Annotated in this window: 224 protein-coding genes, 2 tRNA genes, 2 pseudogenes and 1 riboswitch (2 of these 229 cut by a window edge); of the genes and pseudogenes, 102 read left to right on the plus strand and 126 right to left on the minus strand. The window is 59.7% G+C overall.

What is annotated here, in order from left to right:
- On the plus strand, positions 1-556 hold the 3' portion of the coding sequence (locus ACQZ5Y_RS01705; protein WP_174049259.1) for a quaternary amine ABC transporter ATP-binding protein. 551 nt of this gene lie to the left of the window's left edge; only the last 556 of its 1107 coding nucleotides appear in the window; its start codon lies beyond the left edge, outside the window; its stop codon occupies positions 554-556.
- A gap of 364 nt (positions 557-920) precedes the next feature.
- A complete protein-coding gene (locus ACQZ5Y_RS01710; protein ID WP_003511987.1) occupies positions 921-1202 on the plus strand; it encodes a hypothetical protein in 282 nt (93 codons plus the stop codon).
- Positions 1203-1212: 10 nt separating this feature from the next.
- Here the strand turns inward: ACQZ5Y_RS01710 and dmeF are convergent, their stop codons facing one another.
- Together dmeF and dmeR are read right to left on the minus strand one after the other, a co-directional pair.
- Positions 1213-2235 carry a CDF family Co(II)/Ni(II) efflux transporter DmeF gene (gene dmeF, locus ACQZ5Y_RS01715; RefSeq protein WP_174049258.1) on the minus strand — a complete coding sequence of 341 codons (1023 nt, stop codon included), beginning with the start codon at positions 2233-2235 and terminating at the stop codon, positions 1213-1215.
- Positions 2236-2316: 81 nt separating this feature from the next.
- The gene (gene dmeR, locus ACQZ5Y_RS01720; protein WP_174049257.1) at positions 2317-2589 is read right to left on the minus strand and encodes a Ni(II)/Co(II)-sensing transcriptional repressor DmeR; all 273 of its coding nucleotides are present in this window, start codon (positions 2587-2589) and stop codon (positions 2317-2319) included.
- Positions 2590-2716: 127 nt separating this feature from the next.
- On the opposite strand from dmeR, the gene ACQZ5Y_RS01725 reads away from it, so the two are divergent.
- The 4 genes and pseudogenes from ACQZ5Y_RS01725 (at position 2717) to ACQZ5Y_RS01740 (ending at position 4861) form a co-directional block, all read left to right on the plus strand.
- Positions 2717-3070 (plus strand): hypothetical protein, encoded by a 354-nt coding sequence (locus tag ACQZ5Y_RS01725; RefSeq protein WP_025592769.1) that lies wholly within the window; start codon positions 2717-2719, stop codon positions 3068-3070.
- 96 nt (positions 3071-3166) lie between these two features.
- Positions 3167-3580 (plus strand): MerR family transcriptional regulator, encoded by a 414-nt coding sequence (locus tag ACQZ5Y_RS01730; RefSeq protein ID WP_003511977.1) that lies wholly within the window; start codon positions 3167-3169, stop codon positions 3578-3580.
- A gap of 205 nt (positions 3581-3785) precedes the next feature.
- The gene (locus ACQZ5Y_RS01735) at positions 3786-4274 is read left to right on the plus strand and encodes a GNAT family N-acetyltransferase (protein WP_003511975.1); all 489 of its coding nucleotides are present in this window, start codon (positions 3786-3788) and stop codon (positions 4272-4274) included.
- A gap of 21 nt (positions 4275-4295) precedes the next feature.
- Positions 4296-4861, plus strand: a pseudogene (locus ACQZ5Y_RS01740) (type 1 glutamine amidotransferase family protein).
- A gap of 105 nt (positions 4862-4966) precedes the next feature.
- On the opposite strand, the gene ACQZ5Y_RS01745 reads toward ACQZ5Y_RS01740, so the two are convergent.
- The 6 genes from ACQZ5Y_RS01745 to ACQZ5Y_RS01770 all read right to left on the minus strand — a co-directional run bounded on the left by ACQZ5Y_RS01745 (position 4967) and on the right by ACQZ5Y_RS01770 (position 8864).
- Positions 4967-5281 carry a hypothetical protein gene (locus ACQZ5Y_RS01745; RefSeq protein ID WP_174049256.1) on the minus strand — a complete coding sequence of 105 codons (315 nt, stop codon included), beginning with the start codon at positions 5279-5281 and terminating at the stop codon, positions 4967-4969.
- 4 nt (positions 5282-5285) lie between these two features.
- Entirely contained in the window at positions 5286-6002 is a 717-nt protein-coding gene (locus ACQZ5Y_RS01750) for a CbtA family protein (protein ID WP_035197988.1), read from the minus strand.
- A 10-nt stretch (positions 6003-6012) separates the two neighbouring features.
- On the minus strand, positions 6013-6195 hold the full coding sequence (locus tag ACQZ5Y_RS01755; protein ID WP_003494386.1) for a CbtB domain-containing protein: 183 nt from the start codon (positions 6193-6195) through the stop codon (positions 6013-6015).
- A 166-nt stretch (positions 6196-6361) separates the two neighbouring features.
- Positions 6362-6586: riboswitch (cobalamin riboswitch) on the minus strand.
- Positions 6587-6677: 91 nt separating this feature from the next.
- Positions 6678-7598: a c-type cytochrome gene (locus ACQZ5Y_RS01760; RefSeq protein ID WP_003511962.1), complete on the minus strand. Its 921-nt coding sequence runs from the start codon at positions 7596-7598 to the stop codon at positions 6678-6680.
- A gap of 86 nt (positions 7599-7684) precedes the next feature.
- Positions 7685-8119 carry a c-type cytochrome gene (locus tag ACQZ5Y_RS01765; RefSeq protein WP_025592760.1) on the minus strand — a complete coding sequence of 145 codons (435 nt, stop codon included), beginning with the start codon at positions 8117-8119 and terminating at the stop codon, positions 7685-7687.
- A gap of 115 nt (positions 8120-8234) precedes the next feature.
- Positions 8235-8864, minus strand: coding sequence for a LysE family translocator (locus ACQZ5Y_RS01770; protein ID WP_003511960.1), 630 nt, complete (start codon positions 8862-8864; stop codon positions 8235-8237).
- Positions 8865-8997: 133 nt separating this feature from the next.
- Between ACQZ5Y_RS01770 and ACQZ5Y_RS01775 the strand changes: the two genes are divergently transcribed.
- Positions 8998-9723, plus strand: a complete 726-nt coding sequence (locus tag ACQZ5Y_RS01775; RefSeq protein WP_174049255.1) for a helix-turn-helix transcriptional regulator — start codon at positions 8998-9000, stop codon at positions 9721-9723.
- Positions 9724-9828: 105 nt separating this feature from the next.
- Here ACQZ5Y_RS01775 and ACQZ5Y_RS01780 read toward each other — a convergent pair whose 3' ends face one another.
- Together ACQZ5Y_RS01780 and ACQZ5Y_RS01785 are read right to left on the minus strand one after the other, a co-directional pair.
- Positions 9829-10698: a metallophosphoesterase gene (locus tag ACQZ5Y_RS01780; RefSeq protein ID WP_174049254.1), complete on the minus strand. Its 870-nt coding sequence runs from the start codon at positions 10696-10698 to the stop codon at positions 9829-9831.
- A 132-nt stretch (positions 10699-10830) separates the two neighbouring features.
- The gene (locus ACQZ5Y_RS01785) at positions 10831-11433 is read right to left on the minus strand and encodes a superoxide dismutase (RefSeq protein WP_003511955.1); all 603 of its coding nucleotides are present in this window, start codon (positions 11431-11433) and stop codon (positions 10831-10833) included.
- A 220-nt stretch (positions 11434-11653) separates the two neighbouring features.
- Here ACQZ5Y_RS01785 and ACQZ5Y_RS01790 point away from each other — a divergent pair, with 220 nt between their 5' ends.
- Positions 11654-11998, plus strand: a complete 345-nt coding sequence (locus ACQZ5Y_RS01790) for a hypothetical protein (RefSeq protein ID WP_205756756.1) — start codon at positions 11654-11656, stop codon at positions 11996-11998.
- A gap of 4 nt (positions 11999-12002) precedes the next feature.
- Here ACQZ5Y_RS01790 and ACQZ5Y_RS01795 read toward each other — a convergent pair whose 3' ends face one another.
- Positions 12003-12545 (minus strand): GNAT family N-acetyltransferase, encoded by a 543-nt coding sequence (locus ACQZ5Y_RS01795; protein WP_003511952.1) that lies wholly within the window; start codon positions 12543-12545, stop codon positions 12003-12005.
- Positions 12546-12640: 95 nt separating this feature from the next.
- Here ACQZ5Y_RS01795 and ACQZ5Y_RS01800 point away from each other — a divergent pair, with 95 nt between their 5' ends.
- Entirely contained in the window at positions 12641-13528 is an 888-nt protein-coding gene (locus tag ACQZ5Y_RS01800) for a LysR family transcriptional regulator (RefSeq protein WP_065661254.1), read from the plus strand.
- Positions 13529-13701: 173 nt separating this feature from the next.
- Here the strand turns inward: ACQZ5Y_RS01800 and ACQZ5Y_RS01805 are convergent, their stop codons facing one another.
- Positions 13702-16050, minus strand: a complete 2349-nt coding sequence (locus tag ACQZ5Y_RS01805; RefSeq protein ID WP_080799137.1) for a methyl-accepting chemotaxis protein — start codon at positions 16048-16050, stop codon at positions 13702-13704.
- 260 nt (positions 16051-16310) lie between these two features.
- Positions 16311-17192 carry a branched-chain amino acid aminotransferase gene (locus ACQZ5Y_RS01810; protein WP_174049253.1) on the minus strand — a complete coding sequence of 294 codons (882 nt, stop codon included), beginning with the start codon at positions 17190-17192 and terminating at the stop codon, positions 16311-16313.
- A gap of 393 nt (positions 17193-17585) precedes the next feature.
- Between ACQZ5Y_RS01810 and tam the strand changes: the two genes are divergently transcribed.
- Positions 17586-18356, plus strand: a complete 771-nt coding sequence (gene tam / locus ACQZ5Y_RS01815) for a trans-aconitate 2-methyltransferase (RefSeq protein WP_003511945.1) — start codon at positions 17586-17588, stop codon at positions 18354-18356.
- Positions 18357-18465: 109 nt separating this feature from the next.
- Here tam and ACQZ5Y_RS01820 read toward each other — a convergent pair whose 3' ends face one another.
- Positions 18466-18834, minus strand: coding sequence for a VOC family protein (locus ACQZ5Y_RS01820; RefSeq protein WP_025592744.1), 369 nt, complete (start codon positions 18832-18834; stop codon positions 18466-18468).
- Positions 18835-18883: 49 nt separating this feature from the next.
- Complete coding sequence (locus ACQZ5Y_RS01825) at positions 18884-19594, minus strand: helix-turn-helix transcriptional regulator (RefSeq protein ID WP_112155235.1); 711 nt, start codon at positions 19592-19594, stop codon at positions 18884-18886.
- A gap of 186 nt (positions 19595-19780) precedes the next feature.
- On the opposite strand from ACQZ5Y_RS01825, the gene ACQZ5Y_RS01830 reads away from it, so the two are divergent.
- A complete protein-coding gene (locus ACQZ5Y_RS01830) occupies positions 19781-20608 on the plus strand; it encodes an aldo/keto reductase (protein ID WP_111803556.1) in 828 nt (275 codons plus the stop codon).
- Positions 20609-20630: 22 nt separating this feature from the next.
- Here ACQZ5Y_RS01830 and ACQZ5Y_RS01835 read toward each other — a convergent pair whose 3' ends face one another.
- The 3 genes from ACQZ5Y_RS01835 to ACQZ5Y_RS01845 form a co-directional block, all read right to left on the minus strand.
- A complete protein-coding gene (locus ACQZ5Y_RS01835) occupies positions 20631-21242 on the minus strand; it encodes a LysE family translocator (protein WP_112289624.1) in 612 nt (203 codons plus the stop codon).
- A 125-nt stretch (positions 21243-21367) separates the two neighbouring features.
- A complete protein-coding gene (locus ACQZ5Y_RS01840) occupies positions 21368-22174 on the minus strand; it encodes an AraC family transcriptional regulator (RefSeq protein WP_174049252.1) in 807 nt (268 codons plus the stop codon).
- 70 nt (positions 22175-22244) lie between these two features.
- Complete coding sequence (locus ACQZ5Y_RS01845; protein ID WP_174049251.1) at positions 22245-23003, minus strand: SDR family oxidoreductase; 759 nt, start codon at positions 23001-23003, stop codon at positions 22245-22247.
- A 103-nt stretch (positions 23004-23106) separates the two neighbouring features.
- Here ACQZ5Y_RS01845 and ACQZ5Y_RS01850 point away from each other — a divergent pair, with 103 nt between their 5' ends.
- Positions 23107-23538, plus strand: a complete 432-nt coding sequence (locus ACQZ5Y_RS01850) for a winged helix-turn-helix transcriptional regulator (protein WP_013635666.1) — start codon at positions 23107-23109, stop codon at positions 23536-23538.
- Between the two features lie 9 nt (positions 23539-23547).
- Here the strand turns inward: ACQZ5Y_RS01850 and ACQZ5Y_RS01855 are convergent, their stop codons facing one another.
- A complete protein-coding gene (locus ACQZ5Y_RS01855; protein WP_003511926.1) occupies positions 23548-23940 on the minus strand; it encodes a hypothetical protein in 393 nt (130 codons plus the stop codon).
- Between the two features lie 311 nt (positions 23941-24251).
- Here ACQZ5Y_RS01855 and ACQZ5Y_RS01860 point away from each other — a divergent pair, with 311 nt between their 5' ends.
- The gene (locus tag ACQZ5Y_RS01860) at positions 24252-25814 is read left to right on the plus strand and encodes a helicase HerA-like C-terminal domain-containing protein (RefSeq protein WP_025592733.1); all 1563 of its coding nucleotides are present in this window, start codon (positions 24252-24254) and stop codon (positions 25812-25814) included.
- 59 nt (positions 25815-25873) lie between these two features.
- Here ACQZ5Y_RS01860 and ACQZ5Y_RS01865 read toward each other — a convergent pair whose 3' ends face one another.
- Positions 25874-26224: an Atu4866 domain-containing protein gene (locus ACQZ5Y_RS01865; RefSeq protein WP_162731169.1), complete on the minus strand. Its 351-nt coding sequence runs from the start codon at positions 26222-26224 to the stop codon at positions 25874-25876.
- A 14-nt stretch (positions 26225-26238) separates the two neighbouring features.
- Complete coding sequence (locus ACQZ5Y_RS01870; RefSeq protein ID WP_174049250.1) at positions 26239-26961, minus strand: SDR family oxidoreductase; 723 nt, start codon at positions 26959-26961, stop codon at positions 26239-26241.
- A 122-nt stretch (positions 26962-27083) separates the two neighbouring features.
- Here ACQZ5Y_RS01870 and ACQZ5Y_RS01875 point away from each other — a divergent pair, with 122 nt between their 5' ends.
- Positions 27084-27980, plus strand: a complete 897-nt coding sequence (locus tag ACQZ5Y_RS01875; RefSeq protein WP_174049249.1) for a LysR family transcriptional regulator — start codon at positions 27084-27086, stop codon at positions 27978-27980.
- A 46-nt stretch (positions 27981-28026) separates the two neighbouring features.
- On the opposite strand, the gene ACQZ5Y_RS01880 is transcribed toward ACQZ5Y_RS01875, so the two are convergent.
- The 3 genes from ACQZ5Y_RS01880 to ACQZ5Y_RS01890 form a co-directional block, all read right to left on the minus strand.
- Positions 28027-28809 carry a VOC family protein gene (locus tag ACQZ5Y_RS01880; RefSeq protein WP_025592729.1) on the minus strand — a complete coding sequence of 261 codons (783 nt, stop codon included), beginning with the start codon at positions 28807-28809 and terminating at the stop codon, positions 28027-28029.
- 100 nt (positions 28810-28909) lie between these two features.
- Entirely contained in the window at positions 28910-29398 is a 489-nt protein-coding gene (locus ACQZ5Y_RS01885) for a DUF1579 domain-containing protein (protein ID WP_113472849.1), read from the minus strand.
- 26 nt (positions 29399-29424) lie between these two features.
- Positions 29425-30153 (minus strand): DUF899 domain-containing protein, encoded by a 729-nt coding sequence (locus ACQZ5Y_RS01890; protein WP_174049248.1) that lies wholly within the window; start codon positions 30151-30153, stop codon positions 29425-29427.
- A 150-nt stretch (positions 30154-30303) separates the two neighbouring features.
- On the opposite strand from ACQZ5Y_RS01890, the gene ACQZ5Y_RS01895 reads away from it, so the two are divergent.
- The 4 genes from ACQZ5Y_RS01895 (at position 30304) to ACQZ5Y_RS01910 (ending at position 33161) form a co-directional block, all read left to right on the plus strand.
- Positions 30304-30750: a MarR family winged helix-turn-helix transcriptional regulator gene (locus tag ACQZ5Y_RS01895; RefSeq protein ID WP_013635660.1), complete on the plus strand. Its 447-nt coding sequence runs from the start codon at positions 30304-30306 to the stop codon at positions 30748-30750.
- A gap of 100 nt (positions 30751-30850) precedes the next feature.
- Complete coding sequence (locus ACQZ5Y_RS01900) at positions 30851-31273, plus strand: YciI family protein (protein WP_038490203.1); 423 nt, start codon at positions 30851-30853, stop codon at positions 31271-31273.
- Between the two features lie 25 nt (positions 31274-31298).
- Entirely contained in the window at positions 31299-31487 is a 189-nt protein-coding gene (locus ACQZ5Y_RS01905) for a hypothetical protein (protein ID WP_112155229.1), read from the plus strand.
- Between the two features lie 159 nt (positions 31488-31646).
- Positions 31647-33161, plus strand: a complete 1515-nt coding sequence (locus ACQZ5Y_RS01910; protein ID WP_174049247.1) for an ABC-F family ATP-binding cassette domain-containing protein — start codon at positions 31647-31649, stop codon at positions 33159-33161.
- A 42-nt stretch (positions 33162-33203) separates the two neighbouring features.
- Here ACQZ5Y_RS01910 and ACQZ5Y_RS01915 read toward each other — a convergent pair whose 3' ends face one another.
- From ACQZ5Y_RS01915 to ACQZ5Y_RS01925, 3 genes are all read right to left on the minus strand, one after another.
- Positions 33204-33965 carry an RES family NAD+ phosphorylase gene (locus ACQZ5Y_RS01915; protein WP_026330607.1) on the minus strand — a complete coding sequence of 254 codons (762 nt, stop codon included), beginning with the start codon at positions 33963-33965 and terminating at the stop codon, positions 33204-33206.
- Positions 33925-34308, minus strand: a complete 384-nt coding sequence (locus ACQZ5Y_RS01920) for an MbcA/ParS/Xre antitoxin family protein (protein ID WP_038490193.1) — start codon at positions 34306-34308, stop codon at positions 33925-33927. The genes ACQZ5Y_RS01915 and ACQZ5Y_RS01920 overlap by 41 nt, the downstream gene beginning before the upstream one ends.
- A 96-nt stretch (positions 34309-34404) precedes the next feature.
- Positions 34405-34827 carry an organic hydroperoxide resistance protein gene (locus tag ACQZ5Y_RS01925; RefSeq protein WP_003511906.1) on the minus strand — a complete coding sequence of 141 codons (423 nt, stop codon included), beginning with the start codon at positions 34825-34827 and terminating at the stop codon, positions 34405-34407.
- 193 nt (positions 34828-35020) lie between these two features.
- Between ACQZ5Y_RS01925 and ACQZ5Y_RS01930 the strand changes: the two genes are divergently transcribed.
- The gene (locus ACQZ5Y_RS01930) at positions 35021-35479 is read left to right on the plus strand and encodes a MarR family winged helix-turn-helix transcriptional regulator (protein ID WP_174049246.1); all 459 of its coding nucleotides are present in this window, start codon (positions 35021-35023) and stop codon (positions 35477-35479) included.
- Between the two features lie 85 nt (positions 35480-35564).
- Positions 35565-36425 carry a hypothetical protein gene (locus tag ACQZ5Y_RS01935; RefSeq protein ID WP_174049245.1) on the plus strand — a complete coding sequence of 287 codons (861 nt, stop codon included), beginning with the start codon at positions 35565-35567 and terminating at the stop codon, positions 36423-36425.
- A 46-nt stretch (positions 36426-36471) separates the two neighbouring features.
- Here the strand turns inward: ACQZ5Y_RS01935 and ACQZ5Y_RS01940 are convergent, their stop codons facing one another.
- The 3 genes from ACQZ5Y_RS01940 to ACQZ5Y_RS01950 all read right to left on the minus strand — a co-directional run bounded on the left by ACQZ5Y_RS01940 (position 36472) and on the right by ACQZ5Y_RS01950 (position 39560).
- Positions 36472-37500 carry a calcium-binding protein gene (locus tag ACQZ5Y_RS01940; RefSeq protein ID WP_174049244.1) on the minus strand — a complete coding sequence of 343 codons (1029 nt, stop codon included), beginning with the start codon at positions 37498-37500 and terminating at the stop codon, positions 36472-36474.
- Positions 37501-37766: 266 nt separating this feature from the next.
- The gene (locus tag ACQZ5Y_RS01945) at positions 37767-38492 is read right to left on the minus strand and encodes a L,D-transpeptidase (protein WP_174049243.1); all 726 of its coding nucleotides are present in this window, start codon (positions 38490-38492) and stop codon (positions 37767-37769) included.
- 159 nt (positions 38493-38651) lie between these two features.
- A complete protein-coding gene (locus ACQZ5Y_RS01950) occupies positions 38652-39560 on the minus strand; it encodes a L,D-transpeptidase (RefSeq protein ID WP_019564146.1) in 909 nt (302 codons plus the stop codon).
- A gap of 167 nt (positions 39561-39727) precedes the next feature.
- On the opposite strand from ACQZ5Y_RS01950, the gene ACQZ5Y_RS01955 reads away from it, so the two are divergent.
- Positions 39728-42448, plus strand: coding sequence for a heavy metal translocating P-type ATPase (locus tag ACQZ5Y_RS01955; protein WP_174049242.1), 2721 nt, complete (start codon positions 39728-39730; stop codon positions 42446-42448).
- Positions 42449-42493: 45 nt separating this feature from the next.
- On the opposite strand, the gene ACQZ5Y_RS01960 is transcribed toward ACQZ5Y_RS01955, so the two are convergent.
- From ACQZ5Y_RS01960 to ACQZ5Y_RS01975, 4 genes are all read right to left on the minus strand, one after another.
- Entirely contained in the window at positions 42494-43459 is a 966-nt protein-coding gene (locus ACQZ5Y_RS01960) for an alpha/beta hydrolase family protein (RefSeq protein WP_111783254.1), read from the minus strand.
- Positions 43460-43719: 260 nt separating this feature from the next.
- On the minus strand, positions 43720-45345 hold the full coding sequence (locus ACQZ5Y_RS01965) for a cisplatin damage response ATP-dependent DNA ligase (protein ID WP_003511896.1): 1626 nt from the start codon (positions 45343-45345) through the stop codon (positions 43720-43722).
- Between the two features lies 1 nt (position 45346).
- Positions 45347-46363, minus strand: coding sequence for a ligase-associated DNA damage response exonuclease (locus tag ACQZ5Y_RS01970; protein ID WP_035251638.1), 1017 nt, complete (start codon positions 46361-46363; stop codon positions 45347-45349).
- Between the two features lie 226 nt (positions 46364-46589).
- Positions 46590-48122 (minus strand): MDR family MFS transporter, encoded by a 1533-nt coding sequence (locus ACQZ5Y_RS01975; protein WP_174049241.1) that lies wholly within the window; start codon positions 48120-48122, stop codon positions 46590-46592.
- 141 nt (positions 48123-48263) lie between these two features.
- Here ACQZ5Y_RS01975 and ACQZ5Y_RS01980 point away from each other — a divergent pair, with 141 nt between their 5' ends.
- Positions 48264-48779, plus strand: a complete 516-nt coding sequence (locus tag ACQZ5Y_RS01980) for a MarR family winged helix-turn-helix transcriptional regulator (protein WP_003511890.1) — start codon at positions 48264-48266, stop codon at positions 48777-48779.
- 81 nt (positions 48780-48860) lie between these two features.
- Complete coding sequence (locus ACQZ5Y_RS01985; protein ID WP_003511889.1) at positions 48861-49520, plus strand: glutathione S-transferase family protein; 660 nt, start codon at positions 48861-48863, stop codon at positions 49518-49520.
- Positions 49521-49618: 98 nt separating this feature from the next.
- Here ACQZ5Y_RS01985 and ACQZ5Y_RS01990 read toward each other — a convergent pair whose 3' ends face one another.
- Positions 49619-50239: a glutathione S-transferase family protein gene (locus ACQZ5Y_RS01990; RefSeq protein ID WP_013635651.1), complete on the minus strand. Its 621-nt coding sequence runs from the start codon at positions 50237-50239 to the stop codon at positions 49619-49621.
- Between the two features lie 244 nt (positions 50240-50483).
- Positions 50484-51476 carry an asparaginase gene (locus tag ACQZ5Y_RS01995; RefSeq protein ID WP_174049240.1) on the minus strand — a complete coding sequence of 331 codons (993 nt, stop codon included), beginning with the start codon at positions 51474-51476 and terminating at the stop codon, positions 50484-50486.
- Between the two features lie 73 nt (positions 51477-51549).
- Between ACQZ5Y_RS01995 and ACQZ5Y_RS02000 the strand changes: the two genes are divergently transcribed.
- Positions 51550-52302: a DUF3750 domain-containing protein gene (locus ACQZ5Y_RS02000; protein ID WP_003511884.1), complete on the plus strand. Its 753-nt coding sequence runs from the start codon at positions 51550-51552 to the stop codon at positions 52300-52302.
- Between the two features lie 7 nt (positions 52303-52309).
- On the opposite strand, the gene ACQZ5Y_RS02005 is transcribed toward ACQZ5Y_RS02000, so the two are convergent.
- A complete protein-coding gene (locus tag ACQZ5Y_RS02005) occupies positions 52310-53653 on the minus strand; it encodes a chloride channel protein (RefSeq protein WP_174049239.1) in 1344 nt (447 codons plus the stop codon).
- A gap of 147 nt (positions 53654-53800) precedes the next feature.
- On the opposite strand from ACQZ5Y_RS02005, the pseudogene ACQZ5Y_RS02010 reads away from it, so the two are divergent.
- The 3 genes and pseudogenes from ACQZ5Y_RS02010 to ACQZ5Y_RS02020 all read left to right on the plus strand — a co-directional run.
- Positions 53801-54055 (plus strand): annotated as a pseudogene (locus ACQZ5Y_RS02010) (YlcI/YnfO family protein); the annotation flags it as partial.
- 13 nt (positions 54056-54068) lie between these two features.
- Positions 54069-54359, plus strand: coding sequence for a type II toxin-antitoxin system RelE/ParE family toxin (locus ACQZ5Y_RS02015; RefSeq protein ID WP_174049238.1), 291 nt, complete (start codon positions 54069-54071; stop codon positions 54357-54359).
- Positions 54360-54474: 115 nt separating this feature from the next.
- Entirely contained in the window at positions 54475-54990 is a 516-nt protein-coding gene (locus tag ACQZ5Y_RS02020) for a hypothetical protein (protein ID WP_174049237.1), read from the plus strand.
- Between the two features lie 70 nt (positions 54991-55060).
- On the opposite strand, the gene betA is transcribed toward ACQZ5Y_RS02020, so the two are convergent.
- The 3 genes from betA to betI form a co-directional block, all read right to left on the minus strand.
- Positions 55061-56710, minus strand: a complete 1650-nt coding sequence (gene betA, locus ACQZ5Y_RS02025) for a choline dehydrogenase (protein WP_174059793.1) — start codon at positions 56708-56710, stop codon at positions 55061-55063.
- A 69-nt stretch (positions 56711-56779) separates the two neighbouring features.
- The gene (gene betB, locus ACQZ5Y_RS02030) at positions 56780-58261 is read right to left on the minus strand and encodes a betaine-aldehyde dehydrogenase (protein ID WP_174049235.1); all 1482 of its coding nucleotides are present in this window, start codon (positions 58259-58261) and stop codon (positions 56780-56782) included.
- Positions 58262-58272: 11 nt separating this feature from the next.
- Entirely contained in the window at positions 58273-58893 is a 621-nt protein-coding gene (gene betI, locus ACQZ5Y_RS02035) for a transcriptional regulator BetI (RefSeq protein WP_174049234.1), read from the minus strand.
- Between the two features lie 346 nt (positions 58894-59239).
- Between betI and ACQZ5Y_RS02040 the strand changes: the two genes are divergently transcribed.
- The 3 genes from ACQZ5Y_RS02040 (at position 59240) to ACQZ5Y_RS02050 (ending at position 62566) form a co-directional block, all read left to right on the plus strand.
- Positions 59240-59479 (plus strand): ribbon-helix-helix domain-containing protein, encoded by a 240-nt coding sequence (locus ACQZ5Y_RS02040; RefSeq protein ID WP_025592709.1) that lies wholly within the window; start codon positions 59240-59242, stop codon positions 59477-59479.
- 182 nt (positions 59480-59661) lie between these two features.
- On the plus strand, positions 59662-61464 hold the full coding sequence (locus ACQZ5Y_RS02045; protein WP_174049233.1) for a GGDEF domain-containing protein: 1803 nt from the start codon (positions 59662-59664) through the stop codon (positions 61462-61464).
- An 88-nt stretch (positions 61465-61552) separates the two neighbouring features.
- The gene (locus ACQZ5Y_RS02050; protein ID WP_174049232.1) at positions 61553-62566 is read left to right on the plus strand and encodes an NAD(P)H-quinone oxidoreductase; all 1014 of its coding nucleotides are present in this window, start codon (positions 61553-61555) and stop codon (positions 62564-62566) included.
- Between the two features lie 547 nt (positions 62567-63113).
- Here ACQZ5Y_RS02050 and ACQZ5Y_RS02055 read toward each other — a convergent pair.
- From ACQZ5Y_RS02055 to ACQZ5Y_RS02075, 5 genes are all read right to left on the minus strand, one after another.
- On the minus strand, positions 63114-64154 hold the full coding sequence (locus ACQZ5Y_RS02055; RefSeq protein WP_003511873.1) for a sulfate/molybdate ABC transporter ATP-binding protein: 1041 nt from the start codon (positions 64152-64154) through the stop codon (positions 63114-63116).
- 11 nt (positions 64155-64165) lie between these two features.
- Positions 64166-65035: a sulfate ABC transporter permease subunit CysW gene (gene cysW, locus ACQZ5Y_RS02060; RefSeq protein ID WP_003511871.1), complete on the minus strand. Its 870-nt coding sequence runs from the start codon at positions 65033-65035 to the stop codon at positions 64166-64168.
- Complete coding sequence (gene cysT, locus ACQZ5Y_RS02065) at positions 65028-65885, minus strand: sulfate ABC transporter permease subunit CysT (RefSeq protein ID WP_038490139.1); 858 nt, start codon at positions 65883-65885, stop codon at positions 65028-65030. Before cysT ends, cysW begins: the two co-directional genes overlap by 8 nt.
- A gap of 201 nt (positions 65886-66086) precedes the next feature.
- Positions 66087-67112 carry a sulfate ABC transporter substrate-binding protein gene (locus ACQZ5Y_RS02070; protein WP_003511869.1) on the minus strand — a complete coding sequence of 342 codons (1026 nt, stop codon included), beginning with the start codon at positions 67110-67112 and terminating at the stop codon, positions 66087-66089.
- Between the two features lie 245 nt (positions 67113-67357).
- Positions 67358-67798, minus strand: a complete 441-nt coding sequence (locus ACQZ5Y_RS02075; RefSeq protein WP_025592702.1) for an RrF2 family transcriptional regulator — start codon at positions 67796-67798, stop codon at positions 67358-67360.
- A 204-nt stretch (positions 67799-68002) separates the two neighbouring features.
- Between ACQZ5Y_RS02075 and ACQZ5Y_RS02080 the strand changes: the two genes are divergently transcribed.
- The 3 genes from ACQZ5Y_RS02080 to cysN are packed head-to-tail and all read left to right on the plus strand — an operon-like array spanning position 68003 to position 71247.
- Positions 68003-68785, plus strand: a complete 783-nt coding sequence (locus ACQZ5Y_RS02080; protein WP_013635643.1) for a phosphoadenylyl-sulfate reductase — start codon at positions 68003-68005, stop codon at positions 68783-68785.
- Positions 68786-68812: 27 nt separating this feature from the next.
- Positions 68813-69766 carry a sulfate adenylyltransferase subunit CysD gene (cysD, locus tag ACQZ5Y_RS02085; protein WP_003511863.1) on the plus strand — a complete coding sequence of 318 codons (954 nt, stop codon included), beginning with the start codon at positions 68813-68815 and terminating at the stop codon, positions 69764-69766.
- Entirely contained in the window at positions 69766-71247 is a 1482-nt protein-coding gene (gene cysN / locus ACQZ5Y_RS02090; RefSeq protein ID WP_174049231.1) for a sulfate adenylyltransferase subunit CysN, read from the plus strand. Before cysD ends, cysN begins: the two co-directional genes overlap by 1 nt.
- A 79-nt stretch (positions 71248-71326) precedes the next feature.
- Here cysN and ACQZ5Y_RS02095 read toward each other — a convergent pair whose 3' ends face one another.
- The gene (locus tag ACQZ5Y_RS02095; protein ID WP_174049094.1) at positions 71327-71554 is read right to left on the minus strand and encodes a hypothetical protein; all 228 of its coding nucleotides are present in this window, start codon (positions 71552-71554) and stop codon (positions 71327-71329) included.
- Positions 71555-71657: 103 nt separating this feature from the next.
- Between ACQZ5Y_RS02095 and ACQZ5Y_RS02100 the strand changes: the two genes are divergently transcribed.
- Positions 71658-71897: a hypothetical protein gene (locus ACQZ5Y_RS02100; protein WP_112200501.1), complete on the plus strand. Its 240-nt coding sequence runs from the start codon at positions 71658-71660 to the stop codon at positions 71895-71897.
- Positions 71894-72214 carry a hypothetical protein gene (locus tag ACQZ5Y_RS02105; protein ID WP_174049230.1) on the plus strand — a complete coding sequence of 107 codons (321 nt, stop codon included), beginning with the start codon at positions 71894-71896 and terminating at the stop codon, positions 72212-72214. The genes ACQZ5Y_RS02100 and ACQZ5Y_RS02105 overlap by 4 nt, the downstream gene beginning before the upstream one ends.
- A 160-nt stretch (positions 72215-72374) precedes the next feature.
- Here the strand turns inward: ACQZ5Y_RS02105 and ACQZ5Y_RS02110 are convergent.
- Positions 72375-72451 (minus strand) — tRNA-Pro (locus ACQZ5Y_RS02110).
- 264 nt (positions 72452-72715) lie between these two features.
- Between ACQZ5Y_RS02110 and ACQZ5Y_RS02115 the strand changes: the two genes are divergently transcribed.
- The gene (locus ACQZ5Y_RS02115; protein ID WP_003511854.1) at positions 72716-73135 is read left to right on the plus strand and encodes a hypothetical protein; all 420 of its coding nucleotides are present in this window, start codon (positions 72716-72718) and stop codon (positions 73133-73135) included.
- A 389-nt stretch (positions 73136-73524) separates the two neighbouring features.
- Positions 73525-75258 (plus strand): malate dehydrogenase (quinone), encoded by a 1734-nt coding sequence (gene mqo / locus ACQZ5Y_RS02120; protein WP_025592695.1) that lies wholly within the window; start codon positions 73525-73527, stop codon positions 75256-75258.
- A gap of 263 nt (positions 75259-75521) precedes the next feature.
- On the opposite strand, the gene ACQZ5Y_RS02125 is transcribed toward mqo, so the two are convergent.
- Positions 75522-75596 (minus strand) — tRNA-Gln (locus tag ACQZ5Y_RS02125).
- A 202-nt stretch (positions 75597-75798) separates the two neighbouring features.
- On the opposite strand from ACQZ5Y_RS02125, the gene ACQZ5Y_RS02130 reads away from it, so the two are divergent.
- On the plus strand, positions 75799-76707 hold the full coding sequence (locus ACQZ5Y_RS02130; RefSeq protein ID WP_174049229.1) for an MBL fold metallo-hydrolase: 909 nt from the start codon (positions 75799-75801) through the stop codon (positions 76705-76707).
- A gap of 123 nt (positions 76708-76830) precedes the next feature.
- Here the strand turns inward: ACQZ5Y_RS02130 and ACQZ5Y_RS02135 are convergent, their stop codons facing one another.
- Entirely contained in the window at positions 76831-77751 is a 921-nt protein-coding gene (locus ACQZ5Y_RS02135) for a DUF1499 domain-containing protein (RefSeq protein WP_174049228.1), read from the minus strand.
- Between the two features lie 507 nt (positions 77752-78258).
- On the opposite strand from ACQZ5Y_RS02135, the gene ACQZ5Y_RS02140 reads away from it, so the two are divergent.
- The 3 genes from ACQZ5Y_RS02140 to ACQZ5Y_RS02150 all read left to right on the plus strand — a co-directional run bounded on the left by ACQZ5Y_RS02140 (position 78259) and on the right by ACQZ5Y_RS02150 (position 80602).
- Complete coding sequence (locus ACQZ5Y_RS02140) at positions 78259-79623, plus strand: dicarboxylate/amino acid:cation symporter (RefSeq protein WP_065661285.1); 1365 nt, start codon at positions 78259-78261, stop codon at positions 79621-79623.
- A 192-nt stretch (positions 79624-79815) separates the two neighbouring features.
- Complete coding sequence (locus tag ACQZ5Y_RS02145) at positions 79816-80148, plus strand: MliC family protein (RefSeq protein ID WP_174049227.1); 333 nt, start codon at positions 79816-79818, stop codon at positions 80146-80148.
- Between the two features lie 181 nt (positions 80149-80329).
- Positions 80330-80602 (plus strand): hypothetical protein, encoded by a 273-nt coding sequence (locus ACQZ5Y_RS02150; protein ID WP_003511845.1) that lies wholly within the window; start codon positions 80330-80332, stop codon positions 80600-80602.
- On the opposite strand, the gene ppdK is transcribed toward ACQZ5Y_RS02150, so the two are convergent.
- Positions 80580-83306: a pyruvate, phosphate dikinase gene (gene ppdK / locus ACQZ5Y_RS02155; RefSeq protein WP_003511838.1), complete on the minus strand. Its 2727-nt coding sequence runs from the start codon at positions 83304-83306 to the stop codon at positions 80580-80582. The two genes, ACQZ5Y_RS02150 and ppdK, sit on opposite strands and share 23 nt — an antisense overlap.
- 228 nt (positions 83307-83534) lie before the next feature.
- Between ppdK and ACQZ5Y_RS02160 the strand changes: the two genes are divergently transcribed.
- Positions 83535-84512 carry a VOC family protein gene (locus ACQZ5Y_RS02160; protein ID WP_111783267.1) on the plus strand — a complete coding sequence of 326 codons (978 nt, stop codon included), beginning with the start codon at positions 83535-83537 and terminating at the stop codon, positions 84510-84512.
- A gap of 272 nt (positions 84513-84784) precedes the next feature.
- Here ACQZ5Y_RS02160 and ACQZ5Y_RS02165 read toward each other — a convergent pair whose 3' ends face one another.
- From ACQZ5Y_RS02165 to ACQZ5Y_RS02175, 3 genes are all read right to left on the minus strand, one after another.
- Complete coding sequence (locus ACQZ5Y_RS02165; RefSeq protein WP_003511835.1) at positions 84785-88252, minus strand: chromosome segregation SMC family protein; 3468 nt, start codon at positions 88250-88252, stop codon at positions 84785-84787.
- A gap of 84 nt (positions 88253-88336) precedes the next feature.
- Positions 88337-89017 carry a DsbA family protein gene (locus ACQZ5Y_RS02170; RefSeq protein ID WP_003511833.1) on the minus strand — a complete coding sequence of 227 codons (681 nt, stop codon included), beginning with the start codon at positions 89015-89017 and terminating at the stop codon, positions 88337-88339.
- Between the two features lie 128 nt (positions 89018-89145).
- Positions 89146-89658, minus strand: a complete 513-nt coding sequence (locus ACQZ5Y_RS02175; protein ID WP_003511832.1) for a DUF721 domain-containing protein — start codon at positions 89656-89658, stop codon at positions 89146-89148.
- A gap of 97 nt (positions 89659-89755) precedes the next feature.
- On the opposite strand from ACQZ5Y_RS02175, the gene mutY reads away from it, so the two are divergent.
- Positions 89756-90859: an A/G-specific adenine glycosylase gene (mutY, locus tag ACQZ5Y_RS02180; protein ID WP_065658247.1), complete on the plus strand. Its 1104-nt coding sequence runs from the start codon at positions 89756-89758 to the stop codon at positions 90857-90859.
- On the plus strand, positions 90856-91467 hold the full coding sequence (locus tag ACQZ5Y_RS02185) for an HAD family hydrolase (protein ID WP_065702728.1): 612 nt from the start codon (positions 90856-90858) through the stop codon (positions 91465-91467). Before mutY ends, ACQZ5Y_RS02185 begins: the two co-directional genes overlap by 4 nt.
- A gap of 336 nt (positions 91468-91803) precedes the next feature.
- Here the strand turns inward: ACQZ5Y_RS02185 and ACQZ5Y_RS02190 are convergent, their stop codons facing one another.
- The gene (locus ACQZ5Y_RS02190; protein ID WP_003511827.1) at positions 91804-92946 is read right to left on the minus strand and encodes a site-specific DNA-methyltransferase; all 1143 of its coding nucleotides are present in this window, start codon (positions 92944-92946) and stop codon (positions 91804-91806) included.
- Positions 92947-93178: 232 nt separating this feature from the next.
- On the opposite strand from ACQZ5Y_RS02190, the gene ACQZ5Y_RS02195 reads away from it, so the two are divergent.
- Positions 93179-94279, plus strand: coding sequence for a hypothetical protein (locus tag ACQZ5Y_RS02195; protein ID WP_065702730.1), 1101 nt, complete (start codon positions 93179-93181; stop codon positions 94277-94279).
- On the opposite strand, the gene ACQZ5Y_RS02200 is transcribed toward ACQZ5Y_RS02195, so the two are convergent.
- On the minus strand, positions 94239-94700 hold the full coding sequence (locus tag ACQZ5Y_RS02200) for a DUF1284 domain-containing protein (RefSeq protein ID WP_174049362.1): 462 nt from the start codon (positions 94698-94700) through the stop codon (positions 94239-94241). The genes ACQZ5Y_RS02195 and ACQZ5Y_RS02200 overlap by 41 nt on opposite strands.
- A 215-nt stretch (positions 94701-94915) precedes the next feature.
- Positions 94916-95596: a GntR family transcriptional regulator gene (locus ACQZ5Y_RS02205; RefSeq protein WP_013635630.1), complete on the minus strand. Its 681-nt coding sequence runs from the start codon at positions 95594-95596 to the stop codon at positions 94916-94918.
- Between the two features lie 191 nt (positions 95597-95787).
- Here ACQZ5Y_RS02205 and ACQZ5Y_RS02210 point away from each other — a divergent pair, with 191 nt between their 5' ends.
- Positions 95788-96477, plus strand: coding sequence for an HAD family hydrolase (locus ACQZ5Y_RS02210; protein ID WP_174049225.1), 690 nt, complete (start codon positions 95788-95790; stop codon positions 96475-96477).
- Positions 96478-96673: 196 nt separating this feature from the next.
- Here ACQZ5Y_RS02210 and ACQZ5Y_RS02215 read toward each other — a convergent pair whose 3' ends face one another.
- Positions 96674-97213, minus strand: coding sequence for a hypothetical protein (locus ACQZ5Y_RS02215; protein ID WP_003511819.1), 540 nt, complete (start codon positions 97211-97213; stop codon positions 96674-96676).
- Between the two features lie 276 nt (positions 97214-97489).
- Here ACQZ5Y_RS02215 and thrC point away from each other — a divergent pair, with 276 nt between their 5' ends.
- From thrC to ACQZ5Y_RS02235, 4 genes are read left to right on the plus strand one after another with little or no spacing between them, the layout of a single operon-like run.
- Positions 97490-98887, plus strand: a complete 1398-nt coding sequence (gene thrC, locus ACQZ5Y_RS02220; protein ID WP_003511817.1) for a threonine synthase — start codon at positions 97490-97492, stop codon at positions 98885-98887.
- A gap of 19 nt (positions 98888-98906) precedes the next feature.
- Positions 98907-100205: a M16 family metallopeptidase gene (locus tag ACQZ5Y_RS02225; protein ID WP_003511816.1), complete on the plus strand. Its 1299-nt coding sequence runs from the start codon at positions 98907-98909 to the stop codon at positions 100203-100205.
- Positions 100206-100238: 33 nt separating this feature from the next.
- Positions 100239-100838: a GNAT family N-acetyltransferase gene (locus ACQZ5Y_RS02230; protein ID WP_003511814.1), complete on the plus strand. Its 600-nt coding sequence runs from the start codon at positions 100239-100241 to the stop codon at positions 100836-100838.
- Complete coding sequence (locus tag ACQZ5Y_RS02235) at positions 100835-103750, plus strand: EAL domain-containing protein (RefSeq protein ID WP_003511812.1); 2916 nt, start codon at positions 100835-100837, stop codon at positions 103748-103750. The genes ACQZ5Y_RS02230 and ACQZ5Y_RS02235 overlap by 4 nt, the downstream gene beginning before the upstream one ends.
- A 123-nt stretch (positions 103751-103873) precedes the next feature.
- Here ACQZ5Y_RS02235 and ACQZ5Y_RS02240 read toward each other — a convergent pair whose 3' ends face one another.
- The 3 genes from ACQZ5Y_RS02240 to ACQZ5Y_RS02250 all read right to left on the minus strand — a co-directional run bounded on the left by ACQZ5Y_RS02240 (position 103874) and on the right by ACQZ5Y_RS02250 (position 106052).
- The gene (locus ACQZ5Y_RS02240; protein ID WP_003511810.1) at positions 103874-104980 is read right to left on the minus strand and encodes a zinc-binding metallopeptidase family protein; all 1107 of its coding nucleotides are present in this window, start codon (positions 104978-104980) and stop codon (positions 103874-103876) included.
- A 167-nt stretch (positions 104981-105147) separates the two neighbouring features.
- Entirely contained in the window at positions 105148-105339 is a 192-nt protein-coding gene (locus tag ACQZ5Y_RS02245) for a CsbD family protein (protein ID WP_003511808.1), read from the minus strand.
- Positions 105340-105446: 107 nt separating this feature from the next.
- Entirely contained in the window at positions 105447-106052 is a 606-nt protein-coding gene (locus ACQZ5Y_RS02250) for a YqgE/AlgH family protein (RefSeq protein ID WP_003511807.1), read from the minus strand.
- A 162-nt stretch (positions 106053-106214) separates the two neighbouring features.
- Between ACQZ5Y_RS02250 and ACQZ5Y_RS02255 the strand changes: the two genes are divergently transcribed.
- The gene (locus tag ACQZ5Y_RS02255) at positions 106215-107063 is read left to right on the plus strand and encodes a protein-disulfide reductase DsbD domain-containing protein (RefSeq protein ID WP_174049224.1); all 849 of its coding nucleotides are present in this window, start codon (positions 106215-106217) and stop codon (positions 107061-107063) included.
- 122 nt (positions 107064-107185) lie between these two features.
- The gene (locus ACQZ5Y_RS02260; protein ID WP_003511803.1) at positions 107186-107671 is read left to right on the plus strand and encodes a peroxiredoxin; all 486 of its coding nucleotides are present in this window, start codon (positions 107186-107188) and stop codon (positions 107669-107671) included.
- A 64-nt stretch (positions 107672-107735) separates the two neighbouring features.
- On the opposite strand, the gene ACQZ5Y_RS02265 is transcribed toward ACQZ5Y_RS02260, so the two are convergent.
- The 12 genes from ACQZ5Y_RS02265 to coxB all read right to left on the minus strand — a co-directional run bounded on the left by ACQZ5Y_RS02265 (position 107736) and on the right by coxB (position 117680).
- Entirely contained in the window at positions 107736-108044 is a 309-nt protein-coding gene (locus ACQZ5Y_RS02265; RefSeq protein ID WP_013635620.1) for a Dabb family protein, read from the minus strand.
- Positions 108045-108172: 128 nt separating this feature from the next.
- On the minus strand, positions 108173-108613 hold the full coding sequence (rnhA, locus tag ACQZ5Y_RS02270; protein ID WP_003511799.1) for a ribonuclease HI: 441 nt from the start codon (positions 108611-108613) through the stop codon (positions 108173-108175).
- Positions 108610-109578 (minus strand): homoserine kinase, encoded by a 969-nt coding sequence (locus ACQZ5Y_RS02275; protein ID WP_003511797.1) that lies wholly within the window; start codon positions 109576-109578, stop codon positions 108610-108612. Before ACQZ5Y_RS02275 ends, rnhA begins: the two co-directional genes overlap by 4 nt.
- A gap of 92 nt (positions 109579-109670) precedes the next feature.
- On the minus strand, positions 109671-110717 hold the full coding sequence (gene ispH, locus ACQZ5Y_RS02280) for a 4-hydroxy-3-methylbut-2-enyl diphosphate reductase (RefSeq protein ID WP_019564182.1): 1047 nt from the start codon (positions 110715-110717) through the stop codon (positions 109671-109673).
- Positions 110718-110780: 63 nt separating this feature from the next.
- Complete coding sequence (locus ACQZ5Y_RS02285) at positions 110781-111515, minus strand: SURF1 family protein (protein ID WP_174049361.1); 735 nt, start codon at positions 111513-111515, stop codon at positions 110781-110783.
- Positions 111516-111525: 10 nt separating this feature from the next.
- Positions 111526-111912 (minus strand): DUF983 domain-containing protein, encoded by a 387-nt coding sequence (locus tag ACQZ5Y_RS02290; protein ID WP_019564184.1) that lies wholly within the window; start codon positions 111910-111912, stop codon positions 111526-111528.
- Positions 111913-112012: 100 nt separating this feature from the next.
- A complete protein-coding gene (locus tag ACQZ5Y_RS02295) occupies positions 112013-112888 on the minus strand; it encodes a cytochrome c oxidase subunit 3 (RefSeq protein WP_003511788.1) in 876 nt (291 codons plus the stop codon).
- 63 nt (positions 112889-112951) lie between these two features.
- Entirely contained in the window at positions 112952-113581 is a 630-nt protein-coding gene (locus tag ACQZ5Y_RS02300; protein ID WP_003511786.1) for a cytochrome c oxidase assembly protein, read from the minus strand.
- A 42-nt stretch (positions 113582-113623) separates the two neighbouring features.
- Positions 113624-113755 carry a hypothetical protein gene (locus ACQZ5Y_RS02305; RefSeq protein ID WP_013635615.1) on the minus strand — a complete coding sequence of 44 codons (132 nt, stop codon included), beginning with the start codon at positions 113753-113755 and terminating at the stop codon, positions 113624-113626.
- Positions 113755-114708 carry a heme o synthase gene (locus tag ACQZ5Y_RS02310; RefSeq protein WP_019564185.1) on the minus strand — a complete coding sequence of 318 codons (954 nt, stop codon included), beginning with the start codon at positions 114706-114708 and terminating at the stop codon, positions 113755-113757. The genes ACQZ5Y_RS02305 and ACQZ5Y_RS02310 overlap by 1 nt, the downstream gene beginning before the upstream one ends.
- A 381-nt stretch (positions 114709-115089) precedes the next feature.
- Positions 115090-116799 carry a cytochrome c oxidase subunit I gene (ctaD, locus tag ACQZ5Y_RS02315; protein WP_003511781.1) on the minus strand — a complete coding sequence of 570 codons (1710 nt, stop codon included), beginning with the start codon at positions 116797-116799 and terminating at the stop codon, positions 115090-115092.
- Positions 116800-116816: 17 nt separating this feature from the next.
- Positions 116817-117680: a cytochrome c oxidase subunit II gene (coxB, locus tag ACQZ5Y_RS02320; protein ID WP_019564187.1), complete on the minus strand. Its 864-nt coding sequence runs from the start codon at positions 117678-117680 to the stop codon at positions 116817-116819.
- A 441-nt stretch (positions 117681-118121) separates the two neighbouring features.
- Between coxB and ACQZ5Y_RS02325 the strand changes: the two genes are divergently transcribed.
- The 4 genes from ACQZ5Y_RS02325 to ACQZ5Y_RS02340 all read left to right on the plus strand — a co-directional run bounded on the left by ACQZ5Y_RS02325 (position 118122) and on the right by ACQZ5Y_RS02340 (position 121535).
- Positions 118122-118646, plus strand: coding sequence for an invasion associated locus B family protein (locus tag ACQZ5Y_RS02325; protein WP_003511775.1), 525 nt, complete (start codon positions 118122-118124; stop codon positions 118644-118646).
- Between the two features lie 79 nt (positions 118647-118725).
- Positions 118726-120141 (plus strand): metalloprotease TldD, encoded by a 1416-nt coding sequence (tldD, locus tag ACQZ5Y_RS02330; protein WP_003511774.1) that lies wholly within the window; start codon positions 118726-118728, stop codon positions 120139-120141.
- Between the two features lie 275 nt (positions 120142-120416).
- Positions 120417-120854, plus strand: coding sequence for a bleomycin resistance protein (locus ACQZ5Y_RS02335; RefSeq protein WP_003511773.1), 438 nt, complete (start codon positions 120417-120419; stop codon positions 120852-120854).
- A gap of 6 nt (positions 120855-120860) precedes the next feature.
- Complete coding sequence (locus ACQZ5Y_RS02340) at positions 120861-121535, plus strand: HAD family hydrolase (RefSeq protein ID WP_003511772.1); 675 nt, start codon at positions 120861-120863, stop codon at positions 121533-121535.
- 267 nt (positions 121536-121802) lie between these two features.
- Here ACQZ5Y_RS02340 and ACQZ5Y_RS02345 read toward each other — a convergent pair whose 3' ends face one another.
- Positions 121803-122108, minus strand: coding sequence for a pyrophosphohydrolase domain-containing protein (locus ACQZ5Y_RS02345; protein ID WP_174049222.1), 306 nt, complete (start codon positions 122106-122108; stop codon positions 121803-121805).
- A gap of 150 nt (positions 122109-122258) precedes the next feature.
- Between ACQZ5Y_RS02345 and ACQZ5Y_RS02350 the strand changes: the two genes are divergently transcribed.
- Entirely contained in the window at positions 122259-123038 is a 780-nt protein-coding gene (locus ACQZ5Y_RS02350; protein WP_162736256.1) for a TSUP family transporter, read from the plus strand.
- 31 nt (positions 123039-123069) lie between these two features.
- Here the strand turns inward: ACQZ5Y_RS02350 and pdxH are convergent, their stop codons facing one another.
- Positions 123070-123690 carry a pyridoxamine 5'-phosphate oxidase gene (gene pdxH / locus ACQZ5Y_RS02355; RefSeq protein WP_003511768.1) on the minus strand — a complete coding sequence of 207 codons (621 nt, stop codon included), beginning with the start codon at positions 123688-123690 and terminating at the stop codon, positions 123070-123072.
- Positions 123691-123746: 56 nt separating this feature from the next.
- Between pdxH and ACQZ5Y_RS02360 the strand changes: the two genes are divergently transcribed.
- The 4 genes from ACQZ5Y_RS02360 (at position 123747) to ACQZ5Y_RS02375 (ending at position 127093) form a co-directional block, all read left to right on the plus strand.
- Positions 123747-124196 (plus strand): RT0821/Lpp0805 family surface protein, encoded by a 450-nt coding sequence (locus tag ACQZ5Y_RS02360; protein WP_003511767.1) that lies wholly within the window; start codon positions 123747-123749, stop codon positions 124194-124196.
- A gap of 212 nt (positions 124197-124408) precedes the next feature.
- A complete protein-coding gene (locus tag ACQZ5Y_RS02365; protein ID WP_025592658.1) occupies positions 124409-125518 on the plus strand; it encodes a DnaJ C-terminal domain-containing protein in 1110 nt (369 codons plus the stop codon).
- Between the two features lie 131 nt (positions 125519-125649).
- Positions 125650-126468: an enoyl-ACP reductase FabI gene (gene fabI / locus ACQZ5Y_RS02370; RefSeq protein WP_003511762.1), complete on the plus strand. Its 819-nt coding sequence runs from the start codon at positions 125650-125652 to the stop codon at positions 126466-126468.
- Between the two features lie 31 nt (positions 126469-126499).
- Positions 126500-127093, plus strand: a complete 594-nt coding sequence (locus tag ACQZ5Y_RS02375; RefSeq protein WP_003511761.1) for a histidine phosphatase family protein — start codon at positions 126500-126502, stop codon at positions 127091-127093.
- A 197-nt stretch (positions 127094-127290) separates the two neighbouring features.
- Here the strand turns inward: ACQZ5Y_RS02375 and ACQZ5Y_RS02380 are convergent, their stop codons facing one another.
- Positions 127291-127551 carry a DUF1344 domain-containing protein gene (locus tag ACQZ5Y_RS02380; protein ID WP_003511760.1) on the minus strand — a complete coding sequence of 87 codons (261 nt, stop codon included), beginning with the start codon at positions 127549-127551 and terminating at the stop codon, positions 127291-127293.
- A 40-nt stretch (positions 127552-127591) separates the two neighbouring features.
- On the opposite strand from ACQZ5Y_RS02380, the gene ACQZ5Y_RS02385 reads away from it, so the two are divergent.
- From ACQZ5Y_RS02385 to ribB, 3 genes are all read left to right on the plus strand, one after another.
- The gene (locus tag ACQZ5Y_RS02385) at positions 127592-127867 is read left to right on the plus strand and encodes a hypothetical protein (protein WP_174049221.1); all 276 of its coding nucleotides are present in this window, start codon (positions 127592-127594) and stop codon (positions 127865-127867) included.
- A 137-nt stretch (positions 127868-128004) separates the two neighbouring features.
- Entirely contained in the window at positions 128005-129102 is a 1098-nt protein-coding gene (aroC, locus tag ACQZ5Y_RS02390; RefSeq protein WP_003511758.1) for a chorismate synthase, read from the plus strand.
- Between the two features lie 12 nt (positions 129103-129114).
- Positions 129115-130215 (plus strand): 3,4-dihydroxy-2-butanone-4-phosphate synthase, encoded by a 1101-nt coding sequence (ribB, locus tag ACQZ5Y_RS02395; RefSeq protein ID WP_003511757.1) that lies wholly within the window; start codon positions 129115-129117, stop codon positions 130213-130215.
- 168 nt (positions 130216-130383) lie between these two features.
- Here ribB and ACQZ5Y_RS02400 read toward each other — a convergent pair whose 3' ends face one another.
- Positions 130384-131577: a winged helix-turn-helix domain-containing protein gene (locus tag ACQZ5Y_RS02400; RefSeq protein WP_035197937.1), complete on the minus strand. Its 1194-nt coding sequence runs from the start codon at positions 131575-131577 to the stop codon at positions 130384-130386.
- Positions 131578-131692: 115 nt separating this feature from the next.
- Here ACQZ5Y_RS02400 and ACQZ5Y_RS02405 point away from each other — a divergent pair, with 115 nt between their 5' ends.
- The 7 genes from ACQZ5Y_RS02405 to dxs all read left to right on the plus strand — a co-directional run bounded on the left by ACQZ5Y_RS02405 (position 131693) and on the right by dxs (position 137833).
- A complete protein-coding gene (locus ACQZ5Y_RS02405) occupies positions 131693-132373 on the plus strand; it encodes an energy-coupling factor ABC transporter ATP-binding protein (RefSeq protein WP_013635602.1) in 681 nt (226 codons plus the stop codon).
- Positions 132370-132975, plus strand: a complete 606-nt coding sequence (locus tag ACQZ5Y_RS02410; protein ID WP_065688063.1) for a CbiQ family ECF transporter T component — start codon at positions 132370-132372, stop codon at positions 132973-132975. The genes ACQZ5Y_RS02405 and ACQZ5Y_RS02410 overlap by 4 nt, the downstream gene beginning before the upstream one ends.
- Before the next feature lie 31 nt (positions 132976-133006).
- Positions 133007-133570, plus strand: a complete 564-nt coding sequence (locus tag ACQZ5Y_RS02415) for a biotin transporter BioY (protein WP_141193579.1) — start codon at positions 133007-133009, stop codon at positions 133568-133570.
- A 26-nt stretch (positions 133571-133596) separates the two neighbouring features.
- Positions 133597-134532 (plus strand): histone deacetylase family protein, encoded by a 936-nt coding sequence (locus tag ACQZ5Y_RS02420; RefSeq protein ID WP_174049220.1) that lies wholly within the window; start codon positions 133597-133599, stop codon positions 134530-134532.
- A 2-nt stretch (positions 134533-134534) separates the two neighbouring features.
- Positions 134535-134789 (plus strand): exodeoxyribonuclease VII small subunit, encoded by a 255-nt coding sequence (locus ACQZ5Y_RS02425; RefSeq protein WP_003503059.1) that lies wholly within the window; start codon positions 134535-134537, stop codon positions 134787-134789.
- A 102-nt stretch (positions 134790-134891) separates the two neighbouring features.
- Positions 134892-135815, plus strand: coding sequence for a pirin family protein (locus ACQZ5Y_RS02430; RefSeq protein WP_003511747.1), 924 nt, complete (start codon positions 134892-134894; stop codon positions 135813-135815).
- 98 nt (positions 135816-135913) lie between these two features.
- Positions 135914-137833 (plus strand): 1-deoxy-D-xylulose-5-phosphate synthase, encoded by a 1920-nt coding sequence (dxs, locus tag ACQZ5Y_RS02435; protein WP_003511745.1) that lies wholly within the window; start codon positions 135914-135916, stop codon positions 137831-137833.
- Positions 137834-137874: 41 nt separating this feature from the next.
- Here the strand turns inward: dxs and ACQZ5Y_RS02440 are convergent, their stop codons facing one another.
- Positions 137875-138237 carry a nuclear transport factor 2 family protein gene (locus tag ACQZ5Y_RS02440; RefSeq protein ID WP_019564201.1) on the minus strand — a complete coding sequence of 121 codons (363 nt, stop codon included), beginning with the start codon at positions 138235-138237 and terminating at the stop codon, positions 137875-137877.
- Between the two features lie 107 nt (positions 138238-138344).
- On the opposite strand from ACQZ5Y_RS02440, the gene ACQZ5Y_RS02445 reads away from it, so the two are divergent.
- Entirely contained in the window at positions 138345-139139 is a 795-nt protein-coding gene (locus tag ACQZ5Y_RS02445) for a helix-turn-helix domain-containing protein (RefSeq protein WP_112496973.1), read from the plus strand.
- 6 nt (positions 139140-139145) lie between these two features.
- Positions 139146-139499, plus strand: a complete 354-nt coding sequence (locus tag ACQZ5Y_RS02450; RefSeq protein ID WP_174049219.1) for a putative quinol monooxygenase — start codon at positions 139146-139148, stop codon at positions 139497-139499.
- On the opposite strand, the gene ACQZ5Y_RS02455 is transcribed toward ACQZ5Y_RS02450, so the two are convergent.
- Positions 139480-140442 (minus strand): nucleoside recognition domain-containing protein, encoded by a 963-nt coding sequence (locus tag ACQZ5Y_RS02455; protein WP_174049218.1) that lies wholly within the window; start codon positions 140440-140442, stop codon positions 139480-139482. The genes ACQZ5Y_RS02450 and ACQZ5Y_RS02455 overlap by 20 nt on opposite strands.
- 119 nt (positions 140443-140561) lie before the next feature.
- Between ACQZ5Y_RS02455 and ACQZ5Y_RS02460 the strand changes: the two genes are divergently transcribed.
- The gene (locus ACQZ5Y_RS02460; protein WP_174049217.1) at positions 140562-141017 is read left to right on the plus strand and encodes an Lrp/AsnC family transcriptional regulator; all 456 of its coding nucleotides are present in this window, start codon (positions 140562-140564) and stop codon (positions 141015-141017) included.
- 62 nt (positions 141018-141079) lie between these two features.
- Here ACQZ5Y_RS02460 and ACQZ5Y_RS02465 read toward each other — a convergent pair whose 3' ends face one another.
- Together ACQZ5Y_RS02465 and ACQZ5Y_RS02470 are read right to left on the minus strand one after the other, a co-directional pair.
- Positions 141080-141463: an ACT domain-containing protein gene (locus ACQZ5Y_RS02465; protein ID WP_174049216.1), complete on the minus strand. Its 384-nt coding sequence runs from the start codon at positions 141461-141463 to the stop codon at positions 141080-141082.
- Between the two features lie 126 nt (positions 141464-141589).
- Positions 141590-143611 carry a methyl-accepting chemotaxis protein gene (locus ACQZ5Y_RS02470; protein WP_174049215.1) on the minus strand — a complete coding sequence of 674 codons (2022 nt, stop codon included), beginning with the start codon at positions 143609-143611 and terminating at the stop codon, positions 141590-141592.
- A gap of 277 nt (positions 143612-143888) precedes the next feature.
- On the opposite strand from ACQZ5Y_RS02470, the gene ACQZ5Y_RS02475 reads away from it, so the two are divergent.
- Both ACQZ5Y_RS02475 and ACQZ5Y_RS02480 read left to right on the plus strand, forming a co-directional pair.
- Complete coding sequence (locus tag ACQZ5Y_RS02475) at positions 143889-144641, plus strand: TlyA family RNA methyltransferase (RefSeq protein ID WP_019564205.1); 753 nt, start codon at positions 143889-143891, stop codon at positions 144639-144641.
- Positions 144638-145888 carry a class I SAM-dependent RNA methyltransferase gene (locus tag ACQZ5Y_RS02480; RefSeq protein ID WP_174049214.1) on the plus strand — a complete coding sequence of 417 codons (1251 nt, stop codon included), beginning with the start codon at positions 144638-144640 and terminating at the stop codon, positions 145886-145888. Before ACQZ5Y_RS02475 ends, ACQZ5Y_RS02480 begins: the two co-directional genes overlap by 4 nt.
- On the opposite strand, the gene ACQZ5Y_RS02485 is transcribed toward ACQZ5Y_RS02480, so the two are convergent.
- From ACQZ5Y_RS02485 to ACQZ5Y_RS02495, 3 genes are all read right to left on the minus strand, one after another.
- Entirely contained in the window at positions 145889-146203 is a 315-nt protein-coding gene (locus ACQZ5Y_RS02485) for a hypothetical protein (protein WP_003511727.1), read from the minus strand. It abuts the gene before it with no gap.
- 90 nt (positions 146204-146293) lie between these two features.
- Entirely contained in the window at positions 146294-147052 is a 759-nt protein-coding gene (locus tag ACQZ5Y_RS02490) for a crotonase/enoyl-CoA hydratase family protein (protein ID WP_003511725.1), read from the minus strand.
- A 10-nt stretch (positions 147053-147062) separates the two neighbouring features.
- Positions 147063-148847 carry an acyl-CoA dehydrogenase gene (locus ACQZ5Y_RS02495; RefSeq protein ID WP_111798836.1) on the minus strand — a complete coding sequence of 595 codons (1785 nt, stop codon included), beginning with the start codon at positions 148845-148847 and terminating at the stop codon, positions 147063-147065.
- 223 nt (positions 148848-149070) lie between these two features.
- Between ACQZ5Y_RS02495 and ACQZ5Y_RS02500 the strand changes: the two genes are divergently transcribed.
- On the plus strand, positions 149071-150066 hold the full coding sequence (locus ACQZ5Y_RS02500) for a transporter (RefSeq protein ID WP_003511722.1): 996 nt from the start codon (positions 149071-149073) through the stop codon (positions 150064-150066).
- Positions 150067-150169: 103 nt separating this feature from the next.
- On the opposite strand, the gene ACQZ5Y_RS02505 is transcribed toward ACQZ5Y_RS02500, so the two are convergent.
- The 4 genes from ACQZ5Y_RS02505 to ACQZ5Y_RS02520 all read right to left on the minus strand — a co-directional run bounded on the left by ACQZ5Y_RS02505 (position 150170) and on the right by ACQZ5Y_RS02520 (position 153899).
- Entirely contained in the window at positions 150170-150694 is a 525-nt protein-coding gene (locus ACQZ5Y_RS02505) for a BA14K family protein (protein WP_003511720.1), read from the minus strand.
- A gap of 224 nt (positions 150695-150918) precedes the next feature.
- Positions 150919-151383 carry a BA14K family protein gene (locus ACQZ5Y_RS02510; protein WP_003511718.1) on the minus strand — a complete coding sequence of 155 codons (465 nt, stop codon included), beginning with the start codon at positions 151381-151383 and terminating at the stop codon, positions 150919-150921.
- A gap of 181 nt (positions 151384-151564) precedes the next feature.
- Complete coding sequence (locus tag ACQZ5Y_RS02515; protein ID WP_013635587.1) at positions 151565-152647, minus strand: FAD-binding oxidoreductase; 1083 nt, start codon at positions 152645-152647, stop codon at positions 151565-151567.
- 7 nt (positions 152648-152654) lie between these two features.
- Positions 152655-153899: an aromatic ring-hydroxylating oxygenase subunit alpha gene (locus tag ACQZ5Y_RS02520; RefSeq protein ID WP_003511714.1), complete on the minus strand. Its 1245-nt coding sequence runs from the start codon at positions 153897-153899 to the stop codon at positions 152655-152657.
- A gap of 332 nt (positions 153900-154231) precedes the next feature.
- Here ACQZ5Y_RS02520 and ACQZ5Y_RS02525 point away from each other — a divergent pair, with 332 nt between their 5' ends.
- From ACQZ5Y_RS02525 to ACQZ5Y_RS02535, 3 genes are all read left to right on the plus strand, one after another.
- Entirely contained in the window at positions 154232-154840 is a 609-nt protein-coding gene (locus ACQZ5Y_RS02525; protein WP_013635584.1) for a DUF6656 family protein, read from the plus strand.
- A gap of 64 nt (positions 154841-154904) precedes the next feature.
- The gene (locus tag ACQZ5Y_RS02530; protein ID WP_111783291.1) at positions 154905-155882 is read left to right on the plus strand and encodes an L-threonylcarbamoyladenylate synthase; all 978 of its coding nucleotides are present in this window, start codon (positions 154905-154907) and stop codon (positions 155880-155882) included.
- A 48-nt stretch (positions 155883-155930) separates the two neighbouring features.
- On the plus strand, positions 155931-157364 hold the full coding sequence (locus tag ACQZ5Y_RS02535) for an FAD-binding oxidoreductase (RefSeq protein ID WP_174049213.1): 1434 nt from the start codon (positions 155931-155933) through the stop codon (positions 157362-157364).
- 27 nt (positions 157365-157391) lie between these two features.
- Here ACQZ5Y_RS02535 and ACQZ5Y_RS02540 read toward each other — a convergent pair whose 3' ends face one another.
- Complete coding sequence (locus tag ACQZ5Y_RS02540; RefSeq protein WP_003511706.1) at positions 157392-157910, minus strand: hypothetical protein; 519 nt, start codon at positions 157908-157910, stop codon at positions 157392-157394.
- 288 nt (positions 157911-158198) lie between these two features.
- Here ACQZ5Y_RS02540 and ACQZ5Y_RS02545 point away from each other — a divergent pair, with 288 nt between their 5' ends.
- The 3 genes from ACQZ5Y_RS02545 to ACQZ5Y_RS02555 all read left to right on the plus strand — a co-directional run bounded on the left by ACQZ5Y_RS02545 (position 158199) and on the right by ACQZ5Y_RS02555 (position 161175).
- Positions 158199-159356: a PA0069 family radical SAM protein gene (locus tag ACQZ5Y_RS02545; protein ID WP_003511704.1), complete on the plus strand. Its 1158-nt coding sequence runs from the start codon at positions 158199-158201 to the stop codon at positions 159354-159356.
- 338 nt (positions 159357-159694) lie between these two features.
- Positions 159695-160348 (plus strand): ribonuclease HII, encoded by a 654-nt coding sequence (locus tag ACQZ5Y_RS02550; protein WP_019564214.1) that lies wholly within the window; start codon positions 159695-159697, stop codon positions 160346-160348.
- A gap of 137 nt (positions 160349-160485) precedes the next feature.
- Positions 160486-161175, plus strand: a complete 690-nt coding sequence (locus tag ACQZ5Y_RS02555) for a permease (RefSeq protein ID WP_174049360.1) — start codon at positions 160486-160488, stop codon at positions 161173-161175.
- 218 nt (positions 161176-161393) lie between these two features.
- Here the strand turns inward: ACQZ5Y_RS02555 and ACQZ5Y_RS02560 are convergent, their stop codons facing one another.
- From ACQZ5Y_RS02560 to ACQZ5Y_RS02615, 12 genes are all read right to left on the minus strand, one after another.
- Positions 161394-161879 (minus strand): F0F1 ATP synthase subunit B, encoded by a 486-nt coding sequence (locus ACQZ5Y_RS02560; RefSeq protein ID WP_003511699.1) that lies wholly within the window; start codon positions 161877-161879, stop codon positions 161394-161396.
- A gap of 1 nt (position 161880) precedes the next feature.
- Positions 161881-162522, minus strand: coding sequence for a F0F1 ATP synthase subunit B (locus tag ACQZ5Y_RS02565; RefSeq protein ID WP_003511698.1), 642 nt, complete (start codon positions 162520-162522; stop codon positions 161881-161883).
- 81 nt (positions 162523-162603) lie between these two features.
- Entirely contained in the window at positions 162604-162831 is a 228-nt protein-coding gene (locus ACQZ5Y_RS02570) for a F0F1 ATP synthase subunit C (protein ID WP_003494147.1), read from the minus strand.
- A 73-nt stretch (positions 162832-162904) separates the two neighbouring features.
- On the minus strand, positions 162905-163654 hold the full coding sequence (locus ACQZ5Y_RS02575) for a F0F1 ATP synthase subunit A (protein WP_003511697.1): 750 nt from the start codon (positions 163652-163654) through the stop codon (positions 162905-162907).
- Positions 163655-163714: 60 nt separating this feature from the next.
- Entirely contained in the window at positions 163715-164080 is a 366-nt protein-coding gene (locus tag ACQZ5Y_RS02580) for an AtpZ/AtpI family protein (RefSeq protein WP_003511695.1), read from the minus strand.
- 270 nt (positions 164081-164350) lie between these two features.
- Positions 164351-165502, minus strand: coding sequence for a cell wall hydrolase (locus ACQZ5Y_RS02585; protein WP_019564219.1), 1152 nt, complete (start codon positions 165500-165502; stop codon positions 164351-164353).
- 146 nt (positions 165503-165648) lie between these two features.
- The gene (locus ACQZ5Y_RS02590; RefSeq protein ID WP_013635578.1) at positions 165649-167568 is read right to left on the minus strand and encodes a potassium transporter Kup; all 1920 of its coding nucleotides are present in this window, start codon (positions 167566-167568) and stop codon (positions 165649-165651) included.
- A gap of 15 nt (positions 167569-167583) precedes the next feature.
- On the minus strand, positions 167584-168561 hold the full coding sequence (corA, locus tag ACQZ5Y_RS02595) for a magnesium/cobalt transporter CorA (protein ID WP_013635577.1): 978 nt from the start codon (positions 168559-168561) through the stop codon (positions 167584-167586).
- A 337-nt stretch (positions 168562-168898) separates the two neighbouring features.
- Positions 168899-170050 carry an Mrp/NBP35 family ATP-binding protein gene (locus tag ACQZ5Y_RS02600; RefSeq protein WP_019564221.1) on the minus strand — a complete coding sequence of 384 codons (1152 nt, stop codon included), beginning with the start codon at positions 170048-170050 and terminating at the stop codon, positions 168899-168901.
- A 127-nt stretch (positions 170051-170177) separates the two neighbouring features.
- Entirely contained in the window at positions 170178-171401 is a 1224-nt protein-coding gene (locus ACQZ5Y_RS02605) for a CmpA/NrtA family ABC transporter substrate-binding protein (RefSeq protein ID WP_111842072.1), read from the minus strand.
- 78 nt (positions 171402-171479) lie between these two features.
- Complete coding sequence (locus ACQZ5Y_RS02610; protein WP_025592618.1) at positions 171480-172220, minus strand: helix-turn-helix transcriptional regulator; 741 nt, start codon at positions 172218-172220, stop codon at positions 171480-171482.
- 208 nt (positions 172221-172428) lie between these two features.
- Positions 172429-173298 carry an IclR family transcriptional regulator gene (locus tag ACQZ5Y_RS02615; protein WP_174049212.1) on the minus strand — a complete coding sequence of 290 codons (870 nt, stop codon included), beginning with the start codon at positions 173296-173298 and terminating at the stop codon, positions 172429-172431.
- A gap of 84 nt (positions 173299-173382) precedes the next feature.
- Between ACQZ5Y_RS02615 and ACQZ5Y_RS02620 the strand changes: the two genes are divergently transcribed.
- The 4 genes from ACQZ5Y_RS02620 to ACQZ5Y_RS02635 all read left to right on the plus strand — a co-directional run bounded on the left by ACQZ5Y_RS02620 (position 173383) and on the right by ACQZ5Y_RS02635 (position 176666).
- Positions 173383-174153, plus strand: coding sequence for an SDR family NAD(P)-dependent oxidoreductase (locus ACQZ5Y_RS02620; protein ID WP_041694310.1), 771 nt, complete (start codon positions 173383-173385; stop codon positions 174151-174153).
- Entirely contained in the window at positions 174153-175067 is a 915-nt protein-coding gene (locus ACQZ5Y_RS02625; RefSeq protein WP_013635571.1) for a 2-dehydro-3-deoxygalactonokinase, read from the plus strand. The genes ACQZ5Y_RS02620 and ACQZ5Y_RS02625 overlap by 1 nt, the downstream gene beginning before the upstream one ends.
- A 77-nt stretch (positions 175068-175144) precedes the next feature.
- Positions 175145-175774 carry a 2-dehydro-3-deoxy-6-phosphogalactonate aldolase gene (locus ACQZ5Y_RS02630; RefSeq protein WP_174049211.1) on the plus strand — a complete coding sequence of 210 codons (630 nt, stop codon included), beginning with the start codon at positions 175145-175147 and terminating at the stop codon, positions 175772-175774.
- A 4-nt stretch (positions 175775-175778) separates the two neighbouring features.
- Positions 175779-176666, plus strand: a complete 888-nt coding sequence (locus ACQZ5Y_RS02635; RefSeq protein ID WP_174049210.1) for an SMP-30/gluconolactonase/LRE family protein — start codon at positions 175779-175781, stop codon at positions 176664-176666.
- Positions 176667-176760: 94 nt separating this feature from the next.
- Here the strand turns inward: ACQZ5Y_RS02635 and ACQZ5Y_RS02640 are convergent, their stop codons facing one another.
- Positions 176761-178113 (minus strand): putative bifunctional diguanylate cyclase/phosphodiesterase, encoded by a 1353-nt coding sequence (locus tag ACQZ5Y_RS02640; protein WP_003519050.1) that lies wholly within the window; start codon positions 178111-178113, stop codon positions 176761-176763.
- Positions 178114-178255: 142 nt separating this feature from the next.
- Positions 178256-179875, minus strand: coding sequence for a response regulator (locus ACQZ5Y_RS02645; RefSeq protein WP_162693175.1), 1620 nt, complete (start codon positions 179873-179875; stop codon positions 178256-178258).
- A gap of 407 nt (positions 179876-180282) precedes the next feature.
- Between ACQZ5Y_RS02645 and mutL the strand changes: the two genes are divergently transcribed.
- Together mutL and ACQZ5Y_RS02655 are read left to right on the plus strand one after the other, a co-directional pair.
- Positions 180283-182103: a DNA mismatch repair endonuclease MutL gene (gene mutL, locus ACQZ5Y_RS02650; protein ID WP_003519052.1), complete on the plus strand. Its 1821-nt coding sequence runs from the start codon at positions 180283-180285 to the stop codon at positions 182101-182103.
- Between the two features lie 150 nt (positions 182104-182253).
- Entirely contained in the window at positions 182254-182475 is a 222-nt protein-coding gene (locus tag ACQZ5Y_RS02655) for a DUF2093 domain-containing protein (RefSeq protein WP_003519053.1), read from the plus strand.
- A 229-nt stretch (positions 182476-182704) separates the two neighbouring features.
- On the opposite strand, the gene lpxK is transcribed toward ACQZ5Y_RS02655, so the two are convergent.
- The 6 genes from lpxK to ACQZ5Y_RS02685 form a co-directional block, all read right to left on the minus strand.
- A complete protein-coding gene (gene lpxK / locus ACQZ5Y_RS02660; protein WP_111783301.1) occupies positions 182705-183751 on the minus strand; it encodes a tetraacyldisaccharide 4'-kinase in 1047 nt (348 codons plus the stop codon).
- 164 nt (positions 183752-183915) lie between these two features.
- Positions 183916-184653 (minus strand): HAD family hydrolase, encoded by a 738-nt coding sequence (locus ACQZ5Y_RS02665; RefSeq protein ID WP_013635566.1) that lies wholly within the window; start codon positions 184651-184653, stop codon positions 183916-183918.
- Positions 184647-185969 (minus strand): lipid IV(A) 3-deoxy-D-manno-octulosonic acid transferase, encoded by a 1323-nt coding sequence (gene waaA, locus ACQZ5Y_RS02670; protein ID WP_004432170.1) that lies wholly within the window; start codon positions 185967-185969, stop codon positions 184647-184649. The genes ACQZ5Y_RS02665 and waaA overlap by 7 nt, the downstream gene beginning before the upstream one ends.
- 215 nt (positions 185970-186184) lie before the next feature.
- Positions 186185-186424: a DUF4170 domain-containing protein gene (locus ACQZ5Y_RS02675; protein WP_019564234.1), complete on the minus strand. Its 240-nt coding sequence runs from the start codon at positions 186422-186424 to the stop codon at positions 186185-186187.
- Positions 186425-186482: 58 nt separating this feature from the next.
- Positions 186483-187289, minus strand: coding sequence for a 3'(2'),5'-bisphosphate nucleotidase CysQ (locus tag ACQZ5Y_RS02680; protein ID WP_004432172.1), 807 nt, complete (start codon positions 187287-187289; stop codon positions 186483-186485).
- A gap of 93 nt (positions 187290-187382) precedes the next feature.
- Positions 187383-188729: a TldD/PmbA family protein gene (locus tag ACQZ5Y_RS02685; RefSeq protein ID WP_174049209.1), complete on the minus strand. Its 1347-nt coding sequence runs from the start codon at positions 188727-188729 to the stop codon at positions 187383-187385.
- Positions 188730-188845: 116 nt separating this feature from the next.
- On the opposite strand from ACQZ5Y_RS02685, the gene ACQZ5Y_RS02690 reads away from it, so the two are divergent.
- Positions 188846-190675: a monovalent cation:proton antiporter-2 (CPA2) family protein gene (locus tag ACQZ5Y_RS02690; protein WP_004432178.1), complete on the plus strand. Its 1830-nt coding sequence runs from the start codon at positions 188846-188848 to the stop codon at positions 190673-190675.
- Positions 190676-190717: 42 nt separating this feature from the next.
- Here ACQZ5Y_RS02690 and ACQZ5Y_RS02695 read toward each other — a convergent pair whose 3' ends face one another.
- The 3 genes from ACQZ5Y_RS02695 to ACQZ5Y_RS02705 all read right to left on the minus strand — a co-directional run bounded on the left by ACQZ5Y_RS02695 (position 190718) and on the right by ACQZ5Y_RS02705 (position 194348).
- Positions 190718-191644, minus strand: coding sequence for a patatin-like phospholipase family protein (locus ACQZ5Y_RS02695; protein WP_081308712.1), 927 nt, complete (start codon positions 191642-191644; stop codon positions 190718-190720).
- Positions 191645-191833: 189 nt separating this feature from the next.
- Positions 191834-192391, minus strand: coding sequence for a 16S rRNA (guanine(966)-N(2))-methyltransferase RsmD (rsmD, locus tag ACQZ5Y_RS02700; RefSeq protein WP_004432183.1), 558 nt, complete (start codon positions 192389-192391; stop codon positions 191834-191836).
- Positions 192372-194348: a pseudouridine synthase gene (locus ACQZ5Y_RS02705; RefSeq protein WP_174049207.1), complete on the minus strand. Its 1977-nt coding sequence runs from the start codon at positions 194346-194348 to the stop codon at positions 192372-192374. The genes rsmD and ACQZ5Y_RS02705 overlap by 20 nt, the downstream gene beginning before the upstream one ends.
- Before the next feature lie 71 nt (positions 194349-194419).
- Between ACQZ5Y_RS02705 and ACQZ5Y_RS02710 the strand changes: the two genes are divergently transcribed.
- The gene (locus tag ACQZ5Y_RS02710) at positions 194420-194878 is read left to right on the plus strand and encodes a nucleoside deaminase (RefSeq protein ID WP_013635558.1); all 459 of its coding nucleotides are present in this window, start codon (positions 194420-194422) and stop codon (positions 194876-194878) included.
- A gap of 52 nt (positions 194879-194930) precedes the next feature.
- On the opposite strand, the gene ACQZ5Y_RS02715 is transcribed toward ACQZ5Y_RS02710, so the two are convergent.
- The 4 genes from ACQZ5Y_RS02715 to ACQZ5Y_RS02730 all read right to left on the minus strand — a co-directional run bounded on the left by ACQZ5Y_RS02715 (position 194931) and on the right by ACQZ5Y_RS02730 (position 200894).
- Complete coding sequence (locus tag ACQZ5Y_RS02715) at positions 194931-195584, minus strand: hypothetical protein (RefSeq protein WP_019564237.1); 654 nt, start codon at positions 195582-195584, stop codon at positions 194931-194933.
- A 205-nt stretch (positions 195585-195789) separates the two neighbouring features.
- Positions 195790-198753: an isoleucine--tRNA ligase gene (ileS, locus tag ACQZ5Y_RS02720; protein WP_174049206.1), complete on the minus strand. Its 2964-nt coding sequence runs from the start codon at positions 198751-198753 to the stop codon at positions 195790-195792.
- A gap of 268 nt (positions 198754-199021) precedes the next feature.
- Positions 199022-200002 carry a bifunctional riboflavin kinase/FAD synthetase gene (locus tag ACQZ5Y_RS02725; protein WP_004432194.1) on the minus strand — a complete coding sequence of 327 codons (981 nt, stop codon included), beginning with the start codon at positions 200000-200002 and terminating at the stop codon, positions 199022-199024.
- Positions 200003-200045: 43 nt separating this feature from the next.
- Complete coding sequence (locus ACQZ5Y_RS02730; RefSeq protein WP_174049205.1) at positions 200046-200894, minus strand: TIGR01459 family HAD-type hydrolase; 849 nt, start codon at positions 200892-200894, stop codon at positions 200046-200048.
- Between the two features lie 369 nt (positions 200895-201263).
- Between ACQZ5Y_RS02730 and groES the strand changes: the two genes are divergently transcribed.
- The 4 genes from groES to ACQZ5Y_RS02750 all read left to right on the plus strand — a co-directional run bounded on the left by groES (position 201264) and on the right by ACQZ5Y_RS02750 (position 204913).
- Positions 201264-201560, plus strand: coding sequence for a co-chaperone GroES (gene groES / locus ACQZ5Y_RS02735; protein WP_003494080.1), 297 nt, complete (start codon positions 201264-201266; stop codon positions 201558-201560).
- Positions 201561-201634: 74 nt separating this feature from the next.
- Positions 201635-203269, plus strand: a complete 1635-nt coding sequence (groL, locus tag ACQZ5Y_RS02740; protein WP_004432205.1) for a chaperonin GroEL — start codon at positions 201635-201637, stop codon at positions 203267-203269.
- Between the two features lie 501 nt (positions 203270-203770).
- A complete protein-coding gene (locus tag ACQZ5Y_RS02745) occupies positions 203771-204205 on the plus strand; it encodes a hypothetical protein (protein ID WP_025592588.1) in 435 nt (144 codons plus the stop codon).
- A gap of 261 nt (positions 204206-204466) precedes the next feature.
- Complete coding sequence (locus ACQZ5Y_RS02750) at positions 204467-204913, plus strand: DoxX family protein (RefSeq protein WP_004432207.1); 447 nt, start codon at positions 204467-204469, stop codon at positions 204911-204913.
- A 63-nt stretch (positions 204914-204976) separates the two neighbouring features.
- On the opposite strand, the gene hisG is transcribed toward ACQZ5Y_RS02750, so the two are convergent.
- Genes hisG through hisS form a run of 4 tightly spaced genes read right to left on the minus strand, consistent with a single transcriptional unit; the run spans position 204977 to position 208706 of the window.
- Complete coding sequence (hisG, locus tag ACQZ5Y_RS02755) at positions 204977-205669, minus strand: ATP phosphoribosyltransferase (protein WP_004432208.1); 693 nt, start codon at positions 205667-205669, stop codon at positions 204977-204979.
- On the minus strand, positions 205666-206793 hold the full coding sequence (locus ACQZ5Y_RS02760; RefSeq protein ID WP_111796763.1) for an ATP phosphoribosyltransferase regulatory subunit: 1128 nt from the start codon (positions 206791-206793) through the stop codon (positions 205666-205668). Before ACQZ5Y_RS02760 ends, hisG begins: the two co-directional genes overlap by 4 nt.
- Before the next feature lie 16 nt (positions 206794-206809).
- Positions 206810-207178 carry a VOC family protein gene (locus ACQZ5Y_RS02765; RefSeq protein WP_026330619.1) on the minus strand — a complete coding sequence of 123 codons (369 nt, stop codon included), beginning with the start codon at positions 207176-207178 and terminating at the stop codon, positions 206810-206812.
- A 4-nt stretch (positions 207179-207182) separates the two neighbouring features.
- Positions 207183-208706, minus strand: a complete 1524-nt coding sequence (gene hisS / locus ACQZ5Y_RS02770; protein WP_019564242.1) for a histidine--tRNA ligase — start codon at positions 208704-208706, stop codon at positions 207183-207185.
- 156 nt (positions 208707-208862) lie between these two features.
- Here hisS and relB point away from each other — a divergent pair, with 156 nt between their 5' ends.
- The 3 genes from relB to ACQZ5Y_RS02785 are packed head-to-tail and all read left to right on the plus strand — an operon-like array spanning position 208863 to position 210114.
- Complete coding sequence (relB, locus tag ACQZ5Y_RS02775; RefSeq protein WP_013635548.1) at positions 208863-209090, plus strand: type II toxin-antitoxin system RelB family antitoxin; 228 nt, start codon at positions 208863-208865, stop codon at positions 209088-209090.
- The gene (locus ACQZ5Y_RS02780) at positions 209074-209343 is read left to right on the plus strand and encodes a type II toxin-antitoxin system RelE family toxin (protein WP_038489955.1); all 270 of its coding nucleotides are present in this window, start codon (positions 209074-209076) and stop codon (positions 209341-209343) included. Before relB ends, ACQZ5Y_RS02780 begins: the two co-directional genes overlap by 17 nt.
- A 6-nt stretch (positions 209344-209349) precedes the next feature.
- The gene (locus ACQZ5Y_RS02785) at positions 209350-210114 is read left to right on the plus strand and encodes a hypothetical protein (RefSeq protein ID WP_174049204.1); all 765 of its coding nucleotides are present in this window, start codon (positions 209350-209352) and stop codon (positions 210112-210114) included.
- A 51-nt stretch (positions 210115-210165) separates the two neighbouring features.
- Here ACQZ5Y_RS02785 and ACQZ5Y_RS02790 read toward each other — a convergent pair whose 3' ends face one another.
- Positions 210166-211083 carry a LysR substrate-binding domain-containing protein gene (locus ACQZ5Y_RS02790; protein WP_004432220.1) on the minus strand — a complete coding sequence of 306 codons (918 nt, stop codon included), beginning with the start codon at positions 211081-211083 and terminating at the stop codon, positions 210166-210168.
- Positions 211084-211165: 82 nt separating this feature from the next.
- Between ACQZ5Y_RS02790 and ACQZ5Y_RS02795 the strand changes: the two genes are divergently transcribed.
- Entirely contained in the window at positions 211166-212209 is a 1044-nt protein-coding gene (locus tag ACQZ5Y_RS02795; RefSeq protein ID WP_174049203.1) for a YeiH family protein, read from the plus strand.
- Positions 212210-212224: 15 nt separating this feature from the next.
- Here ACQZ5Y_RS02795 and ACQZ5Y_RS02800 read toward each other — a convergent pair whose 3' ends face one another.
- Together ACQZ5Y_RS02800 and ACQZ5Y_RS02805 are read right to left on the minus strand one after the other, a co-directional pair.
- Positions 212225-212668 carry a hypothetical protein gene (locus ACQZ5Y_RS02800; protein WP_038489949.1) on the minus strand — a complete coding sequence of 148 codons (444 nt, stop codon included), beginning with the start codon at positions 212666-212668 and terminating at the stop codon, positions 212225-212227.
- Positions 212665-213294, minus strand: coding sequence for a DNA-3-methyladenine glycosylase I (locus ACQZ5Y_RS02805; RefSeq protein WP_013635543.1), 630 nt, complete (start codon positions 213292-213294; stop codon positions 212665-212667). The genes ACQZ5Y_RS02800 and ACQZ5Y_RS02805 overlap by 4 nt, the downstream gene beginning before the upstream one ends.
- 237 nt (positions 213295-213531) lie before the next feature.
- Here ACQZ5Y_RS02805 and ACQZ5Y_RS02810 point away from each other — a divergent pair, with 237 nt between their 5' ends.
- Positions 213532-214305, plus strand: a complete 774-nt coding sequence (locus ACQZ5Y_RS02810) for a L,D-transpeptidase (protein WP_174049202.1) — start codon at positions 213532-213534, stop codon at positions 214303-214305.
- Between the two features lie 263 nt (positions 214306-214568).
- Positions 214569-215228 (plus strand): outer membrane beta-barrel protein, encoded by a 660-nt coding sequence (locus ACQZ5Y_RS02815; RefSeq protein WP_013635541.1) that lies wholly within the window; start codon positions 214569-214571, stop codon positions 215226-215228.
- Positions 215229-215377: 149 nt separating this feature from the next.
- On the opposite strand, the gene glcF is transcribed toward ACQZ5Y_RS02815, so the two are convergent.
- The 3 genes from glcF to ACQZ5Y_RS02830 all read right to left on the minus strand — a co-directional run bounded on the left by glcF (position 215378) and on the right by ACQZ5Y_RS02830 (position 219425).
- The gene (gene glcF / locus ACQZ5Y_RS02820) at positions 215378-216679 is read right to left on the minus strand and encodes a glycolate oxidase subunit GlcF (protein WP_174049201.1); all 1302 of its coding nucleotides are present in this window, start codon (positions 216677-216679) and stop codon (positions 215378-215380) included.
- A gap of 3 nt (positions 216680-216682) precedes the next feature.
- Positions 216683-217885 carry a glycolate oxidase subunit GlcE gene (gene glcE, locus ACQZ5Y_RS02825; RefSeq protein WP_111790200.1) on the minus strand — a complete coding sequence of 401 codons (1203 nt, stop codon included), beginning with the start codon at positions 217883-217885 and terminating at the stop codon, positions 216683-216685.
- A gap of 91 nt (positions 217886-217976) precedes the next feature.
- The gene (locus ACQZ5Y_RS02830) at positions 217977-219425 is read right to left on the minus strand and encodes an FAD-linked oxidase C-terminal domain-containing protein (RefSeq protein ID WP_236762820.1); all 1449 of its coding nucleotides are present in this window, start codon (positions 219423-219425) and stop codon (positions 217977-217979) included.
- Positions 219426-219523: 98 nt separating this feature from the next.
- Between ACQZ5Y_RS02830 and ACQZ5Y_RS02835 the strand changes: the two genes are divergently transcribed.
- The gene (locus ACQZ5Y_RS02835; RefSeq protein WP_174049200.1) at positions 219524-220423 is read left to right on the plus strand and encodes a LysR substrate-binding domain-containing protein; all 900 of its coding nucleotides are present in this window, start codon (positions 219524-219526) and stop codon (positions 220421-220423) included.
- A 9-nt stretch (positions 220424-220432) separates the two neighbouring features.
- Here ACQZ5Y_RS02835 and ACQZ5Y_RS02840 read toward each other — a convergent pair whose 3' ends face one another.
- Positions 220433-220760: the final stretch of a DUF3422 family protein gene (locus ACQZ5Y_RS02840; RefSeq protein WP_174049199.1), read on the minus strand. The gene runs 947 nt beyond the window's last position; 328 of the gene's 1275 nt are visible here — the last part of the coding sequence; the start codon falls outside the window, past its right edge — the gene reads right to left on this strand; it ends in the stop codon at positions 220433-220435.

Raw genomic sequence — 220760 nt, forward strand, 5'->3', positions numbered from 1 at the left:
TATTCTCCTGATGGACGAGGCCTATTCGGCTCTCGATCCGCTGATCCGTGTCGATATGCAGACGATGCTGCTCGACCTTCAGCAGGAGCTGAAAAAGACTGTGGTGTTCATCACTCACGATCTGGATGAGGCTTTGCGGCTCGGCGACCACATTGCCATTCTGAAAGACGGCGAAGTGGTGCAGCAGGGCGACGGCCAGAGCATCATCCTTTCCCCTGCGGATGGTTACGTCACCGACTTCGTGCGCGACGTCAACCGCAGCCGCGTGCTTCAGGCGACCACCGTGATGGAACCGCTGACGGCGAAACCCGAGGGCATGTCGGTGCCGGAAAACGCGACACTGGAAACCATCGCTCGCGATATGTCGGAGGCGAACGAAACCAGCGCCCATGTGGTGGATGAAGACGGCAAGCCAGTCGGCGCCATCGGCCTCGACACGCTGGTGGCGGCGATGGTCACGCCGGCACCTCAGGAGACGGAGGCCGGGGTGGCAGTCGTGGAGGAAGCGGTAAAAATCCCGGAACCGGCGGCGCCTGCGGAAAAGGAAACTGCGTAATCCGGCACCAACAGGATTTGCCTTTCTTTCAGAGGACCGAAACAGCCCCAGCCCCGCTGCGCAAAAGACATCGGAGCTGCCTGGCGGCGTCCAAACTCTTTCGTCATACCGGCCTAGAGCCGGCATGACGGGAGTGGGGTGTTTGGCGCCAGAGTTTGAGCGGCACAACAGGGTCGCCATGGCGAGCACGACGCGAAGTGTGGGCAAGGCCGGCAATGCCCGCCTTCCCATCCAACCATGCAAAAACGAAGCACCCCTTTGCCACGTGTCAAGCCGGGAACGACATTGCAATGCAACAAGCGCAAGCTTCGGGCAAGCCGCCGCCGTTAACCATTTGTTAACTTTTGAACGCGGAATCACTGGCATGCAGATCGAAAGCAATATTGGCGGATACAATTATCAGGCTCGTGTCCGCGACATCGAAAAACCCGGCAGCGCGCAGAGCGCGCCCGAGGAACAGGCCGTTAAACGCGGCCCCGGCAACCCGACCGTTTCCAGCACCGTTCTTTCCCGTTCGCTGGCAAACGTGCTGTGGGCCGTCGGCAATGGCAGCGCGCCTGCCCACACGCAGGCTGCGACCTCCGCCGAGGACAAGGCAGAAGCGCAGGCCGAATGGGTGCGCAGCGCCTATTCCGAATACGAATAGTTAATTCCGATCAGGCTCTTGCCGGGCTGACCTCCACCGTTACATGTGAGAGTTCATGTATGGCTGCAAGCTTCTGCTTGTAGAAAGCCGGTGCCTTCGGCACCTGCGAGTGGATGGCGACAATGGCGGCGTGATGCCCCGGCCCCACCTGCCAGACGTGCAGGTCGGTGATGCGGTCTTCTTCCGTTTCCACGCTTTCACGGATTTCCTGCGGCAAGTCCTCCGTCAGCGGAACCGCATCCACCAGCGTCGTTGCCGTGGAGCGAATGAGTCCCCATGACCAGCGGGCAATCACCACACCGCCGACAATACCCATCAACGGATCGAGGAAGGACCAGCCGTTCCACTTGCCGAGCAGCAGCGCGACAATGGCGAGAACGGAAGTCAGCGCATCGGCGAGTACATGCAGATAGGCTGCGCGCAGATTATTGTCCCTGCCGCCCTTCGCTCCGTGCTCGCCGTGATGCGCGTGCGAGCCGTGATCGTGATGGGCGTGGCTGCCATGGCCGTGATGGGCATGCGAACCATGTGCGTGACCATGGCCATGGCCATGGCCATGGCCGTGATCGTGGTCATCCTTCAACAGCACGGCGCTGACGAGATTGACGGCAAGACCGATGAGGGCGACGAGGATCGCCTGATTGAAGTCGATCTGGACAGGATTGAAAAGCCGCATCGCACTTTCAACGGCGATGAGCAGCGCCACCACCGCCAGCACGATGGCGCTGGCAAAACCGGCGAGATCACCGAACTTGCCGGTGCCGAAGGTGAAGCGCGGATTGCGCGCCTCACGCCGGGCATAGAGATAGGCCAGCGCCGAGATGAGCATTGCGCCCGCATGGGTGGACATGTGCCAGCCATCCGCCGTCAGCGCCATGGAACCGAACCAGTGGCCGGCGACGATCTCCGCCACCATCATGACTGTGGTCAGCGCAATCACCATCCACACGCGCTTTTCATTGCGCTCATGGTTCCGGCCTAGGAAAACATGGTCGTGGCCGGACGCTGCGGAAAATTCGGATGTCGTCGTCATGTCGCTAATCCTGTTCGATCCTGGAATATTCTGTTTCACGCATGTCTTTTCCCAAAGCCGCGGACACTTTTGGGAGAGAGGTTAGCGGATGTAGGTCTTCAGCACCTGGGCCAGCTCTTCCGCCGCACGCACCCGCTCGTCTTCATTTTCGGCGTGCACGACGTGCTCATGCAGATGTTCTTGCATCACCTCCCCCGTCAGGCCGGAAAGCGCACCGCGCACCGAGGCCAGCAATTGCAGCACCTCGCCGCAGGGCTTGGAATCGTCCAGGGCACGCTCCACCGCCTCCATCTGCCCCTTGAGGCGACGGATGCGAGCGAGAAGCTTCTCCTTGTTGCGGATCGTATGGGACATGAGTACCTCATATACTATAGGGGGGTATACTATATTGCGATGTTTTTTGGTTCAAGCCCTGCGCGACGCAACCTTCGCGAATGTTTCGACCCCTAAAAATACCCCATGAAACTTAGGGGACTCAGTCATGACGACTATCGCAGCAACAACCAGCAGCTATTACGCAACTCCGGTCCGGACCCTTGAGCCGACAAAGACCAGGGAAACAAATGCAACCACCGAGGCCCTGCTGGAACTGACACGGGCGGCACACCGCGCGATTTCCAGCGCCGAGAGCGTTGCCGTTTCCGCCGCACCTGCCGCCGCCAGCGTTTCCGCCGGCCTTGCCGCAGCACTTTGGAACCTGGACAGCGGCGCACAGGCCAGAACCGAACCGGCGGTAGATATCGCCGCATCAGCGCAGCCTGACGCCGCCTCCAGCATCGAGACAGAAGTTCTCAAAGCCCTGGCGCAGGCACTCGGCGTGGAGGCCGCCGCCTGACACCCATTGAACGGCACGCTGAAAAGCTATATCTCTAGACACTAGAGCATCCGGTTCGTTCTTGTCCCGGCTGCTCTTGAGGATATGGAGAAGGCAATGCTGTCCATCGGTGAATTGTCCAAACGTACCGGCGTGAAGGTTCCGACGATCCGCTATTATGAGCAGATGGGCCTCATCCGCGAGGCAGATCGCTCGGAAGGCAACCAGCGCCGTTACGAAAAATCCGATCTCGAAAGGCTGGCTTTCATCCGCCATGCCCGCGATATTGGGCTCAATATCGACGCCATCAGAGAATTGATCGCGCTCAGCCAGCACCGGCAAATGCCGTGCGAGGGTGCGGACCGCATTGCCGCCGAACACCTCGCCCATGTGCGCGAAAAAATCACCAGCCTCAAAAAGCTCGAGCATGAGCTGGAACGTATCGTCTCCCATTGCCATGGTCATTCGATCGAGGATTGTTATGTCATCCGCGCGCTTTCCGACCATGGCATGTGCGAAGGGGAGCATTGATGCTGAAGAGCAGGCTTGACAGATTTCAGATTCGAGCGCATTGCATGGACATGATCAACGAACGCGCACCCATCTCCTGCTCGTACTTTTGGGCCTACCTGTAAAGGGCGGCTCGACAGATCATTTTGTCAACAAGCCGCCGTCAGGCGGCTTTGTTGTTTTTCAAGCGTCCTGACGGCACCGATAAAACCGAAGGACCAGAAAAATGACCGAAGATAGTTCCCTTACACTGGAAAGACCGCCCGTCGTCATCATTCGTGGCGCGCGCAAGACCGATTTGCCTGAGCTCAATGAGATGATCACCCTGCTTGCCACCTTTCATGGCGATGCGGCGGCGATTACGCCGGCAAAACTGGAACGCGACCTGTTCGGCCCGCTTCCCTGGGTGCATGGGCTGGTGGCGGAAGCCGACGGCGCATTGATCGGTTACGCCCTGATGCTGCCGCTCTACAGGGCGCAGGAAGGCCGCCGCGGGCTTGAGCTACACCATCTTTTCGTGCGTGACGGTCACCGCGGACATGGCACCGGCCAGCACCTGGTTTCCCGCGCCCGCGATATCGCCAAGCGCCTCGGTTGCGACTATCTTTCCGTCAGCGCCACGACCGGCAATGTCGCCGCGCATCGTTTCTACGAAAGCATGGATTTCGCGCCGCGCCCGGTCACCGGCATGCGCTACATGCAGTCTATCGCCTGATTGCAACCTTTGGAGACGGTCATGACACGGATTGCCATTGCGCTTGCGCAGGATTTTGCGGACTGGGAACCGGCGCTGCTTGCCGCCGCCGCGCGCGGCTATCTCGGCGTCGAGATCGTTTACGCAACCCCGGATGGCCGGCCCGTGGTTTCAATGGGCGGGCTCAACGTTACGCCCGACACATCCTATGATGCGCTTGATCCTGCTAACATCGATGCGCTCGTCATTCCCGGCGGTCTCAGCTGGGAAAAGGGAACGGCTGCCGATCTTGGCGGGCTGGTACAGCGGTTTCGCGAGAAGGGCCGTTTGGTTGCCGGCATCTGCGCGGCTGCCAGCGCGCTTGCAGGCACGGGCGCCCTTGATGACGTCGCCCATACCGGCAATTCGCTCGCCTCTCACAAGGCCTATCCGTCCTATCGCGGCGAAGCGCTCTATCGCGACCAGCCGAAGGCGGTCAGCGATGGCGGCATCGTAACCGCAGCCGGCAGGCACCCGTCAGTTTCGCAGTGGAAATTCTGAAACACCTCGGCCTCTTTGGTCCGGAAGCCGAGGCGGAACTTCAGGTTTTCGCGGCGGAGCACCGGTGAGGCTCACCTTGGTGTCGGGAGTTTTGCGGATCCTCTCATCGTCATTCCTGTGCTTGTCACTGGAATGAGGGTGGTGGAGAAGTTAAGCCGCGAGACCATCACAAATCACCCCTGATCAAGCACCCGGCAGACACGGGGCACGACATCCCCGCCCTCCCCCGCAATCGCACGGCGGATATCGCGGCTGTTGAGATGCAGACTGCGACCGGCCGGTAAAGCCGAGCGTTTTATCTTGGCAAGGGCTGCGGCCGTAAAGGCAGCCTCATTCTCATGAAAATAGGCGAGCGCCGCTTCCCGTTCCGGGCTGACGACGAGGACTGCCTTGAAGGCAAGGCGGTGCACGGCGCAGAAAGCGCCGTGACCGGGAACGGCAAAACGCAGCGCGTCGAGTTCCTCACTCCATTCGGCTGCGTCCTTCATGGATTTAAGCCTGCTGGAAGCGCTTCAGGAAAAACGCGCTCAATGTTCCGAGCAAGGCCCAGAAGACAAAGCTGGTCACGGTGGCGGCGACGATGAACTGTCGTTCCAGCGGCAGCGGTGCCAGCGCATGTTCACCTTCCGGCGGCAGGGGCGCGCCCACCACATGTGGAGCAACGATCAACACCAGTGCGAGCACGATTGCCCAGGGTTCGCGGCGGAATGCGATCAGCGCGATGCCGCCTGCGGTCGCCGCAACCGTCGAAAGCCACCAGATTTGACGCGCCTCAAGCGCGGCCGCCGGGCTGCCCGGCAGTTCCGGCGGCAGGCCGATCATCGGCGCAAGCATGACGGCGGCAAAACCGGCCACACCCCACAAAAGGCCTTCGCGCCAGCCGGCATTGGTGCCGCGCAGCGAGATGAGGCCGGTGAGCACCAGCGCATAACCGATGGCGGTCAGCACGTTGGCGGCGACCGTATAGGCGGTGCGCTCGAAGCCGTCGGCCGGAGACCAGGCTTCCTCATTATGCTCGTGCGCGGGAACGGCAGCGCCGGTCGTGGCCGGAGCATCGTGGCTGTGGGGCGCTTCGCCACCGGCATTTTCATAGGTTTCCGCCTTCAGGATCAGCGGCGTGGTGCCGAAAGCCTGCATGGCCGAAACGGCGAAGCCGCCAACGATGCCGACGAGGACGGCGGTAAAAACGATATTGCGAAAGAACGACATGCTTCCCCCCTCAATGGCAAGGGAAAGCATTGGCATGACGCGTGTCATGCGCGGCGTTGTGAACGGCTTCCACATGCGAAAAGCCGACAAAACCGACGACGAACAGGCCAAGCACGATCGCCGTCAGCGATTGCGCGAAGCTGCCCGTTTTTGCTGAAACGGCGGCATTTGCCGTATTCTGGTTGATGGACATGGTGACCCCTCTTACGGCGCGACCCCGCGCCTTTAGACGCGGCGGAACGGCAAACGCCGTGCAGCCGCATGCGATACACTTCACCACGGGGATACGAGACTGACACAGGGCGGCACGTTCAAGCGCCACCACCCTGAAATTCCGCTCTTCCGGACACCCCGCCGGCATGGACATTTCCGTGATGGCAGGTCTCCTGGCTTACGGGTCAAAACCTGAAACACCTTCCCGGCATTGCCCTCGCCCATATCCGGCGAGATGCTTACCAGTGGCATTTCGTTTCAGGCTCTCCGCTCACAGTTGCGGGGGCAGCCACGAATGAGGATGTCTCCCTATCGTGTTCCCTTTTCACCTTCCGGAACGCCCGGAAGGAACCATCACAGGATCGTTATCCGATGGGTGCGGGTGCGAGTCAATGGCAGGCCGGCGTGAGAATTGCGCGCCGTGGCTGGATGCCGGATCAAGTCCGGCATGACGGCAAAGGGCTACCGTGCCGGGATGGCCTTCAGATAGGCGGCGATCGCATTGCGGTCTTCGGCCGTCAGATGCGCCATGTTCTGCTGCACCTTGACCATGGAGCCGCCGACGCTGTCGAATTCCGGGGTGAAGCCGGTTTCCAGATAGTTGGCAATATCGGCCGCCTCCCAGCTTCCGACGCTCTGCGAGCCGGGGGTAATATCGGGAATGCGGCCCTCGCCTTCGGGATTGGGACCACCGGCCAGCCATTTGCCATCGAGAAAACCGCCAAGCGCATTGCGCGGCGTGTGACATTCGCCGCAATGGCCCGGGCCTTCCACCAGATATTGGCCGCGCAGCAATTCGGCATTGGCATCGGCAAGCTCGACGCGGGGTGGCGCGGATGTATCGAAATAGAGGAATTTCCAGCCGCCCAATGCCATGCGCATGTTGAAGGGGAACGGCAGTTCATGATCCGGCGCGTCATTCTGGCTGGCGGGCAGAACCCGCAAATAACCGAAGAGATCGTTGATGTCCTTTTGCGTCATGCGGGCATAGGAGGCGTAAGGGAAGGACGGGTAGAGATGTTCGCCGTTCTTGCCGACGCCGCGCGTCATCGCATCGCCGAATTCCGAAAGCGTCCAGCCGCCAATGCCATGCTGCGGATCGGAGGAAATATTGGGCACATGGAAGGTGCCGAAGGGGCTTTTCAACGCTTGCCCGCCCGAAAGCGTCAAAAGCGCATCGCCCTTGGCATCTGGTGCCGCATGGCAACTTGCGCAGCCGCCCGCCCAGAACAGCGTTTCGCCATTGGCAAGGTCCGGCTCGCCAAGGCTCACCCAGTGGCTGGGTGCCTGACGCACAGGCGCGGTGACCCAGGCGAAAATGCCGAAACCGGCAATGGCCGCCACCGCGATCCCGCCCGCGAGCTTCGTCCAAATGGAGGCCATGACCCCTCTCCCCATTATCACCTGATGAGATCAGGCATCATTCCCGCTGAAAAAAACGCCGCCGGGAAGCGGCGTTCTTAATAGGATCACTTCTTCAGACGGTAGGTCTGGTGGCACGCACCACAATCGGCACCGAGGGTCTGCATGGCGGCGGTGACGCCTGCCTGATCGGCGGGAAGGCTGGCGAGGACCTTGTCCGCATCGGCACCGAGCTTGGCGGCCTTGGACTTGAAGTCATCGAAATTTTCCCAGATCGCGGGTGCCGCAGCACTGCCGGTCTCGCTGCCCGGGGGAAACTGGTCGGGGAAAGCCTTGGCGTTGGTGCTGATGGTCGTCACGGCAGCCTTTACGGCTTCGGCGTCATAAGGCTTCTGGCCCTTGGAGATGGCAGCAAGCGCCCCCATGGAGCCGCCGATCTGCTTCATCATGCCTTCACGTTTTTCGACTTCGCCGGCAGCGTAGACCGCTCCGGCGCAAAGACAGCCGAAAAGCATGGCCGCCGCGATGGTTTTCAGTTTCATACACTCTCTCCTTGATTCCGGCAGATGCCGAACGCGCGATAACGGCGCGAGGATGCCCTTTCCGCATGGCGAAAAGAAGTCACATTGCAGTGAATTTCCCCAAGAAAACAGAAGTCTAGGAGAGTGCTTCCCAAAGCGTAACCAGGGCTGCGGCAATCAGCATGAAACCGGCGGCGCGGCCGATGAAAATCGTCGCGGCAGGCGAGGAAACGAGCCATGCCCGGCTTTTATCCGCCGTCAGCGCCAGAGCGCCATAGACCGTGAACTGCGTGATGGCCACCATCGCGCCCATTACCAGCCCCTGCATCCAGATTGGACCATAGTCGGGTTTGAGGAATTGCGGATAGATCGCCATCATGAAGAGATAGGCTTTCGGATTGGAAAGGCAGGTGAGCACGGCCCGCCAGAACGCCTTTCTGACAGAGGCGCTCGCCTGCGCCTCATCGCCATTGACGGTGATAGCGCTGCGCATCAGGCCGACGCCGATCCAGACCATGTAAGCGGCGCCGGCGACCAGCAGCGGCAGGAACAGCGACGGCATCCAGGCGGCAAGCATGCCGACGCCCAATGCACCGTAAAGTGAATGCACCATGCCGCCGGCGCTCATGCCACTTGCGGCGGAAAGCCCGGTTCTTTTGCCACCCGTCAACGCACTTGCCAGCACGAACAGCATATCCATTCCCGGCAGGATGATGATGCCGAACAGGACCAGAAAGAAAAGCCAGAGATTTTCGGCGTAACTCATGTCAGTATCTCCCAAAACAGTTTTCGACACATTCGGGAAAACTCATGTTTCTCAATGTGTTTTGCTGCTTATAGGAAAAGCCAACTGACAGCGTTGTGTCAGTTGCGTTGGGAAACCACCGGGAAAAACGGCAATGCGCAAGGCATCGAGACTGTTCGAGATCATCCAGATCCTGCGGGTGGCGCGCAGGCCGGTCACCGCGCAGACCATTGCCGAGGCACTGGAAGTCACGGTGCGCTCGGTCTATCGCGATATTTCGGCCCTTCAGACCATGCGCGTGCCGATCGAAGGCGAACGCGGCGTCGGTTACATCCTGCGTCCCGGCTTCAACCTGCCGCCGCTGATGTTTTCCATCGAGGAGACGGAGGCGATCGTGCTTGCGCTCGCCATGGTCGCGCGCACGGGCGATACCGAATTGCGGCAGGCGGCCAAAAAGGTCAGCGACAAGATTGCGGCATCCCTGCCCGAACCCCTGTCGAAAACCCTGTCGGCCAATGCCCTGCACGCCTGGGGCAGCATCGCGCCCTCACCCGCCGGCGTCGATCTTGCCATGGTCAGGCGGGCGGTGCGCGACGAGGAGCGGTTGGACATAACCTATGGCGATGAAACCGGCGTGGAGACCCGGCGACAGATCCGGCCCATCGCCATGATCTATTATTCGGAGACGACCAATATCGTCGCCTGGTGCGAGCTCAGGCAAGCGATCCGCAATTTCCGCTCCGACCGCGTTCTGACCTGCAAGACAACCGGCAGCTTTTTCAAGATGGAAGGCGAAAGGTTGCGGCAATTGTGGATGAGCGGCTGGCAGAGCAATCAGCTTGGGACTTCGGAACGAACGACGAATCAAGCCGGCGCGTAAAAGCAACTGATTTAGCGCGTCTTTCAACCTTCGTTCTGTGTCGGTGCCCCCGTCTCAACCGCCATTCCTGTGACAGTAATGACGGTTGAGAGGGTGGTGCTGACTTCAAAGCACGGCAGCGTTATGCCGCAAATGCTCCAGCACCCTGTCGTCCTCCCGCCCGAAACCGCGGATGACGATTCGGTCGGCAAACACATCGGCAATGGCGAAGGTGTTCTGGTCGGGCGTATCCACCATGCCCTTGAAGTTGACGAAGTGAGTGTTGCCCTGCACCCCGTAATTGCCCTCATGATTATGGCCGCTGAACCATGCGACGACCGAAGGGTGTACATCAAGAAGATCGAGGATTCGAGGCGCGTCCCACATATTATGGGCGTTGTTCGGATAGACCGGATAGTGGCAGAGAATGACCACTTTTTCACCCGCCGCATCCGCCTTTTGCAGAACGGTCCGCAGCCATTCGAACTGTTCGTCGCTGAGCGACGCATTCCAGTCCTGCGCATTGATCGCACCCACCTCTTGCAGGCGCCTCAGACGCTCTTGCGCCAGCGTGCGGCGCGGATCGCCGGGCGGCGGGGCAAACAAGCTGACCTCGCTGCCGTCAAGCACCACGAAACGTATCTCACCGATAGTGAAATCGTGCCAGGGCGACGCCATGCCGAGGCGGGCATGGATGGCGGAGAGGTGTTCGGCGGCAACGGCGAAATCGTGATTTCCCGGCAGCATCACCGAAGGGTGGCGAAGCTGCTCGTAGACGCCAAGGATCGCATCGAAATTTTCAAAACCGCGATCGATGATATCGCCCAGCGTTACCACGAAGGCCAGTTCCTCGCGATTGAAGGCGTCGATCGCTTCGCCAAGCTTTTTCGGGCTTTCGGCATAATACCGGCCCATATCCGGGCGGGGTTCGGCATCGGCATATTGGGGATCGGCAACAATGCCGAATGAGAAGAGCGGTGTGGTTTTTTCAGTCATGATGCGCCGCGATAAACCGGGCGGATGACAGGCTTGTGACAAATGGAAGCGACACGCTGAATTATCGACCTCAAAAGCAGAACACCCGGCCTTTGGGGGGCCGGGTGCTCAAAAAATTACAATCCGCAAAACTTACTTGGAAGCGGCTTCGTAACGCTCCAGGACGTAGTCCCAGTTGATGAGGTTGTCGACGAAGGCTTCGAGGTACTTCGGACGCAGGTTGCGGTAGTCGATGTAGTAGGAGTGTTCCCACACGTCGACGCCAAGGATCGGTTCTGCGCCATGAACCAGCGGGTTTTCGCCGTTCGGGGTCTTGGAGATTTCGAGCTTGCCGTTCTTGACGGAAACCCATGCCCAGCCGGAGCCGAACTGCGTGGTGCCGGCAGCGATGAAATCAGCCTTGAACTTGTCGTAACCGCCGAGATCGGAGGCGAATGCCTGTTCCAGCTTGCCCGGCAGCTTGTTGCCGCCGCCGTCCTTCTTCAGCCACTTCCAGAAATGGACGTGGTTGTAATGCTGGGCAGCATTGTTGAAGAGACCAGCATTGGTGCCAAAGGACTTCTTCACGACTTCCTCAAGCGAAAGGTCGGAAAGACCGGCTTCCGCCGCCAGCTTGTTGCCGTTGTCGACATATGCCTTGTGGTGCTTGTCGTGATGGAACTCGAGCGTCTCGCGCGACATGTATGGTGCAAGCGCGTCGTAGTCGTAGGGGAGTTCAGGAAGTTCGAAGGCCATGGTTTTTACTCCTTTTTGCAGCGGGTTACCGCTCCTAGAAACCGTGTGAGCGGACCATAGGAGCGAACCTCTGTTTGGGCAACCTGTGAAATATCAAAATGTTCCGACAAAAGAGAAAATTCCTCTCAAGCCAGCCTCCACCACATTTGTTTCACAACCCTGGCGTACTGTTTTCCACCCTATCGGTTCGCTTTTGATGAAATTGCAGGAAGGAAATTCCATGACCCGCTCCATGATCCATCGCGCGCTGCTTCTCGCCGCCTTCTCCTCGCTGGCGCTACCCGCCGTCGCATCGTCTGACGATGCGTGGAAGGAATTCGTGGCGGATGTGCAGACGGCGTGCCTTGGCGCCGGCAAAGACATGATCGAGGACGCCAAGGTGGTGGTCGATCCGGTGGGCAGCGAGAATTATGGTCTCGCCGTCCTCACCGGCAAGGCCAAGGGCGCGGATGCGACGATCAGCCATATCTGCGTTTACGACAAGAAGACCAAGGCCGTCGAACTCGGCAGCGAGCTTGCCGGCGATACGCTGAAGGTTGAAATCCCCGGCTCCACCAAGCCCTGAGGTTTCAGAAACGGGGCGTGGTGTCGCCATCGCCCAGCGCGCGCTGCATCAGCACCGTGTCCAGCCACTGGCCGTGTTTCCAGCCGATGGACTTGAATGTGCCGACATGCTCGAAACCGGCGGCGCGGTGCACACCGATGGAGGCGGCGTTGGCGCTATCGCCGATGACCGCAATCATCTGCCGGAAGCCGCGCGAAGTCGCATCCTCGATCAGCGCATCGAGCAGCTTGCGGCCAATTCCCATGCCCTTCATGGCCGGATCGATATAAACGGAATTCTCCACAGCAGCACCATAGGCCGGGCGCGGACGATAGGCGCCGGCATAGGCATATCCGGCTACCTTTCCGTCGATTTCGGCGACGAGATAGGAGTAGTTGCCTTCTACCAGCAGTCGGCGGCGCTCAAGCATCATATCCACGCTTGGCGGATCGATCTCGAAGCTGGCGCGGCCATGCAGCACGGCATCCCGGTAGATTTCGGTAATGGCTGGAATATCCGCCTCCTCGCAGGGGCGGATGGTAAGGCTGGAAATTGTGGGAAGGGTCATTCTCGTGTCCTGTGGTCATTCACGGCATTATTGTGCATTGCGGCTCAGTCAAAATAAAGATTATCTGTCTTATACAAACGATAAGGTTTTCTTTGATGATGGACCTCGATCTGCGGCAGGTGCGCAGCTTCATGGATGTCGCCGATCTCGGCAGCTTTTCCGCCGCAGCCGATAAGGCGGGGCTGACGCAGCCGGCCATCAGCCTGCACATCCGGCTGCTGGAAAAGCAGCTCGGTGTGCGGCTGATCGAACGGGTCGGCAGGCGCGCGCAGCCGACGGCGGCGGGCCGGGACTTTCTCATCCATGCAAGACGGATTGCGGAAGAAGTGGCGCATGCCATCGATACCGTAGCCCCTCATCGCAGCGGCGTGACGGGACGCCTGCGCATCGGCACGGGCGCCACCGCCTGCATCTATCTTCTGCCGCCAGTGCTGGGCAAAATCCGCCAGGTGATGCCGGGGATAGACATCGTCGTGCAGACCGGCAATACCCACGATATACTGAGGCTTCTCGAAGCCAATACGATCGATGCGGCGGTGGTGGCCCTGCCGGCCAGCGGCCGCAGCCTCGATATCAGCGACATCCATCTCGATGAACTGGTTGCGGTGTTCCCGCTTGGCACCATCAGCGACGCAACAATCCTGAATGCCGAGACGCTTTCGACACAGCCATTGCTGCTTTACGAGGGCGGCAATACGCGCAAGCTCGTGGATCAATGGTTTTCGGCAAGCGGCCGCACCGTTCAACCCGCCATGGAACTGGGCAGCGTCGAGGCCATCAAGAAACTGGCGGGCGCGGGCCTTGGCCTTGCCATCGTGCCACGCATGGCGATGGAGCATGAAGGTGCTGCATCGGGGCTTGAATGGCGCTCGCTCGAGCCGCCGCTCGAACGGCGGATCGCCCTTGCCCTCAGACGCGACAAGCACATGACCGCGCCACTAAGGGCGCTCGCTGCTGCATTGCCAAACCTACAGAAACGATGAAGCCCGCGTCGATTTCGGACGCGGGCTTCGATCTGTTGGTGCTTGCGACTTTTTGTTTCGTCATGCCGGACTGGATTCGGCATCCAGCCACGGCGCGTCTGCGCCGTGAGAAGAGTCGTACGCGATCAGAGACTTGACCGCGCTGGACCCCGAAGCCAAAGGCAATCTCGTCCTCAGAACTCAGTCCAGTCATCACCCTTCACGGCCAGCGCGGCATTGCCACGCGAAGCGGTGACCGGGCGGGATCTGGACGGCTGGGAGACAGGTGCACGTGCGGGGCTTGCCTCTCGCATGTGCCTTGCCGTCTCGCGCAATGCGGAGGTCTGCTGACCGAGCTGGAATTGCGCCAACAAAGCCTGGAGATTGGCACATTCCTGCGCAAGACCCGCACCGGCCGCATTCATTTCCTCGACCATCGCGGCGTTCTGCTGCGTAGCCTGATCCATGTGGTTGACGGCGGTGTTGACCTCGGAGAGACCGGCCGACTGTTCCTGCGCCGCGGTGGCGATGGCGTCCATATGGGTGTTGACGGAAAGTACGAGCTGCTCGATCTCGGAAAGCCCGACGCCAGTATCGGCGACAAGCTTCACGCCTTCACCCACCGCAACGGCTGACGTGTTGATGAGCTGCTTGATTTCCTTGGCGGCCTTGGCGGAACGCTGGGCCAGTTCGCGCACTTCCTGTGCAACGACTGCAAAACCCTTGCCCGCATCGCCCGCCCGCGCCGCCTCGACGCCCGCATTCAGCGCCAGAAGGTTGGTCTGGAAGGCGATTTCGTCAATAACACCGATGATCTGGCCGATCTGGCGCGAGGAATGCTCGATGCGTTCCATGGCGGAAACGGCATCGCGCACCACCTTGCCGGAAAGATCGGCCTTTGCCCTTGCCTCACGCACCGTGTCGCGCGCATCGCTTGCCCGCTTGGAAGTGGCCGAAACATTGGCGGTGATCTCTTCCAGCGCGGCAGCGGTCTCTTCCAGAGAGGCAGCCTGCTGCTCCGTGCGGCGGGAAAGATCGTCGGATGCCGACGAAACCTCGTGAGCGCCGCCATTTACCGTCTGCACGGACTGGCCGACACTTGTCAGCGCTTCGCGCAGTTGAACGACGGAGCTGTTGAAATCGTGCCGCAGCGCCTCGAATTGCGGTGCGAACGGCGTGGCGATCTCGCAGACCATGTCGCCGGAAGCGAGACGACGAAGACCGCCCGCCAGCGAACCCGTGGCCTGATTGAGCCGTTCTTCGGCCTCGGCCTCGGCGCGCTGCTGCAACTCGATACGGTCCCGCTCGGCCCGCTCGCGGTTGGCCAGGGCTTCGGATTCCAGCTGCCTGTTGCGGATTGCCGCCTCGCGGAAGATTTCCACCGCGCGGGCCATCTCGCCGATCTCGTCGCCGCGTTTTGCGCCGGCGACATCGATCGAAAGATTGCCGCCCGAAAGCTCCATCATCGCGTTGGTCAGGCGGCTAATCGGCCGTGTGACGCGGCCGACGATGACAGCAAGCGAGAGGATACAGAGCGCCAGCGTCGCAATGAAGACGACGAGATAGATCATCGCATCGATGAAGGCGTCCTGTTTGGCCTGTGCGGCATTTGCGTCCAGAACATCCATGGCGGCAGAAGCGATTTTCGCAATCGTGCCGAGGTTTTCGGTGACGGTGGTGCGCCAGCTGTCCATGGTGAAGGCAGGCGTGCGACCATTCATGAGATCGTCGATGAGCTTGGCGCGCTGCGTGCTGAAATCGCCCTTGAAGTAAGTCTTGTCCGCCGTGGCGTAGATATCCTTGAGCGATTGCGGCGTCGATTCATGCGTAACCAGATCGCCGGTCGCTTTCCAGGCGAAAGCCGCACCGGCATCGAATGCGCCGAGTTGCTGCATCTCCTGCGCCGTCAGTGGACGGTTCTGGGCAACGGCAGCGTTGAGAATGACGGTGGCGCTGCCGCCAAGGGCACGGGCAGACCAGCCGTAAGAGCGCAACTGGATCAAACCGGTCTGACCCTGATCGAGAGAGCGAACAGTGCCTTCAAGCGCCGTCGAGCCCGCCTCGAGCGAGGCGAGGAAATCGCCGCCGAGCGCCATGACCGTCTTGTCGAGCCCGCCTTCGCGCCGGTCGAGCGGCAGCGAAACATTGGCGTCAACCTTCTTTCGCAATTCGACGAACTGCGCGTAGACATCTTTCACGCGCTTCAGCGGTGCCTGAAGCTGCGTGTCTTCAAGCGACGAAGATTGCGTGAGGAATGCCGTCATGGCAGCATCCACCTTCTGGCGTGCGGCCTGCACGCTGGCGACGCTGCCCGTCGATTTCGACGGATCGAGCGTCAGTGCCGTGGCGCTGTCGCCGCGTTCACTGCGGAAATTCAAAAGAGCGTTGAAAAGAAGCTTGTCGAGCGAGACGAGTTGCGCAACCTCTGAAAAGGTGCCGGCGCGATTGGCCGACCGCCACAACTCGTTGCCGACCAAACCGGCCAGCGCGAGGCTGATGGTAAGAAAAAATCCTACAAGTACATTACGAATGCTGAAAGACATCTGGCGGCCCTCGTTAGCCGGAAGGGAAGATGCTGCAAACTACGGGTGGTTTGTCTAAAATTGGATTAAATTCCCCTCAGTTTTCGCGGGAAAATACTGCACTGCAAAAACAAAAGGCCACGGCAAGCCGAACGCCTGCCATGGCCCTGATCGAAATACCTGTCAGCTTTGCCCACCAGACAGAAAATCACATTCGATTTTCGTCCGTAACGATGCGCAGATTAAAGAGACTCAGAGCGTCCGGCAGGACGCACAGCGCTCTAGACGTCTGCGCCGAGACGTGCCCAATCCATGTAAAGATCGAGCGCCTTGCGGGCAACCGGACCTGCCTGCAATGCGCGGTCATCCAGTTTCACAACAGGGGAAACCTTGGAATAATTGCCCGAGCAGAAGATTTCATCGGCCCCGCGGAAATCCTCGACCGACAGGGTCGCTTCGCGCACTTCGAAACCGGCCTGGCGCAGAAGGCCCATCACCCGCGAACGGGTGATGCCGGCAAGGAAGGTGCGGTTCGGAACCGGGGTGAAGACGACGCCGTCCTTGACCATGAAGACGTTGGACGATGCCGATTCAGCGACATTGCCGTTCATGTCGCACATCAGGGCGTTGTCGAAACCGCGTGCACGGGCTTCCAGAATGGCGCGGCCGCTATTGGGGTAAAGGCTACCGGCCTTGGCATCCGTCATCGCGGTTTCCGGTGAAGGACGGCGCAGCGGCGAGACGGTGAGTGTCAGCGATGCGCCGGCATTCATCGGCGCTTCGAAAAGGCACAGCGCAAAACGGGTGGAATTGGCATCGGGCGCGACGACGCTGCCCGGCGAACCGTGTTCTGCCCAATACATCGGCTTGATGTAGATTTCAGTCTTGCCGTCGAATCTATTGACGCCTTCCAGCGCCAATGCCTCGATCTCTTCCGCCGTCATGGTCGGCTTCATGCCCATGTTGATGGCCGAGCGGTTGACGCGCTGGCAATGCAGATCGAGATCGGGAGCCACGCCATCGAACCAGCGCGCGCCGTCAAACACCGTGGAGGCCAGCCACATGGCATGCGAGGTCGGGCCGATGAGCGGCGGATTGCCGGGCAGCCATTGACCATCAACATAGGTCCAGGTGGTTGATCGGGGTGCGGTATCGACGGTCATGACTGTCTCCTGTCTTGAGCATCTCCGCCTTTCTGCAAAAAGCGAAAGAGCTCCATCTTTTTCGTCCTGCCACATTGCCGCACGCAAAACCGCTTCGCATTTTCGGTGGCAATGCTCTGAAATCGGCGGGAGTGAATGCCTCTGACCGGGTGAGGTCAAGTTTTAATTGCCACCATGTCTTATTTTGACGGAAAATAACAAATGCATGCCCTGACAAAGACGTTTTGTGAGGCGAAACAAAAGGTTGATGAATAGATCCATCACAATAATTCATGCGTTGGATGATGGCGGGGGGATTTCGCCCATGCGATGCTGGCAGTCTGACGGCGCTTGCAACGCCCCTTACCATTCTTGTTCGCCGATCCGAATGCAACACGTCAGCAGGAGAAAATCATGGCATGGTCCGCCCAGCAATATCTGAAATTTGAAGACGAGCGGACACGCCCGGCAAGGGATCTTCTGGCGCAGGTGCCGCTGGAGCGCGTGCTGAACGGTTACGATCTGGGCTGCGGCCCGGGCAATTCCACCGAGCTTTTGACCGATCGTTACGGCGTCAACGTCATCACCGGCATCGACAGCGACGACGACATGCTGGAAAAGGCGGCGGACCGACTGCCCAACACCCGTTTCGGCAAGGCCGATCTCGGCAACTGGCGGCCCAGCCAGAAGGCGGACCTGCTTTATGCTAATGCGGTGTTCCAATGGGTGCCGGATCATCTTGCCGTTCTTTCGCAGCTGATGGATCAGCTGGAAAGCGGCGGCGTTCTTGCCGTGCAGATGCCTGACAATCTGCAGGAGCCGACACATCGCGCCATGGAGGAAACGGGAGCAGACGGCCCCTGGAAGGACAAGTTTGCGGATGGCAGATTACGCCGCAAACCCCTGCCCGCGCCATCAGCCTATTTCGATGCGCTGACACCGAAATCCGCGCGGGTGGATGTGTGGCACACCATCTACAACCACCCCATGAAGGATGCGGAAAGCATTGTGGAATGGGTGAAGGGCACGGGTCTGCGCCCCTATCTTGCCGCCGCCGGCGAGGAACACCGCGAGGCTTTCCTCAACGACTATACTAGGCGCATCGCCGCCGCCTATCCGCCCATGGCAGACGGCCGGCTGCTGTTGCGTTTTCCGCGCCTGTTCGTGGTGGCGGTGAAGAAGTAGCGTAGTTTTCGCCTCCCCTCATTTCCTGTGCCTGTCACAGGGATGAGGGGAGCTTAGAGTACGACATGGCTACGACACTATTTAGCCAATCGGCCTCAACGCATTATCTCTAACCCGCGAAGGCGTAGACCCTCAGACGATGGCCGTCGGGGTCGGCCGCAGTGAATGTGTAGCCGAAGTCCATCGTGCCGGGCTGCTGCAAAATGGCGATGCCCTTTGTCTTCCAGTCGGCGAAGGCTTCATCCACCTGCGCATCACTTTCGACGCGAAAGGCAAGCTCGCCGCCACCGCCCCCGACCGATGCCTTCGGCTCCACCGTATGCCTTGACCAGAGGCCGAGCTTCATGCCGTTTTGAAGCACGAAAAGGGAGAATGTCGGAGAGGCTTCGACCGGCTCTGCGTGAAGCAGGGCTTTATAAAATTCCGTGCTGGCCGGCGGGTTGTCGACGTAGAGAATGGTGAAATCGGGGTGGGTCATGGCTGTTCTCCTTGAGTTGCGGATGAACAGGTTCTAGACCCCCGTGCTGTCAGTTTTTGTCAGCATGATTTTGTTGCCGTCGCTTTTTTTCCCGCTCGCGCCAGTCCTTCAGCAGGGAATGGCGGCGGCGGGGATAACGCTTGTCCAGAGGATTGAAGCTCTCGATGCGGTCGGCCCGGAAACTGCGGAAATCCTGCCGCGTCTCGCACCATGCCAGCACCACCCGCACCAGATCGAAAAAAGCGAGCGCGAAGGGCCAGATCACCCGCTCCGTCAATTCTCCCTTCTCGTCGCGATAGGTCATCACGACCTTGCTCTCCTTGCGAATAATATCGCGAATGGCGGCGAGATCGACGTGGATGGTGGCCATGGCCTGCCCGGGTCCGACAAGCAGGGTGGAATTATCTAGCTCCTCACGCAGGGCATCGGGCAAAACGGCGGCGATCTTGACGAGTGCGGCGCGGGCGGCCTGCGCCAACCCCTCATCGGCACGGCCCGCGACCCATCGCGACCCGAGCACAAGCGCCTCGATCTCCTGCTGCGAAAACATCAGCGGCGGCAGCAAAAAACCGGGACGCAGCACATAACCCACACCCGCCTCGCCCTCGATGTCAGCACCCTGCGCCTGAAGCGTTGCTATATCGCGGTAAAGCGTGCGCAGGCTGACGCCGGTTTGCGCGGCCAGCGCCATACCGCTGACCGGCATGCGGTGGGCGCGCAGGATCTGCAACAGATCAAGAAGCCGTTGTGAGCGCGACACGCGTGGTTCCTCCACATTCCGATCATGCCATCTACGACGTTTCGCCATCGACTGGTAGCCTCGCGCACAGCGCCTCGCAATGGCGAGACGCTTGAAACCAATGGCGCTGACACCAGTTAATAAAAGACCGCTTCCCCATCCGGCAGTCCTTGCCGGCCATGTTTGCAATAAACAGGAGAGACATGCATGTATGACGTCAACGCGAATGGCGCGAACATTCCCGCCCTCGGTTTCGGCACCTTCCGCATTCCGGAAGAGGATATCAGGCGCATTTTGCCGGAGGCGCTGAAACTTGGTTTCCGCCATGTCGATACGGCGCAGATCTACAAGAATGAAGGTGCGGTTGGCGAAGTGATCGCAAAGTCCGGCATTTCCCGGCACGATATTTTCCTGACCACCAAGGTCTGGGTGGACCGCTACCGCCACGCTGATTTTCTCGCCTCCGTCGATGAAAGCCTGCAAAAGCTGAAGACGGATTATGTCGATCTCCTGCTGCTGCACTGGCCGAAAAGCGATGTGCCGCTGGCGGAAAGGATCGGCGCGCTGAACGACGTGCGCAAGGCCGGAAAGGTGCGCAATATCGGCATTTCCAACTTCAACGTGGCGCTGACGGAAGAGGCGGTCAAACTCTCCGACACGCCGCTTGCCACCAACCAGATCGAATACCATCCCTATCTGGACCAGACGAAGGTGATTGCGGCCGCGCGCAAACACGGGCTTTCGGTCACTGCCTATTATCTGATGGCGGATGGTAAGGTGCCCGATGATTCGGTTCTGAAGGATATTGGTGCAAGGCACGGCAAGACGGCCGCACAGGTGGCGCTGCGCTGGGCGGTGCAGCAGCCGGATGTCGTGGCGCTTTCCAAGACCGCAACCGAAGGCCGCCTCAAGGAGAATTTCGACATTTTCGATTTTGCGCTCTCGGAAGAGGAAATGCAGGCGATCCACGCGCTTGCCAAACCCGATGGCCGCATCGTCAACCCCGGTCACCTCGCGCCCGACTGGGACGATTGACTGCGTTGAGCCCGGTCCGGTCTCACCGCTGCGTCAACGCCAGTTTCGCCCCGAGCGCCACAAACGCGGCGGCGAAACTGCGTCTCAGCCAGGTGAGCACGGCCGGGCGCGCCACAACCTGCCGCCTGACCGAGGCGGCAAAACAGCCGTAAAGCGCAAAGACCAGAAACGTCATGGCCATGAAGATCAGCCCGAGATCGACCATGCGCCACGTCGGAGAAACCTCCTCCGGCGCGATGAATTGCGGCAGGAAAGCAAAAAAGAAGATCGACAGTTTCGGGTTCAGGAGATTGATGAGGACAGCCTCACCGATGACCAGCCCCGCCTTGCGGTGCTCCTGCTTGTCGTCGATCTTCAGCGCCCCATCTTCCCGAAGCGTGTTCCACGCCATGTAGAGCAGGTAGGCGACACCCAGATATTTGATCACGCCGAAGGCAAGGGCGCTCGCGTGCAGAATGGCGGCAAGTCCGGTGATGGCGGCCAGCAGATGCGGCACGATGCCGAGCGTGCAGCCGAAAGCCGCGACGACGCTCGCCTTCGACCCTTGGGACAGGCCGGCGGCCAGCGTGTAAACCACGCCTGTTCCGGGAGAAGCGGCGATGATCAGGGATGTGATGAGGAATTCGGGCGTCATGGATTCTGCAAGTCCTGTTGAACGGAGGACAGGAGCATGACTGTGTCCGGCGCGGGGGTCTTGGATGAAATTGCAGCGTTGAGGCTTGGAGGCTCGCGTCTGTAGCCTTATTACCCCAACCTGCGCTACGAAACCGCCGCCCTATACGCCGCAGGCGTCACTCCGAACTGTCGCACGAAAAACCTGTTCAAATGGCTCTGGTCGGAGAAACCGGCGAAAAACGCCACCTCGGCGGGCGGTGCGCCTTTGGCCAGTGCACCCCGTGCCAGATGCAGGCGTCGCTGCAAAAGGTAGCTGTGCGGCGTCAGCCCCGTGGTCTTGCTGAAGGATCGCAGGAAGCGGAACTGGCTCATGCCGGCCTGCTGGGCCAGATCGGCAAGACGGAACGGCCGGGCGGGATCATCATCGATCCTGCTTTTCGCGCGTCTTATGCTATCGGGCGCTGCCGTCTCGCGTGGTGTTGCCACCGTTTCCATTGCACCCACGAGCAGCATAAGGAGGGTCTCGTCGCAGCGAAGGGTGTCACCCGGGCGATCAGTTGCCGTCACGGCTGAAAAAAGGGCGCGGAACCGGTCCGCCAGAGGCCTGGTGTCGACCGGATAGGCGAATTCGAAAAAGCCGTGATCCTTTTCGATGATATCGGCAATGGCGGCCTGCACGATATCGATGTCGAGATAGATCATCCGCCAGGCGCGCCCGCCCTCTCCCAGTGGAATGCCGTCATGAACCTCACCCGGATTGACGGTGATGACATGGCCGGCTTCAGCCTCCACCATGCCGCGCCCGCTCAGCGATTTCTGCGCGCCGCGCTCCACAAGGCCGATGCCGAACTGGTCGTGCATGTGACGTGGAAAAGAGCGGTCGCTATCCGCAACCACGGCAGCAATACCGGGCATGGCGGTTTTCGGCATGAGGAATTGACGGCTGCCCATGAAAAGCTGGCGCTCCCTTTAAAGAGCGCCACGCTATCACAGGCGATGCGTGCGAGACAGGGTCGGGCCTTTACGGATGCATGCCGTTGACCATCGAAAACACCTGATCGAAATTGCCGTTCTGCGCGGCGAAACGCAGCGGCTTGCAGCGTTCCACAACCACTTCTTTCTCATCCGGGCGACCGCCGAGAATGTCCATCACTTCCGAAATGAAGGCCTCGAGCGGCATGGCTCTTTCGTCGCTTGCCTGGCCTTCCCCCATCAGCGTCGTCTGCACATAGGGCGGCACGATTTCGATAACCTCAACCGAGGTTTCTTTCAGTTGTTCGCGAAGTGCGACCGAGTAGGCATGGATGGCCGATTTGGTGGCGCTGTAGGTTGGGGTGACCACCATGGGCACGAAGGCCAAGCCGGAGGATACCGTCAGCACTGTCGCTTCAGGCTGCTTGACGAAATGCGGCAGCAGCGCCGCCGTCAGGCGAATGGGCGCCAGAAGGTTGGTGGCGATGGTTTCCTCCGCCGTGTCCAGATAGTCCGGGGCCGAGGCGATGTCCTCCGGCCGCATGATGCCGGCATTGTTGATGACGGCGTTGAGCGTCGGATGTGTCTTGATGAGATTGTCGGCGAAAGAGCGGATGCCTTCGGCGTCGGTCGCGTCCATGACCATCGCGGCCATGCCGGGATTGGCGGCCGTTACCTCATCCAGCACATTCTGGCGGCGGCCGGAAATGACGACCTTGTTGCCCAGCCGGTGAAACGCTTCCGCCAGCGCCCGGCCGATGCCGGAGCCGCCACCGGTGATGAGAATGGTGTTGCCTGTCGTTTTCATCGAAAAATCCTTTGCCTGTTGGATGACGGGAAATTAGCGGCTATACTCTCCATTCGTAAGTAGGCACCCAAAAGAATTATACTTACCCAAAGGAGAGCGTAAGATGAAACGGTATGCCGCCGATCCCATGATCGAGAACAGGCGCAAGTCTCCGCCGCCCACGGAAACCGATCCGGTCATCGAGGCGCTGGTTGAGGATATCATCGCGAAAGTGGCGGACAAATGGACGATGCTGATCCTTGAGGTGCTGGAAGAGCATGGCACGCTTCGCTTTACCCAGATCGGCAGGCTGGTCGGCACCATCAGCCAGAAGATGCTGACGAAAACGCTGAGGCAGATGGAAAGCGACGGACTGGTGCGCCGCACCGTGCACCCCGTCATTCCACCGCATGTGGATTATGGCCTCACGTCTCTTGGAGAGACCCTTGGCAGCGCCTTTTGCGGCGTGTGGATATGGGCGGAAACCCACCATGCGGAAATAGAAGAGGCGCGGCGCAGGTTCAATGAACAGCCGCCGCGCCCCGCTATCGAATAAAATGTCGCCTTACGCGAACTGGCTGAGGCCCGGAACCGAAGCGATCACCTGATCGACAGTCTCATCGCCCGCGTGCTGGCGAGCAACGGCGATGGTTTCCTTGGCGAGCGTGGTGATTTCGCTCATGCCAATGCCCTGGCTCATCAGTTGCTGGCCGAGACCCATGATGCCGCCGCCGCCGATCGCGCTCATCAATCCGCCCAGCAGACCGCCGCCACCAGCGCCCTCGCCATTATACTGTGCCACGAGATCGCTGGCACCCGGAATGGCTTCGATCATGCGGGCGATCGGACCATCTGCCGCCTCGCGCTGGAGAAAACCCAGAATCATGCCAACAGCCTTTTCGGCCAGCGCAGGGTCTATGCCCGCCTTTGCGGCGATCTGGTCAACGACTTCGTTCATTCTTGCCTCCTGTTGAAAAACGACGCCAACACCGAATAACTGACGTTAACGTCAACGTAAAACAATCTCATGCCGCATTCAAGCGGGCGGCAGGCGGGTGCGGCAACTTTCATGAAGCGGTTTTTCTTCATCGCCATCAAGCAGTTGTTGCGCCTTGAAACTGTCCTTATAAGATCATCACAACCATACTATGAAAAGGCCGCTTTGGCAGTAGCGGCCAGAGGGTGCCGTAAAAGTTCAATTCGGACATGACCATCTTCAAATCGATCGCGATTTAAGGGGCATGCATCAGTCGCAGGAGAAAATGGTCGATGTTGCAGGACGGACAGATCTATATCGGGACCAGCCGCAATCCGGACGACAGCCTGAACAAGGGTGAATATCTGGAGCTGAAATTCGGCAACCGCCACGGCCTGATCACCGGCGCAACGGGCACGGGCAAGACCGTGACTCTGCAGGTTCTTGCCGAAGGTTTCTCGCAAGCCGGCGTTCCCGTTTTCTGCGCCGATATCAAGGGCGACCTTTCCGGCATCGCCGCGCAGGGCGAAGCCAAGGACTGGGTGCAGAAACGTGCCGAACAGATCGGTTTCACGGATTTTTCCTATGGCAAATCGCCGGTGATCTTCTGGGATCTCTACGGTGAAAAAGGCCATCGCGTGCGCGCCACCATTGCCGAAATGGGCCCGCTGCTGCTGGCGCGGCTGATGGATGCTTCGGAAGCCCAGGAAGGCGTGCTCAACATCGCCTTCAAGATCGCCGATCAGGGCGGGTTGCCGCTGCTCGATCTCAAAGACCTGCAATCGCTGCTGAACTACATGGGCGAGAATGCTAGTGCGCTGTCCAGCCAGTTCGGCCTGATTTCCAAGACCTCTGTCGGTTCGCTGCAACGCGGGCTGCTGGTTCTCGAACAGCAGGGTGCCGCAAACTTCTTCGGCGAGCCGGCGCTGAATATTGCCGACATCATGCGCGTCGGCACGGACGGGCGTGGCACGGTTTCGGTTCTCGCCGCCGACAAGCTGATGATGAACCCGCGCCTTTACGCCACCTTCCTGTTGTGGATGCTCTCCGAGCTCTTCGAGGAACTGCCGGAAGTGGGCGACCCGGAAAAGCCGCGTCTGGTGTTCTTTTTCGATGAGGCGCATCTGCTGTTTAACGACGCGCCAAGGGTGCTCGTCGAGCGCGTGGAGCAGGTGGTGCGGCTTATCCGCTCCAAGGGTGTGGGCGTCTACTTCGTGACGCAGAACCCGCTGGACGTGCCGGAAACCGTTCTTGCCCAGCTGGGCAACCGCGTGCAGCATGCGCTTCGCGCCTATACGCCGCGCGAGCAGAAGGCTGTGCGCACCGCAGCCGATACGTTCCGCCAGAACCCCGCCTTCAACACAGCCGACATCATCACCACGCTCGGTACGGGCGAGGCTCTGATTTCGACCCTGCATGACAAGGGCGCGCCCTCCATCGTCGAGCGCACCCTTGTGCGGCCGCCCTCGGGCCGCGTCGGGCCGCTCACCGATGCCGAGCGCAAATTGCTGATGGATACCGGCCCGCTTGCCGGTCAATACGACAGGGATGTGGACCGGGAATCGGCCTTTGAAATCCTCAACGCACGCGCCCAGAAGGCTGCGGAAGCCGAAGCCGCCAAGCGCGCGGAAGAGGAAAATGCCTCCAGCCAGTCCGACAGTGCCTCGGGACGCTGGCGCCTGCCCGGTTTCGGCGACGAGGAACCCACAAAGGCCTCCACCACCGGCGCCCGCAAGACGAGCGGTTATCAGCGCGAAACCGTGATCGAGGCGGCAATGAAAAGTGCCGCCCGCTCGGTTGCAACATCCGTGGGCCGCGCCATCGTGCGCGGCATACTGGGAAGCCTGAAGCGTTAAAACAGATAAGCCGCCCGGCCTCGATCAGCCGGGCGGATTTTTTCCTGTTAGCGTGAGGTTCACGGCTCACGATAGAAAATCATGCCGCCGTGGTAGAGCACATCGTCGATGAACTCGCCATCGGCGGTAAAGCCGGTATCATCCCAATAGTCGATATGGTTGCCCCTCACCTCGTATCGCCCCTGATAGGCGCTTTTGCGTTGGCCGCGCGCCTCGTCGTAGCGGCCATCAGGCAAAAGCTCCTGACGGATATGGCCGTCGCCGGTGACCCACATGCCGATATAGGGGTGGCTTTCGGTCTGGGCCATCTTGTCCATATTCCCTTTCACGGCACGCTCCTCCTGATGGTGGCCGGTATCGGCGGCGGCCGTTGCGAGTACAAGGGCAAGCGATGTCGAAACAATCTTCATTGGCCCGATCCTCCCTATGCGGCGGTCAGTCGGACGACGATTTCATTGACGTCCACGTCGTCGGGTTGTTCGATGGCATAGCGGACTGCGCGGCCGATAGCATCGGGTTTCAAGGCGATGGCCCGATAGGTCTGCATTAGCTCCGCAGCGGCCGGATCGGTGATGGTGTGGGCAAGTTCGCTTTCCACCACGCCGGGATGAATGCAGGTAACCCGCAGGTCGCGGTTTTCCTGTCGCAGCCCGTCGGAAATCGCCCGCACCGCAAATTTAGTCGCGCAATAGACCGCAGCCGTGGGCGAAACGGCGAGCGCACCGATGGAGGCGATGTTGACGATGTGGCCGGAAGCACGCGCGGTCATCTCAGGCAGAACGGCGGCGACGCCATAAAGCACGCCCTTGATGTTGACGTCGATCATGCGGTCCCATTCATCGACCTTGAGGGACGACATCAACGATAGCGGCATGATGCCGGCATTGTTGACGATAACGTCGATCCGTCCGAACGCCTTGCGTCCCGCCTCGGCAAAATCCTCGACGCTCTGCCTTTCCGTGACATTAAGGGGATGGACGACAACCTCAGCGCCCGTTTGGCGCAGTTCGTCGGCCAAAGCCTGCAAACGGTCCATGCGGCGCGCACCCAGAACCAGCTTCGCGCCTGCAGCGGAAAGTTCTCTGGCGATACCCTCACCTATCCCGCTCGACGCACCTGTTATGAGAATAACTTTGTTCAATGTCATGGCTTTCTCCTTGGCTTTACGGCCCGCTTTTTCGAGAGGAGGCCGTTGCAGGAAAGATAAAGCTTTGCCATTGTCGTGATAATTACCTCAATGATAACCTCCATGGATAGATTTGCTAACCAATGAATCTTGATCTCAACGCGCTTTCCACCTTCTGCATGGTTGCCGAGGAACGCAATTTTCGGGCTACCGCGGACAGGCTCGGCGTAACACGGTCAGCCGTCAGCCAGACCATCCGCAGGCTTGAAGAAACGATGGGGATAGCGCTCGTTCAGCGCACAACGCGCAGCGTCAGCCTGACGGAAGCGGGGCAACAGCTTTACGCCGATGTTTCGCCATCCATCGGCAACCTCATGCAAGCGACACAGGCCGCCTCTTCCCTGAGTGGAATGCCTCGGGGGCAATTGCGGCTTGCCGTTTCCTCGATAGCGGAGCGCTTCTTGTCCGGGCCATTGCTGGCGCGCTTTGCTGAAATCCATCCGGAAGTGCAACTCGATATTGTCGTGACGGATGAGGAATTCGATATCGTCGCCGAACACTACGATGCCGGCGTGCGTCTGGGGGAGCTGATCGCGCAGGATATGATTGCCGTTCCGGTTTCCGGGCCGCAGCGGCAGCTCGCTGTCTGTTCCCCGCAATATCGAGATCGCGTCACCTTACCGACGCAGCCGCGCGAACTGATCCATCACAGATGTATCGGCTGGCGCCCTCGTCCGGACGTTGCGCCATATCGGTGGGAATTTGCCGAAAACGGCCGGGAATTCGCGGTCGCCGTCCAGCCGGACTTCACCACCAACGACATGCAGTTGATGATAAAGCTGGCCTGTGCCGGCGCCGGCATCACATTTGGCATGGAAGAGACTTTCCGTCCCTACCTGGAGAGCGGCCAGCTTGTTTCCATGCTGGAGGACCATTCTCCGACTTTTGCGGGATTTTATCTCTATTATCCGAATCGACGTCATCTTGCGCCGAAGCTCCGCGCCTTTATCGATCACGTTCGGCTACCGAGAAACCGTTAATCTGCCGGAGTAGCCTCCGGCAGATTGTTACGTCAGCCCAGAAGGGTTACTTCTTCTGCGACAGCAGCGAGAAGAATGCGCCCTGCGGGTCCTGGCAATTGACGATCCAGCTCTCGCCGGGAACCTCCATCGGGCCGTTGACGACCTTGCCGCCACCGGTGCTGACCCGGGTGATGGCGTCATCGATGCCGTCGACGTTGAAATAATAACCCCAATAACAGGTGGGCGCACCCGCCATGCATTTCATCATGCCGCCGACGACCTTGCCGTTATGGGCGAAGATGCGATACGGGCCCATTTCTGCGCCCATGTCAAAATCATGGTCCTTGGTCCAGCCAAAGACCTCACCGTAAAAGGCTATGGCGTCGTCGACATTGTTGGTGGCAAGTTCGTACCAGCCGACGTGCCCCGGCAGGTTCTGCGTCTCCTGCGGAAAACCGCCGGTTTCCATCGGCAGCGGCGTCATGATGCACAGAACGGCACCGGAAGGATCAGCCACCACGGCGAAACGACCGATCTCCGGGATATCCTGCGGCGGACGCCTGACCGAACCGCCCTTTTCCGCGAAAAGTTTTGCCGTGGCGTCCACATCGTCAACGCCGACATAACCGGTCCAGTTGGGAGGAATTCCCTGGCCCTTATGTTCTTCGGTCAGTTCCATGATGCCGCCCATGCCTTTGCCATCGGCTTCCAGCACCAGATAGGGCATTTCCGGCGAACCGAAATCCTTGGTCTGCCAGCCGGCGACATGACCATAGAAGCGGGCACCCTGCTCCATGTCAGGCGTCATCAGTTCAACCCATATGAATTTTCCGTGTGTATCGGACATTGAATCTCTCCGGGGTTATGGCGTCATTTTTCTGGCGATCGGCCGCCGCAGGACGCGGCGGCGCATTATTCGGCTTGATCGGGCAAATTCCGGCGGGGCGTCACGCCTTGCGCTGGAACTCCGATGTCATGAAGGTCTTGAAACTGCCATCCGGCTGCCGGACGCTGCCGGAAAAGCTGCGGTTATTGTCGTCGTGCAGCACCAGCACGTCGCGATAGGTATCGATGCGGCCGGAACCGTCAAAGGCCGGTCCTTCCGCTTCGAGTGTCAGGGTCTTGCCGTCGTCTTCCAGCCAGCCCTTGTAGACCCAGAGATTGGTCATCATCGACCCCACCCAGGTGCCGACGAAATGGCCCTTGGCAGGGTCGAAACCCACGGTGATGACAGCCGTCATCTCCGTCCCGTCAGGCATCTTGCCGGTGCCGTGCCCGATGATCCACAGCCCGCCGATGGAGCTGACGGTTTCGGTGAACCGCTGGGCGGGATCATCGGGATCGTATCCCTCATGTCCGGAACTGGCGGTCATGAACCAGTCGCCGACGATCCTGCCCAGGAACGCGTGTTCCTTCTGCGGCTTGGCATTTTCCATTGTCGTCTCCTCCTCCTCGTCCTATTTCAGTGGCAGCAAGACGCGGCCTTGGGCTCGTCCTCGTACTGGTCGTGCCGGCGCACCCAATCCATTACACCCTCTTCATTACGGCCTTTTGGCACCAGATCGAGCAGCATCAATGTACCGAGCGTCTCTTCCATGCCGCGGGCATAGGCGGAATAGCTATGGTAAATCCTGCCGTCCTCGCCCTTGGCGAAAATGCTGACGCCGTGCAGGTCCTTCAGGTCGTCCATCGGCTCGATCTCACGGTAATTGTAGGTGATCGCCCCGCTCTCGATATCCTCATCACGGAAGGAGGCCTGATAATCATAGTTGAAGTCGCTGCCGTTGGCCGAGACCCAAGGGAATTTCCAGCCCATGCGTTTTTTATAGGCCTCGATCTTTTCGAGCGGTGCGCGCGAGACCGCAACGAAACCCGCATCGCCGTGCTTCAGGTGAACCATCGCACCATCGACATGGTCGGCGAAAAAGGAACAGCCGGTGCAGCCCTCCTCCCAGTCAGGTGCCAGCATAAAGTGGTATACGATGAGCTGGCTGCAATTGCCGAAGAGTTCCTTCAGCGATTTGGGGCCTGAAGGCGCGTCGAAAATATAATCTTTCGTCACCTCTTCCCATGGCAATGCGCGGCGCGCCTCGTTCAGCCTGTCGCGCGCGCGGGTCAATTCCTTTTCCTTCACCAGCAGATCGCGGCGGGCCGCAAGCCACTCCTCATTCGAAACGACGGGATGAGACATGATCTTTCCTCCTTGGATCCGTCTTTCACCACGGCACCGCTCCGCTTCCATGGTGGGCGCCGCCTGTGTCTGCATTGAAAGCCAGGAAAACCGTCAGCAAGGCTACAGGTTCCGCTTGACTAATTACGTTGATATCAACATATATAGTCCATGTCAAACGCCAGCGTGATTCCTTTTTCGGCAACTCTTTTAGTGCGGGACTCCTGTCTTTGCCTGCATGCGCAACGTGCAGCGCGGGCGCTGGCGCGGCTGTTCGATAACGCATTGAAGCCAGTCGGCATCAACAACGGCCAATTTTCCCTGCTGATGTCGCTCAACCGGCCGGAGCCGCCGCCGATGGGGCCGGTCGCTAATCTTCTGGCAATGGACCGCACGACGCTGACGGCAGCGCTGAAGCCACTGGAGCGGCGTGGGCTGGTCAGTATCGAGCAGGACCCGAAGGACAAGCGCGGCAAGCGGCTGCGGCTGACGGTGGAAGGCATGGCCGTACTCACCGCCGCCTTCCCCATCTGGCAACAGACCCACGCCGAAATCGAGGCCCGCATCGGCAGCGGCGACCCCGACCGGCTGCGCCGCGACCTCATTGATCTCGGCTGACGGGAAAGCGGCATATTTCCACTTTTACCCGTGAAAATGTCATCTACCCGTCGTGCCGGACGGCGAAACTAACGAGGAAGACGCAACAAGGGAGGAAACCATGCGTGTTATCGTTTTTGTAAAGGCCACCCGCAGCAGCGAGGATGGCATAATGCCGACCACCGAACTGATGGAAGCCATGGGCAAGTTCAACGAGGAACTGGTCAATGCCGGCATCATGCTTTCCGGTGATGGCCTCCACCCTTCCTCCAAAGGCAAGAGAGTTGTTTTCGATGGTGACAGCCGCAGCGTGATCGACGGCCCCTTCCCGCACACCAACGAGCTGGTTGCCGGCTTCTGGCTCTGGAAGGTGAAGGACATGGATGAGGCCGTGGAGTGGGTGAAGCGTTGCCCCAACCCGATGCTGGAGCGCAGCGAAATCGAAATCCGCCCGATGTTCGAAATGGAGGATTTCGGCGACGCGGTGACACCTGAAATCGCCGAACATGTGGAAAAACTGCGCGAGCGCGTGGCAAAACAGTAAGGGCGCCGCGCTTGAGGGCTGGAGAATGCGGGTCGCCGTATTCTCCGGCACCACCCGCCTCTTCAAAAGCCATTGCCTCGAACCCCTGCCGCTGTTAATTGTTGAACGGTTGAACACGTATCAAGAAAGGAGGCTTCGCATGGATATTTCCTGCTTCTGGCGCAACCGCCAGATCTGCCACCTTTTTGCCCTGCAGACGCGTTTGCAGGGCTGACCGGAACACCAAAACTCTGGTTTGCCCGAAAGGCCGCGCAGAATGCAGCTTGTCTGCCGTTGCGCATGTTTTCACGACGGATCACCTCGAACCGATATCCCGTACTGCATTGTCGCAGACCACGGTTCGTCACAGATCCGTTTTGCCAGAGACAATTTCATGACCCTTATCACGCTTCGAAACCTCGGAATCATTCTGGGAAAGCCGCTTTTTTCCAATCTTGGCCTCACCGTGAATGCCGGAGACCGCATCGGCATCGTCGCTGCGAATGGCCACGGCAAATCCACCCTGCTGAATTGCCTTGCCGGTGAACTGGACGCTACCAGCGGTGATATCACCCGGTTGCGGGGGCTGACGCAGTCCATCGTCCACCAGCACCTGCCCTCCCCACTTCTGGAAAAGACGATGCGGGACGCCGTGCTTTCCGCCCTGCCGGCGGATGAGATCGACAATGAGAGCTGGCGCGCCGACATTATTCTTGATGCCATGCTGGTGCCGGAACCCTATCGTCATCGCCATTTGAAAGAGCTGAGCGGTGGCTGGCAGCGACTTGCCATGCTGGCGCGGGCGTGGATCACCGAGCCTGACGTTCTCCTGCTCGATGAGCCGACCAACCATCTCGACCTCGAAAAAATCAACGTGCTGGAAAGCTGGCTCGGTCAATTGCCGCGCGACACGGCGGTCGTCATCGTCAGCCATGATCGCGCCTTTCTCGACAATGTCACGAAGACCACGCTCTTCCTGCGGCCGGAAAATTCGGCGCTGTTCCGGCTGCCTTACGGCCATGCGCGTGCGGCACTCGAAGAGGAGGATGCCGCCGATGAGCGGCGTTTCCAGCGCGACATGAAAACCGCGCAGCAATTGCGCCGGCAGGCCGCCAAGCTCAACAATATCGGCATCAATTCGGGCAGCGATCTTCTGACCGTCAAGACCAAGCAATTGCGCCAGCGTGCCGAGAAACTGGAGGAGAATGCGCGCCCAGCACATAGCGAGCGCTCCGCTGGCAAGATCCAGCTCGCCAATCGCGGTACCCATGCCAAGGTTCTGGTCACTCTGGAGGATGTGCCGGTCTCGACGCCGGACGGGACATTGCTGTTTCGCACCGGCCGGCAATTTGTCCACCAGGGCGACCGCATCGTCATTCTCGGCCGCAACGGCGTCGGCAAGACGCGGCTGATCTCGCTTCTGAAAGCGGCGGTGATGGATGAAGGCCAAATACAGGACGGCATAAAGGTCACGCCTTCGCTGGTGGCCGGATACGTCGATCAGTCGCTTGCCGAAATCGACGACGACAGCACGCCATTTGCGCTCATGACCCGCCGATTCGACATTGGCGACCAGCGCATACACGGCCTGCTTGCGGGTGCCGGTATCGACATGGAAATGCAGAAACGTCGGATCGCAACGCTTTCCGGCGGCCAGAAGGCGCGGCTCGCCATGCTGGCGCTGCGGTTGGCGGAACCGAATTTCTACCTGCTGGACGAGCCCACCAACCATCTTGATATAGATGGGCAGGAAGCGCTTGAGGCGGAAATCATCAACCGTTCGGCCAGTTGCGTCTTCGTCTCGCATGACAGGAGTTTCGTGCGGGCGGTCGGAACACGTTTCTGGCTGATCGACAAGCGCAGGCTGGTGGAAGTCGACGATCCCGAAGCGTTTTTCGCGTCGGCATGAGGCCCGTCAAACTGGCTGAGAGTAAAACAAGCGAAACGCCCGTCAGCCCAGCAGGCTGGCGAGGCGTGGATCACCGGAAAAATCCGCGACCGCAAACCCGGTTCTGCGCATCGGAAATTCGCACAGTGCCTGCACCCCGGTCTTCGACAGGCGGATGCGCCAGCTCATCCGTTCCACCGGCATTTTTTCGGCAAAGGCTTTCGGCGACAGGACCGCGATATTGAGGCCGCCTGCGGGATCGCGCACCGAGCGGTAGAGGATCGCCTCGATCTTCGCCAGACGCGCCTGCTCGGCCAGCGCCTGGCATGGCTCGTAATTCTGCAGGTCGGTCCACAGCGCCTCGTCCCGGTTCAATTCCGGTTGCGTCAGGTCCAGCGCCGCATCGGTGGCGATACGGGCGGCAAAGGCGGAATAGTCCGCGGGATTGGCAGGCAGCGGTGTGCCGGGAGATTCCGCATAAAACAGGAGCCGGTAGAAGGCCATTTCGGCAAGCGCGGTTTCCACCTTGGCTGCGGCGTAATAAACGCCTTCGGTAAAGCCAGCCCGGCGGAAACGCGAGCCATGTGGATAGGCCGCACCATACCGGAAGGGCGTGGCAAGAAGATAATCGAGCCCGGCGCATTCCGGCGGAAAGGGCCGCTTGCTCGCCTCCAGAATATCTTCCAGCAGCGATTGCTCCTCCACCGTATCCACCAGCTTCATGGTGGAAACCTGATGCTGCGCTTCCACCAGTCTCCAGTATTTTCCCGATGCGGCGCGCTTTTCAGACAGGAGCGCGTCGGGCGTCCAGATAGGAGAGGACATCGATCAATCCGGTAATGGTGGTGAGTCTCTCGGCAGGCACGGCGTTGAGCGCCGTATTGTGATTGCGCAGCCAGTTTTTGGCTACCGCCTCATCGCCGCCGGCGATTGCATCCAGCGAACGGAAAACCCGGATCAGCAGCACCGCAAGCTCGAAAGACTTGGCGCCCGGCTCCAGCAGGAAATCGAGCCGCTTCATACGCGACACCGTCGGGGCGGAAACACCGAGAATATCCGCGGTGCGGGCCGCGTTAAGGCCCAGCCGCTCGGCAGCGGTCACAACGGCCTTGGTGACGACCCTGCCCTGCGAAGCAGGATCCATGGCGGTCTTCGCGTGAATATTCATGGCATATATCCTTTCCTTAGAAAGAATATAGCACTTTTCTTTCCACAAACAAGAAGGCCGGGGATTAACCCGGCCTTGCTGCTGGAACTTGCTGGGTCAGGCCACAGAGACCGGCACTTCCGTGGAGGTGCGCATGGCGTGGCTGTAAGGGCACACGATGTGAGCGGCGGCTACCAGTTCTTCTGCCTTTTCGCGCTCAAGACCGGGAATGTTGACCTTCAGCGACACTTCGATGCCGAAGCCGGTGCCGTCTTCGCGCGGCCCGATGCCAACGGTTGCCGTCACAGTCGTGTCTTCAGGAATCTTTACCTTCTGCTTGCCGGCGACAGCCTTCAAGGCGCCGAGGAAGCAGGCGGAATAACCGGCTGCGAAAAGCTGCTCCGGATTGGTGCCGCGGGCGCCATCGCCGCCGAGTTCCTTCGGAACGGTCAGCGTTACGTCGAGCACGCCGTCTTCCGACTTGGCGTTGCCGGCGCGGCCACCGGTGGCGGATGCTTTGGTCGTGTAGAGAATAGGCATGGCATTTACTCCCGTTGGGTTGGTGTTGGGTTTCTTATAATGCGCAATTCAATTGTGCGCAATATAATTTTGCACATTGAATAAAAAATTGTTTTTTGCGATAATTTCACGAAATTTCGCCGCGCATCCATGTGGCAGGAACCGAAAGGCAGGGCTGATTGTTCCCTTCCCGGTTGATTTTTGGAGCAGAACAATGGGCGCAGAGAGCGACGACAACAATTTAGAAAGCCTGTTGAGGCTGGACCAGCAGATATGCTTTGCCCTTTACGGCGCGGCGCACGCTTTCACCCGCGCCTATAAGCCGCTGCTGGACCCGATCGGCCTGACCTATCCGCAATATCTGGTCATGATGGCCCTGTGGGAAAAGGAAACCTCCACCGTGAAGGCACTCGGTGAAATGCTGGGCCTCGATTCGGGCACGCTTTCGCCGTTGCTGAAAAGGCTGGAACATGCCGGGCTGATCACCCGCAAACGCGGAACTGTTGACGAGCGGCAGGTGCTGGTGGCCGTAACGCCCAAGGGCGCCGATCTCAAAAAGGAGGGCGTGAAGATCATGGCGGCAATCGGCAACGCCACGGGCTGCGGGCTGGAGGAACTGGTGCAACTGCGGGACCAGGTTAATGCGCTTAAAGATGGGCTTGCGAGGAGTTAACCCCTGAAAAACCAGGGGTCATAAAGCATCTGTTAACCACTTCTCGATAAAGTTGCATTTATATTTTATGCAGCTAAAATGACATATGGCTGCGTTTCCAGCCCCAGAAGCCGATGAAGGCATTTTGCGGCAGATTTCAAAAGGCATGGCGATGGCTTTTATCTCTGCAAATTCAACGGCGCTGACCATTCTCAATCAAACTTTTTCAGTGACAAAAATATCGGGCAAAGATGCCGCAAGCTCGATACTCGCGATGGTATCCGGAGGCCAGCAAAGAACTTCGCAGGCCATTGAGACGATTTCGACGCTCGCTTCGCAGGCTACCGAAGCAAAGTTGGAAACCGTCGCAAAAAAAGAAACCGTCTCCGCCGCCATTCCGCAGGCGACGATGAGCGCCATGAACGCCGCCGCCAGGAATATGATGTCGTCCTACTACGTCAATCCGATTGAGCGCACCGCGGAAAATGCGGAGTTCATCGTAACGAACCTGATCATCCAAGCATCAAGAGCCAGTCCACGCTATGATCCCGAAATCATAGTACCGCCGCGTGAAGAATATAATGCTCAGTATGCTGAATGGGGTGCAAAACGCATCGCGAATGGCGAAGATGAAACTGTTGTTAAAAAGCAGGTCGAGCATTTCACCAGTGATCGCGCCTATGAGGCTCGCGTCGAATTGGCAGCACTCAGAAAAGCAAACAATGGCTATTACTGCGCAGTATCACGCCAAGATATGTATTATAGCGAAAGAGCTTTGAAGGAATTTTTCGGTTCCGCTATGGCTCTTAAACTTGGAGAAAACGGCCAAGTATCCGTGACACCAGGCGTTATATACTATGATAATGGACGGAAAATGATTGAATACAACGAAAACGGTGAGTTGGAAATATTTGATTCAAATGGAAATGTCACAAAGAAATATAAAAAGTCAGAGCTTCAATCCTAATAAATTTAATAAGGCTCCGCCGCTTGTCCCGGCGGAGCCGTTCGCATCATGCATACACGCCAAACTCAAACATATAACTATTTAAAGAGGCTGATGACACCCCGTTCAAAATAACTTCAACATCGCCCACAGTTATACTTGCGTACCCGGTTGAATTATCGATGATCGTTAAATCGCTGAATTCATCGGCAATGGCGTTATGAAAACGTAGCTTATCAACGCCGATTTGAAAGTCTTCAACCAAACTCGAAGCGCCAATTGTTACGAACTGGAAAGTATCCGCGCCCGCGTCACCCCAGAGAATGTCCCTACCGGAACCGCCATCAAGCAGATCATCGTTATCTCCACCATGTAGCTCATCATTTCCCGCACCGCCGCGCAACTGGTCATTTCCGGTTCCGCCAAAAAGCTTATCGGCGCCGTCTCCACCGCTAAGCTGGTCGCTTCCGGGTCCGCCGTAAAGAGTGTCATCGCCAGCGTCGCCGGACAGATTGTCGTTACCACCCTGACCATCAAGATAGTCATTTCCGGCGCCACCGAACAACCAGTCATTGCCAGCGGCATTCAATTGCGCCGGCCAGGGATTTACCGCGGTCGTATCACCGTACAACGTGTCGTCTCCGGCGTTGCCAAAGAGCAGATCGTCACCGCCGTCGCCTTCGACCCTTTCCCCAAGCTGACTACCGACGAATATATTGCTGTTCTCGCGGCCATAGATCGTCACGCCGGGCGACATGTATGTGACGCTCGAAAAATCTGCCATTCCAGCGAAATAGACTGGTTTTACCGGCCAGGAGGTGGCGCTGTTAAACTCGATACGTTCCACGCTGTCCAAGCCATTGTGGTCGATCATCACGGCAGTCCAGGAGTAATAATACTTGGGAGCGACGTAAATCGTGTCTACACCCGCGCCGCCATAAAATTTTTCCCATCCGTTTCGAACACCACCCAGAGTGCCGGTCTCGCTGCCGCCCAGCTGAAATACGTCGTTTCTCGCCACACCATAGCGATCACCGTAAAAGATTTCGTAGGGGCTAGTACCGACCTGCCAAATATTTGAGAGATAAAGAGTCATGCCATTCACTCCTCGATTAACGACAGAGATATTAGAATGATTGCAATGCAGGAAATTCATTTCGAAAATACTTATGAATACCCAAACCCATTATAGTATAAAATCAACAAAAGTCACGGAATTTCTAAATATACTACAGAATTGATTATTAACATTAAAAATAATGTCGATATATTAGAAATAAATAATGGCTACAACATGCTTCATGTTGCAGCCATTATTCGCCAGTTAATTTAGCGGATGCCTATCAGAGCTTCCAGTCAGACCTACTGCCAAACAACCACACGCGCCTTCTGCGGCACGCGGTCATAGAGGTCGATGACGTCCTGGTTCATCAGGCGTACGCAGCCGGAAGAGACGGCCTTGCCGATGGAGTTCCATTCCGGCGATCCATGCAGGCGGTAAAGCGTGTCCTTGCCGTTCTGGAAGATATAGAGCGCGCGGGCACCGAGCGGGTTTTTCAGGCCCGGTGGCATGCCGCCGTTCTTGGAAGAATATTTGACCAGTTCCGGCTGGCGGGCGACCATTTCGTCCGGCGGGGTCCATTTCGGCCATTTCTGGCGCCACTGGATGACGCCTTCGCCGGACCAGGCGAAACCATCGCGGCCGATGCCGACGCCGTAACGCATGGCGCTGCCGCCCTGCTCCACGACATAGAGGAAACGCGAGCGCGTATCCACGACGACGGTGCCGGGGCGTTCGCCGGTCGGATCGACTACGCGCTGACGATAATAACGCTGGTCGATCTTCTGGTAGGGAACCGCGGGAATGACGTAACCGCCATCCTCGACCGAACCGTACATGACGGCCAGTTCCGCATCGCTAACGCCCGACGAGAACATCTGGCGGAAATCGCTGCCGATGCTGCTCGCCTGCTGGCGAATGGCTTCACCCGTGCCGGAAGAAGCGCAGCCCGCCAGCAACGAAGCGGAGGAAATACCCAGAAGGGAAAGGAAAGTGCGTCTGGAAAGATCTGTGTCGGTGCTTGTCATAAGGCCGGATTGTCCCACATTTCGAACGGCTATATCGCCGTTGTACATCGTTTGTTCCACGTACACAGGCGTATTGCGAAAATAGTTAACCGACCGCTAAAAGCCAGTCAGAAGGCGCTGGGGGAACCCCACGATGCAGCGCTTTCTTTTAGAAAGTGGTCAGATAACCACAATCTGTGCGCCCTTCGGTACGCGCTCGTAGAGGTCGATCACATCCTGATTGAGCATGCGCACGCAGCCGGACGAAGTTGCCTTGCCGACGGACTGCCAGTCGGGCGTTCCGTGCACGCGGTAAAGCGTGTCCTTGCCGTCCTTGAAAATATAAAGGGCACGCGCGCCGAGCGGGTTGTTGAGACCCGGCGTCATGCCGCCATTGGCGGCGGAAATGGAGGTGAGTTCCGGCTGGCGCCTGACCATTTCGTCGGGCGGCGTCCAGCGCGGCCATTTCGCCTTCCACTGGATCTTGCCGCGACCCGACCAGGCGTAACCGTCGCGCCCGAGGCCAACGCCATACCGGATAGCCTTGCCGCCCGGCTGCACCAGATAGAGAAAATGCTGCTTTGTATCCACGACGATTGTACCCGGCGCTTCCGCAGTCTGATAGCTCACCTCCTGCCGGAGATAACGCGGATCGATGCGACCATAGGGAATGGCCGGCAGGGACCGGTCGTCATCGCGGATCGGGCCATACATGACCCGGTGCAGCGGATTGGAGACCGGAAGGCCATAGGCCATCGCCTGACCTTGCGCCTGCGGCACATTCAATCCCTGCACCTGCGGCGCGCTCAGGCCCTGCCCGCGCACCGGCGGACCGTATTCCTGATGGAAGCGGGTTCTGAACAGATCCGGCGGGCGCGTAGAAAGCTGACCCGGCTGTGGTGGCAGTTCCGGCTGGCGATTGGAGCTTACGGAATTGAAATTGAACACCGGCGCCGTTTCCTGAACGAAGACGTCCGGGTTCATCCGGCTCGTATCCGTCACGAAAAGGCAGCCGCTCAGGAAAGGCAGCAGCGCAATGACCGCCAGCGAGGCCGCCCGGCGGCAGTTTTTCAATAGGAGTGCTGTCATCTGAACCGCTTCATGAAACCAAGTTTGAAGGCATGATGCATTGCGCGGCTGGCGCGAGGCTGGTGTGTGCCTTTCAAAAAAAATCGGAAAAGCGCATTTTTGCCCTTGAACCTCTAGTTGCTAGAGGTGCCAGATTGGCTGTCGAGTGGAATTCAGGAGCTAGAACCATGAATATTTCGACACGCGGCAGTTTGAACGGGGAATCAGGAGACCTGACCTTCACGGTCGGCGGCATGGATTGCGGCAGCTGTGCGGCGAAGATCGAAACGGCGCTCTCCCGCCTGCCCGGCGTTGCCGACGTCAAGGTCTCCGTTGCGCGCGAAAGGCTGAACCTTTCGCTGGCGGAAGACAAAACGTCGGTCGCAAAAATCGAGGATACGCTGCGCAAACTTGGCTTCAAGCCCGCTTTGCTGCCGCAGGACAAGGCTCCGCGCGAAAAGATTGCGGCGGAACATCACGATCATGGGCATGATCATGACCATTCATCGTGCGGTGGTCATCACCATGCGGAAGCAGCACCGAGCATCGAGCAGAAAAATGCCCTGACCTTCTCTGTCGGCGGCATGGATTGCGCCAGCTGCGCGGCCAAGATCGAAACCGCGCTCTCGCGTCTGCCCGGTGTTGCCGACGTCAAGGTATCCGTTGCGCGCGAAAGGCTGAACCTTTCTCTGGCAGATAACAAAACCCCGGTCGACAAGATCGAGGACACGCTGCGCAAGCTCGGCTTCAAGCCTGCCTTGCTGCCGCAGGAAAAAACCGCACTTGGCAAGGTCGAAGAACATAATCACGATCATGTGCACGACCATGACCATGGATCATGCGGCGGTCATCACAGCCATGATCACGATCACAAACATGATCATTCAGGCCACGACCATTCGAGCCATGACCACGCCGACCACGACCACTCAAGCTGCGGCGGCCACCATCATGACGATGCGAAGCACGCGCATAGCCACGGGAGCGTTGAAACCGTCGCGCAGAGCGCCGACATAGGCCACGCCCATGGCGCGGATGAAAAAGGCGTGTGGTGGCGCACCGCCAAGGCGCGCAACACCTTCACCGGCACCATTCTCGTGGCCGTTGCCTATGCGGCAGAGCTTGGCTTCCCGGCATGGGGCAGTTACGCCTTCATCGTCGCAACGCTGGTCACGCTGTTTCCCATTGCGCGCAACGCCTTCAACGCCGCGCGTTTCGGGGCGATCTTCACCATCGAGATGCTGATGACGATTGCCGCCATCGGTGCCATCATCATTGGCGAGGCGGAAGAAGCGGCCATCGTCGTGCTGCTGTTCTCCGTTGGCGAGTTGCTGGAAGGCTTTGCCGCCGCACGTGCCCGCTCGGGCATCAAGGCTCTCGGTTCCCTGCTGCCAAAAACGGCACTGGTGGAAGAAAACGGTACGCTTCGGCAGGTTGCCGCCGATAAGGTTCGCATCGGACAGGTGGTCGTGGCGCGTCCGGGCGACCGCATTGCCGCCGATGGCGTTGTGATGGAAGGCGAATCCAGCGTCGACGAATCGCCGATGACCGGCGAGAGCATTCCGGTCGCCAAGGAAAAAGGCGCACGCGTCTTTGCGGGTTCGATCAACCATGACGGTTCGCTGCGCATTCGGGTCGACCGCGCGCCGGAAGACAACACCATTGCCCGCATCATCACGCTCGTTGAAGAAGCACAGGACGCCCGCGCCCCGACCGAGCGCTTTATCCAGAACTTCTCGCGTTACTACATGCCGCTGATCGTCGCGATTTCCGCACTTACCATCGTCGTGCCGCCGCTTGTGGGCCTTGGCGATTGGGACACCTGGATTTATCGCGGTCTCGCCCTGCTTCTGATCGGTTGCCCCTGCGCACTCGTCATTTCCGTTCCCGCTGCCATCGCCTCCAGCCTTTCGGCTGCGGCACGGCACGGTATGTTGGTGAAGGGCGGTGCGGTTATCGAGATGCTGGCACGCACCGAAACCGTGGCCTTCGACAAGACCGGCACGCTGACGCTCGGCGAACCTGTCGTGACGGATGTGGTGGCTCTTGACGGCAACGAGGCCGGGCTGATCGCGCAAGCCGCGACCATCGAGAACGAGTCCAGCCATCCGCTTGCCAGAGCCATCGTCAACCATGCCAACAAGGCAGGCGTAACTCCCCTGCCCGGCTCGGAGATCAAGGCGATTTCCGGTCGTGGCATGCAGGGCACCGTCGGCGGCAAGCGCCTGTTCATCGGCGCGCCGCGTTTTGCAACCGAAGTCGGGTCCGTATCGACGGAACTTGCAGAGCGCATTTCCGCACTGGAAAGCGAAGGCAAGACCGTGGCCGTCGTCATGGCCGAGGGAGCGGCGAGCGGTCTCTTCGCCATGCGCGACGAACCGCGCAAGGATGCGGCAGAAGGCATCAAGGCACTGAAGGAAATGGGTATTTCCTCGCTTATGCTGTCTGGCGACAATGCCCGCACGGCAAAGGCAATCGGCAACAAGCTGGGACTTGAAGCGCGCGGCGAACTCCTGCCGCAGAACAAGGTCGAGGAAATCCGCAAGCTTGCCCAGAAGAAAACCGTGGTGATGGTGGGCGACGGCATCAACGATGCGCCCGCCCTCGCGGCTGCAAGCGTCGGTGTCGCCATCGGCTCAGGCACGGATGTGGCGATGGAAGCGGCGGATGCAGCGCTGATGCGCAACAATGTCGGCGATGCTGCCCGCCTGATCGGCCTATCGCGCGCCACCATGCGCAATATCCACCAGAACGTAACGATCGCGCTCGGCCTGAAGGCGGTATTCCTGGTGACAACGGTTACCGGCCTCTCCGGCCTGTGGCTCGCTGTCTTCGCCGACACCGGCGCTACGGTTCTCGTCACCGCCAATGCCATGCGGCTGCTCGGCTACTTCAAGAAGAGCGCCTGACTTTACGAGAGGGCCGAAAGCTGCAAAGCGGTTTTCGGCCCTTTTTTATGCAAATTCGTTGAAAAAGCGGATGCTTTCCGTCACGGCGCCCGGCACCACGCCATTGTGTGTGCCGGGCAGCAGTTTTTTGTCGACCTTGAATCCCGAATACACGGCGCGGTCGACGAAAAGCTGGTGATCGGCGTCGAATGGGCGCTCCTCCGTGCCGCGCAGCAACAGCGCCGGGCATTTGAGGCTGGGGCCGAAACAGACCGAAGAGCGCATGATGAATTCCCGCTCGTCGGTTTCGTCGAAACAGAGTTCGTCCGAGTAGCGGTTGAAGTAACGCCATGAATTGACGCCCGCCGAAATCGGCGCGGCGGCACGGAATTTGCGGCTCATGACGGCCAAAAGCGTCAGCGTGCCGCCATTGGAATGCCCGGCAATGAAGAAGCGTTTCCTGTCGATACCGGGCAGGCTTTCCAGATAGGTCGCCGCCGCCAGCGCATCCGCTGTTTCGTCGTAGAAACCGGAGTAATTGCCGTTCTGGCCGTTTTCGCCCCGGAAGGACGGCAAAAGCACCACGAAACCCGCCTCCCAATAGGGCTTCATCATCGCCCAATGGCCGTCACCGGTGGCGTTGCCGCCGTGCAGGAAAAGCACCGCGGGTTTGAGTACCGTCGAGGGCTGATAATGGGAAAGCCAGGCCACAAGTTCGATGGAACCATCCGGCCCGCCACGATAGGTGACCCGTTCCGCGCCCGGCGGTGTGCCGAGCGGCGATGATTTTTCCGGAGCGGACATTTTGCGCAGCAAATGGGTATGGAACCGTTTACGCGCCTCGCCGTAATCCTGCTTTTCCAGCGGCAGCACTTCGGGCGTGGGAATGCCCGCTTTCGCACCTGCGGGCAGAAGTGCCGCTGCTGACAGGCCCATGGCACCCACAAGCAGATTGCGCCGCGTCAGGCTCCTTAAGGTCGCGCCGCTTTCTTCCTGTCCGAATGCTGAGGAGAGAAAGCGTTTATCTGGCATATGCGCACCTGAGTGATCAAAACATTAGAAGCAGTTCAGCACTGCGGCGAGAGGCTGTCCAATCACGGATTCGCGAATGACAACAATGTATTCGCAGCCATCATGGCATTTTCTGGACAAAACATTCCCTTACTCCTGGGCTTGTCACAGGAATCCAGTCGACGCGCATCGGCGCGGCGGGAAGAGTCCCATCAGCCCAACGACTTGGGCTGGCTGGATCCCTGTGACAAGCACAGGGATGAGGGAGACAGCGGAGACCCCTACCCATCAACGCCATCGATCATCGCCACAAGCGTCGCCAGGCGATCCGCCTCCGCCGGGAGTTTGTCAGCGCGAAGCCTCGCAATGCGCGGAAACCGCATGGCAACGCCGGATTTGTGGCGGTTGGAACGGTTGATGCCCTCGAAAGCCACCTCCAGCACGAAACCGAAATCCGGCGTGGCGCGCACCGCGCGCACGGGCCCGAAACGCTCGACGGTATTGTCGCGCACGAACTTGTCGAGCACTTCCAGCTCCGCATCGGTAAAACCGAAATAGGCCTTGCCAACCGGCACCAGCTGTTCACCATCCTCCCCTTCCGCCCATACGCCGAAGGTGAAATCGGAATAATAACTCGAGCGTTTGCCATGGCCGCGCTGCGCATACATCATGACAGCATCGATATTGTAGGGATCGCGTTTCCACTTGAACCACGGTCCCTTGGCCCGGCCGGCCTGGTAGGCGCTGTCGCGGCGCTTGATCATGACGCCTTCGATCACCGGATCGGGCGGCGCGGCGCGCAGCGTATTCAGCTCGTCCCATGTTGAAAAACCGATGAGCGGAGACAGGTCGAAGCGGTCATGCGGGGCATGTTCGATGATATCCGACAGGCGGCCACGGCGTTCTAGATAGGTCTGCGCGCGAATGTCGCTCTCACCATCGAACAGCAGGTCATAGGCGCGGATGAAGGCCGGATAGTCATCCTGCATCTTGGCCGTCACCGTCTTGCGGTTCAGCCGTTGTTGAAGGTCGGAAAAGGTGCGCGTGAGATTGTTGGAGCGCGCCGTGCCACCAATCAGCAATTCACCATCCATCACGCCTTCGAAATCGATGGCATCGAGCACGTCGGGAAATGCGCCGGAAATATCGTCGCCGGAGCGGGAGTAGAGTTTGCGCGTCTCGCCTGCGCGGGAAAGCTGCACACGGATGCCGTCCCATTTCCACTCGGCCGCATAATCGGCAGGGTCCAGACCATCGAGATCGCCGTCTGCAACCGGGGTGGCCAGCATTACCGAGTGAAAGATGGCGGGCGTCGCCAGAACCGGTCGCTCGGACTTGCCCTCCAGCCAGGCGAAAAGCGTCGTGTAAGGCGGCGTCAGACCGTGCCAGAGGGTTTCGATTTCGATGATGTCCTTATCCGCGAAATCCGCCAGTGCCTGCCGCGCCAGCCGCGCCGAAACGCCGATGCGAAGGCTGCCGGTTGCGAGTTTCAGGAAGGCGAAACGCGAGGAGGTATCGAGCCGGTCGAGCAGGTCGCGCACCGCTCCGCGCACTTCGGTGCGGCCGAGCGAATTCATCAGCGTCACGACTTCGCCAAGACGGGGATCCTGCGCCTCGGAATCATCCAGACCGCCGATATTGCCCCAGACCAGCGAGATGGTCTCGGCCAGGTCGCCGACATAATCGTATGAATAGCGGAACAGCACCTCGTCCATGCGCTCCAGCACCAGCTCGCGCAGCATTGCGGGCTTGACGCTTTTGAGGTCCAGCGTGCCGGCAATCGCCGCCAGCCCGTACCCCCGGTCTGGGTCAGGCGTATCGCGGAAATAATCGGTCAAAAGCTTCAGCTTGCCGTTGCGCGATGGGGTGAGGACAAGTCGGTCGAGAAGGGTGGCGAAGGCTTTCATCTCAATCCCCCTCGTCTTCGTAACCGACAAGATGCAGCGGTTTGGCAGCAATGCCCTGCAATTCGCACCAGCGCACCAGCGCCTCCTCGCGACCATGCGTGACCCAGACGGCCTGCGGGCCAATTTCCTTGATGGTTTCCAGCAGTTCCGGCCAGTCGCAGTGGTCGGAGATGACCAAAGGCAGCTCCACGCCGCCCTGTTTCGCCCGCTGTCGGACCATCATCCAGCCGGACGCGAATGCGATCAGCGGCTCGTTGAAACGACGCGCCCAGCGCTCCTGAAATGCAGAGGGCGGGCCGACGACGATCGCGCCCTTGAAGATGGCGGGATCGCTTTTTTCAAGCGTCGCGGGGCGCAGCTCACCGAGATCGATGCCTTGCGACACGTAATAATCGCAAAGCCGCGCCAGCGCGCCGTGGATATAGATGGGATCGGCATAACCATTGTCGCGCAGGAGCCTGATAACGCGCTGCGCCTTGCCGAGTGAATAAGCGCCGACCAGATGGGTGCGCTCGGGAAACTGCTTGATGGAGGTGAGCAGCTTGCCGATTTCCACCCGCGGCAGCGGGTGGTGAAACACCGGCAACCCGAAGGTGGCCTCGGTGATGAAGACATCACACGGCACCGTTTCGAAGGGTGTACAGGTGGGATCGATACCGCGCTTGTAATCGCCGGAGGCAACGATGCGCATGCCGTTCATTTCCACGGAGATCTGCGCCGAACCCAGCACATGGCCCGCCGGGTGGAAACCGACGGTCACGCCGTTTACCTCCACCGTCTCCCCGAATGCGACCGCCTGCTCGCTGCCGCAGAAGTCCTCGCCGTAACGGATGCGCATGATATCGAGCGTCTGGCGTGTGGCCAGCACCGCCCCGTGGCCGGCGCGGGCGTGATCGGAATGGCCGTGGGTTATCAATGCACGCGCCACCGGCCGCACCGGGTCGATATAAAAATCGCCCGGCGGGCAATAAAGACCCTTGGGCGTGGAGTTCAGGAGCTGTTCCGGCTTCATATTCATTGAGATAGGGCCGCCCGCGCGAATTTAAAGTGCTGCGAGCATAACGCGGAACGGGCGTTAAATTTCCAGGGGTGCGGTTTTGTTTTCGCGCTCAGAGGTCGCGGGCATATTGGAAAGGCCCGGAACCATCCCTCATCCATGTGCTTCTCACAGGGATGAGGGAAGAGCAAGTTGCCGGAGGAAGGCACAGCTCGAGTTCACCGCGCCTTATAAGGACAGCCGCCCCCTACTCCCCCGCACTTTCCGCCGGCTTGGCCGCCTGTGCTGCGGCTGGCAACCGGACCGGTTTCAGCATCAGTGCTGCGGCAAGGCCGATGGCGGCGGTTGCGGCGGCTGCGAAGAACAGCGGCGTGAAGGCATCCGAATAGAGCGAGGCAACGGCTGCCTGCGATGCCGCGGGCAGTTCGGAGAGCATCTTCGGCGTCAATTCCTCAATCCTTCCGACACCCGGAATGGTCACGGCAACGCCCTTGAGGCTGGAGGTGACGATCGCGCCATAGACCGAGATGGCGATTGCTGCGCCGCCCATGCGGGTGAGCGTCACCGCGCCGCTCGCGGCACCGATATCGGCCTTCGGCGCGGAATTCTGCACGCCGATAATGGGTGCCTGCTGGCCGAGGCCGACGGCGAAACCCTGCGCCAGCATGAGAATCGCAATCAGCCAAAGCGGCGTTCCCGCATGCATCTGCGTGAAGAGCAGCATGGCGATGACATTGATGGTGAGCCCGGCCACCGAAAACGGCTTGTAGACGCCGGTGATCGAGATCAACCGCCCGGCAGACAGTGAACCCATGACGATGCCGCCGGTGACGGCGATGAAGAACAGGCCGGCATGGGTTGGGGAAAGCCCGGTCGTGGTCTGCAGGAACAGCGCGTAATAATTGACCATGCCGATGCCAATGCCGCCGCTGGTCAATGAAACTATCATCAACAGCGGAAAGGTGCTGTCCTTGAAGAGCCTGAGCGGCACCACGGGTTCCGGCGCGCGACGTTCCACCTGCACCCAGAGGAAGGCGGCGATGACGGCGAAAGCGATAATACCGAGGCTGGGACCGGCGATAAGCGAACCGAACAATTCGCTGCTGTCGGCCCAGAAGACGACGCTTGCGATCGTCGCTGCCAGCAGGACGGCGCCGAGATAGTCGATCTTCGGCTGACGCGCGGGACGGCGGTAGGGCAGCAGGAAAATCAGGCCGGTGATGACGATAAGTCCGAGTGGCAGGTTGATGAGGAAGATCGACCGCCAGCCGAACAGATCGCTCATCGTGCCGCCGAGAATGGGCCCGACGCTGCCCGACGCCATGATGGTGAGGCTGGAATAGCTCTGGTAACGGGCTCTTTCACGCGGTTCGAACAGATCGGCATTGACGGAGAAGATCGAAACCATGATGCCGCCGCCGCCAAGGCCCTGAAGCACGCGGGCCGCGATCAGGCTATCCATTGACCAGGCCAGCCCGCAGGCGAGCGAGCCGAGCGTGAAGATGATAACCGCAGCGATCATCACGTATTTTCGCCCGAACAGGTCTCCGAGCTTGCCATAAACAGGCATGACCGCGCTGGTGGCCAGAAGATAGGCCGAACCGATCCAGCCGAAACGCTCCAGCGCGCCGAACTCGCCGACGATGGTGGGCAGCGCTGTCGAGACGATCTGGTTGTCGAGGGTAGCCATGAACATGGCCAGCATCAGAAACAGGAAAACGATGAGCCTACGCCGGTGATCCGACACAAGCGGCGCCACGGGGGCAACGGACATATCCATGAAAAATCTCGTTGAGTTTCGGCAATTTTGCTGCGACAATTTGTGTGCTATTAGCATATATATGTCAATGGCAAGTTTTTGACATCCATGATATTGGCGCTAAATGTGATCGCAAATCGGGATTGAAAGGAACGGCTGAGCGTGTCGACTGAGGAAGACTGGAACGAGGATCTGCCCGAAGACATCAAGCGCATCGGCAATACGATGACGCGTATGCGCATCATGATCGGACGGCGCATCATCGGGCGCATGGCGCTTGCCAAGGTGGCTCCGGGTCTGGAACTCTCCCATATCGACGTTCTCGATATATTGCGCCGCGCGGACGGTGATGTCACCGTTGGTGCGATTGCCGAGGGCATGCGCATCGACCCCTCGCGCGGCAGCCGGGTGGTGGCGGATATGGTCGGGCGCGGCCTGTTGAAACGCGGCGTCTCGCAGGAAGATGCACGCCGCAGCATCGTCGAAATCACACCACTTGGCACCAGTCTGCTGCAGGAAATGCGCCGGACCAAGATGAGCGTCATCCAGGACGTGATGGATGGATGGCCGGAGGAGGATGTCGAGACATTCGCCCGGCTTTTCGATCGGTTCATCGACCGTTTCGAGGCCCGGCTGTCACCGGATACGGACCTCCTGACGGATCAGAAAAAATCATAGTTGACCCTGACATCCACAACTTCACTTTAAAAGGACGAGACCTTAACGTGCCGCCATCGAAAAGGTAAAAGGGTGACTTCGATGTTGACGATCTATGGTGTCTACCGTTCCCGCGCCACGCGCACGCTCTGGCTTGCCGGGGAACTGGGCATGGAATTCAAGCACGTGCCTGTCGTGCAGGCCCGCCGCGTTGCCGATCCCCTGGCCGCAGACGCGCCGCTCAACACGCTGTCCCCCGCGTTTCTGGCCATCAATCCGATGGGCACCATCCCCTGCATCGAAGATGACGGCATGGTGCTTTATGAATCCATGGCCATCAACCTTTATCTCGTCCGCAAATATGGCGGACCGCTCGCACCGGTCGACCTGAAGGAAGATGCGGCGATGCTGCAATGGTCGTTCTTTGCCGCGACCGAAATCGAGACCAATTCGCTGAAGATTTCCTCCGCCATCGCCGAAGGGCTTTCGGAAAGCGATGCCGGCAAAGCGGTGATCGATGTCGCCGCGCGCCTCTTGAGGCGGCCCTTCCGGGTGCTGGAGCAACATCTTGCCAGCCACGATTATCTGGTAGGCGACCGTTTCACCGTCGCCGATCTCAACGTGGCGGAAATCGTCCGTTACGCGCAGGGCCACCAGCCGCTGTTTGACGCCCATCCGGCGCTGAAAGCCTGGCTGGAGCGCTGCCAGGCCCGCACGGCATTCAAGTCCATGTGGGACAGCCGGGCCGCCGAGGCGGCGTGAACGAAGGCACTAGCTGGGGATAGTTGGCAGACCTCTCTCCGCACTCGACGTCATCCTCGGGACAAGCCCGAGGATGACGAAGCAAGCTTTTTAGCACATCACCCCTTCTCACCCGCCAGCGCCCGCTGCACGGCCGGGCGCTCGTTCATGCGCCTGAAGTGATCATGCACCTTCGGGAAGCGGGCGATATCCACGCCGTCGCTTTCCAACCAGCCGGACATGACGAATAGATAGGGATCGGCGACCGAATAGGCGGTGCCCAAGACCCATGGGCCGTGCAGCATGCCGTGCTCGATCAGTTCGAAACAATCGGTCATGGTCTGCGGCACCTTCGCTTTCATATCCGCCAGGGAACTATCCTCGCTCGCCCAGCGGCTGCCGCGCCGGCCATGCGCATGGGCGACATGCACCGTGGAGGAAATGAAGGCGTTGAAGGCTTGCATCAGGGCGAATTCGAAGGGATCGTCGAGTGGGGCGAGTTTCTTCTCCGGAGCCATCTGCGCAATGAAGGCGAGGATGGCAGGCGTTTCCGTCAGCACCCCGCTTGCCGTTGCCAGCGCTGGCACGCGGCCTTTCGGGTTGATCTTCAGGAATGCCTCGGAGCGCTGCTCGCCCTCGGCGAAGTTGACGCGATGGGCCGTGTAAGGCAGGCCGGATTCCTCAAGCACGATATGGCTGGCGCGGGAGCAGGAACCGGGGGAGAAAAACAGTGTGAACATGGATATGCAACCTCCAGGGCAATGAGGGGCGCCCACCTCCTCGCGTGCAGACGCCAGCCCCTGCGGCGGCGATCTGGCAGACCATCACATGCAAGGGCAAACCATCATCCTGCCGGCAGCGGGCCGCGTCAAAGGTTATTTCTGACGCGCGTCGCGTTTAACCGAAGGCATACCGCGCGCCTTATTTTTTGTCTTTATGCATGGTCCGGACGTAAAGCCGCTGCGCAGTTTTACAGGAGATGCTCTAGAGGCCGACAACCCGGATATCGCCGACGTGGATGCCGTTCCAGTTGCGCATCTGCCGGTTTGCCATGGCAAGCAGCGCCTCGTTCTCGGCGCCATCGAAATATTTCGCCAGCATTGCGGCAATCATCGCTTCCGCCGCACGCGTCGTGCCGTCTTCGCATTTCACCGCCATGGCGATGCCCTTTTCCGGCAGTGCGGCCACGAACACGCCTTCTGCGCCGGTCTTGGCGAAAATCCTGCCCGGCGCGATCTGCATCAGCCTGGTGCAGGTGCGGCCGGTGCCCGCCACGTAAAAGGGTTCCGCCATGCAGGCGTCAAAGAGCCGGCGGGAGGCTTGCGCGCGCCCGGCCTCCAGCCCCCTGCCCGTCGCCATCTTGGCAAAACCATGCGCCAGACCCTTCAGCGGCACGGCATAAGTGGGGATCGAGCAACCGTCCACGCCGCAATTGTCATGGCCAAGCGCCGCACCCGTCAGGCCTTCCATCGTCGCGCGGATTTCCCGCTGCAGGGGGTGGTCGTAACCGACGTAGCCCTTGGGGTCGGTGCCTGTGTGACAGCAGGCGCAGATGAAGCCGGAGTGCTTGCCGGAGCAATTATTGTGAAGCGCTGTCGGCTTTTCCAGCGTGCGGGCCTGATGGATGATGGTCTTCTGGTCGGAAGACCAGTGCGCGCCGCATTCCAGCGTATCCACATCCCTGCCCGCCCTTGCGAGCATGGAGGCGGCGAGCGCCGCGTGTTCATCCTCGCCGGAATGAGAAGAGCAGGCAAGCGCCAGTTCGCGATTGCCGAAGCCATAGGCATCCGCCGCGCCGCTTTCCACCAGCGGCAGCGCCTGCATGGACTTGCAGGCAGAACGCGGGAAGACGCCACGCTCGACATCACCAGCTGAAAATACCACGCCGCCATCGCCATCCACCACCACTGCAAGACCCTGGTGGCGGCTTTCGACCAGACTGCCCCTGAGGACTTCGACGGTAACGGAATTGTTCATTTTTGCGGCCTCAAAAAGTTCTGATTTTATGTCGTTGATAGCGCAATTGATTTTTCGATGCACGAGGCTATCAGTGAAATTTGCAAAACGTCTGCTGCTGGCGATTGCCATCATCTATCTGCTGCCAGCTCTGGCATCGGCGGGGTTGTGGGCCATGAGGGATCACCCGCAGGGCTGGCGTGACGCGCGCTGGTCTTCTTCCGGCACCCTGCCGCAAGCAGGTGCCGACCGGCAGGCGGCGGTTTACGTTTTTTCCGCCATGACCGGTGGCTTTAAAGGCTCCGTCGCCAGCCATGCCTGGATCGTGCTGAAAAAGCCGGGCGCGACGGCCTACGATCGCTACGACAAGGTGGGCTGGGGAATGCCGATACGCCACAATGGCTATCCGGCGGATGCCTATTGGTATTCCAACACGCCGCGTCAGGTGGTGGCCATTCATGGGGCGGCAGCGGAAAAACTGATCCCGAAGATCGAACAGGCGATTGCCGACTATCCCTATGGCAAACCGGGCGGCTATCGTATCTATCCCGGTCCCAACTCCAACACTTTCGTTGCCCATGTGCTGCGCAGCGTGCCGGAGCTCGGTGTGGTTCTGCCATCAGACGCGGTGGGCCGCGACTATCTGCCCAACGGCGCGTTTTACCACGTCGCCGACGACTGGAAGGATGCTAGCCTCTCGCTTGGCGGGTTGTTCGGTATTTCGGCGGGCGCACGCAGTGGCTTCGAGGTCAATTTCCTCGGCCTGGTCGCGGGCTTCGATTTCAGCCGGCCCGGTGTGAAGATACCGGGACTTGGCTATTTCGGAGTGGCGGGTATCCGCGCGTAAAGTCGGGTCAGGTCTCAGCGGCGTGTGCTGCGCGTTTGGCGCGGATGCTCTGGGCAATAAAAACACGCGACAGGCCGTGATAGAGCGGCTCCCGGGAGAAAAGCCGGGAGGTTAGATATCCCAGCATCGATGCCACCATGATGGGGATGACGCCGTCATGATTGCCGGTCATTTCGAGGATGATCACGAAAGCCGTCATGGGGGCCTGCACCACGCCCGCGAAATATCCCGCCATGCCGACAATGGCGCCAAGGCCGATGCTCGTACCCAGCAAAGTCGCCATCGTACTGCCAAAGCCCGCGCCAACGGACAGCGACGGCGCGAATATACCGCCCGGAATGCCCGACATCATCGCCAGAAACGTGGCCGCCAGCTTTTCGATGAAGAAGAAGGCCGGTGCGGCCTGGCCCTCGATTGCGGCGCGCGCCTGTTCGTAACCCGTTCCGAAGGTCGCGCCATCAGTTGCAATACCGATGACGGCGGAGGCAAGGCCGCAGGCGGCGGCAACCGCCAGCATCCGCCTTGACGGCATGGCCTGGGCGAAGCGCCGGATACGCGCGGACAGGCGCAGCGCGCCCGCGCTGAACAGCGCGCCGAACGCACCACCACCAATGCCGCAGACCAGCACGAGCAGCCAGTCCATCATGGTTTTAGCCATGACGGAACTGGTGCCAAAGTAAGTATAGCTGCCGACCAGCGCCAGCGAGGCAAGGCCGGACAGGATGACGGCGGTAAGGACGAGGCCGTTTGCCCGGGATTCGTAGGTCTTGCTCATTTCCTCGATGGCAAACACGATGCCGGCCAGCGGTGTGTTGAACGCTGCGGCAATACCCGCCGCTGATCCGGCAAGAATAAGACCCTTTGCCTGTGCCATGCCGCCCCAGCGCGCCGCCTGAAGCATGATCGAGGCCCCGACTTGCACGGTTGGTCCCTCTCTCCCGATCGACGCACCGGACAAAAGCCCGACGACCGTCAGCGCGACCTTGCCGAAAGCGAGTTTCAGCGACAGGAGCCGCGAACGATCCGCGTCGTCACGCAGGTGCCGCGCGGCGATGGCCTGGGGAATGCCGCTGCCGCCGGCATTGGGAAAAACCGTCAGCGCCAGCCAGGCGCACAGCGTGAAACCGAGCGGCGTGATAATTAGCGGCAGCAGAAACGCCCATTCGCCGGCAGATGTTGCCGCAAAGAAAAGATGCTGGGCGCGATCCGCCGCCCAGGCAAAACCGACGCTGATGATGCCGACTGCAAGCGCGCCGATCCAGAAAACCGCCCTCGGCTTCCACACCCGCCATGAACCCCACACAACACGGGAACGGCGCAGCATTTTCAGCTTCTTGTAATCGACAGGCATGGCGGTCCAGATCGGTGGTTTTGGTATTTAGCAGACGGGAGACCCGTTTATCTGCCTCAAGTCCCGCGATTGCAAGGTTTTGCATTTGACTTATCACCACCGTTGTCCAAATGTATGCATCGCAATTGCAACGCAAGGAGACGATCCGTGAAAACGGCAACGATCCCTTCGCTGCGGGTGACGGCGGATTTTCGCGAGGCAGCCGAAAGCGTGCTGAAGGACGGCGAGACACTTTCGTCCTTCGTTTAATATTCCGTGCGCAGACAGGTGGAGATCCGCAAATCGCAGGCGGAGTTCATTGCGCGCGGGTTGGCGTCGCTCGAGGAATCCAAACGCACGGGAATTTTTTATTCCGCTGAGGAAGTGCATGCGGAACTGCGCGCTATGCTGCAGCCAGAAAAGCCGAGCGTAACAAGTGACGCTCAAGCTCCGCTACACGATTGCAGCCAGAGCGGACATAACACGGCTATACAATTTTCTACTGGAGAAAGATTTTTCGACGGCGGAGAAAGCCATCGACCGGATTATTGCCACCGTCGAGGGGCTGAGTGAGTTTCCCTTCGCCTCACGCAAAGAGAATGCGCTCCTGCGGGAAATGCTCATTCCCTGCGGATCCTCCGGTTACATCGCCCTCATTCAAATCGAAGATGCGGAAACAGTTTCCATCCTTGCCATCCGCCACCAGCGCGAAGACGATTACCACTGATCGTCAGAAAAATTCACCATGGAGAAGTAAATCTCATTATATATTAAATACATTCATTCAATATCCGTTTATAAATTCGATTTATTTTTCGATTAAACTATAAATGGAGTTTCAAATGACACTAAATTACGATACACAAGTGGAACTACTTTTCCCGGCTGTTCTTTTTCAAAATTCAACCACCGCGCCGATTTTAAAGAATGCCGGTATCCACATTGATTCGCTTAGCAACAAGATATTGCTGTTCACGGATCCGCGCACTGTCGCAGCACTGAATGCAGCGGCAGAAAACGCGAAAGCGGCATTACGCAATAGCGGAATCGGTTTCGTTCCGTTCGGATCGAATATTCAGGGCAGGGCAGATTTTCTGTTAGAGGCATTGCGTGAATTGTCGGAAAAATATGTCGGTGAAGCTCTTAATCTTGCGATACTAGATATTATGCGCTTTGTGCACGATGGAATGATGGGAAAGCTAAATCCGAATCCCTTTGCACCCCAACTCCCCACTCCATCAGAAAAATTCGATTTGTACGCCGCTTTAATGACGATGGCTTCACCGGAACAGATCAATAAACCCAAGGCCCCTAAACAACTACGCCCTTTCCAGATATTCGGGCGGCGAAAATCGTGATCTCAGCTCAATATCAAACAAAAGGCTCGCCAGTTTTTACCCAAGTGGCTGAAACTGATGAAACCACCTTTCACCGGTCGCTGACAGCCGCGCGCGGGTTTACCCACGGCTCCTGATTGGAGCGCGGCAGCGGGGTTTTGCCAAGGATGTGGTCCGCCGCCTTTTCGCCCGTCATGATCGAGGGACCGTTCAGGTTGCCATAGGTCACGTGCGGGAAGATCGAGCTGTCGGCGACCCGCAGCCCCTCCACGCCGATCACCCGGCATTCGGGATCAACGACCGCCATGGGGTCGTTCCTGTCGCCCATGCGGCAGGTGCCGCAGGGGTGATAGGCGCTTTCCAGATGTTCGCGCAGGAAGGCGTAGATCTGTTCGTCCGTCTCCACCTTTTCGCCCGGTTGGATTTCCGGCCCGCGAAATTCGTCGAAGGCTTTCTGGCCGAAAATCTCGCGCGTGAGGCGCACGCAATGGCGGAATTTTTCCCAGTCTTCCGGGTGGCTCATATAGTTGAAGCGGATGACCGGGTCGTCATGTGGATCGGCGGAACGCAGCGTGACATTGCCGCGCGACTTCGACAGGTTGTAGCCGACATGTGCCTGAAAACCATGGCTTTTCGCAGCAGCCTTGCCATCATAGGAGATGGCGACGGGCAGGAAATGGTACTGGATGTCAGGCTGTTTCAGGCCAGGCGCTGAACGCAGGAAGGCGCAGGCCTCGAACTGGTTGGAGGCCCCTAGCCCGCCTTTCGACAGCAGCCATTGCGCGCCCGCGACCCCCTGCCAGAACCAGGGCAGCCAGGAGTAAAGCGACACCGGCTTGGTGGAGACTTGCTGGAAATAAAACTCCATATGGTCCTGAAGGTTTGCACCCACACCCGGCCGATCCGCCTTAACCTCTATGCCCATGTCCTTCAGATGAGCCGCAGGCCCGATGCCCGAAAGCATCAGCAATTTCGGCGAATTGAAAGACGATGCCGAGACGATGACCTCACGATCGGCCCTGATGGTTTCCACCCCGCCCCTGCGCTCGATTTCGACGCCGACGGCACGGCCGTTCTCGATGACGACCTTGCGGGCGAAGCCATTGACCAGCGTGACATTACCGCGCTTCAGCGCCGGCTTCAGATAGGCATTGGCAGCAGACCAGCGGCGGCCATTATGGATGGTCTGCTCCATCAGGCCGAAACCTTCCTGTTTGGAGCCGTTATAGTCGTCTGTCAGCTCGAAGCCTGCCTGCGCGCCAGCCTGAATGAAGGCGTGGAACAGCGGATTGCTGACCGGCCCGCGCTGAACATGCAGCGGCCCATCCGTGCCGCGCCATCCCTCTTCGCCGCCATGGCTGTGTTCCATGCGCTTGAAGTAAGGCAGCACATCCGCATAGGCCCAGCCATGCGCGCCCAGTTCCTCCCAGCGGTTGAAATCCTCGGCATGGCCGCGCACGTAAACAAGGCCGTTAATGGAGGACGAACCGCCGATGACCTTGCCGCGTGGGGCGGTGATGCGGCGATTGTCGAGGTTCGGTTCGGGTTCGGAGAGATAGCCCCAATTGTAGCGCTTCATGCTCATCGGCCAGGCGAGTGCGGCCGGCATCTGGATGAAAGGCCCGAAATCCGAGCCGCCAGCCTCGATGACAATCACCGAATAACGGCCGTCTTCCGACAGGCGATAGGCGATGGCGGAGCCTGCGGAACCGGAACCGACGATGACGTAATCTGCGTGCATGATTTGCTCTCTCTTCAATGAGCGTTGGTTCCGATTGACGGGCTGAGGGTGGGGTCCCCCCACCAAATCTCAATAAGGCGCGTCCACCTTCCCCGTGCTCACATAAACCGTCTTCAGCTCGCTATAATGATCCAGCGCCGCCGCCGAATTCTCGCGCCCGAAACCGGACTGCTTGGAGCCGCCGAATGGGATTTCCACCGGGCAGAGATTGTAGGTGTTGATCCACAGCGTGCCCGCCTCCAGCTGGTCGACCACGCGATGAGCGCGGGCCAGATCGGCGGTGAAGACGCCGCCGGCAAGGCCGAACTCGGTGGCGTTGGCGCGGGCGAGAACCTCATCCTCATCATCGAAATCCAGCACGCACATGACCGGGCCGAAGATTTCCTCGCGCGCGATAGTCATGTCATCGGTCACATCTGCAAACACGGTCGGCTGCACATAGGCGCCCTCGCCTGCAACATTGTTGGGAATGCCGCCGCCGGTTACCAGCGTCGCACCCTCCGCCTTGCCCTTTTCGATATAGCCAAGCACCTTTTCCTGCTGGGCTTTGGAGACCAGCGGGCCGAGATGGGTGGCGTAATCCAGGGGGTCGCCGAGGATCATCGCCTCGGTGCGGCGCTTCAGGTTTTCGAGGAAGCGGTCCTTTGCCTTTTTCTGCACGAAAACGCGGGTACCGTTGGAGCAGACCTGACCGGAAGAATAGAAATTGCCGAGCATCGCGCCGCCGACAGCGCTTTCGATATCGGCATCGTCAAACACGATCAGCGGCGATTTGCCACCGAGTTCCATCGTCACATGCTTGAGATGCCCAGCGGCGGCGGCGGCCACCTTGCGGCCGGTGGGCACCGAGCCGGTGAGCGAGACCTTGGCGACATCCGGGTGGTTGACCAGAAGCGGGCCGGTATCGCGATCACCCTGAATGACGTTGAACAGGCCCTTGGGCAGCCCTGCCTCGATCAGGATTTCCGCGATCTTCAAAGCGCCGAGCGGGGTGTTTTCCGATGGCTTGAAGACCATGGCGTTGCCAGCACCGAGCGCCGGGGCCGCCTTCCAGCAGGCGATCTGCTGTGGATAGTTCCATGCGCCGATGCCGACACAGACGCCGAGCGGCACGCGCTTGGTATAGGCGAAATCGCCGCCGAGCGGGATGTAGTTGCCATTCAGCGCGGAAGGCGCGATACCGCCGAAAAATTCGAAGGCATCGGCACCCGAGGTCGGATCGGCGACAATGGTTTCCTGGATCGGCTTGCCGGTATCCAGCGTTTCGAGCGTGGAGAGCGCCTCGTTGCGTTCACGCATGATATCGGCGGCGCGTTTCAATATGCGCCCGCGCGCCATGGGGCTCATTGCCGCCCAGTCCTTCTGGGCGCGTTTGGCCGATGCAATGGCGCGCTCGACAATCGCGGGCGTTGCCGCATGCAGCCTTGCAATGACTTCGCCGGTGGCCGGAAAGACGCTTTCGAAAAGCGTGCCGGCATTGTCTTCGACATAGTCGCCATCAATGAAATGCGAGGCTTTGGGCTGCGCCCTGAGAGACGTCGCGATAGTCATGTCGAATACTCCTAGAGAATGCGGACGGACGGCTTCGGGCGCTGTCCATCAGGATATGGTTTGAGCTGCAAGTCGAAATAGTCTTCGACAAGGGCCGGCGCTGAGGCGAGCCCAAGCGGGGCCGAACGCAGGCTGTGCCTGATATACAGCCCGTCGATAAGGGCTGCCGCCCCTTCCGCAATGCGCGCGGCGTCATCGGGTGGACATAGCCGGTTCAGGCTTGCCATGAGGTTCGAGCGCAGGCGACGGGAATAGAGCACCAGCAGGCGGCGGGTTTCTTCCGAGCGCTGCGCCTCGACATAAAAGGCAAGCCATGCCGCCACCGCCTCGGGCGTGAACTGGTCGCTCTGGAAAGAGACGTGAACGATGGCGCTCAGCCGTTCGCGCGGGCCATTGGCGCGGGTCAGCGCCGCCACCGCATCGCGCCTCAGATCCCGCAGCAGGCTGCGGATGGTTTCCAGAAGAAGCTGCTGCTTGCTGCCGAAATAATGATGCGCAAGCGCCGGCGATACGCCCGCTTCCCGGGCAATATCCGACATTGTCACATTCAGCGAACCATGGTGGCCTATGGTGCGTAACGCCGCATCTACAAGCGCCTTGCGGCGCAAAGGCTCCATTCCGATCTTGGGCATAAGGGTCTCCTTGATGGCGGGCAAAATATTCTTGATTGATCAATCAATCAATAAAAAACGCGCCATTTCATGTCGCTGATTTGCCATGGATCAAAGAAAACCGGGCAAGGCCGGATAAGACTAGCCGCTCCCATGCTGAGGAGCCGCTCACAGGGGAAAAACTAAACCGTGATATACTGCAAATTGGGAATGGAACACGTTTCGTGCTAATATGCAGAGTGATACAAATTTCGCTGGAAGCGGCGCCAGACGAAAACTGAAAAAACGCCCGCAAGACCGCGATCCCAATCAGGTCCCGACACGGACCGGAGATGCCTTCGCAACGGTTGAACAAGGGAGTGATATCATGCCAATGGTGACAGTATCGATTTCCCCGGAACAGGCAGCAAGAATGCGCGAGGCCGTGAATAGCGGCGCCTACGCATCCGGCAGCGAGGTCGTAAGGGCCGCGCTGAGACTATGGGCGGCCTCTGCTGCCGCAACCGGCGCAGATACAGAGGCTGCAGCACCTGTCGAGGCGGATCGCGAACGCCTGAATGTTGCGGAACTTTACGCCGCTCACACCGGCCATGTGCGCCGGGCCTGAGGGCCTGCCGGATACCCCTGGCTATTGAGGGGCCCGTGACAAAACCTTCATTAAAGCTTCACAGTCGTGAAAGCTTTTGTTGACCTGTAATCTGCGATTGTCTGCTGAAAAGAGACAAGTTCCCGTGTGTGCATTTGACTTGTCATGCCACCAACGGGAACTGGCAATAGCGGAGAACAGAAATGCCGGCCGTAACGCTGGAGAACGATGTCATAAGGCGGTTTGCCTCCGGGCACATGTTTCCCATGGCGAAGCTTGTGCTTGAAACCGCGTTTCAGCCGATCGTCGAGGCGACGACGGGCACGATTTTCGGATATGAATCACTGATGCGCGGCCATGACCGGCTTGGGTTTTCCAATCCGCTCGCGCTTCTCGACCAGGCTGCCGAGGATGGCGAGCTGAAGACCTTCGAGCAGATGCTGGCGAGCCGGGCGCTCGCTAAATTCTCCACCCTGGCGGATTTTTCCACCACCACCCTGTTCCTCAATCTCGATGTAAGGCTTATCCCGCACGGGGACGCCATTCTCGACAAGCTCGTTGGCCATCTGGCGCGGGCGGGCATTCCGGCCTCCTCCATCTGCTTTGAACTTTCCGAACGTTTCGACAATACCAGCGTGCCGGAGTTCAAGGCGCTGATCGCCCGCATGCGCAAGGAAGGTTTCAAGCTGGCGATCGACGATTTCGGCGCCGGTCACGGCGAGATGAAGCTTTTATGCGACTATCCGCTTGATTACCTGAAGATCGACCGGCATTTCATCAGCGGTGTCGATCATCTTCCGCGCAAGCAGCATCTCGTGCGCAACATCGTCAACATCGCTCATGTTCTCGGCGTCCGGGTCATTGCAGAAGGCATCGAAACCGAAGCGGAATTTCTCACCTGCCGCGAATATGGCGTCGATCTGGTGCAGGGCTGGCTGATTGCCAGGCCGACGGTTTTCACCAGCGAGCTTCCCGAGAGCTTTCCGCACCTCAACCGCGTGGGCGTGGTGCGGCGCAACAGCCAGTCGCTGGACGAAATCCTCATCCGTCGCGAAATAGAGCGTCTTCCCACCGTCTATGAGCATGACAGCGTCGACAGCGTCTTCGAATTGTTCCGCAGAAACCCGCAGCAGGCGTTTTTCCCGGTTCTCAACGCCAATGGCGAACCGCGCGGCGTCATCAACGAATATCACCTCAAGGAATACATCTACCGGCCTTTCGGGCGCGATCTCCTCAAGAACAAGATCTACGAGCGCACCATTTCCCACTTCGTCGATCCTGCGCCGATCGTGGGTCTCGACGCCGATGCCGATCAACTGATGAACATGTTCGCCAGCATGGGCGGCAGCGCCTGCATCATCCTGACCGAAAACATGCGTTACGCCGGCATCGTCTCAGCCGCATCGCTCATCAAGGTCATCAATGAAAAACAGCTCAAGATGGCGCAGGACCAGAACCCGCTGACGGCGCTGCCGGGCAACCGCGCCATCGGCGGCTTCATAGCCGACAGCTGCGGCGATGGCGATGAGACCCGTTTCTTCTGCTATTGCGATTTCGACAATTTCAAACCCTTCAACGATAAATACGGCTTCAATGCCGGCGACCACGCCATCACCCTGTTTTCCGCACTGATGCGTCGCTACTTTTTCGCCGGCGACTGCTTTCTCGGCCATATCGGCGGCGACGACTTCTTCGTCGGCGTGCGTGACTGGGCGGTGGAGGAACTGACGGAAATCCTCGAGCGGCTGCTCAGCGATTTTCACGGTGAAGTGGCCGAACTCTATTCGCCAGAGGACCGTCAGGCCGGTCGCATGGTCGGGCTGGACCGTCGCGGCAATGAGCGGGATTTTGCCCTGCTGCGTTGCTCCATCGGCGTTCTCACATTGCCAAAAGGTTTGATCATCGCCAATCCCGAGCGCATCGGAAGCGAGATCGCCGGCATCAAGACAGCCGCGAAAGAAAACGAAGGCGGCCTCGTCATCCGGGTGTTCGGGGAGACAAAATGACATCAGCGACAAAGGGCCTCCTTCCCTAAGCGGTACATCTGTCCTAAATCTTCAGGTAACGCCGACAAATGAGGAATTGCCCCTGGCCATGCCCGAAAATGTGACCCTGCCCGAAAAAATGCGCTTCATCGACCTTTCCTCCCATGGTGGCCCGGAGGTGATGCAGCTTTCGCAAGCACCTTTGCCAACCCCCGCCAGAGGCGAAATCCTGGTGAGGGTCGAGGCGGCCGGCGTCAACCGCCCCGATGTCGCGCAGAGGCAGGGCACCTATCCGCCACCGAAGGACGCAAGCCCGATCCTCGGCCTCGAAATTGCCGGAGAAGTGGTGGCGCTCGGCGAAGGCGTCAGCGAATTCAAACCTGGCGACAAGGTCTGCGCGCTCGCCAATGGCGGCGGTTATGCGCAATATTGCACCGTACCGGCCGGGCAGGCCCTGCCCTTCCCCAAGGGGTACGACGCCGTCAAGGCCGCCGCGCTGCCGGAAACCTTCTTCACCGTCTGGGCCAACCTCTTCCAGATGGCGGGCCTGACCGAAGGCGAAAGCGTGCTCATCCACGGCGGCACCAGCGGTATCGGCACAACCGCCATCCAGCTCGCCAAAGCCTTCGGCGCTGATGTCTATGCGACGGCGGGTTCTGCGGAAAAATGCGAGGCCTGCGTCAAGCTTGGTGCCAAACGGGCCATCAATTACCGCGACGAGGATTTCACCGCCGTCATCAAGGCCGAAACCGATGGCAAGGGTGTCGATGTGGTTCTCGACATGATCGGTGCGGCCTATTTCGAAAAGAACATTGCCGCACTCGCCAAGGATGGCTGTCTGTCCATCATCGCCTTTCTGGGCGGCGCCGTGGCTGAAAAGGTCGATCTGCGGCCAATCATGGTCAAACGCCTGACCGTCACCGGCTCCACCATGCGGCCACGTACCGCTGACGAGAAACGCGCCATCCGTGATGAGCTTATCGAACAGGTCTGGCCACTCATCGAAAGCGGCAAGGTTACGCCTGTCATCAACAAGGTCTTCACGCTGGACGAAGTTGTGGAGGCCCACCGGCTGATGGAAACCAGCAATCATATCGGCAAGATCGTGATGCGGGTGTCCTGATCAGACCTCTTGCATTAATGACGAATCGTACTACCTTCTAGTTATGTTCAACGTATCGGAAGGAGGTGATCCAATGTCTAATGAGATTTCGGTCTCTGGTGCAGGCAATGGAAAGGGTGGGTTTTCGACGGGGCAGCCCTCGGCGTAAAAACCTCTTGCCTTCGGAACGTTGAGAAACAGTCCCGGGTCTGTAAACAGGACCAAGCTCATGGAAGGGTCGCCTCTGGCGACCCTTTTCCGTTTCTGGGGTGATCGGCGCGTTTACCCGGTTCCCTCATCTCTGTGCTTGTCACAGAGATCCAGCCAGACCAAGTCTTTGGGCTGAATGGAGTTTCACCGCCGCGCAGACGCGCGCCGGCTGGCAACCTGTGACGATCACAGGAATGACGGTGTGTACGCTAGCGTTGCAGACATCTTATACATCCGTCGGACGCGCGTCTGCGCGGCGGAAAGGTTCTTTTCAACCCACGGAGTTGGGTTGGCTGGATACCGGCTCAAGGCCAGTATGACGGGGAACCGCCAGCTGCCAATCGCAGCCGCATCTGCCCTACTTCTTGCCAAACACCTTCCACCGGGTCGGACGAAACCGCAGTTCGGCACCTACCGCCACGGCGGCGTTGAGCGGCACCTCGATTTCGAGGTGATAGGGGTCATGGCCGTTATTGGCGATGTCGATTTCGGCGATGCGGGTGCCGGCGAGGCGGCGACAGGTGGTAACCTTGCCGTAAAGCGCGTTTTTCTCGTCGGTCAACACCACATCTTCCGGACGGAAGAACAGCTCGCCCTCACCTGCGCCATTTTCGGCGACGCCGATGCTCTCGCCCTGAAACACCACCTGGCCGTCGCGGATCGTCACAGGCAGGCTGGAGGATTCGCCGATGAAGGAGAAGACGAAGGGGGAATTGGGCGTGTCGTAGACGTCATCCGCCGTGCCGACCTGTTCGATCTTGCCCTGGCTCATGACAACGACGCGGTCGGCCAGTTCCAGTGCTTCTTCCTGATCGTGGGTAACGAAGACGGTGGTGTGGCCCGTGCGGTCGTGGAACTCGCGCAGCCAGCGGCGCAGTTCCTTGCGCACCTTGGCATCGAGTGCGCCGAAGGGTTCATCGAGCAGCAGCACTTTCGGCTCGATGGCGACTGCGCGGGCAAGTGCCACGCGCTGACGCTGGCCGCCGGAAAGCTGGGTGGGGTAACGCTTTTCGAGGCCGGTCAGATGCACCATGTCCAGAAGCTCCGATACCCGTCGGCGGATTTCCGCTTTCGGCGGGCGGGAGGCGGAAGGGCGGACCTTCAGGCCGAAGGCGATGTTGTCGGCAACCGTCATATGGCGGAACAGGGCGTAGTGCTGAAACACAAAACCGACATTGCGCTCCTGCACCGAGCGGTGCGAGGCATCCTCATCACCGAAGAAGATGCGGCCTTGGGTCGGCTGCTCCAGGCCGGCGATGAGGCGCAGCAGCGTCGTCTTGCCGGAACCGGAGGGACCGAGCAGCGCGATCAGCTCGCCGGAACGAATGTCGAGCGACACGTCGTTCAGCGCCGGAAAGCGATCAAACTGCTTGGTGATGCCGGAAACTTTCACTTCCATGAATATGCCTTTCAATGCTTGCCGGCTGCGTTGCCCGCGCCAAAGCGTATTTCGAGAATGGTTTTGAGAACGAGCGTCACGAGCGCCAGACCAGCCAGCAGCGTCGCCACCGCGAAGGCCGCGCCGATATTGTACTCATTATAGAGTATCTCGACATGCAGCGGCATGGTGTTGGTCTCGCCGCGAATATGGCCTGATACGACAGAGACGGCGCCGAACTCGCCCATGGCGCGGGCGTTGCAGAGCAGCACCCCGTACAGCAGTCCCCATTTGATATTCGGCAGCGTGACATACCAGAAAGTCTGCCAGCCGGTTGCGCCAAGCGAGATCGCCGCCTCCTCATCGCCATTACCTTGCTCCTGCATCAGCGGGATCAGTTCACGCGCGACGAAGGGAAAGGTGACGAAGATGGTGGCTAGCACGATGCCCGGAACAGCAAAGAGGATTTCGATGCCATAACTCTTCAGCCATGGCCCGAGCACGCTGTGCGAAGAGAACAGGATGACATAGACCAGACCCGATATGACCGGCGAGATCGAGAACGGCAGGTCGATCAGCGTTATCAGGAATGCCTTGCCCTTGAACTCGAATTTCGCGATCGCCCAGGCGGCGGCGACACCGAAGATAAGGTTGAGCGGCACCGAAATGGCGGCGACAAGCAGTGTCAGACGGATGGCGGAGAGTGCATCCGGCTCGACGATCGCTTCCCAGAAGGCATCGGCGCCTTTGCGAAATGCCTCGAAGAACACCGATACCAGCGGCAGCACGAGGAAAGCCGCAAGGAACAGGAAGGCAATCGCAATCAGCACCAGCCTGGCAGGCAGGCTCTCGCTGGCGGGATCGCGGAAGGGTCGGGACGAGGTGCGGGAAGCATCAGACATAACCGTACCTCTTGCGGCTCCAGGCCTGAATGAGATTGATGAGGAACAGCATGGCGAAGGAAATGATCAGCATGATGGTGGCGATGGCCGTCGCGCCCGCATAATTGAACTCCTCCAGCCGGATGACGATGAGGAGCGGTGCAATTTCCGAGACGTAGGGAATATTGCCGGCGATGAAGATGACCGAGCCGTACTCTCCGATACCGCGCGCGAAGGCGAGTGCGAAGCCCGTCAGGATGGCGGGCGTGAGGCTTGGCAGCAGCACCCGGCTGATGGTCTGGAAACGGTTGGCGCCGAGCGTTGCCGCCACCTCCTCCACCTGCCGGTCTATTTCTTCCATGACCGGCTGCACGGTGCGGACCACGAATGGCAGGCCGATGAAGATCAGCGCGATGACGATACCGGTCGGCGTAAACGCGATCTTGATGCCGAAGGGTTCGAACAGCGAGCCGACCCAGCCGCGATTGGCATAAAGCGTGGTGAGCGCGATGCCGGCAACCGCCGTCGGCAGGGCAAAGGGCAGATCCACGATGGCATCAACGAAACGCCGGCCGGGAAAACGATACCGCGTGAGAACCCATGCGACGATGACGCCAAAAACAGCGTTCACCAGTGCGGCGATGAAGGCGGTGCCGAAACTGACGCGCAGTGCATTCAGTGTACGGCTATCGACAGCGATCGCAATAAAATCTGCAAAACCAAGTTTCGCCGTGGACCAGACGAGGCCGCCGAGCGGAATAAGAATGATGAGAAACAGATAGACGACCGTGTAACCGAACGTCAGGCCGAAGCCGGGTATCACGCTCGATTGACGCCACTTCCACCTGTTTCCGGATGTATTATTGCTCATCAACGCTCCGGATAATCTTTAGTTTGGCACATTTCCGGACAGAAAACCGGGGTCCACTTTTCCTGGAAATGCTTTCTGGGAGCCGGTGTTCCCCGGCCTTGTTATAAAGGATCGACCGGCACGGTGTCCGGTCGATCGATTTGTCGTTTTTCAAGTTCCCTTAAGCGGGGTGGGCGGATTTGTCTTCAGCCCATCATCCGCTTACTTGGCGGGCTTGTAAATCTGGTCGAAGATGCCGCCGTCACCGAAATGTTCAGGCTGCGCCTTGGCCCAACCGCCAAACTGCGGATCGTCGATGGTGACGAGCTTGATGTCGGGCAGCTGCTTCAGCAGATCCTTGGAGACAACTGCGGGGTTCGAAGGACGATAGAAGTGCTTCGCCGCAATGTTCTGACCTTCGTCGGAATAGAGATATTGCAGATAGGCTTCCGCCGCCTTGCGGGTGCCCTTGGCGTCGACGTTCGCGTCAACCACGGCGACCGGCGGCTCGGCGAGGATCGAGATCGGCGGCACAATGATGTCGAAGGCATCCGCGCCGAATTCCTGACCGGCCAGATAGGCTTCGTTTTCCCAGGCCAGCAGCACGTCGCCGATCTGGCGCTGCGCAAATGTGACCGTGGAGCCGCGGGCACCGGTATCGAGCACCGGAGCGCGCTTGTAGAGTTCGCCGACATAGGCCTTGATCTTGTCCTGATCGCCCTTGAACTCTTCATTCGCCCATGCCCAGGCGGCAAGGTAATTCCAGCGTGCGCCACCTGATGTCTTGGGGTTCGGGGTAACGATCTGCACGTCGCCCTTTACCAGATCGCCCCAGTTATGGATCCCCTTCGGGTTGCCCTTGCGGACGAGGAACACGATGGTGGAGGTGTAGGGCGAGGAATTATGCGGCAGGCGGCCGCGCCAGTCCTTGTTGATCTTGCCGGAATTCTGGACGATGGCATCGATATCGCTCTGCAGCGCCAGCGTCACCACATCGGCTTCCAGACCGTCGATGACCGAGCGAGCCTGCTTGCCGGAGCCGCCATGCGACTGCTGGATCGTGACATCCTCACCGGTATCGGCCTTCCACTTCTTGGCGAAGGCTTCGTTGAAATCCTTGTAGAGTTCGCGGGTCGGATCATAGGACACGTTAAGCAGCTTGGTCTGCGCGGCAGCCGAGCCGACACCTCCCAGAGCCAGCGATAGACCGAGAGCGAAAACGCTCAAACCGGACAGAAGCTTGGACATCGGTATTCCCTCCTGATGAAGATGGCTTAACTCTACTGGACCGGTAGAGTTGGTCAATGAGGCCGAATACGATCGAAAAAGTGTTTCCCGAGAGCGTTTCCACGGGCAACAAATACAGCGCAGCATAGGCGAAAGGCGCAACAAGCGTCGTGTAAAACTTTGCTGAATGCAAAACCGTTTCACATTTTTGACGATTTTTTGGCGTTACGGCGAAAAATATTCAGGGGTTTTAGACGATTTTTTCGTCAGGCCGTCAAAAGTTCGGGCACTTCCACGCCTGCAACGGCATCCGCAACGGTGGTGTTGAAAAGGATATTGCGGGTGGCATCGGCCACGCGGGCGAAGACGTGGCGTATTTCGCACTGCTTTTCGCCATCGCAATCCTCGCACCGGCGATAGGCGGTCTGCGACAGGCAGGGCAAGGGAGCGAGCGGCCCGTCGATGAGGCGCAGCACCTCGCCGAAGGTGATATCGGCAGCCGGGCGCGCCAGCAAATAACCGCCCTGCTTGCCGCGCCTGCTTTCGACGATGCGTTCCTTCTTCATTTCGAGAAGGATCTGTTCAAGGAATTTTTTCGGAATGGCCTGTTCGCGGGCAATATCGGAAATTTGCACAGGACAGCCGCCGTCGGCCTTTGCCAGCGAAAGAAGCGCCCTCAGCGCATATTTTGCCTTCTGCGAAATCATCGTGAAACCAGTAGAACACAAGCCCGGATACCCGGCAATTCCGGCTTAGCGCAGAAGTTGTCACAATTCAAATCCAAGCTGCAAAGAAGGTGAACGGGCATCTTTTGCTCATAGATCGTGCGCGTGAGGCATTTTTGCTCTGAAGTGCAGCGCACAAAGACTGTCATTTCTGTTCCAGAGGCCCGATTTCAACAATAATCGGCCATGGAAATCCCGGACGTGACAATGACGATCAATTCAGCAAATGCCTCTGCCGATACCGCATCCCTCGACGCCACGCTTGCCGGGCTCGATCTTGCGGGACGACTTTCCTTTATCGCCGGTCTTGGCGGCCGTGCGGTCTTCACCACCAGCCTCGGCATCGAGGACCAGGTCATCACGGCGGCCATCGGCACCCACCGGTTGCCGATCGACGTCGTGACGCTGGAAACCGGCCGGCTCTTCAAGGAAACCGTCGATCTCATCGAGGAAACCGAGGAGCGCTTCGGCATCGACATCCGTCGCTTTCGGCCCGAACAGGACGATATCGACGCCTATGCCGAAAAATACGGCCTCAACGGTTTTTACGAAAGCATCGAGGCCCGTCACGCCTGCTGTCATGTCAGAAAGCTGATCCCGCTCGGCAAGGCGCTGGAAGGTGCCACCTTCTGGATCACTGGGCTCCGCCGCGGCCAGTCGGGCAATCGTGCGACCACACCTTTTGCCGAGTTCGACGCCGAGCGTAATCTAATCAAGGTCAATGCCTTGGCGGACTGGGACATCGACCAGATCAAGGCCTATGTCGCTTCTGAAAACATTCCCGTCAATCCGTTGCATGCGCGTGGTTACCCCTCCATCGGCTGCGAGCCGTGTACACGCGCTATCAAGCCCGGCGAGCCTGAGCGCGCCGGCCGATGGTGGTGGGAAAACGACGAGAAGCGCGAATGCGGTCTTCACGTCGCCGGTGCGGACCAGACGTCCGCCATTTCCGCCATCCCACAACGATAATCATTCAGACCAGTTCCGGAGTTTAAAATGTCCAACGCAGTCCACGAGACGGACAGCAAGAATACTGTCGCATCCAAGCCGCCGCTCGATCCGCATCTGAAGGCGCTTGAAAACGAAGCCATTCATATCTTCCGTGAAGTCGCCGCCGAATTCGACAATCCCGTGATGCTCTATTCCATCGGCAAGGATTCGTCCGTGCTGCTGCATTTGGCGCGCAAGGCATTCTTCCCAGGCCGCGTGCCATTCCCGCTGCTGCACGTCAATACGGGCTGGAAATTCAAGGAAATGATCGAATTCCGCGACAAGATCGTCAAGGAATATGACCTCGATCTCATCTCCTATACAAACCCGCGCGGCGCGAGCGAAAACGTGACGCCCTTCACCCACGGTTCGGCGCTCTACACCGACATCATGAAGACGGAAGCGCTGCGCCAGGCGCTGGACGCCGGTCAGTTCGATGCCGCCTTCGGCGGTGCGCGCCGCGACGAGGAAGCAAGCCGCGCCAAGGAGCGCATCTATTCCTTCCGCACGCCGGACCACAAGTGGGACCCGCGCAACCAGCGCCCTGAGCTGTGGAACATCTATAACGGCATGGTCCGCAAGGGCGAAAGCGTGCGCGCCTTCCCGCTCTCCAACTGGACCGAAGTCGATATCTGGCGTTACATCGAGGCGGAAAACATTCCGCTGGTGCCGCTCTATTACGCCGCCGAGCGCCCCTATATCGAGCGTGACGGCATGATGATCCTTGCCGAAGACGAGCGGCTGGAGCTGCTGCCCGGCGAAGAGATCCAGCACGGCTCGATCCGCTTCCGCACGCTCGGCTGCTTCCCGCTGACCGGCGCGATCCACTCCGAGGCGGCGACGCTTCAGGAGGTCATCGCAGAGCTGGAAATCGCCACCGTTTCCGAGCGGCAGGGCCGCGCCATCGATCGAGACCAGTCCGGCTCGATGGAGAAGAAGAAGCGCGAGGGCTATTTCTGATGACCGCCGCTGCTACCAACACCGCCTCCACGGCCACCATTCTGCCCTTTGCAGAACATTCGAAGGCGACGCGTGATACGCGCCCGCTTCGTCTCATCACCTGCGGCAGCGTGGATGATGGCAAATCGACCCTGATCGGCCGTCTCCTGTGGGACACCAAGGCCGTCAAGGAAGATCAGGCCGCCACCCTGCACCGCGATAGCGGCAAGCAGAACGATCTCGGCCTGCCAGATTTCGCGCTGCTGCTCGACGGTTTGCAGGCAGAGCGCGAACAGGGCATCACCATCGATGTCGCTTATCGCTATTTCTCAACCGACCGGCGCGCCTTCATCGTGGCCGACACGCCCGGCCATGAGCAATATACCCGTAACATGGCGACCGGCGCTTCCACGGCCGATCTCGCCGTACTTTTGGTCGATGCGCGCACCGGCATTCTGGAACAGACACGCCGACACGCCACCATCGCGGCGCTGATGGGCATCCGGCAATTCGTGCTGGCCATCAACAAGATCGACCTGACGAATTACGACAAGGCAGGTTTTGAGCTGATCGCCCACGAATTCCGCGATTTCGCCTCCGACCTCGGCATCAAGCAGATCACAGCCATTCCAATGTCTGCGCTGAAGGGCGAAAACGTCGTGCTATCAGGCAAGGCCTCCATGCCCTGGTATGAAGGCCCGACGCTGGTCGAAACGCTGGAGCTTGCCACGGTGCGCTCGGCGCAATCGGGTGGTTTCCGCTTCCCCGTACAGCGCGTGTCGCGCCCCGGCGAAAGTTTCCGCGGTTATCAGGGCACGGTTGCCGGCGGCTCGGTCAAGCCGGGCGACAGCGTTGTCGTGCTGCCGTCGGGCATGGTCGCGAATGTCAAGCAGATCGTCACTTTCGATCTGGTGCGTAACGCCGCCGTTGCTGGTGACGCGGTCACGCTCGTTCTCGACCGTCAGGTGGACATCTCGCGCGGCGACATGATCGTGTCCATCGAGGCACAACCGCAGACAGGGCTTGCCTTCGACGCGCAGATCGTGGCGTTGCAGCCAGGTGGCATCGAGGCCGGCAAACGTTACTGGCTGAAAAGCGGCAGCCGCCGCCAGCGCGTCAGCGTGCAGCCGGTCAGCCAGCTCAACCTGAAAGAAGGCGAATGGCAGGCGCACGAGACATCGCTGCCGATGAACGCCATCGGCAAGGTGCGGCTCTCCTTCGACGAGACGGCGATTTTCGATGCCTATGAGCAGAACCGGGCAACCGGCTCCTTCATCCTGATCGACCCCGACACCAACAACACGGTGGCGGGTGGCATGATTGCCGGCAAACGCAGCGTTGGCGCGACAGAAGAACAGGGTGACCGCGTCATTCTCTCCCTGCCCGCCCATCTGGCCGAGAAGCTTCTGGCAAGCGAACTGCTGGCCAAGCACCGCGACGAGATCGACATCCGCCGCACGGATGGCGCGACAGCCTCACGGCTGATCAGCGATCTGGACTGACAGACACGCACGCACAACAAAAAGGCGACCGCCCAAGCGGTCGCCTTTTTTGTTTGAAAGCCTTTGGATCAGGCCTCGTTTAAAACACGAACATGTAAAGCAGAATGATCACAAAAATCGGAACACCCATCGCCCACAGTGCAATACCTTTTAGCATGTTATCCTCCATCGTTGTTGTGGTGGGACAACGGTTGAGGCGCGGTTGCGTTCCCTGCGACTGCGCTGACGACGGCTTCATCGCAGTCGATAACGTCAAACGCATCAAGTTTTCGACGCTTGGCAGAGCCCAGAAGATGGCCAGCGTCATGGCGCTGTGTTCAGGCCCGGTTAATCACCGACACCTCACTCTCTCAGCAATGGAACTGCGTGGTTCAGCGCACGTTAGTGTCCGTCATTGGGAGATGAAGATTATGAAAATTCTGACTGCAGCGATCTGCCTTGTTTCAGTGGGCATCCTAAGCGGCTGTGTCGATGATCGAGGCTACCGTAGCGGCGGATATTATACGACAGGCGTGTACTACCGCACCTATGAACGCGATCGCCACTACCGTGACTATGACCGTCGCGACTGGCGCGACCGGAGGGATTGGCGCGATCGGAGGGATTGGCGCGATCGTCGCGACTGGCGCGGTGATTACCGCTACCGATGATCGACTGGACCTACATTCAAGACCATTGGGATTGGGCGGGGCACATTCTAGAGGCCGTCATCATGGCGGCGATTGTTGCCCTTCTGTTTCGCCTGCTCGTTAGCTGGCCAATCGCGTGGATAATCGGGCTGGCCTTCGCCGCCGGTCATTTTCATGGCCGGGAAAAGCGGGACTACGAGGTGTCCGTAGAAATGCCTCCTCCCCATCTGGAGGGTTATTACTTCTGGAATTGGTCCTGGGATGGTTTAACCGACTTCTGGCCGACGGCTGTTGTTTGCGTTTTGCTCATTCTCCCGTTGGCGAGGAGGAGAAATTGACCTTCCGTGCAATCACCGAAGTCGTGACTTGCAGCCGCGGACGCCGAATGCGTTTACCCGTCCGGTTTTAAACGGTCAGGTCTCCGTACGATGCCTTGATTCAAGGATCTTCAGAAGTGTTGGGATCATTTGAAAGCCCCGGGAAATATTGGGCTTAAGCTGGTCGGAGTGAGAGGATTCGAACCTCCGACCCCGTCGTCCCGAACGACGTGCGCTACCAGACTGCGCTACACTCCGTGACCAGCGGCGCTTCTATAGACCAGCCTCCAGCATTCGACAAGCGGCATATTGCATTTTTTGTGACAAGTTTTCAACGCGCTGCGAAGGGCGGTCGCCAAGTGCCTGCCGCACCGGGCGGCGTGTGTGAAAACGTTACAAAAAAGCAATTGTGGCAGGAAATTTTCGTCAAGCGGCACAGCTCCCCTGCCCGTCGCCGCCAAATCTGCTAGGGGAACGTAATGACCGGCGGGAAGCCGGACACGGCACAAAGGACATTTCACCATGCTATTTCGCAGCGTAACGCTCGCAGGGCTCGCCATTGCGCTCTCCGCCTGCACGACATCGACGGGCTCTGCCCCTTCCTTCACCCAGAAGAGCCCCGTTGAAACGCGGTGGGTCGGTCAGTCCGCAGGTATTTTCTTTGCAAAATTCGGCCCGCCGCTGAGCGACACGGAAACCGGCAGCTCGACCATCTATAACTGGCGCGGCGGTTACAAGAAGGCCACCATTCCGGCCAAGTTCGAAGAAGGCAAGGACGGCAAGAAGGGTCGCCAGATTTCGCCCGCCCGCACCGCCTCGCTCTCCTGCACGGTTCAGCTCACCGTCTCCAGCGACTACACGATCACTTCGGTACGCACGGTTTCCGACCGCCCCGGCGTCAACGGCCCGAGCTATTGCGCGGAATTCCTCGCCGCAAACTGAGTTTTCGTCCAGCAGACGAAACGAGCCAAGGCCTGCCCTAACCGGCGGGCCTTTTCACTTTTTTGCGATTATTGTTATTTTTCCTGAATTTTTTTCACACGGACCAGCGCGACCTGATCCGCCAAGCGCGGCAAACGCCGAATTGACGGCTTTTTCGCGATATTCGCGCTTGAGACACTTTCAACCGTTTGAAAGCATCGTCTAATCCTCGCGACCACAAAAATGACAATCCGCAAAATGGCAAAAACTGCCAATGCGACCTTATGTCCCGGCAAAATCCCCGCAAAAGCGCTTGAACTGGAGTGAATAAGTCAGGGTTGTGCCTGTTTCGGCTTTGCTGTAACGGGGCGGCTGGGAGGAGTGTTTTTAACACAAAACAAGAATCAGGTATGGCCGTGACTCCCATCGATCAAGACAAATCCCAGCTCACTGATCTTTCCTCAGACGCGCTTCCCTCCCATGCGCTTCCAATGAACCGCAGACAGGTTCTCGGCACTGCGCTCGCAGGGCTTGCAGCGACAGCGCTGCCGACATCCTCGCTTCTCGCCAATACGGCTACCAAGAAGGTCGACGTGCTTCTGATTGGTGGCGGCATCATGAGCGCGACGCTCGGCGTGTGGCTGCGTGAACTGGAGCCGACCTGGTCGATGCAGATGCTCGAGCGGCTGGACGGCGTGGCGCTTGAAAGCTCAAACGGCTGGAACAATGCCGGCACCGGCCATTCCGCGCTTGCCGAGCTGAACTACACGCCGGAAGACGACAACGGCAACATCAAGATCAGCCAAGCCGTCAACATCAACGAATCCTTCCAGATTTCCCGGCAGTTCTGGGCATGGCAGGTACGTAACGGCGTTTTGAAGAACCCGCGCTCCTTCATCAACCACACGCCGCATATGAGCTTCGTCTGGGGCGATGAGAACATCGCCTATCTCGAAAAGCGCTACGAGGCGCTGAAGGCAAGCCCGCTTTTTGCCGGCATGGAATATTCCAGCGACCCCGAGCAGCTTAAGAAATGGGTGCCGCTGATGATGGAAGGCCGCGATCCTTCCCAGAAGATCGGCGCGACCTGGTCGCCGCTCGGCACCGACATGGAATTCGGCGAGATCACCCGCCAGTTCGTTTCGCATCTGCAAAGCGACCGGAATTTCGACCTGCAGGTCAACAGCGAGGTTTCCGATATCCAGCGCAATGCCGATGGCAGCTGGCGCGTGACCTACAGCAACCTGAAGACCGATGCTGAGCAGACCGTGGATGCGAAATTCGTGTTCATCGGCGCCGGCGGCGGTGCGCTGCATCTGTTGCAGATGTCCGGTATTCCGGAAGGCGACAATTACGCCGGTTTCCCGGTCGGTGGCTCGTTCCTGATCAACGACAATCCTGACGTGACGATGCAGCATCTGGCCAAGGCCTACGGCAAGGCCTCGGTCGGCTCGCCGCCCATGTCGGTTCCACACCTGGATACCCGCGTGCTTGGTGGCAAGCGCGTCATCCTGTTTGGACCTTTCGCCACCTTCTCCACCAAGTTCCTGAAGGAAGGCTCCTATTTCGATCTCGTCTCCTCCGTCACGACAAGCAATGCCTGGCCGATGGTGCGCGTCGGCATCGATGAATATCCGCTGGTGGAATATCTCGCCGGCCAGCTGATGATGTCGGACGACGACCGCTTTGCCGCGTTGAAGGAATATTTCCCGAACGCGAAGCAGGGCGAATGGCGCCTGTGGCAGGCGGGCCAGCGCGTGCAGATCATCAAGCGCGACGAGGAAAAGGGCGGTGTACTCAGGCTCGGCACGGAAATCGTCGCCGCGCAGGATGGCAGCATCGCCGGTCTGCTCGGCGCCTCCCCTGGCGCCTCCACGGCGGCACCGATCATGCTGAGCGTTCTGGAAAAGGTCTTCAAGGACAAGGTGGCAACACCGGAATGGCAGGCCAAGATCCGCCAGATCGTTCCGAGCTACGGCACCAAGCTCAATGACGACCCGGAAAAAGTGCAGCAGGAATGGGCCTATACGGCCGAGCACCTGCAATTGCCGACCCCGCCGCAGATCGATCTTGGCGCGCTGAAGGGCGCGGGAGCGGCACCTGCTGGCGCGCCGGTGAAGAAGGTTCCGGATATCGCGCTTTAAGGCTTAGCCGCGATTTTAAGTTTGGACGCCGCGTGTCTTTGGATGCGCGGCGTTTCTGTTTAAGCAGGCCTTTAACACACACGCGTCATCCTGGCCTCTTCGCGAGGATCCATGGATTTCAACGGCTTGTGGATCCTCGGGTCAAGCCTGGTGATGACGGAGGACAGGTTTTCGCGCGTTACAACATCCGGGATCGCAGCGAAATGGTACTGCTGATAGATGCACGCCGGCACCTGTGCACGCTGTTCTGATTTTGGAAGTGATGGCTGGGGCGCCAGGATTCGAACCTGGGAATGCCGGTACCAAAAACCGGTGCCTTACCGCTTGGCGACGCCCCAACAGGGCAGCTTGGGCGAAACGCCGCTGCCTGAACCGGGCCTGATTAGCAAAGCCTGCCCGACGCGGCAATGACCTGACGGCTTATTTTTTCACAAAATCCAAGCTTTTTGGATGCCGTGCCTGACATGGCATGTTAGGGCTTGGCGATTGCGCGGCTGAGGCTGCGGCTCTGCGTGGCATGGCATATTTCAGGAGGTCTTGATGGCGGACCCGGCATTCGATCTCGATTTCAGGCCGGCCTATGGCGAGGCGGTTCCCGTTGCCCCGCTCATCCAGCGCATCACCGTCAACAATCCTTCCGCATTTACCTTCCATGGCACCAACTCCTATATCGTCGGCGACCGGTCCGTTGCCGTCATCGATCCCGGCCCGGAGGATGAGGCGCATTTTCAGGCGCTGATGGCGGCGCTTGATGGACGCGAGGTCACCCATATCTTCGTCAGCCACACCCATCGCGATCACTCGCCGCTTGCGCAGCGGCTGCGGCAGGCGACCGGCGCTATCACAGTTGCGGAAGGCCCGCACCGCGCCGCCCGGCCACTGCATGTGGGTGAGACCAATCCCTTTGCCGAAAGTTCCGATACGGCTTTCGTGCCGGATGTGGCACTTGGCGACGGGCAGAGCCTTTCCGGCGACGGCTGGGCGCTGACGGCGCTGCACACGCCGGGGCACACCTCCAACCACGCCGCTTTCGCACTTGATGGCAGCGGCATCGTCTTTTCCGCCGATCACGTCATGGCCTGGGCCACCACCATCGTCGCACCGCCTGATGGGTCGATGAGCGATTACATGGCCTCGCTGGAGCGCCTGCTCGCCCGCGACGACCGGCTTTTCCTGCCCGGCCATGGCGGCCCGGTCAACGATCCCGCAGCCTTCATGCGCGGGCTTCGCGCCCACCGCCGCATGCGGGAACGGGCGGTTCTGAAGCGCATCCGGGAAGGCGACCGGCGGATCGCCGATATGGTGAAGGTGATCTATGCCAGCACCGACAAACGCCTGCATGGGGCTGCGGCACTTTCCGTACTGGCCCATATCGAAGACCTGATCGAAAAGGGCGAGGTGCGGACCGAGGGTGCGCCTTCGTTGCTGGGGGAATATTTTCCGGCGTGAGGCTAGCGTGTGGGCGTAACGCTCAGATCGGCGTCATCATATCCGGTTCAAACATTTCAACCACCGTCGCATTTTCCCGTCGTTCCGGCATTGAGCCGGAATGACGAAGAAGGAAACTAAGCCTCAATTGTCGTTCAGGCCCTGCATTTCCGCATCCAGCGCATCGAGATAGGCTTCTGCGATTGCTGCTCCCATGCCAAGATCGTGCGGGCCGTAACGGGAGGCAACGCGCACATCGACGATCGTGGTTTCCGCCTCCTCTTTCAGGCGGATGAGGATGTCGAAACGCAGGCCCCAGATGCGCGTGCGCTTTTCGCCCTGCATCAGCACCACGCCGCTGCCGTTAAAGAAGGTGGGCTGCGGTGCCTCGACCGGCCGTGCCGTGGGAACCGGCACGATGGAGGGCAGGTCCTCTACCGGCGCTTCCTCGGTGGGCTGCGACTTGTCCTGTTCGGGAACGCCGACGGAGGGCGGCTCCACCGTGCCGATGACGCCTTTGGTATGGGTGATGCGGATGCTCTGGGCGGCGGCCATTTTTTTGGCGGCGGTGTAGATGCGGTCTATCGCACCTTCATAACGGCGTCCGGCAAGGCTCGCATAGGCCACCGCCTGCGCGTCCCGGTCCGCTTTTGCAACAGTGGCCGGTCTTGCCAGCCATTGCTGATTGGCAACGGGCGGCACCAGCCATTCCGGCGCATCGGCAAGATCGGTGGAGATGTCGTAAATCTTCGGCTGCTGCCAGTACAGAAATGCGCCGTAACCGACGACGCCGAGCGGCAACGCCGACAACAGCAGCGCGGCAAGCGCAGAAAGGCCGCCGCGCGCACCCGTGGTCCATAGCCGTTCAAGACCAACCAACGCCAGAAGCATTGCCACCAAAGCGATTCCAGCGGCAATCATCAGCAGGCCGACGAGATCGGGCGTTGTCAACGGTCCGAAACGGTGGATGCCGGCGGCGACAAGAAAAAGCGCCAGCGCCGCCATACCGAGATAGCGGGAAAGATAGGCTGCAACTGAAAAAGGCCGGACGAAACGCACAGTCATGGAAGCGGATATCCGTTAGATCGCATTGGCGTAAAAGCGTTGCACCCGAAATCTGGCAAGGGAATCACCTGCATATGATGTCATAGACCGGATTTGCGGTTAGGAAAACAAGGACGGGTCTGATCTGCGGGTAAAGTGCGTAAATCCACCTTTGTCGCGCCGGACTTGATCCGGCATCCAAGCACGGCGCGTCTTCATCCTGAAAGAAGCCTTCCACGATCAAGGACTTGATCTTAATGGACCCCGGATCTGGTCCGGGGTGACGGAGTGGGAACGCAACGGCCTCAGCCTACATCGTTTTGAGCGCGTGAAAGGCTGCGCCCACGATAGAGCGGAATATTTTTCCGCATTATCTCCCCTTAAGAGAATAATGCATCGGCAGTGCAACAAATACGCAAGCTCATCCCTTATTTGCTGAGGAAATCGGCGTATTCTTCGTCCCTTCCTTCGAGAATGCGTGTAAAAAGTGCATTATCCTCGTTTTCTTGCATAAAAAAGAGACAAGCCATGTCACAGGCAACGACGCCAGCCCGCTCATCCGGGTCCAAACCCTTTTATCGCAACTTCGGCTTTCAGGTTCTGATCGCCATGGTCATCGGCCTGCTGCTCGGGCTCGTTGCGCGCAATATCGGTCCAGATGCCGCCGGCAGCCCGAACTGGCTTTCCGTGACGTTGCAGACCATCGGCAGCATTTTCGTGCAGCTGTTGCGCGCGCTGGTGCCGCCGCTGATTTTCACGGCCATCGTCGCCTCCATCGCCAATCTCAAGAACCTCTCCAATGCGGCAAAGCTCGTCTGGCAGACGCTTCTGTGGTTCGCCATCACGGCGTTGATCGCCGTGGTCATTGGCATCGTCCTTGGCCTCGTCATTCAGCCGGGCGTGAACACCGCGATTGCCAATACCGCAGCGGCAGCACCCTCCTCCACCGGTTCCTGGCTCGACTTCCTGAAGGGTCTCGTGCCGGCCAACGTGTTCGGCCTCGAGGCCTCGACCAAGGTCAATAACGGTTCTGCCAGCACCTCGCTGAACTTCAACGTGTTGCAGCTGCTCGTGGTGTCGATTGCTTTTGGTGTCGCGGCGCTGAAAGCGGGCAAGGCGGCGGAGCCGTTCCTTGCATTCAACCAGTCGCTGCTTGCCATCGTGCGCAAGATCCTGTGGTGGGTCATCCGCCTCACGCCCATTGGCACCATCGGCCTGCTCGGTCGCGCCGTTGACCAATATGGCTGGACGACGCTTTCGCAGCTTGGCTGGTATGCGGCGGCCGTTTATATCGGTCTGGCGCTGGTTCTCTTCGTGGTCTATCCGGCGCTGCTTCTCGCCCATGGCCTGAAGCCATCGCGCTTCTTTGCGGGCGCATGGCCGGCAATCCAGCTCGCCTTCGTGTCGCGCTCCTCTATCGGCACCCTGCCCGTCACCGAAACCGTGACGGAAAAGAGCCTCGGCGTGCCGCGCGAATATGCCGCCTTCGCCGTGCCGCTCGGCGCCACCACCAAGATGGACGGCTGCGCCGCCATCTATCCGGCGATTTCAGCGATCTTTATCGCCCAGTTCTTCCAGGTGCCGCTCGGCATTCAGGACTATGTGCTGATCGTGTTCGTCTCGGTGCTTGGCTCGGCCGCAACGGCGGGTCTCACGGGTGCCGTGGTGATGCTGACGCTGACGCTCTCCACGCTCGGTCTCCCGCTCGAAGGTGTTGGCCTGCTGCTCGCCATCGACCCGATCCTCGACATGGGCCGCACGGCCGTTAACGTCGCCGGTCAGGCGCTGGTGCCCACCATCGTCGCCAAACGTGAAGGCATTCTGGACGAGGCAGTCTATAACAACGCCAAGGACATCGAGGCACTCGATGACCGCGACGCGGTGGCCGCCTGAGTGAAGAACGAATGAAAGTGGTGCCGCCGAGGTGGTACCTTCATATCTCCATGACGGGCGCCGCTATCACTTTAGCGATGCCCACATTGACAATAATCCCAAAAATATTGAAGTATAAATTTGCGAATCATCAATTTTAACTGCAATTACCCTAATATAATTATGGGAAACAAAATTGCACCGAGAAAAAATATGAAAAAATCGTCTACAATTCTCCTGAGTATTTTCTCCTTCATTGCATTCCCTAATTTGACCGCAGCAGCGGGAACAACTGTTGATTCCGTGTCCTATTCGTGCGCCAAGAACGAAGTCCTACGTGTAGTTTACGTCAACGGCGCCGATGGAAAAAGCTTCGCGATCCTGCAGCAGATGGAAGAAATGATACCTATGGCGGAAACAATATCGGCGTCCGGAGCGGTTTATAACGCAATCGACCCGAACTATAGCTACACTTTGCGCACGAAAGGCAGCAACGCCTCGCTTGAAGATAGCAGGGGCACGATACTGGACGGCTGCTCAGAGTAATAATGCAAAACAAGAACGGGTGGCGGCCGCGGACATCCCTGGCGTGAAAAGAAGATTGCGGCATCAGGCAATAGACGATGCAACTTTCCAGTCTTCACCCGCTTTTCCCGATCATTAATCAGGCGTATCAATCGCGGCAATAAAAGTGCCGCCCGGCTGTCATGTTCTAGGGAGAAACAAAATGCGCGTTTCCATCGTCTTAGGTTCGCTCGCCGCTCTACTGGCGCTCACCGCCTGCCAGACGCTGACGCCGGAAGAGCGCCGGGCGCGGGATGAGGCGACATGCCGGGGTTATGGTTTCCGCCCCGGCACCGACCCCATGGCGGGTTGCCTTCTCGATCTGGAAATGGATCGTCGCGCCGACAACCGCGCCTGGCAGGCGCAGATGAACCGCGACATGTTCTATCGGCCGGTGGTGGTGGAGCGGCGGATCATCGTCCAACCAAACCCCTGACCGGAATGAAGGCGACATTGCTGGCGGTTTCACCCTGCCTTGCCCTTGCGGCAAGTGTCGCCTGCGCGGCGGCAAGACGCGCGATGGGCACGCGGAAGGGCGAGCAGGACACGTAGTCGAGATCCGCATCCTCGCAGAAATGGATCGAGGCCGGGTCGCCGCCATGTTCGCCGCAGATGCCGAGTTTCAGCTCCGGCCGCGTCTGGCGGCCGCGCTCGGCGGCAATGCGGATCAGTTCTCCCACACCGTCGAAATCGAGCGAGATGAACGGATCGCGTTCAATAATGCCCTTGCGCTGATAGGTATTGATGAAACGTGCCGCGTCGTCACGGGAAATGCCGAAGGTCGTCTGCGTCAGATCGTTGGTGCCGAAGGAGAAGAACTCCGCAGCTTCCGCAATCACATGCGCGCGCAGCGCCGCACGCGGCAATTCGATCATGGTGCCGGTCAGATATTCGAGCGTCATGCCGGTCTCTTCCGCCACCTCGGCGGCCACAGTGTCGATGACAGCCTTGACGTAATCGAGTTCGGACCGGAGGCCGACCAGCGGCACCATGATCTCAGGCACGACAGGCGCACCGGTGATGCGCGCCGCGGCAACCGCAGCCTCAAAAATGGCGCGCGCCTGCATTTCGGCAATTTCGGGATAGGAAATGGCAAGCCGGCAGCCGCGATGGCCGAGCATGGGGTTGAATTCGTGCAGCGCATCCAGCCGCTGGCGGAATACGGTCTGCGGCATGCCCATGGCGGCGGCGACCTCTACGATCTCGCCATCGCTCTTCGGCAGGAATTCGTGCAGCGGCGGATCAAGCAGGCGGATCGTCACCGGCAGGCCGTGCATGATCTGGAAAAGCTCGGTGAAATCCGAACGCTGCATCGGCAAAAGCCGGTCAAGCGCTGCCCGCCTGCCCTTTTCGCTTTCGGCGAGAATCATCTCGCGCATCACATGAATGCGGTCGCCTTCGAAGAACATATGCTCGGTGCGGCAAAGACCTATGCCTTCTGCACCGAAAGCACGGGCGGCGCGGGCATCGGCCGGTGTATCGGCGTTGGTGCGCACTGTCATACGGCGCAGATTATCGGCCCATTGCATCAGCTTGCCGAAGTCGCCTGACAGTTCAGGCTGCGTCATCGGCACTTCACCTTTCATCACCCGGCCAGAAGAGCCGTCGATGGTGATGACATCGCCGCGTTTCAGCATGCAGCCAACGCCGATCAGCACCTTGTTGCGCATATCGACGCGCATCGAACCCGCACCGGTAACACAGGGAATGCCCATGCCGCGCGCTACCACGGCGGCGTGGCTGGTCATACCGCCGCGCGTCGTCAGAATGCCTTCGGCGGCATGCATGCCGTGAATATCTTCCGGACTGGTTTCGATGCGGACCAGAATGACGCTTCGGCCTTCAGCTTCCGCAGCGACCGCTTCTTCCGAGGTAAAGACGATCTCGCCGGTTGCCGCCCCCGGGGAGGCAGGCAAGCCGGAGCCGATGATGGGCCGGGAAATACCGGGATCGATGGTGGGGTGCAGCAATTGGTCGAGCGATGACGGCTCGATGCGGCAGACGGCTTCTTCCTGCGAAATCAGCCCATCCTCGACCATATCGACGGCAATCTTCATGGCGGCGCGTGTGGTGCGCTTGCCGGAACGGGTCTGGAGCATCCAGAGCTTGCCGCGCTCGATGGTAAATTCCAGATCCTGCATGTCGCGATAGTGGGTCTCCAGCCGCTTGCAGATCACCATGAACTCGGCGAAAGCCTCCGGCATCAGCTTTTCCATGGAGGGTTTGTCGGAACCCGACGCCAGCCTCGCAGCCTCGGTGATGGATTGCGGCGTGCGGATGCCCGCCACCACATCTTCACCCTGGGCATTGACGAGGAACTCGCCGTAAAGCTCCGCCTCTCCGGTGGAGGGATTGCGGGTGAAGGCAACGCCGGTTGCCGATGACGAGCCGAGATTGCCAAAGACCATGGCCTGGACGTTGACCGCCGTGCCCCAGTCGCCGGGAATATTGTGCAGGTGTCGATAGGTCACGGCGCGATGGTTCGTCCAGCTGGCAAAGACTGCACCGATCGCGCCCCAGAGCTGAACATGGCAATCCTGCGGGAAAGCCTCTCCCAGCTCGTCCTCGATCAGTTGCTTGTAAAGCGCAACGACATGCTGCCACTCGACCGCCGACATATCGGTATCGTATTCATGGCCGAGCCGGCCTTTCTCGTCTTCGAGAATTTCTTCGAACAGCTCATGGTCGAGACCCATGACGACATCGGCATACATCTGGATGAAGCGGCGATAGCTGTCCCAGGCGAAACGGGCGTCGCCCGCATCGTGGCCCAGCGCCTGCACCGTGCGGTCGTTGAGGCCGAGATTGAGCACCGTGTCCATCATGCCCGGCATGGAGGCACGCGCGCCTGATCGGACCGACAACAGCAGCGGCGTCTGGCTGCCGCCGAATGTCTTGCCGGTCACGGCTTCCATGCCGTGAAGGCCGGCCATGACCTGCAGCTTCAGCTCTTCGGGGAGATCGCGGCCGTTCTTGTGATAAAGGGCGCAAGCATCGGTTATGATGGTGAGGCCGGGGGGAACGGGAAGGCCGAGACTTGCCATTTCGGCAAGGTTTGCACCCTTGCCGCCCAATATAGCAACGTCACCTGCCCGGCCTTCGGCAGCACCGTTGCCGAAGGTATAAACCCACTTTTTCATTCCACGCTCTCCACCCAGAAGCGTTGTCATTTTTCTATCATCTACAGCATTGGCAGCATGTTGGAAACGCCACAACGTCCAGTTTACATCGCAGTGCAGCATAATTGCGGCGAATTGCGCGCCAGAATTGCCGCAAAAGCAAAATAACAGCGTTACTGACGCATTCGTGTAGTGCGCAGAAACGGAGTGTTCCCTAAGCCATCCACATCGCCCAAAAAGAGATTATTCATGCAATTTACTCGCCGCCACACGTTGAAATTTGCCGGAATTTCTTGCGCCGCCACCGCCCTTGCCGGTGCTCTTAGAGCAGAAGGCGACCCAACCGCAGCAAGTGCAGGCACCGCCCTTCCCTTTGCGCTGACCACGCCGATGCATGTCAGTCAGGCGGCGCTTCGCGTGCGCGATCTCGATCCGATGATCGATTATTACCGTTCCGTGCTCGGGTTGAATGAGGTTGCGCGCAACGCACGGGGCGTGACGCTCGGCGCCGGCACCGTTCCCCTGCTTGATCTCGTTCACAAGCCAACGGCGGATTATGAAAGCCCCACCTCAGCCGGCCTGTTCCACATCGCCTACCTGATGCCCACCCGCAAGGATCTGGCGCGGTGGCTGGTACATGCGGCGTTAAGGCAGGTGCCGCTCACGGGCTTTGCCGACCATAATGTCAGTGAAGCGGTCTATCTCAACGATCCCGAAGGCAACGGCATCGAGGTTTACAGCGACCGGCCGAAGGACACATGGGTCTGGAGCGGCAGCGTGGTTAAGATGGGGACCGAACCGCTCGACGTCGATGATCTCGTAACGCTGACCGACACCAAAAAGAGCGATTACGAGGCCGCACCTTCCGGCATGCGCATCGGGCATATTCACCTGCGGGTCGGCGAGATTGCCACCGCACGCGCCTTTTACGAGGAAGCCGTTGGTCTCAAACCGACGCAGGATGCCCGTTCGGATGCCTCCTTCCTGTCATCGGGCGGATATCACCACCATCTGGCCGTCAACACATGGAACAGCCGGGGGGCGAAAGAGCGCAACGCCACCGAAACCGGCCTCGACTGGTTCTCTCTTGCCATCAAAAATCCCACGGACCTTGAAGCGCAGAAAACGCGGCTGCGGGCGGCCGGTTATGTGCTGGTGGAGATGGAAAACAAGGTTGTGGAAGCGATTGATCCGTGGGGCACGCGGCTGCGGTTGGTGCCGGTATAAGAGGGCGGCAAGTCGGCTGGTTTCCTGTGACTGGTACAGGAACGAGGGACGCGAGGCACAACACCAAAAAAAAAGCCTTGCGAGGCCACGGCAGCGACCTCGCAAGGCTTTCCATCCGGTACAGGAAACCGGATGGGGGGTCTGGAAAGAGCCCAAATTCCTTCCAAAAAGACATAGCAAAATGCCGCGCATTGTCGCCCACCCGAATGGGTGATGCGGCCAGATAAATTCGCGATGGACAAGGCTTAAGGGGCAGACCCGGAACGGGAAACTCAGACGGCTTCGCGCAGTTGCTCGGCAGTCTGCAAATCCACGGAAACCAGTTGCGACACGCCCTGTTCGGCCATGGTGACGCCGAAGAGGCGGTTCATGCGCGCCATGGTGATGGGATTGTGGGTGATGATGACGAAACGCGTTTCGGTGGAGGCAACCATTTCGTCCATCAGATTGCAGTAACGCTCGACATTATGGTCGTCGAGCGGCGCGTCCACCTCGTCCAGCACGCAGATCGGTGCGGGATTGGTGAGGAAGACCGCAAAGATCAGCGCCATGGCCGTCAGCGCCTGTTCACCGCCGGAAAGCAGCGTCATGGTCTGCGGCTTCTTGCCCGGAGGACGGGCGAGAATTTCCAGGCCGGCTTCCAGCGGATCGTCGGATTCGATCAGCTGCAATTCCGCCGTGCCGCCACCAAACAGATGGGTGAAAAGCCGCTGGAACTGCGAATTGACCACATCGAAGGCCGCAATCAACCGTTCACGGCCTTCGCGGTTGAGGTTCTGGATACCGGCGCGCAGCTTGCGCACCGCGTCGATGATATCGTCGCGTTCCTTGATGAGGGCCGCGAGCTTGGCGGAAAGCTCCGCCTGCTCTTCCTCGGCACGCAGGTTGACGGCGCCCAGCCTCTCACGCTCTATCTTCAGCCGGTCGAGATCGCGCTCGACATCGCGAATATCTGGCTTCGGCTGGTCGGGACCAAGGCCGGTCAGGCGCAACGCCATATGCGGCTCGGTATTCAGCGTTTCGCGGATGCGATGTTCGGTTTCCTGCCGCTTCTCGCGGGCGGAAACAAGCCGCTCTTCGGCGCGGCCGCGCTTTTCACGGGCTTCTGCCAGTTCGGAAAGGGCGGTGGTTGCAACGCGGTCGGCGGCGCGTTGCAGGTTTTCCGCCTCCGCCAGCCGGTCCGCGGCCAAGCGGCGGGCGTCTTCGGTTTTCTGAAGCTCGGTCAGGAGGTTGCGGCGTTTCTCGTCGAACTCTTCCGGCGCAATGTCCAGTTCGGCGATTTCCTCGCGCGCCTCTTCCTCACGCTCGCGCAGGGTGGCGATGTGATCGGCAGCACTGGCGGCCCGCGATGCCCAGGTTGAGCGCTCCTGCGCGATTGCCTGAAGCCGGCGCTGGCGGCTTTCCGCCTCGCGACTCACCCCCTCGTGGCGGGCGCGCGCTTCTGCCAGCAGGCCACGGTCCGTGGCGACTTCCAACTGGCTTTCCCGCAGGCGCAGATCAAGGGCGGAAAGATCCGGTGCATCTTCCATTTCGATGCGGGCGTTTTCTTCCTGAACGACGATCTCGTCGATCTGCGCGCCGATCTGGTTCAGCGCTTCCGAGACGATATCCCGGCGGCGCAGAAGATCGCCCGAGGCGCGTTCGGCTGATGTTAGCGCCTCTCGTGCCTCGGCAAGATGACGCGTCACCAGCCGGCTTCTGTCGCGCACTTCCGAAAGCCGCAACTCGGCGCTTTTGATGTCGTCGGTCCTGATGGAGAGCTGTTCTTCGGCCTCCTCCAGACTGAAACGGGCCTCTTCCAGTTCCGTCTCGATTTCGGCAAGCCGGTTCTTTTGTGCCAGACGAAGGGCGGCGGCTCCCGGCGCATCAGCGCTGGCGATGTGGCCATCCCAGCGAAACAGCGCGCCCTCGCGCGTCACCAGCCGCTGACCGGCCTTCAGCGACGGCATCAGGCGCAAGGCTTCCGCAGTGTCGGCTGCAACGCCGATCTGGGCGAGACCGCGCCTTAATGCGTCCGGCGCCTGCGCATAGTTCAGAAGCGGCTTGACGCCCTGCGGCAAAGCAGGATCGCCCGCACCATCGCCATTGCCGGCCCAATAGGCGGGAGCAGCGGGATCAAGGGCACTTTCGAGGTCGTCGCCAAGGGCTGCACCAAGCGCTGCCTCAAAACCACGTTCCACCGTCATTTCTTCCGCCACCGGCGTGAAGCTGCCATTGGCGGCAGCACTGGCCGCCAGGATTTTGGTGATGGTGCGCGCTTCCGTATCCAGAGCGTTCAGCCGGTTTCTCGCCGTTTCCAGCGGGCCGCGCGCCAGCGCTTCGGCGGAACGCGCCTCGGCAACGGCGGCTTCGGCTTCCTCCGCAACTATCAGAGCGTCTTCCACCGCGATCTCGGCTGCCTCGACCGCCTCGCGGCGCTCCGAAGGATCGGGAAGGCCGGAGAGTTTTTCATCGACGGCATCGATCTCGGAGGATGCCTCCTGCGACTGGCGTTCCAGCCGGAGTTTACGATCGGAAAGCTCGCGGATCGCCCGTTCCAGCTGCTGGCGCCCGGCGGCGGCCTCGGCGCGCTCGGCGGTGATGGCAGTGAAAACGGTTTCGCTTTCAGTCAGTTTAGCGGCAGCTGCCTCAAAGGCTTCGCGCATCTCTTCGGCATGACGACCGGAATCGGCGAGAATTTCGAGAAGGTCTGCCTCTTCCTCATCGAGCCGTGCAAGGATCTGGGCGTTATCAGAGACAAGCCGTTCTTCGCGAACGATGTCTTCGCCAAGCTGCGATAGACGGCGCGCCAGCTCATCACGGCGGCGCAGCAGGCGGTTAGCCTCGTCATCCAGCTGGGTGCGGGCAATCTGTAGACGTTGCAGGGCGGCAGCGACACGCGCTTCATCCTCGCGCAATTCCGGCAGCTTCAGGCTGGCAATGCCCTGCTGTTTGGCCGCCTCCATCTGCGCCTGCGCCTTTTCGGCAACGATGTTCGTGGCTTGATTAAGCGCGCTTTCCGCTTCGCCTTCGGCTTCCTTGGCTTCTACCCAGCGGATATGCAGCAGGGTCGCCTCGCGGGCGCGGATATCCGCCGACAGCATCTTGAAACGGTTGGCCTGCCGCGCCTGGCGTTTCAGGCTTTCGATCTGGCTTTCAAGCTGGGCGGTCACATCCTCCAGCCGCTCCAGATTGGTCTCCGCAGCACGCAGGCGAAGCTCCGCTTCATGGCGGCGGGAATGCAGGCCGGAAATGCCGGCCGCCTCTTCCAGAAGCTGGCGGCGGGCCTGCGGCTTGGCATTGATGAGTTCACCGATACGCCCCTGCCCCACCATCGAGGGCGAACGCGCGCCGGTGGAGGCATCGGCAAACAGAAGCTGCACATCCTTGGCGCGCGCTTCCTTGCCGTTGATGCGATAGACCGAGCCGTTTTCGCGCTCGATGCGGCGCGTCACCTGAATTTCATCGGCATCGTTGAAGGCGGCGGGCGCGGTGCGATCGGAATTGTCGAGATAAAGGCCGACCTCGGCGGTGTTGCGGGCCGGGCGATTGCCGGAACCGGAGAAGATGACGTCATCCATGCCGGATGCGCGCATGTTCTTATAGGAGTTTTCGCCCATCACCCAGCGAAGCGCTTCGACCAGATTGGACTTGCCGCAACCATTGGGACCCACGACACCGGTCAGACCCGGCTCGATGATGAATTCCGAGGGTTCAACGAAGGATTTGAAACCGACGACGCGGAGCTTGTTGAACTTCATGCCGCTCCGCTCCGCCTGAAATAACGGCAATAAAAAACGGGCGAACGGAAATACCCGCCGCCCGTTCCTTTAAGGGTTCGGCGATCAGAGCAGCTTGTCGATGACAGCCGACATGGTTTCAACCGACATGTCTCCCGCGTATTTCTTGCCGTTGATGATGAAAGTCGGCGTGGAGTTGACGCCGAATTCCGTCGCACCGCGTTGCATCGTTGCGTTCACATCATCCAGAAGCTTCTGGTTCGTCAAGCAGGCCTCGAAAGACTCCTGTGAGAAACCGGCCATTTTCGACAATTGCAGCAGCGCCGCACGGGCATCCTGGGCTGTTGCCCAGCTCTGCTGCTGCTTGAACAGCATGGAAACGAACGGGAAATACTGTCCTTCCGGTGCGCAGCGCGCCAGCATGAAGGCAGCGGCGGCACGCGGATCGAACGGGAATTCGCGGATGACGAAATAGGCCTTGCCGGTATCGATGTATTTCTTCTTGATCTCGTCAAAGGTCTTGTTGTGGAAATTGGCGCAATGCGGGCAGGTCATCGACATATATTCGACGATCTTGACGGGAGCGTTCGCATCGCCGAGCGCCGCTTCCGGCAGCGGACCGGGCTTCAACACCGCAGCCATATCCACGTCACCGGTGGATTCAGGCAATTCCTGCGCCTGGGCAACGCCCGGCGTGAAGGCAAACGGCAGGGCCGTGGCAAGGGCAGCAAGTGCAACGCCGCCGAGAAGGCTGCGACGGGAAATGGTCAGTTCGGAAAAATGCATGAAAGCACCTGTTGGTAATAGACTCTATTGTCTGTTGATTCCGATATAGCGACGGCCTGTTCATCACAAGCGGGGTTTTGAACTCTTCTTGTCAAAGAATTGTGACCAGTCAAGGACGGTGCGCGACATCAAATCGTCCCGCCCCGCGGCTTCTTCTTCTGCATCACCGCCGTGCCGAGCCTTTCCACTGCCTTGCGCAGCGCTTCGCTCTCGATGCCGTCCATCATATCGTCGAGACGTTTTGCCGCATCACCGCGCAGCGGCGGCGGCTTTCGCCGGCGGGGAACGGGCTGCGATACCGGCTTCTGCACGATCCTGATCTGGCGTACCGCCGGAAAGCCAAAAAAGCCGTTGATGCGGGCGATGAGCTCGCCCTGTGCATGGGTGAGGAACAGAGCGCGCGCGCCTTCGCAGGCAATCGTCAGCACGCCCGGCTGGTAGCCGCCGCGATCCGGCCCTTCGTCGCGACGCGGCCAGGTAATCTTTTCCGGCCGCGTGCAATCGGCGAAGTCATCGCCGGCGATCTCGTCCCACGAGCCGAGCAGCGCCGTGTTGATGCCCGCCCGTTTCGACAGGAGGGGATCCATGATGCCATTGGCTATTTCGGCAATCTGGATGACGCCTTTGCGTGGATATCGCATTTTTCACTCGGCTTTCAGGACCGCACAGTCCGGAGCTTCTTGATAGGTCGGTATGAATGGCCCAACTATAGGCCGAATCGAAGAGAAACGGCAAACCATGCTTCAAAAAACCGCCCCGTCATCGCACGCGCAGATGCTGCTCGCATGGTACGACCGCCACCATCGCGAGTTGCCTTGGCGCACCTCGCCGGCCATGGCGGCACAAGGAAAACGTGCCGATCCCTATCATGTCTGGCTTTCCGAAGTGATGTTGCAGCAGACGACGGTGCAGGCGGTTAAACCCTATTTCCTGAAGTTCCTCGCGACGTGGCCTCATGTCAGCGATCTGGCGGCGGCACCGGTTGAGGATGTGATGGCTGCATGGGCGGGACTTGGTTATTACGCCCGCGCCCGCAACCTGAAAAAATGTGCGGAAGCTGTGGCGAAAGAGCATGGCGGAGTCTTTCCCGATACCGAAGAGGGCCTGAAGAAGCTGCCCGGCATCGGCGACTATACATCTGCTGCCGTGGCGGCCATTGCGTTCAACCGGCAGGCGGCGGTGATGGACGGTAATGTGGAGCGCGTCATCTCCCGCCTTTTCGCGATAGATGCACCCCTGCCCGGTTCGAAACCCGCCATGAAGGCGAAGGTGGCGGAGCTTACGCCTTCCGACCGGCCGGGCGATTTTGCGCAGGCGATGATGGATCTCGGTGCGACGATCTGCACGCCGAAGCGCCCTGCCTGCGCGCTCTGTCCGTTCAATGGCGGCTGTCTGGCGCTTGCCCATGACGAGCCGGAGCGGTTTCCGGTCAAGGCCGCGAAAAAGGCAAAACCGGTGCGGCTGGGAGCCGCCTTCGTGGCGGTGAATGCAAGCGGCAAAATTCTGCTGCGGCGGCGCATAGAAAGCGGCCTTCTCGGTGGCATGACGGAGGTGCCGACAACAGCATGGACCGCCCGCGTGGATGGCGGCACCGACACGAGCCACGCGCCTTTTGCCGCGTCTTGGCAAGCGGCGGGCGTCATTGTGCATGTCTTCACCCATTTCGAGCTGCGGCTCACCGTCTATCGGGCACAGGTACCGGATGGGCTTGAAACCGGCGCGGATGACGGATGGTGGGAGCCGGTTACAAATCTTGACGCGCAAGCTTTGCCGACGGTGATGAAAAAAGTCATCGCACAGGCTATTCCATCCGCATTCGATGAAAGCAGGAAGTTTCGATGACCAAGATTGAGCATATCGTATTCGACATCGGCAAGGTGCTGATCCACTACGATCCGCATATTCCCTATAGCCGCCTCATTCCCGATGCCGACGAGCGCAAATGGTTCTTCGAGAATGTCTGCACCCATGACTGGAACCTCGAACAGGATCGCGGACGCGGCTGGGAAGACGCCGAGGCGCTGCTGATGGAGCAGTTTCCCGAGCGGGAAGAGCATATCCGCGCCTTCCGCAAGTTCTGGCATGAGATGGTCTCGCATTCCTATGACGACAGCGTCGCGATCATGACCAGCCTGATCGATAACGGTCACGACGTGACGATGCTGACCAACTTCGCCTCAGATACCTTCCGCGAAGCGCAGAAGATGTTCCCCTTCCTCACCCTGCCGCGCGGCGTGACGGTTTCTGGCGATGTGAAGCTGCTGAAACCGGATGTGGCGATCTACGAGCTGCACGCGAAGGAATTTGGCCTCGACCCTGCCGCAAGCATCTTCATTGACGATACGCTTGTTAATGTCGAAGGCGCCAAGGCCGCCGGCTGGCAGGCGGTGCATTTTACCGGGGCGGAAAAGCTGAAGCAGGATCTGCAATCCTACGGCGTGGATGTCTGACAGACCATCAGATCCAAAAAGAAAATTGGCGCAGGCGGAAATGGCGGTCTCCTGCCTGCGCCAGTCCTGCCGCAAGCGGCATCGGACAGCAATGTTTTCGTGAACTTTCCGGACCGGATTTTCACAACCATTGCTTTGCGTAGGACACTATGACCGTTCTCTTGCGCGAAACTTGTCTGGCTAAATTTAGATATTCAAAAATACCAACGCCCGACACCGAAGTGCCGGGCGTTGGTCGTTCTCCATCCGGGACTGAAGGTACTAAACCGGACGGAGACGTATGCTGACAATGGCGGGCGGTGGATCGTTGCCTTCAGCCTTTTGGGCTTTAGACTGTCAGGCCTTTGCCAGTTCACTGCGGATGATTGTTCTCAGATCATCGATAGGCTTCAGCTGGTCGCCATCCTCGAAGTGCCAGAACGTCCATCCGTTGCATGCGTCGAGACCCTGCACCTTTGCACCAAGACGGTGAATGGAGCCGGCAGTCCCGCCGGATGCAATCGTACCATCGGCACGAATAATGGCGCTATAACGGCGCTTTGCATCGGTCAGCACCTGGCCGGGACGGACGAGGCCGCTTTCCACCAGGGTGTTGAAGGCAACACGCGGTTCGGCCCTCTTGCCGGTCATAACGGTCAGCTCCGCCTTGCCGAGCGGCTCGACGGCGGCGATGCGGGCAGAGGCCGCGTCGATGTAATCCTGTTCGCGTTCGATACCAACGAAGTGGCGGCCGAGACGTTTTGCAACCGCACCCGTGGTGCCGGAGCCGAAGAACGGGTCGAGCACGATGTCGCCAGGCTTGGTGGAGGCCATGATGATGCGTGCCAGCAATGCTTCCGGCTTCTGGGTCGGATGCACCTTCTTGCCGTCGTCACCTTTCAGCCTCTCATGGCCGCTGCAAATCGGGAACAGCCAGTCGGAGCGCATCTGCACGTCGTCGTTGGAGGCCTTCAGCGCTTCGTAGTTGAAGGTATAGCCCTTGGCTTTCGGATCGCGGCTCGCCCAGATCATGGTCTCATGGGCGTTCTGGAAACGGCGGCCCTTGAAGTTGGGCATGGGATTGGTCTTGCGCCAGACGATATCGTTCAGGATCCAGAAATCGAGGTTCTGGAGCATGGAACCGACACGGAAGATGTTGTGGTAGGAGCCGATGACCCAGATGGTACCATTCGGCTTCAGCACGCGGCGGCAGGCCAGCAGCCAGGCGCGGGTGAAGGCATCATAGGCCTCGAAGGAGGAGAACTGGTCCCACTCGTCATCGACCGCATCAACCAGCGACTGATCTGGCCGGTGAAGCGTACCGCCAAGCTGGAGGTTGTAGGGCGGATCGGCGAAAATCGCATCCACCGACTGGCTCGGGAGGGCATCCAAGGCAGCGACACAATCACCTTTGATTATGCTGTCTTTCCAGGCGTCACTCTCGCCCGCACGATCAAAACCGGCACGCCGAAAATCGGCCAGCGGAAAAACTGCTGCCATTGGTACTCGCTCCATACGCTTACTCTCTACTGATGCTTATGGTTACCGAAGATGGTTATCAAAGCCTGAACAAGTCACGGAAAATGCGAAATAAATGGCTGTTGCGGCCGACACGCGCAATTTGCTGGCGCGGGCGGGGAACCCGAAGTGGCGCAAAAACGTTGTGCACAACGGGTTGTCCTGTTCCGCATGTCGGTGCTGGCAATACCGGCAACTCAGGGGGTAATCCGCAATGACGTCCGTAACGCGAGTGGCTTCTTTTTCAGTGCATGCCTTTTCCGCGGCTCTTCTTCTGGCGGCGCTACCGTCAAGCTTGGGGGCGCAGGAGCCGGCACCGCTATACAACGTCGTCACCGACGCTGTGCTGTTCGATGGCGGCCCCTCGCTCGGCAACAGCGACAGGGTGCGTTGGGATTTTTACAAGGCTGACCGGGCCGGCGTGCGCAGCGACGTCAATGCCGGCGGCTCCTACGACGCCACCTTCGAAGCGAAGCTGCCGGCGGGCAAATATGTCGGCGTGGCAGCGCTGGGCAACATCCGTCGCGAAATACCCTTCGAGGTGAAGGAGGGAAGCCTAACGAGGCCAAAGGCTAATTTCGACGCGGCGGAACTGACGGTAGTGCCAAAACGCAGCCCCGGCGGCGATGTGGAAAGCCAGGCGAAAACCGAAATCACCAAAGAAGATTTCAAGGACAGCGTTTACGGGCAGAACACGACCTTCGTGCCGGCGGGCGAACTCCTCCTCACCGGCAGCATCGGCCCTGCGCGTGCGCAGGAAACGCTTGCCATCAAGGCGGGCGAGACGATCAGCCACGACCTTGTCATCCCGAGCGGCGTGGTCGTTGCCAAGGCGGCCTATACGGACGGTGGCAAGGCTGTGGAAACGGACGATATCCGTTTCGAAGCGCTTTCAGCCAAGGAGACGCTTGATGGCACGCGCCAGACCATCAACGGTGTTTACGGCACCGGCAAAACCATGGAAATGCCTGCCGGCGATTTCGTGATGCGCGCGCGTCTGGGCAAGGTCACGGTGGAACAGCCCTTCACCGTAACTGCAGGAAAACGCACTGAGATCAACCTCAACCTCGATGCTGGTGTTCTGGCAATCACGGCACCGGGTGCGGAGCGGATCGACATCGTCGAAACGACCAAGGACCTCCAGGGTACGCAAAAGGAAATTTCCGGCCGTTACGGCAACCGGCATCAGGAGACCCTGCATCCCGGCGATTATTCGGTGAAGGTGAGCTACGACAAGAAATCCGGGCGCGAGCCGAAGGAGATCAAGGCGACGGTCAAGGCCGCCGAGAGAACCGAGACGAATGTGCCGGAGTAACAGTAAGCAGCTGCCCGGCCGGGTGCGGCGGCGGCTCGCCAATTTTCACGCCGGTAAATCCTGATGCCGCGATGCGATCGCACAGCCTAATCCACTGGCAGCCGCGACAGGCCTGCCGGATATCTCCGGCAGCGAAGGCCAGACGCATTTTCTCCAGCAGCTCCGGCGTCGCCCGCAGCCGCTTTCCGGCGGTTATTGTCTCGTTCAAAAGCGTTGAAACCGAAAGCCGGGCCGCCTCGTCCCTCTGCACCACGCCCTCGTTGAAACAGTGGGCATGGGTTTCACACAACAGGCCAACGCAGATATCGTCCGGCCCATCGACCAGCTCGATATCCTCTTCGCCGGCGTTCAGCCGAGCGGCGACACGGTCGTAGTTTTCGACAAAACCGGAGGTATATCCCTTCCCCACATAGGTCAGCATACAGAGAAGGTGATGGGGGCGAAGGCGGACCGTCACAGGGCACGTTTCCGATCAAGGAAACAGATCGGCGGACAAAGGAAAAATCCGCTCCGTGATTTCGCCGTATCAGCAGCCATACATGCTCCCTTCACGCACCGCGGATCGTCATCGCGGGCGGATATCGATAACCGACTTTTCCGGCGGAGTCCAAACGAGCCCAGCCAATCGTTCCCGGCCTATCCGACGATGGCGAAGGCATCGTGCACCGAGCCTGAAGGGGTGCGGATTGCCTTGCGGCCGATCCATTGCACATGCCCGTCGAGAATTCGCACCGCCTCCTCGGCACGGCCGCCGCGCAATGCGTCGAGGATCGCGCGGTGATCGGTATCGGTGCGGCGCTCCCATCCGGCCCGCCAGGCGGAAAACAGGAACCGGGCGCTCGCGGCATGCAGGCCGTCGATCGCCTCCATCAGGCGCGGCATGTTGCAAGGCGCCGTGATGAGGCGGTGGAAGCGGCGATTGGCCTCTTCCCAATGCTGCACGTCGACCGCGCTATCGCCTTCGAGCGTGGCGGCCTCCGCCTGGTCGAGAATGGCTGAAGTCATGTTTGGAATGGCGTGGCGCAGCGCCAGAACCTCAAGCGCGGCGCGCATTTCCGCGACTTCGCGCACATCGGCGAGGCCGAAATCCGCGACCCGCACGCCGCGGCGCGGAATGCTGGCGGCCAAGCCCTGCGCCTCCAGCCTGCGGAACGCTTCGCGCACCGGCACATGCGATGCGCCGAATTCGGCGGCGATGTGATCCTGCCTCAAACGTTCACCCGGCGACAGCTCACCGCGCACGATGCGGTCAGCCAGTGTGCGGCTGATGCGTGCGGCAATGGTATCTTCGGGTCTGGTTTTCGCTGTCTTGGGCATAACATCCCATAACGCATCCGGCGCTGATCTGTGTAGCGGTTTTTGCACGCAGGAAACGCGCAAAGCCAAATCCCAGCTATGAGCCGGGCGCGACCGACCCTTGCGGGCCAGCCGGTTGAGCTTGACGCGGACTTGGTCTAAAAGCCCGGGCATCACTTTTTTCCAAGGCAAATCCGATACAGGGAGCGCCCATGAGCGGCTTCGACCTCATTATTTTCGACTGTGACGGCGTTCTGGTCGATTCCGAAATCATCGCCGCACAGGTGGAGTCCCGCCTTCTGACCGAGGCCGGGTATCCGATCTCCGTCGAGGAAATGGGCGAGCGTTTCGCCGGCATGACCTGGAAGAACATCCTCCTGCAGGTGGAAAGCGAAGCCAGCATCCCGTTTTCCGCATCGCTGCTCGACAAGTCGGAAAAGCTGCTCGACGCGCGGCTGGAACGCGACGTGAAGATCATCGAGGGCGTCAAGTTCGCTCTGTCGCGACTGACGACACCGCGCTGCATCTGCTCGAATTCCTCCAGCCACCGCCTCGACATGATGCTGACGAAGGTGGGCCTGAAGCCCTATTTCGCACCGCATATCTACTCCGCCAAGGATCTCGGAGCCGACCGCGTCAAGCCGAAGCCGGATATCTTCCTGCATGGCGCATCCCAGTTCGGCGTTTCACCGGATCGCGCCGTCGTAATCGAGGATTCCGTGCACGGCGTGCATGGTGCAAAGGCAGCCGGCATGCGCGTCATCGGCTTCACCGGCGCATCCCACACCTATCCGAGCCATGCCGACCGGTTGACGGACGCGGGCGCGGAAACGGTGATTTCACGCATGCAGGACCTGCCCGCCGTTATTGCAGCGATGGCGGAGTGGGAAGGCGCTTTTTAATCTCTGGCTTTGTCACAAACGCCACTTCGTCATGCTCGGGTCTGTCCCGAGCATCTGCAACGCGTTGATTTTGCTATACGTGTTTGAATCCTCGGGACGGGCCCGAGGATGACGTTGCGTATGAGCCATTGGTTGTTTGCGATCTGCCCGAAAGCCCGCAACAGCAGCCTCCGGTTTTTACATTTCGCCCGTCAAATCACCGGCGCTTGGTCTTGGCCTTTGCGCCCTGCTCGGCAAAACCGATATAGACACTGACCGACCTCGGTGCGCCGCCCGGTCCGTTGGGAATGGCGACATGATCGTTGTTGAAGATGAACTGCGTGCCGGCACCGCCTGCAGCAACGTCGATGGCGAAATTGGTCGTTTCGCCGTAAATCTCGCCGTCGCCGTCCTTAACGGTGACGCGGATCGGTACGGTCACGCGGCCGGGCTTCGACATCGGGCCGGGAACGAGACGGCCCTGGGCCAGCACGTTTACCGTCAGCGTGGTTTCGTTCGCGGTGCACGAGCGCGTCGTGTCTGACAGCGAAACCTGATAGGCGAGTTTCTGCGGATCGTCCTTTGCGCCACCGGCATAGACGCGGTGGACGGCATTGGCGTCGAGAACCGTGACCGTCGGGCAGTTGGCCTGCACCACCGGAGCAACGGCATTTGCCTGCGCCGCCGGAGGGTTGACGGCAAGCGAGTCTGACGGATTGGAGGAATTGCATCCTGCAACAACGGCCAGAAGCGACATCGCGGCGGACAAACGCAAGAAATTCCCTGACACTCTTCTAATTCCCTCTCCATTGTCCCGGAACCGAACCGGAGACGCTGTTTATTGACCTTTCACGCAGGTTGGCGATGGTCTATAGCAGCGACGCCGGAAAAAATCGATTGGCATGTTTGGTTTTGCTTGAATTTTCAAAAAAGCCCTTCATTACCTCGCCAATCGCCTCATTCCGGCGGGATGCTGCTGATAAAGAGCCGGTAACGGCAACGGACAGACCGGTAAACGACAAGGGACTATCTCGTGAAATATGTATCGACCAGGGGTGCGGCCCCTTCGCTTGGTTTCTGCGACGCGCTTCTGGCGGGCCTTGGCCGTGATGGCGGGCTTTACGTGCCGCGCGAATGGCCCTCCATGTCGAAAAAGGAAATCCGCAACCTGCGCGGCAAGTCCTATCAGGACATCGCGTTTGAGGTTCTCTACCGTTTCACCGGCGGTGAAATTCCGGCCGACAAGTTCCGGGCGATGATCGACGACGCCTATGCGACGTTCCGCCATCCGGCCGTAGCACCCCTGACGCAGACCGGGCCGAACACCTTCGTGCTGGAGCTTTTCCACGGCACCACGCTTGCCTTCAAGGACGTGGCGATGCAGCTTCTCGCCCGCCTGATGGATTATACGCTGGCTGAGCGCGGCGAGCGCGCCACCATCGTCGGCGCCACCTCCGGCGACACGGGCGGCGCAGCCATCGACGCCTTTGCCGGGCGCGAGCGCACCGACATCTTCATCCTTTTCCCCAACGGCAAGGTCTCTCCGGTGCAGCAGCGCCAGATGACGACCTCCACCGCCTCCAACGTGCATGCGCTGGCGATCAACGGCAATTTCGACGATTGCCAGAACCTCGTCAAAGAAATGTTCAACGACGCAAAGTTCCGCGACGGCGTCAAGCTTTCGGGCGTCAACTCCATCAACTGGGCGCGCATCATGGCGCAGGTGGTCTATTATTTCACGGCGTCCCTGTCGCTCGGCGGTCCCGACCGGAAGATTTCCTTCACAGTTCCAACGGGCAATTTCGGTGATATCTTCGCCGGTTACGTCGCCAAGAAGATGGGCCTGCCGATCGACAAGCTTGTCATCGCCACCAACGACAACGACATTCTGGCGCGCACGCTGAAGACCGGCCGTTACGAGATGCGCGGCGTCACCCCCACCACCTCGCCCTCGATGGACATCCAGATCTCGTCCAATTTCGAGCGGCTGCTGTTTGAAGCCTATGGCCGCGATTCCGCTGCGGTAAAGGCATCGATGGATGGCCTCAAGCAATCCGGCGCGTTTGAAATCCCGCCGCATGCGCTGAAATTCATCAAGAAGGATTTCCGCGCCGGCCGCGCCACCGAAAAGCAGGTGGCGGCGACGATCCGCGATACGCTTGAGAAAACCGGTTACCTGATCGATCCGCATACGGCGACCGGCGTTTTTGTGGCGGAAAAACACGAAAAGGCATCAAGCCCGATGGTTGTCCTGTCCACTGCCCATCCGGCTAAATTCCCGGCCGCCGTAAAATCCGCTTGCGCAATCGACCCGGCGCTTCCAGTATGGCTAGCTGACATTATGAACCGGGAGGAGCGTTTCGACATTCTGGACGCAGAGCTGAAGACGGTGGAAACCTTCATCGGCAGCCACGCACGCGCCGGCAAATAGAGACGCGGAAAGACTTGATATGAGAGTTAATGTGACCCGGCTTTCGTCCGGGTTGACCGTTGTCACGGAAAGAATGCCGCATCTCGAAAGCGTTGCTCTTGGGGTGTGGATCAAATCCGGGTCCCGCAACGAGACGACTGCCGAGCACGGCATCGCCCATCTTCTCGAGCATATGGCCTTCAAGGGTACGGCGCGCCGCACCGCCCGGCAGATCGCCGAAGAGATCGAAAATGTCGGCGGCGAAGTCAACGCCGCGACATCGACGGAAACAACTTCATACTACGCCCGCGTCCTGAAAGACCACGTTCCGCTCGCCGTCGATATTCTTGCAGACATCCTGACGGAGTCGCTGTTCGACGAAGACGAGCTGGAGCGGGAGAAAAACGTCATCCTCCAGGAAATCGGTGCCGCCACCGATACGCCTGACGATGTGATTTTCGACAATTTTTCCGGCGTCGCCTATCGCGACCAGACCATCGGTCGCCCGATCCTCGGCACTCCGGAAACCGTGCAATCCTTCACCAGCGCCCAGATCAGGCATTATCTCGCCCGCAACTATACGACGGATCGCATCTTCGTCGTTGCAGCGGGTGCTGTCGACCACCAGAGCTTCGTGAAGCAGGTGGAAGAACGTTTTGCCTCGCTGCCGCAGCTGCCGGTCACCACGCCGGTTCTCGAAAAGGCGATCTATACCGGCGGGGAAATCCGCGAGACCCGTGACCTCATGGACGCGCAGGTGCTTCTCGGCTTCGAGGGCAAGGCCTATCACGCCCGCGATTTCTACTGTTCGCAAATTCTCGCCAATATTCTTGGGGGCGGCATGTCATCGCGCCTGTTCCAGGAAGTGCGAGAGTCCCGCGGCCTTTGTTATTCCGTTTATGCCTTCCATTGGGGTTTTTCCGACACCGGCATTTTCGGCGTGCATGCGGCGACCGGCGGCAACGACCTGCCGGAACTGATGCCCGTCATCGTCGACGAGTTGCGCAAGTCTTCCCAGACCATTCATCAGGAAGAAATCGACCGCGCCCGCGCACAAATCCGCGCGCAACTGCTGATGGGTCAGGAAAGCCCGGCAGCCCGTGCCGGCCAGATGGCACGGCAGATGATGCTTTACGGCCGACCCATCCCCAATGAGGAGATGATGGAGCGCCTGAACGACATCACGCGGGAACGCCTGACCGATCTTGCAGGACGGCTGTTTTTCGATACAGTTCCGACATTGTCTGCAATTGGCCCGCTCGAACAGCTGCCGCCTCTTTCAGACATTACTGCCGCGCTTTCCGCGCAGCAGCCCGCAAGGATAAAGGCGAACGGCTGAGGGTTGCGGTTTCTTTCCGTACAGGGATGGTGAATGCTGCGTTTTCTTTCCCGACATAACGACACCCCGGAACTGCGCAGCGCCAACCATCTTCTCAGACTGCCGCGCTATGGCGATTTCAAGCAGTGGCACGTTCTGCGCTCGGAAAGCCGTCAGTTTCTCCAGCCATGGGAACCCACCTGGCGCCCGGACGAACTGACGGAAGGCTCCTTCCGCACGCGTGTGGTGCGCAACGGCCAGGAGTTTTCCTCCGGCACCGCCGTGTCGTTTCTGCTATTCGAGAAGGAGACGTTGCTCGTTGGCGGCATCACCATCGGTTATATCAGGCGGGGTGCTGCACAAAGCTGCATGATAGGATATTGGGTGGGCGAACGCTACGCCGCGCAAGGCCATATGTCTGCCGCATTAAAATTGGTAATACCCTATATCTTCAACGGACTTCAGTTGCACCGTATTGAGGCAGCCTGTATTCCGGAAAACTTCAAAAGCATCCGGCTTCTCGAAAATGCCGGGTTCCAGCGGGAAGGCCTCTTGCGGGAATATCTGAAAATCAACGGCCAATGGCGGGATCATACGATGTTTTCCCTTCTTGCCGACAAGCAAAGCTCCAGTGGAACGAAGTACGATACATGACTTACACTCACTCTGCGCCGTGCCTGTCGAAACGTCTGGCGGCAATTGCACTGGCTGCGCCGTTCTTCCTGTTTTTCCTGCTTTTTTCGTCTCTTTCCTACGCCTTCGAGCCGGTGAAGATTTCCCGTGACGATACGGCGCTCGATCTCACCGCGACAACCGATATCTATGCCAATCAGGGTGAAGCCTTTCAGGTCTCGACCGCGCCCGGTCCGGATGGCATCCGCCGCCGTATCGAGGTGCGCGCCAGCTCCACCGACCATCAGGGCGACTGGGCCGTCTTCGCGCTCGCCAACGTCTCGGAAGAGCAGCTGGAGCGCGTTATCGTCGCACCGCATTTCCGTCTGGTGAATTCCAAGCTATTCTGGCCCGATCTCGGCTCGCAGCGCATCATCGCGATCACACCGAGCGAAGGCTTTGCGCTTGACCGGCAGCCAAGCCCGGATGCCGACGTGTTCCGCATCACGCTCAATCCCGGCTCCGTCATCACCTTCGTCGCCGAGCTGTCGACACCGCAATTGCCGCAGATCTATCTGTGGGAACCGGAAGCCTACAAGGATACGATCAACGCCTTCACGCTCTATCGCGGCATCGTTCTCGGCATTGCCGGCCTGCTGGCCGTGCTCCTGACCATCCTGTTCGTCGTCAAGGGAACCTCGGTTCTGCCGGCGTCGGCCGCGCTCGCCTGGGCGGTGCTCGCCTATATCTGCGTCGATTTCGGCTTCCTTGAAAAACTCATCACCGTCACATCCAGCGATCAGCGAATATGGAGGGCGGGCGCCGAAGTGGCTCTCGCCTCCAGCTTCGTGGTCTTCCTGTTCACCTATCTCAATCTAAACCGCTGGCACGCGCATCTGGGTTATGCGACCTTTGCCTGGGTGGTGGGGCTGGCGCTGCTGTTCGGCGTCGCGATTTACGATCCTTCGGTCGCCTCCGGTATCGCGCGCGTCTCCTTCGCGCTGACGGCGACGGCCGGCATCGCACTCATCATCTATCTTGGCTTCAACCGTTACGACCGGGCGATTTTGCTCGTTCCGTCCTGGGCGCTCATCCTCGTCTGGTTGTTCGGCAGCTGGCTGACGGTGACCGGACAATTGGACAACGACATCGTTCAGCCGGCGCTTGGCGGCGGGCTGGTGCTGATCGTGCTTCTGATCGGCTTCACAGTCATTCAGCATGCCTTTGCCGGCAGCGCCTATCAGCAGGGCCTGTTTTCCGATCTCGAACGGCAATCTCTCGCACTGACGGGCAGCGGCGATACCGTGTGGGACTGGGACGTGACGCGCGACCGCATCGTCACCACACCTGACATTTCCAACCGTCTGGGGCTGGAGCCCGGCACGATGCATGGTGCTGCGCGCAACTGGCTGCCGCGCCTGCATCCTGACGATCGCGACCGGTTCAAGGCAACGCTCGACGTGCTGCTCGACCATCGCAAGGGCCGCCTCAATCACGAATTCCGCATTCGCGCTGAAGACGGACATTTCCATTGGCTGCAAATCCGCGCCCGCCCGGTTCTCGGCTCCAACGGCGAAATCATCCGCTGCGTCGGCACCATCACCGACATCACCGAGCAGAAGAACTCGGTGGAGCGGCTGTTGCAGGATGCGATGAATGACAATCTGACCGGGCTACCAAACCGGCAGGTCTTCCTCGACCGCCTGCAATCGATCCTCAACCTCTCCCCCGAAAGCGACGGCGTGCGCCCGACGGTGATGGCGATCGATATAGACCGTTACAAGCTGGTCAACGATACGCTCGGCATTGCTGCAGGCGACAATATTCTCATCGCGCTGACACGGCGGCTGCGCCGCCTGTTGAAACCGCAGGATACGCTGGCGCGCCTCGGCGGCGATGAATTCGGCCTGATCCTGACCTCGGAGCGCGATCCGCAGCGGGTGGCCGATTTCGCCGATGCGGTGAACAAGGCAATCATGGTGCCGATCAATTTCGCCAATCGCGAAATCATCCTCACCGCCTCCATCGGCCTCGTTTCATGGATCGACCAGCAGGAAAGTGCCGCAGGTCTCTTGAGCGATGCGGAACTGGCGATGTACCGCGCCAAGCGCGCTGGCGGAAACCGCGTCGAGCCGTTCCGTCCCGCTTTCCGCACGTCCGGCACCGACCGCCTGCAAATGGAAAGCGATCTTCGCCGCGCCATCGAGCGCAAGGAGCTGTCGCTCGCCTATCAGCCCATCGTCAAGCTTGACGATGGCGCGCTGGCCGGTTTCGAGGCGCTGATGCGGTGGGAACACCCCAAGCGCGGCAACATTCCGCCAAGCGAATTCATACCCATCGCGGAAGCCTCCGGTCTGATCGAACCGCTCGGCATGTTCGCGCTGGAAAGGGCAGCGACTGACCTGATGGACTGGCAGCATTCCATCGAGAAGATGCCGATCTTCATCTCCGTCAATATTTCCAGCGCGCAATTGCTGAATAACGAACTGTATAACGACGTGCGCGGCATGCTGACGCGAACGCGCTGTAATCCGCAGCAGCTGAAGCTGGAGCTGACGGAATCCGTGGTGATGGAGAACCCGGAACAGGCGCGGCTGGTGCTTTCCAAGCTGAAGGAAACGGGCATCAGCCTCGCCATGGACGATTTCGGCACCGGCTATTCGTCACTTGCCTATCTCACCCGCTTCCCCTTCGACACGATCAAGCTCGACAAGGCACTGGTGGCCAATACCAGCGACAAGCGCAACGTGCTGCTGCGCTCCGTTATCGCCATGGCGCGCGCTCTCGATATGCAGGTGGTGGCGGAAGGCATTGAAACGCCTGAGGATGCGGCGGAACTCTCACGCATGAACTGCCATTTCGGCCAGAGCTTCCTGTTCGGCACACCGGTTTCCGGCGATGCGGCGCTGAAACTTCTGCGGGAGCGGTTCCAGCCGACGAAGCGAGCTTCGTAAGAGGTATTGGAATATGGGGTGGTAAACGGCTACTCCATCCACCGCCGTCATTCCGGCATTGAGCCGGAATGACGGGAGAAGGAAACGACGCGTTTCCTGACTACGACTTCTTGTATCTCGTATTCACTGCGCCATCGAGAACTGCTGCATCTGCTGTTGAGGCATCGCGTCGATCCTGCCGTGTAGCAGGTCGTGGATGAATTCCATCTTGCTCACAACAGGCGGGGCCAGCACGAAGGGATAAAGGTCCGCCTCCCCCATGCTGCGCTGGATCGAGTTGATGGCGACGCTGAGCGGAATCCAGGCCTTGACCAGTTGTGCGGCGCTACGGGCATTATAGGGATCGAAAGTGACCTCCGCCGCCATTTCCTCATGTCCATCGGGGTCTATCGCCACGCCAAAGGCGCGCGCGGTTTCCAGCGTATCGACGATGTGAAGATAATGCGCGAAACACTCGGCAAAATCCTCCCAGGGATGCACGGAGGCATAGGCGCTTATGAAGGTTTCCTGCCAGTTGGGGCGCGGCCCCTGCTCGTAGTTGCGCTGTAGCGCGGCGGCATAGTCTTCGCGCTCATCGCCGAATACCGCGCGGCAGGCCTCCAGTCGGTTCTCATCACGAACCAGCTTGTTCCAGATGAAATGCCCGACCTCATGGCGGAAATGGCCAAGCATGGTGCGATAGGGCTCGTTCATGTTGGCGCGCACCTGCTCGCGCGTAGCATCATCCACCTCTGCCGCGCGAATGGCGATCAGGCCCTCGTCGTGGCCGGTCATGGCGGGAATGACGGAACCGTCAGGTGCGACCTCGTCGACCAGAAAGTCGAAGACTAGCCCGCCGACAGGATCGGCATCGCGGTTGGGATGCGGCAGGCCGAGACGCAATATCGAATAAAACAAATGCCGCTGTGCCTGGCTGATGCCGCGCCATTGTTCGATACCCTTATCCGTCGCGATATTCGGCACGAGACGGTTATGGCTGCAGGCCGGGCAAAAGGCGTTCTGGCTTTCCGCCGGCACGGACCAGTTGCAGATGTCGTTCACCTCATTGGCGCAGAACCGCACCTGTCTTTCCGGCTGGGCCACGAGTTGCCAGTTCGGCTCACCCGCAGGCGCCAGCGCTTCCATGGAAAGGCGCTCCGGCACGAAGGCCAGACGATGGCCGCAGGAGACGCAGAAACGATTGTCGAAGTGGACGGGCTGGCCACAGGAAGCGCAGGAGAAAAGCTTCATTCATGAAACCCTTGCGATGGATGAATTGGGTGAAGGCGAATATGAGAGACCAAGGTGCAAGGCGTAACAAACCCGCCCTTCAGGCCTCCAGACGACAAGAGCGCATGTGCGATAACACATGCGCTCCAAAGCACCGCATCAAAGACACGGGAGCCCGTCAGGTGGCATTACATACGATCAACGACACCCTTGACCGCATCCTTGGCCTTGCCGACGTTCTTCTGTACCTTGCCTTCGGTTTCCTGAGCGGCACCCTTGGCGCGCAGCTCGTTGTTGCCGGTTGCTTCGCCGACGTTTTTCTTGACCTTGCCAGCAACTTCCTTGGCTGTACCGGCGATCTTGTCTGATGTGCTACCCATGTTACTGCTCCCTAGTTGAGCCGTACTGTCTGTGCGGCTTTCGGGATTGTTAACGTCAGGGATTGGGATTGGTTCCAGCAGTCGACAAAAGGAGCATCACGAAAAAATCAGGCGTGGCCGGCTTCCGCAGAAAGCATGCGAGCATCCACACCCATAAGCGCAAGCGCCCGCTCGTATTTGTTGTCCAGTCCACGGTCGAAAATCAGCTCTTCCGCCGCCGGGCAATTCAGCCATCCATTATTGGCGATCTCGTTTTCCAGTTGACCCGGACCCCAGCCGGCATAACCGAGCATCATGGTAGCCTTTTGCGGGCCGCGACCGTTGGAAATGGCGCGCACGATATCCAGCGTCGCCGTCAAGGAAATGTCGTCGCTGACCGGAATGCTCGATTCACTTAAATAATCATCGGAATGCAGCACGAAACCCCGGCCGGATTCGACCGGGCCGCCGCACTGGATCGGAAATTCCCGGGTGCGGTTGGGCAGCATGATGGCGTCGTTGCTGTCCACCAGCTTCAGATGCAGCAGAATATCCGTGAAGGTGATCTGTTGCGGCCGGTTGATGATGAAACCCATGGCTCCGGCATCCGAATGGGCGCAGATATAGACCACCGAACGGGCAAAATTGCCATTGTCCAGCCCCGGCATCGCAATGAGGAACTGGCTGTCAAAAAAGCCACGTTCGCGTTTGTCCATCAGGGTTGAAAAGCTCACCGGCGCCTCCAGCTTGCCGAATTCCATCATTGAACGGGAAAGCGGCGTTCGCACTTCGACAAAGCACAGGATGCGGCATCGCGCCCGATCAATCAACCGAAAATGATGAACCGCACGAATTCGTAACTGGTCCATCAGGCGATGTTGGGTTAGACGGAAAGAATGAGCGTCAGGACATTCTTTCGATTTTCACATCTTCGCCTCGCCGTTGCCTTCGCCGCCCTTCTCGGTAGCGGGCAAGTAGCGCAGGCCGAAATTACCGACTGGGCGAGAAGTGAAGGCGGCCAGATGCGTGTGGCAAGCCTTGCCATGGATGCGGACGGCGTGGTGCGCGGCGTGTTGCAGATCGAGCCGAAAGACGGCTGGATAACCTATTGGCGCGAACCGGGCGAAGCTGGAATACCGCCCAAGATCACGCTTGATCCGGCAAGCGGTGTAAGCCTGACATCGATGGCCTATCCCGTTCCCAAACTCATCGAGAACGGCGATATCACCGATATCGGCTACGATCACGCTGTTAGCATTCCCTTTCAGTTGAAAGCCGTGGACGCCAAAGCGGGAGGCAATATCGACCTCACCGCCTTCATCGGCGTCTGCCAGAATATCTGCATTCCCTTTGAGGCGACGTTTTCGATCAGCCGCGACAATGCGGGCGATGACGACCACGAAGAGCGGCGATTGCTGGAAGAGGCGCGCGAGACGCTGCCAGAGGCTGCGTCCGACGATTTCAAGGTTGTCGATTTCCACATCACGCCCGACAAGACCATGCTTGGCGTGCAATTGCAGCTGCCGGAAAACGCGCCGAAGGAGACCGAGATATTCATCGCCGGCCCCTCCGGTTTTGCCTATTATGAGCCGCAGAACCTGGTGCGAGACAAGCGCAAGCTCTCCTTCTACATGAACATCAAGGGCTTGCCAAAAACCTATCAGGTGCAGGGCAACAGCTGGCCTATTCTGGTCAAATCCGGCGATCGGACCATGGAGACCATGCTCAATTTTCCAAAGCCCTGACCGTTCAGGCGGCATATCCCGAACGGCTGTCTCAGCCATGTAATTTCCCGCGAAAACCGTATGACAGTTTTCTTTTCCTTGCTCTATAGTCGCGCGAACCAAACGGCCATAGGAGCATGGACATGACTATCAAGATCGGCGAAAAACTGCCTTCCGCAACCTTCAAGGAAAAGACCGCCGATGGCCCGGTGGAAACCACCACCGATGCGCTTTTTGGCGGCAAGACGGTGGTTCTTTTCGCCGTACCCGGCGCTTTTACTCCCACCTGCTCGCTGAACCACCTGCCGGGCTACCTCGAAAACCGCGACGCCATTCTCGCAAAGGGCGTGGATGACATCGCCGTCGTTTCCGTCAACGACTGGCACGTCATGGGCGCATGGGCACAATCGTCCGGCGGCCAGGGCAAAATTCACTTCCTCGCCGACTGGGACGCCGCCTTCACCAAGGCGCTCGGCCTCGATGCCGACCTCTCCGGCGGTGGCCTCGGCGTGCGCTCCAAGCGCTATTCGATGCTGGTGAAAGACGGCGTGGTTACATCGCTCAACGTGGAAGAAAATCCCGGCCAGGCGACGGTCTCGGCCGCTGCAGCGATGATCGAGCAGCTTTAAGCCACCTCTCTGTCGTCGCGAATGAAGCACAGTATCCATTAAAGGGCGGTCAAACCGCCCTTTTTCACACGTTCATATCAAACACCAGAAGCCCGGCCAGACCGCCATCGGTCAGCGAGACCAGACGTTGACCGACTTCCATGTGCTGTGGGTGCGCCAGATATTCGTCGCGGGCTTCCGGGCTGTCCAACGTCACGATGAAGCCATCGACGAAACCGCCATTCAGGCCTTCCGGCGAAACGTTCTGGCCGTATTTCACGTCGATTATGCCGGGTATCACGTCCTTGAGGGCCGCAATTGCCTCAAACACCGCGTGTTTTTCAGAGGATGCCGTTGCAGCCTTGAACCGTAGAAATACACAATGCAGGATCATCTGAATGTCTCTCCTCCGCTGGAACATCGTCCAACTGTTTGACGACAAGATAGATCGGGTTTCAGTTTTCACAATCCCTTATCACGGTTGGGCCGGATCAGGGCCGAATGGAAGAAATCAGTCTTCCGTTACCGGCGTTTGAAAGGCTCCATGCCCTTGCGTGCCAATTCGTCGGCGCGCTCGTTTTCCGGGTGGCCGGCATGGCCCTTGACCCAGTGCAGCGTCACTTTATGGCGCTCCTGCGCAGCCTCCAGCGCCTGCCACAGCTCCACATTCTTGACCGGCTTGTTATCGGCGGTTTTCCAGCCCTTCTTTTTCCAGCCGAAAATCCACTTGGTGATGCCATCCTTGACATAGGCGCTGTCGGTATAGAGATCGACTTCGCAGGGACTTTTCAGCGCGTTGAGCGCCGAGATGGCCGCCAGCAGTTCCATGCGGTTGTTGGTGGTATCAGCCTCGCCGCCGGACAATTCCTTTTCGGTCTCGCCATATCGCAGCACTGCACCCCAGCCGCCCGGACCGGGATTGCCGGAGCAGGCGCCGTCGGTAAAGATATCGACATGTTTCATTCGCCAACCAGCCCGTATTCGGCGACATGGCTGATCGAGCGGTGGAACCGCAGCTTGCGCAGATATTCCAGCGGGTCTTTCTTCACCACCAGCGCGCCCGCCGGCGTCGTCAGCCAGTCATAGAGGCGGGTCAGGAAGAAGCGCAGCGCCGAGCCGCGTGCCAGAAGCGGCAAGGCATCCAGTTCCGCCTCGCTCAACGGGCGCACTGACTGGTAACCTTCCAGCAGCGCCTTGCCCTTGGTGACGTTGTACGCACCATCCTTCTCGAAGCACCAGGCATTGAGGCAGATCGACACGTCATAGGCGAGCAGGTCGTTGCAAGCGAAGTAAAAATCGATGAGGCCGGAAAGCTCGTCACCGAGGAAAAAAACGTTGTCCTGAAACAGGTCCGCATGGATGACGCCCGCGGGCAAATCCTTCGGCCAATGGGCGGCGAGATAATCGATTTCCGGGCGGATCTCTTGCTTCAAGCCCTTCTCCACCTCGTCGGCGCGGTCTTCAGACTTGTCCCATAGCACCTTCCAGCCATCGACGGAGAGTGCATTGGGGCGCTTGATCTCGAACCCCTCACCGGCCAGATGCATGGCGGCCAGCGCCTTGCCGACTTCCCGGCAATGTTTCGCTTCCGGTTTTCGCAGCCACATGCCTTCAAGGAAGGAGATCAGCGCCGCTGGGCGACCGGACAATTCGCCCAGCAGTTCCCCGTCCTTGCGCGGCAGCGGCAAGGGGCAGGACAGACCCTTGGCGGCCAGATGCTGCATGAGACCGAGGAAGAACGGCAGATCGGATTTTTCCACGCGCTTTTCGTAAAGCGTCAGAATCAGCGGATCCTTCGTCGTATGCAGCAGGAAATTGGAGTTTTCAACGCCTTCGGCAATGCCCTTATAGGATGTGAGGCTGCCAACGTCGTATTGTATGAGGAAATTCCTCAGATCATCTTCGGTGATGTCCGTATAAACTGCCAATTTCAAATCTCTTGATGAAGGATGGAGTGAAAATCTGAAGAGGGGATGACATATGCGCGGTGGGAACCACTCACATATCTCGCCATCCCGGTCTAGGCGCCAGTGGCGGCTTTCGGTGGCAGGGCATTGCTGGCATTGCCATTCACGAAAGCCATGTCGTCCGTCGTCAGCTCGATGCTGCGCAGTTCGCGGTTGACGAGGAAATGTTCCGTTTCCTCCACCGTGACGGCCAGATCGAGCGTCGTATCGAAACGCGCCTTGAAGGCTTCGATGATCTCATCAACGATGACCTCCGGCGCAGAAGCGCCCGCCGAAAGACCGACGGTGCGGATATCGCCGATCGCATCCCAGTCGATTTCCGCCGCACGCTGCACCAAAACTGAATGTTTGGCGCCAGCGCGCAGCGCCACTTCCACCAGCCGCTTCGAGTTTGACGAATTGGGCGCGCCGACCACGATGAAGAGATCGCAGCCGGGGGCCGCCTGCTTCACCGCATCCTGACGGTTGGTGGTGGCGTAACAAATGCTGTCGGCGGCGGGCGCCTGAATGGCCGGAAAACGTTCCTGCAACCGGGCAATAACGCCTGCGGTATCATCGACAGACAGCGTTGTCTGGGTAACGAAACCGAGGTTTTCTCGGTCCACCGGTTCATAGGTGCCGGCATCCTCCACCGTCTCGACCAGCGAAACGGTACCTTCGGGCAGCTGGCCCATGGTGCCGATGACCTCAGGGTGACCGGCATGGCCGATCAACACGACATGACGGCCGAGGCGCTGGTGGCGCATGGCCTGCTTATGGACCTTGGAGACCAGCGGGCATGTGGCATCGAGATAAAACAGGTTGCGCGCCTGCGCATCCTCCGGCACGGATTTCGGCACGCCATGGGCGGAAAAGACCACCGGCTGCTCACGATGCTCGGTGGGGATTTCGTGCAGTTCCTCGACGAAAATAGCGCCCTTGGCTTCCAGCCCCTCGACCACGTATCGGTTATGGACGATTTCGTGGCGGACATAGACCGGCGCGCCATAGGCTTTCAGCGCCAGCACGACGATCTGGATCGCCCGGTCCACGCCCGCGCAAAAGCCGCGCGGTCCGCACAGCCTTATCGTCAAAGGGGGTTTGGAAACGGCGATGTTCATTCGTGCTCCTTGGCGTGCTCCTTGCCCTTGCCCGGTAGCCAGCCTTACCGGACAGGGCGCGCGTTATTCACCTTGCGCCTTACCGTTCCGGAAATAGGCAAAACCGGCGACGATGACAAGGGCCGCCGCCAGACCATACCACGTTATCGCATATTGCAGGTGATTGTTGGGCAAATCTATCAGCGTCACGCCGCCCTGTGGCCAGCCGCCGGGGTTCGGCGTATCGTCGGCATCCACGAACAGGTTGACCAGCCTGTTGGGCGGGATATCGGTGCTCGACGCCATGGCCGCCAGATCCTTCCAGTAGAAGATGTTCTTGGCGATATCGTTATCCGGCAGCAGGGAAGACGGTTTTGCAACGAGCGGCGCGCGCGCCAGCCCCTTGATCTCCACCTCGCCAGCAATCTGCCCTTCAGGCCGCTTCGTTGCCTCCTTCATCTCAAACGGCACGAAGCCGCGATTGACGAAGAGGATGCGGCCATCGGCAAGCGACAGCGGAGTATAGATGTAATAGCCGGTTCTGCCCTGATGGGTGGCGAAGAAATGCCGCTCGCGGGCATGATCGAAAACGCCGGAAACGTTGACCCTGCGATATTCAATTTCGCCGCCGCTTTTGGCAATGACCTCGATCTGCGAGAGCGTGGCCGGACTTGCGTTGCGCCGCGCCTCGATATCGGCAATCAGCGCTTCTTTCCAGTAAAGCCGCTTCACCTGCCATGTGCCTAGCCCGAGAAGGATGGCAAGTGCCAAAAGGACGAGCGGCGCGGCAAACCAGATGCGTCTTTCCGCCGCCTTCATGTGGGAAACCTCATTCACGATCAAGCCTGCCTTCGCTTGCATTGTTGCGGTATTGCAGCGCAATCATGATGCCCTTCATCTTGCGCAGCAGCACGAGGGAGACGATCACCGCAAAAGGCAACCAGAGCATGACATGCACCCAGACGGGCGGCGCAAAACGCTGATCGAACCAAAGCGCCAGCCCGACGACAAGGAAACCGACGATCAGCATGACAAAGACGGCCGGGCCTTCACCCGCATCGGCAAAGCCGTAATCCAGCCCGCAAGCACTGCATGCGGGTTTCGGGGTCAGGAAGCCGTCGAACAGCCTGCCATTGCCGCAACGCGGGCAGCAGCCCTTCAGCCCGACTTTTATTGGGTCCACCGGCGCAAAGCCGCCGTTTCCGGGTTCAGACATGATGGCCTCCCGCCTTGGGCCGGTTAAACCTCCGTCCGGCCCGCCTGTTTAAACACAAAGGGCGGCAGATGCCGCCCTCCGAGTCAGAAAACAAACCGCATCACTCCGCCAGCGGCGCGCCCCAGCCGCCCCAGATGTAGATCGCGAAAAACAGGAACAGCCAGACGACGTCAACGAAGTGCCAGTACCAGGCAGCCGCTTCGAAGCCGAAATGCTGTTTCGGCGTGAAGCCGCCGGCAATGGCGCGCAGCAGGCAGACCAGCAGGAAAACCGTGCCGACGAAAACGTGGAAACCGTGGAAGCCGGTCGCCATGAAGAAGGTCGCGCCATAGATCGAGTTCTTGAAGTCGAACGGGGCGTGCATGTATTCGTAAACCTGCACGGTCGAGAACAGGACGCCGAGCGCAACGGTGAGGACGAGACCGGTGATCAGCCCCTTGCGGTCATTGTGCAGCAGGGCATGGTGCGCCCAGGTGACGCAGGTGCCCGACAAAAGCAGGATGACGGTGTTGTAGAGCGGCAGGTGCCAGGGATCGATGACCTCGATGCCCTTTGGCGGCCACTGACCACCGGTATATTCGAGGCGGGACGCCTGAATGGCCTCGTGCGGATAAAGGCTGGCATCGAAATAGGCCCAGAACCACGCCACGAAGAACATCACCTCAGAGGCGATGAACATGATCATGCCGTAACGCAGGTGAAGCGAAACGACGCGGGTGTGGCTACCCTCATTGGCTTCCTTGATCGTGTCTGCCCACCATGCGTACATGGTGTAAAGCACGATGACGAGACCGATATAAAACAGCCAGGGATTGGCCAGTTCCATGCCGAACAGCTTGAAGGAGCCAGCCGACAGGTAACGCATGTAACAGACGCCGCCAAAGGTCAGAATGAAGGCGCCGATCGAGGCCAGAAGCGGCCAGGGGCTTGGATCTATGATGTGGTAGTCGTGGTTCTTCTGATGCGTATCTGCCATGTGTGACAATCCCCTGGTATCTCTTCCCAGACCCGGCCCTGCTCAAAAGGCCCGAGTCTCCTCTCACAATTTGCTTTCGCCAGATTCAGTCTTTACCGGCAAGGACGCAACCGGTTTTTCGGTTTTGGCCGGATAAAACGTATAGGACAGCGTCAAAGTATGAATGTTCTTCGTTTCGCGCGCCGTGGCGATATCCGGATCGATGAAAAACACCACCGGCATTTCGAGCGTTTCGCCCGGCTGAAGCGTCGTTTCGGTGAAGCAGAAACACTCCACCTTGTTGAAATAAGCGCCTGCTTCCATGGGCGTGACGTTAAAGACCGCCGTGCCCGTGGTTGCCACCGCTGAGCGGTTCGTCGCCTTGAAATTGATCTGCACCGTCTCGCCGATTTTCGGCGTGACCAGCTTGTCGACCGGGCGGAAATCCCAGTTGAGGCCATTCGACGTATTGGCGTCGAATGTGACGTTGATAGTCTTGTCGAGAATGACGTCGGAATATTGCTCGACGCGCTGGGTCGTGCCGTTATAGCCAGTGACGCGGCAGAACAGGCTGTAGAGCGGAACGGCGGCATAGGCCATGCCGATCATAGCGCAGAAAAACACGAGACAGAGCACGAGGATGGAGCGATTGCTCACCCGCTGCGTGCCGGCGGTTGCCTTGTCTGCCCCGATATTTGCCCCAGTATTCGCCATGTCCCCCTCCTATCCTCCGATCATGCCCTCATTGTCAGGCCGTCAATGCGAACCGATCTTGATGATGGTGATGACGTAAAACAGCACCACCAGACCGGCGAGCAAGACGCCGAGCGCGACGTTGCGCCCGCGCCTCGATTTTTTCTGCGCCGCGCTCAGTTCCACGGTTTCCATCAAAAAACTCCCGAAATCACGGCTTTCAGTGCCGGAGCGAAATGATCGGCCAAAAGGCCGGAGAAGATGGCGAAGAGGTAAAGCACCGAATAGGCGAACATCTTCTTGGCGGGCAGCATTTTTTCGTCACCGTCAGGCATGCGCCGGACATCGAGCGAACAGTAAACGAAGATCACACTCAGCACGGCGGCGAAAATGCCATAACCGAGGCTCGCCAGACCGGTGAAATACGGCGCGACCGCAACTGCGGCCGTCAGCACCGCGTAAACGATCATCTGGTTCTTGGTGGAGCGCTCGCCCGCCACGTTCGGCATCATCGGAATGCCGACGGAGCCGTAGTCGCGCATCTTGAACAGCGCCAGCGCCCAGAAATGGGCCGGTGTCCACAAGAAGATGATGAGGAAGAGAATGACGCTATCAAGCGAGACGCCGCCGGTGACGCAGGCCCAGCCAAGCATGGGCGGGAAAGCGCCGGCAGCACCACCAATGACGATGTTCTGCGGTGTCGAGCGTTTCAGCCACATCGTATAAACGACGGCGTAGAAGAAAATGGTGAAGGCGAGCAGTCCGGCGGAGAACCAGTTGACCGCAAGGCCGAGGATGACCACCGAAAAGGCCGATAGCGTCAGCCCGAAGGCCAGGGCCTCGCCAGGTGCTACGCGGCCGGACGGGATCGGCCGCTTGGCGGTGCGGCTCATCACGGCGTCGATATCTGCATCGTACCACATGTTGAGCGCGCCGGATGCGCCGGCACCGACGGCAATACAGAGAATGGCGATGAGGCCGAGGACCGGGTTGATGTGGCCCGGCGCCAGCACGAGGCCCGCAAACGCCGTGAAGACGACGAGCGACATGACGCGCGGTTTCAGCAACTCGAAATAATCGCGCGCGCCGGCTTCCGAAAGTTCGGAGCTTTCCAGGCCAAGCATTTCGCGATTGTCGATGACGGTCATTTCGTATCCTGTTTTTCTTCAGATGCCGCTTGCCGCGGCATCCCTTGCACCAGCCCGAAAACAGAGTGTCGTTTTCGGCGTGCACGGTGCGTCAATTCATTGGTCCGAACGTTCCGGCACGAGCAGCACCGGGGTCAAAGACCCGATGCCATGCGCCTGGCATATCGCCACGCCCGTTCCGTCGCCCTGCTGCGTCTGCCCATTCATAGTGGCAGTACTTGGCTTTTATCATGTCGCACGAAAAGCTTCGCTTGGACAAAATGCCTCACGCAGCAGCAGACTCCGTCCGCCTCAAGGGAAACGGCGCGGATAAGCCCACACCATCCCCTCTTTTCAGCTTCCGGAGTTCGCAAGCCCTGCCTGCGCACTCCGGTCCGGCATTCAGCGAATGCGCGGAAGCTGTTCCCACTGGTGGTATGGCGGCGGAGAGGACAGCTGCCATTCGAGCGTCGTCGCACCTTCACCCCAGGGATTGTTGCCAGCGATCCGCTTCTTGGCGAAGGCTTCCCAAACACCGAAGAGGAAGATCAACACGGCAACGGCCGAGATATAGGAACCATAGGAAGACACCAGGTTCCAGCCGGCATAGGCATCGGGATAATCGATGTAACGACGCGGCATGCCGGCAAGGCCGAGGAAGTGCTGCGGGAAGAAGATCAGGTTCACGCCAACGAACATCACCCAGAAGTGCAGCTTGCCGATGAACTCGTTGTACATGTAGCCGGTGATCTTCGGGAACCAGTAATACCAGCCGGCGAAGATCGCGAAGACCGCGCCGAGCGACAGAACGTAATGAAAGTGCGCCACGACGTAGTAGGTGTCGTGCAGCGAACGGTCGAGACCGGCATTGGCGAGCTGGACGCCGGTAACACCGCCAACCGTGAACAGGAAGATGAAGCCGATTGCCCAGACCATCGGGGTCGAGAAGGTCAGCGAACCACCCCACATCGTCGCGATCCACGAGAAGATCTTGATACCTGTCGGCACCGCGATGACCATGGTTGCGAAGACGAAATAACGCTGCGCTTCCAGCGAAAGGCCGACCGTGTACATGTGGTGCGCCCACACGATGAAGCCGACAGCGCCGATGGCGACCATGGCGTATGCCATGCCGAGATAGCCGAAGACCGGCTTCTTCGAGAAGGTGGACACGATGTGGCTGATGATGCCGAAGCCGGGCAGGATCAGGATGTACACTTCCGGGTGGCCGAAGAACCAGAACAGGTGCTGGTAGAGGATCGGATCACCGCCGCCTTCCGGCGAGAAGAATGCCGTGCCGAAGTTACGGTCGGTCAGAAGCATGGTGATGCCACCAGCCAGAACCGGCAGGGAAAGCAGCAGCAGGAATGCGGTGACCAGAACCGACCAGGCAAAAAGCGGCATCTTGTGCAGCGTCATGCCCGGAGCGCGCATGTTGAGGATGGTGGTGATGAAGTTGATGGCGCCAAGGATCGAGGACGCGCCGGCCACGTGCAGCGAGAAGATCGCAAGATCCACCGCCGGTCCCGGCATGCCGTTGGTCGAAAGCGGCGGATACATGGTCCAGCCGCCACCCACGCCGTAACCGCCCGCCGGACCTTCGACGAAAAGCGACAGGAGCAGCAGGATGAACGCCGGAACGATCAGCCAGAAGGAAATATTGTTGAGGCGCGGGAAAGCCATGTCAGGAGCGCCGATCATGATCGGGATCATCCAGTTGGCAAAGCCGCCGATCATCGCCGGCATGACCATGAAGAAGATCATGATGAGCGCGTGCGCTGTCGTGAACACGTTGAACATGTGCTTGCCGCCGTCGATGGCAGCATCGCCCTCGAAGCCGTAAACCATGGAGGCCAGACCGTGGAAGATCTGGATGCCCGGCTCCTGCAGCTCCATACGCATGACAACCGAAAGCCCACCACCGATGATGCCCGCCATGATGGCGAAGATCAGGTAGAGCGTGCCGATGTCCTTATGGTTGGTCGACAGGAACCAGCGGGCGAAAAAGCCCGGCTTGTGGGAATGATCATGCGAATGATCATCATGCGCGTGCCCATCATGAGCGGATTGACCATGCGAGTGATGATCGTCGTGTGCGGAAGGTCCAGCCATTGTCGTCACTCCAGGTCTCAGTTGGTTTCGTTGGCGGCAACGTCGACCGTGCGCGGAGCGCCATCGACGGAGGCCATCAGTGCCCGGTTCGCGCCGTTCAGATCTGAAGCGGCGGCGGCGTGCCAGGCATTGTACTGTTGTTCGGAAACCACCCGAATGGCGATCGGCATGAAGGCGTGGTCCTTGCCGCAAAGCTCGGAACACTGGCCGTAATAAAGGCCTTCCTTCTCCGGCTTGAACCAAGTTTCGTTGAGGCGGCCCGGAACGGCGTCGATCTTAACACCGAAAGCGGGCATGGCGAAGGCGTGGATGACATCCGTAGGCGCCGCCGTCACCAGAAGGCGAACGGTCTTGCCGACCGGAACGACCATTTCATTGTCTACCGCGAGAAGACGCGGGTAGCGGGCCTTGTCCTCCTTGCCTGCAGCTGCACGATCCTGCTCCTTCAGCAGATAGCTGTCGAAGGCGAGCGGCTCGGCGCCCTCGGCAGCCTTGTATTCGTAGTTCCAGAGCCATTGCGTGGCGGTAGCCTTGAGCGTCAGATCAGGGTTTTCCGGCTGCGTCAGCTGCGCGTTCAGAAGATTGAACGACGGGAAAGCGAGGAACAGGAGAATGAGAACCGGCGCAAGTGTCCACACCACTTCGATCGCGGTGTTGTGGCTGGTCTTGGACGGAACCGGATTCTTCGCTGCACGGAATTTCAAGGCGACGATAATGAGCAGCGCAAGAACGAAAAGCGTAACCGGAACAATGAACCAGAGCGTATATTGTTCAAACCAGCGTATTTCGTGCATGATCGGCGTGGCGGCCTCCTGCATGCCCATTTGCCAATGCACCGGCTGATCGGCGTGGGCGCCGACAGCCGTGAGCAGACAGGTCATCCCCGCCAATGCTGCGTAAATCCTATTCGTCACGGTACCCTCTCCCTCACGCGTCTGATCTTGATCAATTACAGACGCAGAATCCATGCTTATGGTACTAACTTCAAACCACAGTTTGTCCTCTGCCGCAATATGCGTAAGGACACGGATGTCAGCCAATTTCACCATTGTTCGTCGCAGCCGAGTTTCCCATGTCCCGTATCCCGCAAGATATTTCAGGTGCGCTTGGCAATGGTCAAAATCCGGCGCAGCCCGTGCTGGCAGCGCTTTTGCAGCAGGCTTGAGCCACCAGGCACCGGCTGCCGCACGGTCAAATCAGGCGCCTGCACCTGTCGACAGGTCCTATTTCCGCCCAACTCGGCTGGAATTGAGGTACCAAGGCTTTTTTTTCCGGATTATGGCGTCAAAATAGCCGCACTGATTCGAATCCCAGAGGTATCCATGCGTCTTTCCCCGCTCGCGCGCACTTTTCTTGCCGCCGCCGGTCTTGCCATCATCGCTCCCGCCGCAGCGGCGCTGGCGCAACAGCAGCCGCCCGGAACGCCGAAGTCGACGCATGGAGCATGGTCGGTGATCTGCGACAAGCCGGCAGGCGCATCCGAAGATCAATGCGCCCTGATGCAGAACGTGATTGCCGACGACCGCCCGGAAGTGGGGCTTTCGGTGGTGGTCCTGAAAACCGCGGACCGCAAGTCGCGCATCCTGCGTATCCTCGCACCGCTTGGCGTGCTTCTGAAGGACGGCATGGAGCTTTATATCGACAACAACAATATTGGCCGCGCCTATTTCACCCGCTGCTTCTCCGAAGGCTGCTATGTCGAGGTCGATATTGACGACGAGCTACTGAAGGTTCTGCGCGCCGGCAAGAACGCGGTTTTCGCGCTGCGTGAATCCGTCGATCAGGATCGTGTCGGTATTCCGATCGAGCTCACCGGCTTTGCCGAAGGCTACGACGCGCTTCCCTGAAGCCTCGTGTAAAGAGACAGCCTTGCGTCTGTCGGCTCCAGTGCCTAAATCGAAGGAACGATAAAGACTGGAGCCTTCAATGACCAACGACCTTGTAAATCTCTTCGATTGCGACGAGACGCAGTTGCGCAAGCTGGTCGCGGAAGCACTCACCGGCGCAGACGATGGCGAGTTGTTCATCGAACATGCGCAGGCCGAATCGCTGACCTTCGATAACGGTCGCCTGAAGGGCGGCTCCTTCAATACCGACCAGGGTTTTGGCCTGCGCGCCGTTGCCGGCGAGACCGTTGGCTACGCCCATGCGGGCGAGCTGTCGCAGGCTGCGCTGAAGCGAGCGTCGGATGCTGTCGGCGCCGTGACCAGAGGTTATTCCGGTTCCTATGCCGCAGCCCCACAACGCACTAACAAAAAGCTCTACGGCGACGAAAACCCGATCGGCAGCCCGAGCTTCGAGGAGAAGGTGAAACTTCTCACCGATATCGATGCCTATTTGCGCGACAAAGACGCGAATGTCCGACAGGTGACGGCGACGATTTCCGCAAGCTGGCAGGTAGTGGATATTCTACGCGCCGATGGCCATCGCGTCAGCGATGTCAGGCCCATGACCCGTATCAATATTTCCGTGGTCGCAGGTGAAGGCGACAGGCAGGAAAGCGGCTCCTACGGCATTGGCGGCCGCGTCGGCTTTGGCGATTTCATTACCACGGAGAACTGGCAGCGCGGTGCGGACGAGGCGCTGCGCCAGGCGCTCGTCAACCTGACCGCCGTCGATGCGCCGGCCGGCACCATGGATGTGGTTCTCGGCTCCGGCTGGCCCGGCGTCATGCTGCATGAGGCTGTGGGCCATGGCCTCGAAGGCGATTTCAACCGCAAGAAAACCTCGGCCTTTGCCGGCCTGATGGGCGAGATGGTGGCAGCCCCGGGTGTTACTGTGGTGGATGACGGCACCATCGACAGCCGCCGTGGTTCGCTCACCGTCGACGACGAGGGAACACCGTCGGCCTATAATGTGCTGATCGAGAACGGCAGGCTGGTGGGATACATGCAGGACCGCCAGAACGCCCGGCTGATGGGTGCGAAGGCGACAGGCAATGGCCGCCGGCAGGGTTATGCCTATGTGCCGATGCCGCGCATGACCAACACCTATATGCTGTCAGGCGACAAGACGCCCGAGGAGATCATCTCCTCCGTCAAGAAGGGCATCTATGCCGTTTCCTTCGGTGGCGGTCAGGTGGATATCACATCAGGCAAGTTCGTGTTCGGCTGCACCGAGGCTTATCTCATCGAGAACGGCAAGATCGGCGCGCCGGTGAAGGGTGCAATGCTGATCGGCAACGGGCCGGACGCAATGAAGCGCGTCTCGATGATCGGCAACGATTCGAAACTGGACACCGGCATCGGCAATTGCGGCAAGGCCGGGCAATGGGTGCCGGTTGGCGTCGGCCAGCCGCATCTGCGCATGGACCAGATCACCGTCGGCGGCACGAAGGCGTAGTTCCGGCCTCGAGCCGGAATCCGGCCTACCCGCGTCCGCTTGGCGAGATGAGCCGTTTCAGCCCAAGGACTTGGGCTGACTAGGTGCCAGATCATGTCCGGCATGAGGTGAGAAAAGTTGTGACAGGCCGAAAAGTTGAACCTGCTTCAGCCCACAACTCCGCACATGGCTGCCATGATGAGGATTCCTCTGGCAAGTCACCCGGAAGACGATAATATCGCCCCATTACCGCAGGCCACGCCTCCCATAGCCGGGCCTGCGCGGCAAAGGAGACCATGACCATCATACGAAATGCCCTCGTCCCGGAACTAGCCGTCAGCGACTGGCAGAAAAGCCGCGCTTTTTATTGCGACCTGATCGGTTTTCATGTGGTTTATGAGCGCGCCGAAGAGGGCTTTGCCTATCTGGCGCTGGGTGATGCGCAGCTGATGATCGACCAGATCGGTGCGACCCGGACCTTCGTGGCGGAAAATGCAGCGCTTGAATTTCCGCTGGGCCGCGGCATGAATCTGCAACTTGCCGTTCCTTCCCTGCTGCCCATCCTCGCGCGGCTTGAGCGGGCCTCGATCGATCTTGTCCTGCCGTCAGAGGAAAAATGGTACAGGCGCGGCACAGTCGAGGTCGGTAACCGGCAATTCATCGTTGCCGATCCGGACGGTTACCTGCTCCGCCCGTTCGAAAGCCTCGGCGAACGCCCCTTCCGGTTCGGTTGAGCCGCCATGCTGCCTTTTCTCCCGCATGCAGTCGTTTTCGACATGGATGGATTGCTGATCGAAAGCGAGACGCTTTATCGCGATTCCTTTCTGGCCGCGTCAGATGAGGGCGGTCACGGAATGCGGGTCGAGACCTATCAGAAGGTCTGCGGCAGCCCGTGGGATGTCATTACCGGCACCATTTTCGCCGATTATGGCGCGGATTTTCCGATCGACAGCTTCCGTGACGCCTGGCTCCGGCATCTTGCCGTGATGATGGCGGAAGGCGTGGCGCTGAAACCCGGCGTCGTCGAAATCCTCGATCTTCTCGACAGGCTCGATATACGCCGCGCCATCGCCACCTCCTCGCGGCACGATTCCGTCACGCGTCATCTCGGCCCCTATGACCTGCTCAAACGTTTCGATACCATCGTCGCCCGCGGCGACTATTCGGAGCCGAAGCCGTCGCCCATGCCATATCTTACTGCCGCAAAACGTCTCGGCATCGATCCGGGCCGTTGCCTGGCGCTGGAGGATTCCTGGCACGGCGTGCGCTCCGCCTCATCGGCGGGCATGATGACGATCATGGTGCCGGATGTCGCGCCGCCGACCGAGGAAATGCGGGAAAAATGCATTGCCGTTTCAACCGACCTTCATGCGGTTGCCGGCCTCCTGCAACAGGCGCCGTTATCAGAGGCATGAAGGCGCGTCACATGCCTTTAGCCATTGGTCTTTATGGAGCCTCACATATAGGCTGGCAGGCCGATCCTGCTCGAATTCAATTGTCGGCACATCCACAAACGGAGCGGCGATGATATCGCTCGCTCTTTGCGCATTTCAGATTACCCTGCGGCAGGTCATGACACCGGTGGCCGCCATTCTCGCAGCTCTGCTCTCTATCGTTTCGCTCTCATAATCGCGGCAGCGACAGAGCCGCAGCGCTAGGGTCGCGTCCCTCCCCGCAAACTGTCAAACCGATGGTGTAAAACGCCACTTGCGCTCTATCGATGCTTCGATGTCGAGGCCGCTATAATGGGCGAGCAGCAACACGTGGCCCAAGAGATCGGCGGTTTCGTCGGCAAGATCGAGTTTCATCTCCTCTTCGCTTCTGTCTTTGCTGCGCCCACGCCCCGTCATCCGGTTCCAGGCCTGCGTGACCTCACCAACCTCCTCCCGAAGCTTCAGCATATACCAGTCGGGATCGCGGATGATCCCATTTTCCTCGGCGTATTTCTGTGAGGCAGCTTCAAACTGGCGCATCAAGACAGCAAGCATTTGTTCATCCTTTGTTCTTGAGATACAACTCTGATCACGATTCTCCGGCGGCGTCGATTCGAAAGCGTATCGTGCGATAATCAGCTGAAATTTCCGCGACAGGTGCCTGCATGCGGGATAAAGAGGTATTCGAAACCCATGCAGTCACCCATGCCTCTCCTCGATTTTTTCTCGGCTCTCATCATCGCGCATAGTCCGACGCTGCTCGCCATGTTTGCGGGCGCCGCCTTTCTCGCCGGACTTGCCCGCGGCTTTTCCGGCTTTGGTGCGGCCCTCATCTTCATTCCGCTGGCAAGCGCCATTGTCGGCCCGCGCATCGCCTCGGTGGTTCTTCTTGTGGTGGACGGCGTTTTGACGCTCGGCATGATACCGCCGGCCTGGCGCATGGCCGACCGGCGTGAAGTCTTCACCATGGCAGCCGGTGCGCTTGTCGGCGTCCCGCTTGGAACGCTGCTGCTTTCCGGTGGGGATCCGCTCACCCTGCGCTGGATCATTTCCATCGTGGTTGTCGTGCTGCTGTTATTTCTCGTTTCCGGCTGGCGTTACAGCGGCCGGCCGAAAACACCGCTCACCCTGTTCACCGGGCTTGTTGCCGGGCTGTTTTCGGGTGCGGCGCAACTGGGCGGTCCACCCATCGTCGCCTATTGGCTTGGCGGCGCCCTCAAGGGCGCTTTCGTGCGCGCGAATGTCATTCTCTATTTCGCGATTTCGACCGTGATCTCGGCCACCAGCTATTTTTTTGGTGGCCTGTTCACCGCTGACGTCTTTGTTTTTTTCCTGCTGGCCCTGCCGTTTTACGGGGCGGGTCTTTATGCCGGTGCGCGGCTGCACGGGCTTGCCGACGAGGCGGCGTTCAGGCGCATCTGCTACGGCCTGATCGCCATTTCCGCCGTCATCGGCCTGCCGCTATTTGATTCGCTGCTGAAATAGGCAGGCAAGGACGGCCTGCCTCCTGCAGCTTTCAAGGATACATGCGGACCTTGGACCACGGTTCATCCGGCGTCTCGCGGCGGAATTCGACACGGTCGTGCAGGCGGAACTTGCGGTCGTGCCAGAACTCGATGCTGACCGGGCGAATGCGGAAACCGGACCAGTAGGAGGGGCGCGGAATATCGCCGATCGCATATTTCGCGGTGTATTCGGCAACCGCCTTTTCCAGCGCAAACCGGCCTTCCAGCGGCCGCGACTGCTTGGACGCCCAGGCGCCGATGCGGCTTCCGCGCGGACGCGAGGCGTAATAGCTATCCGCTTCCGCGTCGGTAACAATCTCCACCTCACCGCGCAGACGCACCTGCCGGCGCAGGCTTTTCCAGTGGAAACACATGGCTGCTTTTTTCTGGCCCAGGATCTCGCGCCCCTTCTGGCTTTCGAAATTCGTATAGAAAACGAAGCCACGATCGTCGACGTCCTTCAGCAGCACCATGCGCACATTCGGCAGGCCGTTTTCATCGACGGTTGCGAGTGCTACCGCGTTCGGATCGTTGATTTCGGAGGCCGTCGCGTCCTTCAGCCATTCGGCAAAAAGCGTGAACGGTTCATTTTCTTCAGTGAAGTCACTGGATGTTAACCCCGTTTCCGACATATTGACTAAAATGCTCCCGAGCTGATTTGGACCCCAGAGATGATCTCTGGCGAAAGATGGTGACCGTCATAGCAAAGTCGAACAGTCGAACAAAGGGCCTCCTTTCATCGATAGCGGAAGTTTCCGCCATCGTGTCAATGCTTGTGGTGCTGAGCGGATGCGTCAGCCTTGACCTGTTCGGCGGCGACAAGGTCGATCGCTCGCTCTCCACCGCCTCTGTTCCCAACCAGCCCAATAATAACCCGCAGACCGACGACGCGACCATCCGCAATGCGGTCACATCGGCGGATCTCACCAAACTCGCGGAACAGCCCCTGCCCTGGGCCAATGCCGCAACCGGCAGCGCTGGTGTCGTCACCACCATTCACGAAGACAAGTCCAGCGGTTTCGTCTGCCGCGATTTCAAGACGACACGCCACTCTTTCGAAGGTGTGGCGAGTTATGCCGGACAGGCCTGCCTGTCGGAAACCGGCGAATGGTTACTCACCCGCTTCGAACAGAAATAAACTGTTTACCCTGGCGCGCGGAATTAATCCGGCCGCATGGCGGCGCGCATTCCCCGTAAACAACTGCTTAGCAACTTATTGCCACAGTCGACGTTGTTTGAACCGAGGGCATGCATGCGAATGATCGCAGGCATCCCTTTTCGGAGGGGTTTGTTTCAGGATTGCGCCATGAGCGGCTGCACGTGCCTGAGCCAACGTAATTGGTGTTTCGCATGCGCGATCCGTATTCTATCCTCGGCTTAAAACGTGACGCCCGTCACGAAGACATCAAGGCTGCCTGGCGCACGAAGGCAAAAACCGTCCATCCGGACGCCAATCGCGATGACCCTGACGCGTCGGCGCGATTCGCCGAGGTCGGGCAGGCCTACGATCTTCTGAAAGACCCCAAAAAGCGCGATCTTTACGACCAGGCCCGCAAGGCGGCCGAGAAAAAGCAGCGCGGCGAAACAATCATGCAGCAGCGGGAGGCGGCGCGCGAGGCCGCCGAGCGCGCCAGGGCCGCTGAGAAGCTGATGGAGGAACTGGCCCGTGCGGATGCCCGCAACAGGGCGCAAACCGGCCAGAAAGCCGATGCAAAACCTGAAACGGCCGAAGATATCGTCGAGCGGATTTTCGGCGCAGACGCGCAGAACGACCCCAAGGTGCAGCAGGCAGCCGAAGCGGCGAAAGCCGCAGCCACGGGCGTTAAAGGCGATGCGCCCGGTGCTGGCGAAACCACGCAGACGTCTGCAAGCGAAACCGCAGCCGCTTCGCTCGCCGCCAACCTCTTCAGCGCTCTCGTGCGCCGCTTCCGCCCCCCGCAGACGCCGCCGGAAAAGGCACCTGACATCACGGCGGAAGCCACCGTTACGGTCACCGAACTTCTGGAGCGCAAATGGATCACCGTATCCCTTGCCGACGAACGCGAGGTTCGCTTCCAGCTTGAACCCGGCATGACGGACGGTCATGTGGTGCGGCTAAAGGGCCAAGGGCTGAAGCTGCCGAACATTGCGCGCGGCGATCTGGCCGTCACGTTGCTGGCGGCACGCGACGACGCCTTTTCCCTTCGCGGCTTCGATATTCATACGACCCTGCCAATCTCTCTCAGTGACGCGGTTCTGGGTTGCGAGACGAGTATCCGGACGCCGCTTGGCGAGGAAACCGTCACCATTCCTGCCTGGTCCGGCTCCGATCGCGAGCTGCGGCTTGCCGAAAAGGGGCTTGCGGACGGCAAGGGTGGATATGGCGATCTCGTCATCGAATTGCGCATCATCCTGCTCGAAAAGCCGGACGAGAAGGTGACTGACCTCATGCGCCACATGCGCGAAGGCCTTTATTTGTAAAAGTTTTGCGAATAGGCGGGACAACGCACCCTTTGTTACGTTCCCTAACAGTAGATGATCCTCGGCAATCTTGAACAGGATTGCAGCCTATGCCATAGGCAGGATCAATCGAAAGTATCAGGGAGCATACAATGGCTCAGGCATCCGGCCTTATGGCTGGCAAACGCGGCATCATCTTGGGTGTCGCCAATAATCGTTCAATCGCTTGGGGCATTGCCAAGGCTTGCGCGGACGCGGGCGCGGAAATCGCGCTCACCTGGCAGGGCGACGCGCTGAAGAAGCGTGTTGAACCGCTGGCGCAGGAACTGGGCGCCTTCATGGCCGGCCACTGTGACGTGACCGACCTCGAGACGATCGATGCGGTTTTTGCCGGGCTGGAAAAGCATTGGGGCAAGATCGATTTCGTCGTGCACGCCATCGCCTTTTCCGACAAGGACGAGCTGACCGGCCGTTATCTCGACACCAGCCGCGACAACTTCAACCGCACCATGGACATTTCCGTCTTCTCGCTGGCCGCCGTTGCTAAGCGGGCAGAGCCGATCATGAATGATGGCGGTTCGATCATCACTCTCACCTATTACGGTGCCGAGAAGGTCATGCCGAACTACAACGTCATGGGCGTGGCCAAGGCTGCACTCGAGGCCAGCGTGCGTTATCTCGCGGTAGACCTCGGCAGTCGCGGCATCCGCGTCAACGCGGTTTCCGCTGGCCCGATCAAGACGCTTGCGGCTTCCGGTATCGGCGATTTCCGTTACATTCTGAAATGGAACGAATACAACGCGCCGCTGAAGCGCACCGTTTCCATCGAAGAAGTCGGCAAGTCGGCGCTTTACCTGCTGTCCGACCTTTCGACGGCTGTCACCGGCGAAATCCACCACGTGGATTCCGGTTATCACACCATCGGCATGAAGGCCGTTGACGCGCCGGATATCTCGGTGGTCAAGGACTGAGCCGACCGAACTTTGAAACAGGGGTATCGCCTTGCTCGTCTATGTGATCCGGCACGGACAAACGGACTGGAATGCGATACGCCGGCTTCAGGGCCAGAAAGATATTCCGCTCAATGATTTCGGCCGCGCGCAAGCGGTCGGCAACGGCAAGGTTCTGGCGCAAATTCTCGGCGACTCCGCGCGTGATTTCGATTACGTGGCAAGCCCGCTCGGGCGCACGCGCGAGACCATGGAGCTGATGCGCGGGGCGATGGGGCTCGATCCCCACGCATACCGTACCGATGACCGCCTCGTCGAAGTTTCCTTCGGCGACTGGGAAGGCCAGACCCTGCCGGAACTGAAAAAAGAATTTCCCGACCGGGTGAAAGCGCGCAAGGCCAACAAGTGGGACTTCATTCCCCCAGGTCAGCATGCCGAAAGCTATGAAATCCTGTCCTGGCGTATTGGCGCATGGCTTTCCTCAGTCGAGGTGCCGACGGTATGTGTCTGCCACGGCGGCGTGATCCGCTCGATCTTCCGCCTGGTTTCCGGCATGGACAAGGATGAAGCCTCTACGACGCAGATCCCGCAGGACCGGATTTTGAAGGTCGAGATCGACAGGAACAGTGCTGAGTGGATTTCGTGAGGGTACCGATCCTGCTCCGTCATTCCGACCTCGAGCCGGAACCCGGCCAACCCAAATCTTTGGGCTGAAAAAAATCCCGCCACGCAGACGCTCGTCGGCTGGATGTCGGATCAAGTCCGGCATAATGGAAGTTCTGGAGCTTCCCGACCGGGACTAAAGAGGTCCGCCTCGACGACAGACAGAGCCGAAACCGCAGTTTACTGCACGACCTCGAGATCATCGACCACGCGTTTTCCGTCCACTTCCGTGTAGAAAACAACGACCTTCACGCCTGCCTTCAGGCCTTCGAAATTGAACTCTTCCGGCACACGGTAATTCTTGCCGTCATTCAAGGTAATGGTCAGCGCATTCACGTCGATCTTGCTGATCGTTCCCTCGACATCGACGCTCTGGGCGTAGCTGTTGATAGGCATAAGCAAGTTGGCGGTGGCCAGAAGGGCGGCAATCATCATACGCATCGATCTAGCTTTCGTGAATTTGCGTGAAAACCTTACATGCATGAAGAATTGCCTTTCGAATGTGGCGGAAATTGCCCGCAACCATGACATTTTCGGCCCAATTGATGAACGGATTTTGGATCGCGTTCAAGTCGTTAGTGATTTTTACACCGCATTTCCCGGCAATATTGGAAAACCGCGAAACAGCGTGGAAAACACCAGCACCTTTACACTTTTGTCATCTGGAAAACCCTGCGCCGTTTCCGCCGAATCATTCATCCGGCCAGTCGTCAGCCATCGTCACGCCTGTCGTTTTCCGGGCTGCTCGGCGTCGTGAACGCTGCGTCACCGTCTTATCGGACTTGCGATGAAAGAAAGGCTTTTGCCTTGGTCCGATTTTCTACTATGACAAATCCGCTTGTTTTAAACGGCCCCTGTCCGCAGGCGCGCCCTCGTTTTCCGGTCTAGAGAAATATGTCGCATAACAGCTTCGGTCATCTTTTTCGCGTTACCACCTGGGGCGAAAGCCATGGGCCCGCTTTGGGCTGTGTGGTGGACGGCTGCCCGCCCGGTATTCGCTTCACGCTTGCCGAAGTGCAGCACTGGATGGACAAGCGCAAGCCCGGCCAAAGCCGCTTCGTTACCCAGCGCCGTGAAGATGACATCGTCAAAGTCCTGTCCGGCGTGATGCTGGATGAGGACGGCGAGACGATGATAACCACCGGCACGCCGATCTCCATGCTGATCGAAAATACCGACCAGCGTTCCAAGGATTACGGCGAGATTGCCCGCAGCTTCCGCCCCGGCCATGCCGACTTCACCTATGACCTGAAATACGGCATTCGCGATTATCGCGGCGGCGGACGCTCTTCCGCCCGCGAGACGGCGGCGCGTGTTGCCGCAGGCGCAATCGCCCGCAAGGTGGTACCGAGCCTCAACGTGCGCGGTGCGCTGGTGCAGATCGGCAAACACAAGATCAACCGTGACAATTGGGATTGGGACCAGGTCGATCAGAACCCATTCTTCTGCCCCGATCCGGCGATGGTGCCGGTGTGGGAAGAATATCTTGACGGCATCCGCAAGGCGGGATCGTCGATCGGCGCGGTCGTCGAAGTCGTGGCGGAAGGTGTTCCGGCCGGCATCGGCGCGCCGATCTACGCCAAGCTCGATCAGGATATTGCCTCCAGCCTGATGTCGATCAACGCCGTCAAGGGCGTGGAGATTGGCGAGGGATTTGCCTCGGCTGAGCTTTCCGGCGAGGAGAATGCCGACGAGATGCGCATGGGCAATGACGGCAAACCGATTTTCCTGTCGAACCATGCCGGCGGCATTCTGGGGGGCATCGCGACTGGCGAGCCCGTCATCGCCCGCTTCGCCATCAAGCCCACCTCCTCCATCCTGACGGAGCGCCAGTCCATCGACACCGACGGCCGCAATGTGGATGTGCGCACCAAGGGCCGCCACGACCCCTGCGTCGGCATCCGCGCCGTGCCGATCGGCGAGGCGATGGTGGCCTGCACCGTTGCCGACCATTATTTGAGAGATCGTGGCCAGACCGGCCGGTTGAAGTGAGGTAAATCCGAAATGGCCTATGATCAGAAACGTGTCGTCGACGCTATCCGCGCTTTCGAAGCAGGCGAGATCGTTGTCGTGACCGACGACGACGACCGTGAAAACGAAGGCGATCTGATTATTTCGGCGGTTCATTGCACGCCGGAAAAAATGGCGCTGATCGTGCGCCACACATCCGGCATCGTTTGCGCGCCCATGCCGCGTGACGAGGCAAAGAGGCTGAACCTCAACGCCATGGTGGCGGAAAACGACAGCGCCCACACGACCGCCTTCACCGTCAGCGTCGATTTCAAGCATGGCACGACGACCGGTATTTCCGCGGATGACCGCACCTTGACAGTGCGCAACCTCGCCAACCCGAATGTCGGCGCGTCGGATTTCACCCGGCCAGGCCATATCTTCCCGCTGATTTCCCGCGAAGGCGGCGTGCTGATGCGTTCCGGCCATACCGAAGCGGCCGTCGATCTCTGCCGGCTCGCCGGCCTGCCGCCCATCGGCGTCATCAGCGAGCTGGTCAATGACGATGGCACCGTGATGCGCGGTCCGCAGGTTCTGGATTTCGCCGAAAAACACGGCATGAAGCATGTTTCGGTCGCCGATCTGATCGCCTATCGCCAGCGCAAGGAAACGCTGGTGGAGATGGAATCCTCCTTCACCATCCAAACCCCGTTCGGACCGGCCAAGGCGCATACCTACTCCCTGCCATGGGACCGGATGCAGCATATGGCGGTGATTTTCGGCGATATCCGCGATGGCGTCGATATTCCCGTCCGCCTGCACCCTGAAAACGTTGCTGACGACGTGTTCGGCGACCGCCAGCCGGTGCAGCACTATATGCAGAAGATCGCCGAAGAAGGCCGCGGCGTCATCGTCTATCTGCGCGAAGGTTCTGTCGGCGTCGGCCAGGTGGACGGACGGCGCAAGGCGCGTGATCCCGACGAAGCGCACGCACAGGCCCGTTCCCGCGAAAATGAGTGGCTGGAGATCGGCCTCGGCGCGCAGATTCTCAAAGACCTCGGCATCAGCTCGATCAAGCTGATGACGACCCGCGAGCGCCACTATGTCGGGCTGGAAGGCTTCGGGATCAAGATTTCGGCAACGGATATCGGGTGATTTAGGGACGTCGCGAGGGCGCTTCGATTTGGCGTCCTCTCCGCCCGTCCGGCGTCATCCTCGGTCTTGTGCCGAGGATCTGCAGACGCATCCTATACATTTTCCGTTGCAGATGCTCGGGACAGGCCCGAGCATGACGGAAGAGGCAGTCGCCGGCTCAAGGCGCAATTACACATCCCGCCACCCCTCCAGATAATTCACACTCTCCACCCCCGTAAACTTCGCAAGCCGCGACAATTCCGCGTCTAGTTTCTCGAGCCTTCCTGCTGAGGCGCGCACGCCCGGTTCCAGCCACAGGCGGCGCACATCCAGCGTGCTGCGCTTGCGGTCTGCCTTCATGTCGATACGGCCGATCAGCCGGTCGCCTTCCAGAAGCGGGAAGACGTAATAGCCATATTGCCGTTTCGGCTCGGGTACGAAGACCTCGATACGGTAATAGAAGCCAAACAGCCGCTCCGTGCGGTTGCGGTCGCGCAACAGCGGATCGAAGGGGCTCAGCACACGGACGCGGGACGACGGCTCCGGCAGGTTGGCGACATCGGCGCTGAAATCCGCAAAAGCATAGGACGGACGGGCAGCACCGCCATCGCTCGCGAGAAGCGAGACCTCGCACAGTTCGTCACGGTGGCTCTTGACCCAGTCCCTCGCCTCCTGCGGGGTAACGAGATCAAAAAAGGCGGCGATTTCGCCATGGGTGGCAAAACCCAGCCGGGTGAGCGCCTGCCGGCAGGCCCAGTCGACAAATTGCGTATGCTCCACTTCGCTTTCGTGGTGCTCGCCGGGAATGACCCGCTCCGCCAGATCATAGACCTTCTGAAAATTCACGCGGCCGGATATGGCAAGCTTGCCGGTGTGCCACAGATATTCGAGTGCGGTCTTGGAAGGATGCCAGTTCCACCAGCCGCCGGACTGATGCCCCTCCTCCTTCAACTCACGCGCCAGAACCGGACCCGTGGCGGCGATGCGCTCCAGCGTCTCGGCGAAAGCCGCATCAAACCCCTCACCATGCCATTTGCGCCAGCGCTCCTGAATGATCGGCTCGCGGCGGCGGAAGCGGTGCTTCCAATAGGGGTAAAATTCGGTCGGCACGATGGAGGCATCATGCGTCCAGTGCTCGAACAGCGCGCGGTCCTTTTCCAGCAGTGCTGTCAGATGTTCGCGCCTGTAGGTCTGGTTTCGGGAGAATATTATCTGGTGATGGGCGCGCTCCACCGTGCCGATACTGTCCACCTGCACGAAACCGATATCGGTAATGAGCTGCAGCAGGCCATCCTTGGAAAGCGCCTTTCCGGGCGGAGAGCAAAGCCCCTGCCGCGCCAGAAAAATCCGCCTTGCCGCTTCGTTTGAAACCTTGATCGTCATGAAGCAGAAGGTATGACGGCTTTTTCAGGATTGCAATGTTCTTTTTTTGTTCTTTGTTTCACTTCTGTTGATGACACGATATAGAACCGGAAAGCGATAGAGGGATGCATCAATTTTGGAAATCCGTTTCGACACCGCAGGCGTCGCCTTCGAGGGCAGGCAGGCTTTACAGCCCGTGTCCCTGACATTGACTGAACGGCGTATCGGCGTGATCGGCCTCAACGGCTCGGGCAAGACCACCTTTGCGCGGCTGATCAATGGTCTGACAAAGCCGACGCGCGGCAAGGTGTCGGTGAACGGTCTCGACACCGTCAAAGATGCGAGAGCGGTATTACAGGCAGTCGGTTTCATCTTCCAGAATCCGCAGAACCAGATCATCCTGCCGATCATACGCGACGATGTCGCCTTCGGCCTCAAGCGACTCGGTATCGGCAAGACGGAGACAGAAACGCGGGTCAAGGCCGTGCTTGCCCGGCTCGGTATCGCTCATCTGGAAGAACGGCGCGCGCACGAGCTTTCCGGCGGCGAATTGCAGCTGGCGGCGCTGGCCGCCCTGCTCGTCACTGAACCGCAAATCCTCATTCTCGATGAACCGACCAATCAACTCGACCTCAAAAACCGCGCGATCGTTGAAAAGACAATGGCTGCGTTGTCGCAGGCGCTTGTCGTCATCACCCACGATCTGCCGCTGCTTTCCGGCTTCGATCGCGTACTGGTTTTTCACGAAGGCGAGCTTGTTGCAGACGCCAACCCCGAAGAGGCGGTGGCACGTTATCTGGAGGTTGCGTCGCGATGAAGTCCCTTCATGTCGAAGGCACGGGCTGGCTCTACCGCGTCTCTCCACGCCTCAAGCTCGTGACGCTGATGGTTTTCAGCATTGCGCTATTTCTCACCCGCGATCTGCTTTTGCTGGGATGCGCCGTCGTCGTGGCCGCCGCCATTGTGCGCGAGACGCGGCTGCAATTCCGCGAGATCGGCCTGCGGCTACGCCCGGTGATGCTGACCATTCTCCTCGTTGCCGCCTTCAGCTATCTGCTGCTTCCGGTAAACGATGCGAGTGTCAATCTTTTGCGGCTGACTGCACTGGCGCTCCTCGCCACCGCCGTCACCATCACCGTCAGCATTTCGCAATTCATGGACGAAATCGCGCTTGCCGCCGCCCCGCTGGAAAGGCTGGGGCTGGTCAAGGCGGCCGATATCGGGCTCGCGGTCGGGCTCGTCGTGCGGTTCGTGCCTGAGATCGTCAATCGTTACCATGCCGTGCGCGATGCGCACCGGGCGCGCGGCCTCCCCGTTCGGCTGGCCACGATCATCGTGCCGCTCGTCATTATGACGTTGAAGGATGCGGATGCCATTGCCGACGCCATTGACGCGCGCGGTTTCAGAGGCCAAAGCTGACGGCAAAACAACCATCCGGAGTTCCCGAGCCATGACGACCCGCGACCTTGTGCTGATCTCGCTGTTTTCCGCCATCATCATCGCACTCGGACTTTTGCCGCCGATCACGCTTGGTTTCATTCCGGTGCCCATCACCGCGCAGTCGCTTGGCGTCATGCTGGCCGGTGTCGTGCTGGGGGCGAAACGCGGCACGCTCGCGGTTCTTCTAACTATCCTCATCGCCGCAATCGGCCTGCCAGTCCTCTCAGGCGGACGCGGCGGCCTTTCCATCTTCACCACGCCGACCACGGGCTTCCTGATCGGCTGGATTGCTGCCGCTTTCGTCACCGGCATGCTCTCGGAAAAACTCGTCAATCGCGGCCAGTCGGCTCTGACGCAGGGTATCGGTTTCTTCATCGCAAGCCTCGTCGGCGGCGTGGTCGTGCTTTATGCCTTCGGCATCTCCTATCTCGCGCTGGTGGTCGGGCTCGGGTTTGAAAAGGCGTTCATGGGTTCGCTCGCCTTCATTCCCGGCGATGCGTTGAAGGCCGTGCTTGCCGCACTTGCCGGCCGCGCTGTGATGGTCGGCTATCCGCTTTTGCCGCAGCGCGCTTGATCAGCTTATTTCGGGAGGATTAGAGAATGGCGACCCGTCTTTACGAACATCCGATCTTCCTTGAACACATCACGCCGGAAGGCCATCCCGAGCGGCCGGATCGGCTGCGATCTCTGAACATTGCGCTCGAACATCCGAATTTCGAGCGACTGGTCCGCAAGCAAGCACCGCAGGCCAACGAAGATGCCGTGCTTCTGGCGCATCCGGAGGAGCATATGCTGTCCGTCATGCGCCAGATTCCCGAGGAAGATGGCGAGATCAACCGCGTCGAGGCCGACACCTATGTCTCGCCGAAAAGCCTGCAGGCGGCGCTGACCGGCATAGGCGCTGCGATGGTGGCGGTAGATGACGTGTTTACGGGTGCCGCCGACAACGTCTTCGTTGCGTCCCGCCCGCCCGGCCACCATGCGGAAACCGCAAAGGCCATGGGGTTCTGTCTCTTCAACAATGCAGCAATCGCCGCACGTCACGCCCAGAAGGTGCACGGCGCAGAGCGCGTCGCCATCATCGACTGGGACGTGCATCACGGCAACGGTACGCAGGATATCTTCTGGAACGACACGTCAGTGCTGTTCTGTTCCACCCACCAGATGCCGCTTTACCCGTGGAGCGGCGATAAAAACGAAACCGGCGTGAAGAACAATGTCGTCAACGCGCCACTTTCCCCCAATACCGGCAGCGAGTATTTTCGCGAGGCGTTCAAATCCCGCGTCCTGCCGGCGATTGCCGATTTTTCGCCCGATCTCATCATCATCTCCGCCGGTTTCGACGCGCATCACCGCGATCCGCTTGCGCAGATCAATCTGGTGGGCGAGGATTTCGACTGGGCGACGGGGCGGCTGCTGGAAATGGCGGACAAATACGCCTCGAACCGGGTCGTCAGCCTGCTTGAAGGCGGTTATGATCTGGAAGGGCTGGCGGAATCGGCGGCCATGCATATTTTGAGAATGATGAAGGGTTGAAAATGACGGAAAATGCCAACACAGCCGATGTCAGCGGTTATTCCTTCGAAAAGGCCGTCGCCGAGCTGGAAAGCATTGTCGCACGCCTGGAGCGCGGAGACGTGGCGCTGGACGAGTCGATCGCCATCTACGAGCGCGGCGAAGCCCTGAAAAAACATTGCGAGACGCTGTTGAACGCCGCCGAAAAGCGTATCGAGAAGATCCGTCTCGACCGCGCCGGAAAACCGCAGGGCGTGGAGCCGCTGGACGGGGAATAAACACGTCCTGTTGAACGGGGGCGACACAGCGTTCAACATTACGGCGCTCCCACGTCGTATCGTTCGTGGTAAGCTTGCGTGTAACGATACGAGGAGCTTCGGATGTCCTTCTTTCCCGGCAACGATCCTGTCGCGGGTGATGCTTTCGCCTGCGACGCCATCGAAAACCTCATCATTCCGCGCACCAGCGATATTGGCGGCTTCGCCGTGCGGCGGGCGCTGCCGACGCGGCAGCGGCGGCTGGTCGGCCCCTTCATCTTTTTCGACCGCATGGGTCCGGCCATCCTGAAGGCGGGCGAGGCGCTGGATGTCAAGCCGCATCCGCATATCGGGCTTTCCACCGTTACCTATCTGTTTGACGGCGAAATCAAGCATCGCGACAGCCTTGGCACCGAACTGGTCATCCGGCCCGGCGACATCAACCTGATGACGGCGGGGCGCGGAATCGTGCATTCGGAGCGCACGCCGGAAAACCTGCGCGGCCATCCGCTTTCCATGTCCGGCCTGCAGACCTGGCTTGCCCTCCCCGATCATATGGAGGAAATCGCTCCGGCTTTTTCCCATACCGCCCGGGAAGACATGCCTCTGATCGATATCAAGGGCGCATCCGGCCGGGTCGTTATCGGTGATTTCGAAGGCCTCACTTCCCCCGTTTCGGCTTTTACCGACACGCTTTACGTTGACCTGACGCTGGAACCGGGTGTGAAATTCCCGTTCTCCGCCGACCATGAGGAACGGGCGATCTACATTCTTTCCGGCTCTCTGGATGTCGCGGGTGACGTTTTTGCCGCCGACCAGTTGCTCGTCTTCCGGCCCGGCGACGACATCACATTGCAGAGCGGCAGCGGCGGCTGTCACATCATGATCTTCGGCGGTGCGGCACTCAACCAGCGCCGTTACATCTGGTGGAACTTCGTTTCGTCATCAAAAGAACGCATAGAGCAGGCCAAACAGGAGTGGAGAACCGGACGCTTCGATATCGTTCCCGGCGACGAAGAAGAGTTTGTCCCTTTGCCGGAGGGTTGAAATTCTATAGAAGTGAACGACATGCAGGGCTCAACTACTGGCTTTCCATATGAAAGACGCACTGGTGCCCGCCGCTGACACGAGAAAAGGCCGAACGATTGACCGGAATGCCACAGACCCCATTGCTTGACCGGGTGAATTTTCCATCCGATCTCAAGGAGATCGACGATCGCGACCTGCCGGAACTGGCAAGGGAGTTGCGCGACGAGATGATCGACGCGGTGTCGAGCACCGGCGGGCATCTGGGTGCCGGTCTGGGCGTGGTGGAGCTGACGATTGCCATCCATAAGGTGTTCAACACGCCGGAAGATCGGTTGATCTTCGATGTCGGCCACCAATGTTATCCGCACAAGATCCTGACCGGCCGTCGCGAGCGCATCCGCACGCTGCGCCAGGAAGGCGGGCTTTCCGGTTTCACGCGTCGGGCCGAGAGCGAATATGACGATTTCGGCGCCGGCCATTCCTCCACCTCCATTTCCGCCGGTCTCGGCATGGCGGTGGCTGCGGGGCTGGATCAGAGCGACCGCAAGGTTATCGCCGTCATCGGTGATGGCTCCATGTCTGCGGGCATGGCGTTTGAGGCGCTCAACAATGCCGGTGCGCTCGACGCGCGGCTGATAGTCATCCTCAACGACAACGACATGTCGATTGCGCCGCCGACGGGCGCGATGAGCGCTTATCTCGCGCGGCTGGCCTCCGGCCGCACCTATATGGGCTTTCGCGATTTCGGCAAGAAACTCACCGCCTATCTCGGCAAGACCATCGACCGCGCCATTACCCGCGCCGTGACCCATGCGCGCGGTTACGTAACCGGCGGCACGCTGTTCGAGGAGCTTGGCTTCTATCACATCGGCCCGATCGACGGTCATTCCTTCGATCACCTGCTGCCGGTGCTGCGCAATGTGCGCGACAACCAGAAAGGCCCTGTTCTCATCCATGTGGTGACGCAGAAGGGCAAGGGTTATGCGCCAGCAGAAGCGGCAGCGGACAAATATCACGGCGTCAACAAGTTCGATGTCATTACCGGCGCACAGGCGAAAGCCAAGCCGAATGCGCCAAGCTATACCAGCGTGTTTGCCGAAGCGCTTATCCAGGAAGCGACCCTCGACGACAAGATCATCGGCGTCACCGCCGCCATGCCTAATGGTACCGGGCTGGACAAGATGGCCGAGCTTTTCCCGGCCCGCACCTTCGATGTCGGCATTGCCGAGCAGCACGCCGTCACCTTCGCGGCGGGGCTTGCGGCTGACGGTTACAAGCCGTTCTGCGCGCTTTATTCCACCTTCCTGCAACGCGGTTACGACCAGCTGGTGCATGATGTGGCGATCCAGAGCTTGCCCGTGCGCTTCCCCATCGACCGCGCCGGTTTCGTCGGCGCAGACGGACCGACCCACGCCGGCTCTTTCGACACCACATTCCTTGCCACCTTGCCCGGCATGGTGGTTATGGCGGCGTCCGACGAGGCCGAGCTGAAACATATGGTTCGCACAGCCGCAGCTTATGATGAAGGCCCGATTTCCTTCCGTTATCCGCGCGGCGAAGGCGTGGGCGTCGAGATGCCCGCGCGCGGTGAGATTTTGCAGATCGGCAAGGGCCGCATCATCAAGGAAGGCACCAAGGTCGCACTCCTTTCCTTCGGTACACGCCTTGCCGAATGCCTGGCGGCGGCCGAGGACCTCGATGCGGCCGGACTTTCCACCACGGTTGCCGATGCGCGCTTCGCCAAGCCGCTCGACCTCGACCTCATCCGCCAGCTTGCCGCTCATCACGAGGTTCTGGTGACGATCGAGGAAGGCTCTGTCGGCGGTTTCGGTGCACATGTGCTGCATTTCATGGCAAGCGCAGGCTTGCTCGACCATGGCCCGAAGGTTCGGACCCTGACGCTGCCCGACCATTGGGTGGAGCAGGCCAAGCCCGAGACCATGTATGCCAATGCCGGCCTCGACCGCGCCGGCATCGTTTCAACCGTGTTCAATGCGCTCGGCCAGCGTCAGGCCGGCGTCGGTTTCGCCGGCTGACAGCATTAACGGGACAGAAGGCGGGACGACCCGCCTCTGCCTCAGGATGCGGCGCCATCGAGAAAACCGACGACATTTTCAATCTGCCCCTCGGCATTCAGGCTGACGACATCGGTTCCGCCGGCAACATCTTCTCCGTCAGGCGAAATGAGACGCCATGAAAAACGGGTGAAGTTGCCGTGGCCATCCGGGGTGCCTGTGAGCACAAAGCGATATCCCGGAAATTTCTGCCGCGCCGCCTCGATCATCGCGGCAATCCCCTGCTGCCCCTCACCCTGCATCAAAGGATCTGTATAGCACGCCATTTCAGTCCAGCCTTGGCTGACGAGGCGCTGGCGGCGTTCATCGTTCTCCTCGTTCCAGACAGCGAGGTAGGTTTCGGCGATTTTGAGATGTTGCGTCATGATTGCGCTCCTTTTGGTTGACGGCCTGAGCATGCCGGGGGCTGTGACGCAGAACAATTACCTGCGAGGTAATCGCATTGCCGATATCTTCTGCTAGGCTGCGGGGCATGACACATCATCAAGAACATGTCGGCCAGGTGCTTAAGGAATGGCGGGCGCGCCGCAGATTGAGCCAGCTCGATCTGGCGTCCGATGCCGAGATATCGGCGCGCCATCTGAGTTTTGTGGAAAGCGGGCGATCTTCGCCCAGCCGTGAAATGCTGGCGAGGCTGGCAGAGCAGCTTTCCATGCCAGCCCGCGCCGCCAACCGGCTGATGCTGGCGGCAGGCTATGCGCCGATCCATTCCGAACGATCACTGGATGCGCCTGATATGACGGCCGTTCGTAAGGCCGTCGAAACCGTGGTGCAGGGCCACATGCCCTTCCCGGCACTTGCCGTCGACCGCCATTGGAATCTGGTTCTTGCCAATGATGCGATCAAATCGCTTCTCGCCGGCATATCCGAAGACCTGCTTCACCCGCCCCTCAATGTATTGCGGCTGAGCCTGCATCCTGATGGCTTGAGTTCACGCATCGTCAATCTTGCCGAATGGCGGCATCACCTGCTGGATCGCCTACGCCGCCAAGTCGAAGAGACCGGAGACGAGACGCTTTCCCGGCTGCATGCGGAACTTTCCGCCTATCCCGCGCCCGCAGCTCCACGGCATTCCGCCGGGCCCGATCCGTTGGCGATACCGCTCGAACTACGCGATCCGTTGTCCGGGGGCGTGCTGCGCTTCATTTCGACCACCACGGTTTTCGGAACCGCCACTGATGTGACGTTGTCCGAGCTGGTGCTGGAATGTTTCTACCCGGCCGACGCCGAGACCCGCGCCGCCCTGATGAACGGTACAAAGGAGTAACTATCCATGCACACCACCTATCTCATCGGCTTCAAGGTCCGTGCCGATCAGCGCGAACGTTTTCTAGGATTGCTGAATGATCTGCTCGACGCCATGCGACACGAGAACACCTTTGTGAACGCAACCCTGCATCGGGACGGCGAAAACGAAAACCACTTCCTGCTGCATGAGACCTGGAGCGACCATCAGGATGTCCTAGACGTTCAGGTTCATCGTCCCTATCGGCAGGCTTGGCACGATGCCTTGCCCGAGCTTCTAGATGCCCCGCGCGATATCTCCGTATGGCACCCCATGCGGGCCGATCACGCCGGCCCCGCGGCGAAACCTGGCGTGTCTTCGTCTATGTACCCTGCGGCCTGAACATCCGCGCGAAGAACACTTCGTCGGACAGGCGATGCAGCAAGGCTGCAATAGCGGCGGTTGCTACAATGGCGAAAACGAGCCGCCCGACCAGAACACCGTAGACATCTGCACCCAGCGACATCACGACAATGGTGTCCTCAATGACGCTATGCGCAAACCCCATGAACACGCATGACAGAAAGACCTGACGCGGCGATATCGCTCCCGACTGCGCCTCGCGGATCAGAAGACCGGCGCCATAGGAGATACCGAGGAACAATCCGATGGCGGTGAGATGTTCGGCCTCGCCGCGAATGCCGGCAAGACGCAGCACGGGCGAAAGCGCTTTCATCATCAAGGCCAGGACGCCGGTCAGCCTGAGGATTTCAAGGCCAAAGGACAGGACCAGAAGGATGACGAGCATCGAAAGCATGGTTTCGCCAAGGCCCCAAAAATAGTCCGCCCAGTCGGGTGTGGCGCCCATGGCAGTCCAGACCGGGTTCACCGGGGCCGACAGCCACCCTGTCACCTCCAGAAAATGGTGCAGGAGAAAGGCATAGAGCAATCCGCCCCCGATACGCAGCAGCGTCGTTGTAATCACGCCGGGACCAGCCTTTTCAATTATCTTCTGCTCGATGGGCAGCCCATGCGCGAACAGGATGAGGGCCGAGAAAACCGTGACATCCGCCACGCTGAGCGAGGATACCGGAACCAGCGTGAAGACCAGCGGCACCGCGCCCCATATTCCCACCAGCATTCCCGTCAACCAGGCCAGCCCCAGCTCCGGCGGAAGCCCGATCAGGTTCATGACCGGCGCAAAGACCGGGGCCACGGCCTCAATCGCGCCCATTCTCGACAACAGTTCGGTGAGGATCGCAATCGGAACGGTGATCCGGACAAGCACCCAATAGATTTCAAGCGTTTCCCGCGTTTTACGCCAGGCCGGCATCAGCAATGGCATCTGAGACTCCTTAAAGATTGTCTCCATCCACTAGCTCGAGCCGGTTCGCATTTGTGGTCAAAGATTGCAGCTTTGTGCAATTTTATTGCAAGTTGACCATGGGAGATTATGCTGCGGGAATGGACCGTATCGATCGCAAACTTTTAAACCTCATGCAGCGCGATGCATCGGGTACCAATGTGGACATGGCCGAGGAGGTGGGGCTATCGCCCTCCAGCTGCCTGCGCCGTCTGCAGCGGCTGCGCAAATCGGGCGTGATCGACCGCATTGTCGCGATCCTCAATCCCGCCAGAGCCGGACGGGCAGTCAAGGCGCTGGTGACGGTGGAACTGAAATTGCACGGCGAGCAGCATATGCGCCGTTTTCTCGACCTGGCGAGCGCCGAGGACGCGGTTTCACACGCCTATTCCGTTACCGGAGCCACCGATGTCGTCCTGATGCTGCGCTTGCGCGACATGGAGGAGTTCGACGCGCTATGTGACAGGCTGTTCCGCGACCAGAACAATGTCGCACGCTTCTTCACCATGGTCGTCATACGAACGGCGAAAGAGGAAACAGCCATTCGGCTCGATTGAATTCTTCCATTTCACTCGTCAAAACGCTCCTCCTTGGAGAAGTCGTCGTGGCAAATGGGTCTCTAGATGAGGGTGTGCCCTGCATTTTTCAGTAGAACGAAAGCTTTTTCCAGATCGTTCGATTTCACAAGCAGGTGGTCGCCATCGAAAGTCGAAACCACGAATATACCGATCTCATTGGTCGAGAGCGGCTCGATAACGGACAAGACGATGCCCGTTTCATCGAAGGCAAATGGCCCCTTTAGCTTTAGACAGGACCAACCCGTATCAGATCGCACATGCCCAGGTATACGATCTTCCCGGCAGACGATGGAAAGCTCATCATCGGTCCGGGTGATACTGACGAAGCCACCGCCATCGGCCCAGGCCGGAATGGCTTCAGATGCCTCAAGTCGGGCCACCCCATATGCACCATCCAGAACTTTCAACTTGATGCTAGGTGCCATCTCGAAATCACCTTTGTTGGGAAACTGCGACTGAACGCGTGGTTGAGTGCTCGCGCCGTAAATCTAGCAACAAAAAGGGGGCTTCACAGCCCCCTGATTCACGCTTGATGATCGTGACCGTCAGGATCAGAACTCCGTCCAGTCCTGATCCTTGGCAGCCGGCGCTTCTGCTTTGCCGCCAAAGGCGCGGGCGAGGCTTTGGCCAAGGGCGCGGGCGGGTGAAGCGACCGGCCTTGCGGTTGTGGAGGCAGGCTTCACTGCGGCTTTTCTGACTGGTGCGGCGGGTGCGGGCTGGTAGACAGGCTTCACCGAGGACTGGCGAGGAGCAGAATATCCGCCGGCGCCGGCAACGGCACCGCGAACGCCGCCCACCTTGAACTGGCCGAGCAGGCTATTGAGCGCTTCCGCTTCACGGGCGAGCGAATGGCTGGCAGCGGTCTGCTGCTCAACCATTGCGGCATTCTGCTGCGTGCCCTGATCCATGGTGTTCACGGCCGTGTTGATTTCCTGCAGACCAGTCGCCTGTTCGCGGGCAGCGACGACGATGGCGCTGACATGGGCGTTGATCTCCTCGACTTCTGCCACGATGAGTTCGAGCGCCTTGCCGGTCTCGTCGACGAGGTTGACGCCGTTTTCCACCTGCTGGCTGGAAGCGCCGATCAGCGTCTTGATTTCCTTTGCGGCATTGGCGGAACGCTGGGCGAGTTCACGCACTTCCTGCGCGACGACGGCAAAGCCCTTGCCCGCATCACCCGCACGGGCGGCTTCGACGCCTGCGTTCAGCGCAAGAAGGTTGGTCTGGAAAGCGATATCGTCGATGACGCCGATGATATTGCCGATTTCGCCTGATGATTTTTCGATCTCGCGCATGGCGGCAACCGCCTTGCGGACCACGACGCCGGATTTTTCCGCTCCGCTGCGGGCGCGCTGAACCAGATTGCCAGCGTCCTCAGCACCCCTTGCGCTGTCGCGCACCGTGGTAGTGACTTCTTCCAGTGCTGCGGCGGTTTCCTCGATGGAAGCAGCCTGCTGTTCGGTGCGGCGCGACAGGTCGTCGGCAGCAGAGAGCATTTCCGAAGCCCCGGCATTGATTGCAGCGGCATTCTCGCCAACTGCGCGCATGGCCTGCTGCAGCTTTTCGACAGCGCTGTTGAAGTCGATACGGATGGGGTCGATGTAGGAGGCGAACGGCGTTTCGATACGGTAGGCGAGATCGCCTTCCGCCAGAGCCGCAAGACCCTTGCCAAGCTCTTCACGCGCAAGGGCGTTGGCGGCTTCGTCCTGGGCCTTCTCTTCCTCGTTGCGGCGGCGCTCGGTCTCGGTTGCGGAGCGCATGCGCTCGGTTTCGCCGGCAAGGCGGGATTTTTCCAGCCCGGCTTCCTTGAAGACGAGAACGGCCTTCGCCATTTTGCCGACTTCATCCTTGCGGTCGAGAGCCGGAACTTCCGTGGTCATATCGCCGTCGGCAAGCCTGCTCATAGCCGCCGTCATACCGACGATCGGCGTGACGATGGAGCGCGACAGGGCCCAGATGAGGGCCACGGCCAGAAGACCGGCAACCGCGCCGCCACCCAGAAGTGCGAGCTTGAGGTTGAGTGCGGCAGCGTCCTGCTGTGCGGCGTAGCTTGCCGACAAGCCGTTCAGCTGGTCCTTGATCTTGGCGGCGGAGGCGCGGAAACCGTCGAGCTGACCCTTGGCCTGATTGCGACCGATCTCGATGATTTCGGAAATCGGTGCTTCGGTCGTCTTGCGGGCGGCAAGCTGCGGTTCCGCCAGTTCCTTGAAGAACACGGTGGCGGATGCCTGCATGTCATCGATGGATTTCAGAATGTCCGGCTGGCCGGCGGCAAGCGCACGGGCTTCACCAAGCTTCTTCAGCATCAGATCGCGCTGGGCGAAAACATCGTTGTAGGTGCTGTCGCTGCGAAACAGCAGAAAGCCGCGCTGGTTGACGGCCTGTTCCAGCATTGCGGCCGTCGCACCGTCAACCGCATGCAGGATTTTGTTGGCCTTGTTGTTCTGGACCGTGACGTGCTCGCTCCCCAGCGTCTGCCAGAAGACCACCGCCGAGGCGAGCAGGCAAACGCCCATCAAGACGCAGAAGGTGACAATGAGCTTAATGTTGATGGGGAAATTTTTTAGCGACATCGCAAACTCTCTCGGCGACCTGATGCCACGGAGCAAGCGTCTGCGCTGCAACGGTCGCAATTTTGGGAATGGGAGGAGATGCCGTCATGGCAGGTTCCGACTGGCCGCACGGGCCTTGCAGACAAAGTGCAATACAAGCCTTTATATTGGATTAATCGCATATGCTGTTTAACGACCACGAAACGACCCTGCGCTGCGGCAAATGGTGCCGTTGCGAAGCCTTGCGCGCGATAAATCGCTTGCATCTGCGGGGTTTGGCGGTCATTGACACGGGACCATGTCCAAAACACCTGAAAATGAACGGCTTGACCAGCTTCTTGTTTCGCTCGGCCACTTTGCCAGCCGCTCGCGTGCGCGCGATGCGATTGCGCGCGGCACCGTGAGCGTCAACGGGAAAACGGCCACAAAGCCCAGCCAAACCGTTGCCGGAAACGTCAAGATCGCCATTACCGATCCGGCGCAGGCCTATGTTTCCCGCGCCGCCCTCAAGCTCACCGCCGCGCTCGATCACTTCGGGCTCGATCCGAAGGGCCATGAATGCCTCGACGTCGGCGCCTCCACCGGCGGCTTCACCGAGGTATTGCTTCATCGCGGCGCAAAACACGTCACCTCCATCGATGTCGGCCACGGGCAGATGCATCCACGGATCGAGAACGATCCGCGCGTGACCAATCTGGAAGGTCTGAATGCGCGCTTCCTGACAACCGACGACATTGATGACCGGTCCGTGGACTTCATCGTCTCCGACGTGTCCTTCATCTCCATAAAGCTCGCCCTTGCCCCGGCACTCGCACTTGCCGCCTCCGGCGCGCAAGCGGTTCTGCTGGTCAAGCCGCAATTCGAGGCAGGCCGTGATGCCATCAGCAAGGCCGGGCTGTTGAAAGAGCCGGAAACGGCGCCTGCCGTTGCTGCCGAACTGGAACGCTGGCTCGTTGAAGACATGGGCTGGAAGAGCCTCGGTCTCATCCCCTCGCCGATTTCCGGCGGCGATGGCAATATCGAATTTCTTCTCGGAGGCGAAAAGCCATGAGCACGCAGACCGTCAGTATCAAGAGCCTTGGCGCCCAGGGCGACGGCATTGCGCACTGTCCCGACGGCCCGGTCTATGTGCCCTTCGCCCTGCCCGGCGAAACGGTGGCGATCGCCAAGGTCAAGGATACCGGCACCATCATCTCGATTGCGGAAGCCTCCGCGGATCGCCGCGAACCCGTGTGCCGCCACTTCGGTCCCGAGGGCGTTAACGGCACCTGCGGCGGCTGTTCGCTGCAGCATTTTACCGACCAGCCCTACCACGCCTTCAAGCGGGAGCTGGTGGTCTCGGCGCTGAGATCGAAAGGCCTGACGCCGCCAGTAGACGATCTCGTCATCTGTCGCCCCGGCGAGCGCCGCCGCGCGGTGTTTGCCGCCCGCAAGACGGAAAAGGGCCTACTGCTCGGCTTCAGCCAGGCAAACAGCCATCACATCGTCGCCATCGAGGAATGTCCCGTCACCTCGCCCGGTATCGTCGCGCGGCTGGACGCCGTGCGCGCAATCGGCCTTTCCCTTGCGTCGAATGCAGAACCGTTCCGCATGACCGTTCTTGAAACGCTTTCGGGCCTCGACATTTCCGTCGAAGGCATCAAATCCGTCGGCGACAAACAGCGGCGCACATTGACGGAAACGGTGCTGGCAATGCGTGGCATCGCCCGTGTCGCGCTATCAGGCGAAATCCTGATCGAACCGCAAAAGCCGATCATCGAATTCGGCGGCATTCCGGTTTCCCCACCGGCCGGCGGTTTCACGCAGGCAACCAAACAGGCCGAAGACGCCATGGCGGAACTGGTGCTTGCCCATGTTGGCAAATCCAAACGCATCGCCGATCTCTTCTGCGGTTCCGGCACGTTTGCGCTGCGGCTTGCGCGCGTCGGCCGCGTGCATGCGGTTGAGGCAGAGGACAAGCCGCTGAAAGCGCTCGATTTCGCCGCGCGCAACACGCAGGGCCTGAAACCCGTCAGCATCGAAAAGCGTGATCTTTTCCGGCGGCCGTTGATGACGAGCGAAATGAAGAATTACGATGCCGTGGTGTTCGATCCGCCGCGCGCAGGTGCGGAAGTCCAGTGCAAGGAACTTGCGCGCAGCGCGGTGAAGAAAATCGTCGCCGTCAGCTGCAATCCGCTGACGCTTGCGCGCGACCTCGCCATTCTGGTGGAGGGCGGCTATCGCGTCACGCGCGTCACGCCGGTCGACCAGTTCTTGTGGTCGCCGCATGTGGAAGCGGTGGCGACGCTGGAGAAATAATCACCAGGCGGTGTCAACAGTGCCGTTGCCGACCACGCCCGAGCAACGGCAGGCGCCGCCAACGCGGCCCTGCTCGATGGGGCAGACATAGGGCCGGCGCCGATTGGCGCTGTCCGGTGGAGTGATGACGCAAACGAAACGCGCGCGGCGCTGGCGATCGCGGGAATTACCGGAGTAATAATTCGGGCTGTCGTCTTGCGTGGACTGCGCCAGAATGACGTTGTTGCTCGAACCCGGCAAAGGCACGGTCGCCGCTGCCTCTGCGACAGTCGCAGCGGAGAGGAGGACGGTCAGGGCGAAAACAAAGTGACGCATAGCGGGTGGCCTTCGAAGGATGACGTTGCGTTATCTAACCCAAGCCATATTACCCGGTTCCTTAACCGCAAGGAATTCCTGCCGGAACGCTTAACGCCGCATGAATGCCTCGAAAGCAGCCCGCGCCTCGGCACTCTGCAATTGCGCGGTGAAATGGCGGGCTTCCTCATCGATGCGGGCCAGCACATCCGCCGGATTGCCGCGCACGAGATCGCGGGCAATCTTCAGCGCCTGCTGCGGCTTGGCGGCAAGCCGCGTGGCAAGCGCCAGCGTTTCGCTTTCGACATGTTCCGGCGCCACGACTTTCCAAATCATTCCGGCCTGCAAGGCCTGTTCGGCGGTAAAACCTTCGCCCATGGCCAGCAGGGCAAAGGCGCGCTGATGGCCGATGAGCTTTGGCGCAAGCAGGCTGGACGCAGCTTCCGGCACCAGCGCCAGATCCACAAACGGCGTCTTGAACAGGCTGCGGTTGGAGGCAACGGTCAGATCGCAATGCAGGTTCAGCGTCGTGCCGATGCCGATGGCCAACCCATCGACGCCCGAAACCAGCGGCTTTTCGAAGGTTGCCAGCGCCTTCAGAAGATCGAGCACCGCGAGCTTGCCCTTTGCGCCAGACATGGCGAAGGCAAGAAAATCGGCCATGTCATTGCCGGCGGAAAAGCAGCCTTCCGTACCCAGAAACGCGACGACACGGATATCCGGGTCTGCATTGGCGGCCTTCAGAGCCTCTGCCATGCGCAGATACATTGCATCGGTGATGGCATTTTTCTTTTCCGGCCGGTTGAAGCGGATGGTCAGAACGTCAGGTGCATGACTGACCCGCTCGACGAGAATATGATCGTCCGACATGGTTTTCTCCTTAACCCAGTACGGCGCGGGCGGCGGCAAGGCTTGCTGCACCGGCAATGACGCGATCCCTCAGCGCTGCTGTTTCCGCCAGCAGGTTTTCCGCCGCAAACCGGCAGAGCGATGCGCGATGCGCTCCCCTGCCGTCATCCACCTGGGCCAGGGCGCCCTTGGCAAGATAGGCTCCGGTGAGCGCCAGCCCGAAGAGGCGCTGATAGGGCGTGGCACCGGCGAGCGCGGTTTCGGTTTCCCCCGCTTTCAGGCGTTGCAGCAACCAGTCGGTCGCCGTTTCGAGATCGGTGAGACTCGTTTCGAGATAACGGGCAGTCTCGCCGAGATCACTGCGGTTCGAGGCAGCAGTTCGGGCGACGATTTCACGCAATTCTGCGATGAAACCGCGCACCTGTGCGCCATCGGAAAGCGGCAGCTTGCGCACCACCAGGTCGATCGCCTGAATGCCGTTGGTGCCTTCGTAGATCGGCGCGATGCGGGCATCGCGCAGGTAACGCGCCGCACCGGTTTCCTCGATGAAACCCATGCCGCCATGCACCTGAATGCCCATGGAAGCGACATCGACACCGGCATCGGTGGAGAAGGACTTTGCGATTGGCGTTAAAAGAGCTGCGCGCTCCTGCCAGTGGGCGCGTTCAGCCACGTCCTCGGCGGCATGCGCCATATCGATGGCGTGGGCGCAGTTGAAGGAGATGGCGCGCGCACCTTGTGTCAGCGCTTTCATCGTCAACAGCGTACGGGCGATATCGGGATGCTCGATGATAGGGCTCATGCCCGAACCCTGCCAGCCGGGCGCCTTGCCCTGCGTGCGTTCCCTGGCGTATTCGATTGCCTTCTGTGTCGCCGCCTCGCAGATCGCCACGCCCTGCATGCCAACGGCAAGGCGGGCGTTGTTCATCATGGTGAACATGCAGGCGAGACCCTTGTTCTCCTCGCCGATCAGCCAGCCCAAGGCACCCTTCTCTTCGCCAAACTTTCCGTCCCCGAAGATCATCGTGCAGGTGGGCGAGCCGTGAATGCCGAGCTTGTGCTCCAGCGAATGGCAGAAGACGTCGTTGCGACTGCCCGGCGTGCCATCGTCTTCGGGCAGGAATTTCGGCACGAGGAACAGCGAAATTCCGCGCGTGCCGGCCGGCGCATCCGGCAGGCGGGCAAGAACGAGGTGGATGATATTGTCCGCAGCGTCATGTTCGCCCCAGGTGATGAAAATCTTCTGCCCGAAAATGCGGTAACTGCCGTCACCATTACGCTCGGCACGGGTTTTCAGCACGCCAAGGTCCGATCCCGCATGCGGTTCGGTGAGGTTCATCGTGCCGGTCCATTCGCCGGAGACGAGTTTGGGAAGATAGATGCGCTTCAGGTCGTTGCTACCGTGGGCAACGAGAGCTTCCACCGCGCCCATGGTGAGCGTCGGCGCAAGCGCGAAAGCCATGGAACCGGAATTCCACATTTCGAGTGCGGCGACATTCAGCATATGCGGCAGGTTCTGGCCGCCGAATTCTTCCGGTGCGGTGAGGCTGTTCCAGCCGGCCTCAGCCCAGCGCCGATAAAGATCGGCCCAGCCGTCCGGCGTTGAGACCTTGCCGTCGCTCAGCCGCGCGCCCTGTCGGTCGCCTATATCGGCAAGCGGGGCGACCTGCTCGGTGGCGAAACGGCCGGCCTCCTGTAATATGGCATCGACCACATCTTCACCGAGGTCTCCCAGAGCACCCCTGGACAACGCGTCTTGCAGACCCGCCACGTGTTTGAGTGTAAAGGCGATATCATCCACCGGCGCGGTATACATGCTGCCTCCTCCCGAAGCTCTTGCCTATCGTGCTGTTGCTTTCGGGCTAAATGATTTTTACGTAAACGTCAATTTGAAAATTCCCGCCTTTTAAGCGGGATTGTTATAAAACTGTCATATGAATTTGCTCAGCATGCGCTGACAGGTGCCGTGCCACCGCTGCCGTTTCCGTCTTGGGGCGACGGACGCCTCCCCTCCCATTCCGCCGGTCAGGACTACCACGATGGATCTCATAACGCCCGCTATCCCCGGCCTCGTCTGGGCCTATCAATTCCACCCCGGAACGGCGCCATGCCGGCGGCTTGCGCCCGATGCGGGCTTTGGCGAGATGGCGCAATGCGAGGGCTTCTTCTGGCTGCACCTCAATCTTGCGGATCAGCGGGTGGCGGGCTTTCTCGAAACGATCGATGGTCTCGATCCGGCAGCGCTGGCAAGCCTCACCACCCATGAAACCCATCCGTCCATCACGGTGGATGAAAAGTCACTTTATGGGACGTTGGTCGATTTCCAGCGCGAGTTCGATCAGGAAACGCGTGATTTCGGTTGGCTGCATTTCGCGGTCAGCGACCGTTTCATCATTACCACCCGTCTGCAACCGTTGCGCTCAGTAGACCGGCTGAAAGCGGCAGTCGACAAGAATTCCAACCGCTACCTCACGCCGGCCCATGTCTTCGAAGGCCTCGTCGCGGAATTCCAGCGTTCGCTGATCAGCCTGGTGATGGAAACGACCGAAGAGCTGAATGCCATCGAGGATCTGGTCTATGACAGCGAAAACCGCGACGAGCGGCGGCGGCTTGCGCCGCTCAGGCGCACGGTCGTTCGCCTCCACCGGCATCTGCGCACGGTGCTCACCCTGATGCGGCGGGCGTCTGCCGCCGATGAGGACGAGATGCCTGACGGTTTCGAGGATGTCGCCTCGCGGCTGATGGGCCGCCTCGAGGCCGTCGATCACGATGTCTACGCCCTTCAGGAACGCGCAAGGCTGCTGCATGAGGAAATCGATTCCAAGCTCTCGTCCGAAACCAACCGGCATCTTTATATCCTGTCGCTGATGACGGCATTCCTGCTGCCGCCATCGCTGGTCACCGGCTTCTTCGGCATGAACACGGATGAGTTGCCATTTACGGTCGGCACAGGCGGCACGATGGCGGCCAGCATCTTCATCGTGATTTCGGTTATGCTTGCCTGGTTCGTGCTGAAGCGGGCGCGCATTCTGTGAAAACAAAAAGCCGCCCGTATCCGGGCGGCTCGTAATAACTATCAGGCTGGTCAATCGCTACTCCGTCTTGCCGGATGAAGGCCGGAGTGACGGAGTAGTGCTATCAGCTGTAAGGCGAATAGCAGGGCTGGCGTGGGCCATTGTAGGGCTGGAACGTGTTGCTATAGGCATCGTAGGACCGATACCGGCCATAGCACCAGTTCACATGCGCCTGGCTCATGCCGGCACGACGGACCGGACGATATTCGCGGTAGACCGGACGCGGGCGATATTCCGGAACCGGACGGTAGACTTCGCGCGGCTGCGACAGTGCGCCGCCGATGATCGCGCCCGTCGCAAAGGCTGCGAGCGGGAACCAATAACCGTCGTGGTGACGATAACCCGGACGGTAGTCGCGATAACCGCGATGACCGCCGTACCAGCCGCGGCGTTCGCCGCCCCAGCCGCCACGATTGTCACGATCGCGCCAGTATTGCACATTGACGACATTCTTGCCGGCATCGTTACCCAGGGTCTCGACACTCTTCGGCGCCATCAGCAATGGCATTGCCTCAGCGGGAACAATCGCTCCTGCAACCACGATTGCAGAAAGACCGACAGCCAGGATATTCTTCACATAGCTTCTCATCTGACTTCCTCCATTCACGACGGTCGACAGGCCGTTGCACGTGAATAATAACACCTTTTTCTTTTTATCCAGCCAGTTTGTCGGTGCTGGCTGGAACATCACAGGTTGCAGGCTAGGCGCTTTCGCCTGAACCCAGCATTAACGGCGTTGTCACGCTTCGGTTACCGAAACTCGCCACCCGAAAGCAAAAGCCCGGATCAGATCCGGGCTTTCGAAAGGCGTGCTTAACGGCTGTATGGAGATACACATACACGACGCGGACCGCTATTCGGCTGGTAGCTGTTATCGTACGCGCGGTAAGAGCGCCAACGGTTCTGGCACCAGGCAACATGGCTGCCGCCATAGGCCGGTCTTGGCTGCGCCATGGCGCCGCCAATGATTGCGCCAGTGGCGAAGGCCGCCAGCGGGAACCACATTCCGTTGTGATAGCGGTAGCCCGGACGGCGGTCGCGATAGCCGCGATGGCCGTTATAATATCCGTCCCGCGACGGGCGCGGACGATACATGCGGTCGCCATATCTGCGGTCACCTCGGCGGTCCCATTCACGATACTGCACCGGCACTACATTCTCAGTTGAGATTGCCGGCTTCGCCATCGGAACAGGCGCCTGGAACGCCTGCGACGGCGTGAAGCTTGTCAGGAACAGGACAACCGCCGTAGCGACGCTCGTCGTGCGGAAATTCATCATGATCTTTCCTCCGTTTGCTGTGGCGCGTTGAACCGCGCTTTCTAACTACTCGGTCTTGTCGGAGGTAGGGGCAGCCCCATTGAAACACCCGAAAAGAATTCGATGACGTGCAAACGAGTTTTAAGACCTTTGGTTCCGGTTCAAAAATAGATTCCCGCATAAGACGCAGGATTTCGTGTGCTCAGGCTTCCACCTTCACGTCGGTCAACGGCCGCGAGCAGCAGGCGAGAATATAGCCTTCATCGATTTCGTCATCGAGAATGCCGCCATTGTGGTTCATCTCCACCTCGCCGGAGAGCTTCAGCACCCGGCAGGTGCCGCAAATTCCCGATTCGCAGGCGGCACCGATGCGCACACCGGCGGCGCGCGCCGTCATCAGAACGGTCTGGCCGGGCTGGCACGGCACTTCCTTGCCGGAAAGCGTAAACCCCACCATCGAGAGTGCTTCGCCATCCGCAACGGTGTGAATACTCTCGCCCACGGCAACCGGGGCGGCCGGCGAAAAGCTTTCCTGGTGGTAACGGCTCATGTCGAAGCCGGAAGCATCCAGCATGGAGCGGATGGCGGCCATGAAAGGCTCCGGTCCACAACAGAACACCGTGCGATCCATGAAATCAGGCGACAGAAGCGCAATCTTGGCCTTGTCGACCATGCCCTTCAAGCCGGACCAGAGATCAGTGCGGCCGCAATTTTCCACGATGAAACCGAGCGACAGTTTCGGCATGAAGCGGGCAAGATATTCCAGCTCGTGACGGAACACGATATCGGATGGCGAGCGCGAGCAATTGATGAAGGCGATGTCACTCTGCGGCGCGCGGTCGCTCATGTCGCGCACCATCGACATCATCGGCGTCACGCCGGAGCCGGCCGAGATGAACAGGTATTTGTCGCCGGGATGCCGGACATAAGAGAAATCGCCGAGCGGGCCGAGTGCCCGGATTTTCATGCCGGGCTTCAGATTGTCGAACATCCAGCGCGTGCCGATGCTGGTGGCCTGCGCCTTGACCGTGACCGACAGCGCATAGGGCCGCGACGGGCTGGAGGACAATGTGTAGGTGCGGTAGAGCGGCTCCTTGCCTACTGGCAACTCCAGCGTCACGAACTGGCCCGGCAGGTAACGGAACCAGTTCTGATCCTCCGACCGGAACAGGAATGTCATCACGTCAGGCGTCTCGGGCGTCACCGAAATGCATTCCAGCAGGTGGAGCTTGTCGCTCCACGGCTTCATCTCGTCTATGTGCTTGTAGGTCACAGCCATATTCATCTTCGCGTTACGCTACTGCCGAAAGGCGGGCCTTATCGCCCGACAGCCGGTCAACCATGAAATCGGCATACCAGTTGACGAACTGCATCACGCCGCCCTCGTCTTCCATGGAATAGGGGCCGGGCTGGTAAGCGGGCGAGCGGATGCCGAAGGCGTTTTCCTCAACGATGCGGCGGTCCTGATCGTTGGTTTCGTTCCAGACGTGCGTGAGGTCCTCGAGATCGTAATCCACGCCTTCAACCGCATCCTTGTTCACCAGCCATTTGGTAGTGACCATGGTCTCATTGGCGTTGAGCGGCAGCACGCGGAAGGAAATGGTGTGGTCGCCGAGGAAGTGGTTCCAGGTCGTCGGATAATGGAACAGAAGCAGCGCGCCGATATGGCTGATGCTGACATCATCCGAAAGCGGCCGGCGCACGGCGCGTTTTCCCGACATGGTGTAGCTTTCCGCCTCGCCGATCAGCGGCATGCGGGCAACACGGAACTGGCCTTTCGGATCGATCTTGAAGCGGCTCGGCAGGCCGGCAGCCTCGCAGCGTGCCCAGTGGCCACCGATCTCGGGATCGCTTGCACCACCGTCCGTACCCGTAACGCTCGGGTTTTCAGGATAGGTGCGGCAGAGTTCCGGATGGTTGGCGGCGCAATGATAGCACTCGCGGTTGTTTTCCCAGACGAGCTTCCAGTTACCCTTTTCGATGATCGTGCTTTCATGCGCAACCTTGGCTTCCCAGATGCGATGCGGCGCCATGTAGCTTTCGACCTCGGCGCGCATCGGCGCGAAATCGGCGGGCTGGTCTGCCAGGCAGATGAAGACGTAACCGGCAACGGTTTCGCAGTGGACCGGCTTCAGGCCGAATTCAGCCTTGTCGAAATCATCGCCCATATGGCGGGCAAACAGCAGCTTGCCGTCCAGATCGTAGGTCCACTGGTGATAGGGACAGACGAGGCGTGCGGACTGGCCCTTATGAGAAGAGCAGACGCGGGAACCGCGATGGCGACAGGAATTATGGAGGGCGCGAATCTGTCCATCGCGACCGCGAATGATGACGACGGAATAGGCGCCGACCTGAACGGTGATGTAGTTACCGGCCTTCGGCACTTCGCAATCATGGCCGACAAACAGCCAGTCGCGGTACCAGATGGTTTCCATGTCCAGATTGAAATAATCCGGGTCCGTGTAGAAAGACTGTTCCAGGCTGAAGCCTTCGCGGCGGTTCTTCAGCTGACGCAGTACGGTATCACGCAATTCCATGGCCAAATCCTCGATCAAACCGCCCTGCCCCACACCATTTATCGGACTGCGGAAGTGTGATCCCATCTAAACATCAGCGTTCATTTGCGGTAGCGCAGACAGCGACATCGGCTTCCGCATTGGCGACAAATTGCGACATGCGCCAATGGCCGTTGCACGCCATTCCGCTGCGAAATCCGGCAGCTATTCCCCGCCGGAAACAACGTCGCAATATGACGCATGATGTCGCGCAGCTCCCTCTCTACCCGTTAAAAAACGGGGGGTGTGGCGCAACGGAGTTTTAACATGCCCTAAACTATATTGCCTGATCGACAACAACGAGGGCGTTCCGGGTGGAGAAGGCGACACGCATACGTTATTTCGATGCCGGCAAACATTCGGTCACGCCGATACGTTCAAAGACCGCGCATTCGGATTTCCTGCGAACCGGGCGCATCAGCCGCTACGAAGAACGGTGGCTGCCGAGGGAACGCGTCTATTACAGCCATGAAGAAGTCGCGGCGATGACCGGGCGCAAGCTCGAGGCTGCTGCCGACGCCACCCATAGCCGTCTCAATGGCTTTCACCAGTCCATCCGTTTTCCCAAGATGGTTTTCCACCATCTGCTGGATGAGCGGCCGCATCTCGGCTATTGCCATGTCACGGCAGCGAAAACCAGTTTCGACGCCGAGCGTCATGTGCTCTGGTCATTCTATTTCGCGAATTTCTTTGCCGAGTTGAGTGGGGCCGAGAACTTCTTCGAAAACATCGATGCGCGCTATTCGCGGATGTATTTCGCAGTCGCCATCAACGCGCTTCCAAACAAGAACGTCGCCATCGATACCTCCTTCCATCGCGGCGGCCTGCTGTTCCAGACCCACGACCCGCGCGTAGCGCTCAAAAACGTGCTTATGCTCGGAGCCCGCTCGGACGAGATGCGCAAGATCATCAAGGCAATATAAAAGCCACGATAGCGCTTTCCATAAGGCCCTGAAATACGCTATTGACGCCCTGAAAGGCAGCATCATGGCGCGTCATATCGATATCGAAAACGAGCGGGAAACCGCCTTGCAGGCGGCCGTCGAGGAGCTTTCCCGCGGCCAGCCAATCGCCCTGCCCACGGAAACCGTCTACGGCCTTGCTGCGGACGCCACCGATCCGGCGGCCATTACCCGCATTTACGAAACGAAAGGCAGGCCGCAGTTCAATCCGCTGATCTGCCATATGGCCGATATCGCCATGGCCGAACGTTATGCGGTTTTCGATCCCGTGTCCCGACGCCTCGCCGAAGCCTTCTGGCCCGGCCCGTTGACGCTGGTTCTGCCGCTGAAACCGGCAAGCGGCATTCACTCACTCGCAACGGCGGGGCTCGATACCGTCGGCATTCGCGTTCCGCAGGGTTTCGCCGGTGATCTGATCCGCCGGTTCGACAAACCTCTTGCTGCGCCCAGTGCCAATAGTTCAGGCAAGATCAGCCCCACCAGTGCCGCCCATGTCGAGGCCGATCTCGGTAACAGGATCAACCTCATTCTTGATGGCGGTGCTGCCTCCGTCGGTGTCGAATCCACCATCGTCAAAGTGGAAGACGACGGGCGGGTGCGGCTGCTTCGTCCCGGCGGCATCGTCACCGAGGAGATCGAGCGCATCACCGGCACCCAGCTCGAACGACCGGAAAAGGCATCAGCCGCCATCGAGGCACCCGGAATGTTAGCCTCGCATTATGCGCCCGGTGCAGCTGTTCGCCTCGACGCGACGTCCGTTTCTTCCGACGAGGCACTGATCCGGTTCGGCGGCATCGCGGTTGAGGGACAAGAGACGGCCCGTACCGTTCTCGACCTCAGCCCTTCCGGCGACCTTGCCGAGGCGGCCGCCAATCTGTTCGATTATCTCAAAGCAGCCGATGCGAGCGGTGCCGCGACAATCGCGGTCACAACCATTCCCGCACACGGTCTTGGAGAGGCGATCAATGACCGCCTTTCCCGCGCCGCCGCGCCGCGAGGCTGACGGTACTTCACCATTTCGCCCACCGTTTCAAATGACAGCGAGACGCCAATGACAATCGCAGCCCCCTCCCCCGACATCCTCGACCGCTTCACTGCCATTGTCGGCGAAAAAAATGCGGTGCGCGACGCTGTGGAAATGGCGCCGCGTCTTGTGGAGAATCGCGGGCTTTACCATGGTGCGTCACCGCTGCTGCTCAAGCCCGGCACTGTCGAGGAGGTTGCAGCCATCCTGAAGCTCGCCAGCGAGACCGGCACGCCCATCGTGCCGCAGACCGGCAATACTGGCCTTGTGGGTGGCCAGACGCCGCGTGCTGACGGAACCGACATCCTCCTCTCGCTCGAGCGCATGAACCGTATCCGCGACATCGATCCGGTCGCCAACACCATCGTTGCGGATGCCGGCTGCATTCTCGACGACATCCACAAGGCCGCATCGACCGTGGAGCGGATGTTCCCGCTGTCGCTCGGTTCGCAGGGCTCGTGCCGCATCGGCGGTAATCTGGCCACAAATGCCGGCGGCACGGCAGTTCTCGCTTATGGCAATATGCGCCAGCTTTGCCTGGGGCTTGAAGTGGTGCTGCCGACAGGTGAAATCTGGGACGGGCTTCGCCGGCTGAAAAAGGACAATACGGGTTACGATCTGCGCGATCTCTTCATCGGTTCGGAAGGCACGCTCGGCGTTATCACCGGTGCGGTGCTGAAGCTTTTCCCCGTGCCGCTCGGCCATCAGGTGGGTTTTGCCGGTCTTCGATCCACTGAGGACGCGTTGAAGCTGTTCGAAATGGCCTCAAACCTCTGCGGCACGGCGCTGACCGGTTTTGAGCTGATGCCGCGCATCGGCGTGGAATTCACCGCCAAACATATTCCCGGCGTGCGCGATCCGCTACAAACGCCGCATGACTGGTACGCGCTCATCGATATCTCCACCTCCGATTCGGCTGAGACGGCTGAAACAATGATGCAATCGCTGCTGGAGCGCGGTTTTTCGGCCGGGCTGGTCGAGGATGCGGTGATCGCTTCTTCGGAAGCGCAGCGTCAGGCGCTCTGGCATATGCGCGAAAGCATGTCGGATGCGCAAAAGCCGGAAGGCGGCTCTATCAAACACGACGTTTCCGTTCCGGTGTCGAAGATACCGGAATTCATGGCAACGGCGGAAAAGGCCGTTCTTGCCGCCATTCCCGGCGCCCGCGTCTGCGCCTTCGGCCATCTGGGCGATGGCAACATCCACTACAATATTTCCCAGCCGGTTGGTGCGGACAAAGCTGAATTCATCGGTCGCTGGCGGGATATGAACGAGATCGTGCACGGCATCGTACTGTCGCTCGGCGGCTCGATTTCGGCAGAACATGGCATCGGCCAGTTGAAGCGCGACGAGCTGGCCACGATCAGGCCTGGCATTGAAATGGACCTGATGCGACGCATCAAACACGCCTTTGACCCCGCCGGCATTATGAACCCCGGCAAGGTGATCACCGCCCGCTAGGGACAGCAGCTTCATCATCGTTGCAGGTTAGTTGGAAGTTCTCGCCGTCCAGGCGGGAACCAGTTCCGCATTCAGGCGGCGCGGCTTTTGCGCGTGCACGAGCTGTGTCAGGCCCATGCCGGATTTTGCGATCGCCACCGCATGTTTCTTCGGCATCAGGTAGCCGCATTCCAGGGGAGGACGTCGGCGCACTATCCGGCTGAAAAAGGGCCGCTTGTGATACCGGGACGGCGAGAAACGCGCGGGCTCGGCACAGACAGCCACATATTCGAGAATCTCTTCGATCCAGCCGCTCTGCGGACGCGCACCCGGTTCGACCAGCAGGATCCAATGCCCGCGCGCCGAGCGCATGACATCCTCAATATCCCACTGCGCATAAAAACGGCAACCAGCGGCATCGGCGACGCGCGACGATCCATCGCGCGAACCGTGATCAAGGATCACAACGTCGCTTACCAGCCCTTCCACGGCCCCGGTTACAAGCGCAGACAGCGTATGCGCCAGTTCCGGTTCCTGATCCCGGCATTCCATTATGACTGTCAACATATGCATAGCTCTAACGCATCGCACAATAAATTGCCACTGCACTGGATGTCAGAAAATCCGCGACCGTTCAGGCTTAACCCTAGCCCACCTTCAGGTGGGATTGATACAAACAGGACCCCGGTGGCGGGTTGGTCAGCTATCGATTTTGCATTTTTTGTTCTTGTAATGTTCTCGTTTCTGCGGTAGGAACTTAATCATTCGAAGAGGCAATGAAACGCCGGTTCGAGTGGAAACGGTTTAGGGCGTTGGCTTGCCTTGAGAGGCGTGCGGCACCCTGGGAGCATCCAGATGAGAGACCATACGCTTTCGGGGCAGGCTGCTTTCCAGCCGAGCCATACGCCTGACATTGCCAATGCGTTGGCCGATGCATCGGGTCTGCGCATCGAGATCGACCGTCGTCGCGGGCGTGGTGCCGGACTTAACCCGGGCGGGCGCTTCGAGGCCTTGCAGCGGGAGGTTTTCGACGATGGCTGGCAGACCCTCGAGGAGCTGCCGGAGTTCCGCACCGAAGTGCAGGTGGAAAAGCCGCGCAGCATCATCAGCCGCAACGAATCGCCTGACATCCCTTTCGACCGTTCCATCAATCCCTATCGCGGCTGCGAACATGGCTGCATCTACTGTTTCGCCCGTCCGACGCACAGCTATATGGGGCTTTCTGCGGGGCTGGATTTCGAGGCGAAGCTTTTCGCCAAGCCGGATGCGGCAAAGCTGCTCGAAAGGGAGCTGGCGAAGCCCGGCTACAAGCCGCGCGTCATTGCCATCGGCACCAATACCGACCCCTATCAGCCGATCGAGCGCGAATGGCGCATCATGCGGCAGATACTGGAAGTGCTGGCAAAGGCCGACCATCCCGTCGCCATCGTCACCAAATCGGCCCTGATCAAGCGGGATATCGATATTCTCGCGCCCATGGCCAAGAAAGGTCTCGTCAAGGTTGGTATTTCCGTGACGACGCTGGACCGCAAGCTGGCACGCAGCATGGAACCGCGCGCCGCCACGCCCGAAAAGCGGCTGGAAGCGGTCAAGGCGCTGACGGATGCCGGCATTCCCGTGGCGGTGATGATGGCACCTGTCATTCCCGCACTCAACGATCATGAGATCGAACGCATTCTCGAAGCCGGCAAGGCCGCTGGCGCAACGGAGGCCTCCTACGTGCTGCTGCGCCTGCCGCTGGAGGTCAGCCCGCTCTTCCGCGACTGGCTGCTGCGCAACTATCCGGACCGCTACCGGCATGTCATGTCGCTGGTGCGCTCCATGCGCGACGGCAAGGATTACGATGCGGAATTCGGAAAACGCATGAAGGGTGCTGGTCCCTATGCATGGCAGATCGGCAGGCGTTTCGAAATGGCGACGAAACGGCTTGGCCTCATCCGCCGCGGCATTCACCTGCGCGACGATATCTTCGTGCCGCCGGGAGGTGCCGGCGTGCAATTGTCGCTGCTTTGAAAATATGAGGCCCGCTTGGCCGATCGAATGCGCATTACGATGCGCGCAACGATACCCGGCGGTGCAGACACATAAGGAGTGGCAGCCCTTTCCTGTTGACGGGGCCATACTCTTGACGAAATGCCCGGCGGGTTTTCCCTGGCCCGTCGGACATCACCCCCGGAACCCGCCGCCTCGCGTGCGATCGTTTTTCCTCCGCCGCCCCGTTGGAGGATCAAAGGTCATGACGACCTAAGGGGCACGGTTGGCCACGCCCCTTGACCCCGGCTGGCCGCGCCCGTCATCGCCCGCTTCCGGGGGCTTGCAGGAGATCGGGTGTGTGTGCAAGTTTCTGCCGCATGAAACGCCGCACCACACCCGATTCTCCTGCCCTCTTTGATCTCGCCGATACGGGCCCCGATTTCTCCTTCGAACTTGAAGCGAGGAAGAAGGGGCTTTGGCCCGTGGCCGGCACGGATGAGGCAGGCCGGGGGCCTCTCGCGGGACCAGTGGTTGCGGCAGCTGTCATTCTCGATCCCGACAATATTCCTGGTGGTCTTGACGATTCCAAGAAACTGACCAAGCTGAAACGGGAAAGCCTGTTTCTGCAAATCATGGAAACATCGATCGTTTCCGTCGCCTCCTCCGGCCCCGGCCTTATCGACACCATGAATATCCTGCGCGCCAGCCTCGACGCGATGCGTCGCGCCGTACTCGGCCTCGAAATTTCCCCAGCCCTCGTGCTGGCAGATGGCCGCGACAAGCCGCCGGGCATCACCTGCGAGTCGAAGGCCGTCATCAAGGGCGATTCCCGCTCCCTCTCAATCGCCGCCGCTTCGATCATCGCCAAGGTGACCCGTGACCGGATGATGGAACGGGCCGGTGTAGTGCACAGCTCCTATGGTTTCGAAGGCCATGCGGGTTACGGCACACCAGCCCACCTGCGCGCCATAGAAAGCCATGGGCCCTGTCCGCTGCACCGGATGAGTTTCAGGCCGCTGAAGCAGGATTGATCGAAAACCACGATCCTGAAGCGGAGAATGCGGTCTCGCCCGGGATTTCAGCGCCCCGCCATGAGGTGACGATCTCCGTCTCCACTGGTAGAATTCTATCTCAATGCGTGGACTTGACGGGCTTTGGGAGAAGAGATTTGGATTTCATGAAACTGTTGAAGTCGCTCGAAGAACTTCTCTACGAGCTGGTTTCATGGCTCCTCTTCTATCCGCTTACAATGTGGCGATCGGTCGTCGCACCGCTCAGCATGATGCGCTACGCCGATAGCGAACTCGCGGATCGGCTTGAGGACCAGTATGACGACACACTGAGTCCGCCCCTCTTCCTCCTGATCACTCTGCTATTTTCGCAGGGGCTCTCCGCCTCCCTTCCGACCATTTACGATCCCACATTGGCCGCCCGGGAGCTTGGTTCGGGTTCGAACCTGCTCATAGCGCGTGGCGTTATATTCGGGATTTATCCGCTGTGTATGGCCGTCACGCTTCTGCGGTGGAAACGGGTGAGGATCACCCGAAACTCCCTGCGTCCGCCGTTCTTCAGCCAATGTTACGTGGCTGCGCCGTTTACATTTGTCCTGGTTCTGGGCTTCGATTTTGCATCCATGCCTCTGGAACATGGCCTTACGTTCGGGCTCGCCATTATCGCGCTCGCCACGATCTGGTATGCGCAGGCTCAGATAAGATGGTTGATGCAGGATCTCGGCTTGGGCATCGCGAAAGCAGGCCTGGCTTTCAGTGGCGCATTTCTGGTTGCCACCGCGGCAGCTTTTGTACTGGCGGTGCTGATAGCGCTCGAGGCCAACACAATCTATCCCGCGATCACTTAACAAGCCTCGACAAATTGGCAGCCACGAATTGCCGGCCAGCATCCAGTCCACAAAGCCGATGCTTTTTCTCCAAAGGTCGACAGACATCGATAGACACGCTGCAAGCCCGCACCACAGTGTGCAACCGCGAGCTTGCCAACACCGCCCGTGGTTGAGGCATAAAACAAAAAACCCCTCGCGGCGGGTGCCGGAGGGGTTTTGAATAGCCCGAGATGAACTTAGTTCAGCTTCGACTTCACTTCGCCAATGGTGTTGGCGAAAAGTTTGGCCTTTGCGGCAGCGGTGGTCTTTTCGGCAATGAGCTTCTCGGAAGCTGCAATGGCGATGTCCACGGCGGCGGCACGAACGGCGCCGATGGCGTCTTCTTCGGCCTGCTTGATCTTCTGTTCCGACAAGGCCGTGCGGCGGACGACGAATTCTTCCGTCTTCTGCTTGGCTTCGGCGGTCAGGGCGGCCGCTTCGCGTTCGGCAGCGGCAACGATGCCGGCTGCTTCAGCTTCGGCTTCCTTGCGCTTGCGCTGATATTCGGCCAGCAGGTGCTGTGCCTCTTCGCGCAGACGCTTGGCTTCGGCCAGTTCGTCCTGAATGTTCTGTGCGCGCTCGTCCAGGGACTTGGAGAGCATGCCCGGAACCTTGAGATAGGCGATCAGGACGAAGAAAAGGACAAGACCGACAAGAGCGAAAAATGATGCATCAAACGCCATATCAGGCTCCCTTCACAGTCGAAGCGGCTGCAATGGCGGCCTTGACGTCGGCATCCTTGACCTTGGCGCCAACCAGCTGGTCGACGATTGCGGTCGCGGTTTCCTCGGCAATGGCGCCGACATCCGCGAATGCCTGATCCCTGATACCCGCAATGCGCTTTTCGGCGGCGGCAAGCTTCTCGGCAAGTCCGGCTTCGATAGCGACGCGGTCGGCATCAGCTTTCGCCTTGGCGGCGTCACGTGCCGCAGAGCCTATCGAGCTTGCCTTGGCGCGGGCTGCCGCGAGTTCTTTTTCATAGGTTTCGACGGCTGCGTCGGCTTCGCTTTTCAGCCGTGCCGCTTCATCGAGATCCTGTGCAATGCGCCCATGACGGTTTTCAAGAATGCCGCCGACGCGAGGAACGATGACCTTCTGCATGAGCAGGTAGAAAAGGCCGAACGTGATCGCCAGCCACAGGACCTGCGATGCATAAGTAGACTGGTCGAACGGCGGGAAAACGCCGGAAGCACCGTGTTCGGCGCCGTGCGCTACACCGGTTTCCGTGTGCGTGGCTTCCGGTTGCGGCTGGCCGACAGCCGGAGTTTCCGTATGCGTTTCACCTACGGTCGGTGCTGACTGGGCATAAGCCTCGGTCACGAACATGCTCACCTCCAGGGGGACTGCAAATGCGAAGGATCACGGCACGCAATTTGCGCGAGCCGTGATCCAGACCTGATGCCGTTATTAGACAGCGAACAGGAGAAGGAGAGCTACGAGCAGCGAGAAGATGCCCAGAGCTTCCGTAACGGCGAAGCCGAATACCAGACGGCCGAACTGGCTGTCGGCAGCAGAGGGGTTGCGCAGTGCGCCGGAGAGGTAATCACCGAAGATACGGCCGAGTGCGAGGGACGTACCAGCCATGCCGAGGCATGCGAGACCTGCGCCGATGTACTTTGCTGCTTCCGCTTCCATGTGAGACTCCTTGAGATATTGGTTGTTGCGGCTATCTTTTGGCGCCCGTTGCCGGGGCCAGCGACTTTACTTCTCAGTGACCACCATGCACGGCGTCGTTCAGGTACATGCAAGTCAGTACCGCGAACACATAAGCCTGCAGGAAGGCAACGAGAAATTCGAGAGCGGTCATTGCGACCGTCATGATGAGAGGCAGGACTGCACCGCCGATACCGAGCGCGCCGAGCGCACCCATGGAGGCGACGAAGCCTGCGAAAACCTTGAGCGTGATGTGGCCAGCCAGCATGTTCGCGAAGAGACGAACGGAAAGGCTGATCGGACGCGACAGGAACGAAATCATTTCAATTGACGCGACAAGCGGCAAAAGCGCCTTCGGAACGCCCGAAGGTGCGAAGATGCCGAAGAAATGCAGACCGTGCTTGTAGAAACCGTAAACGACGACCGTGCCGATGACGAGGCAGGCAAGCGCAAAGGTGACGATGATCTGGCTGGTGACCGTAAAGAAATACGGGAACATGCCGAGAAGGTTCGCAGTCAGCACGAACATGAACAGCGAGAATACGAATGGGAAGAACACCATGCCCTTTTTGCCGGCGCCTTCGCGCAGCATGGAGGCGATGAATTCATAGGACATTTCAGCAACGGACTGCATGCGGGTCGGGATCAGACCGCGGCTCGACGTTGCGAAATAAAGGAAACCGGAAGCGGCGGCCACGGTCGCGACCATGAAAAGCGACGCATTGGTGAAGGAAAAATCGACGCCGCCAATTTCGATCGGAATGATCGGCTGCACCAAGAACTGATGGGTCGGATCGTTTGCCACCGGCTGCCCTCTTTACCTGTCGCCGCTCATGGCGGCATCTCAACTGCAAGAAAAAACAGCTTAAACGCCGTCTTTTCCACCCTCGTCTCGCTTGTCGGCTCTCTCAAGCAGCGGCGGCTTTGCCACCGCGCCCGTGGAGCGCAACACATTCAATACGCCTGCGCAGAAACCGAGAAGAAGAAGAACGATCATCCCCCACGGCGTCGTGCCGACAAAATAGTCCAGAAGATAACCCAGCATAGCGCCGACCACGATGGCCGAAATGAACTCCGATGAGAGCTTCACCGCCATCGCAAAGCCTTTCCGGCTTTCCGCGGCATTGGTCTCCGCCCTCACTTCCGCCTCATCCTCCGCCTTCACCTTTGCCAACTCTTCGGCAAGGCGCTTGCGACGCTCGTCCAGACTATCGTCACGGTTGCCAGTCATCTTAAAATCCCACCCATTTTCTCCGTTCCAGCCATGCCAGAACCCTTTGGAGTTGTAAACGGTGACGGATTAAGCCTGTTCCAGCCCGCTCTGAAGTCGCGCGCAACATAGTTTTAGGGGCTTCGCTAGTCAAGGCACTGGCGAAGCTTGTTTTTTGACAAATTAAATATTTAAAAACAAAGGCTTAACGCCAAATCGCAGTTTGTCGACGATGTTTCCCCCGGGAATCGGCATTTTTGACACGCAAATTGCGACAAATTGGCGGTGGTATCAGCTCCAGCCGCCACCATAGGTTCGATAAAAGACGTGCAAGCCAATCCTGCCGACCTTCTTCATGGATTTTCCCCAGGCGGGACGAACATAGACGGCATGATAGTGAGTCGCCGAGCCCACTTCCGTCAGCCAGATTTTGCCGGCGGTGGTTGCCATGGCCACTTCGCGCGCCATTTTCCAGTGACGTTCGGAATTCACCCGGTCCTTTATATTGTCGCAGGCGAAGGAGAACTGGCAGCGGTTGCGCCAGTCCTTGTTCTGATAAACCACACCGCAGATGGTTTTCGGATAAGCGGGGTTGCGCACGCGGTTAAGGATCACCTGTGCCACCGCCGCCTGTCCCTTGACCGATTCACCGCGCGCCTCGAAATAGATGCCGGATGCGAGGCATTGCTGTTCGGCTGCGGAAAACACGGCAGCGGGCAGCGGCGTTGCCGCCCATGCGTGATCGTCCGCGCCGATCAACGGCACGAAGCGGCCGGCCTCCGGCTTTTTCAGAATGGCGTCGAACGGCGATTCACGGGCGAAATCCGGTTCGGCCGGCGCGTAAGCCGTGGCGAGAATATCGGGAGTCCTGTTGGTGACGAGTTCCGCCAGCATCGGAGAGACGCTTTTGTCCGCCTTCTTTTCTTCACGGCGGAAATAGAAGGAGGCAAGTTTGACGTCGCTGCCGCGTTTCGGTTTCACGAAAGCCGTGCGGTCCTTGCGCTTCAGCGGCTCTATATCCAGCATGCTGGTGCGCTCCAGCACGGAACCGGCGGTGAAGGCCTTTGGCGGCTGCATGATTTCGGTTGCGACGATGCGACCCTTCTTGGCGGCACGGTTGACGCGCTCGCTGTCGGGTGTCGTCTCGTCACCCTTCTTGTTGGTGACGAAAGCCACCTTGCGGCCATCGGGCAGGGTCATGCCGCTGCCATGCAACGCCGCCTCCCCTTCCGCATCGTTAAAGGTGAGCGAGGCATTATGGACAGAGCCTGCCGGTGACGCGGTCAGCACCATGCGCCATTGCTCGCCGCCATTGTCCAGCCCTGCCAGCAGGGAGGCCAAATCCGCGCGTGCGGCAATGGAAGGAAAGACGAGCCAGGCAGCAAGGCCGAAGACAACGGGTGAGGTCCATGCCTGAAGGGACGCAAAGGACCGACGACGCATTACTCTTTTCGAACGCAAAACCAGCACTCCGAACACCAGGAACCATATTTGTTACAGGTGTTCGAGAATCTCTTATTAACCTTGATGCTTGGTTAACGCCGCGCGTGGGCGCGGCTTCACGTTAATGTGTAACCACCTTCTAATAATCAGACGACGACGTGAGACCCGAGTTCCACCACGCGGTTGGCCGGAAGGCGGAAGTAGTCTGAGGGATCGGCCGCCGTTTCGGCAAGCGCGATGAACAGTCGGTTCTGCCAGCCGGGCATGCCCGATTTCGGATCCGGCACCAGCTTGCGGCGACCGAGATAAAACGAGGTGGACATGATGTCGAACTTGTAACCCGTGCGCCTGAGGTAACCGAGCGCCTGGGTGACGTTCTGCGTTTCCATGAAGCCGAAATGCAGTTCGACCACGGCAAAACGATCGCTCAGCTTCGTCAGTGTGTAACGATTTTCGGGGCGGACGCGCGGCTGGTCTTCCGTGCGGATCGTCAAAATCACGTTCTTGTCGTGCAGGACGTGGTTGTGCTTGAGATTGTGCAGCAATGCAGCGGGTGCGGCATCCGGATCGCCAGTCAGGAAAATCGCGGTGCCGGGGACGCGCACCGGAGCATGGGCGCTTTCCTTTTCCACCGAAGCCACGAAAGCCTTCAGCGGCACATCGCTGCGGCGGGTTTTGGCGAAAAGGATTTTCGAGCCGCGCTGCCAGGTGGTCATGATGATGGTGAAAGCGATTGCCAGCAACACCGGCACATAGCCGCCATCATGTATCTTGAGCAGGTTTGCACCGAGGAAAATCAGTTCCAGCAGCAGAAGCGGCGCCAGCACGCCAATCGCCAGCCAGATGGACCATTGCCAGCGCTTGCGAACGAATTCGAAGAACATCATGCTGGTGACGACCATCGCGCCGGTAACGGAAATGCCGTAGGCGGTGGCCAGTGCATCCGAACTTTTGAAGGTGAGCACCAGTGCGACGACGCCGAACAGCAGGATGGTGTTGACGGCGGGAAGATAGATCTGCCCGGTATTGGTTTCCGAAGTGAAGAGGATTTCCATGCGCGGCAGATAGCCGAGATGGATCGCCTGACGCACGAGCGAGAACGCGCCTGTTATAACCGCCTGGCTGGCGATGATGGTGGCGGCGGTCGCCAGAATGACGGCCGGCAGGATCGCCCATTGCGGGAACATCAGGTAAAACGGATTGGACATCGCAGCCGGGTCCTTGAGAACCAGCGCGCCCTGACCGAGATAATTCAGCGTCAGCGCCGGGAAAACCAGACAGAACCATGCCCACTGGATGGGACGGCGGCCGAAATGGCCGAGATCGGCATAAAGCGCTTCAGCACCGGTGATCGTCAGGAAAACCGCGCCCAGTACGACGATGCCATAAAAGCCTTCATTGGCGAGAAACTCGACCGCATGCCAGGGGTTGAAGGCATAGAGAATGCCGAAATCATCGGCGATGTGAATGAGGCCGGCCACACCCATGACCAGGAACCAGACAGCGGTGATCGGTCCGAAGAATTTCGCCACCGTTCCCGTACCGTGCGATTGGATCGCGAAGAGGCCGATGAGAATGCAGACGGAGATCGGAATAATAAAGTCGTCCATGGCCGGAGTGACGAGCTTCAGACCCTCCACCGCCGAAAGCACTGATAGCGCCGGCGTGATCATGGCATCGCCCAGGAACAGGGCTGCGCCGATGAGGCCGAGCACGATGAGAACGCTGCGGTGAGTGCCCGCCGTTTTCATCAACAGCGCCAGAAGCGAGAGTGTGCCGCCCTCGCCGTCATTGTCGGCGCGCAGCAGGAGCGTGATGTATTTGAACGTTACGATGATCGTCAGAGACCAGATCATCAGGGATGTCAGGCCGATGACTTCTTCTCTCGTCACGCCATCATAGGCGATCGGCTTTAGCGCTTCGCGGAAGGCATAGAGCGGGCTGGTGCCGATATCGCCGTAGACGACGCCAATAGAACCAAGGATCGCGGCATAAAGCCCCTTGTTCTGATGCTTGTCATCCGAATCCGGCTTCTCGGTAAAGTCCTTGTCTGCGATTTGAGACATGATGATCCTGGCTCCTTAGAGCCAGCCCTTCCAACGGAAAAAGAGAAACGGGATGATTGCCGACATCAGCATGACGACGAGCGCGAGTGGATAGCCAAACGTCCAGTTCAACTCCGGCATGAGCTGAAAGTTCATTCCGTAAACCGACGCCACCAGAGTGGGCGGCAGGAAAACGACCGACGCGATCGAGAAGATCTTGATGATGCCGTTCTGCTCGATGTTGATGATGCCGAGAGAAGCGTCCAGCAGGAATGTCAGATTGCCGGAAACGAAGGAGGCATGTTCGCTCAACGACTGGATATCCCGACCGATCGATTTGCTCTGTTCCCTCGCGTCCTTGTCCTGCTGGACCTGCGCACTTGTGGACAGGAAAGTCTGCAGGCGTGCAAGGGAAGCAAGGCTGTCGCGAACCTTGGAGATCAGCCGATGATAGGCGGCAATGTTCGTCAGTCGGTCTTCCAGATAACGCGGCGCCTTGCGCTTGCTGCGCGCCTGGCTGCCGAGAAGATCGGCGGCGAGATTGTCGATGCCTGCCACCGAGTTTTCGAGAATTTCCGCCGTGCGATCGACGATGGTTTCCAGCAGTTTCAGCAACAGCGCGGTGCCGCTGCGCATCTCGTGCGGCACGCGGGTGATGGCGGCGGTGAAGAGGTGGAATGATTTCGGCTCGGCATAACGGATCGTCACAAGGCGCTTGCCGGCAAGAATAAAGGCGACATCTGTCAGGCGCGGACCGTCGGAATCTGCCTTCCAAACCAGAGAGGCGGTCATGAAGACGTTGCCATCTTCCATGTAAAGGCGGCTGGAAGGTTCGATATCCTTCAAATCCTCGCGGGTGGGCAGCTCAAGCCCCAGCAGTTTTTCAACATACTGCTCTTCCGTCCTCGTCGGATTGATAAGGTCGATCCAGACGATATCGTCGGGAATCTGTTCACGGCCGTCGTCTGGCGACAGGCTGATCGCCTCGCAGTTGGCGCGATAGGCTTTTATCAATCCGTTTCTCCGGTCCGCATCGCTGGCTTCAGCCGCAATGCTGCTTAACATATCCTGTTCAAGGTCGGCAAACCTTTGGACAACACTTCAGGGAACACCGGAACGAGCGGGATTTTCACATCCCGCCGGACTGACGGACCAAGAACCAAACGGCGCAGGGCTATGCTCCCAAAGCGAGACCCAATCAAGCAATATTTTCTCGCGACAGCATTGCAGGCGATGCATCTCTGGCGTTCAAATGCATCGGCCTTTCCCGAAGCCACCAGTTAACATATTGTTTTTAAAATATATCCAGGCAGAGCAACCGCCCGGCCTTTTTTCTTCCGCAACCGGTACGTTATTCGAAAACGATTTTCGGCGCGGCTTTTCTTTCGCCCGCACCGATGCGGGCCCAGACTTTTTCCGCAATATCGCGGTAGATGGCGGCCTGCGGACCATCCGGCTCGGCGGCAACCACCGGCGTTCCGGCATCAGACATTTCACGGATGGAAATGGTGAGCGGCACTTCGCCGAGGAACGGCACGCCAATCCGCTCAGCCTCTGCCTTGGCACCGCCATGGCCGAAAATATCATAACGCGCGCCGGTATCCGGTGCGATGAAGTAGCTCATATTCTCGACGACGCCGAGCAGCGGCACTTCCACCTTGCGGAACATGGTGATGCCCTTGCGCGCGTCGATCAGCGCCAGATCCTGCGGCGTGGAGACGATGACGGCGCCGGCGAGCGGCACCTGCTGGGCGATGGTGAGTTGCGCGTCGCCGGTGCCAGGCGGCATGTCGAGCACCAGCACATCGAGTTCACCCCAGGCGACTTCACGCAACATCTGCATCAATGCGGACTGAACCATCGGCCCGCGCCAGATCATCGCCGCTTCCTCATCCACCAGAAATCCCATGGACATGACCTTCAGTCCGTAATTTTCCATGGGGATGATGATGCGGTCTTCCTGCTGCTGCGGGCGTCCTGAAATCTTCAGCAGTCGTGGCAGCGAGGGGCCGTAAATGTCGGCGTCGAGCATGCCAACCTTGAGGCCCAGCGCCTGTAGGCCCAGCGCCAGGTTGACGGCGGTCGTGGACTTGCCGACGCCGCCCTTGCCCGAGGCAACCGCGATGATCGCGCCGACGCCGGGAACGCCGACCTTCGACGAGCCGGGCTGCGCGGGCGGGCGGCCGGTTGCAGCCGCAGGGCGCGCAGGTGCCGGTGCCGGGCGCGCTGGTGCGGGTTGTTGTGTGCCGGGTTTGCGATCCGCCGTCAGCGCGACGACAGCACCGGCGATACCCGGAACGCCCTTGGCGGCCTGTTCAGCCGAAAGCCTCAACGGCTCCATGTCGGCTGCCCTGTCGGCCGGGACGGTAATAGAGAAATAGGCTTTCGCGTCGGCGATGAAGATTTCCGAGACCATGCCAAGCGCCACAATGCTTTTGCCGCTGCCCGGATAGATGACTGCCTCCAAAGCCGTTTCGACCTGGTGCTTGCTGACCTCTGCCATATGTTTACTCCGCTACATCATCCCGCCGGATATGGGCTGCATTCCGCGCCATCCATAGACAAACGCGGCCCGTTCGCCAATGCCAAACCGCAAACAGCGGATCATCGCGACGGTTTATTCGCAGACTTCAGATTTCGTCGTCCATATCAAGCGTTTCCGGATCGAAAACCCGACCATCGAAAAAACAGTCGGGGCCGAGGACAAGACCCGAGCGTGACGCCCCGACATGGACCGGCTCCCGCAACGTGCCTTCCAGCTTCAGGTTCGCGCCCGGCACCGGCACGAAAAGCGGCTTCATCGCCTTGCGGAAGATATCCGGCCGATAGGCATTGCGCGCGGCCTCCACCACGGCTGCATCGAACCGGCGATCGGGGGGCACCTCGCCCCAGCGCAACATCTGGCTGAAGAACCACAGCGCCTGGCTTTGCCAGGGGAAATTGGCGGCCTTGGCGCTTGTTACGAAAAACTCCTGAAAACGCTGCATGTCCCTTTGCGAAGTGGAAATATAGCCCGTCAGCGCCGGAAGCAGGAATTCGCCGTTCTCGTCAATATAATGGGGGGCGGCAAGAATGCCGGTAAGTTCCTCGATATTGGCGGAGTTGGCGCACCATTCGCCGGCGCGATAGAGCGAACGCAGCAAGCCTTCCAGCACAGTGGCGTTCTCTTCCGCCCAGGGCCGCTTCACGGCCAGTATCTTTTCAGGCGCATTGTGCCAGATCAGCGCTCCCGTGGTGACGATCCGCCCGCCGCCACCCAGCACCACAGCGCTGCCCGCCGGTTCGGCGGTACAGAGCGCATCGACCTTGCCGCTTTCCAAAAGTGCCGGCATAGCCTTCGGCAGGGCTTCGACGATTTCCATGTCGCGGCCGAGCAGCACACCGCAGCTTCCGAGCAGATAACGCAACGCATAAAACGGCGTGGACACGATATCCTCGATCGCAAAGACCGGCGGTTTTTCACCCGCCGCCCGGCGCGCGGAACAGACACGGGCCATCGCCCGCCCGAACGCGGCCGGGTCCGGCAGCTTCATGCCCTCCCGGTAAAGCTCGTCGAAAAATCCGTGCGAAACGGTCGTTGCCGATCCGCCAAGGGAAAGAGTGAAGACGCCGACAATATCGGCCGGCAGGTCATCGAGGCCAACCGCGGAACCGACGGGAACCGCGGCAGGCAAATGGGCGATCTGAACCTCGTCCTCGCCAAGTGCTGCAAGCACAGCGCGCGCGGATTGTTTTCGGATGAGTTCCAGTTCTACGCCATCGTCGGCAGCAAAGCCTTTTTCGGCAGCGGCTATCAGTACGGCGCAATCGACAGTCGGAGAAAACCCCGCTTTTATCCTATGCCGTTCCGGCAAACGATTTCTCCTTCCCGGTGATTCGAAAGAAGGATCGCCCAGGAACCCATTTATCACAATGATAAATTTGCGGTTTCGCTATTTAATCAGACCGACACGGAGCGCCTTTGCGACGGCTTGGGTGCGGTTGACAGTATCGAGTTTTTTCGTCGCACGGTTCAGGTAGTGATTGATGGTATGTTCCGAGAGCATCATGATTTCAGCGATCTCGGCGCTGGTCTTGCCGGCGGCCGTCCAGTTCAGACAATCTATCTCGCGCTCGTTCAATGTCTCGGGAACCCGCAGATCAAGGCGGCGGATTTCAGATAGCCGGGCAAAGATGTGGCTGGAAATGTAAAAAAGTTCCGCTAGCTGGCTGGTGGGCAAAGTCGTTTTGTTACCGGAAAAGGACACCGCTCCCCGCATCGTGGTGATGTCGTGAACGGGAAACCACACCGAATTGATCATATCGAACCGCTCAAAAAGTCCGATGACCGGTTTCTTCGGCGCGTTTTCGTCGCCGCTAACCAGAAAATCCAGGGAGACGGAAAAGGGTGTGGTCGATTTCTTCAACTGCGCCATAACCCGGCTTCTCTGCAGCATGCCCTCTTCATCATAACGCTGCAAAAGCTCGGCCGGCCAGCTGGTGATGATGGTGCATTGCGACAATTCGCTCGCCATTTCGGCCGACAGGTCAAGCACCATGAAGGCCTTGAATCCCCAGGCTTCCGTCAGCCGTTTCAAAAACCGGAATATATCAAATTGCGTGTTGAGACCGGCGATCTCGCGAACGCAATCAACACCAATCGACTGAACGGCGGCCGTCTCTGTTTTCTGCATGAAGCGGTTCTTCAAAAAAGAGAAAATACCGCCGCAAAGGCCTGCCTTCGTGCGGAAATTGCGCGGATGTTACTCGCCAAAATGATTCATGCAAACAAAAGTTGAAACTTAATTCCGAATAATCGAAAATAAGATTTCACTTACACGCATCGGCGCGCGATCTGCCGTTTTTGAAGCGGAAACCAACAGCTTCACGCATCCATTTTTCTCAACCATTCGCAACCGGAGATAATCTGCAGGCAAGTTCCGCCGAAATTTGATCGGCCGTTTCGCGCACCAGAGGACCCCATTTCCGCAGTTGCTCCACATCCACGCGATAGGCTGGGCCGGTGACGGAAATCGCCGCGAGAAAATTGCGCCCCGGCGCCCTTACCGGCGCGGCAACGCAGTGAATGCCGATCTCATGCTCCTGAAGGTCGAAACCGTAGCCATTGCAGCGAATGGCGGCCACATCCTGCGCCAGCATTTGCGGGGTTACGATCGTATTTTGCGTGAAGCGGTGGAAGTCCAGCTCTGCGGCAAGTGCAGCGAGATCATCAGGGGAGAGCATTGACAGCGCGGCCTTGCCCACCCCTGTGCAGTAGGCGGGGGATGTCTTGCCCACCTGCGAATGCATGCGCAAAGTATGCTTGCCCTCCATCTTGTCCAGATAGGTGACTTGCCCGCCGTTCAGAACGGCAAGATGCACGGATTCCTGCGTCGCCTCCTGCAATGCCGCCAGATGCGGCGCGGCAACGCTGCGCAGATCATTGCCGCTCCAGGCCTTGGCAGCCAATTGCAGCAGCCTCAGACCCACGACATAGGTCTGGTCGGCGACATGATCGACCAGACCTTCGGCCACGAGATGGGCGAGCTGGCGGTGCACCGTGCCGCGCGGCTGGCCGCAAGCCTCGACAACGTCGGTGAAGCGCATCGGTTTTTCGGCAAGGGCGATAAGCTCCAGAAGCGAGACGGCCTTACCGAGCGTGCCGGTTACGCTTTCCTTTTTTCGATCCAAGGCAGGAACCACTTCATGCTCGCTGTCATTTGGGTTTTTGTGATCGGGCATGGCAACATCCACCGTCATCTGTCTTGACATAAGCCTGCGGCCAAGAGAATAATTCCACTTAGTAAAATCTAGTTCCAAATAATGGAACAATCAAGCCCCTCACTGGACGAGACGATGTCGATGATGCAAGCCCATTTCCCTGACCTCAAGGACGCGGGCGTGCTCGTCACCGGCGGCGGCTCCGGCATCGGGGCATCGCTGGTGGAGGCCTTTGCGGCGCAGGGCGCAAGGGTCGCGTTCATCGACATCGCCGAAGAGCCGAGTGTGGCGCTCGTTGCGCGGCTTGCTCATGCCGCACGCCATCCGGTCCATTTCTTCAAGACCGACCTGCGCGATATTGCGGCGACCCGGCAGAGCGTGGAGGCGGCAGCAGCTGCAACCGGCGGCATCAAGGTGCTCGTCAACAATGCCGCATGGGACGACCGCCACGAGATCGATACCGTCACAGAAGCCTATTGGGATGCCAATCAGGCCGTCAATCTCAAGCAGATGTTCTTCACGGTTCAGGCCGCCTTGCCACATCTGCGGCAGGCGCAGGACGCAGCCATCATCAATTTCTCCTCGATTTCGTTTTTGCTGAACATGGGCGAGCTTCCTTCTTATGCGGCAGCCAAGGCCGGCATCATCGGCCTGACGAAAAGCCTGGCCGGACGGTTGGGGCCGGAAAATATCCGCGTCAACACGCTGCTGCCGGGCATGATCGTGACGGAACGGCAGAAAGAATTGTGGCTGACGGACGACGACGTCACCTCGACCACGGCACGGCAATGTCTCAAGCGCACGCTTGTCGCCGCCGATCTGGTGGGTCCGTGCCTGTTTCTCGCATCATCGGCATCGAGCGCGATCACCGCGCAATCCATAATCGTAGACGGAGGCCTGTTATAATGTCTGAACCCGCTTTTATCGCCGTCGACTGGGGCACGACCAGTTTCCGGCTCTGGCTGCTCAGCCGGTCCGGCGCGGTGCTGGCTGAGCGCAGAAGTGCTGAAGGCATGACCACGGCCATGCGGACCGGCTTTACGGAGGTGCTGCAATCGCATCTCGATGCCATCGGTGCACCGGAAAAACTGCCGGTTCTTATCTGCGGCATGGCGGGTGCGCGGCAGGGCTGGGTGGAGGCCGGTTATATCGACGTGCCTGCATCGCTTTCAGCGGTTCTCGATGGTGCGGTGCGCGTGCCGGGTCAGGAGCGGGATGTCCGCATTTTGCCGGGGTTGGCGCAGCGGGACAAAAACGCACCTGATGTGATGCGTGGCGAAGAAACGCAATTGCTCGGTGCGCTCAGCTCTGCCGGTGGCGGAAGGAAGCTGGTATGCATGCCCGGCACCCATTCCAAATGGGTAACGGTGGATGGCAGCGACGTGACGGGCTTTGCCACCTTCATGACCGGTGAGCTGTTCGAGGTCATCTCGAAACAGACCATCCTTTCCCATGCGGTGGCGGAAGCCGAAGCCTTTACCGGCGAGCACGAGGTATTCAGGGCGGCCGTGCGCGATATCTACGCCAATCCGCAGCTCGCCACCAACCGTCTGTTCACCCTGCGCTCCGGACAATTGCTGCACGGCCTCACCGCGACAGACGCCAAGGCCAAGCTTTCCGGCATCATGATCGGACTGGAAATCGCCGGTGCGCATTCCTCCGTACGGCGGGACACGCCGGTGGTGCTGATCGGCTCCGGCGCGCTCGGCGCGCTTTACGAGGGTGCATTCGCAGCCCTTGAGATTCAATATACTGTCATCGACGCAGACGAGGCCGTTCGGCGCGGGTTGTTAGCCGCCGCAAATGCCATCTGGTCATAGATTATTCAGTGGAGCGGAATTCCAGGCGAAAACCGCTCACGCTTTTCGCCATCCCGCTCAAGGACGAAAGACCCAACATGCGTATCCCCTTCCCCGCCATGAAATATCCGCTGATCGCCATCCTGCGCGGCCTTAAACCCGAGGAAACCGAAGGCGTCGTCGGCGCGCTGATCGAGACCGGCTTCCGCGCCATCGAAATCCCGCTCAATTCGCCCGATCCGTTCCGCTCGATCGAGATCGCCGCAAAGATGGCGCCCGCCGATTGCCTGATCGGCGCCGGCACCGTGCTCAGCACGAAAGACGTGGATGCGCTGGACGCCGCCGGTGGCAAGCTGATGGTCAGCCCCAACGCCGATGCCGACGTCATCACCGCCGCGCGCGTCAAGGGCATGGTGACGATGCCGGGCGTTCTGACTCCGACCGAGGCTTTGGTTGCCGCAAAAGCCGGAGCAACCGGGCTGAAGTTCTTTCCCGCCAGCATCATCGGCCCGTCCGGCATCAATGCGATCCGGACGATCCTGCCGAAGGATCTGGTCATTGCCGCCGTTGGTGGCGTCTCGGACAAGAATTTCGCCGACTATACCAACGCCGGCATCCTCGCTTTCGGGCTTGGCACCAGTCTCTACAAGCCCGGCATGAAGGCTGCGGAAGTGCGCGAGCGCGCCATCGTCACGCTTTCGGCCTATGATGCAGCAATTGGAGGATAAAAGCATGGCGACCGTTTTTCCCTTTGCCGGACGTGTTCTTGACGAAACGCCGATGACGCTTGGCGAAGGCCCGACTTTCGACCCGGCGACCGGCACGGCCTGGTGGTTCAATATCATCGGGCGCGAACTGCATGAATTGCATCTCGCCTCCGGCCGCAAAACGGTGCACGCCCTGCCCTTCATGGGCAGCGCACTGGCGAAAATCAGCGACCACAAGCAATTGATCGCCTCAGATGACGGCCTTTTCCTTCGCGATACGGCAACCGGCGTGTTGACGCTGCATGCGGAGCTTGAAAAGGACATGCCCGACAACCGCTCCAATGACGGGCGTATGCATCCCTCGGGCGCGCTGTGGATCGGCACCATGGGCCGTAAGGCGCAAATCGGCGCGGGCAGCATCTACCACGTTGCCAGGGGAACCGTGACCAAGCTGTTTGCCGATGTCAGCATTCCAAATTCGATCTGCTTTTCGCCCGATGGCGCGACCGGATATTACGTCGACACCAAGGTCAACGAGCTGATGAAGGTGCCGCTCGATGCCGAGACGGGACTTCCCACCGGCAAGGCAGAGGTGTTCATTGACACCGCCGGCATCGACGGTGGCGTAGACGGATCGGTCTGCGATGCGGAAGGGCATATCTGGAACGCCCGATGGGGGATGGGTGCGGTCGATCGTTACGATGCCGACGGCAACCACATCGAACGCTATCTGGTGCCAGCGGGACAGACCACCTGCCCGGCCTTCATCGGCCCCGATGCGTCGCGCCTTCTCATCACATCCGCCCGCGAAAATCTTGACGACGACGCCATTGCCGCCAATCCGCAGCATGGAAAGACATTCGAGCTCGGGATTAAGGTGAAGGGCAGGTTCGAGCCGCTCTACCGGTTGTGAAGCGCGGCGCGTGCCGCCTTCTCATTCCTGTGCTCGTCACAGGGATGAGGTTGGGGAGGTCCTTACAGCCTTATGTGCAAGGCCACTCCATTTCTCAGGGAATATCCGACAGGATCTCGCGATAGTTCTCGTGAAGGTAACGCTGCGTGGCGGCGGCATCGGCGGGGCGGCCGTAAAAATAGCCCTGCCCCATAGCGCAGCCGAGCGCGCGCAGTTTTTCCTCTTCCGCCTGCTCCTCGATACCCTCCGCGACGACCTCGAGATCAAGCCCTTCGCACATGGCGACGATGGCCTTGATGATATGTTCCGAAGGACGGTCGCTGCTGATGCGGGAGACAAAGGCGCGGTCGATCTTGACCTTGTCGAAGGTGAAGTCGCGCAGGCGGCCAAGGCTCGACTGGCCGGTGCCGAAATCGTCAAGAGAGATACGAACACCCGCACCCTGCAATTCGCTGATGATGCGCTGCGCGGTATCGGCGGATGTCATGACAGCGGTTTCGGTGATTTCAAGCTCCAGCCGGTGCGGATCAAGGCCGACACGCGACAGGATGGACAGAATATTATCCGCTGTGCCGGGATCCATCAATTGCGCGGACGACAGGTTGAAGGACAGGAAAAGCTCTCGCGGCCAGAACAGCGCCGCTTCCGCCGCCTTCCTCAGCAGCGCTTCCGACAGCGCGTCGATGAAACCGCGTTCTTCGGCCAGCGGCACGAAAACGGCGGGCGACACGAAACCGAGATCGGGGTCGTTCCAGCGGGCGAGTGCCTCGAAACCGATGACCTTCGCTTCTTCCAGCCTGACGATGGGCTGGAAATGCACGTCGATCGCATCGGTGATGATGGCGTTACGCAACGCCTGTTCCAGCTGGGTGGCGCGCTTCATTTCCTGCGCAATCTCGCGCGAATAGACCGTTATCTGGCCACGGCCACGGCGCTTGGAGCGGTAAAGCGCGGTCTCGGCGCTTTTCAGCAAATCCTCGAAATCATCGCCGGCGAAGGGATAGATGGCAAAACCGAAGGATGAGGAAAGCCGGACGTTGCGGTCGCCGAGATCGTAAGGCGCAGAAAGCACGTCCTTGATCATGTTGCCGATGCGCTCTGCGCCGGTGCGTTCGAATACCAGCGGCAGCACGAAGGCGAACTCGTCGCCATCATGGCGCGTCACGGCGGCGCCATCGGGAATGCAAGCCTTCAGCCGATGCGCGACCTGGCACAAAATCTCGTCGCCCGCCTGCACGCCGAAAAGATCGTTGATGGGTTTGAAGCCGTCAATATTCGCAATGCCGACGGTGAAGGGCGCGGGATCGCTGGAACGCTCGCTGGCGAGCATGCGGATTTTGTCCCGCAAACGGTAACGATTGCCAAGCCCCGTCAGCGGATCGCTGTAAGCCATCGCCTGCAGCTCGTTCTGGCTGACGTGCAACGCCTGCGGCTCTGCCCGTTTCATTCCTGCATCTCGTGAATCCCGTGTCGACCGCGATCACAATGCAGGGCAAGTATTAAAAAAGCCATAGAACCGCGCACCGAAAATGCGGCGGCGTCTCCGCAATGCCAGCGGCTCGAACACAAAAAGCTGAAATGGAGGAGCTTCAGGCTTGCAGCCGCAGGGCATCCTTGCCGAAAAGGCGCAGGAAAACGGCATCGACCATATCGGGACTGACGGGTTTCAGCAGCATGTCTTCCATGCCCGCCGCCAGGCATTTGTCGAGATCGCCCTCGAAAGCGTGGGTGATGACGCCGACGATGGGAATGCGCTCGTCGCCGGCCAGTGCACGCATACGGCGGGCGACCTCAAAACCGTCGATATCGCCAAGCGTGGTGTCGAGCAGGACGACGGACGGCGCCTGTTCTTCAAAAAGACGCAACGCCTCCTCACCCGACGTGGCAAGCCGCCAGGACAGCCCCAATCCCTCAAGGATTTGTGAGAAGACGATCTGGTTGACCCTGTTGTCCTCAACGAGAAGTATCTCGCAGACGCCGCCGGTCTTGAGGATTTTGGGCAGGTCTTCGGTCATGATCTCCCAGTCCTCGTCGGAGGACTTTTCCTTCGGAGAAGATTTGAGGCCGACGGCGAGATAATGCAGCAGCGAAGCGTCGATCTCCTCTTCCTCGATGGTGACGACCGGCAGGTCATGCGCGGCCGCGATATCGAGGCATGTGACGCTCATCTGGGCGTCGACGACGACGACATCGATGCCGACGCCTGCGGAAGCGGCGATATCGATGAAACTACGCTGTTCTTCCTCGCTCCTCACCACGGCATGATCCATGCCGCTCGCGGCAAGCCGGTGGCAGGCGGCTTCGGCAAAGCGCCCGTTTCCGGAAACCACCAGCACCGCCTTGCTTTTCAGCAGACCGCCTGCGGCATCGCGATCTTCATCCTTGCCATAGGTTGAGGCGACGAAATCGACATGTTCGAGCGAGGGGATGACGGGCATGCCGTTCGCGTCGATGGTGGCGAGCGCGGTCACGTCCTCCATCGTCGTGACCAGAAAATGCCGGCCAGGCCGACCCACCCGCTGCTTGCGGGTAATCGTCAGCACCTCTTCACCATTCGCGCGCCTCACCCTTTCGGGAAGGATGCTCGGCGTGCCGCTGTCCAGCACCATGCGATCGGCAGCGTCGATCCGGCCTGCGACCTGGCGCGAATGCAGGTCGAAAACCGTGCGGCCGAGAATGCTCTCTGCACTGGTCTCGACCATGGTGCAGGCGGCTTTATTTACAGCGGCATAGGCGAGGTTCCGGTCCTTGACGAGGACCGGAAACGGCAGATTGTCGAGAATGTCTTCGATCAGCTGAACGCGTTCGAGGTCGATGCGCCACTGTTCTTCTCTTTTCTTCTGTTCGGAAATATCGGCAACGACGCTGATGCCCAGCCCGGAAGGCAGGCGGTTCATTACGAAGCGCAGGAAGCGCTCCCCCTTCAACCGCTCGGTTTTTTCAGACCTTTCCTTCCAGTGCAGCGCCAGCCGCTCGCCAATCCATTCCTCGCGTCCCAGCTGCCGGGCATTGGCGGACAGGCTTTCCGCTTCCAGAAGATAACAATCGTAAAGCGCGCTCAGATAGTCGCGCAGCCGCGCGCCCGGCCCGATAACGGCCTCTTGCAGTGGAAAAAAACTCAAAAGCTTCCGGCTTGCGAAAACGATGTGATCGTTCCGGTCGTAAACGACGATCGCCGCGCCAAGCGCGTCGCAAAGGGCATCAAGCATCACCGTATGAACGCCCGCGCCGGAGGACGCCAAATCACTCAACTGCAAACTCCCACCTGTTTTCAGGGTCAGGCTTATGTTTCTATTGGAATCGTCCGAGGCAAATGCCGGGATGAAACGGTAAATTCCGCAAAAGAGACATCAGGGTTCGCTACTTGAAGCAGTCTTGAGGGGAAGATGACGTTCACCCATATACGACGTCACACCACCCGGCGAAGGGGGGCCTCGTTCCTGCAGTCATTTCAAGCCGCCTCACCATATGCAAGGCCGATTAAAGGCGGATTAACGCTTAACCTGACGTTGAACGGAAATGATCAAACGCCGGGCAGGCCGCAAAACATGTACAAACTTTCGCGACTTGAGTTTTTTGCTTTCGAAGCCGTGACGAATCCGCGAAAATGATGATCATGGCCATCAAGCAGCTTTCAGAAACCCTCATCAACCAGATCGCCGCCGGCGAGGTCATCGAAAGACCCTCCAGCGCCACGAAGGAGCTGGTGGAAAACGCCATCGACGCGGGCGCAACGCGCATCGAAATCGCCACGGCGGGCGGTGGCAAGGGACTGGTGCGCATCACCGATAACGGCTCCGGCATGTCGCCTGCCGATCTGGAGCTTGCGGTCCGACGCCATTGCACCTCGAAAATATCCACCACGCTTGACGATATCCGCACGCTTGGCTTTCGCGGTGAGGCCCTGCCCTCCATCGGCTCGGTTGCCAAGCTTTCCATCACCAGCCGGCAACACGGCGCAGAGCAGGGTTCGGTGATCTCCGTCACCGGCGGCAAAGTCTCCGAGGTCCGGCCCGCCGCTGCCAATGCCGGCACCATCGTTGAGGTGCGCGACCTGTTTTTCGCGACGCCCGCACGGCTGAAATTCCTGAAGACGGAGCGAGCGGAGGCAGCCGCCATTACCGAAGTCGTCAAGCGGATGGCAATTGCCTTTCCGCATATCCGCTTCGTGCTGTCAGGCACCGACCGCTCCACGCTTGAAATCCCCTCCACCGGCGACGATCACCTTGCCCGCATGGCGCAGATTCTCGGTGCCGAGTTCAAGGACAACGCCATCGAAATCGATGCCGGGCGCGAGGATGTAACGCTCTCCGGTTTTGCCGGGGTGCCGACCTTCAACCGCGGCAACTCGGCGCATCAATATGTCTTCGTCAACGGTCGCCCGGTGCAGGACAAATTGCTGTTGTCCGCCATTCGCGGTGCCTATGCCGAAACCGTACCGCACGGGCGATATCCGGTCGCAGTGCTGTCCCTGACGCTCGATCCCGCCTTTGTCGACGTGAACGTGCATCCGGCGAAATCAGATGTGCGCTTTCGCGATCCCGGCCTCGTTCGCGGGCTGATCGTCGGCGCGATCCGCCAGGCGCTGACCCGCGACGGTGACAGGGCGGCGACGACTGGTGCCAGCCAGATGATGAACGCCTTTCGCCCCGGCTACAGCCCGTCCAATCTCCGACCGTCTGCCGCTGCGACATGGTCCGCCGCGGCCTCGCCTTCCCGACCGCTTGCCATTTCCGGGAACATGCAATTTGCCGAGGCCGTGCAATCGCGCTTTTCCGACATCACCATGCCGACCGCGCGGGCAGAACCCAGCGAGGTTTACGAGGCCTCGGCAAGCCCGTCGCTGGAACCGTCACAATATCCGCTCGGCGCCGCGCGGGCGCAGTTGCACCAGAACTACATCGTCGCGCAGACGGAAGACGGCCTCGTCATCGTCGACCAGCATGCGGCGCATGAACGGCTGGTGTTTGAGGAAATGCGCAATGCGCTGCATTCCAGACGCCCGCCTTCACAGGTGCTGCTCATTCCTGAGATCATCGACCTTCCCGAAGAGGATTGCGACCGGCTGATGGACCATGCGGCTGGTTTCGATGCGCTGGGACTGGTCATCGAGCGTTTCGGGCCGGGGGCGGTCGCGGTTCGCGAAACGCCGGCGATGCTTGGCGAGGTTAACGTGCAGGGGCTGGTGCGGCAGCTTGCCGACGAGATCGCTGAATGGGACGCTGCCTCCACGCTTGCCAACAAGCTGGAATATGTCGCCGCCACCATGGCTTGCCACGGCTCGGTGCGTTCAGGGCGGCGCATGCGGCCGGAGGAGATGAACGCGCTTTTACGGCAGATGGAAAACACGCCGGGTTCAGGACAGTGCAATCACGGTCGTCCGACCTATATTGAGCTAAAACTTTCCGATATAGAACGTCTCTTCGGCCGAAGCTGAGCCTTAACCCCGGGGGCAGCAGGCAGGGCTGGCCTTGGGCGTAGCTCAGCGATATAAATTCAAGGGACTGGAGCATCCGGATTGTTCAGGAGAACGCTACGCCGTTTCGGGCTGGATGCACTGACAGGACATAGCAGGAGACGAAAACGGATGAACAGATTTGAGGGAGGCGGAAACCGCATCGCCGTCATCGAATATCTCGACGGTGACTTCCGGATCGTGCAGACCGGCTCGCATGTCATATGCGCCATCACCGGCAAGACCATTCCGGTCGACGAGCTGCGTTACTGGAGCGTCGCCCGGCAGGAAGCCTATGTGGATGCCAGCGCCTCACTGGAGGCAGAGCGCAAGGCTGGTAATTTGCCCGCCTGATCAGGCGCGGAAGCACGCCCGAAATGGCCGCGTGTGAGAACTCTTCTTTTCGCGCTGAGGGCTGCTTACCTCTCCAACCTCATCCCTGTGCCTGTCACAGGGATCCAGCCAGCCAAAGTCCTTGGGCTGAAAGGAGTCTTTTGGCCGCGCAGACGCACGTCGGCTGGATTCCTGTGACAAGCACAGGAATGAGGGGGTGAGTGCCCGGCGGCTTGCGTTACGAGATGCTCTAAATTGACGTCCGCGCATTTTCCCGCAGCAAACGGGCGCGGCAGTTCCGCACCGCCGTCTCGATGATCGTTGTGGCCGCATTGGGATCGTCGAACACCATGTCGACCTCGATCACCAGGCTGTTCCACAGCAATTCTTCCGCACGGCCATGGTGCCCGTTAAGACGCACGGCGTCCTTGGCCGTTGTCACCAGCTGCAAGTTTTCCTTATCCGCGTCCTGCAGAAGATCGGCGATCTCGTCATCGCTGAAATGGTGATGGTCAGGAAAGGAGCGCTGCAGCACGATTTCGCCACCAAGCCCCTCGACAGTTCGGAAAAACTTGGCGGGATCGGCGATACCAGCATAGGCCAGCACGCGCCTTCCCCTGAAATCCTGCGGTTCCTGCGGCTTTATCGCCGCGACGAAAACCGGTTTGGCGGCCTTTGCCGCGGTTCTGACCAGCGGATCGGCCGCATGGCCGTTACCGACCTTCAAGAGTCCGGTCATATGCCGCATCTGTTCGGCAAGCGGCGCCCGGACCGGGCCGCCCGGTACAAGATGGCCGTTGCCGATGCCACGCACCGTATCGATAACGACCAACGCATAATCCAATGTCAGGCGTGCGCTCTGGAAGCCATCATCCATGATGATGAGATCCACGCCCTCCTTCACCAGCCGATGTGCACCTTCCACCCGCTTGCGGGAGATGACCGTCACCGCCTCGCGGGCAAGCAGCAGGGGTTCATCGCCGACATCAGCGGAGCGGTGCTGCGCGGGATCGACGAGGGTGGTGACATCAAGTGTGCCGCCATAACCACGGCTCAGGAAGCCGGGTTTCAGGCCCTTTGCGGTGGCGGCTCGGGCGATTGCCATTGCGGTCGGCGTCTTTCCGGCACCACCAACGGTGAAGTTGCCGATGCAGATGACCGGAACGGAAACGCTCGCCCGTTTTGCCGTGCGCATCCGCCGGCCGGCAATATTGCCGTAGAGAAGGGAAAACGGTGATAACAGCCAGGCTTGCCAGCCTGCTTTCTGCCACCAGAAAGGCGGCGCTTCAGAAACCATATATGCCTGCTCCCGGCCGCATCACCCACGGCATTGCGCTTAAATTCGATAAATCACATGGGTATTTGCCAGAAAAAACCCTGAATTGCAAAACCCGGCTATACATGCGCAGCTTGTCTCTTCCCATCTTGTGCGACAAGTGGCGCGCACTGCGGGGACATGACCTAAACAACGCGTTCCGGAAGCAGGGTTTCCAGCGCGGTAATATCATCGAAACAATAATGGGCGTCGGCGCCAAGGCTTTCGCGCGAGCCGGTTCCGGTGAGAACGGCAATGCGCAATCCTGCGCCGGCATTTCTCGCCATGTGCAGATCATGATTATTGTCGCCGACCACTGCCACGCGTGCAGGCGCAAGACCAATCGCGTCGCAGAAACCGATAACCATGCCGGGTTGCGGCTTGGTGCCGTAACCGCTGTCATAACCGGCGACGAAATCGACATCGCTTTCGAAACCGAAACGGATCGCCGTCTGGCGGATGGATTTTTCGTTGTCGCTGGAGGCGATGCCAAGCTTGTAGCCGCGTGCCTTGAGCCTTGCGAAAAATGCCTTGAGATCGGTGACCGGCACGGATTTATCCGCTGCTTCAGTGAATAGCCGGTCGAGCCGCGCAGTCAACTCCACGAGATCGCAAGGCGAACCGGCGGCGACGAGACCGGCAGCTATCTCCGCCGTATTGCCGGCAGCCAAAAGACTGTCGGGCACCACATGCCCGGTAACCGGATCCATGCCGCAGGCGGCGAGAAGCTGGTCCGCAAGAACGGGATCGCCCTTGGCGGCAATCGCCGCAAGTTCACGGTTCACCGGCCCCCAGCTTGCGTCATAACCCAACAGCGTACCGTCCTTGTCGAAAAGGACTGCGGCAATCGATTGGGTCGCATCAATCTCCATATCCGCTACCATGAACCGATGGCACTCCGCGGTTGCAGCTTGGCGGTGACTGTGAGCGGGTTGATGTAGGGCTCCAGCGCCTTGACGGTGGCGGAAAGCGCGCCGCGCATGTCCTGAATGACCCGGTTGCCGGCATCGATCATCTTGTAGCGTTCATTGTCGTTGACCAGGAGGTAATGCACCGCCTTGGCCAGCATCTCGACATCGCGGACGATGCGCCCGCCGCCGGCGCGGATCAGCTTCTGATAGGCCTCGCGGAAATTCTGTACATGCGCGCCTGACAGTACGGCGCAGCCCAGCATTGCCGGCTCCAGCGGGTTCTGCCCACCCTCGGCCGTCAGCGAACGGCCGACGAAGGCAAGTTCGGTGAGCCTGAGGTAAAGCCCCATTTCGCCAATGGAATCCCCGAGGAAGATATCGGTTTCCGGTGTGATCACGTCGTTGCGACTTCTGCGCGCCACGGTCAACCCCATGCCCTTCAGCATGGCTTCCACGTCGTCGCCGCGCTCGGGGTGGCGCGGCACGATGATGGTCAATTGACCGTTGCGCGACTTGATCGCCGCATGCACGGTGGCTGCTGCCTTCTCTTCACCGTCGAAGGTGGAGATCGCCGCCCATGTCTTGCGGGTGCCGATCTGCCTGCGATAGTGCTCGAGCAGAGCTTCGTCGCAAGGCGGCGGATCCGTATCGCCCTTGAGGTTGCCGGATATCACCACCGGCCAGGAGCCGAGATCACGGAAGCGTTCGGCATCGACATCGGATTGCGCAACCACCAGCGCCAGCTTGGAGAACAGCGATTCCGCAATGTCGTGCCGGTTGTTCCAGCGGTCGAAGGAACGGTCTGAGAGCCGCGCATTGACCCGGATCTGCGGAATGTGCCGGCGCTCCAGCTCCATCATCGTCACCGGCCAGATTTCCGATTCAGCGGTGATGGCGGCATCCGGTGCCCAGTAGGCGAGGAAACGGTTGACCGCGATCTTGATGTCGAGCGGCACATATTGGTGGATCACATCATCGCCAAGCCGGGTACGGGTCAGCTCGGCCGAGGTGACGGTGCCGGTGGTCAGAAGCACGAAGATATCGCGCTTGCGTATTTCGCGGATCAGCGGAATGAGGGCGAGCGTTTCGCCGACACTTGCGGCATGGAACCAGACGAGCGGGCCACGGGGGCGCTCCGCGCTGGCGTAACCGAAACGTTCTAGACGGCGGCGCTTGTCTTCCTTGCCCTTTGCGGCCCGATAGGAAAGATAAGGCCGTGCAAACGGATAAGCGGCGATACCGGCAATCCTGTAACCGGAAAGAGCGAAACGTGCGATACGGCTGCTCATGACATTCTGCCCTTGATCATTCCGCGCAATGCCCTGCCCCTGTTCTTTGTTGTTATCGCCGCCTACTTCTTCTCAAATTGCGTCATTTTTTATCATCGGAAACAAAAGCGCGATCACGTTTTCTCGCAACCGAATTTCCTGCCTGCCATTCCGGGCAGGAATCACGGGAAAACTTGCCTTCACCCAATAGTATTACAACGCAAGGGCAAAAGGACTCAATTTTTATCGTCGGGATTGAGAAGACGGTGCATATGCACGATAAAATAACGCATATGGGCGTTATCAACAGTCATCTGCGCCTTGGATCTCCACGCGGTCAGCGCGGAAGCGTAGTCAGGATAGATGCCGACGATATCGAGCGCATTCAAATCCCGGAACTGAACATCCTGAAGATTTTCCAGTTCGCCGCCGAACACAAGGTGCAGCAGCTGTTTCTGTTTGCCAGATTCCGTCATGTCTTGTCTCTTTCTTAAGCTCTGAGAGCCCCTCATCTGCGGGATTTCCGGGCAAACGTCAACCATCGGACAGATGTGAAAACGCTTTCAAAAGCGCGGGAAGCGCATATTCTGCTGCAGCGCACAATGCGGGGTGGTTTACCTCGCGGCGATTATACATCAGGGGTTTTCCATCAAGTCCGACCAGACTGCCGCCTGCCCTTTCGAGGATAAGGTCTGCGGCGGCCAGATCCCACTCGTGCGAGTTCGCCTTGACCAGTGTTCCATCGATGCGGCCATCCGCCACCATCGCCAGCCGGTAGGCGAGCGAGGGCACATGCGGAATGCGCTTGACGGTGCTGCGCACCTCTTCCGGCAGATGCGTAATCACGTCTTCAGGTGCGGCCAGATGGAAGACGCCGGTGTTTTCACGGGCGGCTGAAATCGGCTTGCCATTCTTCAGCGCTTCGCCGCCTTCAAGTGCGGTGAATTCCTCTGCGAGTGCAGGCGCAACAAGGGCGGCAACGACGGGTCGGCCCTCATGCACCACGGCGACGCTGACGCACCAGGTATCCCGCCCACCGATGAAGGCGCGCGTTCCGTCGATGGGATCGATGACGAAGACGGTGGAGCGGGCCAGCCTTGTCGTATCGTCATCCGTCTCTTCCGAAAGCCAGCCATATTCCGGCCGGGCGGTACGCAGGATGGTTTCGAGAATTTCGTTTGCCGCGTAATCGGCCGCGCTGACCGGTGAAAGCCCGCCATTTTTCCACCAGACCTCGGGGTCCTTGCGGAAGAAACCGAGGGCCGTCTCGCCCGCCTTGCGTGCGGCTTCGAGGACCAGCCTCAGATCGGAAGCCCAGCGGGCCTCAGCCATATCGTTCATTTTGCCGTCTTTTCCGCGCGCCTCATACGGCGCGCCTGTTTTTCCCTTCGCACTTGCACACAAAGTGCTGGCGAAAACAACCCGCAGGTCGCCTCACTTGCCCGCGATCGTCATGCCTTCGATAGCAAGTGTCGGTGCTGCGACACCGTATTTACGGTCGATATCGTTAGCCGGCGTGACACGCATGAACATGTCCTTCAGGTTCGAAGCGATGGTGACCTCGGAAACCGCGAAGGATTTTTCACCATTCTCGATCCAGAAGCCGCTCGCACCGCAGCTATATTCACCCGTGAGCATATTGGCGCCGTGGCCAATCAGTTCGGTGACGTAAAAGCCGGTTCCGACGTCCCTCAGCAGATCTTCCGGCGAAATATCGCCTGGCTCCAGCGCGAGATTGGTTGAGGACGGCGATACCGAAGTGCCACCGCGCACGCCGCGACCGTTGGTTTCAAGGCCGAGTTCACGCGCTGCCGAGGTAGAGAGGAACCAATGCTTCAGCACCCCGTCCTCGATCATCGTCATCTTCTCGCCCCGGACACCCTCGCCATCGAAAGGACGCGACGAGGGGCCACGAACGATCTGCGGATCGTCCGTCAGATAAAGGCCCTTTTTCAGAACCTGCTGCCCCATCCTGTCGCGCAGGAAGCTGGTCTTGCGGGCAACGGAAGCGCCATTGATCGCGCCGGCAATGGCGCCGACGAAACCGCGCGCGATGCGGGGATCAAAAACCACGGTAATATTGCTGCCGGTATCGACCTGAAGCGGGCCGACCCGCCGCACGACTTTTTCGCCGGCGCGGCGGCCGATCTCTTCGGCTGCATCCAGATCGGCGTAATAGAGGCGGCTGTCGAAATCGTAGTCGCGCTCCATCTTCGTGCCCTCGCCGGCGATGACACTGACGGAACGGCTGAAACGGCTGCCCATGTAGCTGCCGGAAAAACCGTGGGAGGTGGCAAGGACGAGGCCGCCCATGCCGCTCGATGCGCCAGCACCGGAGGAATTGCTGACGCCCTTGACGGCAAGCGCCGCCTCTTCCGAGGCGAGCGCTGCCTCACGCAATTGATCTGTAGAGACCTCGGTCGCATCGAAAAGCTCGAGATCGTCGTAGGAGGTTGCGAGCCGTTCCTTGTCTGCCAGGCAGGCGAAGGGGTCTTCCGGCGAAACCTTCGCCATGGCCACCGCCCGTTCCGCCAGGGTCTTCAGGTCGAAGCCGGGATTGGCCGAAACGCTCGCCACCCGCCGCCCGACGAAAACGCGAAGCGAAAAATCATCGCTTTCGGAGGATTCGGTACTTTCCACCTTGCCAAGCCGGACGCCGACCGATTGCGAGCGAGAGCGGACGACGACGGCATCCGCCTCATCCGCGCCTGCAGCACGGGCGAGATCGACAAGCTCGCTGGCGCGATCGAGAAGTTTGGAAGAATCTATTTCTGAGGACATGAGTTGGCCTTTCATTCCTGTTCCATTTATTGTGCCATCAACCCCGCATCAAGGGCGAAACGCCGCTTTCTCCATCGACAAGGCTTTGTCGCCACCATATTCGAAAGTCAGCCAGCATGACCGAGCACGACGCTCTCTTTTCCGAACCCTTGCTGCTTCTGGCCGGCGCTGTCATCGCGGCGTCGATTTTCCGCAAACTCGGCCTTGGCACCGTGCTCGGTTATCTGGTGGCGGGCATCGTCATCGGGCCGTTCCTGCATCTGGTGACAGACGCGAAAGATATCTTCAACGTCTCGGAACTGGGCGTGGTTTTCCTGCTCTTCATCATCGGCCTCGAACTCAAGCCATCGCGCATATGGCAGATGCGGCGCGATATTTTAGGGCTGGGGCTGGCGCAGGTGCTGGTGACGGGCAGCGTGCTGGCATTGATTGCCTGGTGGGCCGGACTGATCGACGCGCGTGGCAGCCTCGTTGCGGGTTTCGGCCTTGCACTCTCCTCCACCGCCTTTGCGTTACAGATTCTTGAAGACGATGGCGACATGAATACGCGGCATGGCAACCGCTCCTTCTCGATCCTGCTGTTTCAGGATCTCGCTATCGTACCGCTTCTCGCCCTTGTCACCATTCTTTCCAACCGCCCGGACGTGCCGACGGATTCGATGGCCTACGATCTCGTCGCCTCCGTTGTCGCGGTGGCGGGCATGGTGTTGGCCGGGCGTTATCTGCTGACGCCGATGTTCCAGATCATCGCCCGCACGGGTGCGCGGGAGGTGATGATCGCCGCCGCCCTCTTCGTCGTCATCGGTGCGGCCGCCATCATGGAGGCGGTTGGGCTTTCGATGGGCATGGGTGCGCTGCTGGCCGGGCTGATGCTGTCGGAATCTTCTTATCGGCACGAGCTGGAAGCCGATATCGAGCCGTTTCGCGGGCTGTTTCTGGCGCTGTTCTTCATGGCTGTCGGCATGTCGCTGCACATCAACATCGTCTACGAGCACATTCTTCTCATCCTGATCGCCGTGCCGGCGATGATGGCTGTGAAGGCGGCCGTAATCTATGGGCTGTGCCGCATCGCCGGTTCGTCCCGTTATGCATCGAGCCGTATCGCGCTGCTGCTGGCGCAGGGCGGCGAATTCGGTTTCGTGCTGTTTTCCACTGCTGCCGCCTCCCGCCTGTTTCCGCAGGCGACGGCTTCCATCCTTGTCGCCATCGTGACGCTTTCCATGGCGCTGACGCCGCTGCTGGCAGTGGTTTCTCGCCGGCTGACGGCGGAGGATGCCGATGAGGACACGCTGGACGAGGATTTTGACGGGGCTGGCGCCGATGTGCTGATGATCGGCTTTTCGCGCTTCGGCCAGATCGCCTCGCAAATCCTGCTTGCCGGTGGGCGCGACGTGACAGTCATCGACAGTTCGGCCGATCGTGTACGTCAGGCTTCCCGCTTCGGTTTCCGCATCTTTTTTGGCGATGGTACACGCAAGGACGTGTTGATCGCGGCTGGCATAGAGCGCGCCGATCTCGTGGCGGTCTGCACCCATAAAAAGGAAGTCACCGACCGCATCATCGACATGATCCAGTCGGAATTTCCAAGCGTGCGCATCTATGCCCGCTCCTATGACCGCATTCATTCCCTCGATCTCAGGAAAAAGGGCGTGGAATACGAAATCCGCGAGACGCTGGAATCGGGCCTGCTATTTGGCCGCCGCATTCTGGAAGGGTTGGACATGGACGGCGAAAGGGCGCTTGCCATTTCCGACGACATACGCGAGCGCGACGAGGAGAGATTGCAGCTACAGGCCGTGGAAGGGCTCGCCGCCGGCAGGCAGATGCTGCACAACAAGCCGGTGCGCGAAGTGAAACCCGAGCCACTGATGAAGCCGAAGAACAAGGTGGAAAAGCGCGAGGAAGAAGAGGACGAAGACGAGGGTGAAATAGCAGTCACCCACTAAGCGGCACGCGCTCGCCCATAGCGAATACTCAAGGAGTACCGCTCAAGCCTCCACGCCCTGCCCGCGATGGAACAGTTCCACCTGCATTTCGATCTGCCGTTTCAGATCATCCTTGATCCCGGCGGAAGCGTTCAGCACTTCTTCCGATTTGAGGAAATCCAGCACGCCGAAACGGTGCACCGGTGGGCGCAGGAAAATATGCGGCGGACGCAATCTGAGTTTCAGGGCAATGGCCGCCTGCATCATCAGCTGACTGGCGCCGAACAGGCTGTCCAGCCGGTTCGGCATGGTGGTGCCGTCACCTTCAGGGCCGCCAACCACATCGATGCCGACGATGATATCGGCCCGATCCATCAGATGCTCATAGGGCACGGGATTGAAGATGCCGCCATCGATCATGATGCGGCCGTTGACGCGCACCGGCATGAATAGAGCCGGAATAGCCGCAGAAGCCGCCAGCGCCTGAATGATCTCGCCGGTTTCCACCACCACTTCGGTCTGCGCATAATAATCCGTGGTTACCACTTTCAGGGGAATGGCAAGTTCGGAAAAATCCTTCGGCAGGGCCTGCGGCATCAAGGCGTGCAGAATGAGTTCGAGATTGAACTGGCCAAGACGAAAACCATCGACCGCATGGCGCATGGATGCGGGGCCAAGGCTCCAGAGACGGTTGGCGACCGAACCCTTCCGCCCCATGAGTTCCAGCGTATATTCGCGGATTTCCTTGCCGCTCATGCCGGCCGCCATGCCTGCTGCGATGATGGAGCCGATGGAGGAGCCGGAAAGCGCGACCGGGCGAATGCCTAGTTCGTCGAATGCCTCGATAACGTTGATGTGGCAGATGCCGCGTGCGCCACCGCCGCCGAGCGCCAGGCCGAATGTCGGCTCATGACCGCTCTCGCGGCTGGCATCGATCGCCTCTTGCCCGGCGTGAACCATTGTGACGCTGTCGTTTACACCCTGCTCCATGCCAAATACCCAAGACCCTTTCCACGGCAAAGCCTCTGCCTATTCGGCAAACAAGACAAGACCGTGACGTGACGGGAAAGTGCTGCCGTCAGAGCGTTTTCGCTTTTCTTCAAATCGCGAAAACACTCTAACTCTTTGTTTTGCGGCATTTCCGCACGGAAACCGGGGGCCGTTTTTGCTGGAAATGCTCTAGGGCTCGTAGCGGTAGAAGTGCATTTTCGAGTCACCGAAGATGCGGCTTTCGAGCGGTTTGAACACCGGCTCGACATTGACCACAACATCGCCGCGCTCTTCCAGAATGGCGAGCGCACCGGGGGCCAGCCAGCCGCCAGCATGGGCAGCAGCAAATGCCTTCTCCCCGTGGCCCTGGCCATAGGGCGGATCGGCGAAAAGGAGATCGAAGGGCTCGATATTGTTGACGCCGCCAAGCTTGGTCGCGTCACGCCGCAGGATGCGGGCACGCCCATGCAGCCCCAGCGCATCGATATTTTCCCACAACAGCCCCCTGCCCTCAACGCCGTTTTCGACGAAGAGCGCCACACGACAGCCACGCGAAAGCGCCTCCAGCCCGACCGCGCCCGTTCCGGCAAAAACGTCCAAAACGCGCGTACCGTCAAGACTTTCCGGATAGGCATGGCTTAGAATATTGAAGAGGCTTTCCCGTGTCCTGTCGATTGTCGGACGAATGGAATTTGTTTTCGGCGCGGCCAGATTTCGGCCGCGGAACTCACCGCCTACGATCCGCATTACGTGTCATTCCCCTGCCACCAGAAGGTTTGCCACCCGGGCCTTTGCCGCCCGGTTTGCCGCCGCCGGGGCCGCTACCGCCACCGGGGCCTTTGCCCTTGCCTGAAAAACCCGAACGTTCGCCACGTTCACCCGGTTTTCCAAAAGAAGGCTTGCCCGATGCGGGCCTGCCGCCGGGTTTGCCACCCGGTTTTGCGCCTCTTGGCTTGTCACCGAAAGGCCGGTCGCCGCGTGGGCGATCACCGTCTTCGCGGGGCTTGTCGCGGAACGGACGCTCACCGAAAGGTTTCTCACCACGTGCCGTGCGATCTCCGAAGCTCTTCTCGCCGCGTGGGCGGTCGCTGCGCGGGCGATCACCCTCCTCACGTGGCTTGTCACGGAACGGACGGTCGCCAAACGGTTTTCCACCGCGTGCGGTGCGATCTCCGAAGCTCTTCTCGCCGCGAGGACCGTCGCCACGCGGGCGATCTCCCGCTTCACGTGGCTTGTCACGGAACGGACGGTCACCGAAGGATTTCCCGCCGCGATCTCCAAAGCTCTTTCCACCGCGCGGGCCGTCGCCACGTCCACGACCGCCTTCCTCTTCGCGCGGGGAATCCGAACGGATCCACTCGCCCTCGGAATCGGCATGCCTGACGACGTTGCGGCGCGCTTCCGCCTGGGCGGATGGCTTCTTGAACAGGCTTTCCGCTTCCGCGCGGGCAGAAAACTTCCGCTCCTTGCCATCACGGGTGGGCTTTGCGCCGGGCGCCATCCAGACATTGGCCGTGCGGCTGGTGCCCGCGGGCGGGCGGGCGGGGCGGCGTTCTTCGCCATCCTCTTCGCCACGGGTTTTCGCGCCGAATTTCCCGGCAGGTTTGCCACCGAACTTGCCAGCTGGCTTGTCACCGCGCTTGGTGTCGAGACGGCCGAGCGCCTTTTCGCGGCGATCTTCCGGTTTGCCGGCAGCCCTGTCGAAACGCGCCTTGCCTTCCGGCGCGTCGCTCTTTGCCCATTCGGACCGGGGCGCGCGCTTGGGCGTGTTTTCTTCTTCATCGTCGGCGACAGGCGCATCGTAGATCGGCGCGTCGAAATTGGCGCCGGATTGTTCGATGAGGCGCGGACCAAGCTGGTCACGCAGCATGCGGCCACGCACTTCAAGCACCTTGCCTTCAGGCAGATCGCCAAGCTGGAACGGGCCGTAGGAGATACGGATCAGGCGGTTGACCTCAAGGCCGAGCGCGCCGAGCACGTTCTTGATCTCGCGGTTCTTGCCTTCGCGCAGACCCATGGTGATCCAGACGTTGTGACCCTGGGTGCGGTCGAGCGTCGCGTCGATAGCGCCATAAAGCACGCCGTCGACGGCAATGCCTTCCTTCAGCTTGTCGAGCGCTGCCTGATCGACCTCGCCATGGGCGCGCACGCGGTAGCGGCGCAGCCAGCCGGTCGTCGGCAGTTCCAGCACGCGGGAGAGACCGCCATCATTGGTCAACAGCAGCAGGCCTTCGGTATTGATGTCGAGGCGGCCGATAGAGAGCACACGCGGCAATTCACCCGGCAGATTGTCGAAAACGGTCGGGCGGCCTTCCGGGTCGGAATTGGTCGTCACCAGGCCAGCGGGCTTGTGGTAAAGCCACAGGCGCGTGCGCTCAGCCCCGCGGATGGGCATGCCATCCACTTCGATCTTGTCGGAAAGAGTCGCGTTCATCACCGGAGTGTCCAGCTTGACGCCGTTCAGCGACACGCGGCCTTCCATGATCATGCGCTCGATATCGCGGCGCGAGGCAACGCCGGCGCGCGCCATGATCTTGGAAATGCGCTCTGGCTTGGTGCCCATAACGGCTTCCTGCACCGGAGCCGCCTTGGCTTCTACCGGTTTCTTTTCACGCTCTGCGGCGGGCTTGCCGGGGCCTTTCGACTTCTTGTCGCGGCTAAAAGTCTTGCCACCGTCACGCTTCGGCTTGTCTTTAAAAGTCATTTGCTGTTTGCCTGTTGTTTGGGCTGTCCTATCAGGTCCAAGCACAAGGGTTAAGAGGAAATTGAAACGCAATGGCCGAAAGGACGCATTTCATGGAACTGGCGCTGGCGGAAGCCCGTGCCGCCGGTGAGCGGCAGGAGGTTCCGATCGGCGCAGTCCTGGTTATGGACGGTCGCGTCATCGCCCGTTCCGGCAATCGCACCCGTGAATTGAACGATGTGACGGCGCATGCCGAAATCGCCGTGATCCGCATGGCCTGCGAGGCGCTGGAACAGGAACGCCTGCCCGGTGCCGATCTCTATGTAACGCTGGAACCCTGCACCATGTGCGCGGCGGCGATCTCGTTTGCCCGCATCCGTCGTCTCTATTACGGTGCGGAAGACCCGAAGGGCGGCGCGGTGCATAGTGGCGTGCGCTTCTTCAGCCAGCCGACATGCCACCACGCGCCTGATGTGTATTCGGGGCTGGCGGAAAGCGAAAGTGCTGAAATTCTGCGGAAATTCTTTCGCGAGAAACGTCTCGACGAATAAGCAGCCGGCGGGAGATGCAATCTTTCCCGCAGGCCATAAGCCCTTCATTTTATCAGAAGGGGTTCCACCAGGGTTTGCCGGTGTTTGCCATCGCCGCTTCTTTCTTACGGCGCTTTTCCTTCTTCTGCTCCGGCTCACCGAGGTCAGTCAGTTGATCCTGCGGAACGCTACGATATTCCTGCGGCGGATCGGTCAGGAACTTGCGCTGGGCGTTGACGACGGAGCCACCCTGGGCATCTGCCTTGGCCTTGCGGAAGGCTTCCCATTTCTGGCTTTCGGTCATCTGGCCGGCCGTGCCGTTGCCGGCAAGCAGCGGTGAGCGGTAATGCGGATTGTTCTTATTGGCATCCGCCTCGTCGCGCAGGCGTTCACGGGTCTCTTCCGGCGATTCGACCCATTGCGGGTTGTTTTCGCGGCTGGCCATGTTCTGCTGCGGCGTCGTCAATTGCTCGGCGCGGGACTGGGCGGGGACAACGAGACCGGGACGCGGGCTGTACTTCAGGTTACGTTTTTCCTGATCGTTGCCGGTGATCGAAGTCGCGTTGCCGAGGTCGTCTACAAGCTGTTCTGCCGCAGTCTTGCCCGTACCATAGGTCGGGCTCGTGCAGGCGCTGAGCAGCACGCCTATCGCCGTGATACCTGCAACCGTGCGGAACATGCTCAAACCCTGCGCGTTATCCTGCCCAAAAGCCTTCATCGTCTTCATAAAAACCCTTCCAGCCGTCCGTCCCATTGCGCCAGACATCGTCTTTCGGCAGGCGGTAGCCCGCATTGCCGTGCAAATCCGGCCATTTTCAGGCAGGTGTACCGGATGAAGAGCTAAAGCGCAATTCATCCGGCCATTTTCCTCGCGCATCGGCCCGAAACTCGAAATCGATTTTTCGACAGGAACGATGCGCAGCAGCTTTAAATCATCCCAGCGCGGCAAGCTCGCGCAGTGCCGCCGCATCACGGGCCGAAACCTCCGGATAGTCCGGATCAGAACCGACATCGGTGGTGATACGCCAGGAGCGTGCGCATTTTGCGCCTTCCGCCAGCTTCTGCTCGACCACGACCTTTGCGACCTCCGGCAAGCGGAAGCCATCGGCAGGGCCTTCATCGCCGACCACCGAAATGGCCGAGGTGATGCAGATTTCGGCAAAATCCTGCCCGGAGAGAGCCGCCAGAAGATCGGCGTCGGCAATGTGCACGATGGGCGCTGCCTCAAGCGAGGAGCCGATACGCTTTTCACGACGTTCCACTTCGAGCGCACCGGTGACGACCGTGCGGACCTTGCGGATTTTCTCCCACTTCGCTTCCAGCGCGTCGTTGTTCCACTCCGCCGGAATTTCCGGGAACTGGGCGAGATGCACCGATTCCGCATCCGGATAGCGCGAAAGCCATGCTTCTTCAGTGGTGAAGGGCAGCATGGGCGCAAGCCATGTGACGAGGCAATCGAACAGCTTGGCGATGACCGACAGCGATGCACGGCGCTTCAGCGACGACGGCGCGTCACAATAAAGCGTGTCCTTGCGGATGTCGAAGTAGAAAGCCGACAGCTCCACATTTGCGAAATCGATCAGGGCGCGGGCGATCTTCTTGAAGTCGAAGGCGTCGTACCCGTCGCGCACGACCTTATCCAGCTCGGACAGGCGGTGCAGTACCAGCTTTTCCAGTTCCGGCAGATCGGCATAGGCGATCTCCTCGCCCTTGTCGTGGGCAAGCGTGCCGAGCATCCAGCGCACGGTGTTGCGCAGCTTGCGATACGCGTCGATATTGGTCTGGATGATGGCCTTGCCCAGACGCTGGTCTTCCCAGTAATCGGTCGTCATGACCCACAGGCGCAGGATATCCGCGCCGGACTCTTTCATCACGTCCTGTGGTGCAACAACGTTGCCGAGAGACTTGGACTGCTTGCGGCCCTGCTCGTCCATGGTGAAGCCATGGGTGACGACGGCGTTATAGGGCGCGCGGCCACGCGTCGCGCAGCTTTCCAGCAGCGACGAATGGAACCAGCCGCGATGCTGGTCCGAGCCTTCGAGATAGACATCCGCCGGCCACTTCATGTCCGGGCGGTCTTCCAGCGTGAAGGTATGGGTGCAGCCGCTATCGAACCACACATCGAGGATGTCCATGACCTGCTGCCATTTGGCGTGGTCATGGTCATTGCCGAGGAAACGTTCCTTGGCGCCTTCGGCGAACCAGGCATCCGCACCTTCAGCCTCGAAGGCCTCGAGGATGCGGGCGTTGACAGCCTCGTCGACCAGAACCTCACCCTGCTCGTCGGCGAAGACCGCGATCGGCACGCCCCAGCTGCGCTGGCGCGACAGAACCCAGTCGGGCCGACCTTCGATCATGGCGCGCAGGCGGTTCTGGCCGGATGCCGGAACGAAACGGGTCTGGTCGATGGCATCAAGCGAACGCGAGCGCAGCGTCGTGCCGTCGCCCAGTTCCTTGTCCATATAGACAAACCACTGCGGCGTGTTGCGGAAGATCACCGGCTTCTTGGAGCGCCAGCTATGCGGATAGCTGTGCTTCAGACGGCCGCGCGCGAACAGGTTGTTGGCCGCGATCAGCGCCTTGATGACGCGCTCGTTGGCATCGCCCTTCTTGCCGTTATCATCCATGACGCGGGCCGCGCCGCCTTCGGCAGACGGGCCGAAACCGGGTGCGTCCTCGGTGTAGAACCCGTCATCGCCAACGGGGAACGGGATGGCCGGCGAAACGCCGCGCGCTTCCAGCTCACGTTGATGCGCGGTCCAGACGTCAAAGTCCTCGCGGCCATGGCTCGGCGCGGTGTGCACGAAGCCCGTGCCTGCATCGTCGGTGACGTGGTCGCCATCGAGAAGCGGAACCGGGAAATCGTAGCCAAGCGACGCCAAAGGATGGGCGCAGGTGATGGCGGCCAGTTCTTCAGCTTTCACATCGCGCACGAACTTGAAGGTCACCTTCGCCTTGGCAGCAGCCTCATCGGCAAGCTTTCTGGCGAAGATCAGCTTTTCACCCGGCTGCGGACCGAAATCGTTCTGCGCGCTTTCGACTTCGAACAGGCCATATTCGACCCGCGAGGAGAAGGCGATGGCGCGGTTGCCGGGGATGGTCCACGGCGTGGTTGTCCAGATGACGACGAAACTATCCGCCAACTCCTTAAAAGAATCAGGAACTGGTACAGGCGTATTTGTCGCTTTGTCGTGCCACATAAACTTCGGATCATGCGGCAGTACGGGGAACTTCACCCAGATCATGTCGCTTTCAACGTCGTGATACTCGACCTCGGCTTCCGCCAGCGCCGTGCGCTCGACGACCGACCACATGATCGGCTTCGAACCGCGATAGAGCTGGCCGCTCTTGGCGATCTTCAGCAGTTCGCCGGCAATACGGGCTTCCGCGTGGAAGTTCATGGTTGTGTAGGGGTTTTCGAAGTCACCCTCGATGCCGAGGCGCTTGAACTCTTCCGACTGAACCTTGATCCAGCCAGCCGCGAAGTCACGGCATTCCCTGCGGAACTCGTTGACCGGAACCTCGTCCTTGTTCTTGCCCTTGGCGCGGTAGGCTTCCTCGATCTTCCATTCGATCGGCAGGCCGTGGCAATCCCAGCCGGGCACGTAATTGGCATCGTAACCGCGCATCTGGAACGAGCGGGTGATGACGTCTTTCAGGATCTTGTTCAGCGCATGGCCGATGTGGATGTTGCCGTTGGCATAGGGCGGGCCATCATGCAGCACGAATTTCTCGCGACCGGCGGCGGAGGCGCGGAGCTTTTTATACAGGCCCATTTCCTGCCAGCGCTTCACCGTTTCCGGTTCTTTCTGCGGCAGGCCGGCACGCATCGGGAAATCCGTCTGCGGCAAATAGAGGGTCGAGGAATAGTCGAATTTTTCTGCGGTGTCGCTCATAATTGTACCGTTGTTGCGCGCCGTGTCGGTCGCGCCGTCTCAATTTCAAAGAGGGCAAATACGGAAAGCGCCATGTCAAATGCCATGACGAGCGCCAAAATCCCGGACCTTCCGGCTCTTCAGAGCGGGCGGAAGGCCGGGCCAATAATTCGGCCTATCTGAACTTTAAACAGCAACCGGTATTGGGACATGGCCGGTTGTTTATGCGGTTTTCGGGCAAAAAGGAAGTGAAAAGCGACGACAATCCGGGACAGGATTATCTGCCCGCTCAAAATGCTATCTTCGCATCCAATTCACTGAGCGGCCGCACGCCTGACAGCATCGCCCGCGCCTCTTCCTCATCCCGCCTGATCTGCGCGACCAGCGGGTCCAAGCCGTCAAATTTCAGCTCGTCACGCAGGTGCCCGAAGAAGGATACCGAACAGACCTCACCATAGAGATCACCGGAAAAATCGAAGACGTAGGTTTCCAGAAGTGCCGCACCGTTATCGGTGACCGTCGGGCGGTAACCGAAGCTTGCAACGCCATCGTAAATCGCCCCGTCGGGGCGGCGGAACCGCACGGCATAGATGCCGGCTTTCAGCTCCGTTTCGGGTGAAAGCGCCATGTTGGCCGTTGGGTAACCCAGAGTTCGCCCCAGCTTCTGGCCGCCGATGACTTCACTTTCCACCGTGAAACGATACCCGAGTTGTCCGGCGGCACCTGCCACATCTCCTTCGCACAGAAGCGAGCGGATACGGCTCGAGGAGACGACATCCGCGCCCTCGTCGCGAAAGGCATCCACGAGCGTCACGTCGAAGCCGTTGCGCTTGCCGGCCGCCATCAGAAATGCCGGGCCACCTTCGCGGCCCTTGCCGAAATGGAAATCAAAGCCGGTGACGACGGCGCTGGCGCCCAGCCAGTCGACCAGAATGGAATTGACGAACTCTTCCGCCGAGCGCTGCGAAAACTCGCGGTCAAAGGGGTATTCGATGACCGAGCGGAAACCGATGGCCTCGAGAATACGTGCCTTCAACGGCGCAGGCGTCAGGCGGAAGACCGGCGTTTCAGGGCGGAAGACGGAACGGGGATGCGGTTCGAAGGTCAGCACCAGTGCCGGTACGCCACGCGCCTCGGCCAGTTCCAGCGCCCGGTCCAGAACGGCGCGGTGGCCGCGATGCACACCATCGAAATTGCCGATCGCGATGACGCCGCCGCGCAAGCCTTCAGGCAGCGGCTCCTTTTTTTCATTGCGATGAAAGACGGTCATTGCAGTCGATCCATTTTTGACGGCGGCTTACGCCAAACGTTTCCTAGGCAAGGCGGGGCATCCACCAGCCGGGAGCCGCGCCCTGCCCCTTCAGATAGGCGTTCAGAAGCGCCTCGTCCGTCTGGCCATTCAGCGTATATTCGGCGGCGTGAATGCCGCCGCTGATATAAAGAAGGTTGAGGCCGCTCGCAATTGCGCCCTTCACATCCGTCGGCATGCCATCGCCGATGGCGAGCACGCGATCCTTCGGGAAATCGCTGCGCACTTCTTTCGCCGCCGCAAGGCAGGCTTCATAGATCGGCGCGTGCGGTTTGCCGGCAATACGGACTTCGCCGCCAAGCTGTTCGTAATATGCGGCCATGGCGCCGGCGCAGGGAATGATGCGCTCGCCGCGCTCTACCACCAGATCGGGGTTGGCGCAGATCATCGGCGCCTTGCGGGCGATGAAGCCTTTCAACATTTCCGTATAGTCTTCCGGCGTTTCCGTCTCGTCATCGAAGAAACCGGTGCAGACGACGGATTCCGCTTCCACCTCGCCGACCCGTTCGACATCGAGACCTTCGAGCAGCGGCATGTCCCGCTCGGGGCCGAGCAGAAAGACTTTTCTTGGGCCTTCCGCGATCAGGCCGCGGGTGACGTCGCCCGATGTGATGATGCGGTCATAGGCCTCATCCGGCACGCCGAGAACGCGAAGCTGGGCGATGACACCGGGGGCCGGACGCGGCGAATTGGTGATGAGCACCACGGTCTTGCCGGCCTTGCGCGCGTCGTGCAGCGCAACCGCCGCATCCGGGAAAGCGCTGACACCATTATGCAGCACGCCCCAGACATCCGAAAGAACAACGTCGAACCCATCAGTGATTTCGCCGAGGGTGAGAATGCGATGGGCCATGATATGCTTTCCGGGTGCGAAAAAAGGGTGTGCGTCACATGGCAAAGCAGGACGCCGATGGCAAGGAAAAAAGCGGTGCCAGGCCCGCCTCCGGACCACCGGCCACCATCCGAACATAAAACCCCTCTACGCCGAAAACGAAGGTTGCCTGAAAAAGAGCGATTTGTCCGCGCCCGTCGGAGCGTGGAAATTTTCTCTCATGGAACGCTGGTAACCATAGGCCGTGAAATTTTTCCGGTAGTGCGTTCTTGACTCCGGGGGGACGCCTCCTTATCTCGGCTTTGCTGGCACTCCAACAAGAGGAGTGCTAACACCCATCACGTGAACCTGCAAAAGGTTCCTGAAGTCATTTGATCGAGGGATTAGGCAATGACAAGCACCAATTTCCGCCCGCTTCATGATCGCGTCGTCGTTCGTCGCGTTGAGTCCGAAGCAAAGACCAAGGGCGGCATCATCATTCCCGATACCGCCAAGGAAAAGCCGCAGGAAGGCGAAATCGTCGCCGTCGGTTCCGGCGCTCGCGATGAGGCCGGCAAGGTCGTCGCTCTCGACGTCAAGGTTGGCGATCGCGTCCTGTTCGGCAAGTGGTCGGGCACCGAAGTCAAGCTCGACGGCGAAGACCTTCTGATCATGAAGGAAGCCGACATCATGGGTATCATCGGCTGATTTCGCCGCACCCATCGTTTCCTTAAATTTCAAGCCGGACCCCGTCCGGCCATTCGAAACCAGGAGTTTTGAAAATGGCAGCCAAAGAAGTCAAATTCGGCCGCACAGCGCGCGAAAAGATGCTCAAGGGCGTCGACATTCTCGCTGATGCAGTGAAGGTCACCCTCGGCCCGAAGGGTCGTAACGTCGTTATCGACAAGTCCTTCGGCGCACCGCGCATCACCAAGGACGGCGTTTCGGTCGCCAAGGAAATCGAACTCGAAGACAAGTTCGAGAACATGGGCGCACAGCTCGTTCGCGAAGTTGCCTCCAAGACCAACGACATCGCCGGTGACGGCACCACCACCGCAACGGTTCTGGCCCAGGCCATCGTTCGCGAAGGTGCAAAGGCAGTTGCTGCCGGCATGAACCCGATGGACCTCAAGCGCGGTATCGATCTGGCCGTTGCTGAAGTCGTCAAGGACCTTCAGGCCAAGGCCAAGAAGATCAACACTTCGGAAGAAGTTGCACAGGTCGGCACGATCTCTGCAAACGGCGAGCGTCAGATCGGTCTCGACATTGCTGAAGCAATGCAGCGCGTCGGCAACGAAGGCGTCATCACCGTTGAAGAAGCCAAGACCGCTGAAACCGAACTCGAAGTCGTCGAAGGCATGCAGTTCGACCGCGGCTACCTGTCGCCTTACTTCGTGACCAACCCGGAAAAGATGGTTGCGGACCTCGAAGACGCATACATCCTTCTGCACGAAAAGAAGCTTTCGAACCTCCAGGCCATGCTGCCTGTTCTCGAAGCTGTCGTTCAGACCGGCAAGCCGCTCGTCATCATCGCTGAAGACGTAGAAGGCGAAGCCCTTGCAACGCTCGTCGTCAACAAGCTGCGTGGCGGCCTCAAGATCGCTGCCGTCAAGGCTCCTGGCTTCGGCGACCGCCGCAAGGCCATGCTGGAAGACATCGCCATCCTGACCGGTGGTACCGTCATTTCCGAAGATCTCGGCATCAAGCTCGAAAGCGTTACCCTCGACATGCTCGGCAAGTCGAAGAAGGTTTCGATCTCCAAGGAAAACACCACGATCGTTGACGGTGCTGGCCAGAAGTCCGACATCGAAGGCCGTGTTGCCCAGATCAAGGCGCAGATCGAAGAAACCACTTCCGACTACGACCGCGAAAAGCTGCAGGAACGTCTTGCCAAGCTCGCTGGCGGCGTTGCCGTGATCCGCGTTGGCGGTTCGACGGAAGTTGAAGTGAAGGAAAAGAAGGACCGCATCGACGACGCTCTCAACGCGACGCGCGCTGCTGTTCAGGAAGGCATCGTACCGGGCGGCGGCGTTGCCCTGCTGCGTTCTTCCACGAAGATCACCGTCAAGGGTGAGAACGACGACCAGGAAGCCGGCATCAACATCGTCCGCAAGGCTCTGCAGTCTCTGGTTCGCCAGATTGCAGAAAACGCAGGTGACGAAGCTTCCATCGTTGTTGGCAAGATCCTCGACCGGAACGAAGACAACTACGGCTACAACGCCCAGACCGGCGAATATGGCGACCTGATCCAGCTCGGCATCGTCGACCCGGTCAAGGTTGTTCGCACGGCTCTGCAGAACGCAGCTTCGGTTGCTTCGCTGCTGATCACCACCGAAGCCATGATCGCCGAACTTCCTAAGAAGGAATCGGCAATGCCCCAGATGCCTGGCGGCGGCATGGGCGGCATGGACTTCTAATCAGTCCTGTCACTGGAATACGAAAGGGCGGTCTTCGGATCGCCCTTTTTTCGTTGCCGCCCATGCCCCTTGTGACAGCTGGCGCGATATCTTCACTTGCCGGGATCGGGCTTAAAAAATATTGTCTCTTTTTGAAACAGCGATAACTTTAGTCGGCTTGTTTTTGGCAGCGCGTGCAATAATCGGGTGCCGATAGAGGCGAATCACAATTGCCGATGGGGCGGATTTTCGCCCTCTCCAGTTTATAAGCACGACATTTAGTTGTCTTTTTTTCATATATTTCGCGATTGCGATGAAGGAATACATATTATTTTTGATTTTCTCTCTGACAGGTTGTTGTGGGTAGAAGAAAATAAACTATAAGTCAGCGCCCGTGAGGGTGCCGCGGCGGGATGCAAGCATTGAAGGGGTTCGATGCTTGGCAAGCACGCTCGAATGCGGATGGCGATGAAAAATCAACTTGGCAGCGACGCTTGAGATTGCAGCGCTGGTACGATGTTCATGCGGGGGCGCGATTTGTTCGAAATATCAAGACGCAACGATGCTCTGCCTGCGGCCGCGACAACCATGCCGGATACTCAGACCCTTTCGCATTTCTTTATTTCGGAGGAATGGAGCGGCGATCTTTCGAGCGGCGTCATCAAGCTTGGCGAACATGCATCTTTCATGCATGGGCTGCCGCAGGGTGAGTGCGGCCTGCTCAGCCTGATCCGCTGTTACGATCGGGGTCACCACGACCGCGTGCTCGAAATTTTCGAACAGGCTTCCGCCGCACCCTCACGCTTCTGCTTTTCCACCGGCCTGTTCACCCTGCCGGCAATGCGGCAGCCGCTTATTTGCATGGGCGAATCCTCGGGTTTCGAGATCGGCCAGCAAGGGCGCATTTCGGGGCTCTTCCTGTTTCCGCGTTTCGAGGATATGCGCTTCGCCGCCTAGCGCGTTTCCAGTGAAACTGCGCAGCGGCTTTATGTCAGGAAATTTTTTTAAAACAAATGGATAGATCGAGTCGAATGGTCCCGTTCAAACGGGGATGCGCGCTCAATGTCATTGAACGACATTGTTGGTCGTTCACAAAATGAAGACAATTTGTCTTCTATTGTTCATCTTTATAGATGCATGATTTTCGGTCATTGATATCTCCAGACATCACCTTGCAGTTTAACCGGCGACACGCCGATCACTTACCGGAGATACTCCATGTCCAGCAGCCAGAACGCTCTCGTTCTCATCGCCCGTATTCTGCTTTCCTTCATCTTCATCTATTCCGGCTTCGGCAAACTCACCGATCCGGCTGGCACTGCCGGCATGATCTCGGGCGCCGGCATGCCTGCCGCAACCGCGCTTGCCTATCTTGCCGGCCTGTTCGAACTCGTTGCCGGTCTTGCCATTCTCGCCGGTTTCCAGACGAAGATCGCCGCATGGGCGCTTGCAGCATTCTGCGTGTTCACCGGCCTCGTATTCCACAGCGGCACCGTTGCCGTTCCCGGCTGGCCTGAGCCTGCTCTCGGCTGGATCAACACGCTGAACGGCATCATGCTGATGAAGAACATCACCCTTGCCGGCGCCTATATCCTGCTCGCAACCTTCGGTGCAGGCGCCTACTCCGTCGACGCAAAGCGCGGCTTCGTTGCCGCCCGCGCCTGAGCCCATAGGCTGACCAAGAAAAAAGCCGCCGGAGCGATCCGGCGGCTTTTTTCTTTTATGCTTTCAGACAGCCGCTTTTATTCGCGCCGCGATCTCCTGAACCGCCGGATCACCTTCGTGCTCCGGCTTGCGGGCGCGCACGAAACAGGCTTCCGAGCGGACGATGATGCCGTCGGAGAGGATTTTCAGGTGGTTAGCTTTCAGCGTCGAGCCGGTGGAGGTGATATCGACGATGATATCCGCCTGCCCTGCCGCCGGCGCACCTTCGGTGGCGCCAAGGCTTTCGACAATACGGTAAAGCTGAATGCCGTGCTGGCGCGAAAAGAACTGCTGCGTCAGCCGCCAGTATTTGGTTGCGATTGCCAAACGGCGACCATGACGGGCACGGAATTCCGAGGCCACATCGCCGAGATCGGCCATGCTGTCCACATCCAGCCAGATTTCCGGCACGGCGACAACGACATCGGCATGGCCGAAACCGAGGCGGGCGCAGAATTCCACCTGCGCATCGGCGTTGGTCAGCCCCTCTCGCACCAGGTCTTCACCCGTCACGCCGAAATCCACGCTGCCAGCACCAATTTCGCGGGCGATCTCGGAGGCTGAGAGATAGGCAATCTCGATATCGTCGCGCCCTTCGATGCGGCCGCGATAGGACCGGTCGTTACCGACAGCTGCGACCTTCAGCCCGGCGCGTTCCAGAACGGCGGAGGCGTCTTCCTTCATCCGGCCCTTTGAGGGCAAGGCAATGGTGATCATGGCTTATCGCTCCCGCGCACCGTTTCGATGCGATCCAGCCAGAGGGAAAAGCCCACGGCCGGTATTTTTTCCTGCGCGCCAAGCAGCGTCAGCAGCCGGTCAAAACGGCCACCACCGGCCAGAACGCTATCGCTACCTTCTTCCATCACCTCGAAAACGAGGCCAGTATAATAATCGAGCGGACGGCCGAAGGCCGCGCCGTAGCTGACTGTTTTGAGATCGACCCCGGCATTCGCAAGGGCCGCGACACGCTTATCGAAAGCGGAAAGCGCACCGTCCAGTTTCAGCTTAGCCTTTGCGGCAAAATCGGCCAGAACTTGCGAGGCCTGCGGCAAGGGCGCCTGCAGGGCCAGGAACTGCTTGAGCAGTTCGAAACTCTCATCCGGCAGACGCGTGGCGGCAAGCGCCAGCTTTTCCCGCAGACGGCGGGCGATTTCCTGCGGCGAGCGGCTGGCATTGGTGGAATAGCCGGTTTCCTGCATTACCGTGTCGAGATAGTCGACCAGCACCGCCTCTTCGCCCGTTGCCAGAAGTCCAGCGACCCGCGCGTCAAGGCCGGTCATGGGCTTGGGGTGCACGAGGCTTTCCAGCAGCGCGTCGAGCTGCACCATATCGCCGAAAGCCTGCACCAGCCGTTTCTGCCAACCGAGCGGCAGGCCGAGCGCTGCAACGACCGCCTCGAACACCTGCTGGTCGCCCAGCGTGACGGCGAGCGAACGGCCAGGCAGCAGGCGTTTCAGGATGGCGGTTGCATCAATCACGGCGCGGGCATCGGCGGCGGCGATATCGGTATCGCCAAGATCCTCGATGCCTGCCTGATAAAACTCGTTCGCACCCTCCCTGCGCTGGCGGAAGACCTCGCCCAGATAGGAGTAGCGCTTCGGCGTACCCGTCGCTGTCTCGATATGGCGCAGGCAGACGGGAATAGTGAATTCCGGGCGCAGACAAAGGCTTTCACCTGTCTCGCTCTCCGTCATGAAAATACGCCGGCGCAAATCCTCGCCCGCCATATCCAGAAACGGTTCGGCAGGCTGGATGACAGGCGTATTCACACGACTTGTGCGGCGCGCGGCGAATTCTTCCAGTAGCTCTCCGGAAAATTCCGGCATGTCGATCAGGGGCATGGAACAGTACTTTTCGTCACGGTTCGAGCGGCTGCATCATTTCGATGCGGTTTCCGAAGGGATCAAGGACATAAAACCGGTGATATCCTTCGAGCGGCTCATCCTCAACCACATGGTAGCCTGCAGTTTCAAGTGTTTTTCGCAAGATACTGAGATCGTCTACCAGAAAGGCAGGATGGGCTTTCCTGGCAGGTCTGAAATCCTGATCGATGCCGAGGTGGAGTTTTATCGGTCCAGATGAGAACCAACATCCGCCGCGCGCCGCCAGATTGGCGGGTTTTGCCTGCTCCGCAAAGCCGAGCAGGTCGCCATAAAAGGCGCGCGCCTCGTCTTCCCGGCCGACGGGCATCGCCAGTTGAAGGTGATCGAGCGCGAGGATCGCCATCGCCTCAGCGCCCTTCAGCGGCGCGGCGAACGTCCTCTGCATGATGTTCCAGAATCTCGCGAACCTTCGCCACCAGTTCCGTCTCCGGCGCGGTGATCTGTGCCACCCGCGCTTCGCGCCAGCTGGCATTGTCCTCGATCTCGCCGGAGAGGCGCTTGCCTTCGATCAGATCCTTGATCTGCACGACGCCTTCGGCGCGCTCGTCACCGCCCTGGATGATGGCGATGGGGGAGCCGAGACGGTCGGCATATTTCAGCTGATTGCCGAATTTCTTCCAGTTGCCCTGGTACATTTCGGCGCGGATGCCCTCGGCACGCAGCGCCTGTGTGAAGCGTTGGTAACGGCCCATGCTGTCCACATCGCCATCCATGACGGTGATGAGAACCGGGGCGAGCGGCTTGACCTGACCGAGTTTGCCGAGGTTCTTCAAGGCCGTCATCAGACGGGAAACGCCGATGGAGAAGCCTGTTGCCGGAACTGGCTGACCCATGAAGCGAGAGACGAGACCATCATAACGGCCGCCACCGCCGACCGAGCCAAAGACGACCTTTTCGCCCTTTTCGTTGGTGACGTCGAAGGTCAGTTCGGCCTCATAGACAGGGCCGGTGTAATATTCGAGACCGCGCACGACGGAGGGATCGATCTTGATACGCGTCGCATCGTAACCGGCACCGGAAACCAGAGAGCCGATGATGTTCAGTTCATCGACGCCTTCCGCGCCTTTGGATGTGCCCGCAACCAGTTGTGCGAGATCATCGGCGCTTTCCGCATAATCCTTGATGCCGACGAAAAACAGAACCTTTTCGATCTGCTCTTCACCGAGACCCGCACCCTTGGTGAAATCGCCGGATTCATCCTTACGGCCGGGACCGAGCAGCAGCTTCACGCCATCAGGGCCGAACTTGTCGAGCTTGTCGATGGCGCGCAGCACGTTCAGGCGACGACCGGCATTTTCCTCGCCACCAAGGCCGATGGCCTCCATGACGCCGTCCAGCACCTTGCGGTTGTTGACGCGGATGACATAGTCACCGCGAGCAATACCAAGCGCTTCCAGCGTATCGGCCATCATCATGCACATTTCGGCATCGGCCTGCACACCGGCAGCACCGACCGTATCGGCATCGAACTGCATGAACTGGCGGAAGCGGCCGGGGCCGGGCTTTTCATTGCGAAACACATAACCGGCGCGATAGGTACGGTAGGGCAGCTGGATTTCGTTGAAATTTTCCGCGACATGGCGGGCAAGCGGTGCAGTGAGATCGTAACGCAGGCTCATCCACTGGTCGTCGTCATCCTGCAGCGAAAATACGCCCTCGTTCGGACGGTCACTATCAGGCAGGAATTTGCCGAGCGCATCGGTATATTCAAACAGCGGTGTTTCCACCGGATCGAAGCCGTAAAGCTCGTAGACCTTGCGGATCTTGTCGATCATTTCATTGGTGGCATGGATATCGGCAGCAGAACGGTCCACGAAGCCGCGCGGCAGGCGGGCTTTCAGTTTCTGAGGCTTTTTTGCTTTTTCGCTCATGATGCCGATCCGATATTTTCCTGAAATTATGCCGGTGTATTAGATGATGAAGCCCGGTGCGGCAAGCCGCAAAGCCTCTGGTTCTACTGGCCGCACGGGGCAAACAATGCTATATGGGATGCATGTATCCCATTTTAGTCGAAAAGGGCGCAAGCAATGAGCAAACAGACTGCCATCCGCCTGCCGGACGAGACCTATGAACGGCTGAAAGCGCTTTCCGAGCGCACGGGCCGTACGTCCGCATACTATATCCGCGAGGCGATTGAGAAACATATTGAGGATATGGAAGATCTCTATCTAGCCGAAGAGGCGACGCGGCGCATCCAGCGCGGTGAATCAAAGGTGGTAAGCGCCGAGGAGTTCTGGCGTGATCTGGACAATTGAATACGATGTTCTTGTCCAGAAAGAGATGCGGAAAATCGATCCGCAGACGCGTCAGCGTATCCGCGCTTTCCTTCAAGAGAGAGTAGCGGCGCTCGACAATCCCCGCCAGACAGGTGCCGCCCTGCAAGGCTCAGAACTCGGCAGCTTCTGGCGTTACCGGGTAGGCGATTACCGTATCATCTGCGATATACAGGACCACAAGCTTGTCGTGCTGGTGGTGGAAATTGGCCATCGCCGCGAAATTTACCGTTAGGCATCAATGATCCTCGAAGCCCTGCAATATGCCGCCACGCGTGCGGCCACGCCGAAGCCATTCCGGCCGCATATCCGCTATTCCGTCAATCTATGGGCGCGCGCCAATCGCTGCGCAACAGCATGGGCGGAGCATGAAAACAACAGCCAGCAATTTGTGCTGCAATCGGCGAGAAAACTCAAACAGAGACGGACGGCGGTGGTGCTCGGGTCGGGTCTGCTGCGCGACGTGCCATACGATGCGCTGGTGGCGATGTTCGATACCGTGGTTCTGGTCGATCTGGTGCATCTTGCCAGCGTGCAGGCGAAACTGCGCTTCAATTCCAAAAAGAATGTGCGCATCGTCAACCGCGATCTTTCCGGTTTTGACGATATCGTTGCCGGTAAAGAACCGGAACCGCTCGAGTTCCTGCGGCGGGTGCCCTATCTGGATTTCGTCGTCTCGGCCAACCTCCTGTCACAGATCGGCACCGGCGCGCGGCATCGGCTGGAGCGGGAGAAGATTGCCGGCGCGCCTGATGACCTTTTGCCGAGACTCATGCAGACGCATCTGGATGCGCTGGCCGCCCTTCCCTGCAAGGCGTGCCTGGTAACGGACACATCCTTTGACGTTATCGGCAAAGACGGCAGCCTGCACCAGCACGAGGACTTGCTGCATGGCGCTGATCTGTCCGCGCCGGCCGCCGCATGGGAGTGGCCACTCGCTCCGTTGGGAGAGGAAAGCAGGGACTATCGAATCGTTCATCACGTCGTTGCGCATGAGCTGACGTGATAGGCTCTGCCCGCGCACCGCGATCCCGATAATGCCGCGCGGCCTTTCGACCTACAAACCGGCAAGACCGGCCTTGTAGTCCTCCGAGGCGGCACGGCTGAGGCGTTCCAGTTCCATGGCCGCACGGCTGGTGTGACGTTCCTTGTGGCGCAACAGAGCAAAATTGCGGGCGGGCAGATCGATGCCGGCGCGGACCAACAATCCCTGGCGTAAGAACAGGGAAGCGACGGAAGCGGAAACCGCTGTCGCCGCGCCGCCGGAGCGTGCCGCCATCACCACGGCCTCGTTGGAGGGCAGTTCCAGCATCACGGAAAGATCTGCAGGGTCGACACCCATCTGCCGCACCGCCGCCTCGAAGGCGGAGCGGGTGCCGGAACCCTGTTCGCGCAACACCCAGGACGTTCCGTATAGAATATCGAGGGCGGTGAGATAACGGCCGTCGGCGAAGGGGTGGGCGGAGCCGGTGACGACCAGAAGCTTGTCGGATACCACGGGCTGCACCATCAGCGCCGGCTCGTCGATCTTGCCTTCGATGAAGCCGACCTCAGCCAGCCCATCGAGCACGGCCTGAGTTACCGTTTTCGTATTGCCGATATCGAGTTTCAGCGTAACACCCGGATAAAGCTTCTTGAATTGCATGAGGATCGGCGGCAGCCAGTAGCTGGCAATGGTCTGGCTGGCGCAGACAGTGATTTCGCCGCGCGTCAGACCGCCCATTTCGGAAAGGATCAGTTCGGCGCTGCGCACACGCGCCAGCGTCGCCCTGGCCTCACCCAGAAACACCCGTCCGCTTTCGGTCAATTCGATATTGCGGCCGACGCGATGAAACAGCTCGACATTGTAAAATGCCTCGAGGTTCTTGATTGCGGAACTGACGGCCGAGGCGGTCAAACCGATCGCCTGCGCGGCCCTTGTCAGGTGCTCGCGTTCGGCGACGGCGATGAAAATGCGGAGTTGTTCGAAGGTCATGGCTTTTTCATTCGATTTTATCGAATAATATATGCCATATTATTTGATAGAATAAAACAGGCCATTCCGGCATTGTCTGGCCATGGCACAGCATCGCACCCTCACTCATCCCTTCCAGTCTTCTTTTCGCTCGCTGACCCCGCTTCTGCCGGGCATTCTGCTTTGCGCGGCGGTCAGTTGCGCTGCCATTCTGGCGGAACGCTTTCAGGTGCGGCTTGCCGGACATGCATGGCTCGGCGATCTGGTGCTGGCTATTCTGATTGGTACGCTTTTGCGTTCGCTCGTGTCGCTGCCAGCGGTTGCTTCGGCCGGCATCAAGTTCAGTGCCAAGACCCTGCTCGAGATTGCGGTCGCGCTTCTTGGCGCATCCTTGAGCCTTGCCATTCTCAAAGGCGCCGGCGGTTTGCTGATCGGCGGCATCGCTGTCATCGTCGCCCTGTCGCTGATCTTCAGCTATGCCGCCGGGCGGATGCTGGGGCTGCCACCCAAACTCGCAACCCTTATCGCCTGCGGCAATTCCATCTGCGGCAATTCGGCCATCGCGGCGGCAGCGCCCGCCATTGGCGCCAAGCCAGAAGATGTCGCCGCATCGATTGCTTTTACAGCCGTTCTCGGTGTCCTCGCCGTTCTGCTTATGCCGTTTCTGCCGCAGCTTCTCGGTCTTGATGCCACCCAGTATGGCATCTTCGCGGGCCTGACGGTCTATGCCGTACCGCAGGTGCTAGCTGCCACCGCCCCGCTCGGCGCCGTTGCGGTGCAGACCGGGACAATCGTCAAGCTCATACGCGTCCTGATGCTGGGGCCGGTCATTGCTGCCCTCTCCGTCATCCACGGCCAGTCCGGCAAGGGCCGGCTGAAGTTGCAGCAGATGGTTCCGTGGTTCATCATCTGCTTCGTGCTGATGATCATGGCCCGTTCCTTCGGCCTTATTCCCGAGGTTCTGCTCGGCCCCCTCGCCTCGCTCTCCAACATCCTCACCATCATGTCGATGGCGGCGCTTGGGCTGTCGGTCGATATTCGCAGCCTTCGCCATGCCGGGGGCAAGGTCATCGTCGCCGCCAGCCTCTCGCTCGTGCTGCTTGGAATCTTGAGCTTCGGCCTGATCGCGCTGACGCAAACGGCCTGAAGGTGCGGCGGGCCGTTATTTCTGAGTGCTGACCGTCAGGATATAATGCGCGCCGAGCCCGCGACGCGGCGATCCCAGGATAAGCGTCGGGCGGATCAGCCATTCGGTATCCGCCTTCGGCGTCAACGTGGCGATTTTACCTTCGGAGTCGCTGAAAAAGATCGCGTCCTGATCCGGCGTCGAAAAATCAAAGATCGCCATCAGGACGAATTCGCTGGAAGAGGTAAGCTCGACCTTCATCGTCTGCCCGGCCTTGACCTTCAGGCGGTAGACATCGCCACGGCCGCGCCGTGTCCAGCCATCTAGTTTCAACGGCCCGGTGGGCGGCAGGGCAACCTCCTTGAGCCTTTCGCCATCGTCCAGCCAGATGCCGTCGACGTTGCGGCTTTCCGCAGAGGATGGATGCGGCACGGCCGCCACGGCCATGGCAAAAGCCAGAAAAAGGGACTTTGCTTTCATGGACGTACAAACTCCCGCCGCATGGCCTCGATCGGCTCACGGCAATGACAGCCTTCGATATGATCGTTGACCATACCCATGGCCTGCATGAATGCATAGACGGTCGTCGGGCCGACGAAGGTCCAGCCGCGCTTTTTCAAATCCCTGGAAAGACGAATGGACGCGTCGCTGGTGGGGTTGGCCCTTAACGTCGCATAGTCCAGCCTTTGCGGCCTTTCTGCGGCGGAAGGCTCGAACCCCCAGAAATAATGGGCAAGCGAACCGAATTCGTCCCGGAGCGCTATGGCGCGACGGGCATTGTTGATGGTCGACACGATCTTGCCGCGATGACGGATGATGCCCTTGTCCGCAACACAGCGCTCAATGTCGGCTTCACCGAACTGCGCCACTTTTTCGAATTCGAAATTGGCAAAGGCAAGACGGAAAGCCTCGCGCTTGCGCAACACCGTCAGCCAAGAGAGGCCGGACTGGAAGCCCTCGAGACATATCTTCTCGAACAGGCGGCGATCGTCGGTGACGGGATAACCCCATTCTCTGTCATGGTAGCGGCTGTAATCCTCAAGTCCCTGCTGCCAGAAACACCGCACGCGGCCATCCGCGCCCGTTTCAAGTCCCGCCTCGTTCATACCGCAACCACCCTTTTTCGCTCCCGCCCGTGACCGGCGTGATGCGCGCACTTACCACTCATTCACCACGTTTCAAAACGGGTCGCTAACCTTAAATCCAGCTTTTTCTAATCAAGCGCTTTTTAATGAACAGCCATTTACGATTCGCTGGCGTCAAGGTGCGAACGTAGCCGGCAAGGCGGGCGAATGATCCCGCAATTGCTATTGTTGCGACATACCGCAGAGAGAGTCCACCCGATGACGATGAAGTCCGTTTTTCTGGCGCTGAGCCTCGTTTCCACCTTCGCCGCCCCGGCCGCCGCAGCTGGTGAGCGTTACCGGGAGCGCCCGCCTGTCGTCGTCAGTCCAGACCTTTCCGCCCCCTGGGTAACGCAGCTTGGTGGCGGCAATGTGCGGCCCGTCGTTTACCCGCGCGCGCCAGCAGCCCGCCAGCCTTTCTTCCAGCAGCGCCAGGCCGCCATGCCGCAGCGCCCAAGCTCCGGCGTCACCTCGCAGCGCCCGGCCCGGGTACAGAACGCCGCCGTTCGCCCGAATGCGCCGGTGCGCACGCAGATCGCCCCGCAATTCCTGCCCCAGATCGTGAGCTACCAGACCACCCAGAAGCCCGGCACCATCGTCATCGATACGCCGAACCGCTTCCTCTATCTCATCATGGCGGATGGCAAGGCCCGTCGTTACGGGGTCGGTGTCGGCAAGCCCGGTTTCGAATGGGCCGGAACGCACAAGGTGACCCGCAAGGCGGAATGGCCGAGCTGGACGCCCCCGAAAGAAATGATCAGCCGCGAAGCGACCAAGGGACACTACCTTCCGGCCTTCATGGAAGGCGGCCCTGCCAATCCGATGGGCGCGCGCGCCATGTATCTCGGCTCCACGCTTTACCGCATCCACGGTACCAACCAGCCCTGGACGATCGGCAGCAACAATTCCTCAGGCTGCATCCGCATGCGCAACGAGGATGTCACCGATCTTTACGAGCGTGTGAACGTCGGAACAACAGTCATTGTGATATGACGGCAACGGTGCCGCTAATACGCGGACTTGCAGCCCACACCGCGGCAGATCGCGCTTGAATTGATGTCCCGCAGCGGTACAATCGCTACTAGATTGATTGAAGGAGACTTGGCGGGGGACGCCAGGCGCCGGACCTCTCTCAGGGGGATGATGGAACGGCCTTGAAACGGGTGGTCAACTGACCGCCCGTTTTTCGTTTCTGTCATTTAAATGTTACTAAAAAGCGGTTTGGTGTGTCCTCAACACCAAACTGGATTCTCCCCATGCTGCGCCACGTTTCCATTCTTTGCGCCCTGCTGCTCAGCGGCGTTTCCTTCTCTTCCGCAATCGCGGGGGAATTTGAATTTTCCGGTTACGGCGGCTGGCAAAGCGCCCCGCACAGCGATGTCACGGTTTCGGACGGAACGGACTTCCGGGCGGGGTGGGAAGGCAAGTCATTTTCGAGCCCGGCCTATTGGGGGGTGCGCGGCACCTACTGGTTCGAGGAAGGCCAGCTCAACAATCTCGGCATCTCGCTCGATTACACCCACGACAAGGTCTATGCCGACGACCAGACGCTGGCGCGTTCCGGCTGGTCGCATTTCGAGTTCACCGACGGCCTGAACCTTTTGACGCTGAACGCGCTCTATCGTTTCCCGCTGGAGACCTGGCGCCTGACGCCTTACGTGGGCGCGGGCGTTGGCATCAACGTGCCGCATGTGGAGGTTACCCGGGCTTCCGGCAAAACCTTCGAATACCAGTTCGGTGGCGCAACCCTGCAGGCGCAGGCCGGCCTTAGCTACCGCATAACCGACAACTGGTCGACCTTCGTGGAATATAAAGGCACCTACTCCTTTATCGACGTGGATATCGACAATGGCGGCAAGCTGAAAACCGATATCATGACCAATGCGGTGAACTTCGGCGTGGCCTACAAGTTCTAAAGCTGGGATGGCAATAGAGGGCGCTTTCCGACAGGTGCCAAGCTACCCTCAAACCCCACTCCTGTGCTTGTCACAGGATGAGCAGAGCGAACGACGCACCGGCCCGAACCTTGTGTCGGGTCCCATGGCCCTTACAAGCGAACGGCGCTCTAAGCCAAAAGCCTCGCGGGTTTCGGTCCGCCATAAGCCCAGTCCAGCAGCTCGACCGTGTGCAGGATCGGCATTTCCGTGCCAGTCGCGATCTGCGTGATGCAGCCGATATTGCCGGTGGCAATGACATCCGCGCGCGTGGCCTCGATGTTCCTCACCTTGCGCGCCTTCAGCTTTCCTGAGATCTCCGGCTGCATGATGTTATAGGTTCCGGCCGACCCGCAGCAGAGGTGCCCTTCCGCCGGATCGCGGACGGTAAAACCAGCCGCTTTCAGCAATTGCTTCGGCGCCATGGTGATCTTCTGGCCATGCTGCATGGAGCAGGCCGAATGATAGGCAACCGTCAGGCCCTGGCTTTCCTTTTGTGGCAGGTCGAGCGTGGCAAGATATTCGGTGATGTCCTTCGCGAGTGCCGATACCCGTGCGGCTTTGTCCGCATAGGCCGGATCAAGCCGCAGCATATGGCCGTAGTCCTTGATGGTCGTGCCGCAGCCGGATGCGGTGATGATGACGGCATCGAGGCCGCCATTTTCCATTTCACGCATCCATACATCGACATTGCGGCGGGCGGCGGCGAGCGCCTCAGCCTCGCGCCCCATATGATGCACCAACGATCCGCAGCAGCCTTCCCCCTTCGGCACGACAACCTCCACGCCAAGCCGCGCCAGAAGACGCAGCGTCGCCTCGTTGATACCAGGGTCAAGCACCGGCTGGGCGCAGCCGGTAAGAATGGCGACACGTCCACGCTTTTCACCTTCGGCTGACCGTTCACCCGGACGGGCAGAAGCTGAAACGGCGGGCACGGAAGCCGGGGCGAGAGCGAGCATGGATTGCAGCGGTTTCAGCGCGGGAAACTTCGCGAGCACACCGGCGAAGGGTCGCGTGATCCGTGCCAGATGCAAGGCCAGCCGGAAGCGACCGGGATAAGGCAGAACCGCAGCCAGAAGATTGCGGGTCAGGCGGTCCATGAAGGGACGTTTATAGGTTTGTTCGATATGGGCGCGGGCGTGATCGACCAGATGCATGTAATCCACGCCGGACGGACAGGTGGTGGTGCAGGCAAGGCAGGACAGGCAGCGGTCGATATGGGTGACGACTTCGCGGTCCGCCGGGCGGCAATTTTCCAGCATGTCCTTGATGAGGTAGATGCGGCCGCGCGGACTGTCCAGCTCATTGCCAAGCGTGACATAGGTGGGACAGGTGGCGGTGCAGAAGCCGCAATGCACACATTTGCGCAGGATTTTTTCCGATTCCGCCACATGCGGATCAGCCAGTTGCTCGGGCGTGAAGGATGTTTGCATGGTTCAGACGGCCCTTCCCATCTTGCCAGGATTGAAGATGCCCGCCGGATCGAGCTTTTCCCTGATGCGCGCAGACAATATGGCCTCCGCCGCCGGGCGCGGTTCGAATGCCGGCACAGTGGCGCGCACCGCGTCGCTCGCCCGCATCAAGGTGGCGTGCCCGCCGCCGAGCGCGCGGATGGCGCCGCGCACCAATTCCGCTTCCGGGTCCGCCTCCATCTGCATCCAGATGAGACCACCCTGCCAGTCATAAAAGGCATCGATGCCCGCTTCCATGCGCAAGGCAGCAACCAGCCTGTGGCCTTCGCTCGGCGCGACCGAGACTTTCCAGAGCGGTTTGGCATCTTGCCCGGCATAGGGCGCGACATTCCGCACCTGCCGCCATAAAACAGCACTCTCCTCGCCTTCCAGCAGCGCCCATGGGCCAACCCGATCCATGACGGAAAGGAGTTTCGCCGCGCGCGCCTCGACGGAAGCCCCGAGACCTTCCAGCCGCAGGATTGTCGCAGGGCCTTCCGGCAGCGCGCCTGCAATGAAATGGGAGCGAACGCTTTCCGGCAGATGGGCCGCACCGGAAACCTCGACGCTCATCGCCATCGCCGCCGCCATGATCCGCGTCGCGGCCTCGTCGTCCAGACCGGAGACAACCACGGTTTTTTCCGCTGGCGGTTTCGGCAAAACGCGGAAGGTTACTTCCGTGAGAAAACCGAGCGTGCCGTGTGAACCCGCCAGAAGCTTCGAGAGATCTAGCCCGGTGACATTCTTCATTACCCGGCCACCAGCCTTGATGACTTCCGCCTTTCCATTGACGAAACGGATGCCGAGCAGGCTGTCACGCGCCGCACCAGCCACATAACGGCGCGGGCCGGAAACATTAGCAGCAAAGACGCCGCCGATGGTCGGCTCGCCTGTGGTTCCCATGATCGGGCGGTGGTCCATCGGCTCGAAGGCCATCATCTGCCGGTTTTCCGCAAGGGCGGCCTCGACGGTGGCGAGCGGTGTGCCTGCTTTGACCGTCATTACCATTTCTGCGGGGTTGTAGGCGATGATGCCAGACATTGCGCGGGAGGAAAGCGTTTCATCTGCCTCGACCGCATTGCCGAAACCGGAGCGGGTGTTGCCGCCGATGATTTTCAGCGGGGTTTTTCGGGTTGTGTGGTCGCGGATGATGTCGGCGACCTGGGTTTCTGCATAGGGGGTCAGCATGGGGTGCGCTCCGAGCAAGAGATACCCTCCTCTGCCCTGCCGGGCACGGAGGGGTGAGCCGCACCCACCAAGGCTACAAAGCTAAAGTACATCATCCCCTCCCCTCCAGCGGAAACACCTTGGAAGGGTTCATCAACCAACCCTCGTCAAAAGCAGCGCGAACCGCCATCTGCTGGGCAAGATCAGCCTCGGCATATTGGTGCCGCATCAGGTCGCGTTTTTCGATGCCGACACCATGTTCGCCGGTTAGGCAACCGCCCGCATCGACGCAGAGCTTCAGGATTTCATTGCCCGCCTCTTCGGCCCGGGCGGCGTCTTGCGGATCGTTGGCGTTGAACAGGATCAGCGGATGCATGTTGCCATCGCCCGCATGAAAGACATTGGCGACGCGAAGGCCGAGGCGGTCGGTGATTTCGCTTGTTTTTTTCAGCACATAGGAAAGCTGGGAAAGCGGTACCGTGCCATCCATGCAGATATAGTCCGCGATGCGGCCCGTTGCGCCGAAAGCGGATTTCCGGCCCTTCCAGATCGCCGCGGCCTCCATGGCCGACTGGCATTCCCTGACCGTCTTCACGCCGTGTTTTTTCGCAATGGCGACAATATCGGCCAGCATGGCGTCCATTTCCGCCTCCGAGCCTTCGACCTCGACGATCAGCAGCGCGCCGACATCCAGCGGATATCCGGCCTTGGCGAAGGCCTCGCAAATCTCGATTGCCGGCTTGTCCATGAATTCGATGGCGACAGGAATGATGCCCGCGCCGATGATATCGGCCACGCAGGAGCCAGCTTCTTCGGAAGTTTCGAAACCAAACAGCACCGGGCGCGCGCCCTCCGGCTTGGCAATCAGCCGCACCGTCGCCTCGGTGACGATGCCGAGCTGGCCTTCCGAACCGCAAACGAGGGCGAGAAGATCGTAACCGGCGGCGTCAAGATGCTTGCCGCCCAGCTCCAGCACCGTGCCATCGACAAGCACCATTTTTACGCCGAGCAGATTATTGGTGGTGACACCGTATTTCAGGCAGTGCGCACCGCCGGAATTCATGCCGACATTGCCGCCGATGGTGCAGGCAAGCTGCGAACTTGGGTCCGGCGCATAAAAGAAGCCTTCCGCACCGGCCGCATCGGAAATGGAGAGATTGGTGACGCCCGCCTGTACCCTTGCCGTGCGATTGTAAAAATCGAGTTCGAGGATCGCGGACATCTTCGAAAGGCCGATCACCACCGCATCTTCCTGCGGAATGGCGCCGCCGGAAAGCGAGGTGCCCGCGCCGCGCGGCACGACAGGAATGCCGTAACGGTGACAATATTTCAGTACCGCTGCGACCTCTTCGGTGGTCTTCGGCAAGGCGACGGCCAGCGGCAGGCGGCGGTAGGAGACGAAAGCGTCGGTCTCGAAAGGCACGAGCTCACGCGGCTCGTGCACGAGACAGTCCTCGGCCAGGATATCCTTCAGATCGGATATGATGCGGTCACGGCTCGATAAAACCGCCGCACGCGGCTCCAGAAACTTAATCGGCTGCGTCACCGCCCCCTCCTCCATGCACGTCTTGCCAAGTGGTATTGTTTCTTTACCACTTTGAAGGAGCGCAATCAAATGCTAAGGATTTTTTCCGTTCTGGAAATAATCGGGAGTCAACTGTGACAAATCTGGGCGATCTGGAGGTCTTCGCAACCGTTGCCGCCTCCGGCAGCATGTCGCTTGCCGCCAAGGAGCTTGGTTATTCGCCCGCTGTTATTTCCAAGCGCATCAAGCGGCTGGAAGAAAAGCTCGGCGCACGGCTGTTCCAGCGCACGACAAGGCAGATCTCACTGACCGAAGCGGGCCAGGGCTTTTACGAACGGGTACTTGCCGTGCTGGAAGGGCTGGAGGATGCCGAGGATTTCGTGTCTGGGCGCGCCAACACCGTCAACGGCACGCTGAAAATCTCAGCTCCCACCTCCTTTGGTCGCATGCATATTGCGCCGCATCTGAAGACGTTCATGGAGCGCCACCCGGACCTGTCCGTCAATCTGGTGCTCAGCGACGAATTCATCGATATCATCGAAGGCGGTTACGATCTGGCGATCCGCATCGCCGATCTCAATTCCTCCAGCCTCGTCGCCCGCCGGCTGGCGCCGGTGCGCCGCGTGCTGTGCGCCTCGGCGGAATATGTCACTGCCCACGGCATGCCGGCGACGATCGAGGACCTTAAGAAGCACCGCTGCCTGCCGGCCCACAACAACGATATCTGGCGACTGGAAGGGCCGGGCGGGGCGCTCAGCATCCGCCCGGAAGGCATGCTGGTCACCAATTCCAGCGAAGTGATCCGCGAGGCGGTGATATCGGGGCTTGGAATTGCGTTGCGCTCCACCTGGGATATCGGCCACGAATTGCGCGCCGGCCGGCTGGTGCAGGTTCTACCCAGCTATGAGGGATCGCGAAACGTTACGCTGTCGGCGGTCTATCCAAGCCGCCAGTTCCTGCCCGCGAAGGTGCGGCTGTTCATCGACTATCTCGCCGCACTTTACGGCCCCTCACCCTATTGGGAGCATGATTGACGCCGGTATTCAGTGCCCGCCCTCGACATGGGAGCGGCGAATGCGGCGCACCACCCACCAGACGCCAAGGACGGCGAAGGGAACGGAAAGACCGGTGACCACGGCTGGATCAACCGGCAGCATGTCGTGGCTGATCGCCTTGGTGAGATAACCGATCAATCCGACGACGTAATAGGAGATGGCGGCGACGGACAGGCCTTCCACCGTCTGCTGCAGGCGAAGCTGCATGGCGGCGCGCTTGTTCATAGTGTTCAGGAGCACCGTGTTCTGCCGTTCCAGTTCCACGTCGATCCAGCTTCTGACGAGTGCCGTGGCGCGATAGAGCTTGCGCGACAGG

It is taken from the genome of Agrobacterium sp. A3-95 (assembly GCF_053521785.1).

What these genes read in the sequence shown, in the direction of transcription:
- ACQZ5Y_RS02480 (WP_174049214.1), top strand. Translation starts at nt 144,638, where the DNA reads ATGAGCACGCAGACCGTCAGTATCAAGAGCCTTGGCGCCCAGGGCGAC.
- ACQZ5Y_RS02760 (WP_111796763.1), bottom strand. Translation starts at nt 206,793, where the DNA reads ATGCCCCTGATCGACATGCCGGAATTTTCCGGAGAGCTACTGGAAGAA.
- ACQZ5Y_RS02170 (WP_003511833.1), bottom strand. Translation starts at nt 89,017, where the DNA reads ATGCATTTTTCCGAACTGACCATTTCCCGTCGCAGCCTTCTCGGCGGC.
- ACQZ5Y_RS02830 (WP_236762820.1), bottom strand. Translation starts at nt 219,425, where the DNA reads ATGGAGGAGGGGGCGGTGACGCAGCCGATTAAGTTTCTGGAGCCGCGT.
- ACQZ5Y_RS02385 (WP_174049221.1), top strand. Translation starts at nt 127,592, where the DNA reads ATGAAGAATTGCCTTTCGAATGTGGCGGAAATTGCCCGCAACCATGAC.
- ACQZ5Y_RS02335 (WP_003511773.1), top strand. Translation starts at nt 120,417, where the DNA reads ATGACCATCATACGAAATGCCCTCGTCCCGGAACTAGCCGTCAGCGAC.
- ACQZ5Y_RS02160 (WP_111783267.1), top strand. Translation starts at nt 83,535, where the DNA reads ATGCAATTTACTCGCCGCCACACGTTGAAATTTGCCGGAATTTCTTGC.
- ACQZ5Y_RS02095 (WP_174049094.1), bottom strand. Translation starts at nt 71,554, where the DNA reads ATGACGCTGGCCATCTTCTGGGCTCTGCCAAGCGTCGAAAACTTGATG.
- ACQZ5Y_RS02560 (WP_003511699.1), bottom strand. Translation starts at nt 161,879, where the DNA reads ATGGCGTTTGATGCATCATTTTTCGCTCTTGTCGGTCTTGTCCTTTTC.
- groL (WP_004432205.1), top strand. Translation starts at nt 201,635, where the DNA reads ATGGCAGCCAAAGAAGTCAAATTCGGCCGCACAGCGCGCGAAAAGATG.
- ACQZ5Y_RS02745 (WP_025592588.1), top strand. Translation starts at nt 203,771, where the DNA reads ATGCGGGGGCGCGATTTGTTCGAAATATCAAGACGCAACGATGCTCTG.
- ACQZ5Y_RS02115 (WP_003511854.1), top strand. Translation starts at nt 72,716, where the DNA reads ATGCTATTTCGCAGCGTAACGCTCGCAGGGCTCGCCATTGCGCTCTCC.
- ACQZ5Y_RS02020 (WP_174049237.1), top strand. Translation starts at nt 54,475, where the DNA reads ATGACACTAAATTACGATACACAAGTGGAACTACTTTTCCCGGCTGTT.
- ACQZ5Y_RS02200 (WP_174049362.1), bottom strand. Translation starts at nt 94,700, where the DNA reads ATGCTGACCTATGTGGGGAAGGGATATACCTCCGGTTTTGTCGAAAAC.
- ACQZ5Y_RS02725 (WP_004432194.1), bottom strand. Translation starts at nt 200,002, where the DNA reads ATGACCGTCTTTCATCGCAATGAAAAAAAGGAGCCGCTGCCTGAAGGC.
- ACQZ5Y_RS02265 (WP_013635620.1), bottom strand. Translation starts at nt 108,044, where the DNA reads ATGATCCTGCATTGTGTATTTCTACGGTTCAAGGCTGCAACGGCATCC.
- ACQZ5Y_RS02040 (WP_025592709.1), top strand. Translation starts at nt 59,240, where the DNA reads ATGCCAATGGTGACAGTATCGATTTCCCCGGAACAGGCAGCAAGAATG.
- pdxH (WP_003511768.1), bottom strand. Translation starts at nt 123,690, where the DNA reads ATGTCGGAAACGGGGTTAACATCCAGTGACTTCACTGAAGAAAATGAA.
- ribB (WP_003511757.1), top strand. Translation starts at nt 129,115, where the DNA reads ATGGCCTATGATCAGAAACGTGTCGTCGACGCTATCCGCGCTTTCGAA.
- ACQZ5Y_RS02765 (WP_026330619.1), bottom strand. Translation starts at nt 207,178, where the DNA reads ATGGCGATCCTCGCGCTCGATCACCTTCAACTGGCGATGCCCGTCGGC.
- ACQZ5Y_RS02210 (WP_174049225.1), top strand. Translation starts at nt 95,788, where the DNA reads ATGAGCGGCTTCGACCTCATTATTTTCGACTGTGACGGCGTTCTGGTC.
- ACQZ5Y_RS01865 (WP_162731169.1), bottom strand. Translation starts at nt 26,224, where the DNA reads ATGAAGATTGTTTCGACATCGCTTGCCCTTGTACTCGCAACGGCCGCC.
- ACQZ5Y_RS02475 (WP_019564205.1), top strand. Translation starts at nt 143,889, where the DNA reads ATGTCCAAAACACCTGAAAATGAACGGCTTGACCAGCTTCTTGTTTCG.
- ACQZ5Y_RS02550 (WP_019564214.1), top strand. Translation starts at nt 159,695, where the DNA reads ATGAAACGCCGCACCACACCCGATTCTCCTGCCCTCTTTGATCTCGCC.
- coxB (WP_019564187.1), bottom strand. Translation starts at nt 117,680, where the DNA reads ATGACCTGTCTGCTCACGGCTGTCGGCGCCCACGCCGATCAGCCGGTG.
- ACQZ5Y_RS02620 (WP_041694310.1), top strand. Translation starts at nt 173,383, where the DNA reads ATGTCGATGATGCAAGCCCATTTCCCTGACCTCAAGGACGCGGGCGTG.
- ACQZ5Y_RS01935 (WP_174049245.1), top strand. Translation starts at nt 35,565, where the DNA reads ATGGCTGCGTTTCCAGCCCCAGAAGCCGATGAAGGCATTTTGCGGCAG.
- ACQZ5Y_RS02715 (WP_019564237.1), bottom strand. Translation starts at nt 195,584, where the DNA reads ATGAAGACGATGAAGGCTTTTGGGCAGGATAACGCGCAGGGTTTGAGC.
- ACQZ5Y_RS02495 (WP_111798836.1), bottom strand. Translation starts at nt 148,847, where the DNA reads ATGTATACCGCGCCGGTGGATGATATCGCCTTTACACTCAAACACGTG.
- mqo (WP_025592695.1), top strand. Translation starts at nt 73,525, where the DNA reads ATGGCCGTGACTCCCATCGATCAAGACAAATCCCAGCTCACTGATCTT.
- ACQZ5Y_RS01880 (WP_025592729.1), bottom strand. Translation starts at nt 28,809, where the DNA reads ATGTCCGATACACACGGAAAATTCATATGGGTTGAACTGATGACGCCT.
- ACQZ5Y_RS02225 (WP_003511816.1), top strand. Translation starts at nt 98,907, where the DNA reads ATGAGAGTTAATGTGACCCGGCTTTCGTCCGGGTTGACCGTTGTCACG.
- glcF (WP_174049201.1), bottom strand. Translation starts at nt 216,679, where the DNA reads ATGCAAACATCCTTCACGCCCGAGCAACTGGCTGATCCGCATGTGGCG.
- ACQZ5Y_RS02455 (WP_174049218.1), bottom strand. Translation starts at nt 140,442, where the DNA reads ATGCCATTGCTGATGCCGGCCTGGCGTAAAACGCGGGAAACGCTTGAA.
- rsmD (WP_004432183.1), bottom strand. Translation starts at nt 192,391, where the DNA reads ATGCGGATCGTAGGCGGTGAGTTCCGCGGCCGAAATCTGGCCGCGCCG.
- ACQZ5Y_RS02710 (WP_013635558.1), top strand. Translation starts at nt 194,420, where the DNA reads ATGGCCGAAAGGACGCATTTCATGGAACTGGCGCTGGCGGAAGCCCGT.
- cysT (WP_038490139.1), bottom strand. Translation starts at nt 65,885, where the DNA reads ATGAGCAATAATACATCCGGAAACAGGTGGAAGTGGCGTCAATCGAGC.
- groES (WP_003494080.1), top strand. Translation starts at nt 201,264, where the DNA reads ATGACAAGCACCAATTTCCGCCCGCTTCATGATCGCGTCGTCGTTCGT.
- ACQZ5Y_RS01975 (WP_174049241.1), bottom strand. Translation starts at nt 48,122, where the DNA reads ATGGATATGTCCGTTGCCCCCGTGGCGCCGCTTGTGTCGGATCACCGG.
- ACQZ5Y_RS02135 (WP_174049228.1), bottom strand. Translation starts at nt 77,751, where the DNA reads ATGACTGTGCGTTTCGTCCGGCCTTTTTCAGTTGCAGCCTATCTTTCC.
- ACQZ5Y_RS02255 (WP_174049224.1), top strand. Translation starts at nt 106,215, where the DNA reads ATGAGCGTCAGGACATTCTTTCGATTTTCACATCTTCGCCTCGCCGTT.
- ileS (WP_174049206.1), bottom strand. Translation starts at nt 198,753, where the DNA reads ATGAGCGACACCGCAGAAAAATTCGACTATTCCTCGACCCTCTATTTG.
- ACQZ5Y_RS02165 (WP_003511835.1), bottom strand. Translation starts at nt 88,252, where the DNA reads ATGAAGTTCAACAAGCTCCGCGTCGTCGGTTTCAAATCCTTCGTTGAA.
- ACQZ5Y_RS02235 (WP_003511812.1), top strand. Translation starts at nt 100,835, where the DNA reads ATGACTTACACTCACTCTGCGCCGTGCCTGTCGAAACGTCTGGCGGCA.
- ACQZ5Y_RS01855 (WP_003511926.1), bottom strand. Translation starts at nt 23,940, where the DNA reads ATGAACGAAGTCGTTGACCAGATCGCCGCAAAGGCGGGCATAGACCCT.
- ACQZ5Y_RS02295 (WP_003511788.1), bottom strand. Translation starts at nt 112,888, where the DNA reads ATGGCAGATACGCATCAGAAGAACCACGACTACCACATCATAGATCCA.
- ACQZ5Y_RS02440 (WP_019564201.1), bottom strand. Translation starts at nt 138,237, where the DNA reads ATGACGCAACATCTCAAAATCGCCGAAACCTACCTCGCTGTCTGGAAC.
- ACQZ5Y_RS02785 (WP_174049204.1), top strand. Translation starts at nt 209,350, where the DNA reads ATGATCCTCGAAGCCCTGCAATATGCCGCCACGCGTGCGGCCACGCCG.
- ACQZ5Y_RS02410 (WP_065688063.1), top strand. Translation starts at nt 132,370, where the DNA reads ATGAAGTCCCTTCATGTCGAAGGCACGGGCTGGCTCTACCGCGTCTCT.
- ACQZ5Y_RS01810 (WP_174049253.1), bottom strand. Translation starts at nt 17,192, where the DNA reads ATGACCGTCGATACCGCACCCCGATCAACCACCTGGACCTATGTTGAT.
- ACQZ5Y_RS02430 (WP_003511747.1), top strand. Translation starts at nt 134,892, where the DNA reads ATGTCCTTCTTTCCCGGCAACGATCCTGTCGCGGGTGATGCTTTCGCC.
- tldD (WP_003511774.1), top strand. Translation starts at nt 118,726, where the DNA reads ATGACCAACGACCTTGTAAATCTCTTCGATTGCGACGAGACGCAGTTG.
- tam (WP_003511945.1), top strand. Translation starts at nt 17,586, where the DNA reads ATGGCATGGTCCGCCCAGCAATATCTGAAATTTGAAGACGAGCGGACA.
- ACQZ5Y_RS01710 (WP_003511987.1), top strand. Translation starts at nt 921, where the DNA reads ATGCAGATCGAAAGCAATATTGGCGGATACAATTATCAGGCTCGTGTC.
- ACQZ5Y_RS02310 (WP_019564185.1), bottom strand. Translation starts at nt 114,708, where the DNA reads ATGACCGTCATCGACAATCGCGAAATGCTTGGCCTGGAAAGCTCCGAA.
- ACQZ5Y_RS01800 (WP_065661254.1), top strand. Translation starts at nt 12,641, where the DNA reads ATGATGGACCTCGATCTGCGGCAGGTGCGCAGCTTCATGGATGTCGCC.
- ACQZ5Y_RS01750 (WP_035197988.1), bottom strand. Translation starts at nt 6,002, where the DNA reads ATGTCGTTCTTTCGCAATATCGTTTTTACCGCCGTCCTCGTCGGCATC.
- aroC (WP_003511758.1), top strand. Translation starts at nt 128,005, where the DNA reads ATGTCGCATAACAGCTTCGGTCATCTTTTTCGCGTTACCACCTGGGGC.
- ACQZ5Y_RS01850 (WP_013635666.1), top strand. Translation starts at nt 23,107, where the DNA reads ATGAAACGGTATGCCGCCGATCCCATGATCGAGAACAGGCGCAAGTCT.
- ACQZ5Y_RS02420 (WP_174049220.1), top strand. Translation starts at nt 133,597, where the DNA reads ATGGCGACCCGTCTTTACGAACATCCGATCTTCCTTGAACACATCACG.
- betA (WP_174059793.1), bottom strand. Translation starts at nt 56,710, where the DNA reads ATGCACGCAGATTACGTCATCGTCGGTTCCGGTTCCGCAGGCTCCGCC.
- ACQZ5Y_RS02815 (WP_013635541.1), top strand. Translation starts at nt 214,569, where the DNA reads ATGCTGCGCCACGTTTCCATTCTTTGCGCCCTGCTGCTCAGCGGCGTT.
- ACQZ5Y_RS02075 (WP_025592702.1), bottom strand. Translation starts at nt 67,798, where the DNA reads ATGATTTCGCAGAAGGCAAAATATGCGCTGAGGGCGCTTCTTTCGCTG.
- dmeF (WP_174049258.1), bottom strand. Translation starts at nt 2,235, where the DNA reads ATGACGACGACATCCGAATTTTCCGCAGCGTCCGGCCACGACCATGTT.
- ACQZ5Y_RS01725 (WP_025592769.1), top strand. Translation starts at nt 2,717, where the DNA reads ATGACGACTATCGCAGCAACAACCAGCAGCTATTACGCAACTCCGGTC.
- ACQZ5Y_RS02150 (WP_003511845.1), top strand. Translation starts at nt 80,330, where the DNA reads ATGCGCGTTTCCATCGTCTTAGGTTCGCTCGCCGCTCTACTGGCGCTC.
- ACQZ5Y_RS02675 (WP_019564234.1), bottom strand. Translation starts at nt 186,424, where the DNA reads ATGACGGAATCTGGCAAACAGAAACAGCTGCTGCACCTTGTGTTCGGC.
- ACQZ5Y_RS02230 (WP_003511814.1), top strand. Translation starts at nt 100,239, where the DNA reads ATGCTGCGTTTTCTTTCCCGACATAACGACACCCCGGAACTGCGCAGC.
- ACQZ5Y_RS01790 (WP_205756756.1), top strand. Translation starts at nt 11,654, where the DNA reads ATGACCCGCTCCATGATCCATCGCGCGCTGCTTCTCGCCGCCTTCTCC.
- ACQZ5Y_RS02145 (WP_174049227.1), top strand. Translation starts at nt 79,816, where the DNA reads ATGAAAAAATCGTCTACAATTCTCCTGAGTATTTTCTCCTTCATTGCA.
- ACQZ5Y_RS02730 (WP_174049205.1), bottom strand. Translation starts at nt 200,894, where the DNA reads ATGGCCCATCGCATTCTCACCCTCGGCGAAATCACTGATGGGTTCGAC.
- ACQZ5Y_RS02345 (WP_174049222.1), bottom strand. Translation starts at nt 122,108, where the DNA reads ATGCTTGCTGTCTTGATGCGCCAGTTTGAAGCTGCCTCACAGAAATAC.
- ACQZ5Y_RS02705 (WP_174049207.1), bottom strand. Translation starts at nt 194,348, where the DNA reads ATGACTTTTAAAGACAAGCCGAAGCGTGACGGTGGCAAGACTTTTAGC.
- ACQZ5Y_RS02080 (WP_013635643.1), top strand. Translation starts at nt 68,003, where the DNA reads ATGGAAATCCCGGACGTGACAATGACGATCAATTCAGCAAATGCCTCT.
- ACQZ5Y_RS02240 (WP_003511810.1), bottom strand. Translation starts at nt 104,980, where the DNA reads ATGAAGCTTTTCTCCTGCGCTTCCTGTGGCCAGCCCGTCCACTTCGAC.
- ppdK (WP_003511838.1), bottom strand. Translation starts at nt 83,306, where the DNA reads ATGAAAAAGTGGGTTTATACCTTCGGCAACGGTGCTGCCGAAGGCCGG.
- dmeR (WP_174049257.1), bottom strand. Translation starts at nt 2,589, where the DNA reads ATGTCCCATACGATCCGCAACAAGGAGAAGCTTCTCGCTCGCATCCGT.
- ACQZ5Y_RS02585 (WP_019564219.1), bottom strand. Translation starts at nt 165,502, where the DNA reads ATGCGTCGTCGGTCCTTTGCGTCCCTTCAGGCATGGACCTCACCCGTT.
- hisG (WP_004432208.1), bottom strand. Translation starts at nt 205,669, where the DNA reads ATGATCACCATTGCCTTGCCCTCAAAGGGCCGGATGAAGGAAGACGCC.
- ACQZ5Y_RS01960 (WP_111783254.1), bottom strand. Translation starts at nt 43,459, where the DNA reads ATGCCAGATAAACGCTTTCTCTCCTCAGCATTCGGACAGGAAGAAAGC.
- ACQZ5Y_RS02205 (WP_013635630.1), bottom strand. Translation starts at nt 95,596, where the DNA reads ATGCCCAAGACAGCGAAAACCAGACCCGAAGATACCATTGCCGCACGC.
- ACQZ5Y_RS01925 (WP_003511906.1), bottom strand. Translation starts at nt 34,827, where the DNA reads ATGCCTATTCTCTACACGACCAAAGCATCCGCCACCGGTGGCCGCGCC.
- ACQZ5Y_RS01895 (WP_013635660.1), top strand. Translation starts at nt 30,304, where the DNA reads ATGTCAAACGCCAGCGTGATTCCTTTTTCGGCAACTCTTTTAGTGCGG.
- ACQZ5Y_RS01780 (WP_174049254.1), bottom strand. Translation starts at nt 10,698, where the DNA reads ATGACTGAAAAAACCACACCGCTCTTCTCATTCGGCATTGTTGCCGAT.
- ACQZ5Y_RS01955 (WP_174049242.1), top strand. Translation starts at nt 39,728, where the DNA reads ATGAATATTTCGACACGCGGCAGTTTGAACGGGGAATCAGGAGACCTG.
- waaA (WP_004432170.1), bottom strand. Translation starts at nt 185,969, where the DNA reads ATGAGCAGCCGTATCGCACGTTTCGCTCTTTCCGGTTACAGGATTGCC.
- cysW (WP_003511871.1), bottom strand. Translation starts at nt 65,035, where the DNA reads ATGTCTGATGCTTCCCGCACCTCGTCCCGACCCTTCCGCGATCCCGCC.
- ACQZ5Y_RS02665 (WP_013635566.1), bottom strand. Translation starts at nt 184,653, where the DNA reads ATGGTAGCGGATATGGAGATTGATGCGACCCAATCGATTGCCGCAGTC.
- ACQZ5Y_RS02565 (WP_003511698.1), bottom strand. Translation starts at nt 162,522, where the DNA reads ATGTTCGTGACCGAGGCTTATGCCCAGTCAGCACCGACCGTAGGTGAA.
- glcE (WP_111790200.1), bottom strand. Translation starts at nt 217,885, where the DNA reads ATGCTGACCCCCTATGCAGAAACCCAGGTCGCCGACATCATCCGCGAC.
- ACQZ5Y_RS02400 (WP_035197937.1), bottom strand. Translation starts at nt 131,577, where the DNA reads ATGACGATCAAGGTTTCAAACGAAGCGGCAAGGCGGATTTTTCTGGCG.
- ACQZ5Y_RS02520 (WP_003511714.1), bottom strand. Translation starts at nt 153,899, where the DNA reads ATGGAATTGCGTGATACCGTACTGCGTCAGCTGAAGAACCGCCGCGAA.
- ACQZ5Y_RS02800 (WP_038489949.1), bottom strand. Translation starts at nt 212,668, where the DNA reads ATGAAAGCAAAGTCCCTTTTTCTGGCTTTTGCCATGGCCGTGGCGGCC.
- ACQZ5Y_RS02190 (WP_003511827.1), bottom strand. Translation starts at nt 92,946, where the DNA reads ATGGCAGCAGTTTTTCCGCTGGCCGATTTTCGGCGTGCCGGTTTTGAT.
- ACQZ5Y_RS01795 (WP_003511952.1), bottom strand. Translation starts at nt 12,545, where the DNA reads ATGACCCTTCCCACAATTTCCAGCCTTACCATCCGCCCCTGCGAGGAG.
- ACQZ5Y_RS02175 (WP_003511832.1), bottom strand. Translation starts at nt 89,658, where the DNA reads ATGCGATATCCACGCAAAGGCGTCATCCAGATTGCCGAAATAGCCAAT.
- ACQZ5Y_RS01730 (WP_003511977.1), top strand. Translation starts at nt 3,167, where the DNA reads ATGCTGTCCATCGGTGAATTGTCCAAACGTACCGGCGTGAAGGTTCCG.
- ACQZ5Y_RS02195 (WP_065702730.1), top strand. Translation starts at nt 93,179, where the DNA reads ATGACGTCCGTAACGCGAGTGGCTTCTTTTTCAGTGCATGCCTTTTCC.
- ACQZ5Y_RS01940 (WP_174049244.1), bottom strand. Translation starts at nt 37,500, where the DNA reads ATGACTCTTTATCTCTCAAATATTTGGCAGGTCGGTACTAGCCCCTAC.
- ctaD (WP_003511781.1), bottom strand. Translation starts at nt 116,799, where the DNA reads ATGGCTGGACCTTCCGCACACGACGATCATCACTCGCATGGTCAATCC.
- ACQZ5Y_RS02185 (WP_065702728.1), top strand. Translation starts at nt 90,856, where the DNA reads ATGACCAAGATTGAGCATATCGTATTCGACATCGGCAAGGTGCTGATC.
- ACQZ5Y_RS02005 (WP_174049239.1), bottom strand. Translation starts at nt 53,653, where the DNA reads ATGCCTGTCGATTACAAGAAGCTGAAAATGCTGCGCCGTTCCCGTGTT.
- ACQZ5Y_RS02450 (WP_174049219.1), top strand. Translation starts at nt 139,146, where the DNA reads ATGCACACCACCTATCTCATCGGCTTCAAGGTCCGTGCCGATCAGCGC.
- ACQZ5Y_RS01945 (WP_174049243.1), bottom strand. Translation starts at nt 38,492, where the DNA reads ATGACAAGCACCGACACAGATCTTTCCAGACGCACTTTCCTTTCCCTT.
- ACQZ5Y_RS02485 (WP_003511727.1), bottom strand. Translation starts at nt 146,203, where the DNA reads ATGCGTCACTTTGTTTTCGCCCTGACCGTCCTCCTCTCCGCTGCGACT.
- ACQZ5Y_RS02105 (WP_174049230.1), top strand. Translation starts at nt 71,894, where the DNA reads ATGATCGACTGGACCTACATTCAAGACCATTGGGATTGGGCGGGGCAC.
- ACQZ5Y_RS01770 (WP_003511960.1), bottom strand. Translation starts at nt 8,864, where the DNA reads ATGAGTTACGCCGAAAATCTCTGGCTTTTCTTTCTGGTCCTGTTCGGC.
- ACQZ5Y_RS02535 (WP_174049213.1), top strand. Translation starts at nt 155,931, where the DNA reads ATGACAATCGCAGCCCCCTCCCCCGACATCCTCGACCGCTTCACTGCC.
- ACQZ5Y_RS02630 (WP_174049211.1), top strand. Translation starts at nt 175,145, where the DNA reads ATGCGTATCCCCTTCCCCGCCATGAAATATCCGCTGATCGCCATCCTG.
- ACQZ5Y_RS02590 (WP_013635578.1), bottom strand. Translation starts at nt 167,568, where the DNA reads ATGTCTCAAATCGCAGACAAGGACTTTACCGAGAAGCCGGATTCGGAT.
- ACQZ5Y_RS02515 (WP_013635587.1), bottom strand. Translation starts at nt 152,647, where the DNA reads ATGAATATGGCTGTGACCTACAAGCACATAGACGAGATGAAGCCGTGG.
- ACQZ5Y_RS02500 (WP_003511722.1), top strand. Translation starts at nt 149,071, where the DNA reads ATGGATCTCATAACGCCCGCTATCCCCGGCCTCGTCTGGGCCTATCAA.
- ACQZ5Y_RS02290 (WP_019564184.1), bottom strand. Translation starts at nt 111,912, where the DNA reads ATGTCTGAACCCGGAAACGGCGGCTTTGCGCCGGTGGACCCAATAAAA.
- ACQZ5Y_RS02285 (WP_174049361.1), bottom strand. Translation starts at nt 111,515, where the DNA reads ATGAAGGCGGCGGAAAGACGCATCTGGTTTGCCGCGCCGCTCGTCCTT.
- ispH (WP_019564182.1), bottom strand. Translation starts at nt 110,717, where the DNA reads ATGAACATCGCCGTTTCCAAACCCCCTTTGACGATAAGGCTGTGCGGA.
- ACQZ5Y_RS02070 (WP_003511869.1), bottom strand. Translation starts at nt 67,112, where the DNA reads ATGTCCAAGCTTCTGTCCGGTTTGAGCGTTTTCGCTCTCGGTCTATCG.
- ACQZ5Y_RS01765 (WP_025592760.1), bottom strand. Translation starts at nt 8,119, where the DNA reads ATGAAACTGAAAACCATCGCGGCGGCCATGCTTTTCGGCTGTCTTTGC.
- ACQZ5Y_RS01995 (WP_174049240.1), bottom strand. Translation starts at nt 51,476, where the DNA reads ATGAACAATTCCGTTACCGTCGAAGTCCTCAGGGGCAGTCTGGTCGAA.
- ACQZ5Y_RS02690 (WP_004432178.1), top strand. Translation starts at nt 188,846, where the DNA reads ATGACCGAGCACGACGCTCTCTTTTCCGAACCCTTGCTGCTTCTGGCC.
- ACQZ5Y_RS01875 (WP_174049249.1), top strand. Translation starts at nt 27,084, where the DNA reads ATGAATCTTGATCTCAACGCGCTTTCCACCTTCTGCATGGTTGCCGAG.
- ACQZ5Y_RS02340 (WP_003511772.1), top strand. Translation starts at nt 120,861, where the DNA reads ATGCTGCCTTTTCTCCCGCATGCAGTCGTTTTCGACATGGATGGATTG.
- mutL (WP_003519052.1), top strand. Translation starts at nt 180,283, where the DNA reads ATGGCCATCAAGCAGCTTTCAGAAACCCTCATCAACCAGATCGCCGCC.
- ACQZ5Y_RS02750 (WP_004432207.1), top strand. Translation starts at nt 204,467, where the DNA reads ATGTCCAGCAGCCAGAACGCTCTCGTTCTCATCGCCCGTATTCTGCTT.
- ACQZ5Y_RS01920 (WP_038490193.1), bottom strand. Translation starts at nt 34,308, where the DNA reads ATGAATATTCACGCGAAGACCGCCATGGATCCTGCTTCGCAGGGCAGG.
- ACQZ5Y_RS02625 (WP_013635571.1), top strand. Translation starts at nt 174,153, where the DNA reads ATGTCTGAACCCGCTTTTATCGCCGTCGACTGGGGCACGACCAGTTTC.
- ACQZ5Y_RS02140 (WP_065661285.1), top strand. Translation starts at nt 78,259, where the DNA reads ATGTCACAGGCAACGACGCCAGCCCGCTCATCCGGGTCCAAACCCTTT.
- ACQZ5Y_RS02795 (WP_174049203.1), top strand. Translation starts at nt 211,166, where the DNA reads ATGGCACAGCATCGCACCCTCACTCATCCCTTCCAGTCTTCTTTTCGC.
- ACQZ5Y_RS02260 (WP_003511803.1), top strand. Translation starts at nt 107,186, where the DNA reads ATGACTATCAAGATCGGCGAAAAACTGCCTTCCGCAACCTTCAAGGAA.
- relB (WP_013635548.1), top strand. Translation starts at nt 208,863, where the DNA reads ATGAGCAAACAGACTGCCATCCGCCTGCCGGACGAGACCTATGAACGG.
- ACQZ5Y_RS02610 (WP_025592618.1), bottom strand. Translation starts at nt 172,220, where the DNA reads ATGCAGAAAACAGAGACGGCCGCCGTTCAGTCGATTGGTGTTGATTGC.
- ACQZ5Y_RS02790 (WP_004432220.1), bottom strand. Translation starts at nt 211,083, where the DNA reads ATGACCTTCGAACAACTCCGCATTTTCATCGCCGTCGCCGAACGCGAG.
- ACQZ5Y_RS02350 (WP_162736256.1), top strand. Translation starts at nt 122,259, where the DNA reads ATGCCTCTCCTCGATTTTTTCTCGGCTCTCATCATCGCGCATAGTCCG.
- ACQZ5Y_RS02100 (WP_112200501.1), top strand. Translation starts at nt 71,658, where the DNA reads ATGAAAATTCTGACTGCAGCGATCTGCCTTGTTTCAGTGGGCATCCTA.
- ACQZ5Y_RS02680 (WP_004432172.1), bottom strand. Translation starts at nt 187,289, where the DNA reads ATGAACGATATGGCTGAGGCCCGCTGGGCTTCCGATCTGAGGCTGGTC.
- ACQZ5Y_RS01775 (WP_174049255.1), top strand. Translation starts at nt 8,998, where the DNA reads ATGCGCAAGGCATCGAGACTGTTCGAGATCATCCAGATCCTGCGGGTG.
- ACQZ5Y_RS02570 (WP_003494147.1), bottom strand. Translation starts at nt 162,831, where the DNA reads ATGGAAGCGGAAGCAGCAAAGTACATCGGCGCAGGTCTCGCATGCCTC.
- ACQZ5Y_RS02300 (WP_003511786.1), bottom strand. Translation starts at nt 113,581, where the DNA reads ATGGCGAATACTGGGGCAAATATCGGGGCAGACAAGGCAACCGCCGGC.
- ACQZ5Y_RS02130 (WP_174049229.1), top strand. Translation starts at nt 75,799, where the DNA reads ATGGCGGACCCGGCATTCGATCTCGATTTCAGGCCGGCCTATGGCGAG.
- ACQZ5Y_RS01990 (WP_013635651.1), bottom strand. Translation starts at nt 50,239, where the DNA reads ATGTTCACACTGTTTTTCTCCCCCGGTTCCTGCTCCCGCGCCAGCCAT.
- ACQZ5Y_RS02645 (WP_162693175.1), bottom strand. Translation starts at nt 179,875, where the DNA reads ATGCTTGATGCCCTTTGCGACGCGCTTGGCGCGGCGATCGTCGTTTAC.
- ACQZ5Y_RS02425 (WP_003503059.1), top strand. Translation starts at nt 134,535, where the DNA reads ATGACGGAAAATGCCAACACAGCCGATGTCAGCGGTTATTCCTTCGAA.
- ACQZ5Y_RS01905 (WP_112155229.1), top strand. Translation starts at nt 31,299, where the DNA reads ATGCGGGTCGCCGTATTCTCCGGCACCACCCGCCTCTTCAAAAGCCAT.
- ACQZ5Y_RS02460 (WP_174049217.1), top strand. Translation starts at nt 140,562, where the DNA reads ATGGACCGTATCGATCGCAAACTTTTAAACCTCATGCAGCGCGATGCA.
- ACQZ5Y_RS01970 (WP_035251638.1), bottom strand. Translation starts at nt 46,363, where the DNA reads ATGAATATGAAGCCGGAACAGCTCCTGAACTCCACGCCCAAGGGTCTT.
- ACQZ5Y_RS01785 (WP_003511955.1), bottom strand. Translation starts at nt 11,433, where the DNA reads ATGGCCTTCGAACTTCCTGAACTCCCCTACGACTACGACGCGCTTGCA.
- ACQZ5Y_RS02600 (WP_019564221.1), bottom strand. Translation starts at nt 170,050, where the DNA reads ATGGCAGAGGTCAGCAAGCACCAGGTCGAAACGGCTTTGGAGGCAGTC.
- ACQZ5Y_RS01985 (WP_003511889.1), top strand. Translation starts at nt 48,861, where the DNA reads ATGTTGACGATCTATGGTGTCTACCGTTCCCGCGCCACGCGCACGCTC.
- ACQZ5Y_RS01755 (WP_003494386.1), bottom strand. Translation starts at nt 6,195, where the DNA reads ATGTCCATCAACCAGAATACGGCAAATGCCGCCGTTTCAGCAAAAACG.
- ACQZ5Y_RS01805 (WP_080799137.1), bottom strand. Translation starts at nt 16,050, where the DNA reads ATGTCTTTCAGCATTCGTAATGTACTTGTAGGATTTTTTCTTACCATC.
- ACQZ5Y_RS02215 (WP_003511819.1), bottom strand. Translation starts at nt 97,213, where the DNA reads ATGTCGCTTCTGGCCGTTGTTGCAGGATGCAATTCCTCCAATCCGTCA.
- lpxK (WP_111783301.1), bottom strand. Translation starts at nt 183,751, where the DNA reads ATGGTTTCTGAAGCGCCGCCTTTCTGGTGGCAGAAAGCAGGCTGGCAA.
- ACQZ5Y_RS02810 (WP_174049202.1), top strand. Translation starts at nt 213,532, where the DNA reads ATGACGATGAAGTCCGTTTTTCTGGCGCTGAGCCTCGTTTCCACCTTC.
- ACQZ5Y_RS01950 (WP_019564146.1), bottom strand. Translation starts at nt 39,560, where the DNA reads ATGACAGCACTCCTATTGAAAAACTGCCGCCGGGCGGCCTCGCTGGCG.
- ACQZ5Y_RS01820 (WP_025592744.1), bottom strand. Translation starts at nt 18,834, where the DNA reads ATGACCCACCCCGATTTCACCATTCTCTACGTCGACAACCCGCCGGCC.
- ACQZ5Y_RS01840 (WP_174049252.1), bottom strand. Translation starts at nt 22,174, where the DNA reads ATGGGCAGCCGTCAATTCCTCATGCCGAAAACCGCCATGCCCGGTATT.
- ACQZ5Y_RS02695 (WP_081308712.1), bottom strand. Translation starts at nt 191,644, where the DNA reads ATGGAGCAGGGTGTAAACGACAGCGTCACAATGGTTCACGCCGGGCAA.
- ACQZ5Y_RS02580 (WP_003511695.1), bottom strand. Translation starts at nt 164,080, where the DNA reads ATGACTGGCAACCGTGACGATAGTCTGGACGAGCGTCGCAAGCGCCTT.
- ACQZ5Y_RS01890 (WP_174049248.1), bottom strand. Translation starts at nt 30,153, where the DNA reads ATGTCTCATCCCGTCGTTTCGAATGAGGAGTGGCTTGCGGCCCGCCGC.
- ACQZ5Y_RS01885 (WP_113472849.1), bottom strand. Translation starts at nt 29,398, where the DNA reads ATGGAAAATGCCAAGCCGCAGAAGGAACACGCGTTCCTGGGCAGGATC.
- ACQZ5Y_RS01830 (WP_111803556.1), top strand. Translation starts at nt 19,781, where the DNA reads ATGTATGACGTCAACGCGAATGGCGCGAACATTCCCGCCCTCGGTTTC.
- mutY (WP_065658247.1), top strand. Translation starts at nt 89,756, where the DNA reads ATGCTTCAAAAAACCGCCCCGTCATCGCACGCGCAGATGCTGCTCGCA.
- ACQZ5Y_RS02640 (WP_003519050.1), bottom strand. Translation starts at nt 178,113, where the DNA reads ATGAAACGGGCAGAGCCGCAGGCGTTGCACGTCAGCCAGAACGAGCTG.
- ACQZ5Y_RS02050 (WP_174049232.1), top strand. Translation starts at nt 61,553, where the DNA reads ATGCCCGAAAATGTGACCCTGCCCGAAAAAATGCGCTTCATCGACCTT.
- ACQZ5Y_RS01745 (WP_174049256.1), bottom strand. Translation starts at nt 5,281, where the DNA reads ATGAAGGACGCAGCCGAATGGAGTGAGGAACTCGACGCGCTGCGTTTT.
- cysN (WP_174049231.1), top strand. Translation starts at nt 69,766, where the DNA reads ATGACCGCCGCTGCTACCAACACCGCCTCCACGGCCACCATTCTGCCC.
- ACQZ5Y_RS01835 (WP_112289624.1), bottom strand. Translation starts at nt 21,242, where the DNA reads ATGACGCCCGAATTCCTCATCACATCCCTGATCATCGCCGCTTCTCCC.
- ACQZ5Y_RS01910 (WP_174049247.1), top strand. Translation starts at nt 31,647, where the DNA reads ATGACCCTTATCACGCTTCGAAACCTCGGAATCATTCTGGGAAAGCCG.
- ACQZ5Y_RS02415 (WP_141193579.1), top strand. Translation starts at nt 133,007, where the DNA reads ATGACGACCCGCGACCTTGTGCTGATCTCGCTGTTTTCCGCCATCATC.
- ACQZ5Y_RS02305 (WP_013635615.1), bottom strand. Translation starts at nt 113,755, where the DNA reads ATGGAAACCGTGGAACTGAGCGCGGCGCAGAAAAAATCGAGGCGCGGG.
- ACQZ5Y_RS02685 (WP_174049209.1), bottom strand. Translation starts at nt 188,729, where the DNA reads ATGTCCTCAGAAATAGATTCTTCCAAACTTCTCGATCGCGCCAGCGAG.
- hisS (WP_019564242.1), bottom strand. Translation starts at nt 208,706, where the DNA reads ATGAGCGAAAAAGCAAAAAAGCCTCAGAAACTGAAAGCCCGCCTGCCG.
- ACQZ5Y_RS01845 (WP_174049251.1), bottom strand. Translation starts at nt 23,003, where the DNA reads ATGAAAACGACAGGCAACACCATTCTCATCACCGGTGGCGGCTCCGGC.
- ACQZ5Y_RS02540 (WP_003511706.1), bottom strand. Translation starts at nt 157,910, where the DNA reads ATGTTGACAGTCATAATGGAATGCCGGGATCAGGAACCGGAACTGGCG.
- ACQZ5Y_RS02655 (WP_003519053.1), top strand. Translation starts at nt 182,254, where the DNA reads ATGAACAGATTTGAGGGAGGCGGAAACCGCATCGCCGTCATCGAATAT.
- ACQZ5Y_RS02635 (WP_174049210.1), top strand. Translation starts at nt 175,779, where the DNA reads ATGGCGACCGTTTTTCCCTTTGCCGGACGTGTTCTTGACGAAACGCCG.
- ACQZ5Y_RS02325 (WP_003511775.1), top strand. Translation starts at nt 118,122, where the DNA reads ATGCGTCTTTCCCCGCTCGCGCGCACTTTTCTTGCCGCCGCCGGTCTT.
- betI (WP_174049234.1), bottom strand. Translation starts at nt 58,893, where the DNA reads ATGCCCAAGATCGGAATGGAGCCTTTGCGCCGCAAGGCGCTTGTAGAT.
- ACQZ5Y_RS02360 (WP_003511767.1), top strand. Translation starts at nt 123,747, where the DNA reads ATGGTGACCGTCATAGCAAAGTCGAACAGTCGAACAAAGGGCCTCCTT.
- ACQZ5Y_RS02530 (WP_111783291.1), top strand. Translation starts at nt 154,905, where the DNA reads ATGGCGCGTCATATCGATATCGAAAACGAGCGGGAAACCGCCTTGCAG.
- ACQZ5Y_RS02615 (WP_174049212.1), bottom strand. Translation starts at nt 173,298, where the DNA reads ATGTCAAGACAGATGACGGTGGATGTTGCCATGCCCGATCACAAAAAC.
- ACQZ5Y_RS02245 (WP_003511808.1), bottom strand. Translation starts at nt 105,339, where the DNA reads ATGGGTAGCACATCAGACAAGATCGCCGGTACAGCCAAGGAAGTTGCT.
- cysD (WP_003511863.1), top strand. Translation starts at nt 68,813, where the DNA reads ATGTCCAACGCAGTCCACGAGACGGACAGCAAGAATACTGTCGCATCC.
- ACQZ5Y_RS01930 (WP_174049246.1), top strand. Translation starts at nt 35,021, where the DNA reads ATGGGCGCAGAGAGCGACGACAACAATTTAGAAAGCCTGTTGAGGCTG.
- ACQZ5Y_RS02465 (WP_174049216.1), bottom strand. Translation starts at nt 141,463, where the DNA reads ATGGCACCTAGCATCAAGTTGAAAGTTCTGGATGGTGCATATGGGGTG.
- ACQZ5Y_RS01965 (WP_003511896.1), bottom strand. Translation starts at nt 45,345, where the DNA reads ATGAAAGCCTTCGCCACCCTTCTCGACCGACTTGTCCTCACCCCATCG.
- ACQZ5Y_RS02490 (WP_003511725.1), bottom strand. Translation starts at nt 147,052, where the DNA reads ATGTCGGACGATCATATTCTCGTCGAGCGGGTCAGTCATGCACCTGAC.
- betB (WP_174049235.1), bottom strand. Translation starts at nt 58,261, where the DNA reads ATGACTATCGCGACGTCTCTCAGGGCGCAGCCCAAAGCCTCGCATTTC.
- ACQZ5Y_RS01915 (WP_026330607.1), bottom strand. Translation starts at nt 33,965, where the DNA reads ATGTCCTCTCCTATCTGGACGCCCGACGCGCTCCTGTCTGAAAAGCGC.
- ACQZ5Y_RS02545 (WP_003511704.1), top strand. Translation starts at nt 158,199, where the DNA reads ATGAGAGACCATACGCTTTCGGGGCAGGCTGCTTTCCAGCCGAGCCAT.
- fabI (WP_003511762.1), top strand. Translation starts at nt 125,650, where the DNA reads ATGGCTCAGGCATCCGGCCTTATGGCTGGCAAACGCGGCATCATCTTG.
- ACQZ5Y_RS02510 (WP_003511718.1), bottom strand. Translation starts at nt 151,383, where the DNA reads ATGATGAATTTCCGCACGACGAGCGTCGCTACGGCGGTTGTCCTGTTC.
- ACQZ5Y_RS02805 (WP_013635543.1), bottom strand. Translation starts at nt 213,294, where the DNA reads ATGAACGAGGCGGGACTTGAAACGGGCGCGGATGGCCGCGTGCGGTGT.
- ACQZ5Y_RS01860 (WP_025592733.1), top strand. Translation starts at nt 24,252, where the DNA reads ATGTTGCAGGACGGACAGATCTATATCGGGACCAGCCGCAATCCGGAC.
- ACQZ5Y_RS02380 (WP_003511760.1), bottom strand. Translation starts at nt 127,551, where the DNA reads ATGCGTATGATGATTGCCGCCCTTCTGGCCACCGCCAACTTGCTTATG.
- ACQZ5Y_RS02445 (WP_112496973.1), top strand. Translation starts at nt 138,345, where the DNA reads ATGACACATCATCAAGAACATGTCGGCCAGGTGCTTAAGGAATGGCGG.
- ACQZ5Y_RS01760 (WP_003511962.1), bottom strand. Translation starts at nt 7,598, where the DNA reads ATGGCCTCCATTTGGACGAAGCTCGCGGGCGGGATCGCGGTGGCGGCC.
- ACQZ5Y_RS02365 (WP_025592658.1), top strand. Translation starts at nt 124,409, where the DNA reads ATGCGCGATCCGTATTCTATCCTCGGCTTAAAACGTGACGCCCGTCAC.
- ACQZ5Y_RS02055 (WP_003511873.1), bottom strand. Translation starts at nt 64,154, where the DNA reads ATGGAAGTGAAAGTTTCCGGCATCACCAAGCAGTTTGATCGCTTTCCG.
- ACQZ5Y_RS01735 (WP_003511975.1), top strand. Translation starts at nt 3,786, where the DNA reads ATGACCGAAGATAGTTCCCTTACACTGGAAAGACCGCCCGTCGTCATC.
- ACQZ5Y_RS02505 (WP_003511720.1), bottom strand. Translation starts at nt 150,694, where the DNA reads ATGAGAAGCTATGTGAAGAATATCCTGGCTGTCGGTCTTTCTGCAATC.
- ACQZ5Y_RS02045 (WP_174049233.1), top strand. Translation starts at nt 59,662, where the DNA reads ATGCCGGCCGTAACGCTGGAGAACGATGTCATAAGGCGGTTTGCCTCC.
- ACQZ5Y_RS02470 (WP_174049215.1), bottom strand. Translation starts at nt 143,611, where the DNA reads ATGTCGCTAAAAAATTTCCCCATCAACATTAAGCTCATTGTCACCTTC.
- ACQZ5Y_RS01870 (WP_174049250.1), bottom strand. Translation starts at nt 26,961, where the DNA reads ATGACATTGAACAAAGTTATTCTCATAACAGGTGCGTCGAGCGGGATA.
- rnhA (WP_003511799.1), bottom strand. Translation starts at nt 108,613, where the DNA reads ATGAAACATGTCGATATCTTTACCGACGGCGCCTGCTCCGGCAATCCC.
- ACQZ5Y_RS01900 (WP_038490203.1), top strand. Translation starts at nt 30,851, where the DNA reads ATGCGTGTTATCGTTTTTGTAAAGGCCACCCGCAGCAGCGAGGATGGC.